The following is a 230686-nucleotide window of genomic DNA, read 5'->3' as shown; positions in this document are numbered from 1 at the left end:
CGCGGACAGGAAGAACGCGCGTTTGAGCTGCTTGTTGCCGCTCTTGGGTGGGTGCTCGCCGCGGATGCTGGTGCCCGAGCGGCGGGTGACCGGGGCCAGGCCTGCGTAGGCGGCCAGGTGCCCGGAGGTGGGGAACGCGGCGATGTCGCCGACTTCGAGGAGGATCCGGGCTGCCGGCAGCCACGTTACGGAGAGACGTACCCAGGATCGGGTGGCCGGGTCCCTATCAGCGGTCTTGCCGACGCCACCCGCCCTGTGGACAAGCCGCCGGTGTGGACAACCGTCAGGGCGTCAGATAGCGGGTCAGCCAGTCGATCGTCTCGCGGAGGTAGGTGGCGCGCGACGTGCGGTGCAGCAGCTCGTGTCCCTCGCCGGGAAAGAGCAGGTACCGGTGCGTCGCGCCGCGAGCCGCCAGCGCGGCGGCCACCTGCTCGGCCTCGATCACCGGCACGTTGCTGTCGTTCTCGCCGTGCACGATCAGCAGTGGCGCCCGCAGGTTGTCGATGCGATGGATCGGCGACAGGTCGCGCAGCAGGCCGGCGTCGGTGACCGGGTCACCGTATTTGCTGATCGCGGCCGCGGCGATCCACGGCTCGGTGTGCTCGTAGAACGTGGCGAAGTCGGACATCCCGCAGACGTCGATGCCGACGTCGAACAGGTCGGGGTAGGTGACCAGCGCGGCCAGCGTGAGGTAGCCGCCGTACGAGCGGCCCATCACCCCGACCCGTCCGGCGATGCCGGAGTCCCGCAGGTATCGGACGCACGACCGGACGTCCTCGATCGCGTCGTAGCGCAGCGGCCCGTTGTCCGCGTTGACGAAGGTGCGCCCGAAGCCGGACGAGCCCCGCACGTTCGGCGCGAACACCGCGATGCCGCGACGCACGAGCTCCTGGAAGAGCGGGCCGTGACCGGGACGTTCCTGCGCCTCGGGGCCGCCGTGCAGCCAGATCACCACCGGGTACGGCCCGTCCTCGCCGGGCGGCGTGAACAGCCAGCCGGTCAGCGGGAGCCCGTCGTGCGCGCTGAACTTCTCCAGCGTCGGCCGCACCGCGTCGGCCGCGGCCGGCTCCGCCGAGATCGGCCGCAGGTTCGACCCGTCCCGGTCGCAGACCCAGACGCCGTGCGGCCGGCCCGGGCCCTCCGCGGTGAACGCCAGCGCGGAGCCGTCGAAGCTCCAGCTCAGCCCGGAGACGACCGGGCCGGGCAGCGGGACCGTCCGGGGCGCCGCGGTCGAGCCGTGGTCGAGGTCGATCAGTTCCAGCGAGGACTCACCGCCGTGCACGTTCAGGAGCACCGCCGCGGTCCGCCCGTCCGCGGTGATCGCGAACGATTCGACCTCCGAGGCACCGCCCGCGACAACCTCCACGGAGCCGGTGACGCGGACCAGGGCGGGGAACTCGCCCTCCTCGCTGCGCGCGTACACGCAGCCGCCGCCGGGGCTGAAGATCGCCTGCTCGCCGCGGAGGACCGGCTCCCGCGTACCGGAAATCAGGTCTTGGAAAACGATCCGCCGGGCGCCGCGCGGACCGACGCGCAGCAGCGCGAAGCGCCCCGCGGGGTCGACGTCGCAGAGCGAGATCAGGTCGCCCGAGCCGACGACGGTCCTGGTCCCGGCGACGACGTCGATCAGGATCGCGGAGGTCAGGTTCTCGGTCAGCGCGAGCACCGGCCGGCCCGGCAGCCACCGCATGTTCTCCGCGGTGTCCGTGCCGAACCCGGCCACCTGGTGCGGGTCGGAGCCGTCCGGCCGGACCAGCCACACCTCGTGCCGGGGCGCGCCGCCCGGGGTGAGCTGGCAGGCCAGCCAGCCGCCGCCGGACGACCAGGCGACCGCGGCGACCGGCTCCGGGAACGCGATGTGGAAGGCCAGCTCGCTGTCGATCGGCTGCACCCAGACGCCGGGGGTGCCGCCGCGGTCGGAGACGTAGGCCGCGTGCCGCCCGTCCGGTGCCAGCGTCACCGACCAGTTGCCGGCGACCGCCGAGGTGAACAGCGAGAACGCCGGCAGCACGGTCACGTCGACGCGATGGAGCTGGCCCTCCAAGACGTACCTCCTAGAGCTTCTTGTCCTGCAACCACATCTCCAGCAGCGCGAGTTGCCACAACTGGTTGGCCCCGAGTGTGGTCCGCGGGGTGTTCGGGTCGGCGAGCAGGGCGTCCACGTACTCCGGCCGGAACAGCCCGCGATGCCGCGCGGCCGGGGCGTGCAACGCGTCGCGCACCTTCGCCAGCATCTCGCCCTCCAGATGCCGGATCCCGGGAACCGGGAAATAGCCCTTGGTGCGGTCGATCACCTCGTCCGGCACCAGCCCGCGGGCCGCGTCCTTGAGCACACCCTTGCCGTCCGACGCCAGCTTCAGCTCGGGCGGGCAGGCGGCGGCGAGCTCGACCAGCTCGTGATCGAGGAAGGGTACGCGAGCTTCGAGGCCCCACGCCATGGTCATGTTGTCGACCCGTTTGACCGGATCGTCGACGAGCATCACCTGCGAGTCGAGCCGCAGCGCCGCGTCCACCGCGGTCTCGGCCCCGGGCCGGGCGAAACTCTCCGCGACGAACTCCCGCGCGTGGTCCCGGTCGAGGTGCCAGGCCGGATTGAGCTGCCGCGTCAGGTCGCGGTGCGGACGATCGAAGAACTCTTTCGCGTACGCGTCGACGGCCCGGTCCCGCGGCACCCCGGCGAGCGGCGGATACCAGCTGTACCCCGCGAAGATCTCGTCCGCTCCCTGGCCGGACTGCACGACCGTGACCTGTTTCGCCACGTCCTCGCTGAGCAGGTGGAACGCGATGCAGTCGTGACTGACCATCGGCTCGCTCATCGCCGCGACGGTCCGGTCGACGGCCGGCAGGAAACGGTCACGTCCGATTCTGATCTGGTGGTGCTCGGTGTCGAACTGCTTGGCGATCAGATCCGAGTAGACGAACTCGTCGCCGCTCTCGCCGCCACCGGACTCGAAGCCGATGCTGAACGTGGTGAGCCCGGCCTGTCCCTGCTCCGCCAGCAGCGCCACGATCAGGCTGGAGTCCAGCCCGCCGGAGAGCAGCACGCCCACCGGCACGTCGGCGACCATGCGCCGGCGTACGGCCACGTTCAGCTTCTCGCGGACGGCCGCGGCCCAGTCACCGGGGGCGATCGCCGCCGTACGCCGGAAGTCGGCCTCCCAATAGCAGCGGTCGGTGACCGCGCCGTCGGCCCGGACCACCCGCACCGTCGCGGGCGGGAGCTTCCGGATGCCGGACAGGATGGTCCGCGGCGCCGGCACGACCGAGTGGAACGTCATGTAGTGCTGCAACGCGACCTTGTCGATCGTGGTGTCCACGCCGCCGGCGGCGAGCAGCGCCGGGAGCGTCGACGCGAAGCGCACCCCGCCCGGCGTCTCGGCCAGATACAACGGCTTGATCCCGAGCCGGTCGCGGGCCAGCGTGACCGTCCCGCTGTCGTGCTCGGCGATCGCGAAGGCGAACATCCCGAGGAAGCGGGTGACGCAGTCGGCGCCCCACCGGTGATACGCCTTCAGGATCACCTCGGTGTCCGAGGTGGAGAAGAACCGGTAGCCCGCACCCTCCAGCTCCGCACGCAGCTCCCGGTAGTTGTAGACACAACCGTTGAAGACCACGGTCAGCCCGAGCTCGTCGTCGGTCATCGGCTGCGCGCCGTTCTCGCTCAGATCGATGATCTTCAGGCGCCGGTGGCCGAGAACGATCCGCCCGTGCTCCCAGATCCCGGAACCGTCCGGCCCGCGGGACTCCATGGTGGGCAACATCCGGCGGACCGCCTCGGCGTCCGCCGGACGCTCCCCGTACCGGATCTCTCCGGCTATGCCACACATCATTCGCCTCCCAGAAGCCAGGTGTCCTTGGACCCGCCGCCGCGCGACGAGTTGACGATCATGGAGCCTGCCGGGGCCACCCGGGTCAGCGCGGCCGGAGCGACGACGGACTCCCGCGCGCCGGTGAACACGAACGCGCGCAGGTCCACGTGCCGGGGCGCGAGCTGGTGGCCGTCGAAGACCGGATGGGTGGAGAGCTGGACCAGCTCCTGCGCGACCCAGCGGTGCGGGGCGGTCCGGATCTGCCGGCGCAGGGCGTCCAGCTCGTCGGCGGTGGCGTGCGGGCCGATCACGATCCGGTCGCCGCCGTAGCCGTCGACCGGTTTGCAGACCAGCTCGTCCAGCCGGGTGAGCACCTCGGCGCACTGCTCGGGGATGCCGCACAGGTACGTCGGCACGTCGGCCAGCAGCGGTTTCTCGTCCAGGTAGAACTCGACCATCTTCGGCACGTACGCGTAGACGGCCTTGTCGTCCCCGATCCCGTTGCCCAGCGCGTTCGCCAGCGTGACCGTCCCGGCGTGCAGCGCGGCCACCAGGCTCGGGCCCAGCGGCATCCCGTCCGCGCCCGGCGAGTGCACCAGGCTGTCCTCGCCCATCCGCAGGTAGATCACGTCCACCCGGTAGCGTTTGCCGTCGCGCAGCCGGTGCACGCGGCCGTCCTCGACGAACAGCTCGGTGCTGCGCACCACCGGCACGCCCATCGCCTCGGCGAGCATCCGGTGCTCGAACCAGGCCGAGTCCTCCGGGCCCTGGCTGAGCACGACCAGCGCCGGATCGTCGACGGTGGCCCCGGCGAGCAGGGCCTCCCGCAGGAACCGGGGGGTGTCGTCGACGGAGATCAGGTCGGCCGGGCGGGGCAGCTCGGGGAGGATGCTCTCGGTCAGGCGACGGTTCTGCATCGCGTACGCGATCCCGGACGGCACCCGCAGGTTGTCCTCCAGCACGCACCACTTGCCGTCCGCGTCCCGGACCAGGTCGACGCCCGCCACCTGGGCCCGGACCGCGGAGCCGGACACCAGTGCGCCGCTGGCCCGCAGCTCCGGGGAGCCGTCGATCACCCACTCCGGCACGACCCCCTCCGCGACGATCCGGCGCTGGTCGTACACGTCGGCGAGGAACGCGTTCAGCGCGCGCACCCGCTGGGTCAGCCCGGAGCGCAGCGCCGCCCAGTCGGCGGCCGGGACCACGCGCGGGACCAGGTCGAACGGGAACAGCCGGGTGGCCGCCTCGCCGGCCACGCTGAACGTGACGCCGTTGGCCCGCTGCTCCTCGTCCCGCGCGTCCTCGCGGTGCCGCAGGCCGGTCGCGCCGAGCGCGGTCAGCGCCGGGACGATCCCGGTGTACTCCGGCGCGATCTCGCCCGGGAACACCTCGTCGCCGCCGACCGCGTAGGGGCTGATCCCGGCCGGGGCCGCCGGGCTGCCGATCGCCGCCGCGCCGCCCCTCGTCTCGGCCACGAGCAGGTCGACCACGTCCGCGATCCGGCCGCGCCGGGCCAGCGCTCGACGCTGGCGGGAGGCGGAGCTCCCGGCGGCCAGCGCTCGTACCGACAGGTCGTAGACCTGCTCCCAGTCACCCAGCGCCTCCAGGTGCGGACGCAACTCGCCGACCAGGCGCTCGACCGCCAGGGCGGCCGGCACCGGGACGGGGGACCGGGGCAGATCGAGCAGGTCGCCCTCCAGCCCGGAGCGCGCGGCCCGCCACATCGCCGCCCGGTGCAGCGGCGGGCGGGCCGGCGGCAGCGGCTTCCCGGCCCGGTGCTCCTCCTGCGCGCGCCGGACCAGTGCCCGGAACAGGCCGGCCAGCAGCACCACGGTGTCCACGTCCGGGCAGGCGTCGGTGACCCGCAACTCCACGGTCGGCACGTGGGCGGACGGGCGTACGTCGAAGTAGACCATCTTCGGATCGCTGATCGTCCCGGACGCGATCAGGTCGTTGACCAGCACGTCGAACTCCTCGGCGGAGTGCAGCGCGCCGCTGTCCCCGGCGGTCGGCCAGCGCGTCCAGACCAGGGAGCGGGCGCTGGCGTAACCGGAATCCTCGCCCATCCAGAACGGCGAGCTGGTGGAGAGGGCGAGCAGCACCGGCAGTGACGGGGAGACCCGCTGCGCGACGGAGACGGCCTCGTCCCGGTCCGGCACCCCGACGTGCACCTGGGCGCCGCAGATGAGCTGCTCACGGACGAGCATCTGGTACTCGTTGAGCATCCGCCGATACCGCGTGGTCGGGGTGACCGGGAGCGCGTCCAGGTCGACCAGGGGCACGGTACCGGCCGCGATCAGGCCCAGCCCGAGCGACTCGGCGACCCCGACAGCGGTGCGGCGGCGGGCCACGATGCCCTCGCGCAGACCGTCCAGGGTGGTGCTGACCGGAGTGTTCGTCTCCACCACGGAGCGGTGCAGCTCCGCCGAGAAGTGCTCCGGATCGAGCCGGTCGAGCACCTCGGGCGCCCGGGGCACGAGTTCGCGCGTGGTCAGATCGACGACGTGCAACTCCTCCTCGGCACCGAGAGTGAGTAAACCCGGGTCGTCGGGCAGGGGGGATTCCACAGCCGGAAGAGACTCCGTCATAACGACCGCCTTTATGTGGGGGACTCCGGCTCAGCGTCGCGATGCCTTGTGGCAGATATGTCACGTGCCCATTTCCGGCGTGCGGCAAGCATGGTGATCACTGGAGCCAGCACCGGTGCCCGAGGGGTCTCGTCGCTACCGGTAACCTCCTGTGTCGGCACCCACTTCCAGCGGAGGTCCTGATGGGCAGCGTCGTCGTCATCACCGGTTCGGCCGGTCTGATCGGTTCCGAGTCGGTCCGCCACTTCGCCGGCCTCGGCATGGACGTGATCGGGGTCGACAACGACATGCGGGGCTACTTCTTCGGCGCCGACGGCTCCACGAAGTGGAACCTGGACCGCCTGACGAAAGACGTCGGCGCGAAGTACACGCACTACTCGCTGGACATCCGGGACCGCGAGGGACTGGGCAAGCTCTTCGCCGAGTACGGGAAGAACATCGGCCTGGTGATCCACGCCGCCGCGCAGCCGAGCCACGACTGGGCCGCCCGCGAGCCGTTCACCGACTTCGACGTGAACGCGGTGGGCACGCTCAACATGCTCGAGGCGGCCCGCCGGCACGCGATCGACGCGCCGTTCATCTTCACCTCGACCAACAAGGTGTACGGCGACACGCCGAACTCGCTGCCGCTGGTCGAGCAGGAGACCCGCTGGGAGCTGCCCGAGGACCACAAGTGGTACGGCGGCATCGACGAGACCATGTCGATCGACAACAGCATGCACTCGGTCTTCGGGGCCAGCAAGGTCGCCGCCGACGTGATGGTCCAGGAGTACGGGCGGTATTTCGACATGCCCACCGCGGTGTTCCGCGGCGGCACGCTGACCGGTCCGGGTCACTCGGCGGCGGAGCTGCACGGCTTCCTGGCGTACGTGATGCGCTGTGTCATGGAGGGCCGGCTCTACAAGATCTTCGGCTACAAAGGGAAGATGGTCCGCGACGCCATCCACTCGCACGACCTGGTGTCGGCGTTCGAGGCGTTCCAGCGGGCGCCCCGGGTCGCCGAGATCTACAACATGGGCGGCGGCCGGTTCTCCAATTGCAGCCACATCGAGGCCTTCAAGATCGCCGAGGAGATCACCGGTCGCGAGGCGCGGACGGAGTATGTCGACGAGAGCCGGATGGGCGACCACCAGTGGTGGATCAGCAGCACCGCCCGGTTCGAGGAGCACTACCCGGAGTGGAAGCTGACCTACGACGTCCCGGCCATCCTTCGCGAGATGTACGAGGCCAACCAGGACGTCTGGAAGGCGTAGCAAAGGCGCCTAATGCCGCACGTTTTGTGCGATTCATCCCAATTCCTGGGAAGTCCTCGGGAAAGGGCTGTGCTTTTCCTGGATGTGCCCGCGCCGTAAAGGCACCGAAACCAATTTTCGGTACATTTACGAAATGTCCGACTTGACGCAGCTGTTGCGCCGGGACTTGCCGGCGTCCATCGTCGTATTCCTCATCGCCATCCCGTTGTCGCTGGGTATCGCCGCGGCATCGGGGGCCCCGCTCTTCGCGGGACTGGTCGCCGCCGTCGTGGGCGGCATCGTCGCGGGCGCCCTGGGCGGCGCCCCCCTCCAGGTCAGCGGCCCGGCCGCCGGGCTCACGGTGATCGTGGCGGGCGCCGTCGCCGATTTCGGCTTCGCCGGCACCGCCGCCATCGTGGCCGTCGCCGGGATCGTCCAGATCCTGCTCGGCGCCTCGCGCCTGGGCCGCGCCGCCCTCGCCCTGTCGCCCGCCGTCGTGCACGGCATGCTGGCCGGCATCGGCCTGGTCATCGCGCTCAGCCAGGTGCACGTGCTGCTCGGCGGCGCCCCGCAGAGCTCCGCCTGGCACAACCTGCGCGACCTGCCCGCCCAGATCGCCGCCCACCACGGCCTCTCCGCCGCGCTCGGCCTGCTCACCATTGCCATCCTGATCCTCTGGCCGCGCTTCGTCCGGGTCTCGCTGCTGCCGGCCGCGCTGGTCGCGGTGGTCAGCGTGACCGTGCTCGCCCACTTCACCGGCGCCGACGTGGATCGCGTCCGGCTCCCCGAGGAACCGCTCGCCGAGCTGATCACCCCGGCCTGGCCGGACGCCCCACTGCGCGAGATCACCGTCGCGGTGCTCACCATCGCGCTGGTCGCCAGCGTCGAGTCGCTGCTCTCCGCGGTCGCGGTGGACCGGCTGCACGACGGCCCGCGCGCCGACCTGAACCGGGAACTGGTCGCCCAGGGCGCCGCGAACACCGTCTCCGGCCTGCTCGGCGGCCTGCCGGTGACCGGCGTGATCGTCCGCAGCTCGACCAACGTGGCGGCCGGCGCCCGGACCCGCGCGTCGGCGATCATGCACGGCGTCTGGGTGGCCGGGTTCGTGCTGTTCTGCGCCGGCCTGCTGGAACGCATCCCGATGGCGGTCCTCGCCGCGGTGCTGATCGTGGTCGGGTTGCGGCTGGTCAGCCTGGCCCAGATCCGCACCTACGCCCGGCACCGGGAGCTGCCGACCTACCTGGTCACCGCGCTCGGCGTGGTCGCCGTCGACCTGCTCACCGGGGTCGCGCTCGGCATGGTCACGGCGGCCGTGCTGATCCTCTGGCGGCTCACCCGCTGCGAGATCCGCACCGTCGAGCGGGCGCCCGGCCAGTGGCTGGTCACCATCGGCGGCACCCTGGCCTTCATCGAGTCGGCCAAGCTGACCAGGGAGTTCGCCACCCTGTCGGCGGGTGCCGAGGTGGATGTCGAGCTGCACCTGGACTATCTGGACCACGGCGCCTTCGAGACGATCCGGGACTGGCGCGAGTCGTACGAAAAAGCCGGTGGCCAGGTCCGCATCCGTGAGGTGCACGATTCCTGGTTCTCCCGGGCCACCTCCGGCCGGCTCGGCGAGGCCAAGAGCACGCCGCGCCTGCTCGGCTCCTGGTCCCGCTGGCAGAGCCTGGACCTGCAACGCCGCGACGCGATGGCGGCCGGCATCGCCGAGTTCGAGCGCACCGTGGCCCCGCTGGTCCGCCCGCACCTGGCCGCCCTGGCCCGCGACGGCCAGAGTCCCGAGCAGCTCTTCATCACCTGCGCCGACTCCCGCGTGGTGCCGAACCTGATCACCGGCAGCGGACCGGGCGACCTGTTCTGCGTCCGCAACGTCGGCAACCTGGTCCCGGCGCACGGCCGGGAGTCCTCGGTCGGCGCCGCCATCGAGTACGCGGTCGACGTCCTCGGCGTCACCACGATCACCGTCTGCGGCCACTCCGGCTGCGGCGCGGTCCTCGCCCTGATCTCCGGCGCCGCGGCACCGGGCTCGTCCCTGCACGACTGGCTGTCCCTGTCCGGCACCCGCTTCACCGACCAGGCCGACGAGGAACGCTGCTGCGCCGACAACGTCCTCCAGCAACTGACCAACCTGCGCACCTACCCGGTGGTCAGGGCCGCCGAAGCCGCCGGCCGGCTCCGCCTGACCGGCATGTACTTCGACATCGCGGAAGCCCGTATGTACGAGGTCGATCCGGTCCTCGGCGCCCACCGCCCGGTGCACGCCCCAGCCGCCTGACCAGACCCGCGGCCGGCCTGATCACTTCAGGCCGCTGCCGGTCGCGGTCCGCTCTTCCGGTACGCCCACAGCACCCACCCGCTGCCAACGCGCTCCCCGCCCACCCGAACGTGGCGGTGGCACCCGGGACAGGGCACAGCGGCTGGCCCTGGTGGCCCCATCCGGTCCCGTGCCAGAGCCGTGGGGCCCAGCCCGGGTGTGTCCGGCTGGCCCTGGTGGCCCTATCCGGTCCCGTGCCAGGGCCGTGGGGGCCAGCCCGGGTGTGTCCGGCTGGCCCTGGTGGCCCTATCCGGTCCCGTGCCAGGGCCGTGGGGGCCAGCCCGGGTGTGTCCGGCTGGCCCTGGTGGCCCTATCCGGTCCCGTGCCAGGGCCGTGGGGGCCAGCCCGGGTGTGTCCGGCTGGCCCTGGTGGCCCTATCCGGTCCCGTGCCAGGGCCGTGGGGGCCAGCCCGGGTGTGTCCGGCTGGCCCTGGTGGCCCTATCCGGTCCCGTGCCAGGGCCGTGGGGGCCAGCCTGGGTTGGGCTGGGCTTGGTGGCCCTATCCGGTCTCGCATTAGGGCCGTGGGGACCAGCCCGGTGGGGTCGGCTGGGCTTGGTGGCCCTATCGGGTCTCGGGTTAGGGCCGTGGGGGCCAGCCCGGGTGGATCGGCTGGGCTTGGTGGCCCTATCGGGTCCCGGGTTAGGGCGGTGGGGGCCAGCCGGGTGGGTCCGGCTGGACCTGGTGGCCCTATCCGGTCCCGGGTTAGGGCCATGGAGGCCAGCCCGGTGGGTCCGGCTGGGCCTGGTGGCCCTATCGGGTCCCGGGTTAGGGCGGTGGGGACCAGCCCGGGTGGATCGGCTGGGCTTGGTGGCCCTATCGGGTCCCGGGTTAGGGCCCTGGGGACCAGCCCGGGGGTTGGGGCTCGGCGGGGCGGGGCTGGACCGAGTCGTCGAGGACTCGGGCGGTGGCCAGGGAGTCGGCGAAGGCGGCTGGGGACAGGTCGAGGCCACCGGGGACCCAGGTGATCTCGGGGGAGTCCGGTTCGGTCATCGACGTGAGGATCTCGTCCGGGGTGAGGCCCGCGGAGCGCAGGGCGCGCAGCTCGCGAGGGTTGACGCCGGGCGGCAGCGGCCCGTTGCCGAGGTCGGTGCCGTACCGGACCTTGCCGCCCGCCTCGACGAAACGGCGCAGGTTGTCCACCGCAACCTCGCGAGCCGGGTCCGGGTCGCCCCAGCCGTGGATGTCCAGCGTGCTGATCCAGGTCATCCGGCCGGCGCAGGCGCGGATCAGGGTGTCCGGCAGCGACTCGGTCCACGGCGTGTGGGCGAGCAGATCGACACCGGCCTCGACCGCCGCGGCCACCGTGCCCGGTCCCTCGGCGTGCGCCACCACCGGCAGGCCGGACGCGTGCGCGGCGTCGACCAGCGCACGCAGGATCGGCTGCGGCAGCAGCGGGCCCCCGGCGTGCGCGGTGACCTTGATCAGGGTCGCGCCCGCCGACCAGGCGTCGGCCACCGCGGCACCCGCGTCCGCCTCCGAGGTGATCTCCCGCCAGCTGCCGGCCGGCGCCCAGGCACGGTCGCTGGGATAGCCGCCGGGTGCGATCAGAAACGGTCCGGCATAGCGGATCCGCGGCAGCCGCGGCCCCACCTGACCGTAACCACCGGCAATGGCGTCCGGCGCGGTCCGCGAGGCGGTGAGGGAGCCGGCGGCGGCGTCCGGCGTGGTCCGCGAGGCGGTGGGGGAGCCGGAGGTGGTGCCGGCGGCGGCGTCCGGCGTGGTCCGCGAGGCGGTGGGGGAGCCGGAGGTGGTGCGGGTGTCGGCGTCTGGCGCGGTGGGGGAGCCGGGGGTGGTGCGGGCCGCGAGGGCGGCGGCGCGAGCCGCGAGGGCGGCGACCGCCGCCGGATTGCCGCCCAGGTCCCAGACCGCGGCGATGCCACCGGCCCGGACCGTGCCCAGGTCGGCCAGCGCGGAGTGCACGTGCGCGTCCACCAGCCCGGGCAGCAGCGTGCCCGGGAACCGCCGGACCCCGTCGGCCGGGGCCATCTCCGCCGGCACCGGCTTCACCGTGCCGTCCACGCCGACCCGCAGGGCCACCCCGCCCCGGAGCCGCCCGCCCCACCAGATCGTGTCCGCGGCCAGCCACTGGATGCGCCGGTCCTCGCGGGGATCCGGCACCTCGGTCACGGTCGGGCGGGACTCGCAGTCACGGGCGGCTCTGGCCGTACGCGAAAAGCACCCCTCCCCACCGCAACCCGCACCCCCGCACGGACCCGGACCCGGATCGGTGTTCACCGGTGCTTCTCAGCGAGGTCACGCAGGACCGCAAGTCCCTGGTAGACCTCGGTGAAGCTGGTGCTCAGCGGCGCCGGCCCGATCCGCAGCCCGTCCGGACGGCGATAGTCGGGGATCACCCCGTTCTCCCAGAGCGGCGCCAGCAGCTGTTCGAACCCGGCACGCCGCAGCGTCACGTGCCCACCCCGGCGAGCCGGGTCCCGCGGGCTGACCACCTCGACGCCGAGCGGGGTCAGCCACTCGTCGGCGAGGTCCAGCACATAGCCGGTGAGCAGCAGCGACTTGGCGCGGACCGCCTCGATCCCGGCCTCGGCGAGCATGTCCAGGTTGGCGTGCATCGGGACCATCGCGAGGATCGGCGGGGTGCCGCTGAGCAGCGCCCGGATGCCGGGCGCGGCCTCGTAGCCGTGGCCCATCTCGAACGACGCGCGGTGCCCCATCCAGCCCTGGATCGGCTGGCGCAGCGAGTCCTGCAACGAGCGGCGCAGGTAGGCGAACGCCGGCGCCCCCGGCCCGCCGTTCAGGTACTTGTAGGAGCAGCCGACCGCGAGGTCGACACCCCACTCGTCGAGCAGGATCGGCACCGAGCCGGCCGAGTGGCACAGGTCCCACAGGGTCAGCGCACCGGCCTCGTGCGCGATCCGGTTGATCTCGGGCACGTCGGCGAGCCAGCCGGACCGGTACGCGACGTGCGAGAACAGCACCAGCGCGGTATCGCTATCCACGGCGCCGGCGACCTGGGACGGGGAGATCCCGGTGGCAGGATCAGTCCGGATCCACTCCAGATGAAGCCCTCGCTCCGCCGCGATGCCCTCCAGGACGTAGCGATCGGTGGGGAAGTTGTCGGTGTCGAGGACCACCTTGCGCCGGCCCGGCCGCGCGTCGACCGCGGCCCGGGCCAGCTTGTAGAGCAGCACCGTGGTGGAGTCCGCGACCACGGTCTGGCCGGGCGCGGCGCCGAGCGCGACCTCGCCCAGCCGATCACCGAGCACCAGCGGCCACTCCAGCCAGCCGTCGGTCCAGCCCTGGATCAGCCGGCCGCCCCACTGCCCGCGGACGAAGTCGTCGAGCAGCCGGGCGGTCGCCTCCAGGGGACGGCCCAGCGAGTTCCCGTCGAGGTAGGAGACGACCGACGGGGCCGGCAGGAAGCTGTCCCGGAACGCGGCCAGCGGATCGGCGGCGTCCAGGGCGGCGGCCCGGTCCAGAGAACTCAACGGGGGACTCCGATCTCGGTGCGGACGGCGTAGAGCTCGGGGAAGAATGTCAGATCGAGAGCCGCCTTCAGGAACGAGACCCCGCTGGAGCCGCCGGTCCCGCGTTTGAAGCCGATCGTCCGCTCCACCGTCTTGAGGTGCCGGAACCGCCAGAGCTGGAAGTTCTCCTCCAGGTCGACGAGTTCCTCGCAGGCCTCGTACGCCTCCCAGTGCTGCTCGGCCTTCTCGTAAATGGTCTGGAAGACCGGCACCAGGTCGGCGGCGAACTCCCAGGCCCGCGTCACGTCCCGGTCGAGCAGGTGACCGGGGACCGGGTGCCCGTGCCGGGCCAGGAGCCGCAGGAACTCGTCGTACACGCTGGGCGTGCCGAGCAGCTCCTCGAGCAGGTCACGAGCGGCCGGCTGGTCGTCGAAGATCGACAGCATGTGCCGGTCCTTGTTGCCGAGCAGGAACTCGACCGCCCGGTACTGGTACGACTGGAACCCGGACGAGGTGCCCAGGAAACTGCGGAACTGGGCGTACTCGGTCGGGGTCAGGGTGGCCAGCACCGACCACTGCTCGGTCAGCGTGCGCTGGATGTGTTTGACCCGGGCCAGGCCCTTGAGCGCCGGCTTCAGCTCATCCTTGGCCAGGTGTGCCAGCACCGCGCGGAGCTCGTGGATGATCAGCTTCAACCACAGCTCGGACGTCTGGTGTTGCAGGATGAACAGCAGCTCGTCGTGATGCTCGGGCACGCTGACCGGGTGCTGAGCGTTCAGGATCTCGTCGAGGTGCAGGTACTCGCCGTACGAAAGATTGACTTTGAAGTCCCGGACGATGCCGTCCTCGATCGGCCTCGTTGCCGACATGTGATCACCTACCTTTGCGACTTCAGGAGATCACATCGGGCCCCAGTAGACCCATCGGCCGTCGTGGCGGACGAACCTGCTGCGTTCGGTCATCACGCCGGACCGCCCGTTGTCCCGGAAATGCGCCTGGAACGTGACGAATCCCTCGGCGTCGAAGACCCCGCCGCCGCTGCTCTCCTGCACCTCCAGGCGTACCCAGCGCAGGCCGGGGTCACTCTCGACGTCCGCGGGACGGGTGTCCGGGTGCCAGGTGTCCAGCACGTAATCGGTCCGGTCCAGGGCGAACGCGCTGAAGCGCGATCGCATCAGGGATTCCGGGTCCGCCGCCGGGTCGCCCTCGTGCAGCGGTCCGCAACAATTTTCGTACGCCGGTGAGCCGCACGGACATGCCTTCGTCCGTGCGGTGCGCTTGCCTGCCATGCCGGACAGTCTTCCTCAGCCGGCCTGCTGCTCCACCACGATCCCGCTGATCACCTTCTGGCAGCGGTCGAGTTCCTCGATCAGGCCCTGCATCTCCTCGATCGCGGAGACCGCGTTCTGGGTGTCGGCGCGGATCCCGCCGACCTGGGTGCCGATCTCGCTGGTCGCGGTGGCGGTCTCGTTGGCCAGGTCCTTGACCTCGCTGGCCACCACGGCGAAGCCGCGTCCCGCCTCGCCGGCCCGGGCCGCCTCGATGGTGGCGTTGAGCGCGAGCAGGTTGGTCTGCTTGGCGATCGTGGCGATCAGCTGGACCACCTTGCCGATCTCGGTGCTGCTCGCCTCCAGCCGCTGGATCACCTGCACAGCGGTCTCGGCCGCGTGCACGGCGGCCTGGGTGGCGGTGGCCATGTCGTTGCTCACGTTGGCCAACCGGTGCACCGAGTCGCGCTGCCGGTCCTGTGCCTGTGCCGACCAGTCGTCCTGGCCGCCCCCGGACGACCAGCTCTCGTTCTGATCCCAGTCGGTCATGTCGTGGTGATCCCTTTCTTACCGGTAGCTCACAACATCCCACCCGGCCCGACTCTCGGGAGGCGTTTTCGCTGATCCGGTCCGTTATGGAACCGTGCCGAAAGCGGAGTCAGCACGCAGCGCGACGACTTAACCGGATCAGTCCCGGCCGGATGGCGGCCGACCGGTCACCGCCCGTGAAACATCGCGGAAACTTCACCGTGAAGTTGTCGGCGATCAGAAAGCACTGTCATCGGTTCCTGAATCAGCCGCAAGGACCGGTTCAGTTTTTGCAATGAGCTGACGTAGGATTCCGCTGTGACCAAACGTCTTGCCGAGGTGGCGAAGAAGGCCGGGGTCAGCGAGGCGACCGTCAGCCGGGTGCTCAACGGGCGCAGCGGCGTCTCCGAGGCCACCCGGGCATCGGTCCTCACCGCCCTCGATGTCCTGGGCTACGAACGGCCCACCAAACTGCGGGGTGAGCGCGGCCGGCTGGTCGGCCTGGTCCTCCCCGAGCTGCAGAACCCGATCTTCCCGGCGCTCGCCGAGGTGGTGACCGCGTCGCTCGCGCAGCGCGGTTTCACCCCGGCGCTGTGCGCGCGGACCATCGGCGGCGTCCCCGAGTCGGACTATGTGGAGATGCTGCTCGACCATCAGGTCTCCGGCGTCATCTTCGCCGGTGGGGCGTACGCGCTGGCCGACGCCTCGCACGAGCACTATCGCCGCCTCACCGACCGTGGCCTGCCGGTGGTGCTGGTCAACGCGGGCGTCGACGAGCTGGGCTTTCCCCGGGTGTCGACGGACGACGCGGTGGCGGTCGAGCAGGCGTACGGGCACCTGCGCTCGCTCGGCCACGAGCGGATCGGCATGGTGCTCGGCCCGGAGGGCCACATCCCGTCCCGCCGCAAGCTGGCGGCCATGATCTCGGCTGCCGGCTGGGCGGACGACAAATGGGTCGAGCGCTCCAGCTTCTCGATGGAGGGCGCCCGGGTCGCCGCGACCAAGCTGATCGAGCGCGGCGCCACCGGCATCATCTGTGCCAGCGACGTGATGGCGCTCGGCACGATCCGGGCGGCCCGCCGTCTCGGGCATGCCGTGCCGGCCGACGTCTCGGTGGTGGGTTTCGACGACTCGGCGTTCATGACCTGCACCGACCCGCCGCTGACCACGGTGCGCCAGCCGATCGAGACGATGGGCCAGTCCGCCGTCGACCTGCTGGTGACGCAGATCGAGGAGGCCGGGGTGGTGCGCGACGAGCTGCTCTTCGAGCCGGAGCTGGTGGTGCGCGGATCGACCGGGCCCGCGCCTCGCTGATCGTGGTAAGCGCTGCAAAAATCGACAACTAAACGCAACCTGAGGACGGCTGCCGACCGCGACTTGCGGGCGGCAGCCTTCTTTTTGTCCCCGCAGTTGCGCGCAAAGCCGACATAGCGGCGCCAGAAGCCTCGCTGTCGACATCTGCCATCTCAAAGTCGTGTCTTTTCAGTGTGCGATCGAAACCTTGCGGAAATCAGTGGGCCTAGCTACGGTGACTCCACTCACAGAGATGACCACCTCTGCGATCCCACGCATCGATGAACTCGCACCTGAAGCGAACACATGGATAACCGTTCCCGAAGGGATGGACAGATGTCCGCACCGCAGTACCGGAAAGCCGTGGCGTTCGCGCTCGCGGCCGGCCTGGGCCTCGGCCTCGCGGCGTGCTCCACGAAGAGCAACGACGAGAGCACCAGCGCCGACGGCAAGACGATCATCACGGTCGACTGCATGCCGGTCGGCACCGAGAAGGAGCTGGTGGCGAACTGGAACGCCGACGTCGCCGCCTTCGAGAAGGCGAACCCGGACGTCCAGATCAAGAGCGTCAGCGTCGGCACCCAGTGCAACAACCCGCCGGACTTCACCGCCCGCCTGGCCGGTGGCACCACCACTGACATCTTCTACGGCTACATGACCGACCTTCAGCAGGTGCTGGACTCCGGCCAGGCCATGGACATCACGTCGTACGTCACCAAGGACACCATCGCCACCTGGGACGACGTCGACAAGTCGCTCAAGGACGTGTTCAGCGACGGCGGCAAGATCTACGGCGTGCCGATCAAGAACTACTCGATGGGCCTGGTCTACAACAAGGTCCTGTTCCAGAAGGCCGGCCTGGACCCGGCGAACCCGCCGAAGACCTGGCCCGAGGTCCGTGCCGCGGCCAAGAAGATCGCCGCCACCGACAAGTCGGTCGCCGGCTACGCCGAGTACAGCGCCGGCAACACCGGTGGCTGGCACTTCACCGCCGAGATCTACTCGCAGGGCGGCCAGGTCCTCACCGAGGACGGCAAGAAGGCGGACTTCAACAACGCCCAGGGCAAGCAGGTCCTGCAGAACCTCAAGGACATGCGGTACACCGACAACAGCATGGGCTCGCGCCAGCTGCTCCAGTGGGGTGACCTGCTGACCAACGCCGCGGCCGGCAAGGTCGGCATGTTCGTCGGCGCACCGGACACCACCCAGCAGATCGTCTCCCAGTTCAAGGGCAAGTACGAGGACTGGGCCGTGGCCCCGCTCCCCGGCCAGGACGGTCTGGCGAAGGCCACCCTCGGTGGCGGTGACGGCTACTTCTTCAAGAAGGGTCTGACCGACGCGCAGGTCAAGGCCGGTCTCAAGTGGATCGCCTTCGAGAAGCTGACGGTCGGCAAGGGCCAGTTCGACTACCCGCGGGCCAAGCCGCAGAACTACCCGGTCGGCCTGCCCCAGCCGCTGCTGTTCACCAAGGACAGCCCCACCGCCAAGGCCGAGTACGACCTGCGCAAGGCCAACGCGAACGTCGACCCGACGATCTACTCGCTGTTCGAGAACCAGCAGCTGCCGATCAAGGGTGAGCCCGCGAACGCCCAGGCGATCTACGCGGTCCTCGACTCGGCGATGTCCGGGGTGCTCACCGACCCGAACGCCAACATCGACGCGCTGCTGAAGACGGCTGAGGACAAGGTCAACCAGCTGATCACCGCCGGTAGCTGATCCCGCGAGGAGTGCGGGCCGGTCGACGACCGGCCCGCACCCTTCCGACACACCGCAGGAGTTTTCCGTTGGCGACCATCACCGCTCCGGGTACGACCGAGAAGCTGAGCCGCAGCACGACGGCGTCCCGGGCCAGCGCGCGACGCGGCCGCAAGGTCCGCGACAACCTCACCGGGCACCTGTTCCTGCTCGGGGCGGTCCTCTGCTTCGCCCTCTTCACCTGGTACCCGATGATCCGCGGGATCATCATGAGCTTCCAGAAGACCAAGCGTGGCGTGACCACGTGGGTCGGCCTCGACAACTACACCCGGATCGTCGCCGACCCGAGCTTCTGGCCCGCCTGGCGCAACACCGTCTACTTCACCCTGCTGGCCCTGATCATCGGTTACGCGGTCCCGTTCTTCGTGGCGATCCTGCTCAACGAGCTGCGCCACGCCAAGGGTTACCTGCGGGTCCTGGTCTACCTGCCGGTCATGCTGCCGCCGGCCTCGGCGCTGTTCCTCTTCAAGTTCTACGCGTACGACCCGAGCGACGCCGGACTGTTCAACGCGGTCCTGAAGGCCCTGCACCTGCCGACCTCGCAGTGGATGCAGTCGCCCACCGCCACGATGCCGGCCATGGTGATCGCCTCGACCTGGATGAACATGGGCGGCGCGGTGCTGATCTACCTGGCCTCCCTGCAGAACATCCCCGGCGAGCTGTACGAGGCGGCCGAGCTGGACGGCGCCGGGCTCTGGCGGCGGATCTGGAACGTGACCATCCCGCAGACCAAGCTGATCCTGGGCCTGCTGGCCATGATGCAGATCGTCGCGACCATGCAGGTCTTCATCGAGCCGCTGATCCTGGCCAACGGCGCCGGCACGCAGGACTCGGCGACCACCGTCGCGTACCTGATCTATCAGCACGGCTTCTACCAGAACGACCTCAACGGCGCCGCGGCGCTCGGGGTGATCACGCTGGTGGCGCTGGCCGCCTTCTCCGCCGTGTACCTGCGGCTGACCACGAAGAACGACTGAGGACGGACCAGTCATGGCACAAGATTCCGGTACCCGCACGCTCATCTCGCAGGCGCAGTTGCGGCGGGGCAAGGGGCGATTCGTCTACTGGTCGTTGCTCGCGGTCGTCGTCCTCGGGTTCACCCTGGTCTTCATCGGGCCGCTGTACTGGATGGTCACCGGCGCGCTCAAGTCCGGCCAGGAGATCGCGCAGACCCCGCCGACGCTGTACCCGAAGGACCCGAACTTCAGCAACTACACCAACGCCTGGCAGAACCTGAACCTCGCGAAACTGCTGTTCAACACGTTCTACTACGCGATCGGCGCGGTGCTGTTCCAGCTGGTCTTCGACACCGCGGCGGCGTACGCCCTGTCGAAGCTGCGCCCGATCCTGGGCAACGTCATCCTCGGTGCGATGCTCGGCACCCTGATGATCCCGGCGATCGTGCTGATCGTGCCGCAGTACGTGACCGTGATCGACCTGCCGATCGTGCACGTCAGCCTGATCAACCAGCCGCTCGCGATCTGGCTGCCGCTGGTCGCCAACGCGTTCAACATCTTCCTGTTGAAGCGGTTCTTCGACTCCATCCCGGAGGACCTGATGTCGGCCGCCCAGGTGGACGGCGCCGGCCCGCTGCGTACCCTCTGGTCGATCATCCTGCCGATGTCGCGCCCGATCCTCGGCGTCGTCTCGATCTTCGCGGTGACGTACGTCTGGAAGGACTTCCTCTGGCCGAAGCTGGTCATGCCGGACGGGTCCACCCGGACGGTCAGCGTGGGCATCGTCGCCTTCTCCGGGGGATCGTCGGTCAACGAGATCATCGCGGCCTCGGTCATCGCCGCCATTCCCACCGTGATCATCTTCCTGATCTTCCAGCGGAACATCATGTCCGGTCTGACCGCAGGCAGCGTCAAGGGCTGAGCGCCTCCCGACCAGGGCGGGCGCTCGCCCCTTAAAGCGCAAAAAATGCTGCAATAATACGCAGAAAGCGAGTTTTCGTGTCCGCAAAAGACAGTGCGTGGTGGCGCGACGCGGTCATCTACCAGGTCTACCCCCGGAGTTTCGCCGACTCGGACGGCGACGGCGTCGGTGACATCGACGGCATCCGGGCGCGCCTGGGCCACCTCCGCGACCTCGGGGTGGACGCGATCTGGATGAGCCCGTGGTACCCGTCGCCGATGGCGGACGCCGGTTACGACGTGGCCGACTTCCGCGACGTCGACCCGGTCTTCGGCACCCTGGCCGGCGCCGAGGCGCTGATCGCCGAGGCGCACGCGGCCGGCATCCGGATGATCGTCGACATCGTGCCGAACCACATCTCCTCCGAGCACCCGTGGTTCCAGGCCGCGATCGCCTCGCCGGACGCACCCGAGCGGGACTACTTCTGGTTCCGGCCGCCTTCGGACCAGATGCCCACCGCCTGGACGGGGGAGTTCGGCGGGACGACCTGGTCGAAGGCGCCGGACGGCTCGTGGTACCTGCACCTGTTCACCCCGGAGCAGCCCGACCTCAACTGGGAGCACCCGGACGTCCAGGCCGAGTTCGAGGACATCCTGCGGTTCTGGTTCGACCGGGGCGCCGACGGGATCCGGATCGACTCGGCCGCGCTGCTGTTCAAGGACACCGCGCTGCCCGAGGTGGTCGAGGGCGAGCCGCACCCGTTCCACGACCTGGACGCGGTGCACGAGGTCTACCGCGCCTGGCGCCGGGTGGCCGACGACTACGAGAACCGCGCGCTGATCGGCGAGGTGTGGATGCCGGACGTCGAGCGCTTCACCAACTACCTGCGGCCGGACGAGCTGCACGCGGCGTTCAACTTCGACTTCCTCGGCTGCGCCTGGGACGCCAAGCTGATGCGGGCCTGCGTCGACCGGACCCTGGACGCGCACGCCAAGGTCGGCGCCCCGCCCACCTGGGTGCTCTCCAACCACGACGTCACCCGGCACGTCACCCGTTACGGCCGTGCCGACACCACGTTCAGCTTCGAGAACAACCTCGACGGCACCCCGGTCGACCTGGAGCTCGGCACCCGCCGCGCCCGGGCCGCCGCGCTGCTCACCCTCTCGCTGCCCGGCTCGGCCTACGTCTACCAGGGCGAGGAGCTCGGGCTCTGGGAGAACGAGAACATTCCCGAAGACCAGATTCAGGATCCGATGTACGCCCGGCGCGGGCACACCCGGGACGGCTGCCGGGTCCCGCTGCCCTGGTCCGGCGACGAACCGCCGTACGCCTTCACCGCTGAGCCGATCCGCGGCGGAAAACTGAAAGCCAACCCGTCGGTGACCCCATGGCTGCCCCAGCCCGCGGAGTGGAAGGACCGCACCGTCGAGGCGCAGACCGGCGACCCCAACTCGATGCTGGAGCTGTACCGCACCGCCATCCGGCTGCGTCCCCGGACCGACGGCTTCGATTGGCTCGACCGCGGCGCCGAAGTGCTCGCCTGGACCCGGGGCGACGACTTCGCCTGCGTGCTCAACCTCTCCGGCGCTCCCGTCCCCCTGCCGGAGCACCAGACCATCCTGCTCGCCAGCGGCCCCCTCGACGGTGACCTCCTCCCCCAGGACACCGCAGTCTGGCTGCGCCTCTAGTCGGCGGGGGCGTCTCCGGTTCCACCGCCGGGGGCGCCCACGAGCAGGAATAGGAACAGCAAACACCGGGGGCTGGCCACACCCAAGGAAGGAAAACATGGCCAACCGCACCGCCCCAGCCGCAGCAGCGATCGCCGCCGTCCTGGCAGCCGCTGCCGCCACGGTCATCTGGCAGTCCGGCCCGGCGCAGGCCGCCGGACTCTCCCCGTTCGACATCGCCGGTCGGGGCGCCAGCGTGCCGTTCACCGAGATCGAGGCCGAGAAGGCCGCGACCACCGGCACCTCCACCGGCACCGACCGGACCTACGGCACCCTCTCCTCCGAAGCCTCCGGGCGGGAGGCCGTCACCCTCGACGCCGCGGGTGAGTACGTCGAGTTCACCCTGACCAAACCGGCCAATGCGGTCACCTTCCGGTACAGCGTCCCGGACGGCAAGAGCGGGTCGCTGGACCTGCGCACCGGCTCCACCCTGATCACGAGCGTGCCGGTCACCTCGAAGTACAGCTGGTACTACGGCTACTACCCGTTCACCAACAACCCCGGTGACGGCCGCCCGCACCACTTCTACGACGAGGCGCGGGCGCTGTTCGGGACCACCTACCCGGCCGGCACCAAGATCCGGATCCAGGTGAGCTCGACCGCGCAGTCGCCCAGCTTCACCATCGACCTGGCCGACTTCGAGAACGTGCCGGGCCCGATCGGCAAACCGTCCGGCGCCATCGACGCGGTCGCCGACTACGGCGCCGACCCGACCGGCGCCACCGACTCCACTGCCAAGATCCAGGCGGCGGTGAACGCCGGCTCGGCCGCCGGCCGGGTCGTCTACCTGCCGCAGGGCAACTACACCCTGTACAGCCACGTGATCGTCGACAAGGTGACGCTCGCCGGGGCCGGGCCCTGGTACACCGTGCTCGGCGGTCGGCACCCCAGCCAGCGCAACCTGGCGGCCGGCATCTACGGCAAGTACGTGGGCCAGGGCGGCCCGAGCCAGAACGTCACCGTCAAGGACCTCGCGGTCATCGGCGACATCCAGGAGCGGGTCGACGAGGACCAGGTCAACGCGTTCGGCGGCGCCATGTCGAACTCGACGATCGACAACGTCTGGATGCAGCACACCAAGGTCGGCGCCTGGATGGACGGGCCGATGGACCGGTTCACCATCAAGAACAGCCGGATCCTGGACCAGACCGCGGACGGCGTGAACTTCCACATCGGCGTCACCAACTCCACGGTCACCAACACGTTCGTCCGCAACACCGGTGACGACGGCCTGGCCATGTGGGCGGAGAACACGCCGAACGTCGGCAACTCGTTCACCCACAACACCGTGGTCGCGCCGATCCTGGCCAACAACATCGTCAGCTACGGCGGCCGGGACATCACCATCAGCGACAACGTGATGGCCGAGACGGTCACCAACGGTGGCGGCCTGCACGTCGGCAACCGGTACCCGGGCGTCCAGGGGGCGACCGCGGTGGCCGGCACCTGGACGATGGCCCGCAACACGCTGATCCGCACCGGCAACTCCGACTACAACTGGAACTTCGGCATCGGCGCGCTGTGGTTCTGGCCGGACTCGGGGGCGATCACCGGGGCGACCCTGAACGTCACCGACACCGACATCCTGGACAGCTCGTACTCCGGGATCCAGTGGATCGGGAACGGCACCAGCGGGCTGAACCTGACCAACGTGAACATCGCCGGGGCGGGCACGTTCGCGCTCCAGGCGCAGGCCCCGGCCACCGCGACGTTCACCAACGTCAAGGCGACCGGGATCGCGCAGAACCCGCCGACCTACAACTGCACCGGCTCGGGGCTGGCGATCACCGACGGCGGCGGCAACTCGGGCTGGCAGACGGCGACGCCGTACTGCGGGCCGTGGCCGGCGCCGAAGTGGGGCAACAGCACGACGACCCCGTCGAACCCGCCGACCTCGTCGTCCCCGACGCCGTCGCCCAGCGCCTCCACCACCCCGCCGCCCTCGAACGGCAACCTGGCGCAGGGCAAGAACGTGACGGTGACCAGCGCCAACGGTCCCTACACCGGGCCGAACGCGGTGGACGGCAACGCGGCTACGTACTGGGAGAGCGCCAACAACGCGTTCCCGCAGACGTACACCGTCGACCTGGGCTCCGCCCAGACCGTCGGCAAAGCCGTACTGAAGCTGCCGGCAGGCTGGGAGAAGCGGACCGAGACCGTCGGGATCACCGGTTCCACGGATGGGTCCTCCTGGACCTCGCTGGCGGGCGCCACCGGGGTCACGCTGGACCCGGCCAGCGGAAATAGCGCGACGGTTACGCTGACAACAGCAAATATCCGATATGTCCGGCTCACCGTGTCGGCCAACACGGGATGGCCGGCGGCGCAGCTCTCCGAGGTCGAGCTCTACAGTGCGGGCGGAACCACCGCTCCGCCGACGACCACTCCGCCGACGACCACTCCGCCCACGACCGCGCCGCCCACCGGCAACCTCGCGGCGGGCAAGACCGCCACCGCGACCAGCCAGGCGGACGTCTACACCCCGGCCAACGTGACCGACGGCAACGCGAACACCTACTGGGAGAGCAACAGCAACGCCTTCCCCCAGTCGATCACCGTTGACCTCGGCCAGAGCCGGACGCTCACCAAGGTCGTGCTCAAGCTGCCACCGGCCGCCGCCTGGGCCACCCGCACCCAGACGCTGTCCGTCCTGGGCAGCACCGACGGTTCGACCTTCAGCACGGTCAAGGCGAGCGCCGGTTACGCCTTCAACCCGGCCGGCGGCAACACGGTCACCATCCCGGTCACCACGACCCAGCGCTATCTGCGACTCACCTTCACGGGGAACACCGGCTGGCCCGCGGGCCAGCTCTCCGAGTTCGAGGCCTACGCCTCCTGAGAAGCCCCGCCGGGCGGCCATCCACCAGGCCGCCCGGCGGTTCCCGATGGAAGAAAGGTGCGCTCCCGCATGTCCAGACTCAGGCTCATAGCCGCGGCTGCCGCCGCCGGCGTGGTAGCCGCGTTGATACACGCCCCGGCCGCGCAGGCTGCCGGGCCCAACCTCGCGGCCGGCAAGACCTTCAGCGCCAGCAGCTACACCGACGTCTACCCGGCCGGCAACGCCGGTGACGGCAACGCCAACACCTACTGGGAGAGCAACAACAACGCCTTCCCGCAGTGGCTCCAGGTCGACCTGGGCACCGCCACCCAGGTCAACCAGGCCGTCCTCAAGCTGCCGCCGGCCACCGCCTGGAACACCCGGACCGAGACGCTGTCGATCACCGGCAGCACCGACGGCTCCTCGTTCAGCACGCTCAAGGCGAGCGCCGGCTACACCTTCAACCCGTCCTCGGGCAACACGGTGACCGTCGACTTCACCGCGGTCAGCACCCGGTTCGTCCGGCTGACCTTCACCGCGAACACCGCGTGGCCGGCCGGTCAGCTCTCCGAACTGGAGCTGTACGGCCCGGTCACCGGGGACAGCCAGGCGCCGAGCGCGCCCGGCAACCTGACCTACACCGAGCCGGCCGGCGGGCAGATCCGCCTGAACTGGAGCGCGTCGACCGACAACGTCGGCGTGACCGGCTACGACGTCTACGCCAACGGGGTGCTGCGCACCTCGGTGGCCGGCAACGTGCTGACCTACACGGACAGCCAGCCGGACTCGGCGACCGTCTCCTACTACGTGCGGGCCAAGGACGCGGCCGGCAACGTCTCCGGGAACAGCAACACGGTGACCCGGACCGGCTCGACCGGCGACTCGCAGGCGCCGACCACGCCGGGGACGCTGTCCTACACCACGCCGGCCAGCGGGCAGATCCGGCTGAGCTGGGGCGCGTCCACCGACAACGTGGGCGTGACCGGCTACAACGTGTACGTCAACGGGAGCCTGAAGACCACGGTCACCGGGACCACGTACACCGACAGCCAGCCCGACACGGCGACCGTCTCGTACTACGTGAAGGCTCGCGACGCCGCCGGGAACGAGTCGGCGGCCAGCAACACGGTGACCCGGACCGGCACGCCGCAGACCGGCACCAACCTCGCGGTCGGCAAGCCGATCGAGGCGTCGTCGACGGTGTTCACCTTCGTCGCGGCCAACGCGAACGACAACGACACCGCGACCTACTGGGAGGGGAGCGCGTACCCGGCGAACCTGACGGTGAAGCTGGGCGCCAACGCGACCGTCTCCTCGGTGGTGGTCAAGCTGAACCCGTCGTCCGACTGGGGCACCCGGCAGCAGACCTTCTCGGTGCTCGGCCGGGAGCAGTCGGCGTCCGCGTACACCACGATCGTCGGCTCGGCGACGTACACCTTCAACCCCGCCTCGGGCAACACCGTGACCATCCCGGTCTCCGCGACCACCGCGGACGTCCGGCTCTCCTTCACCGCGAACACCGGCGCCCCCAGCGGCCAGGTCGCGGAGTTCCAGGTCATCGGCGCCGCGGCGCCGAACCCGGACCTGACGGTCACCGGCATCTCCTCCTCGCCGGCCGCGCCGGTCGAGACCGACGCGATCACGCTGTCCGCCACGGTCCGCAACGCGGGCACGGCCTCCTCGCCCGCCTCTTCGGTCAACTTCTATTTCGGTACGACCAAGGTCGGCACCGCCTCGGTCGGCGCCCTCGCCGCCGGCGCCTCGGCGACCGTCTCCACCTCGATCGGGGCGAAGGACGCCGGCACCTACGCCGTCAGCGCCGTGGTCGACGAGGCGAACACGGTCGTCGAGACCAACGACGCCAACAACTCCTACAACAGCCCGGCCGGCCTGGTCGTCGCCCCGGTCAGCAGCTCCGACCTGGTCGCCTCGGCGGTCTCCTGGTCGCCCGGCAACCCGTCGGCCGGCCAGACGGTCACCTTCTCGGCGATCCTGAAGAACCAGGGCACCGCGGCCACCGGCAGCGGCGCGCACAACGTCACGGTGACCGTGCTGAACGGCTCGACCACGGTCAAAACGTTCACCGGGTCGTACACCGGCACACTGGCCGCCGGCGCCTCGTCGCCGTCGATCAGCCTGGGCACCTGGACCGCCGTGAACGGCAAGTACACGGTCCGCACGGTGGTCGCCGCCGACACCAACGAGCTGCCGGTCAAGCAGGGCAACAACACCAGCGAGAAGTCGTTCTTCGTCGGTCGCGGCGCGAACATGCCGTACGACATGTACGAGGCCGAGGACGGCACGGCCGGTGGCGGCGCGGCCGTCGTCGGCCCCAACCGCACCATCGGCGACGTCGCCGGTGAGGCCTCCGGCCGCAAGGCCGTCACGCTGAACCAGACCGGCTCCTACGTCCAGTGGACCACCCGCAACCCGACCAACACGATCGTGGCGCGGTTCTCCATCCCGGACGGCACCACCAGCTCGATCAACGTGTACGTCAACGGCTCGCTCAACAAGTCCCTGCCGCTGACCTCGAAGTACGCCTGGCTGTACGGCAACGAGACGGCGCCGCAGAACTCCGGCTCCGGCCCGCGGCACATCTACGACGAGGCGAACATCATGCTGACCGGGTCGTTCCCGGCCGGCAGCACGATCAAGCTGCAGAAGGACTCCGGCAACAGCGGAAACATCGCGATCGACTTCATCCAGCTGGAGCAGGTCACCGCGATCGTGAACCCGGACGCCACCAAGTACGTGGTGCCGGCCGGTTTCGACCAGCAGTCGGTGCAGGCCGCCCTGGACGCGGCGCGTCAGGACAGCACCAAGGTGGGCGTCTACCTGCCCGCCGGTGACTACCAGACGTCGAACAAGTTCCAGGTGTACGGCAAGGCGATCAAGGTGGTCGGCGCGGGCCCGTGGTACACCCGCTTCCACACCCCGGAGTCGCAGACCGAGACGGACGCCGGCTTCCGGGCCGACAGCACCGCCAACGGCTCGACGTTCGCCAACTTCTCGTTCTGGGGCAACTACACGATCCGGATCGACGGCCCCGGCAAGGTGTTCGACTTCGCGAACGTCTCCGGCATCACCATCGACAACATCTGGGCCGAGCACGTGGTCTGCCTGTACTGGGGCGCGAACACCGACAACATGGTGATCAAGAACTCGCGGATCCGGGACACCTTCGCCGACGGCGTCAACATGACCAACGGCAGCACCGGCAACCTGGTCGACAACAACGAGTCCCGGGCGACCGGCGACGACAGCTTCGCGCTGTTCTCGGCGATCGACGCGGGCGGGTCCGACGAGATCGACAACACCTTCTCGAACCTGACCAGCCTGCTCACCTGGCGGGCCGCCGGTATCGCGGTCTACGGCGGCTACAACAACACGTTCAAGAACATCTACATCGCCGACACGCTGTGCTACTCCGGCATCACGGTCAGCTCGCTGGACTTCGGTTACCCGATGAACGGCTTCGGCGCCAGCCCGCCGACCGTGCTCGACAACATCTCGGTCGTCCGGGCCGGTGGCCACTTCTGGGGCCAGCAGGTCTTCCCGGCGATCTGGATGTTCAGCGCCTCGAAGGTGTTCCAGGGCATCCGGATCAGCAACGTCGACATCGTCGACCCGACCTACTCCGGGATCATGTTCCAGACCCAGTACATCGGCGGCCAGCCGGTGAACCCGATCAAGGACACGGTCTTCACGAACGTGACCATCACCGGCGCGCAGAAGAGCGGTGACGCCTTCGACGCCAAGAGCGGTTACGGCATCTGGGCGAACCCGCTGCCGGAGGCGGGGCAGGGCCCGGCGGTCGGCTCGGCCACCTTCACCAACCTGACCCTGAGCAACAACTACAAGGACATCGAGAACCCGACCTCCACTTTCACCATCATCCGCAACTGATCACCGATCGAACCGAGCGTGCCCGCGTCCGCCGTCCGGACGCGGGCACGCGCTCATGGATCGACTTGAGCGGTCACCCTAATGTCGGGGCATGCAGCCTGACCCGAGGATGTACCAGCGGCCACCCGAGCAGACCTGGTGGTGGTTCCTGATCCCGCTCTTCACCTGCGGTTACGGCGCCTTCGTCATGGTGCTGATCGGTGCTCGCCGGCTGCGCTCCGGGTTCCACACAGTCGCCGCCTTCGGCTACCTGGCCGTCACGCTCAGCCTGTGCGGGGCGTCCTCGTATTACAGCTCCATCCGCCGGCCGGGGGAGGACGACGGCGGGACGTGGGTCGTTGTGCTGCTCCTGCTCGTCTGGCTGTTCAGCATCGTGCACACCGCGATCATCGCCTCCCGGGTCCGCTGGGCTGCCGCCCAGCAGCCGTTCGGGCCGCAGGTGCCGGTCATGCCCTATCCCGCCCCGATGCCGCAGGAGGACCCGGCACTCGCCGCGGCCCGCTGGCGCGCCAAGCGCCGCGACGAGGCCCGGCAGCTCCAGGCGTCCCAGCCCGCGCTCGCCTCCGAGCTGCTGATCGGCCGCCCCGACCTGCCGCACCGGCAATACGACGACGGCGGCCTGATCGACGTCAACCACGTCTCCGCCGAGTGGCTGGCCGGCGGCCTCCAGATCGACCTCACCCTGGCCGACGAGATCGTCGCCGCCCGCGAGTCCCGAGGCGGCTTCACCACCCCCGACGAGCTGATCGTCTACTGCGAGGGCCTCACCCCGGAACGCCTGGCCCTGTTCCGCGACCGCCTGATCTTCGTCCCCCGCTGACCGGAGCGGCCTTGACCCGGTGCCGCCGACCGGTGCGGCCTTGACCCGGTGCCGCCGACCGGTGCGGCCTTGACCCGGTGCCGCCGACCGGTGCGGCCTTGACCCGGCGGTGCCGACCGGTTTGGCTCGTCCGGTGACCGACCTGCACCTGTTGCCCGCCGACGCCGAAGCCCGTCTCCAGGACTGGCAGCGCATCCACAACGCGATCATCCCGACGGCCCCGCTGACGCTCGACGAGGTGCGTGAACGCGCCGGCCGCAACCGCCTCGAAGTCGCCTACCTCGGCGGCGTAGCGGTCGGCTGCTCCACGGTCCGCCCGCCGGCCGGCGATCCCCCGGCAGCCACCGTGATCGCCCGCGTCCTCCCTGGTCACCGCCGCCAGGGGATCGGCCGAGCCCTCTACGAGAAGGGCCTGGCCCAGGCCGCCGAGTGGGGTGCCACCGGCATCGAAACAATCGTGCTCGCCACGAACGAGGCCGGCCTGCGCTTCGCGCTGGCCCACGGCTTCACCGAGGTGGAGCGCTACACCCTCGACGGCGACGAGATCCCCTTCGTCACGCTTCGCCGCTAACCCATTTCGTACGTTCTCGCCCTCCCCCAACCGCACCAGCCCCGTCCCGTGCCTCGACGCACGGTGATCCCGGTGCCGGACCGCGAGGCCGTTCCGGGCTGAGCCGCCAGGCCCGCCCCACCCCAGACCCAGCCGCGCCCCCCGCCCCCGAGCTGGCGTCCATGGCCCTATCGAACCCAGGGATAGGGCGCTGAGCGCCAGCCCGGTTGGTCGGGCTGGTGCCTATGGCCCTTTCGAGCCCGGGGGTAGGGCGCTCAGTGCCAGCCTGGTTGGTCGGGCTGGTGCCCGTGGCCCTTTCGAGTCTGGGGGTGGGGCGTTGAGTGCCAGCCTGGTTGGTCGGGCTGGTGCCTGTGGCCCTGTCGAGCCCGGGGATGGGGCGTTGAGTGCCAGCCTGGTTGGTCGGGCTGGTGCCTGTGGCCCTGTCGAGTCTGGGGGTGGGGCGTTGAGTGCCAGCCTGGTTGGTCGGGCTGGTGTCTGTGGCCCTGTCGAGCCCGGGGATGGGGCGTTGAGTGCCAGCCTGGTTGGTCGGGCTGGTGCCTGTGGCCCTGTCGAGCCCGGGGATGGGGCGTTGAGTGCCAGCCTGGTTGGTCGGGCTGGTGCCTGTGGCCCTGTCGAGCCCGGGGATGGGGCGTTGAGTGCCAGCCTGGTTGGTCGGGCTGGTGTCTGTGGCCCTTTGGGCGGGCTCGATAGGGCGCTGAGGGCCAGCTGGAGACCGTTTGCCTCGTGACCGTTATGAGTCCGGCGTGTCGGCACGGCGGGCTCTTGGACCTGCGCTGGGAGGCCCTGTCAGGGCGGGACAAGGGCCCGGGGCGCAAGCCGCGGCCGGGTCCGGGGTGGGGCGGGCCTGGCGGGCTCAGCCCGGAACGGCCTCGCGGTCCGGCACCGGGATCACCGCGCGTCGAGGCACGGGACGGGGCTGGTGCGGTTGGGGGAGGGCGAGAGCGTACGAAATAGTGGTTAAAGGGTTACCGAGCGGCCCGTCGTGGCGCTGACCCGGGCGGCGTCGAGGACCTCCATGGCGCGGACGGTGTCCCACGGGTCGACCGGGAGCGGGCCGGTGCCGAGCACGGCCGCGGCGAACGCGGGGTAGAACGAGTCCCAGCGGCCGCGGCAGCTCTCCACCGGGGCGCCGGTCGCGCCGCGCCACAGGTGGCCGCGGCGGTGCTCGTGCTCGACGCCCCAGCGGTCGCCCAGCTTGGCCGGGGTCTTGCCGGCCTTGAGCAGCTCCTCCTGGCAGTCGAGCTCGGCCGAGATGAACGTGCCGGCCGTGCCGGTGACCCGGAAGCGCGGGCCCGGGCCGGCCTGGCGCCAGCTGCCCCACAGGTGCGACTCGACGCCGCTGAGGTGGTGCATGGCCACGAAGAAGTCGTCGTCCAGCTCGCTCTCGCCGCGCATCTCGGCGTAGACCCGCTGGGCCGGGCCGTGCAGCTGGAGGGCCTGGTCGACCAGGTGCGCGCCGAAGTCGAGCAGGGTGCCGCCGCCGGCCGCCTTGGGCAGGCGGTCGGGCGCCCAGCGCTCCATCCTGGACTCGAAGCGGCGGATGGTGCCGAGCGAGCCCTTCTCGATCAGCTTCTTGATGGTCAGGAAGTCGGAGTCCCAGCGCCTGTTCTGATAGACGGTCAGCGGGACGCCGGCCGCCTCGGCGGCCTTGACCAGCTCGCGGGAGGTCGGCGCGTCCAGCGTGAACGGCTTGTCCACCACCACGGCCAGGCCCAGCCGGATGGCCTCCAGGGCCAGGTCGGCGTGCGTCGAGGCGGGGGTGGAGATGGTCACCGCCCGCACACCGTCAGCGGCGAGCGCGGCGATCGAGTCGTAGGTCGCGACGCCGGGCAACTGCTCGGCCACCTGCTTGCGGCGCTCCTCGGACGTGGTGACCACACCGACGAACTCGATGTTCTCCGCCGAGGCGATCAGCGGGGCGTGGAAGATCCGCCCGCCGCTGCCGTACCCCACCAGCCCGACCCGCACCTGCTCGATCATGCCGGAAGTTTTTCATATCCGTTGCCGGGCTGTTGCGGGTGATCCTGCCCGTGACTTGTGATGACCGCCGCATGACGTGCAGTCACGAAATGTGGTATCAGAGCCCGATCACCTCGCGCAGGGCGCGGCCCACCGGCCGGAACACCTCGTCGCTGAGCCACCGGCTGGTCACGGCGATCCCGCGGAACAGCAGACCGAACGTGTAATCCCAGGTGAACCGGATGGCGATGCCGATCGGGCGGAGCACGAAGCGGTAGATCATCCGGGATGCCCAGGCGATCGCCCGGGCGATCGGGACCAGGAGCCATCGGTACGCCATCCGCACGGTCCAGGCGATGGCCAGGCCGATCGGCCGGATGATCCATCGGTACGACGCGTGCACCGCCCACACGATCGCGTGCCCGATCGGGGTGAGCACCCAGCGGTACAGCGCCACCAGCGCCCAGGCGAGCGCGTGCCCGATCGGCGCCAGCACCCAGTTGTAGATCGCCCGGACGACCGGGGTGAGCAGCCACACGATCGCCAGCGCGACCGGGCGCAGCAGATGGCGCAACAGCATCCGCAGCACCCAGGCGACCCCGGTGACCAGCGCGGCGAGCACCCAGCGGAGCGCGTGCCAGAGCGGCAGCAGGAGCCACTGCAACAGCTGCCGGACCAGCCAGAGCAGCGGGACCACCAGGAACGTGCGCAGCAGCCAGCCGAGCGCCCGGCCGACCGGCACCAGGACGAACCGGTTGAGCAGCACGCCCAGCTCCCAGAGCAGCCGGAAGGGGAACACCACGATCAGCGCGATCGCCCGGATCGGGTAGGTGATCCAGGCGGGCGCTTCCGGCCGCTGCGGTGTGCTCATCGGGACTCCTCGTTCACAACCGCCTCACGGTACTGGAACCGATCAAAAGAAAAGCAGGTGGAGCCCCCTGTCGGATGGATGACGACGGCCGTCGAATCGGTGTGCGCCAGGAGAACAATCGCGGCATGGAACCCGCGCAGAAGGAACGTACGCCGTTTTCCGACATCGACGGACTGACCGCCTCGATGTCGGAGATGGTGCTCGCCGCGCTGACCGAGATGGGCCGGCACCCGGAGATCCGGCGGGTTCGGCGGACCGGGGTCGACGCGCTCCGGCCGGCACTCGGCGCGCGGCTGCTGGACGCGGGTTCCGGGAGCGGTGAGGTGGCCCGCAAGCTGGCCGCCGAGGTCGGGCCGCGCGGCGAGGTGATCGCGCTGGACCACTCGGCGGCGATCACCGCGGCCGCGGTCAGCCGGCACGACGGCAGCAACGTGCGTTACGTCGTCGGCGACGTCGGTGACCTGGACCTGCCCGACGACTGTGTGGACGGCGTCTGGTGCGAGCGGGTGCTCCAGCACGTGGACGACGCGGACCGGGCGATCGGGGAGCTGTGCCGGGTGACCCGGCCGGGCGGGCGGCTCTGCCTGATCGACACCGACTGGGACTCGCTCGCCTTCGACGGGATGCCACCCCGGCTGTGGGACACCGTGGCGCGGTACGTGAACCGGCACTTCACCCCACCGCAGCGCGACATGGGCCGGACGCTGCGCCGCCGCCTGGTCGCGGCCGGCCTGTCCGGCCTGACCGCGACCCCGGTGACCTGCCTGTTCGGCAGCCCCGACTCGGCGGCGGTGGTGCTTCCGATGGTCAACCCGCGGGTGCCGGCGGACTCCTGGCATGCTCCGCTGGGGCTGCGCGACGAGTGGCTGGCCTGCGTCGAGGCGGCCGGCGCCCGCGGCGACTTCCTGGCCGTTCTGACCATCTGGGTGGTAGCCGGAACTGTGCCTGATGGCCTCGCTCCGCTCGGCGGCATTTCGCCCCGGTGAGTCGATGACGAGAGCGCGAAAAAACGCCTGCGCTGCGCTTGCCGTTTTTCCGTGCTCTCGTCATCGACGGGCGAAATGCACCGCAGTTCCGGGCGACGTTCAGCGCTCGATGGGAACCATGCGGTGCAGCAGCCGGTCCAGGGGCATGCTGGCGAAGCTGATCCGGACGTCGCTGGAGGCGTACGGCAGCCAGAACCGCCCGTCGTGCACCAGCCCGCCGCAGGAGTACAGCACGTTCGGCACGTACCCCTCCCGCTCGATCTCGTCCGGGTCGATCAGGCCCTGCGGCAGGTCGGCGATCACCCGGGACGGGTCGTCCAGGTCGAGCAGCATGGCGCCGATCGCGTACCGGCGCATCGGCCCGACGCCGTGGGTGAGCACCAGCCAGCCGGCCTCGGTCTCGATCGGCGACCCGCAGTTGCCCACCTGGATCAGGTCCCACCCGCGGTGCGGCACCAGCAGCGGCCCGGCCGGCTGCCACCGGTGCTGGTCGTCGCGGACGGCCAGCCCCAGCGTCTCGCCGTCGGACCGGCAGAGCGCCATCTTCTTCCCCTTGATGTACCGCGGGAAGAGCGCCATCCCCTTGTTCCGGGCGGCCGGTCCGTGCAGCGCGGTCACCTCGAAGTGCCGCAGGTCCCGGGTGTAGATCACCCGGCCGGCGATGTTGTATCCGTCGTACGCCGTGTAGGTCGCCTGGTACGCCGGCCGCCCGTCCGGGTCGACCACCTGCACGAACCGGGCGTCCTCCATGCCCCGGCTCTCGCTCGGCGTGGCCGGCCAGAGCACCCGCTGGTGCAGCGGCATGGTGGCCGGGAAGGTGACCGCGTAGTCGTCCATCACGATCCGCCGGATCAGGTCCAGCGTCATCGGGGTGGTCGGCCGGGCCAGCAGCTCGGGCGGCAGGTGACTGAGGATGTCCTCGAACTCGCTGTCGTCGTACCGGTCCGGCAGGGCGTTGAGGATGTACGCCGAGCACTCGTTGTCGATGTCCTCGTCGCCGAGCGCCGCGAACAGCTGGTGTTTCATGTGCTTGGCGCCGACCCGGGTGCCGATCGCGAGCGGCCCCTCCCGCTCCTCCAGGCGGATCGCCGCGCCCGGCCCGATGATCACGCTGCAGAAGCCGATCGACGAGATGTGCCCCTCGCCGATCTGCCGCAGGCTCAGCGCCGCGCGCAGCTCGCCCGGCGCCAGGTCGTGCTGGTCCGGGTGCGGGACGATCGACGGGTTGCACAGCGCCGCCGCCTCGACCGAGAACTCGTGGCTGAAGTACGCCCCGATCAGCGTCCGGGCCTGCGGCGACAGGTCGATCTCCGGTGGCACCCGGTGCTGCACCACCTCGTAGTGGTGCTGGAACGTCGACAGGATGTCGTGGTGCCGCCCGGAGAAACGGTTCAGCACGTCCTCCAGGAGGGTGCCGATGTCGCTCTCGTCGAGTTGCAGCACCCGCTCGATCATGCAGGCCGTGCGGTTGTGCGTGGAGTGCGCGTCCTCGCCGGGCACGAACAGTTTGATCACCACGCGGCGGCCGTCGGGGGCCATGGTGATGTTGTGACGGGTGATGTCAGTGGAGTTCACGGTAGCGGTCACGCTGGGTTCCTCCGGCTGGCCAGGGTGCGGGCATGCTGCAGCGTGGAGACGAGCGCGAGGGTGGATTCGGCTCCTTGGTTCAGATTAGGTCCATCTGCGGTCAACCCGTCATAACAACCGCAAGTCTCACTGTCGTACATCACCGTTCCGGTGTCGTTGTCGCCGAGGAACCACGTGATCGACTGGAACAGCGGCGCGTCCCAGCGCTCGTCGCCGGTCACCGCGGCGGCCGTGGCGCAGGCGTCCGCGGTGGCCGCCGCCTCGATCGGCTGCTGGTCGTACCGGTGCCGGGGCACGCCCGGTCGCCATCCGCCGACCGGGACCGTGGAGAGGTGGCCCTGGTGCTCCTGCATGTCGCAGAGCCAGGAGAGCATCCGCAGCCCGTCGCCGAGCAGCGCCTCGTCGCCGAGCAGGTCGCCGGCCGCGATCAGCACCTCGGCCAGCGCCGGGTTGGCGTAGGTGAGCTCGCGTTCCGGCCACACCCACTCCGGGTCGGAGCCGGGCAGGCCGATCACGGTGGCCGCGTCGGCGAGCAGTTCGGCGGCGACCCGGTCGCGCGGGTCGGCCCGGAGCACCTCGGCGGCGCCCAGGCCGGCGAAGGCCATCGCCCGCGGCCACCGGGAGCGGTGGTGGGCGCCCAGGTGGAAGGCGTACCGGGCCTCGGAGCGGATCCACGGGGCGGGGCCGCGGGCGGCGGCGGTGCCCAGGCCCCACAGGGCCCGGCCCCACCAGTCGCCCAGCGACGGCTCGTCCTGCCAGCGCCGGTCGTAGCTCATCCGGTTGCGGAACGCGCCGTCGGCGCCCTGCGCGTGGGTGAGGAAGGCCAGGTAGCGCTCGGCGGCCCGGAGCAGCTCGGGCGACGGCCGGGGCTCCCGGCTGGCGATCAGCAGGCCCCGGCTGACGTCGTCGACGCAGTAGCCGTGCTCGCGCCGGACGATCGCGGTACGCGCGTGCTCCAGCAGCCCGGTGTCGTCGGAGAGCCGGAGCACATGGTCGAAACGCGGTTCGGGCACATCGGTGAGCCGGATGGGCGGCGGGATCAGCCGCAGCGAAAGGCTCATGCCGGAATGGTGGCCGCGGCCAGCGGCGCTCGGTCGGCCAGCAGCCGGGCGGCCAGCGACTGGTACCGGGCGGCGACCGCCGGCCAGCGCAGCGTCGGTCCACCGGCCAGCCCGGCCAGCCGCCCGGGCAGCCCCGGCTCGGCCAGCACGTGCCGGATCGCGAGGGCCATCGCCTCCGGGTCCTGGTGCGGCACGAGCAGTCCCGGGCCGTCCGCGAGCAGCTCCACGGCGTGCGGGAACTCGGTCGCCACCACCGGCACCCCGGCGCCCACGGCCTCGATCAGCACGCCCGAGGTGACCTGCTCGGTCGAGTCGTACGGCAGCACCACCGCGTCCGCCGACCGGATCAGCTTGGACAGCTGGGCCGGCTCCAGGTACGCGTCGATCCAGTCGACCGCGTCGGTCACGGCCAGCTCGGCGGCCAGCTCGACCAGCGACGAGCGGTAGACGTCGCCCTGCTGTTCCAGGACCTTGGGGTGGGTGCGGCCGGCGACCGTGTAGACCGGGGCCGGGTTCAGGTCGCCGAGCAGGGCCAGGGCCCGCAGCGCCCACTCGATGCCCTTGCCCGGGCCGAGCAGCCCCCAGGTCAGCAGGTTCGGCCGGTCGTGGTCCTCGCGGGGCACCCCGGCGTGGCTGCCGGCGCCGTGCGGGATCACGGTGATCTTGCGTGGGTTCACCGCGTAGTTCGCGGTCAGCCGCTGCCGGGCGGTGTCGGTCATGGTCACCACGGCGGCCGCGGTCTCGGCGATCTGCTCCAGCACCGCCCGCTGCAACGGGTCCGGGTGGGTGAGCACGGTGTGCAGCACCACGATGGCCGGGATCTTGAGGTCACGCAGCAGCGGCAGCACCTCGGCGCCGGCGTCGCCCGGGTAGATCCCGTACTCGTGCTGGATGATCGCCACGTCGAAACGGTTGAGCGCGGCGGCGGCGGCCGACCAGCCGCCCGGCATGTCGGTGTGCCAGGTGTGCACGACCCGCGGCGCGGCCCGGTCGAGCGCGATTCCCCCACTGGTGTTGTCCTGGCTGAGCAGGCGTACCACGCCGGACCCCAGAGCGGCGCCGGGTGTTCCGGCGCTCAGGTGGGTGGCGAGTGCGGCATTGAACGTCGCCAAACCGCATTGAGTGGGGGGATATGTACTCAAAAACCCGTATGTCGCGGGCATGACTGGGCCTTTCTCTCCTCAGCCGGCTGCCTCCCCGCAGCTCGGAGCGTTCCGGGAATGGCTCCCGTTTAACGCGAAATTCACATTCCGACGTTAACAAGACCTAGCTTTTCAGCTGAGGATTTTTCGGTAAATCGCCAGATAATCGTCGACCATCCGAGCGGCCGAGAAGCGTTCCCTGGCGCGCGCCGAACAAACCCCCCGATCGAGGGTTCGGATCTCGTCCACGGCGGCTGCCGCCGCCTCGACCGAGTCGACCAGCCGGCCGGTGACGCCGTCGTCGATCACCTCGGGCATGGACCCTTTCCGGTACGCGATCACCGGCGTCCCGCACGCCATCGACTCCACCACCGACAACCCGAACGGCTCGGCGAACCGGATCGGGTGCAGCAGCGCCGCCCCGGACCCGAGAATGGTCCCGCGCTCCTCCGGACCCACCGAGCCGAGGTACACCACCCGCTCCCCGTCGATCAGCGGCTCCACCTTCTCCTCGAAGAACCGCCGGTCCTGCACGATCCCGCAGATGATCAGCCGCCGGCCGGCCCGCCGGGCGATCTCGACGGCCAGATCGGTCCCCTTGTCCGGGTGGATCCGCCCGAACAGGATCAGGTCGTCCCCGCCGTCCGGGTGGAACGGCAGGCCACTGAGGTCGACCCCGTGGTGGACGGTGGCCAGATAGTCCAGATCGGGCGACCGGTCGCTGTCGGAGATGGACACGAACAGCGACTTCGCCCGCCGGTACGCCGGCAGGATGTTCTGCCCGGAGAAACCGTGCACGGTGGTCAGCATCGGCGCCCGGCAGTGCGCGGAGAACGCCAGCGGCAGCCAGTCCAGGTGGTTGTGGATCAGGTCGAACTCGCCGGAGCGGCCGAGCGCGTGGCTGACGTGGATGGCCTCCCAGACCCGGCCGTCGATCTCGTCGGACTCCTCGTATCCGGTCGGCACGACGCCGTCCAGGGTGGCCTTGGTGAGCGAGTCCAGGGTGGCGAACAGGGTGACGTCGACGCCGCGCTCGGTCAGCCCCTCGGCGAGCAGGCTGGTGATCAGTTCCCACGGCCCGTAGTGCAGCGGGGGAGTGCGCCAGGCGATCGGCCCCAGCAGCGCCACCTTCATGACAAAAGCCTAATTTCGGTAATAAACACGTGGTCAGTATGCCTGTCGTTACCGAGCCCGTTCTCGTGTTCTCGTGTTAGAGAAGAGCCATGAACGATTCGTGGTGGAAGAAGGCGGTCGTCTACCAGATCTACCCGCGGAGCTTCGCGGACTCGGACGGCGACGGGATGGGTGATCTGCGCGGCGTCATCAACCACCTCGACCATCTCGCCGAACTCGGCGTCGACGTGCTCTGGTTGTCGCCGATCTATCCGTCGCCGCAGGACGACAACGGTTACGACATCAGCGACTACCAGGACATCGAGCCGATGTTCGGCACGCTGGAGATCTTCGACGAGCTGCTCGCCGGCGCGCACGCCCGGGGCATGAAGATCGTCATGGACCTGGTGGTGAACCACAGCTCGGACGAGCACGCCTGGTTCCAGGAGAGCCGCTCCGCGGTGGACAGCCCGAAACGTGACTGGTACTGGTGGCGGCCGGCCCGCGAGGGCATGGAGCCGGGCACCCCGGGCGCCGAGCCGACCAACTGGGGTTCCGTCTTCGGCGGCCCGGCCTGGGAGTTCGACGAGAAGACCGGCGAGTACTACCTGCACCTGTTCTCCACGAAGCAGCCCGACCTCAACTGGGAGAACCCGGAGGTGCGGCAGGCGGTCTACGCGATGATGCGCTGGTGGCTGGACCGGGGCGTGGACGGCTTCCGGATGGACGTGATCAACATGATCTCCAAGGTCCTGCCGCTGCCGGACGGCCGGCTCTCGGCCGGTTCGGCGTACGCCGACGGCTCGGCCGGCTTCATCGGCGGCCCGCGCCTGCACGAGTTCCTCCAGGAGATGCACCGGGAGGTGTTCGCCGGCCGGGAGGGGCTGCTCACCGTCGGCGAGATGCCCGGGGTCACCGTGGAGGAGGCCATCCTGCACACCGACCCGGACCGGCACGAGGTCGACATGGTCTTCCAGTTCGACCACGTCTGGGTGGACCGCGGTCCCGACCCGTGGCTGCTCCAGCCGCTCCAGCTCACCAAGCTGAAGGCGATCCTGGGCCGCTGGCAGGCCGGGCTCGCCCAGGCCGGGTGGAACAGCCTCTACTGGAACAACCACGACCAGCCCCGGGTCGTCTCCCGGTACGGCGACGACTCCCCGGAGTACCGAGCCGCCTCGGCGAAGATGCTCGGCACCGTGCTCCACCTGCACCGCGGCACGCCCTACGTCTATCAGGGCGAGGAACTCGGGATGACCAACTACCCGTTCCGCGGCATCGAGGACTTCCGGGACATCGAGGCGCTCGGGCAGTACAAGCAGGCCCTCGAACTGGAGGGGCGGAGCCCGGAGGAGGTGCTGACCGTGCTCCGGGCGCGCGGGCGGGACAACGCGCGCACCCCGATGCAGTGGGACGACTCGCCGCAGGCCGGCTTCACCACCGGCACCCCGTGGCTGGCGGTGAACCCGAACTATCCCGAGATCAACGCGGCGGCGCAGCGGGCCGACCCGGACTCGGTGTTCCACTACTACCGCCGGCTGATCGAGCTGCGGCACACCGAGCCCGCCGTGGTCGACGGCGACTTCACCATGCTGCTGCCGCACGACGAGCGTCTCTACGCCTTCACCCGCCGCCTGGGCGACACCGAGCTGCTGTGCATCGGCAACTTCTCCGGCGAGCCGGTCCGCGCCGAGATCGACGACGCGGCCGCCTGGGCCGGCGCCGAACTCGTGCTGACCAACCTGCCGGGCGCCACCCCGGAAAGCCTCACGCTCGCGCCCTGGCAGGCGGTGGTCTACCGGCGCACCAGGTGAATCGAGCCTTTTTCACAGAAATCGTCACAAGCCACTCGCGTCCCCGGCAAGGTGGCAGGTGGTCGCCGGTTCGCTCCCGAATCGACCCCTTCCGCCGGTGGCCGGGGAGTCACGCATGCGCCGGAACCGCCTCGTCACCGCCATGGTCGCGGCCACCCCCGCGATCGCCCTGGCGATCGTCGGCCTCACCCCGGCCGCCGCGCCACCGCTGTTGCAGACCTTCGCGCTGAGCGGTGGGATGCGGCTGGTCGCTGATACCGGGACGTCGGCCGCCGAGCTGCCGCAGCGCAGCACCGAGCGGTTCAGCCTGGTGGGGGTGACCTGGGACGACCCGCGGGCGATGGCGGCCGGGACGATCGAGGTGCGTACCCGGCCGGTCGGCGGCCGGAGCTGGACCCCGTGGCAGGCGCTGGAGACCGACGCCCCGGACGAGTCGGGTGGGACCGCCGCCCGGGGCGCGAGCGATCCGCTCTGGGTCGGCCCGTCGAACGGCGTGCAGGCCCGGGTGATCGGAACCGGTGCGCTGCCGGCCGGCATGCGGGTCGATCTGATCAACCCGGACGCCGGCCCGGCGCCGGTCGAGCCCGAACCCGCCGCCTTCTCGGCGTCCGACCTTCCGGCCAGGCCGGTGCCGAAGCTGATGACCCGGGCCGCCTGGGGCGCGAACGAGAAGATCGTCAAGGAGGCGCCCACCTACACCGGCCCGGTCGGGGTGTTCTTCGTGCATCACACCGCGACCGGCAACGGCTACAGCTGCAAGAGCTCGACCAGCGTGGTCCGCGGCATCGAGGCGTACCAGGTGAAGAGCAAGGGCTGGAACGACATCGGCTACAACTTCCTGGTCGACAAGTGCGGGACCATCTTCGAGGGCCGGCGCGGCGGGGTGACCCGCAACGTGCTCGGCGCGCACACCCTGGGCTTCAACACCAACGCCAGCGCGGTCGCGGTGATCGGGGACTACCGGTCCGCCGCGCTCTCCTCGGCGGCCCGGCTGTCGGTGGCCCAGCTGGCGGCCTACAAACTGGGCGCGCACGGCTACGCCCCGGCCGGCCGGGTGCTGGTGACCTCGGGCGGCAGCCCGAAGTTCAAGGTCGGCCGGCAGGTGACGTTGAACCGGATCTCCGGGCACCGCGACGCCGGGCTGACCGAGTGCCCGGGCAACGCGCTGTACGCCCAGCTGCCGGCGATCCGGCGGCTGGCCGGCGCGGCGCCGAGCGGCCTGCACGTGGCCAAGGTGTCCCGCGCCTGGCTGTGGTCCGGCACGTACTGGACCACCGGGCGGCTCGTCCCGCTCTGGGACCTGGCCACCTCGACCCGGATGATCAACCGCTTCGACGTCTATGTGGACGGCAAGCTCGCGCTCTCCCGGGCCAACTGGACCCGGCTCGGTGAGCTGCGGCTGGCGCCCGGCGAGCACACCGTCGCCATCCGGGCGGTGCACCTCTCCGGCCGCACCGCGACCGTCTCGATCCCGGTGGTCGCCGACGTGACGCCGCCCGCGTTCACCGGCCTGCCGCAGGTCTCCCTGACCGGTGGGACGGTGGGAACCACCGCGCCGATCCGGCTGTCCTGGACCGCCACCGACCCGGCCGGGCTGCGCGGTGTCCAGATCACCGGGGCGAGCCGGGCGGCGCTCGGCGGGACCGTCCGCAGCCTGACCGGCACGGCCCCGATCGGTACGGCGAGCAGCTGGACGGTGGCCGCTACCGATCATGCGGGGAACCGGCGGGAGGCGACGCTCGGGCGTACGCCGGAGGTGTCGCAGGAGACCGAGGCGACGCGGACCGGGAGCTGGCGGACCTCCTCGGACACCGGCCACCTGGGCGGCGCGGCCGCCTCGGCCACCACCGGCGACGCGTCCCTGACCTGGTCGTTCTCCGGCAGCTCGGCGGCCTTGGTGGTGGGCAGGACGACCACCTCGGGACGGGTCGGGGTCTACGTCGACGGGGCTTTCCAGGGGTACGTCGACACGCGGTCGACCGCGCCGATGTACCGCCGGGTGGTGTGGACGCGGTCGTGGGCGGAGGGCGGCGAGCACACCGTCAGGGTGGTGCCGGAGGCCACCGCCGGCCGGCCGAAGGTGATCATCGACGGGCTGATCCACCTAGGCTGACGTAATCCTTCAGCGTGATCGCCTCGGCCTTGCCGAACTGCTTGGCCAGGACCTGCCGCATCGGCCAGCGGGTCATCATCGACATCGACAGGGCCCGCATCCGGATCATCAGCCGGGAGTGCGGGGCGAACCCGGCCGCGCCGCCCGGCGGCAGCTCCAGCCCGGCCGCCACGTAGTCGGCCATCGTCTCCTGGTACGCCGCGAACGCCGACTCCGGATCCGGCCGGCCGGCCAGCTCGCCGGCCAGCACGTACGCGCCGACCAGGCTCATGCTGGTGCCCAGCCCGGCCAGCGGCGACCCGCAGTACCCGGCGTCGCCGACCAGCGCCACCCGCCCGCGCCACCAGCGGTCGACGTGCACCTGGTTGACCGAGTCGAAGAAGAAGTCTGGCGCGTCCGGCATCTGCCGCAGCAGCTCCGGGATCTTCCAGCCGCCGCCGGCCATCCGCTCGGCGACCACCCGGCGCTCCTCGTCGCGGGACAGCCGCTCGTAACGGGCCCGCGGCTCGCGGAAGGAGAGGCTCGCCTTGGCGGTGCCGCCGCGCTCCGGGCGGATCCCGGCGACGCGGCCCGGCTCGTTGTACATCAGGAACCAGTTGTCCAGGTCGCCCGGGTCGGGAACGGTGAAGTACGCCGAGTAGACGCCGAGGTACTTGACGAACTGGGCGTCCGGGCCGAACGCCAGGCCGCGGACGCCCGAGTGCACGCCGTCGGCGCCGATCACCAGGTCGTACCGTTCCCGCAGGCCACTGGCGAACGTCACGTCGACTCCGGCCGGGTCCTGGTCGAGGGTGGTGACGTGGTCGCCGTACCGATAATCGGCGAAGCCCGCGGTCGCGTCCCGCAGCACCTCGGCGAGATCGCCCCGGGCGATCTCGATCTCCGCGACGATGCCCTCGCCGCCGAACGCGTCCGCGGGCATCCGGCCCATCGGCCGGTTCCGGCCGTTCACCAGCAGCCAGCCGCGCTCGTCGACCTGCCGGGCCCGGATCGCCTCCCGGATGCCCATCCACTCGACCACCTGCCGGGCCACGCCGCGGATGTCCACCGCGTGCCCGCCCGGCCGCGGCCCCCGGGACTTCTCCACCACGGTCACCTCGGCGCCCGCCCGGTGCAGCCAGTACGCGACGGCCGGCCCCGCGATGCTGCTGCCGGAAATCAGAACCCGCATGTCCCCGCTCCTCTGCGTACTATGTATATCGATGTACTAGGGACGGTAGGGTCCGCTTCGGGAAAAGGCGAACCGCACTAGTACGGGGAGGCGGGTGTACTAGGTGGATGCGGCATACACCAAGATCGTCGCGGCGATCACCGAGATGATCGAGTCGGGTGACCTGCGGCCCGGCGAGCGGGTGCCGTCCGCGCGGGCGATCACCCGGGAGTGGGGCGTGGCGATCGCGACCGCCACCAAGGCGCACGCCGCCCTGCGCGAGGCCGGCCTGACCGTGGCCCGCCCCGGCGTCGGCACCGTGGTGGCCGGGCCGGCCCCGCGCCGCGACACCGACCTGAGCCGGGAGCGGATCGTCGCGACCGCCATCGCGATCGCCGACCGGCAGGGCCTGGCCGAGCTGACCATGCGCCGGATCGCCGCCGAGCTGAACGTGGCCACCATGTCGCTGTACCGGCACGTGCCCGGCCGGGAGGACCTGGAGCTGGCGATGATCGACGCGGCGCTCGGCGAGATCCGGGTGCCGCCACGGTATTCCGGCGACTGGCGGGCCGATCTGGAGCGCTGCGCCCGCAGTCTCTGGGAGGTGTTCCAGCGGCATCCGTGGCTGGGTGTGACGATGTCGCTGACCCGGCCGCAGCTGACGCCGAACGCGATGCGCCTCGGCGAGATGATTATGGGAACGCTGGCCCGGACCCGGCTGGGCGTGACCGACCGGATGCTGGTCGAGGTGCTGCTGTTCAGCTTCGTCCGCGGGGTGGCCAGCGCGCTGGAGCCGGAGGCCGAGGCGCGGCGGGACACCGGCCTGACCGACGACGAGTGGATGGACTCCCGGGGGCCGGAGTTCCAGAAGTTCATCGCGGAGTACCCGATGCCGAACTTCACCGAGCTGTTCCTGCACACGCCCGACTTCGAGTTCGACCTGACCGTGCTCTTCGAGTTCGGCCTGGCCCGGTTCCTGGACGGGATCGCCGTCTGGATCGGCTGACCGGCGCGCTGAGCTGGTCGGATGCGTACGGGTGGCGACGATTGCACCGCGCGCCGTCGATGCGGCGGGCGTGGTTGACAGACCGCCCGGCGCGGGCTCGATACGGTAGGCACGTGTCTCAGATCCCGTGGTGGGGACTGCCCCTGGTCGCCGCCGTGTTCGCCCTGGCCGGCGCCGCGACGGTGCGGATCGTCGCGGCTCGTGACAACGATCTGCTGAGCCGCCGGCGGCGCAACCGCCGGTGGTACGAGGAGCGCAAGACGGCCTACGTGCAGTTGCTGGCCGCGTTCGAGCGGGCCACGGTGCGGCTGCGGGCGAGCTTCGAGGCGGGGGAGAAACCGCCGAGCCTGCTGGCCTACGTCGACGAGGTCGGCCCGGCGCTGATGCCGGTCCGGCTGCTCGCGTCCGGGCCGGTGCGCAGCGCGGCGCTCGCCGTCCACCTCCAGCTGGAGCGGTTGCACGGTCCGATGAACCCGGCCAACGTGGCCGGGGTGCGGCCGGAGACCCACTTCCGGGAGCTGCTCGCCCAGGTGCCCCTGGTGATGCACGAGTTCGAGGCGGCGATCCGCGAGGAGCTGGGCATCCAGGAGGCCCCGCCGCCGCACACCCTGAACGGCAGCGGCCGGCTGCGCAAGCTGCCGCGCTGGGTGCCACCCCGCCCGCAGGACGCCGAGCGGCAGTAGCGGTTTTCATCAGCAGGAATGCGCTTTCCTGTTGGCTGAGAAATCCTCGTCGGCCCCTGGCCGGAAGGGCGGGGGATCGGGCAGGATCGAACCGTGACCGATCATCGTGCTCCGCTCGATCCCGTCTCCGCCGCCATCGTCGAGGGCGGCATCGTCGCCATCCTGCGCGCCCCGACCGCCGGCGCGTTCGCCGCGGTCGCCGACGTGCTGGTGTCCGCCGGCATCACCGCGATCGAGGTCACCCTCACCTCGCGCGGCGCCCTCGACGCGATCTCCGGCCTGCGCCGCCAGCTCCCGGCCGCCACGGTCATCGGCGCCGGCACCGTCCTCACCCCCGACGACGCCAAGGCCGCCGTCGACGCGGGCGCGTCCTTCCTGGTCTCCCCGGTCCTGGACACCCTCGCCGGGCAGAGCGTCCCGTGCTATCCGGGCGCCTACACCCCGACCGAGGTCTACGCGGCCCATCGAGCCGGTGCCCCGCTGGTGAAGCTCTTCCCGGCCAGCAGCCTGAGCCCGTCCTACCTGAAGGACCTGCGCGCCCCCCTCCCGCAGGTTCGCATCCTTCCCACCGGCGGCATCGGCCTCGACGACATCTCCGACTGGCTGAGCGCCGGCGCCGCGGCCGTCGGGCTGGGCTCCCCGCTGGTGGGTGACGCCGCCACCGGCGGGAGCCTCAAGTCCCTGGCCGCGCGAGCCAAACACGCGGTGGACGCCGTGACCTTCGCCCGCTCATGACCACCCAGCCCCCTGCCACTTCCGGCGGCCTGTTCACGGTGGGCGAGGCGATGGGCATCTTCGTCGCGGACGGGATCGGGGCGCTGGAGCATGCCCGCGGTTTCACCCTCGCGGTCGGCGGCGCCGAGAGCAACGTCGCGGTCGGCGTCGCCCGCCTCGGCGGCGCCGCCACCTGGCTGGGCCGGGTCGGCCCGGATTCCACCGGTGCACTGGTGGAGGGCCGGTTGCGCTCCGCGGGCGTGCGCGTGCTGGCCGTCCCGGACACCGCCCCCACCGGCCTGATGGTCCGTTACCGGCGATCCGCCCAGTTCATCCACGCCGACTATCACCGGGCGGGCAGCGCCGGCTCCCGCCTCACCCCCGCCGACCTGCCTCTTCCGGAGCTCCAGGCGGCCGGCGTCCTGCACGTCACCGGCATCACCCCGGCCCTGAGCGACACCGCCCGGGCCACCGTCTTCGCCGCTGTGGAGGCCGCCCGCGCCGCCGGCGTCCCGGTCTCGCTCGACGTGAACTACCGCAGCAAGCTCTGGTCCCGCTTCGACGCCGCCCCGGTCCTGCGTGACCTGGTCGCCCTCGCCGACATCGTCTTCGCCGGCCCGGACGAGGCCGCCATCTTCCTGGACGCCACCGACCCGGTCGACGGCCTGGCCGAACTCGGTCCCACCGAGGTTCTCGTCAAGGACGGCGCCCGGGGCTGTACCGCGCTGATCGACGGCGCCCGCCACACGGTCCCGGCCCTCTCGGTGACCGCCATCGATCCGGTCGGCGCCGGCGACGCCTTCGTCGCGGGCTATCTCGCCGACCGCCTGGCCGGCGCCCCACCCGCGCAACGCCTGCGGACCGCCATCGCCGCCGGCGCCTTCGCGGTCACCGTCCCCGGCGACTGCGACGCCGCCCCGACCCGAGCCGACCTCCGCTCCCTGACCGGCACCGACATCAACCGCTGACCCGAGCCCTCTCCCCGCCGTAACTTCGCCGGTCGGCGGTCGTGACCACCCGCGGACGTCGCCCTGGAGGGCTTCGCGTTCTGGCCGCGCCAGCGGCCTGCGAAGCCCGCAAGGGTCCCTGGCGGGAGCGGCGATCAGTGATCAGCGCGGATCCGAGTCATCCTGATCTTGATCTTTGAATGGGGCGCGGAAAATCGCTGCTGAATCAGCATTCGTGCCAGTCGTGATTGGAGCGGGGCAGAGCGGGTAGCCATAGAGCAGCGGCACATTCGTCTATTTCGAGGAGGCCGTGATGCAACCTACGCCGTTCACTCCGTGGTCATGGCGGGATCCGGCGGGTCTTTCCGGCAATGAGCCGGCCGACCCCGGCGCGATCGACGACGCCGGACGCATCGGCGTGGACCTGGTCGGCTACAAGGTCGAAGCGATCGATGGGCACATCGGTTCGATCGACCAGGCCAGCTACGACGTCGGTAGCGCTTATCTGGTGGTGGACACCGGGCCGTGGATTTTCGGCCGCAAGGTGCTGCTGCCGGCCGGCACGGTGCAGAACGTCGACCACAATGACCGCAAGGTCTATGTGGACCGGACGAAGGACCAGATCAAGGCATCTCCGGAATACGACAAGGAGACCTTTGACACGGCTTCGTACCGGGAGCAGGTCGGCGATTACTACACCAGCAACTATCGGGATTACCCGCGCTGATCGCGGATGATGCCCGCCGCCTCGCCCGAACCCCCGCGGGCGGGGCGGCACTATTTCTCCAGGGACATGAATGCCGAGAGGCGAGCCGCGGCGGTGAGCATCGCCCGCCCCCGTGCGGTCAGGCGCGCACCCCAGTCACTCAGCGAGGCGGCCAGCGCCTCCGGCCCACCGGCGTCCCGCACCTGATCGAGAACGGTCGCGATGTGCGGAAGCCCGTAGCCCCCGCGGCGCAGCAGATGCGCCAGCTCAGCGTCCCGGACGTCGTCGGGCGTGTACAGCCGCTGGTGCGTCGCGCGGTCGCGAGCCGGGACCAGAATCCCGGCCTGTTCCCATTTGCGCAGCGTGGCCGGGGTGACGCCGAGCCGATGAGCGACCGCACCGACCGGAAGTGAGCGCGCCGCCCGGCCGGCGGCGACCCCGGTGAGGACGTCCGCGGCCGCCGCGACCGCGCTCAGCGTCGCCCGGTCCCGGGCGAGTCGCTCGTGACCGGCGTCAATGGTCGCGAAGGCGGTGTCCAGGTCACCCGCCAGCACCGCCCTCATGATCACGCCGGCCGGCCCGTGCCCGTACGCCGCGGCGAGCGCGAGAAACGCGCTCACCCCGGCCATGTGGTCCTCGCCGTAGGCGCGATACCCGGTCGGGGTCCGCTGCGCCGGCGGGATCACCCCGTCCCGCTCATAGTTCCGGATCGCCTGCGCCGACAGCCCGTGCCGCCGCGCGAGATCCACCGGACGATACGTCGTGCGTTGAGACTTCGGCATACCTCTCCAGCGGATATCCGAGAAAACCTTCACAGGGTGACTCAACGATACGGTAGAGGTCATGCTTCGTGACCTTCTGACCTCGCGTGGCGCGCCGCGACTGCTGGCCGTCGGCGAGCCCACCCACGGCGAGCCGGCTTTCGCCCGGCTGCGCAACGAGATCTTCCAGGAACTGGTGGCACTCGGATTCCGGGCGATCGCCGTCGAGTCCGATCGTGTCGCCGCGCTCGCGGTGGACGACTACATCGCCGGTGGCCCGCCGATCGAGTCCGGACACTCCGCGGCGGACCGCGAGCTGGCCGAGTGGATGCGTGACTACAACGCCACCGCGGCCGAGCCGCTCGCCTTCCACGGTTTCGACGCCCCGCTGGAGATGATGCACGCCGCCAGCCCGGTGCCCCACCTCCAGCAGGCGCTGGCGTTCCTCGGCGACCCGGACATCCTGGCCGACGACCCTCGGTGGAGCGACCCCGCCGCCCAGCTGGACGCCGCACACTCGATCGGCCGCACCCAGACCGCCGCTGACCTGCGGATACGCGCCGACGACGGTCTGGTCCGCCTGCACGCCGCCGCGCCCCGGCGGCCCGGGGAGACGCGCGCCTGGCACCGCGCCCGCCTGCACTGCCGCACCGCCCTGGCCCTGCTCCGCTACCACGCGGTCGCCGCCGACCCGGCCCCCGCCGCCGTGCGCACCTCCCGGATGCTCGGCGTCCGCGACGCCCTGATGGCCGAGAACCTGCTGGACATCGCCGCCCTCGGCCCGACCCTCGTCTTCGGGCACAACCGGCACCTGCAACGGCACCCGAGCCGATGGACATTGGCGGGCATGGATCTGGAATGGTCCAGCGCCGGATCCATCGTGAGCACCCTGCTGGGCGAGCACTACGCGGTGGTCATCGGCAGTCTCGGCGAGAGCCCGGCGCTCGGACTGACCGAGCCGGCAGCCGCGACCTTCGAGGGCCGGTTGACCGCGGCCTCCGCGGCGCCGACCGTTGTCACCGACCGCAAGGTGCTCGGCGACGAGCCGCGGGTTCGCGCCGACGTCACCCCGGAGCAGGGCTATTTCCCGCTGGATGCGGAGACCGTCGCCCACTGCGACGCGATTCTGCACCTGCCGCAATCGGCGCCGAGTCAGGTCGACGCGCTGGCCGAGCGGATCCTGCGTCTGCCCGGCGTGACGCAATTGATCGCCGGCCCCGGCACCGGTGCTCCCGAGCTCAGCTGGGGCGACCGTTTCTTTTTCGCCGGCGAGGACCGGATGCGCCCGTTCGCCACGATCGTCGTGCAGAACGTCCCGGGTTTCGACGAGCGCTCCGGCCTGGACCGCCCTGGCGTCTTCCGGCTCAATGTCGAGCTGGGCCGCGAGCGATTCACCACCCTTTTCGGGTACGGCCCGGAGCAGTTCCCCACCCACGAGCCGGCCATCGACTTCACCGCCGCCGGACAGTGGTTCCCGCACCCGGTCTACGCCGCCCAGGGCTGGGGATCGATGCTGAACCCGGACCCCGACGCGGTGGAACCGCTGCTCGACCACGCCCGCGCTCGCTCGGCCGCCCGCCGCAAGCGGTGACCGGATCGTTCCGGGAGCGGGCTGGATGATGCCTGGCCCGCACCGGCCGGGACGGCGTTCGATGAAGGCATGACCGAAGCTCTGATCGTCATCGACGTGCAGGAATCGTTCCGGGCGCGGCCGCTCTGGGAAACCGTCGACAACCCGGACATCGCCGCCGACGTCCAGCGTCTGGTGGACCACGCCCGCGTCACCGGGAAGATCGTCATCTGGGTGCTGCACTCGGAACCGGGCAGCGGCGGCACCTTCGACCCGGCCAACGGCTTCGTCCGGCTGTTCGACGAGCTCGTCCCGGCCGCCGGCGAGCCGATCCTGACCAAGACCGTGCACAACGCCTTCACCACCACCGATCTGCACCATCGCCTCACGGTCGCGGGCGTCCGCGGGGTCACCGTCTGCGGCCTGCGCACCGAGCAGTGCGTGGAGACCACCGCCCGGGTCGCCTCCGACCTCGGCTACGACGTCACCTTCGTCACCGACGCGACCGCCACCTTCCCGATCCCGCACCGCGACGCCCCCGAGGAGCAGAGCGTCGCGGAGCTGCTCGCCGACCCGCGTACGCTGTCCGCCGCGGACGTGGTGACCCGCACCGAGTACGCGCTGGCCGGCCGCTTCGCCACGATCCGGACGGTGGCCGACGTCGAGAAGGGGTGACCGGATCGTGAGCCTGGTGGTCTTCGTGCTCACCCCGCAGATCCACCTGCTCGATCTGGCCGGCCCGGCCCAGGTCTTCTCCACCGCGCCCGGTTACACGCTGCGCTACGTCGCCGAGTCGGCGACGGTCGCGACCTGGCAGGGCGTCACCCTGCAAGCCGACCTGGACTGGCCCGCGCTCACCCCGGACGATCTGGTGATCGTCCCGGGGTGGCGCGACGGCTACGGCTTCTTCCGTCCCGAGACGCTCGACAGACTGCGCGGCCATCACGCCGCAGGCGGCACCGTGGCCAGCGTCTGCGCCGGCGCCGACGCGCTCGGCCGGGCCGGCCTGCTCGACGGCCGCCGCTGCACCACCCATCACGACCTCCAGGACGACCTGGCCCGCGCCTATCCGCGTTCGATCCTGGTCCGGGACGTGCTCTACGTCGCCGACGACCGGGTGGTCACGTCGGCCGGCATCGCCAGCGGCATCGACCTGGCGCTGCACCTGGTGGCGCAGCGGCACGGCCCGGCGGTCGCCGCCGGGGTGGCCCGCGAGATGGTCGTCTACGCCCGGCGCAACGGCCACGAGCAGCAGGCCAGCGCGATGCTGCGGCACCGCGGGCACCTCAGCGACGTGGTGCACCGGGTGCAGGACCGGATCGACGCGGCGTTCGCCGAGCCGCTGCGCCTGACCGAGCTCGCCACCGGCGCCGGCGTCAGCGAACGCACGCTGACCAGGCTGTTCACCGCCGCCACCGGCCGCACCCCGCTGCGCTACCAGCAGCTGCTGCGCCTCGAGCGGGCGGAGTACCTGATCGGCCACGGGGCCACGATCGAGGCCGCCGCCCGCGCCGTCGGTTTCGGGGACGCGAGAATGCTGCGCAGGCTGCGATCAAGGACGGTGTGATGCTGCGCGGGGTTCTCTTCGATCTGGACGGCACGCTCGGTGACCACGACACCTCGGTGCACACGGCGCTGACCGCCTGGCTGCCGACGGTCGGCATGACCGCGGACCCGGAGACCGTCGAGCACTGGCACACGGTCGCCGAGAAGCATCTGGCCGCCTGGCGGCGGCGCGAGATCGACTTCGCGGAACAGCGCCGGCGCCGCCTGCGCGATTTCGGATTTTCGTACGACCAGGCCACCCTCGACGACATTTTCCGCGGCTATCTCACGGAGTACCAGAACGCCTATCGGTCCTACGACGACGCGGCCGACGCCCTGGCCGCCGTGGACCGCGCCGGCCTGCGGATCGCGGTGCTCACCAACGGTTCCGCGGCACAGCAGAAAGCGAAACTCGCCCGGATGGGCCTGGCCGATCTCGGGCCCGTGTGGACTCCCGACGATCTGGGGACGGCCAAGCCCGATCCGGGCGCGTTCAGCGGGGCGGTCGCCCGCTGGGGACTGAGGCCCGGGGAGGTGCTCAGTGTGGGGGACCGGCACGATCTGGACGTGCTGGCCGCGCGGGCGGCCGGGCTGCGGGCGGTTCACCTGGACCGGTGGGGCGCCGGACCGATGGACGAACCGCACCGCATCAGCTCACTGCGGGAGCTGGCCGATCACTTGTAGGTGACGTGGCCTCGCCGAGCTTCTTGTGCACCGGCCCGGTGGTGTCCGACAACCGGTCCCCGGAGCCGCCGTGGCGGAGCGCGACGATCTCCGCGGCGATGCTCACCGCCGTCTCCTCCGGGCTGCGCGCGCCCAGGTCCAGGCCGATCGGCGAGCAGAGCCGGGCCAGCTCCCGCCCGGTCAGGCCGGCCTCGCGCAGCCGATCCAGACGCTCCTCGTGGGTGCGCCGGGAGCCCATCGCCCCGACGTACCCGACGTCCAGGCGCAACGCCAGCTCCAGCGTCGGCACGTCGAACTTCGGGTCGTGGGTGAGCACGCAGAGCACGGTCCGGTCGTCGAGGCGGCCGGCCTCCGCCTCGGCGGCCAGATAGCGGTGCGGCCAGTCGACCACCACCTCGTCCGCGCCGGGGAAGCGGCGGGCGGTGGCGAAGACCGGGCGGGCGTCACAGACCGTCACCCGGTAACCGAGGAAGCCGCCGATCCGGGCGACCGCCGCGGCGTGGTCGGTGGCGCCGAAGACCAGCATTCTCGGTGGCGGCCGGAAAACGATCTCGCCGGTGTCGCCCACGACGTAGCCCTCGCCGATACTGAGCGCGATGCGCTCGCCCCGTTCCACCGCGTCGGCCAGACGCGGTAGGTCGGGAAACGTCCGCCTGTCCACGCGCCCGATGGACAGCTCGACGGTGCCACCGCAGGGCAGCCCGACGCCCATCGCCAGATCGTCGGTCACCCCGAAACTCGCCACTTGCGACAATCCGGTCTCGGCGACCTCCAGGCACAGGTCGTAGACGGCCGCCTCCACGCACCCGCCCGACACGCTGCCGACCGCCACCCCGTCGGGCCCGACCGCCATCGCCGCGCCCACCTGCCGCGGCGCGCTCGCCCAGGTCCGGGTCACGATCGCCAGCCCGGCCGGCTCTCCCGCGGACCACCAGCGCAGCAGGTCGGCGAGCACGTCACGCATCGAGGTCTCCCGGGTGGTCCAGGTCGGTGTCGTCGGCGATGTCGCCGACCTCGACCACCAGTACCTCGTGCGCGCGCAGGTAATCCCGCGCGCCCCGATCTCCCGTCGCGACCGCCGCCGCACCCTGCCAATGCTCGCGCCCGAGCAGCACCGGGTGCCCCCGCCGCCCCTGATAACCACCCATGACCAGCGCGTCCGGCGCCGCGTGCGCGGTCACCCGGCGCACCGCCTCGGCCGTCACCCCGGGCATGTCGACCAGCAGCACCACGACCGCGTCCTCCCCGCTCAGCGCGGCCAGCCCGGCCCGCAGCGACGACCCCATGCCGCTCGCCCAATCCGGGTTGACCACGACCTGCGGCAGGTCCGCTTTCCGGACGACCTCCTCGGCGCGAGCGCCGAGAACCACGAGGATCCGCTCACAGCCGGCCCGCCCGAGGGTCTCGACCGCGCGTTCGACCAACATCTGCTTCCCGTACGGAACCAGCGCCTTGGGCATCCCGTAACGCCGTCCCGCCCCGGCGGCGAGCACCAGACCGGCCGTGATCATCGTCCGAGCCTAACCACGGTCTGTTACAGAAGCCCGCGCACCGCGGCCAGCGGCAGCGCCGTCCGTGGGTGGTAGGCGGCCCGCCACAGGCCACCGTGCGCTGCCGCGACCGTCTCGTCCCGCCACGCCGCCGGATCCGCCGCGCGTGGCTTCCGCAGCTGGTGAATCATCAACACGGCCATCAGCTTGCTCGCCGTGGCCGGCTCGAACACCTCGACGTCGAACAGGTGCGCGCCGGCGTACGCCGCCTTGAGCACCCGGTTGCGCAGCACCGACCGGGTCCGGGTCGGCGGCGCCACCGCGAAGCTGACCAGCCCGTCCCGCCGCGCCACCGTCGCCCGCCAGCGGTGGATCCGTTTCGCCAGGGCGTAGTTCGGCCCCTGCTGCGGGACCAGGCTGTCGTTGATCCCCGGCTCGGCCGGCACCGGATAGTTGGGCAGCAGCAGCCGTCCGCCGGAGAGCGGGGTGGTCAGCCGGGCCCGGCGGCTGCGCGCCGCGTACCGCTCGGTCGCCTGGCGGACGGCCGCGGCCGGGACCGCGTAGACGTCGGTCGGGGTGGCCAGCACGGTCAGGGCGGTGTCCGGCCGCTGCTGCCGGATGTGCACCGACAGGGCGTCGACCGCGGCCGCCAGGATCGGGTACGCGGTGCCCGGCGCGTACCCGTAGTTCCCGAGCACCAGCTGCCCGTCGAAGCCGAGCAGCCACTGCGCGATCGCGGGCAGGGCGGCCCGCAGGTCCGCGCCCGGCGCCGCACCCTCGTCGGCCGACGGCGCCAGCAACCGGCCCGCCGACCCGGCCACCACCGCGCCGATCCGCTCCCACAGCTCGTCCAGCGGCAGGTCGATCGCCAGCACCGTGGCGCCCCAGCCGAGCAGCGCCCTCAGCGGACCCATCTCGGCACCCGCCCCGAGCAGCGCGAACTTCAGGTCACCGAGGTCCAGCCAGTCCGGGTTGCCGGCCACCTCGCGGACCGCGTCCGCGCACGACTGCTCCACGACGCCGGCCGCCACCCACGCGTCCAGCCGGCCCACCAGGTCGGACAGGTCCCGGTCCGGCGCCGCCGAGCCGGCCATCTCCACCGTGGCGTACGGATGGGGCGGCTCCGCCATCAGCACCTGGGCCAGGCTGAACTCGTCGCCGTCCCGCGTCACGTAGCGCATCCGGGCCTGCACCGAGGCCAGCCCGGCCTCGGCGATCGCGTAGCCGGCGGTGCCGTCGGCGCTCAGCCCGGCCTCCACCAGCGCCCGGAAATGCCGCAGGTAGCCGCGCCGCCAGTCGGGCTCGCGCTCGGCGGCCGCGGCGGCCGCCGGGTCGATCGGCCGCAGCGCGTCGGCGACCACCGCCCGCCCCCATGACGTGCTGCTACGTCGTCCGGTGTGGTCGGTCGGGAAGTCGGTCAGGCCGAAGGCTGCGGGGTGCACCGGGCCAGTATCACTCCCTCCTACCAGAGGAGGAGACGACCTCGGACGAGCGGCCGGAAGTGCGGCTCGCGGACGGGCGATTCCGGGCCCGCGCGGCGCGAATCTACCGCTATGACGACCATCGAAGTCTCCACGCCGCCCCGCTGGCACCGGCCGCTGCTGGCGCTCACCTGGGCGTCAGCCGTACTGGCCGTGATCGCCGGCATCGGACTGTTCGCCGACGCCCGGATCCTGACCGGGGTGCCGATCTGGCTCAAGCCGTTCAAGTTCGCCGTCTCGTTCGCCCTCTACGGCTGGACCCTGGCTTGGCTGCTGTCCCTGCTGCCGAGGCGCAGCCGGATCGCCGAGTGGGCCGGGACCGTCGTCGTCGGCGTCTCGGTGATCGAGCTGGCGATCATCACGGTGCAGGTCATCCGCGGCACCACCAGCCACTACAACCAGACCACGCCACTCAACGCGACGCTCTGGTCGATCATGGGCGCATCGATCATGGTCCTCTTCCTCGCGCACCTGGTGATCGGGATCGGCGCGCTGCGGCAACGGATCAAGGACAAGGCTTCCGCGTACGCGATCCGGCTCGGCCTGTTCATCTCGCTCATCGGCATGCTGGTCGCGTTCCCGATGACCACCCAGCAGACCGGGGTCGAGGGGATCACCGGGGCGCACAGCGTCGGCGTGCCGGACGGCGGGCCGGGGATGCCGCTGACCGGGTGGAGCACCACCGGCGGGGACCTGCGGATCGGGCACTTCGTCGGGCTCCACGCGTTGCAGGTGCTGCCGTTCCTGGCGTACGCGCTGACCCGCTGGGCGGGGGACCGGCTCGACGCGCAGACCCGGGCTCGGCTGGTGCTGGTGACCGGATCGGCGTACGCGAGTCTGGTCTTGATCCTGACCTGGCAGGCGATGCGCGCGGTGCCGCTGCTGCGACCGGACGGGATCACCCTCCTCGCGTTCGCGGCCCTGGCCGCGGCCACCGCGACCGGCATCGGCCTGGTCTTGTCCCGCGGCCGCAAGCCGGAGATGGTGACGGCGTGATCGACACCGCGACGAAGCAAGGGCACCCCGGAGGAGACGCCGCGTGCCTGCCTTCCTGTTCAACCTGACGTTCCTGCTGGCCGCGCCGTTCTGGGCGCTGATGATCGTGGCGCCGGGCTGGTCCTGGACCCGGCGGATCATCGCCTCCCCGCTGATCGTGCTCCCGGTGGTGCTGATCTACGCGGTGGTGGTCCTCAGCAACCTCGACGACGTGCTGCCGGCCGTCGTGAACCCCACCCTGGGCGGGGTGAGCGACCTGCTCGGCAGCGCGGACGGCGCGACCGCCGGCTGGGCCCACATGATCGCCTTCGACCTGTTCGCCGGCCGGTGGATCTGGCTGGACGCCCGCGACCGCGGCGTGCCGCACCTGGTGCTCGCGCCGATCCTGGTGCTGACGATCCTGCTCGGACCGCTCGGGCTCGCCGGCTATCTGGCGGTCCGTCCCCGGTGGCGGCAGGATCTAGGCTGAACGCCATGGCCAAGTTCCTCGATGCGCGGGACACCCTCACGCGCAGCGTGCTGCTCGACGGCGCCGGACTGGCCTACCTTCTCGTCGTCAACCACACCGAGCATCCGCCGACCGCGCTCCAATGGGTGCTGGCCGTGCTCGCCTTCGCCTCGGCCCTGCTGCTGCACCGCCGCCAGCCGATCAACCTGCTGGTCCAGACCGTCCTGCTCGGGATCGCGATGATCACCCTGGACGACTCGACGATCAACCAGGTCGGCACCGCCTGGGCGATCGGCGAGCTGGCCCTGTGGGCGCCCCGGAGACGTCACCTGGTCGCCGGGGTCGCCCTGGTGGCCGCGGTCTATCTGATCTGCGACGCGCGGTCCACCATGCCGATCCTCCGGTCCCTCGTCGGCCTGACGATCAGCCTGGGCCTGCCGGTGCTGCTCGGCCTGGTCGTCCGGACCACCCGGGAGCTGGGGGTGCAGGCCGAGCAACGAGCGGTCGAGGAGCAACGGCGGCGGGAGTCCGAGCACCGGGCGGCCCGGGCCGGCGAACGCGGCGCGATCGCCCGGGAGCTGCACGACGTGGTGGCGCATCACGTGGCGTCGATGGTGCTGCGCGTCGGGGTGGCGCGGCACGTGCTGCCGGATCTGGATCCGCGGACGGCGGAGGTCTTCGACGACGTGCACCGCACCGGGACCGCGGCGCTCGCCGATCTGCGGCGGCTGGTGGAGGTGCTGCGGGATCCGGATTCGGCTCGGGGGGACGCGTCGCTGACCGCCATTGATCCGTCGGCGTTGCCGGCGGCGCTGGACGGGGCGGTGGAGACGGCCCGGCGGGCCGGGGTGATCGTCGAGGCGGAGATCGATCCGCGGGTGGTGGAGCTGGACGCGGTGCGCGGGCTGGCCCTGCTGCGGTTGACCCAGGAAGGGCTGACGAATGTGGCGAAGCATGCCGGGCCGTCGGCCCGGGCCTCGCTCCGCGTGGTGATGGACGGTCCTGACCTGCATTGGTCCGTGAGTGACGACGGGGGCTCGGGCGCGTCACCTCCCGCCTCCGCGTCGTCCTCTCTCGTCCCCGATCTCTCGTCATCCGGTCTGTCCTCCTCCCCGGCTTCCGCCGGCACCGGGCGGGTTCCGGGTGGGGGGCATGGGCTGACCGGGATGCGGGAGCGGGTCGAGGTGCTCGGCGGGTCGCTCAGTGCCGGGCCGTCCGGGCGGGGGTGGCGGGTGGCTACGGTGCTGCCCGGGACCCTTCCCGCCGAACCTGTGCCGTTTCCCGCCTCACCGGCTGCCGGGCCCGTCGGGCAACCGCTGTCCGCCTCGCTGGGGCCTTCGGCGTCCTTCACGGCCGGGCCGCGTCAGCCTTCGGCTGGAACCGGGCCGCGTCAGCCTTCGGCTGGAACCGGGCCGCGTCAGCCTTCGGCTGGAACCGGGCCGCGTCACCCTGAGGAGAACGATTGATCCGGGTCCTGTTGGTCGATGATCAGCAACTGATCCGTGCCGGCTTGCGCATGCTCCTCGACGCCGAGGACGGTATGGAGGTGGTCGGGGAGGCCGGCGACGGGCGTGCCGCGGTGACCCTCGCCGCCCAGTTGGTGCCCGACGTCGTGGTGATGGACCTGCGGATGCCGGGAGTCGACGGCATCACCGCGACCAGCCGGATCATGGCGGAGCGACCGTCCACCCGGGTCGTGGTCCTGACCACGTTCGGCGACGATGACCACCTGTATCCGGCATTGCAGGCCGGAGCGTGCGGCTTCCTCCTCAAGGACGCACCCCCGAGCGAGCTGCTCCACGGGATCCGGCAGGCCGCGGCGGGGGAGAGCCCGTTCAGCCAGGATGTGCTGCGGCGACTGGTGCGCCGCGCGGTGGACGCCCGCTCGGAGCCGGCGCCCCGGATCTCCGGCCTCACGGGCCGGGAGCAGGAGGTGCTGGATCTGGTGGCGGAGGGTCTCACCAACACCGAGATCGCCGAGCGGTTGCACATCGGGATCACCACGGTGAAGACCCACATCACCGCGTTGATGACCAAGACCAACAGCCACAATCGGGTACGCCTGGCCCTGGCCGCTCGCCGCTGATCCGTTTCCGGTGCGGGCCGTCCCCCGGTCGGTGGATGTGACGGCCGTCGCCCCACCCCGGATTTGGTGTTGCGGTGGCGGGCGGGTAATGTTTTCCGAGCCGCCAGGGAGACGGGCGAGCGAGCGGGACCTTCACAGGGCCCGGCGCGGCCGTCCTGACGGAACAACCCATCAAGATCGCATGGTCTACGGTCGTGCGGTTTTCTCGGTGTCGGTTGAATTCGGGTTGCGAAACGCGGATTTGACGTTCTGGGAATGGCGGGTAAAGTAGAGCGAGTGCCCCGGACGGCGGGCCGCGAAATGCGGTTTTCTGGATGGTGTGCGGTTGTTCTTTGAGAACTCAACAGGGTGCTTGAAAGCCAGTGCCAATTATGGCAATACCCCGGCTGATCGCTTCGGTGGTCAGCGGGAGATTCCTTTGGCAACATTTTTGTTGCCGGGATTCATGTTTTCTGACAGATTTTGTTGGAGAGTTTGATCCTGGCTCAGGACGAACGCTGGCGGCGTGCTTAACACATGCAAGTCGAGCGGAAAGGCCCTTCGGGGTACTCGAGCGGCGAACGGGTGAGTAACACGTGAGTAACCTGCCCCAGACTTTGGGATAACCCTCGGAAACGGGGGCTAATACCGGATATGACTCCTGGTCGCATGGCCGGGTGTGGAAAGTTTTTCGGTTTGGGATGGACTCGCGGCCTATCAGCTTGTTGGTGGGGTAATGGCCTACCAAGGCGACGACGGGTAGCCGGCCTGAGAGGGCGACCGGCCACACTGGGACTGAGACACGGCCCAGACTCCTACGGGAGGCAGCAGTGGGGAATATTGCACAATGGGCGGAAGCCTGATGCAGCGACGCCGCGTGAGGGATGAAGGCCTTCGGGTTGTAAACCTCTTTCAGCAGGGACGAAGCGTAAGTGACGGTACCTGCAGAAGAAGCGCCGGCCAACTACGTGCCAGCAGCCGCGGTAAGACGTAGGGCGCGAGCGTTGTCCGGATTTATTGGGCGTAAAGAGCTCGTAGGCGGCTTGTCGCGTCGAATGTGAAAACCCGAGGCTCAACTTCGGGCTTGCATTCGATACGGGCAGGCTAGAGTTCGGTAGGGGAGACTGGAATTCCTGGTGTAGCGGTGAAATGCGCAGATATCAGGAGGAACACCGGTGGCGAAGGCGGGTCTCTGGGCCGATACTGACGCTGAGGAGCGAAAGCGTGGGGAGCGAACAGGATTAGATACCCTGGTAGTCCACGCTGTAAACGTTGGGCGCTAGGTGTGGGGGACCTCTCCGGTTCTCTGCGCCGCAGCTAACGCATTAAGCGCCCCGCCTGGGGAGTACGGCCGCAAGGCTAAAACTCAAAGGAATTGACGGGGGCCCGCACAAGCGGCGGAGCATGCGGATTAATTCGATGCAACGCGAAGAACCTTACCTGGGTTTGACATGTACGGAAATCCTGTAGAGATACAGGGTCCTTCGGGGCCGTTCACAGGTGGTGCATGGCTGTCGTCAGCTCGTGTCGTGAGATGTTGGGTTAAGTCCCGCAACGAGCGCAACCCTCGTCCCATGTTGCCAGCATTCGGTTGGGGACTCATGGGAGACTGCCGGGGTCAACTCGGAGGAAGGTGGGGATGACGTCAAGTCATCATGCCCCTTATGTCCAGGGCTTCACGCATGCTACAATGGCCGGTACAAAGGGCTGCGATACCGTAAGGTGGAGCGAATCCCAAAAAGCCGGTCTCAGTTCGGATCGGGGTCTGCAACTCGACCCCGTGAAGTCGGAGTCGCTAGTAATCGCAGATCAGCAACGCTGCGGTGAATACGTTCCCGGGCCTTGTACACACCGCCCGTCACGTCACGAAAGTCGGCAACACCCGAAGCCGGTGGCCTAACCTGCAAGGGAGGGAGCCGTCGAAGGTGGGGCTGGCGATTGGGACGAAGTCGTAACAAGGTAGCCGTACCGGAAGGTGCGGCTGGATCACCTCCTTTCTAAGGAGCAACTATCCGTGAAAACGGACAGTGGCCCGCGGTTCGCAAACGTCGAACCGGGGTGCTCATAGGCGGAGACACTGGCTAGTTTGAACCGGCAACGGCCGGCCTCAGTGAGTACAGCTCCTCGCGAGCGTGGAAAACAGGCTGGTGCGGCTGGCAAGAGCGATAAGCACCCTGTTGGGTATCTGAAAGAACAACCATGCCGGCTGAGGCCGGTGACCGAGCTTCGACTCGGGGTTGTTTTCAATGCCAGGCATGACCTGGCAGCCCATACCGATCATCTGTGGATGGTGTCTGGTGAGCTGCTGATCGGGTTGTGGGTTGGTCGTTGGTTGAGAATTGCACAGTGGACGCGAGCATCTTGTTTTCTGTGGTTAAGTTGTCAAGGGCGAACGGTGGATGCCTTGGCACCAGGAGCCGATGAAGGACGTGGGAGGCCGCGATAGGCCTGGGGGAGCTGTCAACCTAGCTGTGATCCCAGGGTGTCCGAATGGGGAAACCTGGCACGAGTCATGTCGTGTCATCCGCACCTGAATTCATAGGGTGTGTGAGGGGAACGCGGGGAAGTGAAACATCTCAGTACCCGTAGGAAGAGAAAACAACCGTGATTCCGTGAGTAGTGGCGAGCGAAAGCGGATCTAGCCTAAACCTTGTATGTGTGATAGCTGTCAGGCGTTGCATATGAGGGGTCGTGGGACCTGCTTATCATGACTGACATCATGGTGAAGAGTTACAAAGTTTGGTGTTAGTCGAATGGTGTGGGAAAGCCAGCCGTAGACGGTGAGAGCCCGGTAGACGAAAATTCCAAGCCTCTTTGCAGTGTTCCCGAGTAGCAGCGGACTCCTAGAATCTGCTGTGAATTTGCCAGGACCACCTGGTAAGGCTGAATACTTCCTGGTGACCGATAGCGGACTAGTACCGTGAGGGAATGGTGAAAAGTACCCCGGGAGGGGAGTGAAATAGTACCTGAAACCGTTCGCCTACAATCCGTCGGAGCCTTTAGGGGTGACGGCGTGCCTTTTGAAGAATGAGCCTGCGAGTTAGTGGCATGTGGCGAGGTTAACCCGTGTGGGGTAGCCGTAGCGAAAGCGAGTCTGAATAGGGCGTTTTTAGTCGCATGTTCTAGACCCGAAGCGGGGTGATCTAGCCATGGGCAGGTTGAAGCGTGGGTAAGACTGCGTGGAGGACCGAACCCACCAACGTTGAAAAGTTGGGGGATGACCTGTGGTTAGGGGTGAAAGGCCAATCAAACTCCGTGATAGCTGGTTCTCCCCGAAATGCATTTAGGTGCAGCGTCGTGTGTTTCTTGCCGGAGGTAGAGCACTGGATGGTCTAGGGGGCCCACAAGCTTACTGAAATCAGCCAAACTCCGAATGCCGGTAAGTGAGAGCGCGGCAGTGAGACTGCGGGGGATAAGCTTCGTAGTCGAGAGGGAAACAGCCCAGATCGCCAGCTAAGGCCCCTAAGCGTGTGCTAAGTGGAAAAGGATGTGGGATCGCATGGACAACCAGGAGGTTGGCTTAGAAGCAGCCACCCTTTAAAGAGTGCGTAATAGCTCACTGGTCAAGTGGTTCCGCGCCGACAATGTAGCGGGGCTCAAGCACACCGCCGAAGCTGTGGCATTCACACTTTGTGTGTGGATGGGTAGGGGAGCGTCGTGCAGCGGGTGAAGCGGCGGAGTGATCCAGTCGTGGACGCTGTACGAGTGAGAATGCAGGCATGAGTAGCGAATGAAGGGTGAGAACCCCTTCCGCCGGATGACCAAGGGTTCCAGGGCCAGGCTAATCCGCCCTGGGTGAGTCGGGGCCTAAGGCGAGGCCGAGAGGCGTAGTCGATGGATAACGGGTTGATATTCCCGTACCCGCAAAGAAACGCCCAAGACGAACCTCAATATACTAACCACTTGAAGTGCCGGCGGTCTTCGGACCTAAGGCATGGAGACTGGGACCTTGTTGGGTAGTAGTTTAGTGATGGGGTGACGCAGGAAGGTAGATGATCCCGGCCGGTGGTTGTGCCGGGGTAAGCGTGTAGGCCGTGTCATAGGCAAATCCGTGACACATATAGGTTGAGACGTGATGCCGAGCCGTTCTGGTGAAGTCATTGATCCTATGCTGCCGAGAAAAGCCTCTAGCGATGTTTCGAGCGGCCCGTACCCTAAACCGACACAGGTGGTCAGGTAGAGAATACCGAGGCGACGGGTGAACTGTGGTTAAGGAACTCGGCAAATTGCCCCCGTAACTTAGGGAGAAGGGGGGCCGGACGCGTGAAGCCCCTTTGCGGGTGGAGCGTGGTATGGCCGCAGAGAGCAGGGGGAAGCGACTGTTTACTAAAAACACAGGTCCATGCCAAGTCGTAAGACGATGTATATGGACTGACGCCTGCCCGGTGCTGGAACGTTAAGGGGACCTGTTAGCTCTTCGGGGCGAAGCGGAGAACTTAAGCGCCAGTAAACGGCGGTGGTAACTATAACCATCCTAAGGTAGCGAAATTCCTTGTCGGGTAAGTTCCGACCTGCACGAATGGCGTAACGACTTCCCCACTGTCTCAACCACAGGCCCGGCGAAATTGCAGTACGAGTAAAGATGCTCGTTACGCGCGGCAGGACGGAAAGACCCCGGGACCTTTACTATAGCTTGACATTGGTATCTGAATTCGATTGTGTAGGATAGGTGGGAGACTGTGAAGCTCGGACGCCAGTTCGGGTGGAGTCGTTGTTGAAATACCACTCTGTTGGGTTTGGGTATCTAACTTGCGGCCCTGATCGGGTCGAGGGACAGTGTCTGGTGGGTAGTTTAACTGGGGCGGTTGCCTCCTAAAGGGTAACGGAGGCGCCCAAAGGTTCCCTCAGCCTGGTTGGCAATCAGGTGTTGAGTGTAAGTGCACAAGGGAGCTTGACTGTGAGACTGACGGGTCGAGCAGGGACGAAAGTCGGGACTAGTGATCCGGCACTTGCGTGTGGAAGCGGTGTCGCTCAACGGATAAAAGGTACCCCGGGGATAACAGGCTGATCTTCCCCAAGAGTCCATATCGACGGGATGGTTTGGCACCTCGATGTCGGCTCGTCGCATCCTGGGGCTGTAGCAGGTCCCAAGGGTTGGGCTGTTCGCCCATTAAAGCGGTACGCGAGCTGGGTTTAGAACGTCGTGAGACAGTTCGGTCCCTATCCGCCGTGCGCGTTGGATACTTGAGAAGGGCTGTCCCTAGTACGAGAGGACCGGGACGGACGAACCTCTGGTGTGCCAGTTGTTCTGCCAAGGGCACGGCTGGTTGGCTACGTTCGGAAGGGATAACCGCTGAAAGCATCTAAGCGGGAAGCTCGCTTCGAGATGAGGTATCCCACCACCTTTGAGTGGGTAAGGCCCCCAAGAGACTATTGGGTTGATAGGCCGGAGATGTAAGCACGGTAACGTGTTGAGTTGACCGGTACTAATAGGCCGAGGGCTTAACCACCCTAAATTTTATGCTTAGCGTCCACTGTGTGATTCACAGCAAACGAACAACCACCCCGACCATGTGGTTCGGGTTGCTGGTTGGTTCTGCTGATGGCTGTTTCGGTGGTCATAGCGGAGGGGAAACGCCCGGTTACATTCCGAACCCGGTAGCTAAGCCCTCCAGCGCCGATGGTACTGCACTCGGGAGGGTGTGGGAGAGTAGGACGCCGCCGGACTCAACGTGAATGGAACGCCCACCCTTTCGAGGGTGGGCGTTCCTTTTTTATGCCCGGAATTCGGGGGTGCTGGCGGTTCGCGAGGTGGACGGTTCGGGCGGGGAGGGCCATGCGAAGGCCGTCAGGCTTGATACCTCCGCATGGCCCTCCCCGCCCGAACCTTGCCTGCTCACCGGGACTGCCGCGGCTTCGGGACCAGCCAGGTGGGTGGCCGGGTGGGGTGGGCGGTCCGGCTGGGCTTCTGCTTGGGCTGGGCGTCGAACTGGCGGGTGCGGGTGGTGGGTGGGTTGGTGGCAGGTTGGTTCGGGGTGGGTGAGGGCTTAAGCGCGGGTTGGGGTGGCCGATTTCGCGGGCATGCGTAAGTGGTCCCTCGGTGCCTTGGTCACCTCGGCGGTTGCGGCTTCGGCTGCTCTGGTTGGTCCGTCCCCCGCGTCGGCGATGGGAACGGTGATCGGGATGGGTGCGCCTGGGGCTTTGCCTGGGCGGTACATCGTCACCTTGAAGAACCGGGTGGACGGGGCGAGGATGCACAGCCTCGGAACGGGGAGGGTGTTGCACAGCTTCCGGGGGATTCCGGGGTTCGCGGCCGAGATGACTGCGGTCCAGGCGCGGCGGCTGGCGGCTGAGCCCGGGGTGCGCTCGGTGGAGCAGGACCGGCGGATCCGGATCGCTGCCACCAGCCAGGACCAGCAGGTGGGCACTGCCGCTGGGCGGGACCAGGAGGCTGGGGCTGCGGCTGGGCGGGGGCCTAGCTTGCGGGTGGCTGGGGGGCAGAAGAGTCCGGGTTGGGGGCTGGATCGGATCGACCAGCGGGCGGTGACGGGGTCGAAGTCGTACACGCCTACGGACGACGGGTCGGCGGTGCACGCCTATGTCATCGACACCGGGATTCGGATCGCGCACAGCGAGTTCGGTGGGCGGGCGAGCTACGGATACGACTTCGCGGACGGGGACAGTAGCGCGAGCGACTGCAACGGGCATGGGACTCACGTGGCCGGGACCATCGGTGGGGCGCATTACGGGGTGGCCAAGAAGGTTCGGCTCGTCGCGGTTCGGGTTTTGGACTGTTACGGGGAGGGCGACCTGTCGGACGTGATCGACGGGGTGGACTGGGTTACCGAGCACGCGGTGAAGCCGGCTGTGGCGAACATGAGCATGGGCGGATCGATCAGCCCGTCGCTGGACTTCGCGGTGCAGCAGTCGATCGCTTCCGGGGTGACCTATGTGGTGGCGGCGGGGAACGAGGACGTGGACGCGTCCCTGGGCAGCCCGGCGGATCTGCCCGCGGCGATCACCGTGGGGGCCACCGACAGCCGGGACCGGCGGGCCTCGTTCTCCAACTACGGCAGTGTGGTCGATCTGTTCGCGCCGGGCGTCGGCATCAAGTCGTCGGTGTCGGGCAGTGACACGGCGACCGCGGTCTACAGCGGCACGTCGATGGCGTCGCCGCACGTGGCCGGGGCGGCCGCGTTGATTCTGGACGCCCGTCCGGGGCTGACCCCGTCGCAGGTTCGCGCCACGCTGGTGGCCGACGCCACCACCGGGAAGGTGACCGATCGCCACGGCTCGCCGAACAGGCTGCTGTTCGTGCCGGCGCCGCCGGCCAAGCCGGTGATCGCTACCTCGCGGACCGGGGTGGGGACCGTCGGCGTGGCGTACGCGAGCAGGTTGCGCCTCAAGTCGAGCCGGACCGGGACGTGGCAGGTGGCCGGGGGCAGCATGCCGCCTGGCTTGTCGTTGTCGCACAGCGGCGCCGTCACCGGCACGCCGACCGCGCCGGGGGAGTACTCGGTGACCGTGCGGTTCACCGACTACGTGCCGCAGGCGGTCACCCGGACGGTGGTGATCCCGGTGGTGGCCGGCACCCCGGTGATCGACGGTGAGCTGCCGGCCGGTCAGGCCGGGGTGGACTATCAGGGGCGGCTGACGACGGCGGACGGCCGGGACGGGGTCTGGAGTCTGGTCGGCGGGGCGTTGCCGGCCGGGCTGGGCCTGAACGAGGCCGGCCTGATCAATGGTGTGCCGTCGGCGGCCGACGGGGAGACGGCGGTCTTCACGGTCCGGTTCGCCGACACCTGGGGAACCACCGCGACCAGGCAGTACACCCTGGTGATCGGCCCGGTCGCGGGCTAGCGGCCCGGTCGCGGCCGGACGAAGTGGATCACTGGGTGAGCCCCGGCCTTGGCGCCGGGGCGGTGCCTACCAGTCGAGCGCGGCCGCATACTTTTTCGCGATGTCCGCCGACTCGGACAGGTCGGCCTCGACGACCGGCAGCCCGGGGCGCGCCACGATCGCGCCCAGCTCGACCAGCAGCTGGCGCAGCAGCGCCTCGGCGGCCGCCGCCTGCGGGGCGATCCCGGCGGTCACCACCGGCACCACGAGCTTTCCGGCCAGTGCCTGGTTGGGCAGCTGGTCGAGCAGCACCTTGAGCACGCCGGTGTAGCTTCCCTTGTACGTCGGCGTCGCCACCACCAGCAGGTTCGCCCCGATCAGGGCCTCCACCGCGGCCGCGGTCGCCTCGTCGCCCTTGGTCAGCAGCCCGGTGCCCAGCGAACCCACCTCGATCACGGTGGGTGCGGGCGACCCGAGCCGATCCGCGAACGCCTCCCCGACCGCGATGGCCAGCGTCGAGGTGCGGGACCCGGCGCGCGGGTTACCGGACACCACCACAATTCCAGTCATCCGTCTGGCCTCCTCTCCACGATTATCTTGCGACCTATCCAGACATGTCGGGTACAGCACACGCGGAAGCGTCGAGCAAAGTCCATCTCTTGAGAACCTCACCACCATCGATCCCGGCAAGGGCCTCGTCAACAGCCATCCCAAATCCTAGTAAGAACATGGAGTTTGTGGGATGTGGCGTCGGTGACTACTATGCGGTATGCCTATCTAACAGATAGGAATTATATCCTTGCTGGGTGCCGCCGGATCCGGTGGCACGAGTCGTCGAAGGAGCAGCACATGTCCGCGCTCGCCATCGCCCACCCGCGTGCCACCCACGTCCGCCCCGACCTGCGCCCGGTGCCGAACCTGCCGGAGGACGAGACGCCGGTGACCGTCACGATCAGCATCGCGGGCGGGGTGACCGGGCGGGACCGGGTGCTGGCCGCGCTGCGCGAGCTGGTCGACGCCGCCGGCCCGGACGCGGCCATCGAGCTGGAGGCGCCGGTGTCGCCGGCCGGCGCCGACGGGGAGATCGTGCTGGACCCGCGGGCGCGTACCGCCCTGCGCGGCGGCCAGCGCCTCGACCTGAGCCGGTTGGAGTACGACCTGCTCCTCTTCCTGGCCCAGCACCCCCGCCAGGTCTTCAGCCGCGCTCAGCTGCTCACCCACGTCTGGGGCCACCGGCACACCACCAACCGCACAGTGGACGTGCACGTCAGCCGCCTGCGCACCAAGCTGGACGACCCCGAGCTGATCACCACGGTCTACGGCCTGGGTTACCGCCTCGCCGACGACGCGCCGATCAGCGTGCGGGAGCGCTGATTCATCCCGAAGTGGTCATATCCCCCGCACTATGGGACCGAATTTCCGCAGCTCAGGGGCGACTTGATCGAGATTGTGTCAGATTGACCCAACCTTGCAATAATCATTGATCAATTTAAATACTTGCGAGCACTGGCGTGCCGGACCGGTATGCCACCTACCCAATCCCCCTGGGAGGAAACCGTGCTCAACCCGAAGCTTCGCCGACCGATCGTCGGCCTGGCGGTCGGCATCCTCGTGGGCAGCGGCCTGGTCGCCACCTCACCCGCCTCGGCTGCCCCGGCCCTGGCCGACCCGTCCTTCGCACCGTCCGCGCTGGCCGGCAAGCTGGACACCCAGCTCGGCACCCGGGACGCCGGGTCCTACCTGGACGCCTCCGGCAAGCTGGTGGTCAACGTCACCGACGCGGCCACCGCGGCCGAGGTCAGCAAGGCCGGCGCCACCCCGCGGTACGTGTCGCGCAGCGGCGCCACCCTCGCCGCCGCCGACGCCACCCTCAAGGTGAACCTGAAGACCCCCGGCACCGCGTTCGCCGTCGATCCGGTCAGCAACCAGGTCGTGGTCAGCGTCGACGAGAGCGTCACCGGCGCCAGGCTCGCCGCGGTCAAGGCGACCGTCGCCAAGCTCGGTGACAGCGCCCGGATCGAGACGATCCCCGGCACGATCAGCACGCGGATCTCCGGCGGTGACGCCATCTACACCGGTGGCGCGCGCTGCTCGCTCGGCTTCAACGTGCGCAACAGCGCCGGCACGTACTACTTCCTGACCGCCGGCCACTGCACGAACATCGGCAGCACCTGGACCAACGGCTCCAGCACGCTGGGCACCCGGGCCGGCACCAGCTTCCCGGGCAACGACTACGGCATCGTCCGCTACACGAACACGTCGATCACCAAGAGCGGCGCGGTCGGCTCGCAGGACATCACGTCGGCCGGCACCCCCGCGGTCGGCGCCACGGTCTATCGGCGTGGCTCCACCACCGGCATCCACTCCGGCCGGGTCACCGCCCTGAACAGCACGGTCAACTACGCCGAGGGCTCGGTCTCCGGCCTGATCCGGACCACCGTCTGCGCCGAGCCCGGTGACAGCGGCGGCTCGCTGTACTCCGGCACCACGGCGCTCGGCCTGACCTCGGGCGGCAGCGGCAACTGCTCCTCCGGCGGTGTCACCTACTTCCAGCCGGTCGTCGAGCCGCTGAGCGTTTACGGCGTCTCGGTCTACTGAGTTCGTCACCGCCCGGCAGGAGCATGACCAAACCGCCGGCGCGGTGCAAGGAGACAGCGGCGGGGTCGCGGATCGCGACCCCGCCGCAAACCCGTTTCCGGTACGCCCGCGGCCCCCGTCTGTCCGCCCCGCCCGGATCAGCTCCGATCGTCGCCGGTGCGCTCCTCGCCCCGGCGGCGCAGCAGCTTCAGCCCCGGCAGACCGGCGATGGCCAGGTGCAGGTCCTCGGTCACCGAGAGCAGCTTGTGCAGGTCCGGCCCGACCTGGTCCAGCTTGCTGAGCAGCGGCATCACGTCGTTGACCAGGTGATCGCGGAGCATCGGCAGCTGGTCGACCATCCGGATCGCGGCGGTCACCTCCTCCGGCGTCAGCTCGTCGACGAACCGGGCGGCCAGCGGCGCCGCCTTGCGCAGGGTCGGGGAGTAATCGTCGAGCAGATCGGTGGCGACCCCCGCCGCCTGGTCGGCGCGGGCGACCACCGCCGACGCCCGGGCCGCGACCGCGGCGGCGTCGCCGACCAGACCGCGCGCCGTGCCGCTGACCGCGCCCACCTCGGCCACCACCTCGGCGGCGGCGGTGGTCAGCGAGCCCGCCTCGATCACCAGGGTGCCGGCCGCGTCGGAGGTCACCGCCGCCCGCCGGATCACGTCACCGGCGGCCGTGGCGATGGCGCCCGCCTCCTCGACGGTCAGCCCCGCCGCCGTGACGATGGCCCGCACCTCGGCGATCGCGGCCTCGGCCGCCGTGCTGATCGCCTGCACCTCGACGATCGCCGCCTCGGCCGTGGCACTGATCGCCTGCACCTCGCCGATCGCCGTGGTCGCGGACGCGCTGATCGTCCGCACGTCGGTGACCGCGGCCTCGGCGGCGGTGGTCACCGCGGTCACCCGGGTGATCAGGTCCTCCGCCTGCGCGATCGCCAGGCCGGCCCGGTTGACCAGCAGCTCGGTCTGCCCGAGCAGGCTCATGGCGCGGACCGGCACGGCCGCCACCGCGCCCGCGGTCTCGATCACCTGGCCGATCGCGGCACGGGTGAGGTCGGCGGCGAGGGCCGGAGCGGCCAGCGCGGCACGGGACAACTGAACGGCACGGGACAACAGGGACGCCATGCCCCCATTCTGCGCTTCCCGTCCATCTCCGCTCGGTGACGCAAGGTGGTCGCGCTGCGGCCGAGCGTACAAAAACGGAAATTCTTGGGCGATCCACAGGAGTCGGGACAGCCATCGGTGGCACCGGCACGGCAATATGGCGGGGTGCGACGTACCCCGAACTGGATTGTGATCGTGGCTGCTGTGGTGGTGCTGGGCGGTGCGGCCCTGGTGGGCAAGGGGCTGATCGGCAGCGAGGGCGCCGCGGCCACGTTCCTGGCCGGGAGCACGGCCGCCGCGTCACCGACCGGGCCCAGCCCCGAGGAGCTTGCCAAGATCGAGCGGGCCAAGAGGGTGAAGGCACTGGACGCCGCGCTGAAGAAGTACGCCGGCACCGTCCCCGGTTTCGCCGTGGCGGTGCTCGACAAGAAGACCGGCGACCTCTACGCGTTCCGCGGCGACCAGCAGTTCCGCACCGCCAGCGTGGTGAAGGTGCAGGTGCTCGCCTGCCTGCTGCTGACCGCGCAGGACGCCGGCCGCAAGCTCACCGCGGACGAGGACGCCAAGGCGAAACTCATGATCCGGAACAGTGACAACGCGGCCACCACCGCCCTGTTCACCGAGCTCGGCAAGCAGTCCGCGATCCAGGCCTGCGACAAGCGGCTCGGCCTCCGGCACACCGTGGTGAACAGCGCCTGGGGCCTCACCCAGACCACCGTCACCGACCAGGTGAAGCTGCTGTCCCAGCTGGTCGCGGCGGACAGCCCGATCAAGGCGCGGGGGCGCGCCTACGCGCACACCCTGATGAGCACGGTCAACCCGGCGCAGCGGTGGGGCGTGCCGGCCGCGGCCCGGGCCGGCGAGGAGTTCACCGTGAAGAACGGCTGGCTGCCCCGGATGAGCACCAGCGACCTGTGGATCGTCAACTCGGTCGGCCGGATCACCGGCGACGACGTGGACGTGTCGATCGCGGTGCTCTCGCACGGCCACCAGAGCCAGGAGGCCGGCGAGGCCGTGATCGAGAAGGCGGTCAAGCTGACCCGCAGCCACCTCAAGTACTAGTCGGCTGGCGGCGCTTGTTCCACCAGGTCAAGGCCTGGTTGACGATCAGGATGACGATGACCGCGGCGAGCACGCCCTGCCAGGGCTGGGGGAAGAGCGAGCCGCCGGCCAGGCCGATCGCGGCGTAGACCGCCGACCACAGCGCGCAGGCCGGCAGGTTGGCCACCACGAAGGTCTCCCAGGTGATCCCGGCGAAGGCGGCCGCGAGCAGCACCGGCACCCGGCCGCCCGGGATCAGCCGGGAGACCAGCAGCACCGACACCTGCTTGGCCTTGAGTCGCTCCTTCACCGCGGCCAGGTGCTCCTCGTCGCGCAGCCAGCGCAGCCGGCGGGCGAGCTGCTCGCCGCCGAACCGGCACATCGCGTACATCACCAGGTCGCCGGCGTAGGCGCCGGCCGCGCCGGCCGCCACCACGAAGACCATGGTCACCGGCCGGCCCTCGTGGAAGGCGAGCGCGGTGGCTCCGCTGACCGCCGCCCCGGTCGGCACGATCGGGATGATCGCCCCGAAGCACACCACGGCGAACAGCCAGGCCAGGGTGCCCAGCGTGGCGGTCACGCGGCCGGTCCGAGGGCCAGGGTCTCGCCGTGCGCCAGCACCCGGACCCGGGTGTCCGGCGAGGTGCGCGCCGCGTGCTCGGCGAACTGGGCGCCGGGCGCGTCGAACATGTGCCGGCGGAACCGGGCCATCCCGATCGGCCAGAGCGTGCCGTAGTGCACCGGCACCGCCCAGGACGCCTTCACCCGGTGCAGCGCCTCGGCGGCGTCCCGGGCGTCCAGGTGACCGTGCGCGCCGAGGGTGGGTCCCCAGCCGCCGACCGGGATCAACGCCAGATCGAGCGGGCCCAGCTCGGACATCTGCTCGAACAGGCCGGTGTCCCCGGCATACCAGGTCCGGGCGGCGCCCTCGACCACGAACCCGACGGCGGTGGCCCGCTCCTTGGACCACGGACCGCGCCCGCCGTCGTGCCGGGCCGGCACCGCACGCACCCGGACCGCGCCGATCGCGACCTCCTCACCGGGCGCCAGCTCGACGCAGCGCCCGGCCGCGGCCGGGCCCAGCGCCTTCGCGGTGAAGGCGGCGGCGCCGCGCGGCACGATCAGCAGCGGCTCACCGGGGACCGCTTTCAGCGAGGCCACGTGGAAGTGGTCGGCGTGCAGGTGGGAGAGGAGCACCGCGTCCGGTGGGCCGGGCAGCCGGGGCGGCGGGCCGGCCAGCCGGTGCAGGTGCGCCAGCCGGTCGGTGAGGACCGGATCGGTGAGCAGGGTGACGCCCGAGTCGGCGAGCCAGATCGTGCTGTGCCCCCACCAGGTGACCGATGTCGTGCTCACCTGGTCACGGTACCCAGCCGCCGCAGGACTTGACCGCAGCGACGGGCGTAGAGGTGCTGCACCAGCACCGCAGCGGGACCGGCGAGCCGCATCAGGGCGCCGGCCGGGCGGCTGAACGCGGTGACGGTGAACCACACCCGGTCCTGCCGGTCGATCTCCACCACGAACGCTTCCTCGCCGCGCGCCGGGTGACCGGGCAGCGTTCCGTACCCGAATCCGATCTTTTGCTCCTCCTGGGCGACCCAGACCACCTCGCAGGGGGCGGTGACCGGTCCGGCCCCGATGGTCACCCGGGTGCCGGGCTCGGCCCGCGACGCGTCGGCGCGGACGCCCGCCCCGGTGGCGCGGTGCATCCGGAAGGTCAGGACCGCCTCGCCGGCGGCCGCGAAAACCCGCGGTCCGGTGCCGAGCCGGGTCCGATAGCGCAGATGGCGGTAGCCGTCCGGGAGCGGTCCGCCGCGGGTCCGGCCGATTTCGGGGTACGTCACGCGAGTCACCTGAGAAAGTGTGCCCTTCCCGGGGCTGAATGATTCCTGAGTCGCCACTGTGACGTAGCTCCGGCAGACTGAGCGGCGTGACAGGACCCCGCTCCGCCGTTGTGGTGAACCCCGCCAAGGTGGCCGATCCCGATCAGCTGCGCCGCACCCTGCGGACCGCGCTGACCAAGGCCGGGTGGCCGGAGCCCGCGTGGTTCGCGACGACGCCCGAGGATCCCGGCCGCGGCCAGGCGAAACGTGCCGTGGCCGAGGGTGCCGAGCTGGTCTTCGCCTGCGGTGGCGACGGCACCGTGACCGCCGTGGTGACCGCCCTGACCGGCACCGACGTGGCCCTCGCCGTGCTGCCCGCCGGCACCGGCAACCTGCTCGCGGCCAACCTCGGGCTGGGCACCGACCCGGCCGCCGGGTTGCAGGTGGCGCTGGAGGGCGGCCGCCGCCGGATCGACGTCGGCACCATCGGCGACCAGTGCTTCGTGGTGATGGCCGGGATGGGCTTCGACGCGATGATGCTCCAGGACACCTCGGAGAGGGCGAAAAAGCACATCGGCTGGCCGGCCTACCTGTTCGGGGCGGCCAAGCACCTGCTGGACCGGCCGATGCGGGTGCGGATCCGGCTCGACGGCGGCCCGCCGATGCCGCGCCGCCCGCAGACCGTCATCGTCGGCAACGTCGGCCGTCTCCAGGGCGGGGTGCGCCTGCTGAAACGCGCCGTGCCCGACGACGGGCAGCTCGACGTGGCGATCATCAGTCCGAACAACCTGTTCCACTGGGCCGGCCTGGTCGCCGGGGTGGCCAGCCGGCGCGAGCGGGTGCCCCGGATGGAGACGTTCACCGCGTCCCGGGTGGAGATCTACAGCAACCGGGCGCAGCCCCGGCAGCTCGACGGCGACCTCATCGCGGCGGGAAAGGCGATGAAGATTTCGGTACGCCACAAAGCGCTGCTGCTCTGCGTCCCGCAGCCGGACGCGGATCCCGACCTGGCGTACGACGCCGCGGCGGTGGCGAAGCGGGCGAAGCAGCGGTGAGCAGCACGCAGCCGGTCCCGGAGACCCGGACCATGGCCGGCGACGAGCTCTCCGCCGACGACGCGTTCCTCGCGCTGCGTCATTACGGCCGCTGGCCGCTGCTGCGGGACGCGTTCATCCGCTTCCGGTACGGCGACGGGTTCAGCCACTCCCGCGCCTTCGCGCTGCAACTGTGCCTGGCGATCGTCCCGTTCCTGATCGCCCTCTCCGGCCTCGCCACCGACCTGGGCGTCGAGTCCGGCGGGGAGGTGGTCGCGGACACCGTCATCCAGCTCACCCCGGGCGACAGCGAGGGCCTGGTCCGCCAGCTGCTGGAGGACAACGAGCGCACCGAGAAGGCCGGTGAGCTCGCGCTGACCCTGGGTCTGATCACCGGGCTGTTCGCGCTCACCACCGCGATGGCCCAGGTGGAACGCGGGGCGAACCGGATCTACGGGGTGGAGCGGGACCGGCCGGCGTTGCAGAAGTACCTGCGGGCCACCGTGCTGGCGTTCGCCGCCGGGCTGCCCGCGCTCTTCGGCTTCCTGCTCCTGGTCGCCGGCCGGGCCGCCGGGGAGTCCGCCGAGGAGCATTTCGGGATACCCGGCTGGGCCCGGGTGACCTGGGACGTGGTGCGCTGGCCGGTCAGCCTGGCGCTGATCGTGGTCGCGGTCGGTGCGCTGTTCCGGCACTCGCCCCGGCGCAAGCAGCCGGCGCTGTCCTGGCTGCTGTTCGGCGCGGTGGTGGCGACCGTGCTGTGGTGGCTGGCCAGCCTCGGACTGGCCGGCTACGTCCGGGTCAGCGGCAGCTTCGGCGCCACCTACGGCCCGCTCACCGCGATCATGGCGCTGCTGCTCTGGGCGAACCTGACCGGCATCGCGTTCTTCCTGGGCCTGGCCTTCGCCGCGCAGCTGGAGGCCCGGCGGGTCGGCGCCAAGCCGGCCCAGCCCGATCAGTGGGAGCCGGCCCCGGACGTGCCCGCGCAACGCGCGCCCGGTGTACCCAGTGAGCCGACGGGGTAAGAACGCGGCACCTGACGTGTTGGGAGCCTCCTGTGACCTCTGCTGGGCCTTCCGCCTCCGCCGCCCCGTCCCCCCGGGATGACAACCGGGTCCTCGAGCGGACCGGCTGGTCGCCGGTTCGGCACTTCGCCGAGCGCAGCGTCCTCGGCCTGCTCGTGGTGATCGCGGTCGGCCTGGGCTTCGGTGCGCTGCTGCTGCTCGTGCGGTTCCACTGGTCGCCGTTGCAGAGCCTGGATCACGCGGTCGCCGACGGCCTGAACCATCAGGTCGCCGGCTCGGATGCCAAGGTCGCCGTGCTGCAGCAGATCTCCTCGTTCGGCGGCCGGGTGTTCATGATCGCGCTCGTCGCCGTGGTGGTGACGATGCTGCTGATCCGGCGGCGGCCGCGGCTGGCGCTGTACCTGGTGGTCACCGGCGCCGGTGCGCTGATCCTCGACCCGTCGCTGAAGACGCTGGTCGGGCGGCTGCGGCCGGTGGTCGAGTCGCCGGTCGCGCATGCGCCGGGCAACAGCTTCCCGAGCGGGCACGCGCTCGGCTCGATGGTCGTCTACGGGATGCTCGCGCTGGTGCTGCTGCCCATGTTCCGGGCTCGGTGGCGGCCCTGGTTCCTGGCGCTGGCGGGCATCATCGTGCTGCTGATCGGGTTCAGCCGGATCGCGCTCGGCGTGCACTTCCTCTCCGACGTGGTGGCCGGGTGGCTGCTGGGGATCGCGTGGATCTGCACGACGGCGTACGCGTTCCGGGTCTGGCGGCGCGAGGCCGGGCATCCGGACGAGCCGGTGCTGCACGACGGCCTGGAGCCGGAGGCCGGCCCGGACCTGCGTCCGGCGCCCGCCGAGGGCGCGGTGCTGCCGCACCCGTGGGCCAAGGGCGCGGAGATCCTGGTCGGCTGGGTGCTCACGTTCGGCCTGCTCTACGCGTTCGGATACGCCGTGACCCGGTGGAACCCGGGCTGGGACGACGGGGTGCCGCGCTGGTTGCAGACCTTCCGTACCCCGGCGCTGGACGACCTGAGCTGGTGGTGGAGCAAGGCCGGCGACACCCACGCGATCCTGGCGATCTCGCTGGTCTTCTGCCCGATCGCGCTGGCCCTGTGGCGGCAGTGGCGGCCGGTGCTGTTCCTGGTGCTCACCATGATCGGCGAGCTGACCCTGTTCCTGACCAGCGCGGCGGCGGTGGGCCGGCCCCGGCCCGGGGTCGAGCAGTTGGACGGGCAGATGCCGACGTCGTCGTTCCCGTCCGGGCACATCGCCGCCACCATCTGCCTGTGGACCGCGATCGCGATCATCGTGATGGCCCGGGTCCGCTCGCCGTGGCGCTGGGTGTTCCCGGTCCTCGCCGTGCTGATGCCGCTCGGGGTGGCCCTGTCCCGGATGTACCGGGGCATGCACCACCCGACCGACGTGCTCGGCGCGATGCTGCTCACCGCGGCATGGCTGACCGTGTTGTGGTGGACGGTACGGCCCAACGCCCGGGCGGTCACCGCGACCGAGGCGGCGCGGGAGAGCAGGCAACTGGTGGGCGCCTGATGCGCTTCATGACCTGGAACATCAAGACCGGTGGCGTGGACCGCGGCCGGCGGTTCCGGTTGCCGGCCATCGCCGAGGTGATCGCCGCGGAGAAACCGGACGTGCTCGCCCTCCAGGAGCTGCGCGACTTCCAGCGGCACGGCGGGCGCCGGATGGCCGAGCTGGCCGGCGCCGTCGGGATGACCGCCCACCTGGCCCGGTCCGGGTTCGGGATGCCGGTCGCGGTGCTGGTCCGCGAGCCGCTGCGGATCACCCACACGGCCGCCGTGACGTGGCGGCTGCACCACGCGGCGGCGGTGGTCGTGGTGGACACCGGGTCGGTGCCGCTCACCGTGGTCAGCGCGCACCTGGACCCGTTCTGGCCCTACCGGCGGATGCGCGAGGCTCGCTGGCTCGCCGCCCGCTACGTCAAGGGCCCGCATGTGGTGGTGGCCGGCGACCTGAACGGCCTCGACCCGGTCGCTGACCACACCGAGGCGCTGGCCAGCCAGTCGCCGATGTTCCGCAAACGGCACCTGTTCCCGGACGGCCGGGTCGACAGCCGGGCCGTGGCGGCGTTCGGCGCGGCGGGCCTGATCGACCTGTGGGGCACGGCTGGCTCCGGCGACGGCCGCACGGTCCCGACGACGCAGGGCGGCGGCCACGAGTTCGGCGGCATGCGCCTGGACTACGTCCTGGCCACCCCGGCCGTGTCCGAAATTGCCCACGACATGCGAGTCCTCCGAGGCGGCCCCACCGAACACGCCTCCGACCACTACCCCGTCCGCGTCGACCTGGACCTCTGACCGAGGCCGGCGCGCTTCCCGTGGGCTGGCGCTCACCGCCCTGTCCCGGTGCTCGAAAGGCCCCTGCGCGCCAGCCGTCGAACCCGGGCTGGCGCTCAGCGCCCTATCGGGGCGCGTGGAAGGGCTGTGGGTGCCAGCTGTTGTGCTCGGGCTGGCGCTGAGCGCCCTATCGGGGTGCGTGGAAGGGCTCTGGGTGCCAGCTGTGGTACTCGGGCTGGTGTTGAGCGCCCTGTCGTGGTGCTCGGGAGGGCTGTGGGTGCCAGCTGTTGTGCTCGGGCTGGTGTTGAGCGCCCTGTCGTGGTGCTCGGGAGGGCTGTGGGTGCCAGCTGTGGTACTCGGGCTGGTGTTGAGCGCCCTGTCGTGGTGCTCGGGAGGGCTGTGGGTGCCAGCTGTGGTACTCGGGCTGGTGTTGAGCGCCCTGTCGTGGTGCTCGGGAGGGCTGTGGGTGCCAGCCGTGGTGCCCGGGCTGGTGCTGAGCGCCCTATCGGGGCGCGTGGAAGGGCGCTGGGCGCCAGCCGGGGGGCGGGAGGCGCGGCTGGGTCTGGAGCCGAGCGGGTCTCGCGGGCTCAGCCCGGCAGGGCCTCGCGGTCCGGCACCGGGATGACCGTGCGTTCAGCCACGGGAGTGGGCTGGTGCGGTTGTGGTGGGGCGAGAGCGTACAAAATCGGGTTTAGGCATTTGCCGGGGAGGACGTGCGGGTCGGGTGGGCGCTGTGGGCGCCGGGTACGCCCAGGTCGTAGGCGGATTCGCCGTGCAGGGCCAGGTCCAGGCCGCCGTGTTCGTGGTCCGGGGTGACGCGGAAGCCGATGGTGCGGTTGAGGGCGGTGGCGATCAGCCAGGTGGCGGCGAAGGAGAAGACGGCTACGGTGACCGCGGCGGTGGCCTGGCGGCCGAAAAGGGACAGGCCGCCGCCGAAGAGGAGGCCGCGCGGGCCGCCGGTGGCGGTGGCGGTGGCGAGCAGGCCGATCAGGATGGTGCCGAGGAAGCCGCCGACGCCGTGCACGCCGGCCACGTCGAGGGAGTCGTCCAGGCCGAGGCGGTGTTTGAGGCCGACCACGTAACCGCAGAGGGCGCCGGCGGCGAGGCCGATCAGCAGGGCGCAGAGCGGGTTGACCGAGCCGCAGGCCGGGGTGATCGCGACCAGGCCGGCGACCGCGCCGGAGGCGGCGCCCAGGGTGGTGGCGTGGCCGTCGCGGAGGCGCTCGACCAGCAGCCAGCCGGCGATGCCGGCGGCGCCGGACACCTGGGTGTTGAAGAACGCGAGGCCGGCCGAGCCGTTCGCGGCCAGCGCCGAGCCGGCGTTGAAACCGAACCAGCCGAACCAGAGCAGGCCCGCGCCGAGCACCACGAGCGGCAGGCTGTGCGGCCGCATCGGCTCGGAGCGGAACCCGAGCCGCCGGCCGAGAACGATCGCCAGCGCGAGACCCGAGGCCCCGGAGTTGATCTCGACGACCGTGCCGCCGGCCAGGTCCAGGATGCGCAGGTGCTCGGCGATCCAGCCGTGCGGGGTGAACACCCAGTGCGCGATCGGCGCGTAGACCAGGGTCACCCAGATCGCCACGAAGATCACCCAGGTGCTGAACTTGGCCCGGTCCGCGATCGCGCCGCTCAGCAGGGCGGCCGTGATGATCGCGAACATCATCTGGAACGCCGCGAAGACCAGCGTCGGCGACGATCCGGTGAGCGCGTCCGGACCGATTCCGGCCATCCCGGCCAGGCTCAGGTTCCCGATCAGGCCCTCGCCGGTGTCCGGGCCGAACGCCAGCGAATATCCGTAGACCACCCAGATGATGCTGACCACCGCGAGGCAGGCGAACGTCATCATCAGCATGTTCAGGGTGCTCTTGATCCGCACCATGCCGCCGTAGAACAGCGCCAGGCCGGGGATCATCAGCAGCACCAGAGCGGCGCTGACCAGCAGCCAGGCGGTGTCCCCGGAATTCAACTGTGCGGTCATGCGGCCTAGCGTCGCGATGATCGGTTTCGACGTGGGGGCCCACGCGTTTCCGCTGTGTTACAGACGTCATGCGATCGGCATCTCCAGCGTCAACTCGTCGCGCAGCGGGATGCCGTGGTCGCCGACCAGCGGAATCGACGGCTTGATCGCCCGGGCGGCGTCCACCGCGCCCGGCGCCAGCGCCGCCAGCCGCAGGCCACGCCGCTGGTAGAAGCGGAGCGCGTCCAGGTTGTCGTTGGTGGTGACCACCCAGAGCCGGGTCAGGCCCCGCTCCCGGGCGATCTCGGCGGCGGCGGCGACCAGGGCGCTGCCGACGCCGGCCCCGGAGGTGAACGCGTTCAGCGAGACGATCTCCAGGGCGTCGCCCTCGACATGATAGGTGAGCAGGCCGGCGAGCGTGCCGTCCCGTTCGGCGAGCAGCGCCGGCAGGTCGGCGGCGACATAGGTGACGCCGTGCACCACCAGGATCGGCGCATGCCAGGACTCGGTGATCAACTGTGCCACGGTGGCCCGATCGTCCGGGCCGGCGGAACGCACCCGCAATGCAGTCATGCGGCCCATCAAACCCGCATACTCGCGACATGACGATCGAGTTCCCCTCGCCGACCCGTCCCGCCGGCAGCACCGCCGAGGTGTTCGCGGGCTACCTGACGTACTTCCGTGAGACGCTGCTCGCCAAGGTCTCGGCACTCCCCGAGGGGGAGCGCCGGACGAGCCGGCTCCCTTCCGGTTGGACGCCGGTCGAGCTGGTCAAACATCTCCGGTACGTCGAACTGCGCTGGATCGAGTGGGGATTCGAGGGCGTGGCGTTCGACGACCCGTGGGGTGACCGGAACGTCGATCGTTGGTACGTCGCGCCGGAGGAGAGCTTCGCCGACCTGGCCGAGGCGCTGCGCGCGCAGGGTGCGCACACCTCCGAGGTCATCGCCAAGACCGACCTGAGCGTGGTCGGGCAGCCCGGCGCGCGCTGGGACGGCGCCGAGCCGCCCACCCTGGAGCGGATCCTGTTCCACCTGGTCCAGGAGTACGCCCGGCACGTCGGGCACCTGGACATCGTCGTCGAGCTGGGCGTCGGCGCGGTCGGCGAATAGCCTCAGGCGACCACTCGGTCGCGGCCCGCGTGCTTGGCCGTGTACAGGTTCCGGTCGGCCTGGGCGAGCAGCGACGACAGCGACCCGCCGCCGTCCGTCGAGGTGGTGAGCCCGATGCTGGTGGTCACCGGCAGGGTGCCGGTGATCGGCCCCCAGGCGTGCGCCCGGATCCGCAGCCGCAGTCGCTCACAGCGGTCCGCCGCCTCGTCCGCCTCGATCCCCGGGAAGACCAGCAGGAACTCCTCGCCGCCCATCCGGGCGGCGAGGCCGGTGCCGGGCATGGCCTCCTCCAGCAGCTCGGCCACGTGCTGGAGCACGGTGTCGCCGGTGGCGTGCGAGAGCGTGTCGTTGACCCGCTTGAAGTGGTCCAGGTCGACGATGGCGAGCGAGATCGGCTGGCGGGCGGCCGCCGCCTCCAGCAGCAGGGCGGGCACCCGCTCGTTGATGTACCGGCGGTTGTACAGCCCGGTCAGCGCGTCCCGGTGGGCCATCTCGCGGAAGTGCTCGCTGGCCCGGCGTGCCTCGTTCGCCTCGAAGACGGCCTGGAGCGCGCGGGCGCGGGCCTCGCGCTGCACCGACTGGAGGGCGGCGGTCTCCGCGTGGAAGGCGCGGTGCTCCTCGTACGCCTCGGCGTACCGCCCGGTGGCGGCGTACAGGGCGGCCTGCTCCTCGCGGATCCGGGCCCGGACCGCGGCCAGCCCGCGCTCCTCACAGAGCCGCAGGTTGCTGTCGATGGCGGCCTGCGCCTCCGGGTACCGCCCGGCCAGCCGGCGGGCCAGCGCCAGGGTGAGCTGGCACTCGGCGATGGCGTCGCCCTCGTTCGCCGCGACCAGGTCGGCCAGCACCGGGGTGAGCAGCGCCTCGACCTCGTCGTAGTGCCCGCCCATCAGCTCGACCCGGGCCATCGTGTCCAGCTCGTTGGCCCCGAACCGGTGACCGGTCCGGGCCTGGATGTCGTGCATCTGGGCGACCAGCGCGCGGGCGGCGGCCTCGTCGTCGTTCTCGTACGCGGTGTAGACCATGTTGTTGAGCGCGAGGATGGTCATCTCGTGGTCGCCGGCGGCCACGGTGAGCGCCAGCGCCTCCCGGGCGCGGCGGTCGCCCTCGATCCCCGAGCCGGTCTCCTCCAGCGCCACCGACAGCGACATCAGGTGCTGGGCGCGGATGGTGGCCGGCATGTCCTCGCTGAGGTGCGCGACGCTCTGCACGGCGTGTTTGAGACCGTCGGAGAAGTCGCCGACGTACCGGTAGAAGACGGAGAGCTGGCGGTGCGCGCGGGCCAGCAGGTACGGCGAGTTGTGCCGCTCGGCCCAGGCCTGCACCCGGTGCGCGGTCTGCCCGCCCTCACCGATCCGGCCCTCGCGCAGGTCGACCGAGGCGAGCAGCAGGTCGGCCCGGTGCGCCAGCTCCTCGGCGCCGAGTTCCTCGGCCCGCCGCCGGATCTCCGTGGCCGGCTCGCGCAGCGTCCGGAACTGTGAGTTCGGCCGGATCTCGAGCTCCGCCACGGCGGCCTCCAGCGCACCGAGCTCATCCACCTCGGTGGGGACGCAGTTCGCCGTCTCCGTCGTCACTGTCCCTACTTCCTGAAGTCGCCGTGACGACCAACACTCCGGTGCCGCGGTGGCAGAGTGGGTCCCGGACGGGTGCAAAACGGTTGCGTGCTCACCGGGCCGCACTCATCGAGCCGTGCAGACCGGGTCGGCGGCCAGCAGCTTGCCGCCGGCGGTGCGGACGGCGACGGTGAAGCAGTAGTTCGCCCGCTCGTTGAGGCTGTAGACCTGGTAGTCGGTGGCGCCGGGGGAGAGCCGCTCGACCTCGGCCGCCGGCTGGCCGGCGCGCCCGCCGGAGATCACCAGCGGGCCGCTCGCCCCGGCCGGGTTGGTCCAGCTCAGCGACACGCCGGTGTGGTTGTCGCGCAGGGTCACGTCCCGCGGCGCGCCGGGCGGGCCGGCGGGTTTCGCCGACGTCGCCGGGGGCGCCGCCTGCGGGGCGGTGGTGCCGCCGGCGTCCGGCATCGTCATGATCACCACGGCGGCGGCGGTCGCGACGCCGCCGGCCAGCGCGACCGCGAGCAGCACCGGATGCCCGCCACGCCTCGCCGACCGGCCGTAGTCCGGGGCACGGTGGCCGGGCAGCGGCGGCGGGGTGTCGGCGCGGGCGTGCCGGCCGGTCGCGTCCCCGGCCAGGGCCAGGTCGCTCAGGTAGAACGGCTGCTGGTACACCGTGCCGTGCGGATCGGTGGCGCGGCTGTCCGGCCGTGGCTGGGTGACGTCGTCGAGCGTGTCGTCCGGCGCGGGCGGGTCGGGGACGGTGGGGCGGCGCGGAAAGGGGCGGAAGCCGCCGGGCCGCGGGTCGGTGTCGTCGTCCCGGCCGGGGCGGCTCATCCGGCCGCAGGTGTGCCGGCCGGAGCGCTCGCCGCGGGCCAGCTCGGCGGCCTGCCGGGTGAGCGGGTGGTCGGCCGGCAGGTGCTGCTCGCTCAGCCGCTGGGCGGCGGCCAGGTGGTCGCGGGCGGCCGCCTCCCGGCCGCACTCGCGCTCCATCGCGCCGAGCCGGGCCAGCATCTTGATGCCGGCCGGGGAGTCCTCGCCGTAACGGTCCCGGTAGCGCCGCCAGGCTCCGGTGAGCCGGGCCCGGGCGGCGGCGCAGTGACCGGCCGCGTGCTCCGCGGTGGCCAGGTCGGCCTCGGCGGCCAGCACCCGCGGGGCGTCCGGGTCGTCGATCTGGGCCAGCTCGCCGACCAGGTCGTGATAGACCAGGGCGGCCCGGCCGTACTGCCCGACGCGGTGCAGGACGGCGGCGTGGGTGGCGGCCGCGGCGATGGTGCGCTCGTCGCGCGGGCCGTGCAACTGCTCCTCGGCGGCGTGCGCGAAGGCGGCCCAGAGCCGGGCGGACTGCGGGTCGCCGAGCGCGATCAGCACCCGGGCGAACAGGGCGGCGGCCACCGCGAGCTCGGTGGTGGCCCGCCGGGGGTCGGCGTCCGCGCTGCGCAGCACCTGGGCCAGAACGGTCTTGGCGCCCACCAGATCGCCGACCGACGTCAACGTCTGTGCCCGAGCGGTGAGTTCGGCGAGTGCGAGAGCCACGTACCTCATAGTGCTCGTGCGACTACCTTAGGTACAAGTCTTGGGCCGTGATGCCCGGTACCAAGTGGACGGGGTAGAACAAGCGCCATGTCTGTCACGACGGTCAAACGGGAACTGCTGATCCGCCACCTCGAGGCCTGGGCCGCGGGCGCGCTGCACCGCGGTCGCCGGGCCGTCTATCTGCACGGATACGCCGACGCGGACGCCGGGTCGACGGCCGAGGCGGCGGTGCGGGTGCTGGCCGACCTGCCCGATCTGGCGCGCGGGCGGGAGCTGTCCATGGTGGCCGTCGGTGACGACATGACGACAATCACTGATCGGCTGGGCGAGGTGCAGCGGCAGGCGGGGGCCGGGGCGGGACTGACCGTTCTCGGTATCGCGGCGCCCGTGCCGGTGGCGCTCGGGGCGGCCGGGGCCAAAGGCGTACCGTCGCTGGGTTTTCTCGATGCCGGGGCGGCGAGTGAGCCGCCTGCCGTGACCACCGTGGCGGCCCTGGCCGCCGGGCGTCCGGCCGAGGCGTTGCTGGTGCTGCCGCCCGGGAGCTCGGCGGCGCCCTACCGGGACGCCGGATTTCCGCTGTGCACCGCGGCCGAGCTGGCCACCGGGGACGAGCCCGGGCAGGTGGTCGTCTTCCTGACCGGGTCGGGCAAGAGCCTGGAGCACTTCAAGGAGGCGCTCTGGGCCGTCGACGAGTTCGCCGGGGTGCGCCTGCGCGACCCCGGCGATCCGGAACGGCACCTGATCGACATCTCGTTGCAGCCGCACCCCGGCCCGCTGCGCCGGGAGATCCTGGCGTACCTGGCCGAGGTGGGCGCGGCGACGGTGAGTGACCTGCGCACCTTCACGCTGACCGAGACGGTGTACCGTGCCGCGGACGCGAACCGGGTGCTGCACCTGATGCTCGACGCGCACCAGGTGACCCGGGATCCCGCGCAGGGCCGGCTCGGCGGCGACGTGCTGATCAGCGCCTCATGACCGGGACTTGTCCTGCTTCCAGGACAGCGGGCCGGGCAGGTCGACGCGGTGCGCGCGGGTCCGCGAGTTCCACGACCAGCGACCGATCTTGATGCTCCAGGACGAGAAACCGTGCTCGGTGAAGTTCAGGATCAGCGGGCCGAACTTCTTGCGGCTGCGGAACATGAGACCCATCGGAACGTCTCCCATCGTGTTGCTCTCCTAAGATGGGCGGACGGTTCCCGATCTCACCGATCCACAAACGTCAGCGTGGCTGCCAGGCGTCCGGCCGGGTGGTCAGCTTGCGGACGTGCGCCGGCATCCGGCCGCTGATCAGCTCGGCCAGGCTCACCTCGTCGAGCACCTCGCGCACCGCGGCACGCACCGCGACCCAGAGATTCGGCAGATTCTCCGCGGCGCCGGTGTACTGCGTCTCCTCCGGGCGGAGGCCGCGCACGCCGGCGAGCGGGCCGTCGACGGCCCGGATGATCTGGCCGACCGTCACGTCCCGTGGTGGGTGGGACAGCGTGTAGCCGCCCTCGGCACCACGCTGCGCCCGCACCACCCCGGCACGGCGCAGGTCGGCCAGGACTGCCTCGAGGAACTTCCGAGGCATTTCCTGGTCTTGGGCAATGGCCTGAGCGGACATCAGGGACGGGTAGGCCTGCGCCAAGCTGAGGGCGGCCCGGACCGCATAGTCGCCGCGCGCGGAGATCTGCACCCGACTATTCTGCCTCGCCGCCGTCGCCCCGGTGCACATACCCCAGGGCGATATGGGAATTCCCCCTCAGTCGGTGGGTTGGCGCGGTCCGGGAATCCCACCGGGACGGTCGGCGAAGCGGGCCCGGAACTGGCCCGGGCTCAGCCCGGTCTCCCGGTGGAAGAACCGTCCGAAGTTGGTCGGCTCCCCGAACCCCAGACCGCGGCCCACCTCGGCCACCGACAGGTCGGTGGCGGCGAGCAGCCGTCGTGCCTGCAGCGCCACCCGGTCGTCCACCACCTGTTTGGCGGTCCGGCCGGTCACCGCGAGGCTCGCCCGGGTGAGGGTGCGCACCGAGCAGGCCAGCTCGGCCGCGTAGTCCTCGACCCGGCGGCTGTGCGGGTAACCGTCCTCGAGGCGGCGACGGAACCGCTCGAAGGTGCGGGCCTCCACGTTGGCGACGTCGCTGCCGGTGCGGTCCAGGAGACGGATCCGCAGCAGCAGGGCGGCCAGCTGGTGACGGAGCAGGGCGGCGGCGATCCGGCCCGACGGGCCGGCGGCATCGGCCGCGAGGTGATCCATCGCGGCGCGGAAGACCGCCGGGTCCGGCAGGACCAGCGGGGTACGGGCGGGGCCGTCGGGGTCGTCCGGGGCCAGGCCGGGCAGCTCGTCGGGTGCGAACAGGCCGGGCCGGAAGACGACCGTGACCGCTTCGTCAGGCGGCTCGCCGTCCCCCGGGCGACTGCCGCCCGGCAGATCGAAGTGGACTGCTTGACCCGGTCGCACCCAGAGGATCGTCCCCGGTCCGGCCAGGTGCGAGGTGAAGTCGACGTCGGCAAGCAGCGGCCCGGTGGTGACCAGCACGAGCGCGTGGCACTCGAGCAGGCCGGTGGCGGCGCCGGCCGCCACCGGAAGGGCGCAGGCACCGACCCCCGCCCACTCGGGCGGTATACAGGCTGGAGCGCGCTCGGCGCGGTGAGTAATTACTGGCATCGCGCCTGACGGTAACGGTCGATGACCGTCAACGCATCCCTTACTGCACCGACCGGGTTATTTGTCCGATTCGTGCCTCGGTATTCGCTATACGTCCGATTCCGATTCCTTTTCGGAGATCCAGACTTTTCACGGATAAAGGACGACCCGCACGGACCGGCAGAGTCCGTACGGGTCGTCCTTTCGTTGACGATTTACCGGCCGGCGAGCAGCCGGTTCACCGCGGCGTCAACATCCAGGTGTTCCGACTCCCGGCCGCGCGGCACCACCACATAGGTGCGCCGCAGGAATCGGACGAGGACGCTGCGCGGCACCTCGAACAGGGCGTTGCCGTCAGGTGACGACAACGCCAGCGCGACGAAATCGCCCCGCGGCGTGGCCCACGGCCACACCCGGACGTCGCCGATACCCGCCGGCTCGTCAAGGCCGGTGACCAGCAGTTCCCGCGCGAAGGACCAGCTCACGGCTTCCCCACCGGCTGATTCCGCGTGGAACAACACATGGACCGCATACGGGTCCGCCGGGTCGTAACGCAGACTGGCGCGCACGGGCAGTGCCGTCGCGTCAGGCGCTACGAGCCGCAGCGAGGTCTCGACCTCGACGGTCGTTGGACGAATGGTACTCATGGACGAACTCCCCCCGGCACCGCTGCGAGGCTGGTGAACCCCGCGTTTCCCATACTCAGGTGATCCCTGTCGTTACGCTCCGCCATACGCTGATCTCACCCAGTAGTGGGAAGACGGTTCCGAAAAGCCCTCCGTCCAGGACGCAAAAAGATATCTTGTCCTGTTCTGCCCATGTACTCGGTTCCGCCCGGCGTCGGGTGGTCCAGCAGTTGACTTACTCCGGTAACGTCCATTCCTCCCGGGTAGTGACGGGGCTCCGGGACACTGGGGGATGAAATGGGTGTAAAACCGGACGACAAGGCTTCTGACGTGCGTCTGCTCGACCGTATCCGGTCCAACCCCTCCGGGCGTCTGGCTCTGAAGATCGGCGTCGGAGTCCTCGGCACGCTGGTCGTGGCCCTCGGCATCGTGCTGATCCCGTTCCCCGGCCCCGGGTGGGCCATCGTCATTCTGGGCCTTGCCATCCTGGCCCTGGAGTTCGCTTGGGCGAAAAACCTCCTGGAGTTCACCAAGCGACACGTGAGGAGCTGGACGCACTGGATCGGCCGGCAGAGCCTGCCGGTGCGCGGGCTGCTCGGTGTGGTCGGGATGATCTTCGTGGCGGCGGTGGTGTGGGCCGCGGTCCGGCTGAGCCTCGGGGTCGACCTGATCCAGTGGGTGCGGGACTGGCTCGCCGCGCGCTGAGCCACCCCCGTTTTTGTGGTGGGGGGTTGGTCCGGTAGAGTTCCATCTCGTTGAGGGCGATTAGCTCAGCGGGAGAGCGCTCCGTTCACACCGGAGAGGTCACTGGTTCGATCCCAGTATCGCCCACATAGTTGTGCAGGGGCTTCCATCTGATGATGGGAGCTTTTTTGCTTCCTGGGTAACCGTCACGACGGTCATGGGTCGTTTCGGCGCTCGGCGCGGCCGGGAGGTGAAGAGCCCGGAACCGGTGATCGAGCTCCCGGGTGCGCAGGAAGCCGGTAACTTCCTCACGTGCCTCACGGTCAATCGTGTGCGCGCCGCCGACCGGCGGTGGTGACCGGTGCGTTCTGGTGTCAGCTCACCATCGCGGGGCTGCTCCTGGGCATGATGGCGGTAACCATGATCGCCTTGGTCCTGGCCGGGCAACTGGTCGAGGATGTGGTGTCCGCTTCCGTCGGCCCGGCCGGAGTGTTGCTCGTTCTCGTCGTCTGGCTGGCGGCGGGCGCGTTCGGGTTGCGCCGCGGCAGTCGCATCGCCTACTGGCTGAGTCTGGCCGGGCTGCCGTGCGTGCTGGCGGGCAGCGTGATCGGGATCGGAGGGACCGTCAGCATCAGCTCGGAGAACGCGGAGCGGGTGGCGAGATGGATGCCGGTGGCGATGCACGTCGACGGGATCGGGATCGTCGTAGCTGTGGGTCTCGCGGTGACGACCCTCGGCCTGCTGATCATGAAGACCTCTCGGGCATTCTTCCGTCCGGATCATCACGATGACGGCTGAGCCGGTCGTTACCTTCGACCCCGCCCGGCGCCGTCGACGGCAATGATCGATCGGGCCGTCAGTCCAGCGCCGATCGTGCCTCGGCCAGGATCGCCGGTGCGGTGGTGCTGGCCAGGACGTGGTGCAAGGCCATCCGGTAGGCGACGTCGAAAGCTTCCTGGGCGGCCACGGCCACGTCGGGCTCCACGCCGGTGCCTTCCCAGTTGGTGCCGGTGACCGGGTTGATGGCGCGGGCTGCCGGGACCGTGATCTCGAGGGTCGGTGTGATCGGGAAGGCATCCGTCGGGTGAGCGCCTCCCTTGGTCGTCTCGCCGACCAGGACGGCCCGTTTCTGCGCCTTGAGGTTGTAGCAGATCTCCTCGCCGGCCGAGAAGGTCGATTCGCTGGTCAGCAGGTACACGGGCCGGTCGAGATACCGCTCGCCGGGCAGCCACGCGTGGCTCCAGAACTGACGGGTGTGACCGGTTGCGCCTTCGTAGATGCTGTTGAGATGCGTTTCCCCGTCCGGGAAGAAATAGCTCGTCCACAACACGGCGCCATCGGGGGACCCACCCCGGTTCTTACGAAGATCCACTATCAACGCGTCTGTCTGTGACACCAACTCCATGGCCGCGACGATCGCGCGCCCACCGGCGCCGGCCGAGGCGACGGACCGCAGATCGAGCAACCCCACGTTGCCGTCCAGCCGCTCCACCCGCGCGATGCCGTAGTTGGTGAGTCGCTGCTGCTCTCGCCAGGCCGCTTCCATCTCGGGCTTGGTGAGCGCTTCGCGTACGTCCTCGGTACGTGTCCGCACCCGCAGATGCTTGTCCTGACAGACGTCGAACAGTTCCGCCGTCAGTCGGCGGCCGAGAGCTTCCTCGTCCAACTGGTCATATTCACCGGCGGCCAGTCGTTTGCGGATGCGCTCAGCCGCCTCCTGAGCCCGGTCGGCGAATATGTAGTTGCCGCACAACAGTTCCAGCGCCTTCTCCACGAGCTTCGCCGACATGGACGCACCATATGCGACAGTCAACTGGTCCGGGGGTCCCGTCCGCTCGTGGTCGGTGGTGACGTCAAACGTCTCGGGCGCGTCCTCAATAGGCATGCACACAATGGTCAAGGATCCTTGACCATTGCGCAAGGGTTCCGGGCGGCTGCCTTTCTGATCTGACCCCGGCCGGGCGTCCCGCTCACCCCGCGGCGACGGTGCCCGTCAGATAGGGCTGGTAGGACTGATCGGGCGTGTTGCCCGCAGCGGCTCGGCAGGTGGCGGCCACCCGCCAGCCGCTCGCTCCGGAACCGGCCGGCAGGGTCAGCCGCACCGCGTTCCAGCGCCCGGCGGCGGTGACCGTGGCGGTGCCCTCGACGACCGGCTTCCCGCCGCGGATCGCGTCGTACACCGCTACCTCGACTGCCTGCGCGGGCGTCGGGTATTCGCCGCAGCCACCGCCGTCGGTCACGGTCAGCACCTGGCCCGGCCGGCCCGCCGCCGGGCTGAGCCCGAGCTTCGGCGCGGTACCGGTGACGGTCTGATGGAACGTGTGTGTGGCCAGGCTCCGGCCACCGGTGCGCTCGACCGGATCGGTGGACGCCTCGCAGCTGGCCGTCGCCGGATAGGAGCCCGGTGCGGCCGTCTCGGCACTGCGGATCCACGCGCCCCGGCTGAACTCGTCGGCCTGCTCGACGACGGCCTCGGACGGGGCCTGGCCCGCGCCGCGCGTCACGACGAGGACGTACCCACTGCTCACTGCCGGGCAGGTGAAGCCGGGAGCGTAGGAGACGAAGCCGGCGCGACCGCTCGGCCGGAACACCGTCAGCGCGTCCTTGTGCAGCTTGGCCGCGGCCTTGGCGCCGAGGTCGGCGAGTTGCGATCCGCGGCGGTAGCCCATGTGGACGGCGGTGCCGACGCCGATGGCGACCAGGCCGGCCGGGGTTGCCGCGTTGTAGCGTCCGGGGCGGTGATCGCAGACGATGTCCAGAGCGTTGCACAGGCTGAGCACCCGGCCGCCGATCGCGCCGAATCTGTGCCCGTTCGACAGCGAGAAGCGGGGGTACCACAGGCCGACGCCCTTGGCCCGGGAGCCGGCGCTGCCGAGCTGCTGCCCGTCGTCGCCCGGTACCCGGTCGCCGTCGCCGATCAGCACGATGGCGTCGATCCGGGCGGTCACCCGGCTGCCGAGAATCTGCATGCTGCGATGGATCACCATGGCGCCCTGGGAGAAACCGGCCAGGATGACGCGCTCGCCGGGGCATGTCCGGAGCCGGTCGAACAGCAGGGTGTTCAGCTCGCGCTCGCCGTCGATCAGGCTTTCCATGAACGTGCCGATGCCGGGATGGAACATCGTCGCGACGGGTGCGGCACGGTAGGGAAGCGGGTACGCCGTGACGGTCCGGCCGGTCGCCTTCGCCTTGACGGCGCGGTACACCGCGGTGACCTCGGCGCCCATCCCGGACTTGTCGTACCCGGGCCGGCCCTCGTCGGCTTCGCCGGAGCCGGCGGCGCCGACGAACAGCACGTCACCGCAACCGGGGGCGCCGGCGCGCGCGGGATCGGCGGGCACCGCCAGCATGGCGGCGGCCAGGGCGGCCATCGCGAGAATCCGTTTCATCCCGGCAGCATGGCCCGCGGATCGCGGGCGGCGACGCGGCGTCCTCCCGGCGGTGCTGGAATTCCGGCGGACGGGGTCGGCCGCTCGGTCGCCGGCGCCCGCCGCGTGGATCCGGCCGGATGGCCTATGTGGTCATCGGGACCGAAGTCCTCGGGGTCGGCGGTAGTGGTGCGTCTGGTGGGCGCCGGGCCAGGCGATTGCACCGCCTGGCCCGGCGCTCGTGTCAGTTGATGGAGAAGGTGTAGTTCTTCCCGTAGTCCGAGTCGTACGCGGAGCACTGGGCGTAGTAGTTGGAGATCTTGAACCAGGTCTCGATCTTCTGGGCGTTCGCGGGGACGTCGATGCGGAACGGGATGGCCTCGGCGCCCTGGTTCACCGGCGCGGACTGCACCGGGCCGCCGTCGAAGCGGTAGAAAGCGGTGATGTCCCAGGCCGGGTAGCCCCGGTAGGTGGCACGGCACTGCGGGAGCCGGGCCGGGTCGTAGTCGATCACCAACGCGCCGCCCCTGCGCAGCGGCCCGGTCAGGGTCTCGGACCAGTCGGCTCGGTACGTGGCGCGCGCCAGCACCGGCGGCTGGTTGATGTCGAACTGGTAGTTCGCGCCGTGGTTGGTGTCCTCCTCCTGGCAGCCGGAGCGGTCCTGGTTGACGAACCACATCTGCAGGTGGTGGGTGTCCGGGCGCAACTGCAGGGTGCCCAGGCTCCTGATCGTGGTGTCCTTGCCGTCGGCGGTCACCCGCTCGGTGACCGGGTAGACCCGCAGGTCGCCACCGTCGATGCGGTACTGGACGGAGATGCCCCAGGAGTCTCCGTACTCGTCCGCGCCGCGGCAGCCGGGCAGGCGAGCCGGATCGAAGTCGATGGTGACCGGGTGGCCGGACTCGATGACGCCCTCGACCGACGTGCTCCCGTCGGCGTTGAAGTGCAGCACCGGCGTGCCCGTGCCGGCCGGGAGGGGGCTGGCGCCGGCCGGAGCGGTGAAGACTCCGAGAGCGGCGATGAGCGCTGTGGCCATCATCGGCACACTGCGCAGCACGCGTGACAGGGTCATGGATTTTCCTTTCTGGCGGCGAGCGCACCGGAACGGCAGGTGACGCTCGTCGCGAGGCCGCTCGGGCGGGGCGCTGAGGTCCTGGCGCGATGGGTGGTACTCGAACGGCGATGTCCGGCGCGCTGATCGACCATAGTGGAATCCGTGCGCTTGACTGCAAGTTCTTTCAAGTCCTGCAAGTGAACGTCATGTGTCGGCATTCATGGGAGACGATGGGCCGAAGTCATTGATGCTGGTGCGGTCATGGCGACGACTTCGATGAGACGGTGCCCACAGGAGCAAGTCACTGACACGGAAGCGTCGAAATGGAAACGCGTAGGCAAAATATGAGAGCGCTTGCGCGCTACGGCTGGCCGTGGTCGGCTGAACTGAACAACACCGCGCACTCGACGGCACGCTGCCATCGGCGATATTCGGCGGCACGCCGCCCGGCGTCCATGGCCGGCAGCCACCGGCCGGCCCGATGCCGGTTGTTCCGCAGATCCTGCAGGTCCGACCAGTAGCCGACGGCCAGGCCGGCCGCGTAGGCGGCGCCGAGCGACACCGTCTCGGCCACCATCGGGCGCACCACCGGCACCTCGAGCACGTCCGCGACGATCTGCATGAGCAGGTTGTCGGCGGTCATCCCGCCGTCCACGTTGAGCGTGGTGAGCGCGAGCCCGGCGTCGGCGTTCATCGCGTCGACCACCTCCCGGGTCTGCCATCCGGTCGCCTCGAGCACCGCGCGGGCCAGATGACCCTTGCCGATGTACGACGTGAGCCCGACGATCACGCCGCGTGCCTCGCTGTGCCAGTGCGGCGCGAACAGGCCGGCGAACGCGGGCACGATGTAGCAGCCGCCGTTGTCGGTGACGGTGCCGGCGAGCGTCTCGATCTCCGAGGCGGTGCCGATCAACCCGAGCCCGTCGCGTACCCATTGCACCAGCGAGCCGGCGAAGGCGATGGACCCCTCCAGGGCGTACGCGACAGGCTCGTTCCCGATCCGGTAACCCACCGTGGTCAGCAGGCCGTGGGTGGACCGCACCGGCGTCGAGCCGGTGTTCATCAGCAGGAAGCCGCCGGTGCCGTAGGTGCATTTCGTGTCGCCCGGCTCGAAGCAGGTCTGCCCGAACAGCGCGGCCTGCTGGTCGCCCATGGCCGCGGCGATCGGCACGCCGGGCAGCACCGAGTCGGCGGCGCCGTAGACCTCGGACGACGAGCGGATCTCCGGGAGCATCGCGGGTGGGATGGTGCACAGGTCGACGAGTGAGGGGTCCCACGACAGCGTCGTGAGGTCCATCAGCATCGTCCGGCTGGCGTTGGTGACGTCGGTGAGGTGGTGCCGGCCGCCGGTGAGGTTCCAGATCAGCCAGCTGTCCATCGTCCCGAACAGCACGTCACCGTCCGCCGCGCGGGCGCGCAGGCCCGGGACGTTGTCGAGCAGCCATCGCACCTTGGTGGCGGAGAAGTAGGTCGCCGGCGGCAGCCCGGTCCGGTCGCTGAATGTCGCGACGTCGAGCGTGGCGACCAGCGAGGAGGTGCGGGTGTCCTGCCAGACGATGGCCGGCGCCACCGGCACGCCGGTCCGGCGGTCCCACACCACCGCGGTCTCCCGCTGGTTGGCGATGCCGATCGCCGCGACCTGCGACGGCCCGATGCCGGCCGACGCCAGCGCGCGCTTGACGACCTTCTGGGTGTCGCGCCAGATGCGGGCCGCGTCGTGCTCGACCCAGCCGGGCCGCGGATAGCTCTGCGGCAGCTCGGCGCGGGCCACCGCGACGACGGTCGCCCGCCGGTCGAACAGGATGCAGCGCGTCGAGGTGGTGCCCTGGTCGATGGCGAGGACGTAGCGCTCGGTCATGACCGCGGCTCGGTCAGGTCCCGCGAGATCGCGTTGGCGGCGGCGCACACCTGCTCGACCAGCGCCACCCGCGGCCGCAGGCGGCCGTCGCAGATCCGCTCGGCCGGCCCGTACACGCCGATCGCCCCGACCACCAGCCCGCCGAAGGTCCGCACCGGCGCCGCGATGCCGGCCCGCCCCGGTTGCCACTCGTCCACCGCACCGGCCCAGCCCTGGCGGCGGGTCTCGGCGAGAGCCGCGGCGAGCTCGCGCCGGTGGGTCACGGTCCGCCGGGTGTACGCCACGAGCCCGGCTCGGAGCACGGCGTCGGTGGCCGTCGCGTCGTACGCCAGCAGCGCCTTGCCCAGCGACGTCGCGTGCGCCGGGATGAGCAGGCCGGTGTCCATCGCCTGGGTGGTGCCGTCGGGCCGGAAGACGTGGTGCACGACCCGCACGCCGGCGCCCTCGAGCACCCCGATGCGCACCGCCTCGACGCTGCGGGTGGCGAGCGTGTCGGCCCAGTCGAGGGCCCGCGAGCGCAGCTCGTTGACGTCGAGGCCGCCGTTGCCCAGGTCGAGCAGCGCGCGGCCGAGCCGGTAGCGGGCGGTGCGCGGATCCTGCTCGGCGAAGCCGACGTGTTCCAGGGTGCGCAGGATGCCGTGCGCGGTGGACTTGGGCAGCCCCAGCGCGTCCGCGATCTCCTTGACGCGCAGCCGGTCGGGCCCGGCCGCGAGCAGCCGCAACACGGCGGAGGACCGTTCGATGGACTGGATCATCCCGGGCACGGCGCGACCATACCGCCCGGCCGTCACGCCGGCAACGTGCGACATTGTCGCACGGTCGGCGTTGATCCCCGGCTGTTCGCTTCATAGCGTCGCCCGCAGGCAGACGGCAGGGAGGCGACGTGGCGGACTTCGTCGGCGCGATCGATCAGGGCACCACCAGCACCCGCTTCATGATCTTCGACCGGGCCGGCCACGAGATCGGCCGGCACCAGCGCGAGCACCGGCAGATCCTGCCCGGGCCCGGCATGGTCGAGCACGACGCGGACGAGATCTGGGAGAACACCCTCAAGACGATCGACGGGGCACTCGCCGGCGCCGGGCTCACGGCGGCCGACCTGGCCGTCGTCGGCATCACGAACCAGCGGGAGAGCGTGCTGGTCTGGGACCGCCGCACCGGCCGGCCGTGTCACCACGTGATCGTCTGGCAGGACACCCGGACCGCCGCCATGATCCCGGCCCTGGACGCGGACCTGCTCCGCGAGCGCACCGGGCTGCCGCCGGCGACCTACTTCTCCGCCACCAAGGTGCGGTGGCTGCTCGACAACATCCCGGGACTGCGCGCTCGCGCGGAGGCCGGCGACGTCCTCTTCGGGACGATGGACAGCTGGCTGATCTGGAACCTCACCGGTGGCCGGCACCTCACCGACGTCACCAACGCCAGCCGCACCCAGCTGATGAACCTGCACACCCTCGACTGGGACGACGAGTTGCTGCGGCTGTTCGGCATCCCGCGGGCCATGCTGCCGGAGATCCGGTCGTCGGCCGAGGTGTACGGGCACGCCGCCGCGGGGCTGCCCGGGGTGCCGATCGCGGCCGCCATCGGCGATCAGCAGGCCGCGCTCTTCGGGCAGACCTGCTTCGCGCCGGGGGAGGCCAAGTGCACGTACGGCACCGGCAACTTCGTGCTGCTCAACACCGGCACGACCCCGGTGCGCTCGACGCACGGCCTGCTCACCACGGTGGCCTACCGGTTCGGCGGGGACGCCCCGGTCTACGCCCTGGAGGGCTCGATCGCGGCCACCGGGTCGGCCGTGCAGTGGCTGCGCGACCAGCTCGGCATCATCAGCTCGGCCGGCGGCAGCGAAGAACTGGCCGCCCAGGTCGAGGACAGCGAGGGCGTCTGCTTCGTCCCGGCGTTCTCCGGTCTGTTCGCGCCGTACTGGCGGCCGGACGCGCGGGCCGCGATCGTCGGGCTGTCGCGCTACCACACCGCCGCGCACATCACCCGGGCCGCGCTCGAGGCGATCTGCTACCAGACCCGCGACGTGGTGGCGGCCATGGCCCGCGACTCCGGCACCGCGCTCGACTGCCTCAAGGTCGACGGCGGCGTCACCGCGAACGCGCTGTGCATGCAGTTGCAGGCCGACATCCTGGGCGTGCTGGTGAGCCGGCCGGCCGTCGCCGAGACCACCGCGCTCGGCGCCGCCTACGCGGCCGGGCTGGCCGTCGGGTTTTGGACGTCCCCCGAGCAACTGCGCGCCAACTGGCGGGAGGACCGGCGCTGGCGGCCGTCCTGGTCGCCGGAGCGGCGCGACGAAGGAATCACCCGCTGGCGAGCGGCCATCGACCGCACCCTCGACTGGGTCAGCGTCGGCTGACGAACGGAGAGCCACATGAACACCGGAGTCATCTCACCCGAGGCACGGACGCGGGCGCTGACCGCGATGTCGGCCGGCGACGACCTCGACGTGCTGGTCGTCGGCGGCGGCGTGGTCGGCGCGGGCGCGGCGCTCGACGCGGCCACCCGCGGGCTGTCCGTCGGGCTGCTCGAGGCCCGCGACCTGGCCAGCGGCACGTCGAGCCGGTCCAGCAAGCTGATCCACGGTGGCCTGCGCTACCTGGAGATGCTCGACTTCGGACTGGTCCGCGAGGCGCTGCGCGAGCGCGGCCTGCTGATCCAGCGGCTGGCGCCGCACCTGGTCCGCCCGGTGCCGTTCCTCTATCCGCTGCGGCACCGCGCCTGGGAGCGGCTGTACGCGGGCGCCGGCGTCGCGCTCTACGACACGCTCGCGCTGTCCGGGTGGGGCGCCGGCCTGCCCCGGCACCGGCACCTGAGCCGGACCGAGGCGCTCAAGGCGTTCCCGGCGCTGCGCCCCGACTCGCTGGTCGGCGCGATCCGCTACTTCGACGCCCAGGTCGACGACGCCCGGCACACCATGTTCCTGGCCCGTACGGCGATGGCGTACGGGGCACAGGTCGCCACCCGTACCGAGGTGATCGGCTTCCTGCGCGAGGGCCGCCGGGTGGTCGGCGTGCGGTGCCGCGACACCGAGACCGGCGCCGAGCTCCAGATCCGCGCCCGTGCCGTGATCAACGCGACCGGGGTCTGGACGAGCGACATCCAGTCGCTGATGAAGGGTGAGCGCGGCGGGTTCACGATCACCGCCTCGAAGGGCATCCACCTGGTCGTGCCGCGCGACCGGATCGCCGGGCACACCGGCATGATCCTGCGTACCGCCACCAGCGTGCTGTTCGTGATCCCGTGGGACCGGCACTGGATCATCGGCACCACCGACACCCCGTGGAACCTCGACAAGGCGCACCCGTCGGTGTCCGCCCGGGATGTCGACTACCTGCTGGACGAGGTCAACAAGGCGCTGGCCACCCCGTTGACGCCGGACGACGTGCAGGGCGTCTACGCCGGGCTGCGGCCGCTGCTCTCCGCCGACACGGCGATCACCGCGAAGCTGTCCCGCGAGCACGCCGTCGACCGGCTCGCGCCCGGCCTGGTGCTGGTGGCCGGCGGCAAATACACGACCTACCGGGTGATGGCCAAGGACGCGGTGGACGCCGCGGTGCAGGACCTCGACGCCCGCGTGCCGGCCTCCTGTACCGACCAGGTCCCGCTGCTCGGCGCGGCCGGCTACCGGGCCGCCTGGAACCGGCGCGCGCAACTGGCCCGCCGCACCGGCCTGGGCGTGTCCCGCATCGAGCACCTGCTCCGGCGCTACGGCACGCTCGTCGACGAGGTGCTCGCGCTGATCGAGGCCGACCCGGCGCTGGGTGAGCCGCTGGCCGGCGCCCCGGACCACCTGCGTGCCGAGGTGGTCTACGCGGTCACCCACGAGGGCGCGCGGCACCTGGACGACGTGCTCACCCGGCGTACCCGGATCTCCATCGAGACCCCGGACCGCGGGGTGACCGCGGCGCGTGCCGCGGCCGGCCTGGTCGCCGGGCCGCTCGGCTGGTCGCCGGCCGAGGCCGAGGCCGAGGCCGCCCGGTACGAGGCGCGGGTGGCCGCCGAGCTCGCGGCGCAGCGGCAGCCCGACGACGTGAGCGCCGACGCCACCCGGCTCGCCGCGGTCTGAGCGCGGCGGCGCCCGGATCACCGATCCGGGCGCCACCGCGATCGAGCCACGAACTCTCAGCCGATCCGGGTGCCGGCCGATCGTAGTGGCGAAGGACTCTCTCCGAGCGGGGTTGGTGTATGACCCGGAATGTCACGCAGACGTGGGACGCCCGCGCCGAGCCCACCGAGCTCATCACCCGTGTCCTGGCCGAGCGTGCCGTCCGGCCGTTGTTCCAGCCCATCGTCGATCTCACGACCCGGCACCTGATCGGGGTGGAGGCACTCGCGCGCGGCCCGGCCGGGTCGCCGCTGGAGTTCCCCGACCGGCTGTTCGAGGCCGCCGCACAGGTCGACAGGTTGCCGGAGCTGGACCAGCTGTGTGCCACTCGGGCGCACGAGATCGCCCAGGCGCCCGGCGCGGTGGTGCCACCGCTGGTGTTCATCAACAAGGAACCGGCCGGGGCGGACCGGCCGCTCAGCGACGAACTGCTCGCCCGGCTCACTTCGATCTCCACCTACCGGTACGTGCTCGAGTTCACCGAGCGGGCCTTGGCGGCACACCCGTCGGCGCTGCTGGAGGTAGCCGCCCGGGCGCACCGTACGGGCGGTGCGCTGGCGCTGGACGACGTGGGCGCGGACCGGCTGTCGCTGGCCTTCCTGCCGTTGCTGGAGCCGGAAGTCGTGAAGCTCGACATGCACCTGCTGCGCGACCCGTACTCCGCGCAGACCATCGAGATCACCGCACTGGTCTGCGGGTACGCCCAGCGGACCGGCGCGGCGGTGGTGGCCGAGGGCATCGAGACGGAGCAGGATCTGCTGGTCGCCCGCGCGCTCGGCGCCTGCTGGGGGCAGGGCTGGTTGTTCGCCCGGCCCGGCCCGCTGTCCGCCCTGCGGGAGTGGCCGGTGCACCCGTCGGCCCGGTTGCGGGCACCCCGGCCGGAGTTGTACCGGCCCGAGGCGAGCCCGTTCAATCTCGCCTCGGCCCGGCACCGTGCCCGCACCGGAGACCGGCACTTCCTCGACGGGCTCACCGAGCACGTCCTGCGGCAGCTGCCGTTCGCCGGTCCGTACGGTGTGGTGCTGGGTGCCTACACGGACCCGGCCGTGGGACGCCACTGGCTGCCCCGGCTGGCGGCGTCGGCCTCGACCGCGGCCCTGGTGGCCGTCTCCGGGCCCGAGCTCGACGTGCCGGATCCGATGCCGATCCGCACGTCGGTCAATGCTGACCTCAGGGACGCGGAGACGGCGCTGGTGATCGTGGACCCGCACGTCAGCGTGGCCCTGTGCGCGCGACGGCGCAGCGACGAGACATTCGACCTCGTGCTGACCCACGACCCCGATGCGGTCCACGCGGTGGCCCGCACGCTGCTCCATCGGCTGGGCCCGCACCAGCCACTCCCGGTGACGCGCTGAGTGTCATGCTCGAAAGGTGCCCGTTGTCCTGCATGCCACCGGTGACGTCGATGCGGCCCGTGCCTTCCTGAGCAGACACTATTACTCGAATTTCGTGGATGTGCTCTCCCCGTGGCATCCCTGGCAGACCCGCTTCGATGTCACTCCGTCGCATGCGGTCACCGTCGGCGACCTGCGGTTCGGCACCGATGTGCGGATCCAGTTCGGTGAGCTCGGCGCCTACCACGTCAATCTGCCGCTGACGGGCTCGCTGGTCTGGCGGCAAGGTGGTCATGCGCCTCTCCGGGCCACGCCGACGACCGCGGCGGTCTTCCAGCCGGTCGGTGACGCCTGTCTGGAGAAATGGGACGGTGATTGCCGGTTGCTGGCCGTGAAGATCGACCGCGGGATGCTGGAGGACGAGCTCGCCCGACTCCTCGACGGTCCGGTCACCTCGCCGCTCACGCTCGCACCGACCATCGATCTCACCCGCGGACGCGGTGCCAGTTGGCTGGGCCTGGTCCGGCACATGGCCGCCGACGCCGCGCAGCCTCACGGGCTGATGCACCACCCGATGATCGGGGCCGGCCTGCGGGAAGCCTTGGTCGCGGGGCTGCTGAGCGCCGCCGATCACCCGTACCGCGAGCGGCTGGAGCACCCGCGCCCGGCATCGGCGGCTCCCGCCGCGATCCGGCGGGTGGTGGAGGCCATGCGAGCCCAGCCCGGCAAGCCGTTCACCGCGGCGGACCTCGCCGCCACAGCCGGCGTCAGCGTGCGAAGCCTCCAGCAGGGTTTCCAGCGGCATGTCGGGATGCCGCCGATGGCGTACCTGCGGCATCTGCGCCTCGAGCGGGTCCACGAAGACCTGCGGCAGGGCGACCCGGCGATACACAGCGTGACCGGGATCGCCTATCGCTACGGATTCCTCCATATGGGCCGCTTCGCCGCGGAATATCGAGCCCGGTACGGGGTTCCGCCGCGCGATACCCTACGCGGGTAAGCCATAGCGGCCAAGCAGGAGTATCCGCGCCGAGATCGGGCAACCGGCGGTGCCAGGAACGCGCCCGGCTATCGGCGAGGAGCTGCGATGACCGACAGCGATCAGCACCGCCCGGAGATCGTCGTCGGGCTCGTCGCGACCCCGCCGGATTACCCGGCCCGGGTTGCCGCGCTGCTCACCGCGGAGCTCGCCGACCGGCTCGCCGATCAGGTGGACGCCGACGTGCTGTGGACCGTCCGGGACGGCTGGGGTGAGGTGGCGCCGCGCCGCGACGGCGGTGCGGAGGCGTTGCTCGACGATCTCGCCCAGCGGCGCACCGACGAACAGTGGGACGTCGCGATCTGCCTGACCGATCTGCCCTTGCACGCCGGCCGGGTGCCACTGATCGCCCAGAGCTCCGTCCAGCGCCGCACCGCGATGGTGTCGCTGCCCGCGCTGGGCCTGCGTCAACTGCGAACCGTACGCGCGGTCGTCCCGAATCTCGTGGGCCAGTTGCTCGCCGACGCATCCGAGCGGCGGCGTCCGGCCGCCCGGGTGGGCGCCGTCCACCGGGTGATCGCAGCGGCGGATGCCGGGGAGGTGCGGTACGTCGCCTCGCGGTTGATCGGCCGGGTGCGGTTGCTGACCGGCATGGTCCGCGCCAACCGGCCGGGCCGCGCGCTGCTGGGCCTGTCCAAACTCCTGGTCGGCGTGTTCGGCACGGCCGCGTTCGCGCTCACCACGAGCACCATCTGGCAGATGGGTGACGCGCTGGGCGGACTGCGCCTCACGATCATCATGCTGCTGGGGCTGACCGGGCTGGTGGCCTGGCTGATCATCACGCACGACCTGTGGGAGAAGCCGGACCGGGACACCCCGGCCGAGCTGGCCCGGATGTTCAACCTCGGCACAATCCTCACCCTCGCCCTGGCCACGGCGGTTTCCTACGTCGTGCTGTTTCTCGGAACGCTGCTCGCCGCGGCGCTGCTGATCGATACCTCCGTGCTCGAACAGACCCTGCAACGGCCGGCCCACGCCACCGACTATCTGACACTCGCCTGGATCATCAGCTCCCTGGCCACCGTCGGCGGAGCGATCGGCTCCGAGCTGGAGGACGAGGAGACGGTCCGGGCCGCCGCCTACGGACACCATCCCGAACCCACCGGCTGGCGGGACGATCAGAAGCGGCCATCCGGCCGCGATTGAGCGACACCCATGATGTAAGTCATGGCCATTAGCGGCGTCACGGCTTTGATCCAGGCCGCCATGCGCCGATCAGTACGGCATGAGCCAACTTCGGGTGCGCGGCGGCTTGGCCCGGGTGCGGTCGTTCGTGCAACGCGATCTGATGCGTGCCCTGCGACTGCTCTTCCTCGTGTCGCTCGCCGTCGGCTCGCTGGGGCTGACGATCCAGGTCGCCCACATGGGCGTCGGCGTCGCCGCGACACTGGGCTGTGCGGCGGCGCAGGTGCTGGTGCTGACGCTGCGCGCCGTGGAGTTCCGGCGGGCGACCCCGCTGCCGGTCTGGTTCGACGTGGTCGACCTGTCCGCGGTGTTGTTCGTGTTCTCCCAGGTCACCGACGTGACTCCGGTCGTCAGCACGCTGTTCATGCCGGTTCTGTTCCGCGCGGCCATCGGTGGCCTGCCCCGGCTGCTGCTCTCGCAGGCCGGTTATCTGAGCGTGTGGCTGATCGCGGTCGCGCTGCCCTGGCAGGTGAGGGCGATCCCCGGCGCGATGATCTCGTTGCTGATCACCGGGCTCATGGTCTATGCCACCCGCACCCTGATGACCAAACTGCAGGAACAGCAGAAGGCCCAGAACGCCCTGCTCGAAGGCGTGCTCACCGAACTGCCGTTCCCCGTCGTGGTGACCGACTCCGCGGGCGCGGTGGTGCTGGCCAATCCCGCAGCGACCGGGTTGATCGGCTGGCCGGGAGCCGGTGTACCGGACCTGGACGGGCTGCGGCTGCACGACCTCGAGGGACTGCCGATCGACCTGCGAACGGTGGTGGCCGAGTGCGCGGACGGCGTCGACCACCGGCGGCTGGAGGTGCGTCTGACGCGCACCGACGGCTCCACCGTGCAGGTCGTCGTGCAGACCGTGCCGATGGCCACCGGCTTCACCCAGGGCCGCAGCATGGTGCTCGCGCTTCTCGACGTGACCGAGCAACGATCGTACGAGGAACGCCTGCACACCGCCGCGTACTTCGACCTGCTCACCGGGCTGCCGAACCGGCGCATGCTGTTCGAGCGGCTCCACCTGGTGCACGACAGCGGCACCCCGTACGCGGTGCTGCTGATCGACCTGAACAACTTCAAGGTCGTCAACGACACGCTGGGTCACGCGATCGGCGACGAGTTGCTCGCCGGGATGGCACGACGGATCCGCGGCGCCGTCGACCGGACCGCCACGGTCGCCCGGCTGGGCGGCGACGAGTTCGCGGTGCTGCTTCCGCACGCGACGCCGGCAACGGTCGAAGCCGCGGCACGGGCGGTAGGCGAATCGTTCGCCGAACCGCTGCGCCTCACCTGCGGCCCGCTGCGGGGCAGCGGCGCGGTCGGCTTCGCGGTCGCCGCACCCGGCGACACACCGGACCAGGTGATCGAGAAGGCGGACGCGGCGATGTACCTGGCGAAGCCCGAGGGAAAGCGGCGTGCCCGCACGCGCGACGGGCTGGCCCCGCGGGCATCGGACGCGGCGCACGATCAAAATCCGGCTTGTGTACGCGATGAGCAGGCACTGCTACCATCTCGCGCCACATAAGATCACCGATTCCTCTCGAGGCGCTCATGAGTATTGCCATTCCCTCCAGCCTGGTCCAGAACGGCACCGGCATCCCCGACGTCTGCGCGCGGCACGGCGAGGCCGCGGTGCTGCGCAAGTCGGTCAAGTTCTGGTCGAAGCCGCCGGCCTGGTCGTACCTTCTCCTTCTCCTGGGCGCCCTGCCCTTCCTGATCGTGGTCATGGTGCTCCGCAAGGAGGTGCAGGCGCAGGCCTGGCCGTTCTGCGAGCAGTGCGTGAAGCTGCACAAGCAGCGGCTGACCATCGGGCTCATCCTGGTCGCGCTGCTGCCGATCAGCTTCGTGCTGGTGAACGCGGCCGGTGACGCGGGCGGGGTGCTGGTCCTGCTGGGGTTCGTGCTCGCCATCGTGGGCTTCGTCCTGGTGAGCCGCGGCACCTACCGGGTGCTGCCGTGGGGCTTCGCGTCGCGGGACGGGTCCGCTGTGGACTTCCCGAAGGCGCACCCGCAGTTCGTCACGGCTGCCCAGGCCGCCTATGCGCAGGCGGCGCAGCAGTACGCCGCGTGGCAGGCGGGCCAGCAGGGCGCGTACGGCCAGCAGCAGATGTGAATGTGACGCCGGCCGGGCCGCGCTTCAGCGCGGCCCGGCCGGGGCCTACGCGGAACCGGCGGACCGGCCGTCGCCGGGGCGGAGGTGCAGGACGCGGGAGACGCCGCCCTGGTCCGGGTCGTCGACGATGTCCCGGCCGTCCAGCCAGCAGCTGATCACGTGGGCCAGCTCGCCCGGGTGGCTGAAGTTCACCGCGTGGGCCGCGCCGTCGATCATGACAACGGTCAGGTGCGGCGGGGCCAGGCGGCCGAGTTCGCGGATCCGGTCCACCGGCGGCATCAGCGGGTCCCGGCTGCCGATCACGGCGAGCGTGGGCACGGGCGTACGCAGAAGTCGTTCCAGGGACGGGAACCGCACCAGCTCGCTGAACAGGTTGATGCCGTTCACCGGCCCGAAGTGCAGATAGTCGGGCAGCACGACCGGGACCAGCCGCGGGCTCTCCCGGAGCACGTCACGGGCGAGCTGGACCAGCGCCCGGCCGAGCGGCTGGTTGTGCGTGCCGCCGGCCGGCGAGGCGAGCACCAGCCCGGCCACCCGCTCCGGCGCGCTGTGCGCCACCTCCAGCGACACCGGGCCGCCCATCGAGTTGCCGATCAGGTACACGTGCACCTTGATCCGGCGCTCCCGCCAGCCCGTACCCGTCACGCCCGCCATTGTCACGGGACAACCGGCCCACCGGCATCACCCGCGGCGGATGACGCGGATCAGACGTGCCAGACCAGGCTGCCGCCGCGGATCTGGGCGGCCATCAGCACACCCAGCACGAGCAGGTCGGCCACGCCGAGCGCGACCGCGATCAGGCCCGCGTTGCGGCTGGGGCTGCCGGCGGCGTGCCGGTGAGCGGTGATCGCGCCGAGCGCGATGGCGGTCGGCCCGAACACGACGTTGAAGAAGAACAGGCCGGCCACGCCCAGGGCCAGCGACCCCACGGCACGGTCGTCCAGGCTGGCGATGCCCTTGACGAAGTTCATGACTGCTCCTCCCTAGAGGGACGACACGCGCCGGGCGCGCCGGGCGACGAGGAGAACGGTGGCGGCCAGCACCACGCCCAACGCCACGAGCAGCGGCTGCCCGGTGAGCAGGGTCGGACCGACGACCAGGGCGATCAGCGCGAGCGAAACCATCAGCGCCGCCATCTGTCTGCCCCTTTCAGTTGACAACTGTTTACTGAAACCACCATAGGCTCTCGCCGGTTCAGTGGACAGGTGTTTACTGAGTGACGTGGACAACCGGATCAGCCGCCCGGAGCAGAAGGCGCGCACCAGGCAGGCACTGCTCGACGCGGCGCTGACCCTGATGGAGCAGCGGAGCCTGAGCAGCATCGGCCTGCGCGAGGTCACCCGCGCGGCCGGCGTCACGCCGACCGCTTTCTATCGACACTTTCCGGACGTCGACCGCCTGGGCGTGGCCCTCGTCGACGAGAGCCTCGGCACCCTGCGGGCCACCATCCGCGCCGTCCGTGACGGCCTCAGCTCCAGCGACGAGGTGATCAACCGGTCGATCGGCGTCCTCGCCCGGCAGGTGCACGACCACCGGGAGCACTTCCGGTTCGTCGCCCGGGAGCGTCACGGTGGCGTGCCGGCGGTCCGCGCCGCGATCGCCGAGCAGCTCGACCTGTTCGCCGCCGAGCTGGCCACCGACCTGGCCGCCGACAGGCTGCGCGGCGGCCCGCGGTTCGACCGGTGGATCGCCGCCGACCTGCGGATGGTCACCAGCCTGATGGTCAACCACATGGTCTGGACCGCGGCGGCGCTGCTCGACGCGCCGCCGGACTCTCCCGACGCGGAGGCTCGGGTGGTCGACACCGCCGGCCGCCAGCTGCGGCTGATCGTGCTGGGCGCCCGGCAGTGGCCGACGTGAGGTTCCGCCTCCGGGTGCCGGAGCTCAAGCCCCGGCGCGGTCAGCCGGGCGAGCGAGAGAGCCGGCGAAGCGCATCTCGTAGATCGGCCGGTACCGGTCGTCGAAGAGCGTGAGCAGGCTGAGCAGCAGGACGAAGAACAACGCCGCCGCCGGCCGGAAGTCGGTCAGCAGCCACCCGGCGAGCCACACCAGCCCGGCGTTGAACAGCACCCGCAGCGCGAAGGCGGGCAGCATGAACTCCGTGCCGCGCCCGGTCCGGGCGACGCCGATGCTGATCGCGGCGTTGACCACGACGAACACCGTGGTGCCGCAGAGCAGCTGGACCGGCGACGCCGAGGTGCCGGGCAGCACCTGGGAGTAGATCACCCAGAGCAGCCCGATCAGCGTCACCTTCTCCAGCGTCCCGGTGGACCAGAGCCGGCTGTGCGTGGCGACCCACCGGCTGCGTCCGGCCGCGGTGGTGGCCTCGACCGGCAGCGGATCGGCGGCGACGTGCCACGACCAGTCCCGCTCCGGCTGCCGCGGGCGCACCACGAACCAGTAGACCGCGCCGAGCAGGAGCAGGCCCGCGACGACCGCCGGGCCGAACCAGGGCACCTCGGCGACCGTGTCGGTGAAGTCCAGCTGTGCGATGTGGATCCACCACTCCTGGGGCAGCTTCACAAAGATCCAGATCGCGGCCGCGGTGATCACCCACGACCGCATCGCGACCCGCGCCGGGTTCCAGAACAGCCGGTACACCTCGTACGCGATGAAGAAGTACTCGAAGGTGTTCGGGAAGATCAGCAGCAGCGGCCGCCAGTCCGTCAGCTCGAACGCGACCACCCCGACCAGGCGGTAGAAGTACAGGAAGCGAGCCACTCGCACGGCCGGTCGACTGGTCCAGTTCCGCAACGTCGACAGGTAGGCGATCGCCAGGTAGTAGACGTCCATCGCCTTGTCGTAACCCTGGTAACCGGGCGGGTCGTACCCGAACGTCTGGAAGACGGTCTGGTCGATCCCGTCCAGGACCAGCGCCGCGACGATCGCGGGCAGCGGATATCGCGGGATCAGCAGCGGGACGAGGAACCGCGCGCCCACCACCGCGAGGAAGACCGCGGTCGCCGTAGCCGACATGGATCCTCCTCCGCCGATGTCCAGGGCACGTCCATGACATCGGCTTCGCCCGCGCGCCGGATCATCCGGATCGGGTGAACACCATCAACCCCACCCCGATTTCGGTACGCCACGAGCACCCGCCCGCCCTCACCCGGCGATCGACGCCGCCATCCGGCGCAGAGCCCCGGCCAGATCGGCGGCGGACGGCGCGTGCGCCGGGTCGATCAGCCACTGGGTGATGACGCCGGTGAGCAACGCCTGATGGAAGGCGCCGAACGCGGCCGCCTCGGCCGGCGTGGCCGGCGTGGGCGAGGTGTCGAAGAGCTCGGTCAGGCCGAGCCGGGCCCCGGGCAAGCCGGCGGCGAGCTGCTCGCGGACCTCGGGCTGGTGCTGGCTCTGGGTGACCATCTCGAGCTGCATCGCCCACAGCTCCGGATGCGCCCGGAACGACTCGAGGATCCGGACCCAGACGGCCTCGAACCGCTCCAGCGGGCCGGCGTCGGCCAGGTCGTCGGCGGCGAGAGCCTTGGACATCTCGTCGCCCCACTCCTGCATGACCTCGAGCATGGCGGCGTTGAGCAGCGCCTCGGTGGAGCGGTAGTGATAGCCGATGGCGGCCAGGCTGGTGCCGGCGGCGGTGGCGATGTCCCGGGCGGTGGTGCGGGCGTAGCCCTTCTCGTAGAGACAGCGCTTCGCGCCCTCGAGGAGAGCCTCACGATTTCCCATGGCGGCGATCCTAATCGTCTGAGACATCCATCTGATACAAAAGTACAAACAACGCAGGCGGGGCCCGGCTGACCAGCCGGGCCCCGCAACGATCAGGTCAGACGCGGGTCACTTGCCGTCGACCGAGAAGGCGTAGAACGTGCCGCTGGTGAAGCTGCCCGTGGTGCCCGCCCCGAGCGCGAACTTCTTGTACCCGTTGCCCCAGTACACGACCCCGTCGACCACGGCCGCCCCGGCGTTCGACGAGTACGGCGCGGTGAAGTCCCACAGGATCTGGCCACTGGCGCTGTCCATCGCGTACATGTGGCCGCTGGTCGAGCTGCCGTAGACCACGTCGGCGGCGACGGTCAGCGGGCCCCAGGCGTACCCGGGGGTCGGGTCGGCGACCTGCCACTGGATCTTGCCGGTGGCCGGGTCGAGCGCCGCGTAGCTGCTGCCGCTGATCGTGGTGCCGTCGGCCAGTTGGTAGGGCGTCTTGTTCCAGTCCGCCTCGGCCAGGTAGATCCGCTTGGTGTCCCAAGCGGTGCCCCACATGATGCCGCCGACGTGCCCGCCGGGGCCGGGCGCCGCACTCCAGAGCACCTCGCCGTTCGCCGGGTTCAGGGCCCAGTACTCACCGCTCTTCTCGCCGCCGCCGACCGCCTCGCGGAGGTGCCCGCCGGCGTCCTTGTAGGCGAAGATGTGCGCGCCGTCGCCGAAGTCGTAGTCGTAGCCCTCGTTGGCCGGGCAGTTGTTCGGCGGCAGGCCGGGGATGCAGGAGGCGTTCCAGGCGTCGAACCGCATGGCGCCGGTGGCCCACTTGACGTTGCCGGTCTTCAGGTCGAGAGCCAGGATCGAGTCGATGTGGTTGTCCGGCGAGTAGCACTGCGGCGGGGTGCCGCCGGCGTCCTGGCACGCGTTGACGCTGTCCGGGACGCGGTAGTTCTGGCCGCTGGTGACGAAGATCGTGCCGCGGATCGGGTCGATCGCCGGGGTGCCCCACATCGCGCCGCCCGCGTACCCGGTCGGCTCGCCGTTGTTGTCCGGCACCATGTACCGCTTCCACAGCACCTTGCCGGTGGCCGCGTCGACCGCGTTGAAGTTGCCGCGGAACGTGCAGCACTTGTAGCCGGGGTCGAACGCCGACATCTCGCCCTCGGTGGACGACACGCCCTCGTAGACGACGCCGTTGTGGACGATCGGAGCCATGGTCAGGATCGCCGCGATGTGCGGGTCGAGCTGGGTGCTCCACCGCAGCGCGCCGGTGGTCGCGTCGACCGCGAGCAGCCGCGCGCCGACCTGGGTGCCGAGGAAGATCGTGTTGCCGGAGATGGCGACCGCGGTGCGGGAGACCGAGCCGGTGACGCCGTCGTAGTCGGAGATCTGGTGCGACCAGATCTCGGTCCCGGTGGCCGCGTCCAGCTTGTGCAGGTAACCGCCCCAGTCGGGGAAGTACACCGCGCCCTTCGACACGATCGGGGTGGCCGACACGTCGCCGTGCGTCGCGAACGTCCACTTCGGCTTGAGCCGGCTCACGTTCTTCGACGTGATCTTGGTTTCGAGCAGGTTGGCCCGGGTGTTCAGCAGATCCTTGCCGTTCGAGGTCCAGTCGGTCAGCGGATTGGCCGCCGCGGGCGACGCGGCGGCCGTGGCGGCCAGCGCCAGCGCGGCGACCGCGCCGGCCAGCCGGACCGACCTGGTGCGCAGAGAGCGCAGCATGATGTTCCTCCGGTTGTGAGGATTCGCGGGAAAACGAGGGGGCACGCCGATTACGGCGGCCCGGGAAGCTGGCGATTCAAGCTGCGTCCACGATAGACCAAAAGATCGATCGGGGTGGTACCCCTAGCGCACCCCAGTCCCGCCGATCGAGCCTTCTACCAGCGGCTCCACCCCCACCCGCCGGAACACTCGATAAGGGTCGGCGGGTTCACGCAGGGGTACTGCGCACCATCCCGCGATTGAGAGATTGAGCCTCGAAATGCTCACGTGAAATTGCTTCGAGGCAAGGCGGCAGGGATGAGCGAAGAAGCACGACTCCTCGACTATCTCAAGCGGGCCACCGTCGATCTCCGGGAGGCGCGCCGGCAGGTCGGCGAGCTGGAGGCGCGGGGCTCCGAGCCGATCGCCATCGTCGGCATGGCGTGCCGGTTCCCCGGCGGGATCACCTCGCCGGACGAGTTGTGGCGGCTGGTCGCCGAGGGCGGCGACGCGGTCACCCCGTTCCCCGTCGACCGCGGCTGGGACCTGGTCGGTCTCTACGACGCCGAGCCCGGCAAACCCGGCAGGAGCTACGCCCGCGACGGCGGCTTCCTGCACGACGCCGCCGACTTCGACCCGGCGTTCTTCGGCATCTCGCCGCGTGAGGCGCTCGGCATGGACCCGCAGCAGCGACTGCTGCTGGAGACCACCTGGGAGACCTGCGAGAGCGCCGGCATCGACCCGCGCTCGCTGCTCGGCTCGGCGACCGGGGTCTACGCCGGCGTGATGTACCACGACTACGCGGGCAGCAGCGCCGGCAGCCTGGTCTCCGGCCGGGTCGCCTACACCCTGGGCCTGGAGGGCCCCGCGCTGAGCATCGACACCGCCTGCTCCTCCTCGCTGGTCGCGGTCCACGAGGCCTGCCAGGCGCTGCGCGCCGGCGAGGTGACCCTGGCGCTGGCCGGTGGCGTCACCGTGATGAGCACCCCGGAGATGCTGATCTACTTCAGCGAGCAGCGGGGCCTGGCGCCGGACGGCCGCTGCAAGGCGTTCGCCGGCGCGGCCGACGGCACCGGCTGGGGCGAGGGCGTCGGCCTGCTGCTGCTGGAACGGCTCTCCGACGCCCAGCGCAACGGCCGCACCATCTTCGGCGTCGTCCGCGGCTCCGCGGTCAACCAAGACGGCGCCAGCAACGGGATGACCGCGCCGAACGGTCCCGCGCAGCGCCGGGTGATCCGCGCCGCGCTGGCCGGCGCCCGGCTGACCGCGGACCAGGTCGACGTGGTCGAGGCGCACGGCACCGGCACCACGCTCGGCGACCCGATCGAGGCGCAGGCGCTGCTGGCCACCTATGGCCAGGGCCGGCCGGCGGAGCGGCCGTTGTGGCTCGGGTCGATCAAGTCGAACCTCGGGCACACCCAGGCCGCGGCCGGCGTCGCCGGGATCATCAAGATGGTCCAGGCCATGCGGCACGGGGTCGTCCCGAAGACGCTGCACGTCGACGAGCCGACCCCGGTCGTCGACTGGTCGGCCGGCAACGTGCGCCTGGCGACCGAGACGGCGTCCTGGCCGGCCACCGACCGCCCGCGCCGCGCCGCCGTCTCGTCGTTCGGGCTGAGCGGCACCAACGCCCACGTCATCGTCGAGCAGGCCCCGGCGAGCACGATCGAAGACCCGGTTTTCGGTACGCCCACCGCCCTGCTCCCGATCGCGATCTCCGCGCAGACCCCGGACGCCCTCGACGCGCAGACCGCCCGGCTGGCATCCGCCCCGGGCGAGCCCCTCGACGTCGCGTACTCCTCGTTCACCACCCGCGCCGCCCTCGACCACCGCCGGGTCCTGCTCGGCGGCGAGCAGATCACCGGCGCGGTCACCGGCGGCAAACTGGCGGTGCTCTTCACCGGCCAGGGCTCCCAGCGCCTCGGGATGGGCCGCGACCTCTACGAACGGTTCCCGGTCTTCGCCGAGGCGTTCGACGCGGCCGGCGCGGCGGTCAAGGAGTTCGCCTGGGGCTTCGACGCCGCCGAGCTCGCCAGGACGGTCAACACCCAGCCCGCCATCTTCGCCTTCGAGGTCGCCCTCTATCGGCTCCTGGAGTCCTGGGGCGTCCGGCCCGACTATCTCGCCGGGCACTCGATCGGCGAGATCGCCGCGGCTCACGTGGCCGGTGTGCTGTCCCTTGAGGACGCCGGCACGCTGGTCGCGGCGCGTGGCCGGTTGATGCAGGCGCTGCCGGCCGGTGGCGTGATGGTCGCGGTGGCCGCGCCCGAGTCGGCGGTGCTGCCGCTGCTCATCGACGGGGTGGACATCGCGGCGGTCAACGGGCCGGCCTCGGTGGTGCTGTCCGGCGTCTCCGGTGCGGTGGACGCCGTGGTCGCCGCGCTCGGCGTGAAGGCCACCCGCCTGAACACGTCGCACGCCTTCCACTCGCACCTGATGGAGCCGATGCTCGCCGAGTTCGGCGCGATCGCCCGCGGGCTCACCTACCACCACCCGGCCATCGGAGTGGTCGCCACCGGTGACGTGACCGACCCGGACTACTGGGTCGGCCACGTCCGCAACGCGGTCCGTTACTACGACGTGGTCACCGACCTGCTGGGCCGGGGCGTGACCACGTTCCTGGAGTGCGGGCCGGACGCCACGCTGACCGGGCTCGGCCGGCAGATCACCGGCGACGCCGCGTTCATCGGACTCCAGCACCGCACCCGTCCCGAAGAGAACGAGCTGCTCACCGGCCTGGCCACGGCCTGGACGCGAGGCGTCGGCATCGACTGGACGCCGCTGCTCGCCGGCGGCCGGAAGATCGCGCTGCCGACCTACGCGTTCCAGCGCCAGCGCTACTGGATCGACGCGCCGAGCGCCGCCGCCGACCCGGGCGCCATGGGCCTGACCCGGCCGGAGCACCCGCTGCTCGGCGCGGTCGTCTCGGTGCCCGGGACCGGCACCACCGTCCTCACCGGACGGCTCGGCACCGGCGACCACCCCTGGCTCGCCGACCACGGCGTCCACGGCACCACGGTGCTGCCCGGCACGGCGTACGTCGAACTGGCCCTGCACGCCGCGGCCGGAACCGACTCGCCCCGCCTGGCCGAACTGATCCAGGAGGCGCCGCTGCCGATCTCCTCGCACGGCGGCACCACGATCCGGGTCGTCGTCGGCCCGGAGGACGGCGGGCAGCGCAGCGTCGCCATCTACTCGCAGCAGACCGACGCCTCCGGCGAGGAGGCGCCGTGGATCCGCAACGCGCACGGCACGCTCGCCCCGGCCGGCGCTGCCCCGCCCGCGGTGCTCAGCGTCTGGCCGGCGCCCGGCGCGCAGCCGCGCGACCTGACCGGGCTGGCCGAGCGGCTGGCCGCGGCCGGGCACGACTACGGGCCCGCCTTCCAGGGGCTGCGCGCCGTCTGGCAGCGCGACGACGTGAAGTACGCCGAGGTCGTCCTGCCCGAGGAGCACCGCGCCGAGGTGGGCCGGTTCGGGGTGCACCCGGCGCTGCTCGACGCGGCGATGCACGCCGACGGGCTGGACGACGACCCGTCGGCCCCGGCGATGATGCCGTTCGCCTGGACTGACGTGACCCTGCACGCCCCGGCCGGCCCGGCCGTCCGGGTCAAGCTGGTCCGCACCTCACCGGAGAGCGTCTCGCTGGTGGTCGCGGACGCGGCCGGCGCGCCGGTGCTGACCGTCGGCTCGCTGGTGTCCCGCCCGGCGCCGGCCGATCTGTCCGCGATCGCCGGTCAGCGCCCCCCGGTCTACCGCCTCGACCAGGTCCGCATCGACACCCCGCCCCGGCCGGCCGCCCCGTTCACCCGATTCGACGTGCCGACGACCGCCTCTGCGCCCGGCGAGACCGGTGCGACCGTTCTCGCGGCCGGCGAGACCGGTGCGACGGTTCCGGCGGCCGGCGAGACCGGTGCGACCGTTCTCGCGGCCGGCGAGACCGGTGCGACGGTTCCGGCGGCCGGCGAGACCGGTGCGACCGTTCTCGCGGCCGGCGAGACCGTCTCGGCGGCCGGCGCGGCCCGGGAGATCGCGGTGGCGACCCTGGAGCGGCTGCGGGGCTGGCTCGCCGACCCGGACGCCACCGACCGGACGCTGCTGGTCACCACCACCGGCACGCTCGCCGAGGCGCCGGCCGCCGGGCTGGTCCGGGCCGCGCAGGCGGAGAACCCGGGCCGGATCGTGCTGGTCGACACCGGCGCCGAGCCGGTGCCGGACGCGCTGCTCGGCGCGGCCGCCGGCAGCGGGGAACCCGAACTCGTCCTCCGCGGCGGCGCCCTCACCGCCCCGCGGCTCGTCACCGCCGATCCGGCCGGTTCCCCGGTCGCCCTGGATCCGGCGGGCACCGTGCTGATCACCGGTGGTGGCGGCCTGGGCGCGCTGATCGCCCGGCACCTGGTCACCGCGTACGGGGTGCGCCACCTGGTCCTGGCGAGTCGCCGTGGTGTTGCCGCGCCCGGCGTCGCCGAGCTGGCCGAGGAACTGGCCGGCCAGGGTGCCGCCGTCACCCCGTACGCCGTCGATCTGACCGACCGCGCCGCCGTCGCCGCCCTGATCGCCGCGGTGCCCGCCGCCCATCCGCTCACCGCCGTGGTGCACACCGCCGCCGTCGTCGACGACGGTGTGCTCACCGGCCTCACCCCGGACCGGCTCGCCGCGGTGTTGCGGCCCAAGGCCGACGCCGCCACCCACCTGCACGAGCTGACCCGCGACCTGCCGCTGACCGCCTTCGTCCTGTTCTCCTCGGCCTCCGGGCTGCTCGACGCGTCCGGCCAGGGCGCGTACGCCGCGGCCAACGCCTACCTGGACCGGCTGGCCCGGGACCGGGTGGCGGCCGGCCTGCCCGCCACCTCGATCGCCTGGGGCCTGTGGACCGGCACCGGCGGCCTGGACGACCGGCTCTCCGGCGCCGATGTGCAGCGGATGGCCCGTTCCGGGGTCCGCCCGCTCACCCCCGAGCAGGGCCTCGCGCTGTTCGATGTGGCGCTGGCCGGGGCCGACCCGGTGCCGGTTGCCCTGAACCTGGACCTGCCGGCGCTGCGCCGCCGCGGCGACGTGCCGCCCGCGCTGCGCGGCCTGGTCCCGGCCCGGCCCGCCCCGGCGGCCGCCGGTGGCGACGACCTGACCGGGCACCTGGCCACCCTCGACCCGCCGCAGCAGGAGTCGTTCCTGCTGGACCTGGTCTGCGGGCACGCCGCCGCGGTGCTGGGCCACGACGACCCGCGCACGGTCGGCGCCGGCAAGGGCTTCTCCGACCTGGGCCTGGATTCGCTGGGCGCGCTGGAACTGCGCAACCGGCTGGCCGCCGCGACCGGTCTGCGGCTGCCCGCCACGCTGATGTTCGACTACCCCAACCCGTGGCTGCTCGCCCGGTTCCTGCTGGCCGAGCTGGCCCCGCCGGCGCCGGTCACGGTCGACGACGCCACCGCCCGCCGCCTGATCGACGCCATCCCGGTCGACGCGCTGCGCCGGGCCGGACTCCTCGACGCGCTGCTGGCCCTCGCACCCGCCACCCCGGCGGTGACCGTGCCGGCCCCGCGCTCGGATGCCGCCGGCATCCAGGACATGGCCATTGACGACCTGGTCGCCGCGGCACTCGCCGTCGGCGGCCCGAACTGACCGGAAGGCGGCACCTGCCGTGAACACGTCTGTGGACCAGATCGTCGAGGCGCTGCGCCGGTCGATGCGCGACAACGAGCGGCTGCGCGCGGAGAACGACCAGCTCACCGCGGCCGCCGCCGAGCCGGTCGCGATCGTCGGCATGGCCTGCCGGTTCCCCGGCGGGATGAGCTCGCCCGAGGCGCTGTGGGAGGCCGTGCTCGCGGGCCGCGACGGGGTCGGTGAGTGGCCGGCCGACCGCGGCTGGGACACCGAGACCATCTACGACCCGGAGCCGGGCAAGCCCGGTCACTGCGTCACCCGGCACGGCGGTTTCCTGTACGACGCCGCCGACTTCGACCCGGAGCTGTTCGGCATCTCGCCGCGCGAGGCCCTGGAGATGGACCCGCAGCAGCGGCTGCTCCTGGAGACCTCGTGGGAGGCCCTGGAGCGGACCGGCATCGACCCGACCTCGCTGCGGGGCAGCAGCACCGGCATGTTCGCCGGCGTCATGTACCACGACTACCCGGCCGGCGCGGCGGGCAGCATCGTCTCCGGCCGGGTCTCCTACGTCCTCGGGCTGGAGGGCCCGGCCGTCACGGTCGACACCGCCTGCTCGTCGTCGCTGGTGGCGCTGCACCTGGCGATCCAGTCGCTGCGGACCGGCGAGTGCTCGCTGGCGCTGGCCGGCGGCGTGACCGTGATGTCCACGCCGACCACGTTCATCGAGTTCAGCGAGCAGCGCGGGCTGGCGCCGGACGGGCGGTGCAAGCCGTTCGCCGGGGGCGCCGACGGCACCGGCTGGGGCGAGGGCGTCGGGGTGCTGGTCGTCGAGCGGCTCGCCGACGCGCGGCGACTCGGGCACGACGTGCTGGCCGTGGTCCGCGGGTCGGCGATCAACCAGGACGGGGCGAGCAGCGGGCTGACCGTACCGAACGGGCCGGCCCAGCAGCGGGTGATCCGGGCCGCGCTCAGCGGTGCCGGGCTGGCCGCGACCGAGGTCGACGTGGTCGAGGCGCACGGCACCGGGACCACGCTCGGCGACCCGATCGAGGCACAGGCGCTGATCGCGACGTACGGGAAGGGGCGGCCGGCGGACCGGCCGCTGTGGCTCGGGTCGATCAAGTCGAACATCGGGCACACCCAGGCCGCGGCCGGCGTCGCCGGGATCATCAAGATGGTCCAGGCGATGCGGCACGGCGTCGTGCCGAAGACGCTGCACGTGGACCAGCCGTCGCCGATGGTGGACTGGGCGGCCGGCGAGGTCCGGCTGCTCACCGAGGCCGTCGACTGGCCGGCCGTCGAGCGGCCGCGCCGTGCCGCGGTCTCCTCGTTCGGGCTGAGCGGCACCAACGCCCACGTGATCGTCGAGCAGGCGCCCGCCGTCGCCGAGCAGCCCCCGTCCCCTCCGGGACACCTGGTGCCGCTGCTGGTCTCGGCCCGCACGCCGGCCGCCCGCGACAACCAGATCATCAAGATCAAAGACTTTCCCGGTACGCCCGTCGACGTCGCGCACACCCTGCTGACCGCCCGTGCCCAGCTGCCGCACCGGGCCGCGCTCGTCGGTGACGCCCCGGCGATCATCGGAGAGGTGACCACCGGCGCGACCGCGGTGCTGTTCACCGGCCAGGGTTCACAGCGCCTCGGTATGGGTCGTGACCTCTACCAACGCTTCCCGGTCTTCGCTGCCGCCTTCGACGCGGCCGGTGCGGCGGTCAAGGAGATCGCCTGGGGCACTGACGCCGACGAACTCGCGCGGACGGTCAACACCCAGCCGGCGATCTTCGCGTTCGAGGTCGCTCTCTACCGGCTGCTGGAGTCGTGGGGTGTTCGTCCCGACTTCCTGGCCGGGCACTCGATCGGGGAGATCGCCGCGGCTCACGTGGCCGGTGTGCTGTCCCTGGAGGACGCCGGGAAGCTGGTCGCCGCGCGCGGCCGTCTGATGCAGGCGCTGCCGGCCGGTGGCGTGATGGTCGCGGTCGCCGCGCCCGAAAGTGCGATCGAGCTGATCCCGGGTGTGGACATCGCGGCCGTGAACGGGCCTTCCTCGGTGGTGCTGTCCGGAACGGCCGAAGCGGTGGAGGCCGTCGTCGCCACGCTCGGCGTGAAGGCGACGAGGCTGAACACCTCGCACGCGTTCCATTCGCATCTGATGGAGCCGATGCTGGAGGACTTCCGGCAGATCGTCCGGGGGTTGACCTTCCGCGAGCCGGTCGTCCCGGTGCTCTGCGCCGGCGACGTGACCAGCCCGGACTACTGGGTCGAGCACGTCCGCGCCACGGTCAGGTTCCACGACGTGGTGACCGGCCTGCTCGGCCGCGGCGTGGTGACGTTCCTGGAGTGCGGGCCGGACGCGACGCTGACCGGCCTCGGCCGGCAGATCACCGGCGACGCGACGTTCATCGGCCTCCAGCACCGCACCCGCCCGGAAGAGACCGAGTTGCTCACCGGCCTGGCCACCGCCTGGACCCGGGGTGTCGACATCGACTGGACCCCGCTGCTGGCCGGCGGCCGGAAGATCGACCTGCCCACCTACGCCTTCGACCGGCACCGCTTCTGGCCCGACACCACCGCGACCGGCGCGGACCCGGCCGCCATCGGCCTCACTCGCACCGGCCACCCGCTGCTCGGCGCGGTCATCCCGGCCCCGGAGAGCGGCGGCGTGGTCCTCACCGGCCGCCTCGCCCTCGACACCCACCCGTGGCTCGCCGACCACGAGGTGCTCGGGTCGGTCCTGCTGCCCGGCACCGCCTACGTCGACCTGGCCCTGCGCGCCGGTGACGAGGCCGGCTGCCCGGTCCTGGCCGACCTGGTGCAGGAGGCGCCGCTGGTGCTGCCCGCCCGGGGCGGCGTCCGGCTCCAGGTCGTGGTGGGGGAGCGGACCGCGGCCGGCGCCCGGCCGGTGCAGATCTGGTCCCGTCCCGAGCAGGCCGGGGACGACGCCGCCTGGCTGCGCCACGCGAGCGGCGAGCTGATCGACGGCGAGCCGGCCACCGCCGGGGACCTGGCCGCCTGGCCGCCGCCGGGCGCGCGGCCGCTGGACCTCACCGACGGGTACGACCGGCTGCACGCCGGTGGATACGGCTACGGCCCGGTCTTCCAGGGCCTGCGCGCCGCCTGGCAGCACGGCGACGACCTGTACGCCGAGGTCGAGCTGCCGGAGCCGGCCCACGACGACGCCCTCGCGGCGAGCATCCACCCGGCCCTGCTGGACGCCGCCATGCACGCCGAGCTGCTCCGGGACACCGGCGACGGGGAGGGCACCCAGCTGCCGTTCGCCTGGACCGGGGTCACCCTGCACGCCACCGGCGCCACCGCGGTCCGGGTCCGGATCAGCCACCCCGCGCCGGACCGGATCAGCCTGCTCGTCGCGGACCCCGCCGGGCAGCCGGTGCTCACCGTCGGGTCACTGGTCTCCCGGCCGATGACCGCCGACCGGCTGGCCCCCGCCGACCCGGCGGACGCGCTGCTCGGCGTCACCTGGTCCCCGGCCGCCACGCCGGACCCGGGCGCCACCGCGGACGTCGTCTTCATCTACGGCCCCGACGACCTCGAACTGATCGGTGCCGAGGCGGCCCGGCTGGCCGTGGTCGCGTCGGTCACCCCGAGCCCCGGTGGCGACCCGCCGGCCCGCGGCGGGGAGACCGTCATCCCGGGTGCGAGCCGGAACGCGACCGTCGCTGCGGGCGCGCCCGGAACCGTGCCGTCCCGGAGCCGGGAGACCGTCGTGGCCGGGCTGCGGCTGGTGCAGAGCTGGCTGGGGCGGCCCGAGCTGAATGACTCGCGACTGGTGCTGGTCACCCATCGGGCTGTGCCGGTCGGTGCGGACGAGGACGTCGACGTCACCACCGCCCCGGTGTGGGGGCTGGTGCGGGCCGCGCAGGCCGAGCATCCGGACCGGATCGTGCTGCTGGACACCGACACCGGGCCGGACCGGGAGCTCGGCGGGCCGCTGCTGGATCGGGCGATCGCCACCGGTGAGCCGGAGCTGGCGATCCGGGGCGGCGAGCTGTTCGTGCCCCGGCTGGCGCCGGCCGCGGTCACCGGCGGCACGGCGCCGTGGGCCGAAGGCGTCGTGCTGATCACCGGTGGCACGGGCGGGCTCGGGGCGATTCTGGCCGAGCATCTGGTGCGTGCTCACGGCGTACGCAAATTGGTCCTGACGAGTCGGCGCGGCCCGGACGCGCCTGGCGCGGCGGCATTGATCGCGCGCCTCGCGGATCTCGGCGGCGACGGGGAAGCGGTCGCCTGCGACGTGGCGGACCGGGCCGCCGTGGCCCGGCTGATCGACGGGATCGGGGACCGGCTGACCGGGATTGTCCATGCGGCGGGGATCGGTGACAACGCGCTGCTCGACCACCTCGACGCGGCCCGGATCGGCACCGTGTTCGCGCCCAAGGCGGACGCCGCCTGGTATCTGCACGAGCTGACCGCGGGCCTGCCGATCCGTGCGTTCGTGCTGCTCTCCTCGGCGGGCGGGCTGGTGCTCGCGGCCGGGCAGGGCAACTACGCGGCGGCCAACACGTTCCTCGACGCGCTCGCCGCGCACCGCCGTCACCGGGGCCTGCCGGCCACCGCGCTGGCATATGGACTGTGGGACGCGGGCTCCGGACTCGCGGCCGAGCTGACCGATGGTGATCGGGAGCGGATGCGGCGGCTCGGGCTGCCCGCGCTGACCACGCCGCAGGCCCTGGAACTGTTCGACCGGGCGGTCGCGAGCGACGCGGCGCACCTGGTCCCGCTGCCGGTGGACCGGGGCGCGCTGCGGGCGCGTACCGACGAACCGCCCGCGCTGCTGCGCGGCCTGGCCGCCGGGCGGCGGACCCGCACCCGCGCCGCGGCCGGTGGCACCGCGGGCACGCTGCGCGACCGTCTCGCCGGGCGGCCCGAGGCGGACCGCGACCGGCAGCTGCTCCAGCTGGTCCGGGAGCAGGTCGCCGCGGTGCTCGGGCACGCGTCGGCCGACCAGATCGCCCCCGAGCGGCCGTTCAGCGACCTGGGTTTCGACTCGCTGACCGCGGTCGAACTGCGCAACGCGCTGAGCGCCGCGACCGGCCTGCGCCTGCCCGCCACGCTGGTCTTCGACCACCCGACCGCCGCGGCCACCGCCCGGCTGCTGCGCGACGAGCTGCTCGGCGTGGACACCGCGACGCCGGCCGCCGCGCCGGTGGCGGTGACCGACGGCGACCCGATCGCGATCGTCGCGATGGCCTGCCGCTATCCGGGCGGCGTCAGCTCGCCGGAGGACCTGTGGCGGCTGGTCGCCGACGGGGTCGACGCGGTCGGCGAGTTCCCCGCCGACCGGGGCTGGGACCTGGACGGCATCTACGACCCGGAGCCCGGCAAGCCGGGCCGCAGCTACACCCGGCACGGCGCCTTCCTCTACGACGCGGCCGAGTTCGACCCGGCGCTGTTCGAGATTTCGCCGCGCGAGGCGGCCGGGATGGACCCGCAGCAGCGGCTGCTGCTCGAGGTCGCCTGGGAGACCGTGGAGCGGGCCGGGCTCGACCCGACCGCGCTGCGCGGCAGCGACACCGGGGTGTTCACCGGCGTGATGTACCACGACTACGCGGGCGGCGCGGCCGGCAGCATCGTCTCCGGCCGGGTCTCCTACGCACTCGGGCTGGAGGGTCCGTCGGTCAGCGTCGACACCGCCTGCTCGTCGTCGCTGGTCGCGCTGCACTTCGCGATGCAGGCGCTGCGCGGTGGCGAGTGCTCGCTCGCGCTGGCCGGCGGGGTGACCGTGATGTCCACGCCGGAGATGCTCTGCTACTTCAGCGAGCAGCGCGGGCTGGCGCCGGACGGGCGGTGCAAGTCGTTCGCGGGTGGCGCGGACGGCACCGGCTGGGGCGAGGGCGCGGGGCTTCTGCTGCTGGAGCGGCTCTCCGACGCACAGCGCAACGGGCACCCGGTGCTCGCGGTGATCCGCGGGTCGGCGGTGAACCAGGACGGCGCCAGCAACGGGCTGACCGCGCCGAACGGGCCCGCGCAGCGCCGGGTGATCCGGAACGCCCTGGCCACGGCCGGGCTGACCGGCGCGGACGTGGACGTGGTGGAGGCGCACGGCACCGGCACCGTGCTGGGCGACCCGATCGAGGCGCAGGCGCTGCTGGCGACCTATGGCCAGGACCGTCCGGAGCAGCCGCTGCTGCTGGGGTCGATCAAGTCGAACATCGGGCACACCCAGGCCGCGGCCGGCGTCGCCGGGATCATCAAGGTGGTCGAGGCGATGCGGCACGGGGTGGTGCCGAAGACCCTGCACGTGGACGAGCCGTCGCCGGTCGTGGACTGGTCGGCCGGGAACGTTCAGCTGGTCACCGAGGCGCTGGCGTGGCCCTCGGCGGACCGGCCGCGGCGGGCGGCGGTGTCGTCGTTCGGGCTCAGCGGGACCAACGCGCACGTGATCGTCGAGCAGGCGCCGGCCACCCCCACCGCCGGGATCACCAGCCAGTCCGGGCAAGCGCCCTCCGGTGTCGCGGCCACCTCCGCAACGTGGGGTCCGCTTCCGGTCGCGATCTCCGCGCGTACGCCGGGCGCCGTGGCCGGGGGAGCGGCGAAGCTCGGGGCCGTGGCGGACGGATCGGTCGCCGACCTGGCCTGGTCCTCGTTCACCAGCCGGGCGGCGTTGGAGCACCGGATGGTGGTCCTGGCCTCGGATTCGGACGAGCTGCGGCGCAAGCTGGCGGACCGGGACGCGATCGTCGGATCGGTGGTGTCCGGCTCCACGGCGATGCTGTTCACCGGGCAGGGCTCGCAGCGCCTCGGCATGGGCCGTGACCTCTACGAGCGCTTCCCCGTCTTCGCGGCGGCTTTCGACGCGGCCGGCGCGGCGGTCAAGGACATCGCCTGGGGCACCGACGCCGAACTGCTCGCCCAGACGGCCAACACCCAGCCCGCGATCTTCGCCTTCGAGGTCGCCCTCTACCGGCTCCTGGAGTCGTGGGGCATCCGCCCCGACTACGTCGCGGGGCACTCGATCGGCGAGATCGCCGCAGCTCACGTGGCCGGTGTCCTCTCCTTGGAAGACGCCGTCAAGCTGGTCGCGGCGCGCGGCCGGTTGATGCAGGCGCTCCCGGCCGGCGGCGTGATGGTCGCGGTCGCTGCCCCCGAGTCCGCGATCGACCTGATCCCAGGCGTGGACATCGCGGCGGTCAACGGGCCGTCTTCGGTGGTGCTGTCCGGCACCGCTGAAGCGGTCGATGCGCTGGTCGCTTTCCTTGGTGTGAAGGCCACGAAGCTGAACACCTCGCACGCGTTCCACTCGCACCTGATGGAGCCGATGCTCGCCGAATTCCGGCAAATCGTCCAATCACTCGATTTTTCGGAACCGGCCATCCCGCTGATCACGGTCGGCGACGTCACCGACCCCGACTACTGGGTCGATCACGTCCGCGACACCGTCCGCTTCCACGACGTGGTGACGGACCTGGTGGGCCGGGGCGTGACCACGTTCCTGGAGGTCGGCCCGGACAGCACGCTCACCGGCCTGGGCCGCCGGATCGCCGACGACGCCACGTTCATCGCCCTCCAGCACCGCACCCGCGAGAACGAACTGCTCACCGGCCTCGCCACCGCCTGGACCCGGGGCGTCCCGATCGACTGGACGCCGCTGCTCGCCGGTGGCCGCACCATCGCCCTGCCCACCTATGCCTTCGACCGCCGCCGCTTCTGGATGTCGCACGAGCCCGGCGCCCGCACCACCCCGGTCACCGTCGTGGCGGCCGAGGACACCACCGACCCGAACGACCTGCGCCGCGAACTGGCCGCCCTGCCGGCCGGTGACGGCGACCGGATGCTGCTGCGGCTGGTCCGCACGCACGTCGCGGCGGTCCTCGGCCACTCCTCGATCGAGGACGTGGCGCCGGACCGGCCGTTCAAGGAGCTCGGCTTCGACTCCAACGCCGCGGTCGAGCTGCGCAACCGGCTCAACGCCGCGACCGGGGTCACCCTCCCGGCCACCCTGGTCTTCGACCACCCGACCGCTGAGGCGGTCGCCGCTCTGGTGCGTGACCTGCTCACCCCGCGCGCGGCCGACCCGGTCGCGACGGTGCTGGCCGAGGTCGACCGGCTCGACGAACTGCTGACGGCCGCCGACACCGCCGGCGGCCGGTCCCGGGTCACCACCCGGCTCGAAGCGCTGCTGCGCCGCTGGCAGCACGGCGCCGCGGTGGTTGCCGAACCGGAGCTCTCCCTGGACGACGCCAGCGACGAGGAGCTGTTCGCCGCTCTGGACAACGAATTCGAGATGGGTTGATCTGCGATGGCTGACGACGACAAACTTCGTGACTACCTCAAGCGGGCCACGGCGGAACTCCAGCAGACCCGGCGCCGGCTGCACGAGATCGAGGCGGACGCCCGGGAACCCATCGCCGTCATCGCGATGAGCTGCCGGTTCCCCGGCGGGGTGAGCAGCCCCGAACAGCTGTGGGACCTGGTCGCCGAGGGCCGGGACGGGATCACCCAGTTCCCGGTGAACCGGGGCTGGCCGACCGACCTGTACGACCCGGAGCCGGCCACACCCGGCAAGACGTACTCCACCGAGGGCGGGTTCCTGCACGACGCCGGGGACTTCGACGCGGACTTCTTCAAGATCAGCCCGCGCGAGGCGGCGGACACCGACCCGCAGCAGCGGCTGCTGCTGGAGACGTCGTGGGAGGCGTTCGAGCGGGCCGGCATCGACCCGCTGTCGCTGCGCGGCGAACGGGTCGGCGTGTTCGCCGGCGTCGTCTACCACGACTACGGGGTCGGCGGCAGCACCGGCGGGCTGGCCAGCGTGGTCTCCGGCCGGGTCGCGTACGCCCTGGGCCTGGAGGGCGCCGCCGTCACGGTCGACACCGCCTGCTCGTCGTCGCTGGTGGCGCTGCACTTCGCGATGCAGTCGCTGCGCGGTGGCGAGTGCTCGCTCGCGCTGGCCGGCGGCGTGACCGTGATGTCCACCCCGGCGTCGTTCATCGGCTTCAGTCAGCAGCGCGGGCTCGCGCCGGACGGGCGGTGCAAGGCGTACGCCGACGCCGCGAACGGGACCGGCTGGGGTGAGGGCGCCGGCCTGCTGCTGCTGGAGAAGCTCTCCGACGCCAAGCGCAACGGGCACGAGGTGCTCGCCGTCATCCGTGCCTCGGCGATCAACCAGGACGGCGCCAGCAACGGCCTGACCGCCCCGAACGGCCCCTCGCAGCAGCGGGTCATCGAGGCGGCGCTGGCCGCCGGTGGCCTGACCGCGGCCGAGGTGGACGCGATCGAGGGACACGGCACCGGCACCGTGCTGGGTGACCCGATCGAGGCGCAGGCGCTGCTCGCGACCTATGGTCAGGGCCGCCCGGAGGACCGGCCGCTGTGGCTCGGGTCGATCAAGTCGAACATCGGGCACGCCCAGGCCGCGGCCGGGGTCAGCGGCATCATCAAGATGGTCCAGGCGATCCGGCACGGGGTGCTGCCGCCCAGCCTGCACGTCGACGCGCCGTCGTCGGTGGTGGACTGGTCGGCCGGCAACGTCCGGCTGCTGACCGAGAGCCTGCCGTGGCCGGACAGCGGTCACCCGCGCCGGGCCGGGGTGTCGTCGTTCGGGCTGAGCGGCACGAACGCGCACGTGATCATCGAGCAGGCGCCGCCGGCCGAGCCGCCCGCGCCCCCGGTGGCGGTGAGCGGGCCGGTTCCGGTGGCGATCTCCGCGCGGACCGAGGGGGCGCTCGCGGCGCAGCTGCACCGCTGGCACGCCGACCTCGCCGGGCGGCCCGAGGCGGGGCTGCTGGACGTGGCGTACTCGTCGGTCGCGCACCGGGCGGCGCTGTCGCACCGGGCCGTGGTGCTGGCCGCGTCGCGGGACGAGCTGCTGGCCGGGCTGGCGGCGGACGAGCAGCCGATCAGCGGGGTGGTGACGCCGGGACCGCTGGCGATGCTGTTCACCGGGCAGGGCTCGCAGCGGCTCGGGATGGGCCGGGACCTCTACGAGCGCTTCCCGGTCTTCGCGGCCGCCTTCGACGCGGCGGCGTCGGCGATCAAGTGGATCGCCTGGGGCCGGTCGGCGGAGGAACTGGCCAAGACGGTCAACACCCAGCCGGCGATCTTCGCGTTCGAGGTCGCCCTCTATCGGCTCCTGGAGTCCTGGGGCGTCCGCCCCGACTACCTCGCGGGACACTCGATCGGGGAGATCGCCGCGGCTCACGTGGCCGGTGTGCTGTCCCTCTCGGACGCGGGCAAGCTGGTCGCCGCGCGCGGGCGCCTGATGCAGGCACTTCCGGCCGGTGGCGTGATGGTCGCCGTCGCCGCACCCGAGAGCGCGATCGAGCTCATCCCGGGGGTCGACATCGCCGCTGTCAACGGGCCCTCCTCGGTGGTCTTGTCCGGCGATTCCGGCGCTGTGGAGGCCGTCGTCGCGCGGCTGGGCGTCAAAGCCACCAAGCTCAACACCTCGCACGCGTTCCACTCGCACCTGATGGAGCCGATGCTCGCCGAATTCCGGCAAATCATTGAATCTATCGATTTTTCGGAACCGACCATCCCGCTGATGACCGTCGGCGACGTGACCGACCCCGACTACTGGGTCGATCACGTCCGCACCACCGTCCGCTTCCACGACGTCGTGACCGGCCTGCTCGACCGCGGCGTGACCACGTTCCTGGAGGTCGGCCCGGACGCCACCCTCACCGGCCTGGGCCGCCAGATCACCGACGACGCCGCATTCATCAACCTCCAGCACCGCACCCGCCCGGAGGAGAGGGAACTGCTCACCGGCCTGGCCACCGCCTGGACCCGAGGCGTCGACGTCGACTGGAGGCCCCTGCTGGCCGGCGGCCGCCGCACCGAGCTGCCGACCTACGCCTTCCAGCGCAAGACGTACTGGGCCGCCGAGGAGACGCCGGCCACCACCTCCACCGACCCCCTCGACGCCGCCTTCTGGGACTCCGTCGAGCGGCAGGACTGGACCGATCTCGCCGACCGCCTGGCCGTCGACCCGGCCGCCCTCGGCGCCACGCTGCCCGCCATCTCCGGACTGCGCGCCGAGCACCGGCAGCGCACCACCGTCGACGGCTGGCGCTACAAGCTCACCTGGAGCCCGGTCCCCGAGCCCGCCGACACCGCACGCACCGGCACCTGGCTGGTCGTCGTCCCGGCCGTCCTGGCCACCGAGGACCGGGTGCTGCGCACGGTCAAGGAGCTCACCCGCCGCGGCAACAAGGTGGTCCAGCTCGATGTGGCCGATCCGGAGCGGGCCGACCTGGCCGCGCGGGTGCGCGACCTCGGCGAGTCCCCGGCCGGCGTGCTGTCGCTGCTCGCCCTGGACGGCGCGCCGCACCCGGTGCACCCGACTCTCACCCGTGGCGCCGCCGCCACGGTCACCCTGGTCCAGGCGCTGCGGGACGCGTCCGTCGGCGCGCCGCTCTGGTGCCTCACGACCGGGGCGATGGCCCTGGACACCGACCGCGTCCCGGTCGACCCGGCCCAGGCCCGGCTCTGGGGCCTGGCCACCGTCCTGTCGCTGGACCTGCCGGCCGAGTGGGGCGGCATGGTCGACCTGCCCGCCGACGCCGACGACGCGAGCCTGCGCCGGCTCGGCGCGGTCCTGCTGTCCGCCGCCGGTGAGGACCAGCTGCTGGTCCGCCCGGACGGCCTGTTCGCCCGCCGGCTGGTCACCGCGCCGACCGGTGGCGCGCCGGGCAAACGGCAGTGGCGCCCGCGCGGCACCGTGCTGGTCACCGGCGGCACCGGCGGCATCGGCGCGCACCTGGCCCGCTGGCTGGCCGCCGAGGGCGCCGAGCACCTGGTGCTGACCAGCCGCCGCGGCCGGGACGCGGCCGGCGCCCCGGAACTCGCCGCCGAGCTGGCCGCGCACGGCACCGAGGTGACCCTCGCCGCCTGCGACGTCGCCGACCGCGACCAGGTCGCCGCGCTGCTCGCGGCGATCCCCGCGGACCGGCCGCTGCGCACCGTGGTGCACGCCGCCGGGCTGGCCCAGCGGCTGGCCGGGCTGGACGAGCTGACCCTCGACGAGTTCGCCGAGGTGGGGCACGCGAAGATTGCCGGCGCCGAGCACCTGGACGACCTGCTGGCCGGGTCGGAGCTGGACGCGTTCGTGCTGTTCTCGTCCGGCTCGGCGGTCTGGGGCAGTGGCGGGCAGTCCGCGTACGGCAGCGCCAACTCCTACCTCGACGCCCTCGCCGCCCGTCGCCGCGCGTCCGGCCGGACCGCCACCGCGATCGCCTGGGGCGCCTGGCAGACCGGCATGGTCGACGCCGGGCTGGCCGAGCAGATGCGCCGGATCGGTGCCCCGGCGATGCCCGCCGACCTGGCCGTCGCCGCGCTGCGGCAGGCCCTGGACGCCGACGACACGTCGATCGTGGTGGCCGACATCGACTGGGCGCGGTTCGCGCCCACCTACACGATGGCCCGCCGCCGCCCGCTGCTCGACGATCTCGCCGAGGTGCGGGCCGCGCTCGCCGACGGCGCCCCGGAGAGCGGTGGGGCCGGCGCCGCGCTGGCCGCCCGGCTCGCCCCGCTGCCCGCCACCGAGCAGCAGCGGGTCCTGCTGGACCTGGTCCGGGACAGTGTGGCCCGGATCCTCGGGCACGACTCCGGCACCGCCGTCGAACCCGGCCGGGCCTTCGACGACCTCGGTTTCGACTCGGTCTCCGCGGTCGAGCTGCGCACCCGGCTGGGCGCGGCCACCGGCCGCAAGCTGCCGACCACGCTGATCTTCGACTACGCCACCCCGGCCGCGCTCGCCGAGCACCTGCACGGCGCCCTGTGCGACACCGGCGGCGGCGACGCCCTCACCCACCTGGACCGGCTGGAACAGGCCTTCGGCGAGCTGACCGCCGAGGAGATCGACCGGAACCGGGTGACCGCCCGGCTCCAGGCGGTCCTGGCCCGCCTCACCGCGGTCCTCGGCGACGGCGGCGAGGCCGTCGGCGACCGGATCGACGCCGGCTCGGCGGAGGACGTCTTCGCCTTCATCGACCAAGAGCTCGGCCTGTAACCGCCCCGCTAGACGCGAAGGATCGGTGACCCTGATGGGCAACGACGAGAAGCTCCTCGAATACCTGAAGAAGGTGACGTCCGAGCTGCACCAGACCCGCCTGCGCCTGCAGGAGGTCGAGACCGAGGAGCAGGACCCGATCGTCGTGGTCGGGATGGGCTGCCGTTACCCGGGCGGCGTCGCGTCCGCCGACGACCTGTGGCGCCTGGTGGCCGGCGGCGGCGACGCGATCAGCGAGTTCCCGGCCGACCGCGGCTGGGACGTCGACGGCCTGCACGACGACGACCCGGACACGGCCGGCACCAGCTACGTCCGCGAGGGCGGCTTCCTCGACGACGTGGCCGGTTTCGACCCGGCGCTGTTCGGCATCTCGCCGCGCGAGGCCCTGACCATGGACCCGCAGCAGCGGATCCTGCTGGAGCTGGCCTGGGAGACCGCCGAGCGGGCCGGCATCGACCCGCTGAGCCTGCGCGGCAAGCCGGTCGGCGTCTTCGCCGGCTCCGGCCAGCAGGACTACGAATACCTGCTGGCCGCCGCCCCGGAGGCGGCCGAGTCCTACCTGACCACGGCGACCGCGGCGGCCGTCATCTCCGGCCGGGTCGCCTACGCCCTCGGCCTGGAGGGCCCGGCCGTCACGATCGACACCGCCTGCTCGTCGTCGCTGGTCGCACTGCACCTGGCGGCCACCGCGCTGCGCCGCCGGGAGTGCTCGCTGGCCTTCGCCGGCGGGGTCATGGTGATGGCCACCCCGGCGCCGTTCGTCGCGTTCAGCCGGCAGCGCGGGCTGGCCCCGGACGGCCGCTGCAAGCCGTTCTCGGAGAGCGCCGACGGCACCGGCTGGTCCGAGGGCGGCGGCCTGCTGCTGCTCGAACGCCTCGCCGACGCGAAGCGCAACGGCCACCCGATCCTCGCGGTGATCCGCGGCTCGGCGATCAACCAGGACGGCGCCAGCAACGGCCTGACCGCCCCGAACGGCCCGTCTCAGCAGCGGGTGATCCGCCAGGCGCTGGCCGACGCGCGGCTCACCACCGGCGACGTCGACGTGGTGGAGGGGCACGGCACCGGCACGGTGCTGGGCGACCCGATCGAGGCGCAGGCCGTGATCGCGACCTACGGTCAAGGGCGCCCCACGGACCGGCCGCTGTGGCTCGGGTCGATCAAGTCGAACATCGGGCACGCGCAGGCCGCGGCCGGCGTCGGCGGCGTGATCAAGATGATCCAGGCGCTCCGGCACCAGCTGATGCCGCGCACCCTGCACGTCACCGAGCCGTCCTCGCACGTCGACTGGTCGGCCGGCAACGTCCGCCTGCTCAGCACCGAGGTGCCCTGGCCGGCCGGTGACCAGCCCCGCCGCGCCGGCGTCTCGTCGTTCGGCGTCAGCGGCACCAACGTCCACGTCATCGTCGAGGAAGCCCCTTTCATTCAAGATCAAGATCCGGTTTTCGGTACGCCGGAAGGCCCGTTCCCGATCGCCGTCTCGGCCCGGACGGTCGCCGCCCTGGCAGAGCAGACGCAGCGGATGGCGTCGGCTCCCGGCGCCCCGCTGGACGTCGCGTTCTCGTCGTTCACGACCCGTGCCGCCCTCGACCACCGCCGGATCCTGCTCGGCGACAAGCAGGTCACCGGCGTGGTGACGCCGGGCTCGACTGCGGTGCTGTTCACCGGCCAGGGCTCCCAGCGCCTCGGCATGGGCCGTGACCTCTACGAACGCTTCCCGGTCTTCGCTTCCGCTTTCGACGCCGCCGGAGCGGCGGTCAAGGACATCGCCTGGGGCACCGACGCGGACGAACTCGCCAAGACGGTCAACACCCAGCCCGCCATCTTCGCTTTCGAGGTGGCTCTCTACCGCTTGCTGGAGTCCTGGGGCGTCCGCCCCGACTACCTCGCCGGGCACTCGATCGGGGAGATCGCGGCGGCTCACGTGGCCGGTGTGCTGTCCCTGGAGGATGCTGCCCGCCTCGTCACGGCTCGCGGCCGGTTGATGCAGGCGCTGCCGTCCGGTGGTGTGATGGTCGCGGTGGCCGCTCCGGAGAGCGCCATCGAACTCATCCCGGGCGTCGACATCGCGGCGGTCAACGGGCCCAACTCGGTGGTTCTGTCCGGGACGGCCGACGCGGTGGAGACCGTCGTCGCCGAGCTGGGTGTCAAGGCCACGAAGCTCAACACCTCGCACGCGTTCCACTCGCACCTGATGGAGCCGATGCTGGACGACTTCCGGCAGATCGTCGCATCTCTCGACTTCGCGGAACCGACCGTCCCGGTGATCGCCGCCGGCGACGTGACCAGCCCGGACTACTGGGTCGAGCACGTCCGGAACACGGTCCGCTTCCACGACGTGGTGACCGACCTGCTGGGCCGGGGCGTGGTGACGTTCCTGGAGTGCGGGCCGGACTCCACGCTCACCGCGCTGGGCCGGCAGATCACCGACGACGCCGCCTTCATCGGCCTGCAGCACCGCACCCGCGCTGACGAGCTGCTCACCGGCCTGGCCACGGCCTGGACCCGCGGCGTCGCGATCGACTGGACCCCGCTGCTGGACGGCGGCCGCAAGATCGACCTGCCCACCTATCCGTTCCAGCACGCGAGCTACTGGATCCAGCCCGCACCGGGTGCCGGTGCCGACCTCGCCGCCGCGGGCGCCGACACCGCCGGGCACCCGCTGCTCGGCGCGGTCATCCCGGCCCCGGAGACCGGCGGCGTCACCCTCACCGGCCGGCTCTCGCTGCGCGACCAGCCCTGGCTCACCGACCACCGGATCGGCGGGGTGGCGCTCTTCCCCGGCACCGGCTTCGTCGAGCTGGCGCTGCGCGCCGGCCGGGAGGTCGGCTGCGACCGGATCGAGGAGCTGACCATCGCCGCGCCGCTGGCCCTGCCGGACCGCGGCGGCGTCAGGGTGCAGGTCGTCGCGGGCGGCCCGGACGAGGACGGCCGGCACCCGGTCGCGGTGCACTCCCGGTCCGACGCCGACGGCCCGGACGGCCCGTGGACCTGTCACGCCACCGGTCTGCTCGCCCGCGCCGCGTCGCCGGCCGCGGCTGAGCCGGTCGGCTCGGCCGCGGTCGGTGCCGACCTGCTCGTCTGGCCGCCGCGGGACGCCGAGGAGATCGACCTGACCGGCTTCTACGCCGGTATCGCCGAGGCCGGTCTCGGCTACGGGCCGCTGTTCCAGGGGTTGCGGGCCGCCTGGCGAGCCGGCGAGCACGTGTACGCCGAAGTGCGCCTTCCGAACGGTTCGCAGCCGGAAGCCTATGGCCTGCATCCCGCTCTGCTCGACGCGGCGCTGCACACCGTCACCTTCTCCTCGGCCGGGGCGGACCGGGCCACCCTGCCGTTCGCCTGGTCCGGGGTCGCCCTGGGCCGGCCGGGCGCGGCCGACCTGCGGATCCGGCTCACCGCGGTCCGCCCGGGCACGATCGCGCTGCTGGTCACCGACACCGCGGGCCGCCCGATCCTGACCGTCGACTCGCTCGCGCTGCGCGCCATCTCGGCGGAGCAGCTGGACGCGGCGGGCGGCCAGTCCGCCGCGCTGTTCCAGGTCGGCTGGGTCCCGGTGCCGGTCACCGATCCGGCCGGACCCGCCGCCGGGGCCGTGGCGCCGACGGCCGGGTCCGCTGCCGCGGCCGTGACGTTGTCAGCCGCTCCCGCCGCCGAGGCCGTGACGCTGTCAGCCGGGTCTGCCGCCGGGGCCGTGAGGCTGTCGGCCGGACCCGATGCCGGGGTGGTGACGCTGGAGGTGACCGGCGGCGACGACCTCGCCGCGGTGCACGCGGCCACCACGGCCGCGCTTGCCGGCGTACAGAAATGGCTCGACGACCCGGAGCGGGCCGGGACGCGCCTGGCGGTCCTGACCCGGAACGCGGTCGCGATCACCGACAGTGACGTGCCGGACGTGGCCGCCGCGGCCGTGCGCGGCCTGATCCGGTCCGCGCAGGCGGAGCACCCGGATCGGATCGTGCTGGTCGACACCGACGGCAGCGTCGGCCTCGACGCCCTTCTCGCCCTGCCGGAACCGCAGGTCGTGGTCCGGGACGGGGTGGTCTACGCGGGCCGCCTGACCCGGGCGGCGGCACCGGGCGACACCCCGGCGAGCGCCTTCGGGCCGGAGGGCACGGTGCTGGTCACCGGCGGGACCGGGGCGCTGGGCGCGCTGGTCGCCGACCACCTGGTCACCGAGCGTGGCGTTCGCGACCTGCTGCTGGTCAGCCGGCGCGGCGCGGACGCGCCCGGCGCCGCCGAGCTGCGCGAGCGGCTGACCGCGGCCGGGGCGACCGTCCGGATCGCCGCCTGCGACACCGCGGACCGGGACGCGCTCGCCGCGCTGCTGGACGGCGTCCGGCTCAGCGCGGTCGTGCACACCGCCGGGGTGGTCGACGACGGCGCGCTCACCGCGCTCACCCCGGACCGGCTGGCCGCCGTGCTGCGGGCCAAGGTGGACGGTGCGGCGCACCTGGACGAGCTGACCCGGGACCGGGAGTTGACCGCCTTCGTGCTGTTCTCCTCGGCCTCCGCGGTGCTCGGCGCGCCCGGCCAGGCCAACTACGCGGCGGCCAACGCCTACCTGGACGCCCTGGCCGCCCGCCGTCGCGCGACCGGCCGGACCGCCCAGTCGCTGGCCTGGGGGCTGTGGGACGTCGGCGGCGGGATGTCCGGCGAGCTGTCCGCGGCCGACCTGCGCCGGCTGGCCCGCTCCGGGGTCAGCCCGATCGGCGCCGAGCAGGGCATGCGCCTGCTGGACGCGGCCGCCGCGCGGTCGGCGGCCACGCTGGTGCCGATCAACCTGGACGTCCGGGCGCTGGGCCCGGCCGACGGCAGCGACGGCGCCCTGTTCCGGGCGCTGACCCGGACCCCGGCCCGCCGCGCGGCCGCCCCGGCGCCGGACACGGACGCGGCCGGGGACTTCGCCCGGCGGCTCGCCGCGCTGCCCGTCGCCGACCGGCTCGGGCTGCTCGTCGACCTGGTCCGCACCCAGGCCGCGACCACCCTCGGCCACCCGGACACGACCGGGGTGGAGCCCGCCCGCGCCTTCAACGACCTGGGTTTCGACTCGCTCACCGCGGTCGAGTTCCGGACCGGGCTGGGACAGGCGACCGGGCTGCGGCTGCCCGCCACCCTCGTCTTCGACCACCCGACCCCGGCCGACGTGGCCGAGTACCTGCTCGCCGAGCTGGCCCCGGCCCAGGCGACCGGTGGCGACGACGAGGACGAGGTGCGCCGGATCCTGCTCGGCATCCCGCTCGCCCGCCTGCGGGACGCCGGCCTGCTCGGCGCCCTGCTCGAACTCGGCGGCGCGGCGAGCGCCGGCGCCGCCGGGCCGGACGACGACGGCGAGACCGGGTCCATCGACGAGATGGACACGGACGCCCTGATCAGCATGGCCCTCAGCGGGCTCGACCTGGACGACGCGCAGACAAGTGGGAGCTTCTGATGGCTGAATCGGCGGACAAGGTGGTCCAGGCGCTTCGCGCGTCGCTCAAGGAGACCGAGCGCCTGCGGGCGCAGAACCGCAAGCTGGCCGCGGCGGCCCGCGAGCCGATCGCGATCGTCGGCATGGCCTGCCGTTACCCGGGCGGCGTCGCCTCGGCCGACGACCTGTGGCGGCTGGTGGCCGACGGCGTGGACGCGATCACCGAGTTCCCGGACAACCGGGGCTGGGACGTCGACGGCGTCTTCGACCCGGAGCCGGGCGTGGTGGGCCGCACCTACAGCAAGAACGGCGGCTTCCTGCACGACGCGGGCCGGTTCGACCCGGCGTTCTTCGGGATCAGCCCGAACGAGGCGCTGCTGATGGACCCGCAGCAGCGGCTGCTGCTGGAGACCTCGTGGGAGGCGTTCGAGCACGCCGGCATCGACCCGGCCACGCTCAAGGGCAGCTCGACCGGGGTCTTCGCCGGGATGATGTACCACGACTACGCGGCCAACAACAGCACCGGCGCGAACGCCTCCGGCCGCGTCTCGTACGTGCTGGGCCTGGAGGGCCCGGCCGTCACGGTCGACACCGCCTGCTCGTCGTCGCTGGTCGCGCTGCACTGGGCGATCCAGGCGCTGCGCTCCGGCGAGTGCGAGCTGGGCCTGGTCGGCGGCGTCGCGGTGATGGCCACCCCGGAGGTGTTCGTCGAGTTCAGCCGGCAGCGCGGGCTGGCCCCGGACGGCCGGTGCAAGTCGTTCGCCGGCGCCGCCGACGGCACCTCCTGGGGCGAGGGCGTCGGGGTGCTGGTCGTCGAGCGGCTCACCGACGCCCGCCGCAACGGGCACCGGGTGCTCGCCGTGGTCCGCGGCTCGGCGGTCAACCAGGACGGCGCCAGCAACGGATTCAGCGCGCCGAACGGCCCGTCCCAGCGCCGGGTGATCAAGGCCGCGCTGGCCAGCGCACAGCTCTCCGCCGACCAGGTGGACCTGGTCGAGGCGCACGGCACCGGGACCACGCTGGGCGACCCGATCGAGGCGCAGGCGCTGCTGGCGACGTACGGCCAGGACCGGCCGGACGAGCGGCCGCTGTGGCTCGGGTCGATCAAGTCGAACATCGGGCACACCCAGTCGGCGGCCGGCGTCGCCGGGATCATCAAGCTGGTCCAGGCGATCCGGCACGGGGTCATGCCGCGCACCCTGCACGTGGACACGCCCACCCCGGTCGTCGACTGGGACGCCGGCAACGTCCGGCTGCTCACCGAGGCGGTCGCCTGGCCGGAGGTGGACCGGCCGCGCCGGGCCGGCATCTCGTCGTTCGGCATCAGCGGGACGAACGCGCACGTGATCATCGAGCAGGCGCCGGACGAGGAGCCGGTCGTGCCGGTCGTGCCGGTCGGGCACACCCTGGTGCCGGTCGCGGTCACCGCCAAGTCGGCCACGGCGCTGCCGGCCCAGGCGCAGCGGCTCGCCGCCCTGCTCACCGGCGGCGCGTCGCTGCCGGACACCGCGCACGCCCTGGTCACCCGGCGGGCGGCGTTCGACCACCGGACCGTGGTGCTCGGCGCCGATCGGGACGAGGTGGTGGCCGGGCTGACCGGCGCCGCTCCGGCGATCACCGGGACGGTGACCGGGGGCGGGACCGCGGTGCTGTTCACCGGGCAGGGCTCGCAGCGGCCCGGGATGGGCCGGGAGCTGGCCGAGCGGTTCCCGGTCTTCGCCGCCGCGTTCGACGCCGCGCTCGCCGCGCTCGACCGGCACCTGGACCGGCCGTTGCGCGACGTGCTCTGGGGCGCCGACGCCGAACTGGTGGCCCGCACGGTCTACACCCAGACCGGCATCTTCGCGTTCGAGGTGGCCCTCTACCGGCTGATCGAGTCGTGGGGGATCCGGCCCGACTACCTGGCCGGGCACTCGGTCGGCGAGATCGCCGCGGCGCACGTGGCCGGCGTGCTCTCGCTGGACGACGCGGCCGCCCTGGTCGCGGCCCGTGGCACGTTGATGCAGGCGCTGCCCGCCGGCGGGGTGATGGCCGCGCTGGCCGCGAGCGAGGAGCAGGTCCGCCCGCTGCTCGACGCGGCCGTGGACATCGCCGCGGTCAACGCGCCGAACGCGGTGGTCGTCTCGGGCGCCGCGGGGGCGGTCGACCGGATCATCGCCGAGCTGGGCGTCCGCTCCACCCGGCTGAACGTCTCGCACGCGTTCCACTCGCACCTGATGGAGCCGATGCTGAAGGACTTCGCGGACGCGCTGCACGGCATCGCGTTCCACCCGCCGGCCGTCCCGATCGTCTCGGACGTGACCGGCGCGGTCGCCGACCCCGCGGTGCTGGCCACCCCGGCCTACTGGGTGCGACACGTCCGCGAGGCGGTCCGCTTCGCCGACGCGGTGACCACCCTGCGCGACGCCGGCGTCCGGACGTTCCTCGAGGTCGGCCCGGACGCGGTGCTCACCGGCATGGCCCGGCAGACGCTGGACGACGAGAGCCTGGCCGTGGTCGCCTTGCAACGGCGCAACCGGTCCGAGGAGCGGGAGCTGCTCACGGGGGTGGCCACCGCCTGGACCCGCGGCGTCCCGGTGGACTGGACCGCCCTGCTGCCCGCCGGGCAGCCGGTCGACCTGCCGTCCTACGCGTTCGACCAGCAGTGGTTCTGGATCGAGGAGTGGGACTTCAGCGACGCCTGGACCGGGGGCGCCGCCCGCCGGCTCACCGCGGCCGGCCTGACCCGGTTCGAGCACCCTTTGCTCGGCGCGGTGGTGGCCGCCCCGCAGTCCGGCGGCATCGTGCTCACCGGACGCCTGAGCCTGGACCGGCACCCGTGGGTCGCCGACCACGAGGTGCTCGGCAGCGTGCTGCTGCCCGGCACCGGCTTCGTCGAGCTGGCCCTGCGGGCCGGCGAGGAGGCCGGCTGCACCGTCCTGGAGGAGCTCACGCTGCGCGCCCCGCTGGTGCTGGCGCCGGACGGGGGCGCCGCGCTCCAGGTCGTCGTCGGCGGCCCGGACGCCGGCGGTCGCCGTACCGTCGAGGTCTTCTCCCGGGCCGACGGCCCGGACCAGCCCTGGGTGCAGCACGCGGCCGGGATCCTCGGCGCGGCCGCGGCCGGGCCGCCGCCCGCCGACCTGAGCGTCTGGCCGCCGGCCGGCGCCGAGCCGGTCGCCGTCGAGGGCGCCTACGACCAGCTGCTGGAGATCGGGTACGCCTACGGCCCGATGTTCCAGGGACTGCGGGCCGCCTGGCGGCGTGGCGACGAACTGTTCGCCGAGGTCGCCCTGCCCGCCGCCGCGCACGACGAGGCGGCCGAGTTCGGTGTGCACCCGGCGTTGCTGGACGCGTCGATGCACGCTGCGATGCTCGGCGACCGGGGCGAGACGGCCGCGGACGAGCAGACGCTGTTGCCGTTCGCGTGGAGCGGGGTCACGCTGCACGCGGCCGGCGCCGCCGCGGTCCGGGTCCGGATCGTCACGCCGACCACCGACAGCATGTCGTTCAGCGTCGCGGACGAGCAGGGCCGTCCGGTGCTGACCGTCGACTCGCTGGTCTCCCGGCCGGTGTCGCCGGCCCAGCTCGCACCGGCCCCGTCCGGCGCCGACCAGGCTCTGTTCGGCATCGACTGGCTGCCCGCCCCGGGCGTGGTGGCCGGCAGCGCCACCTGGGTGACGCTCGACTCCGCTGCGGGTCTGGGCGCGCTGCTGGAATCGGACGAGACACCGCCCACGGTGATCGTCCCCATCCCCGGCTGGCCGTCACGGCCCTATCCCGAGCCCGGGAAGGGCCACCAGGACCAGCCGTCAGTCGCGGGCTGGCCGTCACGGCCCTATCCCGAGCCCGAGAGGGGCGACCAGGGCCAGCTGTCGGTTGCGGGCTGGCCGTCACGGCCCTCTCCCGAGCCGGGGAAGGGCGACCAGGGCCAGCTGGCAGTTGCGGGCTGGCCGTCACGGCCCTATCCCGAGCCCGGGAAGGGCCACCAGGACCAGCCGTCAGTTGCGGGCTGGCCGTCAGGGCCCTATCCCGAGCCCGGGAAGGGCGACCAGGACCAGCTGGCAGTTGCGGGCTGGCCGTCACGGCCCTCTCCCGAGCCGGGGAAGGGCCACCAGGGCCAGCTGGTGGGTTCGCTGGACGGGGACGTTCCGGGGCGGGCGCTGGCGGTGACGACCGAGGTGCTCGCGCTGGTGCAGGCGTGGCTGGCCGAGCCTCGGCTGGCCGGCTCGCGGCTGGTCGTGCGGACGCAGCACGCGGTGACGGTGCTGCCCGACGAGGAGATCGACCTGGCGGTCGCCCCGGTGTGGGGGCTGATCCGGGCCGCGCAGGCGGAGAACCCGGAGCGGTTCGTGCTGCTGGACACCGACGGGGAGGTCACCGACGGGATCCTCGCCCAGGCACTGGCCGGTGGGGAGCCCGAGCTGGCGGTGCGCGCCGGGCAGGTGGTCGTGCCCCGGCTCGCGCCGCGCCCGGCGGGACTCGCGGGCGCCGGGGGCGTGGACGGGACTGCGTCGGTCGCCGGGGGCGCCGGGAGCGTGGACGGGACCGTGTCGGTCACCGGGGGCACCGGGGGCCCGGACGGGACCGTGTCGGTCACCGGGGGCACCGGGGGCGTGGACGGGACCGTGTCGGTCGCCGGGACCGTGTCGGTCACCGGGGGTGCCTGGGACCCGGACGGGACGGTGCTGATCACGGGTGGCACCGGTGGGCTCGGGGCGATCGTGGCCGAGCATCTGGTGCGGGCTCACGGCGTACGCAAACTGGTTCTGACAAGCAGGCGTGGTCCGGACGCGCCGGGCGCACCCGAACTGATCGCGCGCCTCGCGGATCTCGGCGGTCACGCCGAAGCGGTCGCGTGTGACGTGTCGGATCGGGCGGCGCTGGCCGGGTTGCTGGCGCGGATCGGGGACCGGCTGACCGGAATTGTTCATGCGGCGGGCGTCGCGGCCAACGGCATGGCGGCGGACCTGACCTCCGAGCAGATCGCCACCGTCTTCACCCCCAAGGTCCGGGCGGGCTGGCTGCTGCACGAGCTGACCGCGGACCTGCCGCTGACGAACTTCGTGCTCTTCTCCTCGGCGGGCGGGCTGGTGCTCGCGGCCGGGCAGGGCAACTACGCCGCCGCCAACGTGTTCCTGGACGCGCTCGCCGAGCACCGCCGGCGCGCTGGCCTGCCGGGCACCGCGGTCGCCTACGGGCTGTGGCAGGCCGAGACCGGCATGAGCAGCCAGATGGACGACAGCCACCTCCAGCGGATGGACCGGCTCGGCCTGCCCGCGCTGCCCACCGCCGACGCCCTCGCGCTGCTGGACCGGGCGATCGGCGACGACCGGGCCGCCGTGGTGGCCGTGCCGGTCGACCGGGTCGCGCTGCGCAAGCGCACCGACGACCTGCCCGCGCTGCTCCGCGGCCTGGCACCGGCTCGGCGGCGCACCACCGCGCCGGCCGGCAGCGGCTCCTCGCTGGCCCGGCAGCTGGCCGGGCTGGACCCGGCGCAGCGCGAGGCGACCGTCCTGGAGGTGGTGCGCGGCACCGTGGCCACCGTGCTCGGGCACGCCTCGGCGGACGCGGTCGCGGCCGACCGGGCCTTCAAGGACCTGGGCTTCGACTCGCTCTCCGCGGTCGAGCTGCGCAACGTGCTGAACACCGCGACCGGCCTGCGGCTGTCGCCGACGCTGGTCTTCGACCACCCGAGCGCCCTCGCGGTCACCCGGCACATCCTGGAGACCATCGCCGGTACGCAGGAGGAGCCGCTGCCCGCGGTCCGGCAGGCGCCGGTCGCCAAGGACGACGACCCGATCGCCATCGTGGGCATGGCCTGCCGGTACCCGGGCGGAGTGGCCTCGCCGGAGGACCTGTGGCGGCTGGTCGCCGACGGGGTCGACGCGCTCGGCGAGTTCCCGGCCGACCGCGGCTGGGACCCGGGCGTTTACGACCCGGAGCCCGGGCGGCCGGGCAAGACGTACGCCAACGAGGGCGGCTTCCTCTACGACGCCGCGGAGTTCGACCCGGCGTTCTTCGGGATCAGCCCGAACGAGGCGGTGCTGATGGACCCGCAGCAGCGGCTGCTGCTGGAGACCGCGTGGGAGGCGCTGGAGCGGGCCGGGGTCGACCCGCAGGCGCTGCGCGGCTCGTCGACCGGCGTGTTCACCGGGCTGATGTACCACGACTACGGCGTGGACAGCACCGGCGGCTCGCTGGTGTCCGGGCGGATCGCGTACACCCTGGGGCTGGAGGGGCCGGCCGTCAGCGTCGACACCGCCTGCTCGTCGTCGCTGGTGGCGCTGCACTTCGCGATGCAGTCGCTGCGCTCCGGCGAGTGCTCCCTGGCGCTGGCCGGCGGCGTCGCGGTGATGGCCACCCCGGCGATGTTCGTCGAGTTCAGCCGGCAGCGCGGGCTGGCCCCGGACGGGCGGTGCAAGTCGTTCGCGGGCGGCGCCGACGGCACCGGCTGGGGCGAGGGCGCGGGTCTGCTGCTGCTGGAGCGGCTCTCCGACGCGCGGCGCAACGGGCACGAGGTGCTCGCGGTGATCCGGGGCTCGGCGGTCAACCAGGACGGCGCGAGCAACGGGTTCAGCGCGCCGAACGGTCCGTCGCAGCGCCGGGTGATCCGGCAGGCGCTGGCCGGGGCGGGACTGACCGTGGACCAGGTCGACGTGGTCGAGGCGCACGGCACCGGGACCACGCTGGGCGACCCGATCGAGGCGCAGGCGCTGCTCGCGACGTACGGCCAGGACCGGCCCGCGGACCGGCCGCTGCTGCTGGGATCGATCAAGTCGAATATGGGGCACACTCAGGCCGCTGCCGGGGTCGCCGGGATCATCAAGATGGTGCAGGCCATGCGGCACGGGGTGGTCCCGAAGACGCTGCACGTGGACGAGCCGTCGCCGATGGTGGACTGGTCGGCCGGGAACGTCCGGCTGGTCACCGAGGCTGTCGACTGGCCGGCGGTGGACCGGCCGCGGCGGGCGGCGGTGTCGTCGTTCGGGATCAGCGGCACCAACGCGCACGTGATCATCGAGCAGGCGCCGCTCGCGGTGCCGGTCGCCGCGCCGCGGCCGAGTGACGTGGTGGCGCCGGTGGTGCTGCACGCTCGCAAGGCGGACGGGCTGGCGCGGCAGGCGGAGCGGCTGCGGGAGCACCTGATCGCCCGGCCGGATCTGTCGGTGCTGGACGTGGGCTGGTCGACGGTGTCGGCCCGGGCCGCGCTCGACCACCAGGTCGTCGTGGCCGGGCGGGACCGGGACGAGCTGATCGCGGCCCTCGGGTCGGTGGGCTCGCCGGTGCCGGCCGGGACGGTGGCGATGCTGTTCACCGGGCAGGGCTCACAGCGGCTCGGAATGGGCCGTGACCTGTACGAACGGTTCCCGGTGTTCGCGGCCGCGTTCGACGCGGCCGGTGCGGCGGTCAAGGACATCGCCTGGGGCACTGACGCCGACGAACTCGCGCGGACGGTCAACACCCAGCCCGCCATCTTCGCCTTTGAGGTCGCTCTCTACCGGCTCCTCGAATCCTGGGGCGTCCGGCCCGACTACCTGGCCGGGCACTCGATCGGCGAGATCGCCGCGGCTCACGTGGCCGGCGTCCTCTCGCTCGACGACGCCGGTCGCCTCGTCGCGGAGCGCGGAAGGCTGATGCAGGCGCTCCCGGAAGGCGGCGTCATGGTCGCCGTCGCGGCACCCGAAAGCGCCATCGCACTCATCCCGGGCGTCGACATCGCGGCGGTCAACGGGCCTTCCGCGGTGGTTTTGTCCGGTATATCCGACGCGGTCGAGTCCGTGGTCGCCGCTTTGGGTGTCAAGGCGACGCGATTGAACACCTCGCACGCGTTCCACTCGCACCTGATGGAGCCGATGCTCGCCGAATTCCGGCAAATCGTCGAATCTCTCGAATTTTCCGACCCGACGATTCCGCTGATCACCAAGGGCGACGTGACCGACCCCGACTACTGGGTCGATCACGTCCGCACCACCGTCCGCTTCCACGACGTCGTGACCGACCTGCTGGACCGCGGCGTCACCACGTTCCTGGAGGTCGGCCCGGACAGCACGCTCACCGGCCTCGGCCGCCAGATAACCGACGACGCCACCTTCCTCGGCCTGCAACACCGCACCCGCCCCGAAGAACACCAGTTGGTGACCACCCTGGCCGCCGCCGGTGTCCGGCTCGACTGGGCCCGCCTCTTCGACGGCACCGGTGCCCGCAAGACCGACCTGCCCACCTACGCCTTCGACCGCCGCCACTTCTGGCTGCTCGACGACGAGCCGTCCGGCGACCCCGCCGCGATCGGCGTGGCCCCCGCCGGGCACCCGCTGCTCGGCGCCGTCGTAGCCGCCCCCCGCTCCGGCGGGGTGGTGCTCACCGGCCGCCTGTCGGTGGACGGCACGCCGTGGGTCGCCGACCACGAGGTGCTCGGCCGGGTGCTGCTGCCCGGCACCGGCTTCGTCGAGCTGGCGCTGCGGGCCGGCGACGAGGTCGGCTGCGACCTGGTCGACGAGCTCACCCTGCAAGCGCCGCTGGTCTTCCCGGGCCGGGGCACGGTCACCGTCCAGGTGGTCGTGGACGGCCCGGACGGTGCCGGGCGGCACCCGGTCGCCGTCTACTCCCGGGCCGGGGACGAGGGGGAGTGGGCACAGCACGCGGCCGGTTTCCTCACCACCGCGGCGGACCGGCCCGCGCCGGCCGACCTGACCGCCTGGCCGCCGCCGGGCGCCGAGCAGGTCGACGTCGCCGACCTGTACGACACCCTGCACGACCGTGGCTACGGATACGGTCCCACCTTCCGCGCCCTGCGCGCGGCCTGGCGGCGCGACGGTGTCGTGTACGCCGAGGTGGCCGTGCCGGAGCAGGCCCGGGCGCAGGCGCGCCAGTTCGGCATCCACCCGGCGCTGCTCGACGCGACCATGCACGCACTCGGCTTCGGCGCGCTCGGCGAGGGCGACAGCGACCCGGGCACGCTGATGCCGTTCTCCTGGGAGGGCGTCGCCCTGCACACCAGCGGGGCGGACGCGGTCCGGGTGCGGCTGGCACCGACCGGCGGCACCGCGGTGTCGCTGGAGCTGGCCGACGAATCCGGTGTCCCGGTGGCGTCGGTGCGGTCGATGACGTTGCGGCCGGTCGCCGCCGACCTGGGCAAGAACACCGCAGACCAAGCGCTGTTCGAGATCACCTGGACGCCGGCGGCAGCGGTCGAGCCGGTGGCGATCGCGGACACGGTGGTGACCGAGCTGACCGGCACGCAGCCGGGAGACACCACGGTCGCCGCTCTGGAGCTGATCCAGGGGACGCCGGGAGGCCGGAAGCTGGTCGTGCTGACCCGCGGCGCGGTGGCGGTCCGGCCCGGCGAGGACGTCGACCTGGCGGTCGCACCGGCGTGGGGGCTGATCCGGGCCGCGCAGGCGGAGAACCCGGACCGGTTCGTGCTGCTCGACAGCGACGGCGAGGTGACCGACGCGATCCTCGGCCGGGTGCTGGCCGGTGGTGAGCCGGAGCTCGCCCTGCGGGGCGGGGAGCTGCTGGTTCCGCGGCTCACGCCGGCCGCGGTCGAGACGGGCGACCAGCCGGTGTGGGGACCGGACGGCACCGTGCTGATCACGGGAGGCACCGGGGGACTGGGCGCGCTCGTGGCCGAGCATCTGGTGCGTGCTCATGGCGTACGGAAACTGGTTCTGACCTCCAGGCGTGGTCCGCAGGCGCCGGGCGCACCGGAACTGATCGCGCGCCTCGCGGATCTCGGCGGTGCCGCGGAAGCGGTCGCGTGCGACGTGTCGGACCGGGACGCGGTGGCCGGGTTGCTGGCGCGGATCGGCGGCGGGCTGACCGGAATCGTTCATGCGGCCGGGGTCGCCTCGAACGGTCTGGTCGCGGACCTCACCGCCGAGCAGGTCCGCCGGGTCATGGGGCCGAAGGCGGACGCCGCGCGGCACCTGCACGAGCTCACCGCGGACCTGCCGCTGACCGCGTTCGTGCTGTTCTCCTCGGCCGGTGGGCTGGTGCTCGCGGCCGGGCAGGGCAACTACGCCGCCGCGAACGTCTACCTGGACGCGCTCGCCGCGCACCGGCACGCGACCGGGCGGCCGGCCACCGCGCTGAGCTACGGCCTGTGGCAGGCGGACACCGGGCTGACCAGCCTGATGGACGACGGCCACTTCCAGCGGATGGCCCGGCTCGGGTTGCCGGCGCTGCCCACCGCGGACGCGCTGGAGCTGTTCGACCGGGCCGTGGCGAGCGATCGGGCGCACCTGGTGCCGATGCCGGTCGACCGGGCCGCGCTGCGCAAACGCGCCGACGACCTGCCGGCCCTGCTGCGCAGCCTGGTGCCGCCGGTGCGCCGCCGGGCCACCCCGGTGCGCACCGAGTCCGACGTGCGGGCGATGTCGGGCGAGACGCAGCTGGCCGAGCTGACCCGGCTGATCCGGGTCTGGGCCGCGGAGATCCTCGGGCACGGCGGCCCGGAGGACGTCGAGCCGGAGCGCGGCTTCCTGGAGACCGGGTTCGACTCGCTGACCGCGGTCGAGTTGCGCAACCGGATCAACGCGGCGCTGGACCTGTCGCTGCCGGCGATGGCGGTGTTCGACGCCAAGACCCCGGCCGAGCTGGCCCGGACGGTCCAGGCCGAGCCGGGACTCGCGGCGGCCGGCACGAGCCGCCCGGCGGCGCCGGTCGACACGCTCTACCAGCTGTTCCTGGACGCGGTGCTGGCCGGCCGGCTGCAACCGGGGCTGACCATGCTGAAGTCGGTCGCCGACCTGCGCCCGGCCTTCGACGGGCCGGTCGACTCGCCGCTGCCGGCGCCGGTGACGCTGGCGGCCGGCACCGGCGAGCTGCCCCGGCTGATCTGCCTGAGCACACCGACCATCGCCGGCGGGGTGCACCAGCACGCCCGGCTCGCGGCCCGGTTGACCGGCGGACGGCACGTCACCGCGCTGCCCACCCCCGGGTTCGGGCGTGGCGAACCGGTGCCGGCCTCGTTCGGCGCCGCGGTCCGGGTGCTCGCCGCCGCCGTGCTGGCGGCGGCCGAGGGCGAGCCGTTCGTGCTGCTCGGCTTCTCCTCCGGCGGTCTGCTCGCCCACGCCGTCGCGGCGCACCTGGAACACCACAGGGTGCCGGTCGCCGGGGTGGTGCTGCTGGACAGCTATCCGGTGCGGGCGGAGAACGACGGCATCTTCGGGCACATGGCGATGGCCATCCCGGAGAAGGAGGTCACCTTCGGCCCGTTCGACAGCGCCCAGCTCTCCGCCTTCGGCCGGTACGTCGACCTGCTGCCCGGCTTCGAGAAGGCGCCGATCAGCGCCCCGGTGCTGTTCGTGCAGGCCGCCGACTCATTCGTGGAGCAGGCGCCGGGGGACAGCTCGTGGCAGGCCACCTGGGACGGGGCGGACGCCGTCCGTACCGTGCCGGGCACCCATTTCACGCTGGTCGAATCCGATGTGGAGACGACCGCCGCGGCCGTCGATGAATGGCTTCCGCGATAGGGGCGCTAGGGGCTTATATCCGCCCCTCAACCAGCGGAAAATTGAAATGTAAGAGTTGACTCGAATGGGGATCGAGGACATGTCCCAGGAAATCCGTAACGAGACGGCATTGGTATTCCCCGGAATGGGTCCGACGTCATTCGACGAGGTTTCCCGGTTCATGGTCGGCAATGCCTTCGCCCGCCGCCGGGTCGCCGAGGCGGACGAGGTGCTCGGCTACTCGCTGGTCCGCCGCTACCGCGAGACCCCGGGTGACTACAGCGAGGTCGCGCAGCTCGCCTTCCTGGTGAACTGCCTGGCCCTGGCCGACTGGCACGCCGACCAGGACGACCGGCGGCCGGCCGCGGTGACCGGCCCGAGCTTCGGCGGCAAGGCCGCCGCCGTCTGGGCCGGGTCGCTCTGTTTCGCCGACGCGGTCCGGATGACCGCCGGGTTCGCCCGGCTGATGACCGATTACTTCGCCACCCACCACACCGACGTGGTCACCCAGTCCTTCGCCCGCACCGCGCCGGACCGGCTCGCCGAGATCCTCGCCGAGCTGGACGAGGCCGGCGAGTGGTACGACATCTCCTGCTACGTCGACGACGACTTCACCATGCTGTCGCTGCGCGAGCACCGCCTGGAGTGGCTGTCCCAGCGACTCCGGTCGATCGGTGGCCTGCCGCTGTACACGCTGCGCCCGCCGATGCACTCCCGCGCGTTCGGGGAGTTGCGCCGCCGGGCGGAGGCCGAGGTGGTCGCCGGGATGCGATTCACCGACCCGGAGCTGCCGCTCGTCGCCGACCTGGACGGCGGCCTGCGCGGCACGGCGGCCGAGGTCCGCGAGTGGCTGCTGGACGGCTTCGTCCAGCCGGTGCGCTGGCCGGACGTGGTCGCCACGCTGCGCGGCCTCGGCGTCGGCACGCTGCGGGTGGCCGGCGCCGACAGCCTGTTCACCCGGGTGCCCTGCACCACCACCGCCTTCACCGTCGTCGGGGCCAACCCGCGCTCCGTGATGCAAGCGCGCCGCCGTGTCGCGGCCTGATGACCATTTTTTACGACAGAGGAGCCAGTGACATGTGGGACGCCAATTTCGAGGAGATCCTGCGCCGGTTCGTTCCGTTCCTGGACGCCGACGAGCAGCTCGAACCGGACACCAGCCTCCGCGACCTCGGCCTGGACTCGATGGGAATCATCGAGATGATGGGTGTTCTGGAGGCCGAATACCAGGTGCGCTTCCTCGACGACATGTTGAACATGCAGACCTTCGCCACCCCGGGCGCCCTCTGGGAAAGCGTGTCGAAGATGGTCGAGCCGGTCTCATGACGACGCTCGACATGGCGCCCGTCCCGGGAGCGGTGATCCAGGCCGCTTCCGGGCTCCAGGCCCGCTTCGCCCGCGGTGTGTCGATCAACCCTTACGGTACGGCCGTTCAGGCCGGCAACCGCACGGTCACCTACACCGAGGCGCACGAGCTGGCGCTGCAGTGGGCCGGCTCGCTGCGCCGGGTGCTGCCCCGGCCGGCGCCGGTCGCCGTGCTGGCGGGACGCGGCGTGGAGGCGTACCTCGGCATCCTGTCCTGTCTCTATGCCGGGGCCACCGTGGCGCCGATGCTGACCGGCTTCCCCGCCGCCCGCCTGGTCGAGATGATCCGGGCGGCCGGGGTCCGGGCGCTGATCGTCGACGCCGAGGGCGCCGCCCTGCTCCCGGCCCTGCGCGAGCACGGCGTCGACCTGCCGACCCTGGTGGCCGCGGGGGACGCCGAGGTCACCCGGCCGATCGTGACCGACCCGGCGCACCGCCTGGACCACCCGTGGCGGTCGCGGCCGGAGGACATCGCGTACATCCTGTTCACCTCCGGCTCGACCGGCACGCCCAAGGGTGTCCGGCTCAGCCACGCCAACCTCACCCACTACTTCGACCTGATGGACCGGTGGTACGACTTCACCGCCGACGACGTGTTCTCCCAGGCCGCCAACCTCAACTGGGACTCGGCCGTCTCCGACCTGTGGTGCGCGTGGGGCGCCGGCGCCCGGCTGGTCGCCGTCCTCGGCCCGCACTACCGGGACCTGCCCCGCTTCGTCGCCGAGCACGGCGTCACCGTGTGGTTCTCCGCGCCCAGCACGATCGGCCTGGTCCGCCGGACCGGCAAGCTGACCGCGAACGCGATGCCCACGCTGCGCTGGACCTACTTCGGCGGCGAGGCGCTGCGCTGGACCGACACCGCCGACTGGCAGGCCGCCGCGCCGCACTCCTCGGTGGTCAACGTGTACGGCCCCACCGAGATCACCATCACCACGCACCGGCACACCTGGTCACCGGCGGTGTCCACGGCTGTCGGCGTGAACGGGGTGGTGCCCCTGGGCCACCTGCACGAAGGTCACCACCAGCTGATCATCGAGGGCGAGTTGTACATCGCCGGTCCGCAGGTCTCGGCCGGTTACCTCGACCCCCGACACGAAGCCGGCCGTTACCTGGAGATCGACGGACGGACCTACTACCGGACCGGTGACCTGGTCCGCGAGGTGGCCGGCGAACTCGTTTATCTGGGCCGGGCCGACTCGCAGGTTCAGGTGCACGGCCTGCGGGTGGAGCTCGGCGAGCTGGATCACGCTGCGCGCTCCTGCCCCGGCGTGGAAGACGCGGTGACCGTGGGCGCGGCGGTCGGCGGCACCACCGAACTGCTCGTCTTCTACACCGGCCTTCGCCAATCGCCGGCCGTGCTGGCCCGGCACATCGGACGGACCGTTCCGGCGCAGATGATCCCGAAGCACTACCGCCACGTCACCGAGTTCCCGCTGAACACCAACAAGAAGATCGACCGCCTGCGGCTGACCGCCGAGGCGACCACCCAGCTCGGGACAGGAGAGCGGTCATGAACCAGTTGGTCCACGAACTCCTCGATGCGGCGGAGGCCGACTCGCCGACCCGCTGGGCAGTCCGGGACGCCACCACCCGCTGGTCGTACGCCCAGCTCGCCAACCGCGCGCACGCCTTCGCCACCTGGCTGCGCGCGCACGGCGTGAGCCCCGGCGACCGGGTCGTGGTGCAGTCGCCGACCCGCATCGAGCTGGTCGCCATGTTCTACGGCGCGTCCCGGGCCGGCGCCGTCTTCGTCCCGCTGAACAAGTCGATGAAGCAGTACCACCTGTCCCAGGTGGTCGAGGACGCCGACCCGACGCTGATCATCGCCACCCCGGAGCTGGCCCCCAACCTGCGCGAGCTCGGCCTCGCCCCGGTGCACGACTTCGACGACGTCGCGCTGGAGACGCTCTACATCTCCCGCGGCCCGCGCTCGCCGCAGACCACCCAGGTCCAGCCCACCGACCTGGCCGCGCTGATCTACACCTCCGGCAGCACCGCCCGCCCGAAGGCGGTGATGGCCCCGCACGCCCAGGTCACCTTCGCCTCCCGGGCGATCCAGGCGGAGATGGACTACCGCCCGGACGACGTGGTGTTCTGCCGCTTCCCGCTCTCCTGGGACTACGGCCTCTACAAGGTGCTGCTCTGCGCGCTCGGCCGGTCCGAGATCGTGCTCGCCGACAACGAGTCGGACCTGGTGCTGCTGCGCCGGATGCGGGAGACCGGCACCACCGTCGTCCCGATCGTCCCGTCGCTGGCCACCATGATCACGTTGCTGGCCAAGCGCTCCACCGATCCGATGCCGCCGGTCCGGCTGATCAGCAACACCGGCGCCGCGCTGCCGGCCGCCACCATCGAGGCGCTGCGCGAGACGTTCCCCGGGGTCCGGGTGGTCCGCCAGTACGGCCAGACCGAGTGCAAGCGGATCACCGTGATGCCGCCGGAGGAGGACCGGGACCGTCCCGAGTCGGTCGGCCGCCCGTTCCGCGGCACCACCGTGCGGATCCTCGGCCCGGACGGGGTGGAGGTGCCCACCGGCGAGGTCGGGGAGATCTGCGTGGAGGGGCCGCACGTGATGCCCGGCTACTGGCGGCTGCCCGAGCTGTCCGAGAAGACGTTCCGGCGTACCGGCAGCGGCGCGCTGCGCCTGCACACCGGCGACTACGGCAACGTCGACGCCGACGGCTACCTGTACTTCGAGGGCCGCCGCGACGACATGTTCAAGCGCCGCGGCATCCGGATGAGCACCACCGAGATCGAGGCCGCCGCGATGGACATCGCCGGGGTGCGGGCCGCCGCCGCGGTGCCGCCCGGCGACGGCTACGACCTGACCGTCTTCGTCGAGTCCGATCTCGCCCCGAAGGTGGTCATCAAGGAGCTGGCGATCCGGCTGGAACCGGCCAAGGTGCCGGCCGCCTGCCGGGTCCTGGAGACCTTCCCGCTCACCCTGCACGGCAAGAACGCCCGGCAGGCACTCCTCGAGATGCTGAAAGGGACAGACTGATGAGCCTGCCCAAGGACGTCGCCGACCGGCTCGCCGCGGAGTACGGCACCCCGCTGTTCGTCTACGACCTGGACGAGGTCGAGGCGGCCCGGGACGAGCTGCTCGGCGCGCTGCCCGAGGAGTTCGAGCTGTTCTTCGCGGTCAAGGCGAACTCGCACCCGGAACTGCTGCGGGCGCTGCGCGGCACGCCGGACCACGGTTGCCGTACCGAGATCAGCTCCACCGGCGAGCTGTCCGTGTCGATCGCGGCCGGGCACGACCCGGCGCTGACCCTGTACACCGGGCCGGGCAAGACCGACGGCGAGCTGGACACCGCGATCGCGGCCGGGGTGCGGATGTTCTCCGTCGAGTCGCTGACCGACCTGGAGCACATCGGCGCGGCCGCGCTCCGGCACGGCGTCGTGGCCCAGGCGCTGCTGCGGATCAACCACGTGTCCGCGTCGGCCACCACCAGCATCCGGATGACCGGCACCCCGTCGCAGTTCGGCATCGACAGCGAGACGCTCGCCGAGCTGATGCCCCGGCTGCGCGCGGTCCCCGGCACCGAACTGGCCGGCCTGCACTTCTTCCCACTCAGCAACGCGCGGGACGAGGAGAGCCTGATCGGCGAGTTCCAGCACACGCTGAGCGTGGCGGCCGAGCTGGCCGCCGAGCACGACCTGCCGATGCGGTTCCTGGACATCGGCGGCGGGTTCTCGGTGCCGTACGCGGTGCCCGGCCCCCGGGCGTCGTACCCGAAGCTGCGCGCCGAGCTGGCCGCCGCCCTGGACCTGCACTTCCCGGACTGGCGCGAGGGCAGTCCGCGGATCGCCTGCGAGTCCGGCCGTTACCTGGTCGGCGCGTCCGGGACGCTGGTCACCCGGGTGGTCAACATCAAGGAGAGCCGGGGCCGCGGCTTCGTGATCGCCGACGCCGGCATCAACACCTTCGGCGGCATGTCCGGCCTGGGCCGGCTGCTGCCGGTCGCGGTGCAGCCGGACGCCGAGCCGACCCACAAGGCCAGCCTGGTCGGCCCGCTGTGCACGCCGGGCGACGTGCTCGGCCGGGAGATCGCCCTGCCCGATCTGGAGATCGGCGACACCGTGGCAATCCCGAACGCCGGTGCCTACGGGCCCACCGCCAGCCTGCTGATGTTCCTGGGCCGGCCGGCGCCGACCGAGGTGGTGATCCGCGGCACGGAGGTGCTCTCCGTCTCCCGGATTGAGCACGAGCGCACCTGGTCGGTCGGCGAGGGTCCCCGCGTGCGGATGTGACAACACATCCCGAATTACCACGACCTCCCTGAAGGAGTCCTTGTGACCAACGGCAACCACCTGGCGATCGTCTCCACCGTGGCTTCCGACTCACACACCTGGAACCTGGTCTACCTCCAGCTGCTGCTGGAGGAGCACGGTTACGCGGTCACCAACCTGGGCCCCTGCGTGCCCGACGACCTGCTGGTCAAGGAGTGCCGGGAGCTGCGGCCCGACGTGGTCGTGATCTCCTCGGTCAACGGGCACGGCCATCAGGACGGCCGGCGGGTGATCCGCGCGGTCCGGGACTGTCCCGAGCTCCGGGACCTCCCGGTGGTGATCGGCGGCAAGCTCGGCGTCGCCGAGGGCTCCTACCGCAACGACCTGCGCGAGGCCGGATACACCGAGGTCTTCGAGGACGGGGCGCCCGCCCCGGCCGACTTCGGGCAGTTCCTCCGGTCGCTGCCGGACCGGGTCGGGGTGCCGGTATGAGCCTCGGCGACACACCGAGCCGCGGCGGCGCCACGGACTCCCCGCCGGTCGACTTCGGGGAGTTCGTGCGCCGCCGCGGCGGCCGGGGCCGGCTGGTCGTCCAGCCCCGGATGGGGTTCAGCGACCCGGCCCGGATGCGGGCCGGCCTGCTCGCCACCCGCGCGGCGCGGGCCACCACGGTCGGCACCGTCACGCTGGACAGTTACACCCGCGTCGGTGAGCTGCGCGCCGCCGACCGCGCGCTGGCCGAGGGCGTGCCGCTGAACGGCTACCCGATCGTCAACCATCCGCCCGCGGTCACCCGCGCGCTGCTCGACGGGGTCCGCGCCGACGACTTCCCGATCCAGGTGCGGCACGGCTCCGCGGTGCCGGGGCACATCTTCGCGGCCCTGACCGGGCTGCGCCTCAACGCCACCGAGGGCGGGCCGGTGTCGTACTGCCTGCCGTACGGGCGGACCCCGCTGGCCGAGTCGGTGACCAACTGGCGGCGCGGCGCCGAACTCTTCGCCGGCCTGCGCGAGCAGGGGATCGAACCGCATCTGGAGACGTTCGGCGGCTGCATGATGGGTCAGCTCTGCCCGCCCGGGCAGCTGGTGGCGATCAGCGTCCTCGAGGCGCTCTTCTTCCACCAGCACGGCATCCGCAGCCTGTCGGTCAGCTACGCCCAGCAGACCAGCTTCGAGCAGGACGTCGAGGCGCTGCTCGCGTTGCGCCGGCTCTGCGCCGAGTTGCTGCCCACCCGGAACTGGCACGTCGTGGTCTACGCCTACATGGGGATGTACCCGGAGACCCCGGGTGGGGCGTACCGGCTGCTGGAGCGCGCCGCCGAGCTGGCCGTGACGACCGGCGCGGAACGCCTCATCGTCAAGACCGAGGCCGAGGCCCGGCGGATCCCCACCGTCGCCGAGAACGTCACCGCCCTGGAACGGGCCGGCGCGGTCCGGTCCACGGTCCGGCTGGACGCCGGGGTCGACTCCGAGACGTACGCCGAAGCCGCCGCCCTGGTGCACGCCGTGCTGAACCTGGACGCCGACCTGGGCCGGGCGCTGCTCGCCGCGTTCCGCCACGGCATCCTGGACGTGCCGTACTGCCTGCACCCGGACAACATGGGCCGGACCCGCAGCTACCTCGACGACGACGGCCGCCTGCGCTGGGCCGAGACCGGCTCGATGCCGCTGCCCCGCGCCCGCCGCCGCCCCCGCGCGCTCACCTCAGCCGGCCTGCTCGACGACCTGTCCTATGTCCGCCGCTGTTTCGACACCGCCCCAGCAGGAGCCCCGACATGACGATCTCGCCTCCGATGGTCGACACCAGCGCCTGGATCCGCTCCTTCCACCCGGCCCCGTCCGCGCCCGCCCGGCTGGTCTGCTTCCCGCACGCCGGCGGGTCGGCGTCCTACTTCTTCCCGGTCTCCCGCGCCCTGTCACCGGACGTGGAGGTGCTGGGCGTGCAGTATCCCGGCCGGCAGGACCGCCGGCACGAGCCGTGCGTCGGCGACCTGATCTCGCTGGCCGAGATGATCGTCCCGCAGGTCGAACCGTGGCTGGACCGCCCGGTCGCCTTCTTCGGCCACAGCATGGGCGCCAGCCTCGCCTACGAGGTCGCCCGCCGGTTGCCCGGCGTCGAGCTGACCGGCCTGTTCGTCTCCGGCCGCGGCGCGCCGACCCGGGTCCGCGACGAGGGCATGCACCTGGCCGACGATCGCCGCCTGATCGCCGACCTGGCCCGGATGAGCGGCACCGACGCGGCCGTCCTGGCCGACGAGGAGATCCTGCGCACCGTCCTCCCGGCCCTGCGCGCCGACTACCGGGCCGCGGAAACCTATCGATACCAGCCCGGGCCGCCGCTGAGCTGCCCGGTCACCGCCCTGATCGGCGACCTGGACGACCAGGTCAGCGAGCCCGAGGCCCGCCCCTGGGCGGATCGCACCACCGGCCCGTTCGCCCTGCGCGTCTTCTCCGGCGGCCACTTCTACCTCAACGACCACGCCCCCAAGATCATCGACCTCCTCCGAACCCATCTCACCCGATAACCCCTTATTTCGGTACGCCCACAGCGCCAGCCCCGTCCCCAGGCTGGCGCTGCTCGTCGTCCCCCAGCTGGTCCTCATGGCCCGTTCCGGTCCCGTGTTAGGGCCGTCAGCACCAGCTCGTCCCGCTCGGCTGGTCCTGGTGGCCCTTCCCGGTCTCGTGATAGGGCCGTCAGCACCAGCTCGTCCCCCTCGGCTGGTCCTGGTGGCCCTTTCCGGTCCCGTGTTAGGGCCGTCAGCACCAGCTCGTCCCCCTCGGCTGGTCCTGGTGGCCCTTTCCGGTTCCGTGTTGGGGCCGTCAGGACCAGCTCGTCCCGCTCGGCTGGTGCTGGTGGCCCTTTCCGGTTCCGTTATAGGGCCACTGGTGCCAGCTCGTCGGTCTCGGTGCCCGGCTGGTCCTCATGGCCCTTTCCGGTTCCGTGTTAGGGCGGTCAGGACCAGCTCGTCCCGCTCGGCTGGTGCTGGTGGCCCTTTCCGGTTCCGTGTTAGGGCGGTCGGGACCAGCTCGTCCCGCTCGGCTGGTGCTGGTGGCCCTTTCCGGTTCCGTGTTAGGGCGGTCGGGACCAGCTCGTCCCGCTCGGCTGGTGCTGGTGGCCCTTCCCGGTCCCGTGATAGGGCCGTCAGGACCAGCTCGTCCCCCTCGGCTGGTCCTGACGGCCCTTCCCTGTTCCGTGTTAGGGCCGTCAGCACCAGCTCGTCGGTCTCGGTGCCCGGCTGGTCCTCATGGCCCTTTCCGGTTCCGTGTTAGGGCCGTCAGGGCCAGCTCGTCCCCCTCAGCTGGTGCTGGTGGCCCTTTCCGGTCCCGTGTTAGGGCGGTCAGGACCAGCTCGCCACGCTCGGCTGGTGCTGATGGCCCTGTCCAGCCCGGTGATACGGCCCTCAGGACCAGCTCATTAACCGGGACCGCAAGCCGCCTCACCGACCGCGTCCCACCACTACCAGGAGCGGCGGCCGTGGCTTGGCATGCGGAAGCGGAACGGGCCGCCGGCGAGATGCCGACGGCCCGTCCACCCAGCAAACCCTCAGTGCGGGAACGCCCCCAACTCCGCGTCCAGGATGTCGAAGAGCTCCGCCGCACTGGCCGCCGAAAGCCCGTCCTCCTCCGAGCCCCCGCCCCCGAGCCGAGCCGCCAGCGCCCGCAACCGGGCCGCGAGCCGAGCCTGCTCCTCCGCCCCGGGCGGGTTGGCGTCCAGCGCCGCCTCCAGCCGGGCCAGGTCGTCGAGGGCCGACACCGGAGGCGCCACGGCGGGCGCCAGATCCGCGAGCACCTGCGCGGTAACCGCCCGCGGCGTCGGGTGATCGAAGATCAGCGTCGCCGGGAGCTTCAGACCGGTGGCGTTGTTCAGCGCGTTCCGCAGCTCGATCGCGGTCAGCGAGTCGAACCCCAGATCCTTGAACGGCCGATCCACCTCCACCGTCTCCGCCCCGGCGTGCCCGAGCACCGTCGCCACGTGCGTCCGGACCAGCCGCAGCACCAGGCCCTCCTGATCTTCGGCGGTGAGTCCGACCAGCCGTTCCGAAAGGGAGGCGAGCGAGCCGCCGACCGGACGGCCACCAGGCCGCGGCCGCCGCGCGAGGTCCCGGAGCAGCACCGGCACGTCGTCCGCCCGCGCACCCAGCGCCACCGGGTCGACGTCCATCGGGACCAGGTTCGCCCGCCCGCTGGCCAGCCCCGCGTCGAACAGCGCGAGCCCGTCCGCGACCGCCAGCGCCGGAGTGCCGAGCCGCCGCATCCGCTCCAGGTCGGCCGCGGTCAGGTCGCCGCCGAGCCCGGTGCTCACCTCCCACAGCCCGTAGGCCAGCGAGGTACCCGCCAGCCCGCGATGCCGCCGGTGGTGCGCCAGTGCGTCCAGGAAGACGTTCGCCGCGGCATAGTTGCCCTGCCCGGCCGCCAGCACCAGCCCGCCGGCCGAGGAGAGCACCACGAAGGCCTTCAGCTCCCGCCCGGCGGTCAGCTCGTGCAGGTGCCATCCGGCGTCCACCTTCGGCGCCAGCACCCGGTCCAGCTGCTCCGGCGTCAGGTCCGTGACCAGCGCGTTGTCGGCCACCCCGGCCGCGTGCACGATGCCGGTCACCCCGTCGAGCAGCCGCTCCAGGGCCGCCCGGTCAGTCACGTCGCAGGCTTCCAGCCGTACCTCGGCCCCGGCCGCACCCAGACGCCGCCGCAATTCTTCCGCGCCGCGGGCCTGCGGTCCGCTTCTGCTGATCAGAACCAATTTGCGTACGCCGTGAGCCCGCACCAGATGCTCGGCCAGCAACGCCCCGAGCCCACCGGTCCCACCGGTCACCAGCACCACGTCGTCCGCGGTCCAGTTCACCGGGTCGGCCGCCGCGGCGGGCACCAGCCGCGGCGCGAGCAGCCGCCCGTCCCGGATCGCGAGCTCGGGTTCCGCGGCGCCGGCCGCCCGGGCCAGCACCTCGTCCCCGACCTCCCCGTCGCTGTCCAGCAGGATCAGCCGTCCGGGGTTCTCCGCCTGAGCCGACCGCAACAGCCCCCAGACCACCGCCGCCGCCGGGTCCACATCCTGGCCGGGTACGGTCGCCGCGTTCCGGGTGAGCACGACGAGCCGCGTGCCGGCCAGTTCCGGCCGCCCGAGGAACGCCTGGACCAGCTCCAGCGCCTCCCGCGCCGCAGCCCGTGCTCGCGCCGGCACAAAGACCGCTCCGGAAGCGATGGCCGTTCCGGAACCGATGGCCGTTCCGGAAGCGATGGCCGTTCCGGAACCGATGGCCGCTCCGGAAGCGATGGCCGTTCCGGAAGCGGGCGCCGTGGAGGGAGCCGGGGCCGTGGAGGGAGCCGGGGCCGTGGAGGGAGCCGGGGCCGTGGAGGGAGCCGGGGCCGCGGAAGGAGCGGGAGCCGCGGAGAGAGCCGGGGCCGCGGAGGGAGCCGGGGCCGCGGAGGGAGCGGGAGCCGTGGAGGGAGCCGGCGCCGTGGAGGCTGCGGGAGCCGCAGAGGGAGCCGGGGCTGCGGAGGGAGCCGGGCCGGAGACCGGGCCGGAGACCGCCCCGGCCGACGCGACGATCACGTCCACGCCGGTGATGTCGTCCAGGTCCGCCGCCCCGAGCACCCGCACGAACCGCCCCCCGTCCGAACCCCGAGCCGACACCGCCGACCACTCCACCGTGAACAGCGACCCGCTCACCGCCGCCCCGCCACCCAGCTGCGCCGCCGTGACCGGCCGCAACGTCAGCGACCGCACCACCGCCACCGGAGCCCCGAAGCTGTCCGCCACCGTCAGCCGGACCGCCCCCGGCCCGGCCGGCGACAACCGCACCCGGACCGCGTCCGTTCCACCGGCCAGCAGCGAAACTCCTTCCCAGGAGAACGGCAGCATCGTCGCCCCCTGCTCCGCACCGGCCCCGGCGCCGCCATAACTCAGCGCGTGCATCGTCGCGTCGAGCAGCGCCGGGTGGATCCCGAACCGGGCCGCCTCGGCGTGGCTGCCGTCCGGCAGTGCCACCTCGGCGTACACCGCGTCGCCCTGCCGCCAGGCGGCCCGCAACCCCCGGAAGACCGGCCCGTATCCGTAGCCCGCCCCGGCCAGCTCGTCGTAGAGCCCGGAGACGTCGACCGCCTCCGCCCCGGCCGGCGGCCACGCGGTCAGCGCGTCCGCGGTTACCTCGGCCGGCGGCGCGAGGAAACCGGCCGCGTGCCGGGTCCACGGGTCGTCCTCGGCCGCGTCGTCCGGCCGGGTGTGGATGCCCACCGCGCGCTGCCCGCCGTCGTCGGCCGCGCCGACCACCACCCGCAGCGTCCGGCCGCCCGAGGCGGGGATCGGCAGCGGCGCCTCCTGCACCAGCTCGGCCAGCACCGGCACCCCGCTGTGCAGCCCCGCGTGCAGCGCCAGCTCGACGAACGCGGTGCCGGGCAGGATCGTGCTGCCGTGCACGGCGTGCTCGGCCAGCCAGCCCTCGGCCCCGAGCGCGAGCCGCCCGGTGAACACCGTGGTGTCCGCGCCGGGCACCGTGACGACGGCGCCGAGCAGCGGGTGGCCGGGCCGGCTCAGGCCCATGCTCACCGGGTCGCCGTGGCCGGTGTCCCCGCCGTCGAGCCAGTAGCGCTGGTGCTCGAAGGCGTACGTCGGCAGGTCGACCTTGCGGCCACCGGCGAGCAGCGGCGTCCAGTCGATCGCGACGCCCCGGGTCCAGGCCGTGGCCAGCCCGGTGAGCAGCTCGTCCGGCCGGGTCCGGTGCTGGAGTGCGATGAACGCGGCGTCGTCGGTGATCTGCCGTCCCAGCCCGGTGAGGGTGGAGTCCGGCCCGCACTCCAGGAACGTCACCACGCCGCGGCCGAGCAGGTCGGTCACCACGTCGTGGAACCGGACGGTGTCGCGTACGTGCTCGACCCAGTAGTCGGGGCTGGTCACGTCGCCGACGGTGACCAGCGGAACGGTCGGTTCGGAGTAGTCGAGCGATCGGGCGATCCGCCGGAACTCGTCGAGCATCGGCTCCATCAGGTGCGAGTGGAAGGCGTGCGACGTGTTCAGGCGGGTGGCCTTCACTTCGAGCGCGGTGACGACCGCGTCCACCGCCGAGGCGGTGCCGGAGAGCACCACCGAGGCGGGCCCGTTGACCGCCGCGATGTCCACCCCGTCGATGAGCAGCGGCAGCACCGCCGACTCGGGCGCGGCCACCGCCACCATCACGCCGCCGGCCGGCAGCGCCTGCATCAGCCGCCCGCGCGCCGCGACGAGCCGCGCGGCATCGGAGAGCGAGAGGACGCCGGCCACGTGAGCCGCGGCGATCTCCCCGATCGAGTGCCCGGCCAGGTAGTCGGGCCGGACGCCCCAGGACTCCAGGAGCCGGTAGAGGGCGACCTCGAACGCGAAGATGGCGGGCTGGGTGTTGACCGTCCGCGCGAGTTCGCCGGCGTCAGTGCCCCAGGCGATGTCCTTGACCGCCGCGCCGGCGGCGTCGAAGGCGGCAGCGAAGACCGGGAAGCGTTCGTACAGGTCGCGGCCCATCCCGAGCCGCTGCGAGCCCTGCCCGGTGAACAGCATCGCCACCGACCCCGGCGTCACCACCCCGCTGACCTGCTTGTCACCGAGCAGGATCCGCCGGTGGTCGAGCGCCGCCCGCGTGGTGAACGACGAGAACGCCACGTCGAGCGGCGCGCCGGCGGCGGAGGCCATCCGCTCCGTCTGCGCTTCCAGCGCCGCCGCGCTGCGTGCGGAGACCGCGACCGGAAGCGGACCCGCCACCGATCCGGCGGATTCCGCGGGCGCGCCCGCCGGCGCCTGCTCGACGATGACGTGCGCGTTCGTGCCGCTGAGCCCGAACGACGACACCGCCGCCCGGCGCGGCCGGTCCACCGCCGGCCACGCCACGCTCTCGGTGACCAGCCGCACGTTGCCCGCCGACCAGTCCACGACCGGCGACGGCTCGTCCACGTGCAGGGTCTTCGGCACGACACCGTGCCGCATCGCCTGCACCATCTTGATCACTCCGGCGACCCCGGCCGCGGCCTGGGTGTGCCCGATGTTCGACTTGATCGACCCCAGCAGCAGCGGCTGCTCCGCGGGCCGGTCCTGGCCGTACGTGGCCAGCAGTGCCTGCGCCTCGATCGGGTCGCCCAGCCGGGTGCCGGTGCCGTGCGCCTCGACCACGTCCACGTCCGCGGTGGTCAGCCCGGCCCGTTCCAGGCCGGTCCGGATCACCCGCTGCTGGGACGGCCCGTTCGGCGCGGTCAGCCCGTTGCTGGCGCCGTCCTGGTTGATCGCCGACCCGCGGATCACCGCGAGCACCTCGTGCCCGTTGCGCCGCGCGTCGGAGAGCCGCTCCAGCAGCAGCAGGCCGACGCCCTCACCCCAGCCGGTGCCGTCCGCGGCCCCGGCGAACGACTTGCACCGGCCGTCCGGGGAGAGCCCGCGCTGCTGGCTGAACTCGATGAAGATCTCCGGGGTCGACATCACCGTCACGCCGCCGGCCAGCGCCATCGTGACCTCGCCGGAGGCCAGCGCCTGGGTCGCCATGTGCAGCGCGACCAGCGACGACGAGCAGGCGGTGTCGACGCTGACGGCCGGTCCCTCCAGGCCGAGCGCGTAGGCGACCCGGCCGGACAGGATGCTCCCGGCGTTGCCGTTGCCGACGTACCCGGCCATGTCGTCCGGCACCTCGCGCAGCCAGCTGCCGTAGTCGTGGTACATCACCCCGACGTAGACGCCGGTCTGCGTCCCGTGCATCGCGGCCGGGTCGATCCCGGCCCGCTCGAACGTCTCCCACGCGGTCTCCAGCAGCAGCCGCTGCTGCGGGTCCATGGCCTGCGCCTCGCGCGGCGAGATGCCGAAGAACGCCGCGTCGAAGTCGGCCGCGTCGTAGAGGAACGCGCCGTCCCGCGAGTAGGTCTTGCCGGGCAGGCCCGGCTCCGGGTCATAGACCTTGCCGACGTCCCAGCCCCGGTCGCCGGGGAAGGCGCCGACCGCGTCGACCCCGTCGGCGACCAGCCGCCACAGGTCCTCCGGCGAGCCGACCCCGCCCGGATAACGGCAGGTCATGCCCACGATCGCGATCGGATCACCGGCCGGGACCGCGGTGGGCGCGGCGGTCTGCGGGGTCACGGTGGTCTTCCGCCCACCGAGACCTTCCCGTACGACCTCGGCCACCGCCCGCGATGTCGGGTGGTCGAACACCAGCGTGGCCGGCAGCCGTAGCCCGGTCGCCGTGTTCAGCGCGTTGCGCAGCTCCACCGCCGCGAGCGAGTCGAAGCCCAGCTCCTTGAACGCCTTGTCGGCCGCGACCGCGTCCGCCGAGGCGTGCCCGAGGACCGTGGCCACGTGCCCGCGCACCAGGTCGAGGACCGCCTTCTCACGGGCCGCCTCGTCGAGCCCGGCGAGCCGCTGCTCCAGCGGGTTGCCGGTGGCCGCGTCCGCGACCGCCGCGACCCGGCGGGCCGGGGCGCGGACCAGCCCGCGCAGCAGGGCGGGCAGGCCGGCCCCGCGGGCGGCGAGCGCGGACCGGTCCACCGGCAGCGCCACCGCGAGCGGCAGCCCGCTGCCCAGGGCCCGGTCGAACAGCGCCAGCGCGTCCGCCGTCTCGATCGCCGGAGTGCCCAGCCGCCGCATCCGGTCCAGGTCGGCGGCGGTGATCGCCCCGCCCAGCCCGGTCTGCTCCGCCCACAACCCGTAGGCGACAGCGGTGGCCGGCAGGTGCCGGGCCCGGCGGTGCTGGGCGAGCGCGTCCAGGAAGACGTTCGCCGCCGCGTAGTTGCCCTGCCCGGCGGCGAGGACGAGGCCACCCGCCGAGGAGAACAGCACGAACGCCTTGAGCGGCAGCCGCGCGGTCAGCTCGTGCAGGTGCCAGCCCGCGTCGACCTTCGGCGCCAGCACGGCGGCCACCCGGTCCCCGGTCAGGTCGGCGGTGAGCGCGTTGTCGGCGACCCCGGCGGCGTGGACCACCGCGGTCAGCGCGTCGCCGTAGGTCTCCAGGCAGGCCGCGAGCGCGGCCCGGTCGGTCGCGTCGCAGGCCACCACGTGCACCGTGGCGCCCAGCGCGGTGAGCCGCCCGGCGAGGGCGGCCGCCCCCGGCGCGTCCGGGCCCCGCCGGCTGGTCAGCACCAGCCGGCCGGCGCCCTGGCGGACCAGGTGCTCGGCGAGCAGCGCGCCGATGCCGCCGGTGCCGCCGGTGATCAGCACGGTGTCGTCCGCGGTCCAGGTGATGGGTTCCGCCGCCGCGGGGGCGGCGAGCAGCCGGGGGATCAGCAGGCGGCCGTCGCGGACGGCCAGCTCCGGCTCCCCGGTGGCGAGCGCCCGGGCGAGCAGGTCGTCCGGCACGTCCCGGTCGGTGTCGACGAGCACGAACCGGCCCGGGTTCTCCGCCTGCGCGGCCCGGACCAGGCCCCACACCGGCGCGCTGACCACGTCCGGGTCCTCGTCGCCGACCGCGACCGCGTCCCGGGTCACCACGACCAGCGGCCCGGTCCGGTCCCCGGCGAGGCGGTCCTGGAGCACGGCCAGGGCCTCGGCGACCGCGCCCCGGGTGCGGCTCGGCACGTCCGTGCCGTCCGGCGAGCGGAGCACCACGACCTCCGGAGCCACCGTGCCGGCGGCGTCCGGGGCCGGTCGCCACTCGACGCCGAACAGGCCGTCCGCGCCGGGCGCCGGGGCGGCCAGCCGATCGGCGCTGACCGGCCGGGACACCAGCCGGTCCACGGTCATGACCGGCTGGCCGGTCCCGTCGGCGACCAGCATCGAGGAGACCTCGGCCCCGCGGATCCGGCGGACCCGGACGCGCAGCGCGGTGGCCCCGGCGGCGTGCAGGGTGACCCCGGTCCAGGCGAACGGCAGCAGCGTGTCGCCGGTGTCGTCGGCGTCCTCCTGCAACAGGTCGGCGTGCATCGCGGTGTCCAGCAGGGCCGGGTGCAGGCCGAACCGGGCCGCGTCGGCGTGCGCCTCGCTCGGCAGCGCCACCTCGGCGAACAGCTCCTCGCCGCGCCGCCAGGCGGCCCGCAGGCCCTGGAAGACCGGGCCGTAGCCGTAACCGCGCGCGGCGAGCCGCTGGTACGCCCCGTCGACCGGCAGCGCGGTCGCGCCCGGCGGCGGCCACTCGGCCAGCGAGTCGGCCGGGGTGGCCGGGTCGGGGGCGAGGAAGCCGACCGCGTGCCGGGTCCAGGGCGCGTCGGTGGCGTCCTCCGGGCGGGTCCAGGCGGCGAACGGCCGTCGTCCCGCGGCATCCGCGGCGCCGGCGGTCACCTGCACCGCCACCCCGCCTCGGGCGGGCAGCACCAGCGGCGCCTCCAGGGTGAGCTCTTCGAGCAGTCCGCAGCCGACCTCGTCGGCGGCGCGCAGGGCGAGTTCGACGAAGCCGGTGCCGGGCAGCAGCACCGACCCGAGCACGACGTGGTCGCCGGTCCACCGCTGGGCGCCGAGCGCCAGCCGGCCGGTGAGCGTGACCCCGCCGCCGTCCGCGGCCACCACGACCGCGCTGAGCATCGGGTGGTCGGTGGCGCCCAGGCCGGCGTGGCGTACGTCGCCGGTGGCCGGCTCGGCCGCGTCCAGCCAGTAGGTCTCCCGCTGGAACGCGTAGGTGGGCAGGTCGGCGCGCGGACCGGGTCCGTAGAACGCGGCCCAGTCGACCTCGACGCCGCGGGCCCAGGCGGCGGCCAGGCCGGTGAGCAGCTCGTTCGGCCGGGTCCGGTGCTGAAGGCCGATGAACGTGGCGTCGTCGGTGATCTGACGGCCCAGGCCGGTCAGGGTGGAGTCGGGGCCGACCTCCAGGAACGTGGTGACGCCCCGGTCGGCCAGGTCCTCGACGACGTCGTGGAAGCGGACGGCGTCGCGGACGTGGTCCGCCCAGTAGCCGGGATCCGTGACGTCGCCGACGACGACCACCGGGATCGTCGGCTCGGAGAAGTCGAGGGTGCGGGCGAAATGCTCGAACTCTTCGAGCATCGGCTCCATGAGGTGGGAGTGGAAGGCGTGCGAAGTGTTCAGTCGCGTGGCTTTGGCGCCCAGCCGGGCGACGACGGCCTCGACTGCTTCCGCCTTTCCGGACAGGACGACTGACCGCGGGCCGTTGACAGCCGCGATGTCCACGCCGTCGATGAGCTCGATCGCGCTTTCGGGTGCCGCGACGGCGACCATCACACCCCCGGCGGGCAGCGCCTGCATCAACCGGCCGCGCTCCGCGACGAGGCGACCGGCGTCGTCGAGCGAGAGGACGCCGGCCACGTGAGCCGCGGCGATCTCGCCGATCGAGTGCCCGGCGAGGTAGTCGGCGCGGACGCCCCAGGATTCGAGGAGCCGGTAGAGGGCGACTTCGAAGGCGAAGATGGCGGGCTGGGTGTTGACCGTCCGCGCGAGTTCGTCGGCGTCAGCGCCCCAGGCGACGTCCTTGACCGCCGCGCCGGCCTCATCGAAGGCGGCCGCGAAGACCGGGAAGCGTTCGTACAGGTCCCGGCCCATCCCGAGGCGCTGCGACCCCTGCCCGGTGAACAGGATCGCCAGCTTGCCGCCGGTGACGGCACCGATCGGCCCGAGCGCCGCCAGCCCGTCCGCGAACTCCACCTCGGTCGAGGCCACCACCGCGGCCCGGTGCTCCAGCGCCGCCCGCCCGGTCGCCAGCGTCCGGCCCGCTCCGGCGAGATCGACCTCCCCGTGCGTCTCCAGGTAGCCCAGCAGCCGCTCGGCCTGCCCGCGAACCGCCTCCGGCGTGTGCCCGGAGATCAGCCACGGCACCGGCCCGCCCAGCGGTTCCGGCGACACCGGCGCCCCGGCCGGCGCCTGCTCGATGATCACGTGCGCGTTGGTCCCGCTGATCCCGAACGACGACACCCCGGCCCGGCGCGGCCGCTCGACGGCCGGCCAGTCGACGGCCTCGGTGACCAGCCGGACGTCCCCGTCACTCCAGTCCACCTTCGCCGACGGCTCGTCCACGTGCAGCGTCCTGGGCACCACCCCGTGCCGCATGGCCTGGACCATCTTGATGATCCCGGCGACGCCCGCGGCGGCCTGGGTGTGCCCGATGTTCGACTTGATCGACCCGAGCAGCAGCGGCTGCTCCGCCGGACGGTCCTGGCCATAGGTGGCCAGCAGCGCCTGTGCCTCGATCGGGTCGCCGAGCGTGGTGCCGGTGCCGTGCGCCTCCACCACGTCGACGTCGGCGGCGTCCAGCCCGGCCCCGGCCAGGGCGGCCCGGATCACCCGCTGCTGGGCCGGTCCGTTCGGCGCGGTCAGCCCGTTGCTGGCGCCGTCCTGGTTCACCGCCGACCCGCGGATCACCGCGAGCACCGGGTGCCCCTGGGCGACCGCGTCGGAGAGCCGCTCGACCAGCAGCATGCCCGCGCCCTCGCCCCAGCCGGTGCCGTCGGCCGCGTCGGCGAACGACTTGCACCTGCCGTCCGCGGCCAGCCCGCGCTGCCGGCTGAAGTCGGTGAAGGTGTCCGGGGTCGCCATCACGGTCACGCCGCCGGCCAGCGCCAGCGAGCAGTCGCCCTGGCGGACCGCCTGGATCGCCCAGTGCAGGGCCACCAGCGACGACGAGCAGGCGGTGTCGACCGTGACGGCCGGGCCCTCCAGGCCCAGGACGTACGCCACCCGGCCGGACACCACGCTGGCCAGGCTGCCGTTGCCGAGATATCCGGCCAGGTCCTCCGGCACGTCGCCCAGCCGGGTCGCCCAGTCGTGGTACATCACCCCGGCGAACACCCCGGTCCGGCTCCCGCGCAGCGACTGCGGGTCGATCCCGGCGCGTTCCACGGCCTCCCAGGCGACCTCCAGCAGCAGCCGCTGCTGCGGGTCCATGGCCTGCGCCTCGCGCGGCGAGATGCCGAAGAACGCCGGGTCGAACTCGGCGGCGTCGTGCAGGAAGCCACCCTCGTTGCTGTACGTCTTGCCCGGCTTCCCCGGCTCCGGGTCGAAGATCCCCAGGGTGTCCCAGCCCCGGTTCTCCGGGAACGGGCTGATCCCGTCGGTCCCGTCGGCGACCAGCCGCCACAGGTCCTCCGGCGTCGCCACCCCACCCGGATAACGGCAGGCCATCCCCACGATCGCGATCGGCTCACCGGTGTCCGCGACGGCCGGGGACCCGGCGGCGGCCACCGCGGCCGGCTCGGCCGACGGCAGGACCAGCTCGCGCAGGTGCTCGGCGAGGGCCCGCGCCGACGGGTAGTCGAAGGTCAGCGTCGCCGGCAGCCGCAGCCCGGTCGCCGCGGTCAGCCGGTTGCGCAGCTCCACCGAGGCGAGCGAGTCGAAACCGATCTGCTGGAACGCCCGGCGCGGGTCGACCGCCGCCGGGTCGTCGAAGCCGAGCACCGCGGCGACGTGCGTGCGGACCAGGTCGAGCAGGGCGGCCGGACGGTCGGCCGGGGGCAGCTGCGCCAGCCGGCGGGCCAGCTCGCCCTGCTGCGGGGCGGCGCTCGCCCCGGTCGCGGCGGCGCGGCGGACCGGCGTACGGAAAAGTCCCCGCAGCATCGCCGGAAGCTCGTCGCCGCGGTCCCGCAGCGCGGCCTGGTCCAGCCGCAACGGCAGGGCGGCCGGGACCCGGCCGCGGACCGCGAGGTCGAGCAGCGCGAGGTTCTCCGCGGGCGACAGCGGCGTCAGGCCGGAGCGCTCGACGCGCTGGAGGTCGGCCGCGGTGAGTGCGGCGCCCATCCCGGCCTCGCCGGTCCACAATCCCCAGGCCAGCGCGGTGGCCGGCAGTCCGGCCTCGTGCCGCAGCGCGGCCAGCGCGTCGAGACCGGCGTTCGCGGCCGCGTAATTGCCCTGCCCCGCCCCGTCGAGGGTGCCGGCCGCCGAGGAGAACATCACGAACGCGGCCAGCGGCAGCCCGGCGGTCAGCTCGTGCAGGTGCCAGGCACCCACCGTCTTGGCCGCCAGCACGGTGTCCAGCGCCTCCCGGGTCAGCGTCCCGAGCAGGCCGTCGGCGACCACCCCGGCCGCATGCACGATGCCGGTCAGCCCGCCCCCGATCCGCGCCAGCAGGTCCCGCACCGCGGCACGGTCCGCCACATCGCACGCGACCGCCTCCGCGGCCGCCCCGAGATCCGCGAGGCGGGCGATCAGTGCGGATGCGCCCGGCGCGTCCGGACCACGCCGCGACGTCAACACCAGTTCGCGTACGCCGTGAGCCCGCACCAGGTGCTCGGCGACCAGCGCGCCCAGCCCACCGGTGCCTCCCGTGATCAGCACGGCGCCGTCGCCCCACGGGTTCTCGACCGGCTCCGCCGGAGTCACCGGGGCCAGCCGGGCGGCCAGCACCCGGCCGTCGCGCACGGCCACCTCCGGCTCGCCGGTGGCGACCGCGGCCGCGAGCAGCGCCGGGTCCCCGCCGGGCAGGCTGACCAGCTGGAACCGGCCCGGGTTCTCGGCCTGCGCGGTGCGCACCAGACCGGTGAGCGCGCCCTCGACGACGTCCGCGGTCCCGCCGGTCACCACGACCAACCGGGTGTCGGCCACCGCGTCGGCGTCCAGCCACGCGGTGAGCAGTTCGAGCAGCGCGCCGGTCCGGTCCCGCAGGTCGGCCGGGACGTCCCCGGTCGCCGGGCCGGCGGTGACCGCCACCCAGCCGGGGAACCGCTCGCCGCCGGCCAGGGCCGCCCGCAGCGCCTCGAAGCCCTGGTAGGAGCGCCCGGCCGGGGTGTCCGCGGGCACCGCGACCGGCCGCCCGACCACCTCGTACAGGGTGCCGGCCGCGGTCGCGGCGAGTCGATCGGCGCCGACCGCCCGGGCGACGAACGAGCCGACGCTGGCGACCGGCCGGCCGGCCGCGTCGGTCAGCTCGATGGTGACCGCGTCGTCGCCGGTGGCGGTGATGGTGGCCCGGACCGCGGCCGCGCCGGACCGGTGCAGGGTGACGTCGGTCCAGGCGAACGGCAGCCGGGCCGGGCCCGCCAGGGACGCGCCGGTGGCGAAGTCGGTGGCGTGCAGCACCGCGTCGAGCAGCGCCGGGTGCAGCCCGAACTCCTCCGCGCCGGAGACCGCCTCGGGGAGCGCGACCTCGGCGAAGACGGTGCGGTCGCGCCGCCACACGGCGCGCAGGCCCTGGAAGGCGGGACCGTAGCCGTATCCGGCGGCGGTCAGCTCGGCGTACAGGTTGCCGGTCTCGACCGGTGCGGCGCCGGCCAGCGGCCAGTCGCCGGTCGCCGCGTCCGGCTCGGCGCCCTGCGGCGCCAGCGTGCCGGCCGCGTGCAGGACCCAGGATTCGCCGCCGGTCGCCGCGGGCCGGGCGTGGATCTCCACGGTACGGATGCCGTCCGCGCCCTCCTCGCCGACGACGACCTGCACGTCCATCGCGGCACCGGAGTCCGGCAGGACCAGCGGCCGGTGCAGGGTCAGCTCCTCCAACCGGGCACAGCCGGCCTCGTCCCCGGCCCGCACGGCCAGCTCCACCAGGGCGGTTCCGGGCACCAGGACGGCGCCGCCGACCACGTGGTCGGCGAGCCACGGCTGGCTGCGGACGGCGAGCCGCCCGGTCAGCACCACCCCGCCGCCGGCCAGGTGCACGACCGCGCCGAGCAGCGGGTGGCCGGCGTCGGCCTGGCCGAGCTCGGCGGTGTCGGTGCCGGCCGGGGCGTGCAGCCAGTAGGAGCGGCGCTGGAACGCGTACGTCGGCAGGGCGATCCGCCGGGCGCCGCGCCCGGCGAAGAACGCCGCCCAGTCCACCGGCGTGCCGTGCGCGTGCAGCGCGCCGATCGCGGCCACCAGCTCGGCGGCCTCCGGCCGGCCCCGGCGCAGCGCGGGCACGAAGTGCGCCTCGCCGTCCAGGCAGCGGGCGCCCATGCCGCTGAGCACCGCGTCCGGGCCCAGCTCCAGGAACGTGGTGACGCCGGCGTCGGCGAGGGTGGCGATCACGTCCGCGAACCGGACGCAGGCGCGCACGTGATCCACCCAGTAGGCCGGGTCGCACAGCTGCGCGGCGGTGGCCGGCTGCCCGGTGACGCCGGAGATCACCGCGATCTGCGGCGCCCGGTAGTCGAGCACCTCGGCGATCTCCGCGAACTCGGCGAGCATCGGCTCCATCAGGTGCGAGTGGAACGCGTGCGAGGTGTTCAGGCGGGTGGCCTTGACGTTCAGTTCTTCGGCGAGCGCGAGAACCGCGTCTTGCCTGCCGGACAGCACCACCGATCCGGGCCCGTTCACCGCGGCGATGTCCACGCCGTCGGTGAGCAGCGGCCGGACGGTCGCTTCCGGCGCGGCCACGGCGACCATCACGCCGCCGGCCGGCAGCGAGCCCATCAGCCGGCCCCGGGCGGCGACCAGCATGGCCGCGTCGTCCAGGTCGAGCACCCCGGCGACGTGCGCGGCGACCAGCTCGCCGACCGAGTGGCCGGCCAGGTGGTCCGGCCGCACGCCCCACGCGGTGACCAGGCGGTACAGCGCGGTCTCCACGGCGAACAGGGCCGCCTGGGTGTACTCGGTGCGGTCCAGCAGCGCGGCCCGGTCCGAGCCCTCGGCGGCGAACAGCACGTCCCACAGCGAGACGTCCAGGTGCACGTCGAGGGCGGCGATCGCGTCGGCCAGGGCGTCCCGGAAGACGGGGTAGGTCTCGGCCAGCTCGCGGCCCATGTCGAGGCGCTGGCTGCCCTGCCCGGTGAAGAGCACGGCGAGCCGGCCGGCCGGCAGCGTGCCACGCAGCACGGACGGCAGCTCGGCGCCGCCGGCGACGGCCCGCAGGCCCTGCTCGGCGGTGGCCGGGTCGGTGGCCAGCACCACGGCGCGTACGTCGAGCTTGGTCCTCGTGGTCCCGAGCGAGAACCCGAGGTCGTCCAGGGCGACTCCCTCGCCGAGGCGGTCGAGCAGGCGCTCGGCCTGGGCCCGCAGCGCGGTCTCGTCCCGTGCCGTGACCACCAGCGGGACCGGCGTGCCGGCCGGCCGGAAAGCGGGCGTGACCAGCTCCTCGGCCGGGAGCGCCGGCGGCTCCTCGATGATCACGTGCGCGTTGGTGCCGCTGACGCCGAACGACGAGACGGCCGCGCGGCGCGGGCGCTCCCCGGCCGGCCACGGCACCGCGCCGACCGCCAGCCGGACGGTGCCGGCCGACCAGTCCACGTGCGGGGTCGGCTCGTCGACGTGCAGGGTCGGCGGGAGCACCTCGCGGCGCATCGCCTCGATCATCTTGATGATGCCGGCCGCCCCCGCGGCGGCCTGCGTGTGCCCGAGGTTCGACTTGATCGAGCCGAGCAGCAGCGGCCGCTCGGGAGAGTGCCCGGCGCCGTAGGTGGCGATCACCGCCTGCGCCTCGATCGGGTCGCCCAGCGTGGTGCCGGTGCCGTGCGCCTCCACCACGTCGACGTCGCCGGCGGCCAGCCCGGCGTCGGTGAGCGCCTGCCGGATCACCTGGCGCTGGGCCGGGCCGTTCGGGGCGGTCAGGCCGTTGCTGGCGCCGTCCTGGTTGACCGCGCTGCCGCGGACCACCGCGAGCACCGGGTGCCCGTGCCGGCGGGCGTCGGAGAGCCGCTCCAGCACCAGCACCCCGACACCCTCGGCGAAGCCGGTGCCGTCGGCCGCCGCGGCGAACGGCTTGCACCGTCCGTCCGGGGCCAGGCCGCGCTGCCGGCTGAACGAGGTGAACGTGCCCGGGCCGGCCATCACCGCGGCGCCACCGGCGATCGCCAGGTCGCTCTCCCCGCGGCGCAGCGACTGGACCGCCAGGTGCAGCGCGACCAGCGAGCTGGAGCAGGCGGTGTCGATGGTCAGGGCGGGCCCGCGCAGACCCATGGTGTACGCCACCCGGCCGGAGATCACGCTCGGCGCGTTGCCGGTCATCAGGTAGCCGTCCAGGCCGTCCGGGGCCTCGTGCAGGCGCATGCCGTACTCCTGCGCCTCGGCCCCGATGAACACGCCGCTGCGGCTGCCGCGCAGCGTGTCCGCCTCGATCCCGGCCCGCTCGATCGCCTCCCAGACGGTCTCCAGCACCAGCCGCTGCTGCGGGTCCATGGCCTGGGCCTCGCGCGGGCTGATGCCGAAGAAGCCGGCGTCGAAGTCGGCGGCGTCCGGCAGGAACCCGCCGTTGCGCACGTACATCGAGCCGGGCCGGTCCGGGTCCGGGTCGTAGAGCCGGTCGAGGTCCCAGCCGCGGTCGGCCGGGAAGTCGCCGAGCACGTGCCGCCCGTCGGCGATCAGGTCGCCGAGCTGCTCGGGGGAGTGCACCCCGCCGGGGTACCGGCAGCCGACGCCGACGATGACGATCGGCTCGTCCGGGACGGCCGGACCCCTCGCGTGCTCGGCGGTGTCCTCGTCCGCGCCGGTGGCCAGCGCGACCAGGTGCCCGGCCAGCAGCGCCGGGGTGGGGAAGTCGAAGCCGACGGTGGGCGGCAGCGGCAGGCCGGTGGCCGCGCTCAACCGGGACTGGAGCGCGACCAGGGCCATCGAGTCGAGGCCCAGGTCCCGGAACGGGCGGTCGGGCTCGATCGCCGGCGACTCGTCCGGCATGATCTGCGCGAGGACCGCGACGGCCGCCTCGCGCACCAGGTCGCCGGCCACGCGGCGGCGCTCGGGCTCGGACAGCGGTGACAGCCGGCCGGCGAGCGTACCGGTCCCGGCGGCGAAGGACTCGTCCATTCGAAGACACCCCACATTTGGTCGGCGAAATCGTCGCTCGATCAGAAGGAAACGGCCACACCGGCCCGCGGTCGACGCTATTGGCGTGGCCGCACCGGACATACCCCTATCCGCCGGACCAGCCCATTGACGAGGGCAGGGCAACCCCTATTTCGTATCCGAGACCCCTGAACAAATGATTGGTTCCCCTGCCTGGAATCGTCGCTCTGGACGCCTCTGGGCCGATTTTCCTACCGTTGTGGCATGACCGAAACTGAAGTACTTCAGGCGAAGGCAGGCCGCAAGGAATGGTTTGCCCTCGGCGTACTGCTGCTTCCGGTTCTGCTGGTCTCGATGGACCTGACGGTGCTCTACTACGCACTGCCGGCCATGAGCGCGGAACTGGGGCCGACCGGCGCCCAGCAACTGTGGATGGTCGACATCTACGCGTTTGTGCTGGCCGGTCTCCTGCTGACCATGGGCACCCTGGGTGACAAGATCGGCCGTCGCCGGCTGCTGCTGGCCGGCGCCGTCGCGTTCGGCATCGGCTCGCTGGTCGCCGCGTACGCGTCCTCGGCCGGCGAGTTCATCGCCGCCCGCGCCGCGATGGGCGTCGCCGGCGCCACCCTGATGCCCTCGACCCTCGCGCTCATCCGCAACCTCTTCCACGACCAGACGCAGCGGCGTACCGCGGTGGCGGCCTGGTCCGGCGGCATGGCGGCCGGCGCCGCCCTCGGCCCGATCCTCGGTGGCCTGCTCCTGGACAACTTTTGGTGGGGCTCGGTCTTCATCATCAACGTCCCGGTGATGGTGCTGCTGGTCGTGCTCGGCCCGGTGCTGCTGCCCGAGTTCAAGGTGCCCGGCGCGCCCCGCTTCGACCTGATCAGCGCGGCGCTGTCGCTGGGCGCGGTGCTGCCGGTGATCTATGGCCTGAAGCGGATCGCGATCTACGGCTTCAGCACCGTCCCGGTCGCCGCGGCGGTGGCCGGTCTGCTGCTGGCGGCCGCGTTCGTCCGGCGCCAGCAGGTCGTCGCCGACCCGATGATCGACCTGAAGCTGTTCCGCCAGCGTGCCTACGGCGCCTCGATCGCGATCAACCTGGTGGCGCTCTTCGGCATGGTCGGCTTCTCCCTGTTCAGCACCCAGTACCTGCAGACCGTGCTGGGTCTGAGCCCGTTCCGCGCGGCGCTCTGGACCATCCCCGGCACGCTCGCGGTCGGTGTCGCCGTGCCGATCGCCACCGCCGTCGTCCGGGTCGTCCGCCCGGCGTACGTGGTGGCCGGCGGCTTCGTCCTGGCCGCGGCCGGCTTCTTCACGGTGACCTTCACGCCGGTCGAGGACGGCCTCGCGATCCTGCTCCCCGGCCTGGTGGCGCTCTCCGCCGGTCTGGCCGTGGTGATGACCATGATCACCGAGATGGTGGTGGCCAGCGCTCCGCCGGAGAAGGCCGGCGCGGCCTCGGCCGTGCTCCAGACCGGCCAGGAGTTCGGCGGCGCGGTCGGCGTCGCGGTGCTGGGCAGCATCGGCAGCGCGGTCTACACCAGCCAGATGGACGGCGTCGTGCCGGAGTCGGCTCAGGAGACGCTCGGTGGCGCCGTCGCGGCGGCCGCCAAGCTGCCCGCCCAGGCCGCGGCCGAGCTGACCGCGAAGGCGCACCTCGCCTTCGTCCAGGAGATGCACGTGGCCGCGCTGTTCGCCACCCTGCTGATGGTGCTGGGCGCCGTCCTCGCGGTGGTCGCGCTGCGGCACGTCGACGCGCCCCGGCCGCCGGCCGAGCCGGAGACGGAGACCGCCGAGCCGGTCCCCGGGAAGGAGGACTACGCCATCGCGGGCAACTGACATGCCGTCCCGGAGGACCACGGCCGGCCCGGATCGATTCCCCCCGATCCGGGCCGGTCGTCGTTAGGGTTTCCGAGAGCTGTCCAGAGTGCTGGAACAAGCGTCTTGCACAAACGTCTCACACATGTGTATCGTCGAACGCATGACGAAGACGGTCCTGATCTCCGGAGCCGGCGTCGCCGGCCTCACGCTGGCGTACTGGCTGCGCCGCCACGGCTTCACGCCCACGGTCGTCGAGCGGGCCACGGCCCTGCGCGACGGGGGCTACAAGGTGGACATCCGCGGCGCCGCCCTCGAGGTGGTGCGCCGCACCGGCATCCTGGAGCAGGCCCGTGAGCTGCGCACCGACGTGCGCAGCGGCGCGGTGGTCGACCGCACCGGCAAGCGGGTCGCCAGCATGAACGGGGACACCTTCGGCGGCCGCGAGGAGCACGACGCGGAGATCCTCCGTGGCGACCTCACCCGGCTGCTGTTCGACCTGACCCGTGACGAGGTGGACTATCGCTTCGGCGACGCGATCGCCGCGCTGGACGGCACGACGGTCACCTTCGACAGTGGCCGCACCGAGACGTTCGACCTGATCGTCGGCGCCGACGGGGTGCACTCGCGCACCCGGGAGCTGGCCTTCGGCCCGGAGTCCGGCTTCGTCCACGACATGGGCTATCGGGTCGCCATCTGCACGGTGCCCAACCACCTCGGCCTCGACCGCGAGGAGCTGACCTATGTCAGCCCCGGCCGCACCACCCTGGTCTACAGCACCGCCGGCCAGACCAGTGCCAAGGCGATGTTCCTGTTCACCGAGCCGGCCGGGATCGACGAGGGCGACCCGCGCCGGGCGCTTCAGGAGGCCTACGCGGGGCAGGGCTGGGAGGTGCCGCGGCTGCTGGAGGCGGTCGCCGACGCCCCCGACCTCTATTACGACCGGCTCGCCCAGGTGCGGATGGACCGCTGGTCGGCCGGCCCGGTCGTGCTGCTCGGCGACGCGGCGCACTGCGCCTCACCCGCCTCCGGCCAGGGCACCAGTCTCGCGCTGGTGGGTGCCTACCTGCTGGCCGGCGAGCTGGCCGCGGCCGGTGGCGACCACGAGGCCGCCTTCGCGGCCTACGAGCGCCGGATGCGCCCGTTCGCCGAGCGCAACCAGAAACTCGGCCCGGCCAACATCAAGCGGATGGTGCTGAGCAGCGCCGGCCAGGTGAAGATGTCGATGGTGATGCTCGGGGTGATGTCCCGGCTCCCCGGCCGCGACCGGATGATGGCCGCGATGATGGCGCCGCTGCACAAGGCGGCCAACGCCATCGAGATTCCTGCCTACCCCACCCCGTCGCAGCACCCCTGACCTGCGCTTCGGGCCGCCGATAAGGGCGTGAAGGCGGCCCGATAGCGGTTGGCCGGACAGTGGTGTCTGGCGCCGGGTTGTCCGGTCGCCACCGGCGGGCACGGGGGTGCCCGCCGGGATTCGGGGATCCGACAGGAGGTCCATCATGGGACTGATCGAGCGCGATGAGGCCCTGGCCTGCCTCGACGAGCTCCTGGCCGACGCGGTCGCCGGGCGCGGCCGCACCGCCCTGGTCACCGGCACCGTCGCCACCGGCAAGAGCGAGCTGCTGAACGTGCTCGCCGACCGCTCGATCGAGCGGGGCGCGCTGGCGGTCACGGCGACCGGCTCGGCGGTCGAGCGGGACATGCCGCTCGCCCTGCTGGGCCAGCTCTTCCACGACGCGCCGCTGCCCGCCGACGACCGGGACCGGGCCATGAGCCTGCTTCTCGAGGGCACCAAGGCGGTGCTGGCCGGCGACGACGCCGGTCACCTGGACGCCCAGATCATCCACGGCCTGTGCACCGTCCTGCTGGAGCTGGCCGAGCGGTTCCCGCTGGCCCTGCTGGTCGACGACGTCCAGCACGCCGACGGCGCCTCGCTGGTCTGCCTCTCCTACCTGGCCCGCCGCGCCCGGCCGGCCAAGCTCCTGGTGGTGTTCAGCCGCAGCACCTTCGGCGCGGCCGGCGAGCCGGCCTGGCAGGCCGACCTGCTGCGGCCCGGCTCGGGCAGCCGGATCCACCTGGAGCCGCTCACCGGCGACGGCGTCCGGCAGTTCGCCGAGCAGCGGGCCGGCGCCGAGGTCGCCGACCGGCTCGCCGACCGCTGGCACCAGCTCAGCGGCGGCAACCCGCTGCTGGTCGACGGCCTGATCGCGGACCACCGGCAGACGCTGGCCGAGACCGGCGCCGAGCCGGAGGACGCGGTCGCCGGCGACGGTTACGCCGCGGCCGTGATGTCCTGCCTGCACCGCGCCGACGACCGGCTGCTCGAGGTGGCCCGGGGCGTCGCGGTGCTGGACGACCCGGAGAGCCTGGACTCGCTGATCGGGGTCGGCTCGCAGCAGGTCGCCCAGAGCGTCCGGGCGCTCACCATGGCCGGCCTGCTCGGCATGGGCGCCTTCCGGCACCCCGCGGCCCGCGCCGCGGTGCTCGCCGACGTGCGCCAGGAGCAGCGCGCCGAGCTGCACCGCCGGGCCGCCGTGCTGACCTACGACCGCGGCGCCTCCACCCGGGTGGTGGCCGAGCACCTGGTCAACGCCAGCGACGTGCGGGAGAGCTGGGGCGTCACCGTGCTGGAGGACGCCGCCCGGCAGGCACTGCGCGAGGGCCGGGTCGAGGCCGCGGTCCGCTACCTCAAGCTCGCCTGGAAAGCCTGCACCGACGACCGGCACCGGGTGCGCATCATGACCACGCTGGTCCGCGCCGAGTGGCGGATCAACCCGAGCACGTCGGCCGGCTACCTGCCCGAGCTGACCGGGGCGCTGGACAAGGGCGTGCTCCGCGGCAGCGACGCGATCGTGCTGGCCAAGGCGCTGCTCTGGCACGGCCAGTTCCGCGACGCCGAGCACGTGCTGGACCACCTGGCCGCGCAGGGCGGCGAGCTCGACCCGGACACCGCCGCCGAGCTGGCCGCCACCCGCCCCTGGCTGCGCTGCACGTACGCGCCGTTCGTCGCCCACCTGCCGAAAACCAACGCCACCGCCGCCACCGTCTCGGCGAGCCGCCGGCTGGCCGCCGCCCGGGCGCTCTCCTCGGTGATCAGCTCCAACCCGGGTCCCGACCTGGGCGACACGTGCGAGCGGATCCTGCGCGGCTCCCGGCTCGACGAGATGTCCCTGGACACGGTGGAGAGCGCGCTGCTGGCGCTGACCTACGCCGGGCACGCCGACAAGGCGGCCGGCTGGTGCGACCTGTTCGTCGAGGAGGCGTACACCCGGCGCGCGCCCAGCCGGCAGGCCCGGCTCGCGGTGGTCCGCGCCGAGGTCGCGGTGCGGATGGGCAACCTGGCCGGCGCGGCGGGTTACGCGCGCACCGCGCTGGAGATCATGCCGCCGGCCAGCTGGGGTGTCGCGGTCGGGCACCCGCTGTCCCTGCTGATCATCGCGTCGGTCGCGATGGGTGACTTCGACGACGTCCGCGAGCAGCTCGACCAGCCGGTCCCCGAGGCGATGTTCCAGACCCGGTACGGCCTGCACTACCTCCAGGCCCGGGGCCGGTACAGCCTGGCCACCGACCACCCCGGCCTGGCGCTGCGCGACTTCCAGCGGGCCGGTGACCTGATGAGCGCCTGGGGGGTGGACGCGCCCGGCCTGGTCGCCTGGCGCTCCGACGCCGCCGAGGCGTACCTGCGGATGGGCCGCCCGCTCCAGGCTCGCAAGCTGGCCGAGGAGCAGCTCAACCGGTGCACCGGGCAGATGCCCCGGGCACGCGGCGTCGGCCTGCGGCTGCTGGCCGCGACCGAGCAGCCCCGGCACCGGCCGATGCTGCTGCGCCAGGCCGCCGACCTGCTCCAGAACAGCGGCGACCTCTATGAGCTGGCCCGCACCCTGACCGACCTGGCGCAGGCGTACCACGCGCTCGGCGAGTCCCGCCGGGCCGGGATGATCGGGCACCGGGCCCGGGCGCTGGCCGAGGGCTGCGCGGCCGTCCCGCTGCGGCGGGCGCTGTCGCAGGAGGCGGAGTGGGACTCCGGCGAGCAGGCCACGCCGGCGACCGCTGTCGGCGGGGCCGCGGCGATGCTCAGCGACGCCGAGCGCCGGGTCGCCGCGCTGGCCGCGGTCGGCTACACGAACCGGGAGATCGCCGACAAGCTGTACATCACCACCAGCACCGTGGAGCAGCACCTGACCAGGTCGTACCGGAAATTGAACGTCACTCGCCGCAGTGACCTGCCGGCGAACCTGGACGCGACTCTCACCACCGCCTGAGGGTCCCCCGCCCCCTCGGGCAAAGCGGACGGCCCGGACTCTGTGGAGTCCGGGCCGTTCGACGCGCCGATGGCCTCGTGAGCGCGGCACGCGCTTTGTCTGGCTGGGTGGTCCTAGCGGTGCGGGACCTCGGTCAGGGCCGTCCGGATCGTGTCCAGCACATCGGCCTGGTGGGAGTTGAGATAGAAGTGGCCGCCGTCGAAGACGCGCAGCGCGAAGGAGGCGTTCGTGTGGTCGCGCCAGGCGGCCGCCTCGGTGAGGGTCACCTTCGGGTCGTGGTCGCCGGTCAGGGCGGTGATCGGGCAGTGCAGGGCCGGTCCCGGCGTCCAGCGGTACGTCTCCGCGGCCCGGTAGTCGTTGCGGATCACCCCGAGCACCATGCGCAGCACGTCGGGGTCGTCGAGCAGGCCGCCCGCGGTGCCGTCGAGCCGTTTCATCTCGGCCACCAGCCCCGCGTCGTTCTGGAGGTGGACCCGCTCGTCGCGGTGCTGCGACGGCGCCCGCCGCCCGGAGACGAACAGGTGGGCCGGCACGATCCCGTCGTCCTCCAGCAGCCGGGCCACCTCGTACGCCACGGTGGCGCCCATGCTGTGCCCGAACAGCGCCAGCGGGCGGTCGTCGGGAGAGCGGAGCTGCTCGTAGACGTCCCGGGCGAGGTCCTGGAGCGAGTCGATGCCGGGCTCGGCCCGGCGGTCCTGGCGCCCGGGGTACTGCACGGCGATCACCTCGACGCGCGGCGACAGGGCCCGGGAGACGGGGAAGTAGTAGCCGGCCGAGCCACCGGCGTGCGGCAGGCAGACCAGCCGGATCGGCGCCACGTCGGTCGGGTGGTACGTGCGCAACCACAGGCTGGTGTCGACGGTGGACAGGGTCATCGGGATGCCTCCAGGGCCATCGGGCAGGTCAACCGGTACTACCGAAGCTAGGCTGGGCAACCACTGGGCGTACACCCCAGTGGCGCCGCTCACCCACCCCTGCCGGGCACCCCTGCCCTGCTCCGGCCCGGTGGACAGGGGTGGTACGGGCAGGCGCCGGTCACTACGCTGCGTGACTCGACCCGAGGCCCCTTAGATCCGCGGGTATGTCCCTTACCGCGGCCCGCATCGGCCCGTGAAAGCCCTCGCCGTGATATCGCCGGCCGTCTCCGTCTCCCTACGATGGAGATCTGCCCGAGGACCCACCGAGCCACTGCGGGGACATCATGATCGAGACAATCCTTCCCGCCGACGTGGTGGCAGTCGACACGTTCGACGACCCGCCGGACGCGACGCTGCTGCCCGAGGAGGAGAGCATCGTCGCCAAGGCGATCGAGAAACGGCGCCGGGAGTTCACCACGGCCCGGCACTGCGCCCGCGCGGCGCTGGCCCGCCTCGGCGTGCCGCCGGCGCCGATCCTGGCCGGCCGGCTCAACGAGCCGCTGTGGCCGGCCGGCGTGGTCGGCACCATCACCCACTGTGCCGGTTACCGGGGCGTGGTGGTGGCCGCCGACTCGAAGATCACCACGGTGGGCATCGACGCGGAGCCGAACGAGCCGCTCACCAGCGGTGTGCTCGAGTCGGTGGCGCTGCCCGACGAGCGGGCCCACGTGGCCGAGCTGCTCCAGGCCCGGCCCGAGGTGCGCTGGGACCGGATGCTGTTCTGCGCCAAGGAGGCGGTCTACAAGTCGTGGTTCCCGCTGGCGCAGCGCTGGCTGGACTTCGAGGACGCGGTGGTCACCATGCGGCCCGGCTCGGCCGGCGCGTCCACCGGCGTCTTCGACGCGCGGCTGCTGGTGGTGGGCCCGCGGGTCGGCGGCCGCCGGCTGACCGGCTTCACCGGCCGGTGGCTGGTGGAGCAGGGGCTGATCCTGACCGCGATCGTGGTGCCGGTGGCGGTGTCCGCCCGCCCGTCCCGGGTGCGCGAGGCCGGCGGGGTTCGATAACCGTTGTGACAATGGCGCTGATCGATGGAATCGGCGCTTTTCCGGATGGTGACCCGCCCTTTCCGTGCCGGGCGCCACCGCGATCACCGATCCACCGTGGACTGTGCTCCGCCGAACGGTCAGGCGGCAATCCGGCAGACAGCGGCTGGCGTGCCGGGTGCGGGAAGGTGAAGAATGTTGCACGTCCGGTGCGGTGGATCGAACACGGGGATCCATAACGCAGTTACCAGTCGGTACCGCAAGGGGTTGACCGGCCAATTCTTAGTGTGTGAAGGTCGGACATCGAACATCCGGAGCGGGTGGCGCCACGCCCCGGCCATTGCATAGCCTTCGGTCCATACGGGGGTCATCAGGCCTGCTCTGCTGCCAGCTCGCGGCGCATCATTACGCTGTAACAATCACCATGACGCGCGACCCCTCAAGAGGAGGCGCACGTGCAGATTCTCATCCTCGGGATACTCGAGGTGTTGTTCGGCGAGAGCCAGGTGGAACTCGGCGGGCAGCGTCAGCAGATCATCCTGGCGACCCTGGCCCTGGAGGCCAACCGGGTGATCCGGGTGACTCGGCTGATGGAGGCTCTGTACGGCGACGACCTGCCCTCGACCTCCCGGGTGCAGGTGCAGATCTGCATCTCCGCGCTGCGCCGGTTGTTCGCGGCGCACGGCCACCCGGACGCCATCGTCACCCGTACCCAGGGCTATTCCTTGCAGATCCCGGAGAGCGCTCTCGACCTCAACCGGTACGAGGAGGCCCTGACCCAGGCCCGCCAGTTGCGTGAGTTCCGCCGCCTGGACGAGTCGGTCGGCCAGTACCGGCAGGCCCTGGCGCTGTGGCGCGGCCCGGCCCTGGACGGCATCGAGAGCCGGGTCGTGCAGGGCGCCGCCGACCGGCTCGCCGAGCGGCGGCTGACCACCACCGAGGAGTGCATCGAGCTGGAGCTCAAGCTCGGCCGGCACCGGGAGCTGATCGACGAGCTGACCGCCCTGGTCGGCGAGCACCCATTGCGAGCCCGGCTGCGCGAGCACCTGATGCTCGCGCTGTACCGGTCCGGCCGGCAGGCCGAGGCGCTGGACACTTATCGCACCGGCCGCCGGCTCTTCATCGACGAGCTGGGCCTGGAGCCGGGGGAGGAGCTGCGCCAGTTGGAGCACGCCATCCTCACCGGCGATCCCAAACTGGCCCTGCCCCAGCACCTCACCACCACCGCCGCCACCGAGCCGCCGCCGCCCGCGGACCCGGTGCCGCCGCCGGTCCCTCCGGTGATCACCAACCCGATCGTGGCGGAGATCCGCGAGCCGGCCATCGTGCCGGTGCCGCCCACGTCCGCCGCGCCGCCGGTCTCCGCCGCACCGGTGTCGGCGCCCGGCATCTCCCCGGTGCCCTGCCTGCTGCCCACCGACATCGCCGACTTCACCGGCCGCAACCAGCAGATCGACGCGATCCAGACCCAGTTCGGCCTGGCCGCCGACGACGCGACGCAGTACGCCGTCCCGGTCGTGGTGATGGCCGGTAAGCCGGGCATCGGCAAGACCACGCTCGCCGTGCACGCCGCACACCGGCTCGCCGCCCGCTACCCGGACGGGCAACTCTTCGCCGACCTGCACGGGCGGCACGCCGAACAGGTCGGTCCGATGCGGGTGCTGGAACGCTTCCTGCGGGCGCTGGGCGTGCCCGGCACCGAGGTGCCGGAGCCGATCGAGGAGCGCGCCGAGCTCTACCGCACCCTGCTCGCCGACCGCCGGATGCTGGTGGTGCTGGACAACGCCGGCGACGAGAGCCAGGTCCGCCCGCTGGTCCCGGGCACCTCGCAGTCCGCGGTGCTGGTCACCAGCCGCAGCCGGCTGGCCGGCCTGCCTGGCGCGGTGCACATCGACGTCGACGTGTTCAACCCCGAGCAGTCGATGGAGCTGCTCTCCCGGATCGCCGGCGCGGAGCGCATCGAGGCCGAGCCGGACTCCGCCGCCGAGCTGGCCGAACTCTGCGGGCACCTGCCGCTGGCGCTGCGGATCGCCGGCGCCCGGATGGCCGCGCGTCCGCAGTGGAGCGTCGACAACCTGGTCGAGCGTCTGGAGAACGAGGCCCGCCGGCTCGACGAGCTCAAGCACAGCGGGATGGGCATCCGGGCCAGCATCTCGCTCACCTACGACCACCTGGAGGACGACGCGCGGCGGCTGTTCCGGCTGCTCACCGTCCTGGACTTCCCGCACTTCTCGGGCTGGGTGGCGGCCGCCCTGCTGGACACCGGCTTCAACGACGCCCAGGACCTGCTCGACGACCTGGCCGACGCGCAGCTCATCGAGACCACCAGCAGCGACGGCCGCGGGGTGCACGCGCAGTACCGGTTCCACGACCTGATCCGGGTGTTCGCCCGCGAGCGGCTGGCCGCCGAGGACCCGGTGGAGGAGCGTGACCGCGCACTGGAGCGGGCGCTCGGCGCGCTGCTGTTCCTCGCCGAGGAGGCCCGTCGCGGCCTGTACGGCAACTTCCTGCGGGTGCCCGCCGAGGCCCCGCTGCACCCGCTGCCCGCCCGCCAGGTCCGCCAGCTGGTCGACCCGCCGCTGCCGTGGTTCGAGCGGGAGCGGCTCACCATCGTCGCCGCGGTCCGGCAGGCCGCGCAGGCCGGGCTGGCCAAGCACAGCTGGAGCCTGGCGATGACCGCGGTCACTCTCTTCGAGTCGCGGATCTATCTGAGTGACTGGCGGGAGACGCACCAGATCGCGTTGGAGGCCGCGCGGCAGGCCGGTGACGAGCGCGGGCAGGCCGCGATCCTGTACTCGCTCGGCTCACTGCACATCGGCGAGCAGCGGTACCCGGAGGCGCTGCGGCTGCTGGCCTCGGCGGACGAGCTGTTCCTGCGGGCCGGCGACCCGCTGGGCCGCGCGATGGTCAGCCGGTACGTCGGTTTCGTCGACCGGATGACCGGCCGGTACGCGGAGGCGGCCGAGAACTACACGCGGGCGCTGGAGACGTTCCGCGAGGGCGGCGACCTGGTGGCCGTGGCGTACGTGCTGCACAGCCTCGCCCAGGTCAAGCTGGAGCAGGGCGACCTGGACGCGGCACGCACCCTGCTGCCGGAGGCGCTGGACTACGCACGGCGCTCGGGCAGCCGCCGGGTCGAGGCGCAGGCGCTGCACCGGCTCGGCGAGACGCACCTGCAGGCGGGCGAGGCGAAACCCGCGATCGAGGTGCTGCGGCAGGCGCTCACCGTGGTGCGGGAGCTGGGCGATCCGGTGGGGCAGGCGTACGCGCTGCAAGGACTGGGTGCCGCTCATCTGCGGGCCGGCGCGTTCACGGAGGCCGCCGAAGCGCTGCGGGAGGCGATGGAACTGGCCGTCACCGCGGCGGAGAGAATGGTCGAGGCCCGGGTCTCGATGGTCCTCGGTGAGCTGGCGATGGCTGTCGGCAATCCGCCGCAGGCGGTCGTCCACCTGCATCGCTCGCTGGGACTGTTCCGGGCGATCTCGGTGCCGCAACTGGAGGCACGAGTGCTGGGGCTGCTCAGTGACGCGTACACGGCCGCGGACAATCCGGTGGGCCGCGACCCCGGGTCGCTGAGCTTAGAGATGCCGGGAAAACCGGCTGCGGTCAACATCTGATCCTCGTGACGACCCCGGCCGGCCGGTCCGGGTGTCACGTCCGCCATCAGGCGCTCACTGCTCGATCAGCCCCACTGGGTGTCATCGGTGGTGTAGGTCGGGGTGGGGGTCGGGGTCGAGCCGCCCTCGGACTGCACGCTGACCGAGCTCGCCGGGGTCGAGCCGGTCGTGGCGGCGGCGAAGACCGCGGCCACCGGGGCGGCCGCCAGAACGATGGCGAAAGCGACCTTGACCGACGCGATGCGGGCGTTCTTGCGCATGGTTCTACCTGCTCTTTCGTGTCTGGGATCCGGCGGGGCGTCGTGCTCTCCGCCTTGCTGAGAAGAACGCTATGGACGTTCCTCATCGCCCCGTTATCGCTGCGCAACGGCCCCCGCCATCGCATCGGGATCCGGGGCGATAAGGGCCGTCGATAAGGGCCGAAGGCCGCCGGATAACGCATCGATAGGCGCGGCGATAGCGCCTGCGATCACCATCGGGACCGGAGGCCGGACGGACCGGCCTCGGCGCGGGACCCGGCGGTCGGATCCGTCACCCGCGCGGTTGCGACAGGCAGGTGATCGGCATGAGCGTCTCGGCGCAGGCCCTGGACGGCGTCTACGGCAAACCCGCTGCGGGTGTACGCGCACGTCTCGACCAGGGAGTCGACGGCCGCTGGCAGACGGTGGCGTCCGCGGCGACCGACGAGACCGGCGCGATCCCGGTCTTCGTCGAGGGCCGGCTCGCGCGTGGCCCGTACCGGATCGTCTTCGACAGCGACCACTACTTCGCCGGGCTCGGGGTGAACGCCGCCTATCCGGAGATCAGCGTGGTGTTCCGGGTGGCCGGCGAGCCGCACACGTGCCAGGTGCAGGTGCTGATGACTCCGTACTCCTACTCGCTCTATTTCGGCAATCTCGCGTAATCGGCAATCTCGCGTAATCGGCAATCTCGCGTAATCGGCAATCTCGCGTAAGAAGAGAGGAACGGCCAAGTGAGGAGCAACCCGTCCGTGCCGCGGCGCTATGCGATGCCGCCGACCGTGGACCTTCCCGACCGCACCTGGCCGGCCCGCACCATCGGCGCGGCACCCCGATGGCTGAGCACCGACCTACGCGACGGCAACCAGTCGCTGGTGACGCCGATGAGCCCGGACCGCAAGCTGGCCATGTTCCACCTGCTGGTGGAGATGGGCTTCACCGAGATCGAGGTCGGCTTCCCGGTGGCCAGCCAGGACGACCACGACTTCCTGCGGATGCTGATCGAGGAGGACCTGATCCCCGACGACGTCCGCATCTCGGTGCTGGTCCAGGCGCGCGACGAGCTGATCCGGCAGACGGTGGAGAGCCTGGCCGGCGCGCGGATGGCGACCGTGCATCTGTACAACGCGACCTCGCCGCAGTTCCGCCGGATGGTCTTCGGGCTGTCCCGCTCGGAGTGCAAGGACCTCGCGGTGCAGGGCACCCGGCTCTTCATGAAGTACGCCGACCGCACCCTCGCCGACTGCGACCTGGGCTTCCAGTACTCGCCGGAGATGTTCGCCGACACCGAGCTGGACTTCTCCCTGGAGGTCTGCGAGGCGGTGATGGACGTGTGGCAGCCCGGGCCGGGCCGGCCGATCACGCTGAACTTCCCGACCACGGTCGAGCGCAACACCCCCAACGTCTTCGCCGACCAGATCGAGTGGCTGGACCGGAACCTGTCCCGCCGCGAGCACGTCTGCCTCTCCGTGCATCCGCACAACGACCGGGGCACCGGCGTCGCCTCCGCCGAGATGGCGGTGCTCGCCGGCGCCCAGCGGATCGAGGGCTGCCTGTTCGGCAACGGCGAGCGAGCCGGCAACGTCTGCCTGGTCACGCTTGCGCTCAACCTGCTCACCCACGGCGTCGACCCGGGACTCGACCTCACCGACCTGAACCGGATCCGGCGGACCGTGGAGTGGTGCAACGAGATGCCGGTGCACCCGCGGCATCCCTATGGCGGCGACATGGTCTTCACCGCGTTCTCCGGTTCGCATCAGGACGCGATCAAAAAAGGCTTCGACGTACGGGCGAGGGCGCTCGCGCAGGGCGCCGACCCGGAGCGGCTGCGCTGGGACATTCCCTACCTGCCGCTCGACCCGCACGACGTGGGCCGCACCTACGAGTCGGTGGTGCGGATCAACAGCCAGTCCGGCAAGGGCGGGGTGGCGTACGTGCTCAGCTCCCGCCAGGGCCTGGAACTGCCCCGCGACCTGCGGATCGAGTTCGCCGGCACGGTGCAGGCGGCCGCCGACGAGCGGGGCTGCGAGATCGAGCCGGAGGAGGTCGGCCGGCTGTTCTTCGACGAGTACGCCTCACCCCGTTTCGTCACCGTCCCGGTCGCCTTCCGCAAGCCGGTGCCGACCACCCTGCACGTGCAGGGTGACGCCTTCGCCGTCGGGGCGAGCAGGGCCGACGCCCTCGGCGACCTGGAGGACCACCTCGCGTCCTGGGGCATGCAGGTGCACGAGGTGCACCGGATCGGGGTGAGCGCCGCCGACTCCCGCCGCAACGACGTGGTCGTCTACGCCGAGCTGCTGATCGGGCAGCGCCGGGTCTGGGGCATGGGCGCCGACGACGACCTGGACGGGGCCGCCCGCGCCGCGGTCCGCGCCGCCATCACCCGGGCACTCCAGCTGGGCGCGCCGCGGTCGGACCCGATGCCCTGGAGTTGTAAACGCGCCGGCTGACCACCCCGCTTCCCGGGCTGGCCCTCACGGCCCTTCCGCAGCCCCCGGCAGGGCCATGAGCGCCAGCCCCCTTCTCGGGCTGTCCCTCACGGCCCTTCCGCAGTCCCCGTTAGGGCCATGAGCGCCAGCTCGGCTTCTCGGGCTGGCCCTGACGGCCCTTTCGAAGTCCCGGGTAGGTGTTCTGCCCAGAGAGGTTAGGAACGCGGCTGGCGGGTGAGCCGCCGATGGCGGAGTGGTAGCGGTGGTGATTGTAGGTGTGCAGGAAACGGGGTAGGGCTTTGCGGCGGGCGTTTTCGCTGGTGTATGGCTTGGAGTAGGCCCATTCATCGGCCAGTGTGCGGTGGAAGCGTTCCACTTTGCCGTTGGTCTGCGGCCGGTAAGGACGCGTCTTTTTCACGGTGACGCCCAGCTCGGCGCAGGTCTCGCGCCAGAGGCGGGAGATGTAGCAGGAGCCGTTGTCGGTCAGTACCCGGGCGATGCTGATGCCGTGGCCGGCGAACCAGGTGTGGGCGCGTCGCCAGAAGGCGGTGGCGGTCTCTTTCGTTTCGTCGGCCAGGATTTCGGTGTAGGCCAGGCGGGAATGGTCGTCGAGGGCGGTGTGCAGGTAGGCGTAGCCGAGCCGGGCGCCGCCGAACCTGTCGGTGCGGTGCCCGGTCGTGGCGGTGCGGTTGAGTTTGCCCTGGGCGCGGCCTTGGGTGCGCCAGCCGCCGCCGTCGGGGATGTTGCCGAGTTTCTTGACGTCGACGTGGATCAGATCGCCGGGCGCTTCGTGTTCGTAGCGGCGGACCGGTTCGGCGGTGGCCCGGTCCAGATGCGTCAGGGGTACAGCACCGGCCCGGCGCAGGATCGCGTGGCAGGTCGAGGCGGGCAAGCCGAGTCGCCAACCGATCCGGACCGGGCCCAGGCGCTGGCTGCGACGTAGATGCAACACTCGTCGTTCGATCGGCCGGGGTGTGCGGCGGGGACTGTGACGCGGCCGGCTGGGCCGATCGCGCATGCCGGCGGCGCCCTCGCTCTGGTAGCGGTCGGCCCAGCGTTTCGCTGTCGTCGGGCTGACCTGGAACCGATCCGCGGCCCGCCGTAGCGACCAGCCGTCATCGACGACGCACCGGGCCAGCCTCAATCGGCCGCGTTCGGTCAACGGAGCGTTAGCGTGGGGCACGAGGACCTCCCGGGTGTGGTGTGGAACCTTCGACAAGCTCCACCTCACCCGGAGGTCCTCACCTATTTCAGCAAGTCAGCCCCGTTACCAACGTCCGTGAGCAGAACAGGTAGGGCCATGAGCGCCAGCTCCGTTTCTCGGGCTGGCCCTGACGGCCCTTTCGGAGTCCCGGGTAGGGCCATGAGTGCCAGCTCCGTTTCTCGGGCTGGCCCTCACGGCCCTTTCGCAAGCCCGGGTAGGGCCATGAGCGCCAGCCCGGGAGCCGGTCCGGCGCGGGCCACACGTGGTTTAGGGGTTGCCTCGTAGCGCGAAGTCTGGGGTGTACGGCACCACGGGCGGCTGATTACCGTCGATGTCATCCGATGGTGCACCTGCACCGGGCACCGTCTTTCGACATCAGCGCCGGCGGTCGCGCCGCGCCCCCGCCCGAGGAACAAGGTGACTTCGATGACTGCTGCCCTGCTTCAGGCGCCCCCGGCGCCGCTGTCGGCGTTCCCGTCCGGCGCCCGCCGCGCCGAACCGGTGCTGCGAGTGCTCGCCCGCCGGGCCGCCGAGACCCCGGACCTGGTCGCGGTCGACGACGGCGGGTACCTGGCGACGTATGCCGAACTCTGGCACGCCGCCGCCCGCACCCGCCGGGACCTCGTCGAGGCCGGCGTCGAGCCGGGTGACGTGGTCGCGATCGCCGCGGGCCGCGGCACCGAGCTGGTCGCCGCGATGCTCGGCGTCTGGCTGGCCGGCGCGGCCTGCCTGCCGGTCGGCCCGGACCACCTGGACCTCTCGGTGCCGGACCCGGACGAGATCCGCGCCGCCGTGGTGGCCCCCGGCTTCCCGGCGCCGGACGGCGTGCCGGCCGTGCCGATCGTCGAGGTCGTCGCGGCGCCCACCGAGCCGCCCTGGGTGGCGATCCCGGACGGCGCCGCGGTGGCGGTGCTGACCTGGGTGTTCGGCACCTCCGGCCGGCCGGTGACGATCCGGCTGACACACGACGACCTGGCCACCCTGCTGGACAGGTGCGCCGCCGACCCGCGCCTCGCGGCGGGGCCGGTCGTCCTGGAGTTCTTCCTGCCCCTGGTGCTCGGCGCCCGGCTCGAACTCGCCCCCGGCAGGCCCTCGGAATGACCGCCACCGTGCGAGCGAGGGCCCGGCTGCTCGGGCCGGTCCTGGTGCTGGCCATGGCGCTGCCGACCTCGGTGCTCTACTCGGTCGGGGCGGTGGGCGCGCAGATCACGGCGACGTTCGGGGTCTCCCGCGCCGCGCTGGGCGTGCTGCCGGCCGCGGTGTTCGGTACGGCGGCGGTGCTGTCGCTGTGGTCGGGCGGACTGGTCGACCGGCTCGGCGCCCGGACCGCGCTGCTCACCCTCTTCGGCGTGGCCGCCGCCGCGTTCGTGCTGATGGGCTCGGCCGCCGGCTACGCCGGGCTGGTCGCCGCCATGGTCCTGAGCGGCGTCGGCCAGGCGCTGTCCAACCCGGCCACCAACCTGGCGATCACCGAGAACCTCGACCCGGACGAGCGGGCCGGCGCGGTCGGCCGCAAACAGGCCGGCGTGCAGCTCTCGGCGCTGGTGGTGGGACTGGCCGCGCCGCTGCTCACCGAGCTGGCCGGCTGGCGTGCGGTCCTGCTGGCCGGCGCTCCGCTCGCACTGGCCGCGCTGGCGGTGACCGCGGCGCGGGTCCCGGCCCGGCCGGCGCCCCGGCGTCCGTTCACCTGGCGCCCGGCCCGTCCCAACCGGTTCCTGGCCCTGCTCATGGTCTTCCTGGCCGCACTGGGCTGCGGGGTGTCCGCGGTGGCCACCTTCGCCACGCTCTACGGCCAGGAACGGCTGCACCAGTCGGCGGGCACCTCGGCCGTGCTGATCGCGGCGCTCGGGATCGCCGGGGTGGTGTCCCGCCTGCTCTGGTCCCGTCACGCGGCCGCGCTGACCGTGCTCAGCCCGCTGCTGCGCCGGCTGGCCGTGTGCGCGGCCGGCTCCGCGATCCTGATCTGGGCGGCCGCCGGGCTCGGGCCGGTCGCGCTCTGGGCCGGCACGATCGGGGTCGGCGCCACCGCGGTCGGCGCGAACGCGGTCACCATGGTCCTGATCGTCCGGGACCGGCGCTGCGGCCCGCTCGGCCCGTCCTCGGCGTTGCTCTCGCTCGGCTTCTTCACCGGTTTCGTGGCCGGGCCGATCCCGCTCGGCGCGATCGCCGACACTTTCGGGTACGGCCTCGCCTGGCTCGCCGTGGCCGCCCTGTTCCTGCTGGCGGCGGCCATCGCCCGGCGGGTGCTGCGGTACGAGCTGGCCGGCCGCGGCGATCCGCTGCCCGAGCTGGTCACGGCCGGCTCCCGCGGATCGCGTCGATGATCCGTGGCCGCAGCTCGGCGGCCTTGATCACCGCGTCGACCGAGCCGACCTCGACGGCCCGCTGGATGCTGTGCACCCTGTCGAACTCGGTCGCCACCTCGCCGAGCTTCTCCGCCCGGACAGTGGCCTGCAGGTCGGCGAGCCGGGCGTTCAATGTGGCTCGCTCCGCCCCGGTCGCGGCGCTGACCTCGGCCTGGAGTTCGATGACCCGCGGGTCGGTGGCGGTGCGCTTGGTGACGTCGCTGGTGAAGACCACGGCGGCGGCCGGTGCCCCGCCGAGCACGGAGGCGAACGAGCCCTCCAGGGCCAGGACGGTCATGTTCGGGTTCAGGGCTTTGGAGAAGACGACGAACGCGCCGCCGTGGTAGCGGGAGATGACGGTGAACACGATCGGGCCCTGGAAGTTGACGATCGCCCGGCCGATCTCGGCGCCGTATTCGAGTTGGAGTTTGCGCATGGATTCGGGGGAGCCGTCGAAGCCGGAGAGGTTGGCGAGCACGACCAGGGGCCGGTTGCCGCTGGCCGCGTTGATCGCCCGGGCGGCCTTCTTCGACGAGCGGGGGAACAGGGTGCCGGCGGTGTAGGTGTCCGGGCCGTCGGTGGGCGGGAACCCGCGCCGGGGCACCGAGCGGGATTCGATGCCGAGCAGGCAGACGGGCTGGCCGCCGAGGTGGGCGTCCTGCACGACGGCGGTTTCGGCGTCGGCCATCCCGGCCCAGCGTTCCAGGACGGGGTGGTCCTGGTCGGCGAGAGCGCGCATGACCGTACGGATGTCGAACGGCTTTTTGCGGTCCGGGTTCGCGGTCGGGGAGAAGATCTCGCCGACGGTGGTGAAGTCGCTGCCGTCGACCACGTGCGGGAAGTCCGAAATGTCGCGGGAGGCGGGGTCGGATGTGGCCACCGGTCGCGGTCCGGTCTCGCCGGGGACGACGTAGGTGTGTTCGTAGTGGGCCATGAGGACGTCGCGGGCGGCCATCAGGTTCGGTGCCCAGTACTGGGCTTGGCCGTTGGGGCCCATCACCCGGTCGTAGCCGCCGATGCCGAAGTTGTCCTCGGCCGAGACGCCGCCGGAGAAGTCCAGGGACTGTTTGCCGGTCAGGACCATTGCCGAGTCCGGGGTCATGACGAGGATGCCCTTGGTGTGCATGAGCATGGTGGCTTCGGCGTTCCAGTACGGCTGGGCGCCGACGTTGATGCCCGCGACCACGATGTTGATCTCGCCGCCGGCCTGGGTGAACTCGACGATCCGTTTGAGCGCGGCGGCGACCCAGTCCATGTTCTCGGTGCCGGAACTCATCGAGATCCGCGCGCCTGAGGACAGCGCGTACCACTCCAGCGGCACGCCGAGCCGATCGGCGAGGTCGAGGGCGGCGATCACCCGGCGGCACTCCGGCTCGGAGAGCGCGCCGAGCGACTTGGTCGGGTCACCGAGCAGCACGACCCGGGCGATCCCCTCCGGATGCCGGGAGGTGACCGTGCGGACCACCCCCGCGACCAGCGCGGACGTGTTCCGGCCCTTCGGCCGGTCGACCGGGACCAGGGCATGCTGCTCGTCCAGGTCGTACTCGGAGAACGCGCCGAGGAACTCCACCAGCTCGTACGGATAGACCGTCCCTCGCCGAGCGGCCCGCAACACCTTCTGCCGGTAGCCGTCCACCGGCCGCACCGGCTCGACCGGCGGCGGCCCCACCTCGACCCGGGGCTCCTGCCCGGGCTCGAAGACGATCCGCACCGCCACCTCGTCCGGCTGCCGCCCGATGATCAGGATCTCCTCCAGGCCCGCACCGGCCGTGGTCGGGAGCGTGCGCCGGACCAGCGCGTCCAGGTCCGCCCGGGACAGGTCGGTGGACGGCCAGGCGTACATCACGATCCGGTTGGTGTCGAAGCGCTGGTGCGCCGGCCGGCGGGCCTGCACCGCGCGGATCGCGTCCAGACTGGACGCCAGCGCCGCCTCCGCGGTGGGCAGCGCCACCACGGTGCCGTCCGCGTCGCAGAGCGGCGTCAGGTCGCGGATCTGGTTCATCGCGATCAGCCGCTCGTCGGCCGGATTGCTCTTCGCGACCGCCCGGAACAGGTAGATCTCCTCGTCCGGCGAGGGCAGCCGGGTCAGGTCGAACGCGCTCAGCGCCGGCAGCCGCAACCGTTCGGCGAGTCGCGGGTGCATGTCCCGGAGCAGCAGGTCCTCGGTGAAGCCCGCGCTGCCCCGGCGGAAGGTGAAGTGATGGTGCACGGTCCCGCGGGCGGCCGGGACCGCCACGGTGATCCGGTGCAGGCCGGCCGGCAGCGGGTGGTCCGCGATCAGCACGCCCAGCCGGGTCGCCATCGCGTCGGCGTCGGGCTGATCGGGCCAGGCGACGTAGACGTCGGCTTCGGTGGTGTGCGCCGGCAGCCCGTCCAGCACCTGATCCAACCCGGACAGCGGGGTCGCGGCCGTGGCGAACTCCGGTCCCGTGGCCCCGCCGTAATACCGGCGGGCCTGCACCTCCAGCAGCGCCGAGTGGTCGCGGCCGGGGCGGCCGATCCGCTGGCCGAACAGCCGGACCAGCGGCTCGGCGCGGGCCACCATGCGCTCGATCCGGTCCGCCCGGTCCGGCGCGTCCGGGTGCTGGTCGAGGTGGCGCAGGTCGGCGCGGACCGCGGCGTAGACCTCGGCGCGCTCACGACGCAGCATCGGCTGGACGAACCAGCGGAACACCACGCCGCGGGCCAGGTCGGAGAGGGCGGGGAAGCGGACCTGGGTCGCCTCGATCAGGTGCTCCAGGACGCGGCCGGTCGGTTCCACGTCGGCGGGGGGCGGGCCGGCCAGCCACTGGCGCAGCACCGTGGCGACGATCGCGGCGTCGTCGGAGATCCGTTGCTGGGCCAGGAAGATCCGGAAGACCGCGTCCTCGAGCCGCGGCGTCCGGTCCAGCTCGGTCACCCCGTAGTGGGCGAGGACCCGGCGCAGCCTGCCCTGGAACGACGGCGGCAGGTCGGCCCGTTCCACGTCCAGGCTTTGCAGGTAGGTGTGAAAGAGCTCCCGGGCACTGCGGGCGACACTGTCGTCGGGCCGGTTGCGGCCCAGTTCCAGCAGGTCGGCGAAGACGGTCAGCAGGTCGAGTTCGGCGGCCAGCGGATCGCTGTCCGACGCGGAACGCGCGGCCAGATATTCGGTCAGGGTCCGCTGCCGGTGCTCCCCGTCGGTGTCGTAACCGAGCAGCAGCGCCCGCAGTTCGCGGACCCCGCCCTCGGCCGTGGGCAGCGACGACGACTCCGCCGGCAGGTCGATCTCGATCTTCGCGACCGGCTCCGCCCCGGCCTCGCCGGCCTCCGTGCCGGCGATCGGCTCCAGTCGCATCAGCGGCGCGCCGGTCTCCACCTGGCTGCCGACCACCACCGGGCACTCCCGCACCCTGGCCCGGAACGGCGCCCGCAGCACCGTCTCCATCTTCATGCTCTCCAGCACCAGCACCGGGGCGTCCGCGGCCACCTCGTCACCGACCGCGAGCGGCGTCGCGACGACCAGCGCCGGCGCCGGGGCGCGCACCACGCCGCCCTCGTCCCGGCTGATCCGGTGCGTCACCCCGTCCACCTCGACGGTGTGCACCGGTCCGTGGGTGGCCGACACGACCCGGAACCGGTGACCGTTCGCGATCAGCCGGCCGGTGTGCGCGTCGTACCGTTCCACCTGGACGTCGGCGTGGTGCGGGTCGCTGCCCGCGGCGCAGATGCCGACCCGGAAGCGGTCGCCCGCCGCCCGGGCGACCCGCACGCGGTAGGCGATGCCGCGCAGCTTGAGGTCGAGCGGACGGCCGGACTCGTGCCGGGCCTGCGGACGCCCGCCTCGCGCGGTGGCCAGCAGCCGCTGCCGGGTGATCTCCTCCTCGTCCCGGTACGCCTCGATGGCCGCCGCGGCCAGCGCGATCGCCGAGTGCCGGTGCCCGACCAGCCGGCCGTCGGCACGCACCCGGTCGATCCAGCCGGTGTCGGCGCTGCCGTCGATCACCTCGGGCTGGTCGAGCAGGTCCAGCACGAAACTCTTGTTGGTGGCGCCACCCTCGATGATCACCGTGGTCTCGGCCATCGCCCGCCGCAGCCGCCCGAGCGCCTCGTCCCGGTCCCGCCCGTACGCGATGATCTTCGCGATCATCGAGTCGAACGCCGCCGGGATGCTGTCGCCCGCACCGACCCCGGTGTCCACCCGGATGCCGGGCCCGGCCGGCAGGTCGAGCCGGGCGATCCGGCCGGGAGACGGCGCGAAGTCGCGGTCCGGGTCCTCGGCGTTGAGCCGGGCCTCGACCGCGTGCCCGGCCTCCACCGGCGGCGCGCCCGCCAGCCGGCCACCGGCCGCCACGTGCAACTGGAGCCGGACCAGGTCGGTCCCGGTGGTGATCTCGGTGATCGGGTGCTCCACCTGGAGGCGGGTGTTCACCTCGAGGAAGGCGAACAGCTTCTCGCCGGGGTGGTACAGGAACTCGACGGTGCCGGCGCCACGGTAACCGACCTCGAGGGCCAGCCGCACCGCCGACGCCTTCAGCTCGGCGGCCTGCTCCGGGGCCATCACCGGGGACGCGGACTCCTCGATCACCTTCTGGTTGCGCCGCTGCACCGAGCAGTCCCGCACGCCCAGCGCCCAGGCGGTCCCCTGTCCGTCCGCGATCACCTGCACCTCGACGTGCCGGGCGCCGGTGACCAGCCGTTCCAGGAACACCACCCCGGAGCCGAACGCCCGCAGCGCCTCCTGGCTGGTCCGCTCGTAGGCCTCGGTCAGGTCCGCGGCCGAGGCGACCATCCGGATCCCGCGCCCGCCGCCGCCCGCGGTCGCCTTGAGCATCAGCGGATATCCGATCTCGTCGCCGGCCCGCAGCGCGTCGGCCAGCGTGGCGACCTCGCCCCGGCTCCACGGCGCGACCGGAACGCCCACCTTCTCGGCGATCAGCTTCGACCCGATCTTGTCACCGAGCTGCCGCATCGCCTCCGGACTCGGTCCGATGAAGACGACCCCGATCCGCTCGCACAACTCCGCGAACGCCGGATCCTCGGCTACGAACCCCCAGCCCACCCAGGCCGCGTCGGCCCCGGTGGCGAGCAGCGCCCGCTCCAGCACCGCATGGTCCAGATAGGGCCGCGCCGCCGCCGGGCCGATCGGATGAGCGAGGTCCGCCTCCCGGACGAACGTCGCTGTCCGATCCTCATCGGTGTACAGCGCCACCGTCCGCACGCTCTTGCCGGTCTGCGCCGAAAGATCCCGCACGGCGTGAATGAGCCGCATCGCGGCTTCCCCACGGTTGACGATCGCAACACGCTCGAACACCGCTGAGCCTCCCCATCACCGCACGCCTGGACGCACCCATCGGGATGCGGGCCTGACGCACCGTAACGCGCCGCGAGAAACCCGAAACACCCCTAAAACCCCAGCCTGTGCCCCATCTTGCGATTCAAGACCCCATTTGCGTACGCCTATCGCACCCGCCTCGCGGCCGGTCGAGTGCGTCCCGGCCGACGCGAGGCCCGCCGTGCCCCGGCCCGTTGCGCGCCCCCGATCCTCAGCTGGCCTCCACGGCCCTATCAGGGCACGAGTTAGGGCGCTGTGGTCCAGCCGGGGTGGTCGGGCTGGTCTCCACGGCCCTGTCGGGGTACGAGTTAGGGCGCTGTGGTCCAGCCGGGGTGGTCGGGCTGGTCTCCACGGCCCTGTCGGGGTACGAGTTAGGGCGCTGTGGTCCAGCCGGGGTGGTCGGGCTGGTCTCCATGGCCCTGTCGGGGTACGGGTTAGGGCGCTGTGGTCCAGCCGGGGTGGTCGGGCTGGCCTCTACGGCCCTTGCCGGGCACCGGTTAGGGCCGTGGAGACCAGCCCGAGGGGTTGCCGGCCAACTCCACGATCACGTCGGGCTCGCGGCGTGTGCGCCCACCTGGCAGGTGCCTTGACGACGAGTCCTCAGGGGAGCCGGACGACCAGGCCGTCGCCGGCTCTGACGATCAGGTCGGGGGAGAGCTGGACGGGCCGGGCTCGGCATCAAGATCAAGCTGCGGGTCGGCGGGGCGCGGCGGCCGTCGCCAAGGCGCTGGAGGAGAAGGCCGCAAACTGAGAATCCGATTCACGGTACGGACGCCGTGCTCACCATCCGGGACGTCCGGGCCGGGTCCAATGCCGGGCCGGCGGCCCTTTGTCGGCTGGTTCGCTGGAGGAACTCGCCCCGGGCTGGCATCGTTCCCCGGGTATGCCGAGTGGTCTCGGCTATGCCGACCTGGAGGAGTTTCGATGCGGCAGGCGCAGCGGCTGAAGAGTGTCCGTTACGACATCCGGGGTCCGGTGCTGCGGCGGGCACAGGAGCTGGAGGCCGCGGGTCACCGGATCCTCAAGCTCAACCTCGGCAACCCGGCCCCGTGGGGTCTCGCCACGCCCGATCCGATCATGGCGGACGTGATCCACAATCTGGCGGACGCGCAGGGCTACAGCGACGCGCGGGGCATCTACTCGGCGCGCGTCGCGGTCGCGCAGTACTACCAGAACCAGGGTGTGACCAGCGTCCAGCCGGACGACGTGATGCTCGGCAACGGCGTCTCCGAGCTGATCGTGATGGTGCTCCAGGCGCTGCTCGACACCGGTGACGAGGTGCTGGTGCCGAGCCCCGACTATCCGCTGTGGACCGGCGCGGTGAACCTGTGCAGCGGTCGCGCCGTGCATTACCGCTGCGACGAGAGCAGCGGCTGGCAGCCCGACCTGGAGCATCTGGCCTCCCGGATCACCGGACGCACCCGGGCCCTCGTCGTGATCAACCCGAACAACCCGACCGGCGCCGTGTACTCCGAGGAGACCCTGCTCGGCATGATCGAGCTGGCCCGCCAGCACGGCCTGATGATCTTCGCGGACGAGATCTACGACAAGATCCTGTTCGACGGCGCGCGCCACCACACCCTCGCGGCGCTCGCCCCGGACGTGCCGGTGGTCAGCATGGGCGGCCTGTCGAAAACCTACCGCGCCGCCGGATTCCGCTCCGGCTGGCTCGCCACCAGCGGTTTCCCCGGCGGTGACGCGGACTATCTGGACGGTTTGCAGATGCTCGCCAACATGCGTCTCTGCCCGAACGTCCCGGCCCAGCACGCCATCCAGACCGCCCTCGGCGGATACCAGAGCATCGAGGAGCTGATCCGCCCCGGCGGGCGCCTGCTCGAACAGCGGGACCACGCCTGGCGCGAGCTCGTCTCCATCCCCGGCGTCGACTGCGTGAAGCCCTCCGGCGCGCTCTACCTGTTCGCCCGTCTGGACCCCGAGATCCACAAGATCCACGACGACGAGAAGCTGGTCATCGACCTCCTGGAACAGCAACACCTGCTGATCTCGCACGGCACCGGCTTCAACATCGACACCCCCGACCACCTGCGCCTGGTCTTCCTGGCCCCCACCGAGGTCCTCGACGACGCCGTCGGCCGGATCCGCACCTTCCTCTCCACCTACCAGCAGTAACCGCACCCGGCCCACCGCGGACCCGCACGACACGCGCCGCGGTCCGGGGTGGGCCGCAGTGTCGCGAGCCGACGGGCACGCCGGCTGCGAGTCGTACCGAAAGAGGATCCGGAAGCGTACGGGTGGCATCGCGGCAGCGAGGATGGTGGAAGGCGGCCGGAACGGGTGCTCAGGCGGCGGAGAGGGCGATCGAGACGGCGAAGCCGGAGACCACGAGCAGGCCGGTGAGCGGACCCTCCACCGCGTAGGCCTCGGGCAGCATGGTGTCCGACAGCATGGCCAGCAGCGCACCGGCGGCGAACGCCTGCACCAGCGCGCCGGTCGTCCCGCCGCCCGAGTCCAAGAGGACGTAACCGGCGGCGGAGGCGACCGCGGAGACCGCGACCACGGCCGACCACATCAGCAGCACCCGCCGCTGCGGCCAGCCCGCCGTCCGCAGCCCGGCCGACGAGGCCATCCCCTCCGGCAGGTTGGAGAGCAGCACCGCGGCCAGCAGCGCCACGCTCACCTGCCCCTGGAGCACGGTCAGCCCGAGCACGAACGACTCCGGGATCCCGTCCAGCACCGACCCGAGCACGATGGCCAGCGGCGAACCCTCCGCCTGATCGCCGCCGGCGTCCTTGCGGTCCCCGCCACCGCGCCGGCTCAACAGCCAGTCCCCGGCCGCGAAGACCGCCGCCCCGATCAGCACGAACAGCCCGACCGCGGCCACTTTCCCCGACTTCAGCGCCTCGTCGACCAGCTCGAACGACACCGAACCGAGCAGCAGCCCGCTGCCCACCGCCATCACCGCCGCGATCAGCCGCCGGCCGGGCCGCATCCGGTACGCCAGCAACGCCCCCACCAGCAGCGCCGAAGCCCCGAGCGCACCCCAGAGAAACGCCGCGACCATCCGCTCACCCTCCCGTCCACCGTCCCGCCCACCGGGCTTACCCGCCTCGGCGGGACAGTAGGCCTGGGTCAGTGGGTGCGGGCGGCCATCGACTCGACGGCGGACATCAGCAGGTCCAGGCCGAAGGCGTAGTAGCGCTCGATGTCCGGCGGCCGGCGATAGGTTTTCGCGAACTCGATCATCATGGGGAACCTGTCGGCGGGCAGGCACTCCAGCATGACCCGTTTCTGGCGGCGCCACTCGTCGGCCTGCTCGGGCGGCACGCCGGCGGGGCAGTCGGGCTGGGCGGCGACCAGGCCCATGGCGCCGTTCAGCAGGTACATCGCGATCCAGTAGGACTCCTCGACGTCGAAACCGGCCTCGGCCAGCAGCGTCAGGGTGTCGTTGGTGGCCCGGGTGAAGCTCTCCGCCTGGGTCTTGTCCGCGGCGTGCAGCAGGTCCGGCAGGCACGGGTGGGCGCGCATCACCCCGACCACCGTCTCGACGATGGCGCGCAGCTGTTTCTGCCACGGATCGCCGGCGCTGCGGTCCGCCCGGACGTCGCTGAGCACGTGGTCGACGATGCCCAGCAGCAGCTCGTCCTTGTTCTTGAAATGCCAGTACAGCGCCATCGGCGTGACGCCCAGCTCCTTGGCCAGGCGGCGGATGGTGACGGCGTCCAGGCCTTCCTCGTCACCGAGGCGCAGTGCGCGCTCGGCCACGGCCGCCTTGCTGAGTCGTTCTGCCGGAGTCACTTGACAACCATACAACGTACAGGTCTCATGTACTAGGTACATGTACAACGTACAAGGACGCCGTACAGGTACGACGTACAGGGGAGATGGACTGATGGAGAAGAACCGCCGGTGGTGGGCGCTGGTCGCGGTCGCGCTCGGCACCTTCATGACCTACCTCGACAACAACGTGGTCAACGTCGCGTTGCCGAGCATCCAGCGCGAGCTGAACCTGAGCATCTCCGGCCTGGAGTGGATCACCAGCGCGTACATCCTGGTCTTCGCCGGTCTGCTGCTGGCCGGCGGACGCATCGGCGACGTCCTGGGCCACCGCATGGTGTTCCTCAGCGGCCTGGGGATCTTCACGGTGGCCTCGGTCGCCGCCGGCCTGGCCGGAAGCCAGGAACTGCTGATCGGCGCCCGTGCCGTGCAGGGCATCGGCGCGGCCCTGCTCTCGCCCGCCGCTCTGGCGCTGTTGCAGGAGTTCTTCCCGGACCCGAAGGAGCGCGGCACCGCGATCGGCATCTGGGGCGCGGTCGGCGCCCTGGCCCTGGCCATCGGCCCGCTCACCGGCGGCGTGCTCAGCCAGCACGCCTCCTGGGGCTGGATCTTCCTGATCAACCTGCCGATCGGCGTGGCCACCCTGGCGCTCTCGCTGGCCACCATGCCGCGCGGCCGGGCCGCCGAGCGGACCAACCTGCTGCGGCGCATGGACCCGATCGGCCTGATCACGTCCTCGCTCGCGCTGTTCGCCCTGACCTACGCCCTCATCGAGGGTGACGCCGAGGGCTGGACCTCCGGCCTCATCCTCGGATCGTTCGCGGTCGCCGCCGTGGCCGCGGCCGCCTTCGTGATCCAGCAGGCCCGCACCCCCGACTCGATGGTGAACCTGGCCTTCTTCCGCCTGCGGATGTTCACCGGTGGTCTGCTGGCCATGGGCCTGTGGGCGTTCGGCGTCTTCGGCATCTACTTCTACATGGCCATCTACCTGCAGAACGTGCTCGGCTTCTCGCCCACCGAGGCCGGCGCCGGCTTCGTCCCGCTGGCCCTGATCACCGCCGTCGGCGCGATCCTGGCGCCCCGTTTCGAGGCCCGCTTCGGCGTCGCCCGGGTGACCGCTTTCGGCCTCGCGGTGATGGGCGCCGCGATCGCCGGCATCGCCCAGTACGGCGAGGGCACCGAGTACCTGGACCTGCTGCCGTGGTTCGCCCTCTACGGCGTCGGCGGCGGCCTGCTCATCCCGCTCAGCCAGGTCGTCGTCGGCGCCCTCCCGGCCGAGCGCGCCGGTGTCGCCTCCGGCATGCTCAACGTCTCCCGCGAGGTCTTCGGCCTGCTCGGCGTGACGGTCCTCGGCGCGATCCTGAGCAACCGGGCCGGCGCCGCGACCGGCACCGAGCTGCACCGCTACCTGGTCGGCTACCAGTTCTCCCTGGTCATCGCCGCGGCGCTGGTCATCGTCGGGGTGCCGGTCAGCCTCTGGATGCTGCGCAAGGCGCGGCCCGCCGCGGAGCCCCTGGTGGTCCCTGTGCTTGAGACGGTCTGATGCCCCCGCCGCAGGAGTCGGACCGGACGTGTTCGACTCCTGCGGTGAAAGCAAGTGCCCTGGTAGCCGGATTCATCGCGGTCCTGGTGTCGTTCTCCGGCCCGCTTCTGGGGGCTAGTTGCCGGCGTGGGCGTACACCTGATCCTGACGCGCTTCGAACCGGCGGGACAGGCGCAGCCAGACGACGAAGCCCCAGATGACGAAGCCGGCGTAGACCGCGTACAGCACCGCTGAGGGGTAGTAGCCGAAGTGCAGCAGCTCGGGGACGCCGACCAGGTCCACGGCGATCCAGCAGAGCCAGAACTCCACCCAGCCCCGGGCCATCGCGAAGGTCGCCAGCATCGAGCCCACGAAGATCCATGAGTCGGCCAGGTAGTACCACCACGGGACCGGGAAGCCGGCGCCGATCGCGCGGAAGACGAAGAAGCAACCGGCCACGGCGGCCAGCGCGGCCGGGATGAAGATCAGGCGCTGCCGGTGGCCGGCCCAGTGCGGGATCACCGCGGCGCCGTGCTCGATCCGCCGGTTGCGCTGCCAGCGCCACCAGCCGTACACGCTGGTGATCAGGAAGAAGACCTGGCGGGCGGCCTGGCCGTACAGCGGGGTGCCCTGGTCGTTGCCGACCGCCTGGCCGAGGAAGACGGTGAGCAGCAGCAGGTTGCCGACGATCCCCACGGGCCAGGCCCACGCGTTGCGGCGCAGCCCGAACAGCGCCGAGCCGAGACCGAACGCGTTCCCGACGATCTCCCGCCAATAGATCGCCTGGTCCGGGGTCACCTGCCACTTGGCGGTGTAGAACGAGGTCAGCAGATGGTCGAGCCAAGTCACGGCTCATGGTAGACCCGTTTCCCTACGGGCATAGTGGGACGGTGACCACAGTGATCTCCTGTCCGATGCAGACCCGGCTCTACGAGCGGGGCCGGGTGATCGAGCAGGACTTCGATTTCGGCGCGCTCGCCGGCCACCTGCGCGAGCGTGCCGAGTCGTTCGCCTGGGTGGACCTCTACCAGCCGCAACAGGCCGATCTCGCGGCCGTCGCCGACGAGTTCGGCCTGCACCCGCTCGCCGTCGAGGACGCCCTCGCCGAGCACGAGCGCCCCAAGCTGGACCACTATCCCGGCCACCTGTTCGTCAACGTCTACGCGGTGGAGTACCAGCCCGCCGACTCCGGGCCGCAGGTGCACAAGACGGAGATCAGCGCGTTCATCACCGACCGCGTGGTGATCACGGTGCGCAAGTCGCCGTCCGACGTGCGGCGGCTGATCGAGCGCTGGGACGCCGAGCCGGACCTGGCCGCCAAGGGCGGGGTCAACTTCCTGGTCTACGGGTTGCTCGACCTGGTCGTCGACGGTCAGTACAGCGCGGCCCGGTCGATCGACGAGGCGATGGACTCGGTCGAGGACGTGCTGCTCGTGGCGGGCGGCGCACCCCGGGAGGTGCGGATGCGCGGCTATGAGCAGCGCCGCGCGCTGGCCGCCCTGCGCCGGGCGGTGGCGCCCATGCCGGACGTGGTCAACGAGGTGAACCGGGCCGAGATCGAGCTGGTCAACGATCACCTGAAGCCGTATTACCGGGACGTCGAGGACCACGCCAAACGGGCCGTCGAGTCGATCGAGCACTCGCTCACCCGGATCAACGAGCTGCTCGACGCCGACCTCGCCGAGCAGAGCAACGTGCTCAACGACGTCACCCGCAAGCTCGCCGCCTGGGCCGCGATCATCGCGGTGCCGACCGCGCTCACCGGCTATTTCGGACAGAACCTGCCGTATCCCGGATTCGGGCAGCTCTGGGGTTACGCGCAGAGCATGACTCTGATCGTCCTCACGGCCACCGGCCTCTTCTTCTACCTCAAGAAACGCGGCTGGTTGTAATAGCATCCCCGGTTATCGGGGGTGATGGATGCTTGCGCTCGTTCTCGGTGCCGTGCGGACCAGGACCGCGCAGGTGCTCACGATCCTGGCGCTGACCGTGGTGGCCACCGCGATCGCCGCGGCTGCTCCGTGGTATGCCGCGGCCGCCACCGCGCGGGCCGCCGAGGTGGATCTCGCCGCCGCGCCCGCGGCGCAGCGGATGCTGTCGATCAGACAGGGTGCGCTCACCGGTGGCGACGCCGCCGGGGCCCTGGAGGACTTTCGAGCTTCGGTACGCCCATTGCTCCCGATGACCCTCGACCAGCCGGTGTACGGCCTGGTCAAGCCCCTGAACGTGGCAACCGGCCCGGCCCGCCCGGTGCTGCCGGCGGCGTACCGTGAGCAGTTCTGCGACCGGGTCACCCTGGACGGCCCGTGCCCGTCCCGCCCGGGCGAGGCCGCCATCAGCCGGGACGCCGCGACGCGCCTCGGCCTCGCTCCCGGCGACCGGTTCTCCCTGGTCGACAGCCCGGGACAGGACACGGTGACGCTCACCGTGGTGGCCCGTTACACGCCCCGGGAGCCGGACGGTCCGTACTGGAGCGACCCGCTGTACCGCAAGGACCAGGGTCTCGACCCGGCCTTCACCCCACTGTCGACGTTCGCGGCCGACGTGCTCCGGTCACCCACGCTCACTCTCGACGGGCAGGTGCCGGACCGGCTCTTCCGCGGCGCCGGCGGCTTCGACCTGGCCGCCGAGCTGCGCGAGACCGACGCCCGGCTGGCCGCGGCCAAGGTCCGCCTGGTCACCACCAGCGCCGGCCTGCTCGTCACGCTGCACCGGGACCGGGTGGCCATCCGCGACGGCGTCGCCACCGCCGCCGTGCAGACACTGGTCCTCGCCTGGTTCGCGATCGGGCTCGCCGGTCGCTACACCGGCCGGGACCGCCGCGCCGACGCCGCCCTGCTCAAGCTGCGCGGCACGAGCCGGCTCGGCACGCTGCGCCTGGTCTGGGGCCAGCACCTGGTCCCGCTGCTGGCCGGCGCCCTGCTCGGCGCCCCCGCCGGATATCTGCTGGCCCGGCTGCTGGCCGGCCCGGTCACCGACCCCGGCGACCGGCGGAGCGCGGTGCTGCTGTCGCTCGGGGCGGTCGCCGCCGTGCTGCTCGGTGGCCTGCTCGTGCTCGCCGTGCTGGAAGCGCTGGTGCTGCGCCGGCCGGTGCCGGACCTGCTGCGCGGCGCCGGCACCGCGACCGCCGGCACCTGGCGGTCCGGTCTGGCCGACCTGCTGCTGGTGGCGGTCGCCGGGGCGGCCGTCTATCAGTCCCGGACGGCCGGGGCCGACGGTGCGGGTCTGGCCCGGGCCGCCCCGGTGCTGCTCGCGCTGGCCGTGGCGCTGCTGCTGGCCCGGCTGCTGACCCGGGCCGCGGACCGCGGCGGCGCGGCCTGGGTCCGCGGCGGGCGGCTGCCGGCCGGCCTCACCGCGCTGCGGGTGTCCCGCCAGCCCGGGACCGACCGGGTGGTCGCGCTGCTGGTCGTGGCGGTCGCGGTGTTCCTCACCGCGACCGGCGCGTGGGCCGGCGAACGCGCCGCCCGGGACGACCGCAGCGCCGCCGAGAGCGGCGCGCCCCGGGTGCTGCGGGTGCAGGCGGCGAACCGGATCGCGCTGCTCACCGCGGTCCGCACGGCCGACCCGGGCGGGACCCGGGCGATGGCGGTGGTGGTCGACACCACCAGCGAGCCGCGGGTGCTGTCGGTGGACAGCGCGCGGTTCGCCGCGGTGGCCGAGCGGGCGCCGCTGGACGTGACGCCGCCCGCGGCCGGGGACGCCGGGCCGGGGCTGCCGCTGGTGACCGGGGACCGGCTGACCGTGCGGGTGCGGCGGGACGGGCCGGCGCCCGTGCAGCTCACGCTCACCCTGCGGCACGACGGGACCGGTGTGCCGTCGGTGGTGCCGTTCGGCGCTCTGCGTGCGGGGGAGCAGGAGGTCAGCGCTCCGGTGCGGGGCTGCGCGACAGCGCCCGGCTGCCGGATCGTGCGCTGGACGGTGACCGCTCCCGCCGCGCGGGACGGGACGGCCGGGCCGGCGTCGCCCGGGAGTGCGGTGGTCGTCCGCGACATGGCACAGGCGAACCCGGCGGCGGACCTGCTCGGCCCGGCCGAACTCGGCGATGTGACGCGGTGGCGGGCCGGCGCGGACGGCGCCGCGCTGGACGTCTCCACCGCCGGCGGCGCGTTGCGGCTGTCGCCCGACCAGAACGCCATGCACCTGCCGTCGGCGGGCGCGGAGGCGTGGGCCGTGGACACCCCGCTGCCGCTGCCGGTGGTGCTGGCCGGGCCGGAACCGGACGGCTGGCGGCTCGACGACCCGACCATCACCCTCGGCGGCAGTCCGATGCCGATCAGCGTCCGCGCGCACGTGCCGGCGGTGCCCGTGCTCGGCCGCTCCGGGGTGCTGACCGACCTCGACGCGCTGCGGCGGCTGACCGGCGACGCCGAGCCGCCCGGCGAATATCAGGTCTGGCTGGCCGCCGGCGCGCCGGACTCCCTGGTCGCGGCGCTGACCGCGGCCGGCCTCCAGGTGTCCGGGGACGGCACCCGGGCCGATCGGTTCGACCGGCTGGGGCGGCAGGGACCGGCCGCGGTGACCCGGTTCGGGCTGCTCGCCGGCCTGGCCGCGCTGCTGCTCGCGGCGGCGACCTGCGCGGTGGCCGCCGCGGTGGACCGGCGCGGCGCCGGTGACCAGCTGCGCGCCCTCCGGTTGCAGGGGCTGGCGACCCGGGTCGCGGTCGCCGTCGGGTACGCCGGAACCGCCGCCCCGATCGTCGCCGGCCTGCTCGGCGGCACCCTGGCCGCGCTGCTCACCGCCCCGCTGACCGGCACCCGGGTGCTCGCCTTCACCGACGGCTGGGACGTGCTGCCGCTGCCCGCCCCGCTCGGCGGCATCGCCCTCGGCCTCGGCCTGCTGACCGCTTCCGCCCTCCTCGGCCTGACCGGCTGGCTGGCCGTGCAGCCGCTGGTCCGCCGTCTGCGAGCCGTGCTGTGACCGGCCTCGTCCTCGCCATGGTCTGGCGGCGCCGCGGCCAGGCCGTCACCCTGGCCCTGCTCGCGCTGCTGGCGGTCGCCGCGGCGGTGGCCGCCCCGGCCTACCTGATCGCCGCCGACCGGGCGGTCGCGGCCGGGCAGATCGCCACCGCCGCCCCCGGCGAGCTGGGCGTGAGCATCGCCGCGTCGCTGGACGCGCGGGCCGGCGCCGACCCGGACGCGCCGCCGCCGGTGGACTTCACCACGGTCGGCGCGGCCCTGGTCGACCTCCCCGGGTTCGATTACGTCTACGCCGCCGAGTACCCGGCCGTCGGCATCGAGCCGACCCTGGAGTTCGCCTCCCGGATGGTCTTCCGCCAGCGGGTCTGCGACCACCTGAGGATCCGGGCCGGTCGCTGCCCGGCCGGCGAGGGCGAGCTGCTGCTCGGCGAGCGGACCGCGGCCCGACTCGGGCTGCGGCCCGGTGACCCGGTGACGCTGACCGGGGCCCGGTTCAACGACGACCCGCGCGCACCGGGATACCTGCCGGCGGCGATCCCGCAGCGGCTCACTGTGGTCGGCACCTACGCGGTGCGGGACGCCGGCGAGGCGTACTGGGGGACGCACGGCTACTTCACCGCGACGCCCGGGCGCGGGCCGGGCGAGCCGGTCTTCACGATCATGGCGACCGTGCGGGCGATGGACCACCCGGGCACCGACGTGTCGATCGACGGCACCGCCGGGGCGGCCGTGCTCGACGTGGACCGGCTCGGCGAGCTGCGCGCCGGGGTGGAGCGGCTGCGGGAGACGGCCGGCAAGCTCGGCTCCGCGGTGCAGCTCAGCACCGGCCTGCCCGGGCTGCTGGACCGGATCGACGCGGGCCGGGCCGCCGCCCGCCAGCTGGTCCCGGTGCTGGCGGTGCCGCTGGTGCTGCTCGCCTGCTTCAGCATCTTCCTGGCGGTCGGTTACGGCGCCGAGGGTCGGCAGAACGAGCTGGCCGTGGTCGCGCTGCGCGGCGCCCGCTGGTGGACCCGGTGGTGGCTGGCCACCGGGGAGAGCCTGGTCGCCGTGCTGGCCGGCGCCCTGCTCGGCTGCCTCGCCGGGCAACTGCTGGTCAACGCGGTGGCGGCGAACCGGTTCCCGGGCGTCGGCGTGGACCCGGGCTGGTCGTCGCTGCGCTACGCCCCGCTCGCCGCCGTCGCGGCGCTGCTCGCCGCGGTCGCCGCCCAGCGCCGTCAGCTGCTCAGCCCGGTCAGCACGCTGCTGCGCCGCACCCCGGCCCGGCGCGGCCGGCGGGTGCTGATCACCGAGGCCGTGGTGGTGGTCCTGGCCGTCGTCGCCGGGATCCAGCTGGCCGTCTCCAACGGCTCGCTGACCGGGCTCGGCCTGTTCGCCCCGGCCCTGCTGATCCTCGCGTTCGCGCTGGTCGCATCGCGGCTGCTGGTGCCGGTGGTGACCGGCGCGGCGGCCCGCGCGCTGCACCGCGGCCGACCCGGCACCGCGCTGGCCGGGTTCCAGCTGTCCCGCCGTCCCGGCGCCGAACGCCTGTTCGCGCTGCTGGTGGCGACCGTCGGGGTGGCCGGGTACGCGGCCTGCGCCGTGGACACCGCGGCCCGCGGCCGGGACGTCGAGGCGGTCCTCGGCACCGGCGCGGCCCGGGTGCTCGACGTGGGACCAGTCTACCGGCAGCAGCTCCTGGCCGCGGTCCGCGCCGTCGACCCGCACGGCGACTTCGCGATGGCGGTCAGCCGGCTGCCCAGCGGCGGCCCGTCCATCCCCGGCGGCCTGGCGGTGGACAGCACCCGGCTCGCCGTGGTCGCCGACTGGCCGGACGACGCGCCCACCGCCCGGAGCGTGGCCGGGCGGCTGCGCCCGGACACGGCCGAGCCGCCGCCGGTCCTGTCCGGCACCGACGTCAGCGTGGTGGCCACCACCAGCGGCCTGGGTGCGGGCAAACGGCTGCGGATCAGCCTGGCGCTCACCTCGGTCCAGGGGCGCGGCGACACCGAGGTGCAGCTCGGGGAGCTCCAGCCGGGGCGGCGCACGTACCAGCAGCGGGTGCCGGTCTGCCAGGGCGGCTGCCGGCTCAACGGGATCGGGCTGACCGCGGTCGGCACCGCGCTGGGCATCACCGGCCGGGTGGTGATCAACGAGCTGGGCAGCGTGAACCCGGTCGCCGACGCGGTGCCCGCCGAACGGCTGCGGGAGCCGGGCCGGTGGCGGATGCCGCGCAACGGGCGGCTGAGCGCCGACCCGGCCGGGCTGCGGATCGACGTGGACGCCTCCGGCGGGCTGTCCGCGGCGGCCTGGGTGCAGCCGGTCGACACGCCGTGGCCGCTGCCCGCCGCGCACGCCGGCCCGCTGCCGCCCGGCGCGGTGCTGACCGGCCTGGACGCCAACCCGCTGCCGGTCGTGCCGATCGCCGGGCTGCCCGCGGTGCCGGTCCTGGGCCGGCACGCCACGCTGGTCGACCTGGAGTACGCCGACCGGGTGGCGGTGGACGCGGCGCAGGCGCAGCTGCCCCAGGTGTGGCTGAACGACCGGGCCCCGGCCGACATCGTGGACCGGCTGTCCGCGCAGGGCCTGACCGTCACCGGCGACCACCGGGCCGCGCTGACCGCCCGGCGGCTGCACGTGCAGGGGCCGGCGCTCGCGCTCTGGTTCCACGTGCTGGCGGCCGGGCTCGCGGTGCTGCTCGGGGCGGGAGCTCTCGTGCTCGCGGCGGCGGTGGACCGGGGGCGCCGGGTCGAGGACCTGAGCGCGCTGCGGATTCAGGGGCTGGGACGGGGGGCTGCGGGGCGGGCGGCGCTCTGGACGTACGCCATCCTGGTTTTCGCCGCGACCCTCGTCGGTCTGCTGGTGGCCCTCGGCGCCTGGGCGCTGACCGGCTGGACCCTGCCGCTGGCCGGGCTCACCCCGCCGGACCTGCCGCTGCCGGCCTGGCCGCGGCCCGGTGTCGTGGCCGGCGCCTGCGGTGCGGTGGCCGCCCTGCTCTTCCTGGTGGCCCTGGCCACCGGGCGTGATCTGCGTGATCGCATCGAATCGAAGACCGTGAACGGGAGGAACGGATGACTTCGGTGGACCTGGCATCGGTGGATCTGGGGTACGGGACGAGTGAGCCGGTGCTGCGGGGCGTGACGGTCAGCGCCCGCCCCGGCGAGGTGCTCGCCATCACCGGAACTTCCGGAGCCGGCAAGACCACTCTGCTGAGCGCGATGGCCGGGCTGCTGCCGCCGCGCTCGGGCGCGGTGACGGTGGCCGGCGCGCCGCTCGGCGACCGGGACGCCGCGGTCGGGCGCGGCGTGGTGCTGATCCCCCAGGAGAACGGACTGGCCGCGATCCTGACCGCGGCCGAGAACATCTCGGTGGCGGTGATCGCGACCGGCGGCTCACCGGCCGACGCCCGCCGCCGGACCGCCGACGCGCTGGCCGCGGTCGGCCTGGCCGGGCAGGCGAATCAGCTGATCGAGGAGCTTTCCGGCGGCCAGCAGCAGCGGGCCGCGATCGCCCGCGGGCTGGCCCTGCACGGCGAGGTGGTGCTGGCCGACGAGGTGACCAGCGAGCTCGACGCGGCCAACCGGCAGAAGGTGCTGGAGCTGCTGCGCGCCGAGGCGGACCGGGGCGCGACCGTGGTGCTGGCCACCCACGACCCGGAGGCGGCCGCGGTCTGTGACCGGGAGTTGCATCTCGTCGACGGCATCGCGACCTGGGCACGTGGCTGAGTTGTCCACAGTCCGGAACTTACGGTCCCCACGACGGGCGCCGACCGCGTAACCTGCCCGGAGAAACGGGGAGGATCGATGTTCGCGCTCGTGCTCGGCGCGGTGCGGACCCGGACCGCACAGGTGCTGACGATTCTGGTGCTGGCCACCGTCGCGGCGGCCGTCGCGGTGGCCGGGCCGTGGTTCGCCTATGCGTCGGCGGACCGGTCCGCGGCCGCCGACCTCGCCGCGGCCGGCCCCGCCGAGCGGCTGCTCACCGCCCAGCGGGGGGTGAACACGCAGGGCAACCCGGCCGGCGCGCTGCAGACGTTCACCGGCCGGGTGCACGACGGGCTGCGGCTGCCGGTCGGCGAGCCGGTCACCGGCCTCAGCGCCTCGCTCAACCTGGTGCGTGGCGCCTCGACCACCCCGGTGCGCCTGGCGTTCCGGGACGGCGTCTGCGAGCACGTGCGCCTCGACGGCCGCTGTCCGTCGGCGCCGGGCGAGGCCGCGATCAGCGAGGAGTCGGCGCGCCGGCTCGGTGTCGGGCCGGGCGGCACGCTGGAGATGCAGACCTCGCTGGTCTCCGGCACGGTCCGGGTCCGGGTGGTGGCGCTCTACACCCGCCAGGACCCGGACGGGCCCTACTGGGCGAGCGAGCCGTTCCGCGCGGTCAACGGGATCGACCCGGTCTTCGTCCCGGTCACCGCGTTCCGGGCCAAGCCGCTGTGGACCACGACCAGTGTCTACGACGTGGTCCTGCCGGACGCCGTGATCCGCGGCGACCGGGCGCTCGCCGCCGAGCTGGCCGCCGCCGACGGCCGGCTGGGCATCGAGGAGATCCAGCTCAGCAGCAACACCCGCCGGCTGCTCGCCACCGTCGAGCAGGACCGGTCCACCGTGCTGCGCGGCGTGCTCACCTCCGGCGTGCAGCTGGTCGTGCTCACCTGGTTCGCGATCGGCCTGGCCGGGCGCTACACCTCCCGGGCCCGGCGCGCCGACGCCGCCCTGCTCAAGCTGCGCGGGGTGAGCCGGTCCGGGGTGCTGCGGCTGGCCTGGGGACAGCACCTGGTGCCGCTCGGGATCGGCGTGCTGCTCGGCGCCCCGATCGGCGTGCTGCTGGCCCGGTTCCTGATCGGCGGGGATCCCGGGGCCGGCGACCGGCCGGCCGTCCTGCTCTGGTCGGCGGTCGCGGCGGGCGCCGTGCTGATCGGCGGCCTGGTCGTCCTGGCCCTGGTCGAGGCGGTGGTGCTGGGCCGCCCGGTGGCGGCGCTGCTGCGCCCGGCGGCCGGCGGTGGCAACCCGTGGTGGTCCGCCCTGACCGACGCGCTGCTGCTCGCGGTCGCCGCGGCCGCGCTCTTCCAGGCGCGGTCCGGCGGGCCGGCGGTGGGTGTGGACGCGGCCGCGCCGGCCCTGGTCGCGCTGGCCGTCGGCCTGCTCGCGGCCCGGCTGCTGGGCCGGGTCGCCGCCCGCACCGGCCGGGCGGCGCTGCGCGGCGGCCGGCTGCGGCTCGGCCTGAGCGCCCTGCAACTGTCCCGCTCCGCCGGCGCGGAACGCCTGTTCGCCCTGGTCGTGGTCGGGGTGGCGCTGTTCCTGACGGCGGTCGGCGGCCAGTGGGCCGAGGGCGTGGCCCGCACCGAGCGCAGCACCGCCGACCTGGGCGCGGCCCGGGTCCTCACGGTGCCCGGCACCAACCGCACCGCGCTCGTCGAAGCGGTTCGGCGGGCCGACCCGGGCGGCCGGCAGGCGATGGCCGCGGTGGTCAGCCAGGACAGTGCCGTGCGGGTCCTGGAGGTGGACACCACCCGGCTCGCCGCGATCGCCGCCTGGCGTCCGGACTACGGCCCGATCGGCGCGCTGCCGCTGGCCACCGCCACGGCGAACCAACCGGAGCTGCCGCCGGTCACCGGTGACCGGCTGAGCCTGCGGTTCCGGCGGGACGGGCCGCAGCCGGTCGCGCTCACCCTGACCCTCCAGCACGAGACCACCGGCGCGCCGGTCACCGTCACGTTCGGGGTGCTCGACGCCGGCGAGCACACCGTGGACGCGGCCGTCGACGGCTGCGCCGCGGCGCCCGGCTGCCGGATCGTCAACTGGTCGCTGACCTCGGCGCCGGACCAGCTCGGCCGCACCCGGCCGCCGCCGTCCGGCGCCGCTGTCACGGTGCGGGAGCTGCGCCAGGACGCGGCCGAGCCGGTCGTGCTGGACGGGTCGACGCTCGGCGACATCACCCGCTGGCGGCCCGGGACCGTCGGGTCGGCGCTGGACGTGGCCGCCGCCGACGGCGCGCTGCGGCTGATCACCGACGAGAACAGCGGCCGCCAGCAGCACGTCGGTGCCGAGGTGTGGGCGGCCGGGACCAACGGGCCGCTGCCGGTGCTGCTGGCCGGGGCGCTGCCCGAGGCGTGGCGGTACTCCGACGCGCTGCTGGAGTCGTACGGGGAACCGGCGCCGGTCCAGGTGACCGCGACCGTCCCGGCGCTCCCGGTGGTCGGGCGGTCCGGGGTGATGGTCGACCTGGACGCCACCCGCCGGCTGGCCGCGGTCGCCGACCCGGGCGGGCAGTTCCAGGTCTGGCTGGCGCCCGATGCCCGGCCCGGGATCGTCGACGCGCTCACCGCGGCCGGCCTCACGATCGGCACCGACACCACCGCCGGGCAGCTCGCCGAGCGCCTGCGCGGGCAGGGCCCGGCCGCCGTGGTCCGGTTCGCCCTGCTGGCCGGGGCCGCGGCGGTGCTGCTGGCCGCCGCGACCGTCGCGGTCGGCATCGCCGCCGAGCGGCGCTCGCTCGCCGACCAGCTGGCCGCGCTGCGCCGGCAGGGCCTGCCCGCCCGGGTCGCGATCGGGGCGGGTTACTCCGGGCCGGCCGCGCTGATCCTGGCCGGCGTCGTGATCGGGGTGCTGGCCGCGATCGTCAGCGTGGCGACGACCGGCACCCCGGTGCCCGCCTTCACCGACGGCTGGCGGGTGCTGGCCACCCCGTTGCCGCTGGCGCCCGGCGTGGTGACACTGGGCGCGCTCGCCGCCCTGATCCTGTTCGGCCTGGTGGGCTGGCTCGCGCTGCGGCCCCTGATCCGGGGGTTGCGCCGATGATGAGCCTGGTCCTGGCGATGGTCTGGCACCGCCGTGGCCAGGCGGTCACGCTCGCCCTGCTGTCGCTGCTGGCGGTCGCCTCCGCGGTGGCGGCCCCGGCTTACCTCATCGCCGCCGACCGCGCGGTGGCGGCCGGGCAGGTCGCCACCGCCTCCACCGGCGAGCTGACGCTGACCGTCCGCGGCGTGCAGGACTCGATGATCGGCGGGTCGGACAACGATTTCGCCGACCTCGGCGGCACCCTGATCGCGCTGCCCGGGTTCCGGTATTTCTACTCCGCCGAGACCCCGGCCGTCGGGCTGGAGAAAACCGATCGGTACCCGACCCGCCTGGTCTTCCGGCAGGACGTCTGCGCCCACGTCACGATCGTGACCGGGCGTTGCCTGTTCGGCGAGAGCGACGTGCTGCTCGGCGAGCGGACCGCGGAGCGGCTCGGCCTGGTCCCGGGCGACGACATCACGCTCTCCGGTGCCGCGCCGGACGGCTCGGTCGGCGTTCCGCGGTTCGTGCCGGTGGGCAGGCCCAAGACGCTGGTCGTCGCCGGGACCTATCGGGCGACCGAGCCCGGCGAGACGTACTGGGGGCGGCACGGCTACTTCGTCAGCGGCGCCGACGTCGGCTCCGGCGAGCCGGTCTTCACCACCTCGATGACCATGCCGGCCACCGACCGGACGCGGACCGAGCTGGCCATCGACGGGGTGGCCGCGCCGGGCGTGCTCGACGTGGATCGGATCGACCGGCTGCGCGCCGAGCTGCGCCGGCTGGACCAGTCCGCCGCCGAGCTGGACGAGACGCTCCAGATCGACACCGACATCCCGCGGCTGCTGGACCGGATCGACCAGGGCCGGGCCGCGTCCGGGCTGCTGGTCCCGGTGCTGGCCGTGCCGCTGGTGCTGCTCGCCTGCTTCAGCATCTACCTGACCGTCGGCTACGGCGCGGACGGCCGGCAGAGCGAGCTGGCCGTGGTCGCGCTGCGCGGCGCCCGGTGGTGGTCGCGCTGGTGGCTGGCCGCGGGGGAGAGCCTGGTCGCGGTGCTGGCCGGGGCGCTGGCCGGCTGCCTCGCCGGGCAGCTGCTGATCAACGTGGTGGCCGCCGTCCGGTTCCCCGGCGTGGGCCAGGCCGCCGACTGGTCGTCGCTGCGTTACGCCCCGCTCGCCGCCCTGATCGCGCTGCTCGCCGCGGTCGCCGCCCAGCGCCGCCAGCTCACCCGCCCGGTCGCCGGGCTGCTGCGCCGGATCCCGGCGCCGGGCTCCGGCCGGGTGCCGTTCGGCGAGGCGGTGCTGCTGGTCCTGGCCGTGGTGACCGGCGTCCAGCTGGTCCTGTCGGACGGCTCGCTGACCGGGGTCGGCCTGTTCGCGCCCGCGCTCATCCTGCTCACCCTGGCCCTGCTGCTGTCCCGGCTGCTGCTTCCGGTGCTCGGCCGGTTCGCCGCCCGGGCGCTGCGCCGCGGCCGGCTCGGCCCGGCCCTGGCCGGCCTCCAGCTCACCCGCCGGCCCGGCGCGTCCCGGCTGTTCGCGCTGCTGGTGGCGGCCGCCGCGGTGGCCGGTTACGCGGCCTGCGCGGTGGACACCGGGACGCTCGGGCGGGACACCCAGGCCCGGCTCGGCGCGGGCGCGTCCCGGGTGCTCACCGTGCAGCCGGTCTCCGGGCGGCAGTTGCTCGCCGCGGTGCGGGCCGCCGACCCGGACGGGCACTGGGCGATGGCGGTCACCCAGCTCTCCAGCGGCACCGATCACCCGGTGTCCGGGCTCGCGGTGGACAGCCAGGCGCTGGCCGCGGTGGCGACCTGGCCGCAGGACGCGCCGCAGGCCGCCACGGTGGCCGGTCGGCTCCGGCCGGTCGCGGTGGAGCCGACCGTGGTCGACGGTCCGGAGCTCGCCGTCGACGTCACCAGCAGCAGCAACCGGCTCCAGCTCAGCGCCAGCGTCTCCTCGCTGGACGGCGAGGCGACGATCGACCTGGGCCGGCTGCGGGTGGGCCGGGCGACGTACCGGGAGCGGCCGGTGGTCTGCCGGGCGGGCTGCCGGATCAACGGGCTCCAGGTCAGCGGGAGCGGGGCGGCCCAGGTCAAGGCGCGCTTGACGATCCACTCGCTCGGCGACCGATGGCTGATGTCCGGGACGAGCACGACGAGCACGGCGACCACCGGGCCGGACGGCGTCACGATCGAGGTCGACGTCTCGCCGTCCTATGCGGAGGTGGCCCGGTTGCGGCCCGCCGGGGTGCCGGATCCGCTGCCCGTCGCGTACGCCGGAGCCGCTCCCGAGGCGATCAAAGGCCTGGCCGACGACACCCTGCGCGTCGACCCGGTGACCGCCCTGCCGGCCGTGCCGCAGCTGGGCCGCCAGGCTTACCTCGTCGATCTGGGGTATGCGGGACTCCTCGCCTCCGGCACCAAACGCGCCCAGGTCGCGCAGGTGTGGCTGAGCCCGGCCGCGCCGGCCGACGCGGTGGCGCGGCTGACCGCGCAGGGGCTGACCGTCGCCGACGACACCGGGACGGCGGCGGTCCGGGCCCGGCTCGACCGCCAGGGACCGGCGCTGTCCCTGGGGTTCTACGTGCTGGCGGCGGCCCTGGCGACGCTGCTCGGGGTGGGCGCACTGGTGCTGACCGTGGCGGTGGACCGCGGCCGGCGGACCGAGGACCTGGTGGCGATGCGGATCCAGGGGTTGCGGCGGGGCCCGGCCGGGCAGGCGACATTCTGGACCTATCCGGTGCTGGTCACGGCCGCGGTCGTGGCGGGCATGCTGGTCGGGCTGGCCGGGTGGCGGCTGACCGGGTGGGCGTTGCCGCTCGCCGGGGTGGATCCGCCGGATCTGCCGTTGCCGGCTCAGCCCCGGTGGGGTGTCCTGTTCGGGTGGACCGGTGCGATCCTGCTGCCCTATCTGCTGGCCGCGGTGGCGGGCGGTCGCGACCTGCGCAAGCGGGTGGGCTGAGGGCCGTTGCGGGCGCGGGCGCGATCTTCGCAAACGGGTCTGCCGAGGGCTAGCGCATCGCGGAAAGTTGCGCCAGGGCCGAAAGACTCTGGATTCCTTTGATCCATCGGGCGGCTCGGATCCGTTCTCGTGCTTGAGGACGCTGTGCGAGGGCTGTGAGGAGGTTCGTGTGGCCGCCACCGAACGGAGATGGATCGGGCTGGTCGTCGGGGTCATGGCAATGGTGCTGCTTCAGCCCCAGGCCGCCCAGGCGACCGAGCCGGGTGTGCCGGATCCGCCGAACCAACTGATCACCGACACCGGGGAGGGCGCCGTCTCGGCCGCCGACCGGGACTTCGTGGTGAAGGTCCGGCTGGCCGGCCTGTGGGAGATCCCGGCCGGTCAGATGGCGCAGGAGAAGTCCAAGGACCCGCGGATCCAGCAGATCGGCAAGGACATCGCGGCCCAGCACGTGGTGCTGGACAAGCTGGACCGGGCGGCCGCCAAGAAGCTCGGCATCACCCTGCCCAACGCGCCGAACGCGGACCAGCAGGGCTGGCTCGGCGAGATGCGTGACGCCGAGGGCACCGACTTCGACCAGATCTACATCGACCGGCTGCGGGCCGCGCACGGCAAGATCTTCCCGGCGATCGCGACGATCCGGGCCAGCACCCGCAACGACACCGTGCGCAAGCTGGCGCAGCGGGCCAACCAGTTCGTGATGACCCACATGACGCTGCTGGAGAGCAGCAACATCGTCGACTTCGCCGCGCTGCCGACCGCACCGCCGCCGGCGGCCGCCACGACCGCCGCGGCTCCGCCCGCGGCGGCGCTCGCCTCGGCCGACTCGAACCAGCCGGCGGGCGGCCTGAGCTCGCCGGTGGTGATCGTCGTGGTGCTCGCCAGCTTCGGCGCCGCCATCCTGATCACCCGCAAGATGTGGCCGGGCCAGCCCCGACGGCGCCGCTACTACTGACCCGTCGAAGCCCACCCGGGCTGGCCCTGACGGCCCTGTCGCGTGTGCGGGTAGGGCCATCAAGGCCAGCCCGGTTTGCTCGGCTGGTGCTGGTGGCCCTGTCGGGTGTGCGGGTAGGGCCGTCAGGGCCAGCCCGGTTTGCTCGGCTGGTGCTGGTGGCCCTGTCGCGTGCGCGGATAGGGCCATCAAGGCCAGCCCGGTTTGCTCGGCTGGTCCTGATGGCCCTGTCGCGTGTGCGGGTAGGGCCGTCAGGGCCAGCCCGGTTTGGTCGGCTGGTGCTGGTGGCCCTGTCGGGTGTGCGGATAGGGCCATCAGGACCAGCCGGGGGTTCGCGCTGGGCGGGACGGCGGGTCAGGCGGCTTCGGTGCCGCCGGGGACCAGGGTGACCTCGCCGTCCACGTGCTGGACGGTGAACAGGGTGCCGGGCGGATAGGAACCCAGCACCTCCGGCGGGAGCTGGACCGTGCCGTCGCCGGCGACCACCGCGAAGTCCTGGCCGTCGCGGCCCTCCGCGCCGACCCGGCCGTCGCGGATCGTCACCGCGCGGCCCAGGCGGGCGCCGACCTCGTTGTCGTGGGTCACCACCACGATCGTGGTCTCCCGTTCCTGGTTCACCGTTTCGAGTGCATCCAGGACCTCGTCGCGGCCCGCGGTGTCCAGGCGGCTGGTCGGCTCATCGACCAGCAGCAGTCCCGGGCCGGTGGCGATGCCGACCGCCAGGGCGGCGCGCTGGCGGCCGCCCGGGGTGAGATCGGCCAGCTTGCGGCGGCCCTGACCGGGCAGGCCGACCAGGTCGAGGATGCGGTCGGGATCGTCGAGCTTGATGCCGCGGGTGTGCGCGGCGCGCCGCTGGGCCAGCCAGATGTTGCGGTGCAACGTGGCATAGGGCAGCAGGTTACGGGCGGCGCCCTGGAGGACCACGCCGATCTCGGTGCCGCGCAACCGGGAGATCTCCGCGTCGGACAGCTTGCCCATGTCGTAGGTACCCACGTTGATCCGGCCGGCGGACGGGCGCATCAGGCCCGCCAGCAGCGCGATCAATGTGGACTTGCCGGACCCGGAGGGCCCGACCAGGGCGAGTGTCTCGCCCGGTGCGATGGAGAGGTCCACCCCGGCCAGGGCCACCACGTCCCCCGCCTCGGCGCGGTAGATGTGCACCACCCGCCGGCACGCGACCGCCAGTCCGTTCATGAGAGCACGCTAACGGTGCCGGACCGTCCCTGACGACCCCGTAACCGGGGCACCTAGCATGTGCGCGTGCGCGACATCGCCGTCTTCACCGGATCTGCCCATCCTGAACTGGCCGCGGAGATCTGCGAGCATCTCGCGGTCCCGCTGATGCCGACCAAGATCTCCCGGTTCGCCAACGACTGCATCGAGGTGCAGTTGCAGGGGAACTGCCGGGAGCGGGACGTGTTCCTGATCCAGCCGCTCGTCCCTCCGACCCAGGAGCACCTCGCCGAGTTGCTCTTCATGCTCGACGCCGCCCGGGGCGCGTCGGCCGGCCGGATCACCGTGGTCCTGCCGCACTACGCCTACGCCCGGTCCGACAAGAAGGACGCCCCGCGTATCTCGATCGGTGGCCGTCTGGTCGCCGACCTGCTGACCACCGCCGGCGCCGACCGGGTGCTGGCGATGACCCTGCACTCGCCGCAGGTGCACGGGTTCTTCAGCATCCCGGTCGACCACCTGCACGCGCTGCGCGAGCTGGCCCACCACTTCCGGGGCTACGACCTGAGCAACACCGTCGTGGTCTCGCCGGACCTGGGTAACGCCAAGGAGGCCGCGGCGTTCGCCCGGCTGCTCGGCATCGAGGTGGCGGCCGGCGCCAAGCAGCGGTTCGCCGACGACAAGGTGGTGATCAACTCGATCATCGGTGAGGTCGCCGACCGGGACGTGATCGTGCTGGACGACGAGATCGCCAAGGGCAGCACGGTGTTCGAGCTGCTCGACCGGCTGCGCGAGCGGAACGTGCGCAGCGTCCGGGTGGCCTGTACGCACGGCCTGTTCACCAACGACGCGGTCCAGCGGCTGGCCGCCGAGAAGGAGATCGAGGAGATCGTCTGCACCAACACGGTGCCGATCCCGGCCGCCAAGCGGCACGAGAAGCTGACCGTGATCTCGGTGGCGTCGGCGCTGGCCGAGGCGATGCGCCGGATACACAACGGTGAGTCGGTGAGCGCTCTCTTCCACTAGATTCGGCGAACACCCCGCACGCCCGTCACTTAACACGAAAAATGTGCACATGGGTGTCATGGCTTACCCCCTCCGGTACGCGCTCGCCGACCTTGCCCTCGCGCTCAGCCGCGCCGCGGCAGACCCGGCCGAGGTGCGATCCACCGCCGCCCGTGCCGCCGCCGACATGATCGGTGACGGCGCGGGCGTCCAACTGCTGCGCGACGACGGCGAGTACGAGCCGATCTCGTACCACCACGTCGAGGACGACCGGTCCGCCCCGCTGGCCCGGGTGCTGGACCGGGCCGGCCAGGCGCCGGACGACGAGTACTCCACCACGCTCGCCGCCAGCCGCCGCCCGATCGTGCTGGCCGGGGACTCGGCCGCGGCGCTGGCCACGCCGGAGCACGGCATCACGGCGGCGGTGCTCAGCCCGGTGATCGTGGACAACACGTACGCCGGTTACCTGATCCTGACCCGGCACACGCCGGACGCGTTCTACTCCACCCCCGAGGTCGAGCTGGCCCGGGACATCGCCGGCGAGCTGTCCCTCGCGGTGTCCAGCGCCCGGGCCCAGGAGCGGCTGCGCGCCGCCGAGGAGCGGTACCGCCGGGTGCTGGAGACCATCCCGGAGGGCGTGCTCCAGCTCGACCCGGACGGGGTGGCGACCTATGCGAACGAGCCGATCGGCGTGGTCCTCGGCATGCCCCGCAGCGAGCTGATCGGGGTGTCCCTGCGCGGCTTCCTGGACAACGTGGGCCAGAAGGAGCTGGACCGCCGGATCGCCGAGTGCAAGCAGGGCCGGTCCACGGTCGGCGCCGGGCGGCTGATGCGCGCCGACGGGTCGCGCCGCAGCGTGCGGATGAGCATGATGCCGGTCCGCGACGACCACGGCGACTTCGGCGGCGTGCTCTGCATGATCACCGACACCACCGACCACATCGACGCCCGCGGCCTCAAGCGGCAGCTCGACCACCTGCGCCGGCTGGACAGCCTGGGCCAGCTGATCGGCGGCCTGTCGCACGACTTCAACAACCTGATGACGGTGGTGGCCGGCTCGGCCGACATGATCCTCACGCAGAGCGAGGAGGGCACCCAGCAGCACCAGCTCGCCAAGGACATCCTCGACGCGGTCTCCACCGGGCGCACGCTCACCCACCAGCTGCTGGCGTTCGGCCGCAGCGAGGGGAACCGGCCCGAGGTCATCCCGATCCCGGACCTGCTGACCGACGTGCAGTCGCTGTTCAGCCGGACGCTGGGCGAGCGGATCGGCCTCGACCTCACCTTCAACCCGGACGTCTGGCCGGTCAAGGCCGAACGCGGCCCGCTCGAACAGGCGCTGGTCAACCTGGCCGCGAACGCCCGGGACGCGATGCTGCACGGCGGCATGCTGCGGGTGGCCGCCACCAACGAGGTGGTCGAGCCGGGCCAGCTGGCCGAGGGCGCGCCGACCGGCAAGCTGGTGCACCTGGTGGTCACCGACACCGGCACCGGCATGGACGAGGAGATCCGCAAGCGGGCGCTGGAGCCGTTCTTCACCACCCGGCCCACCGCGGCCGGTCTCGGCCTGGCCACCACCGCCGGCATCGTGCAGAACCTGGGCGGGCACATCGAGCTGGAGTCGCAGCCGCGGATGGGCACCACGGTGCACATCTACCTGCCGGCCGCCGAGGAGCGGCCGCAGCCGGCCGGCGAGCGCAAGGACAAGTCCGCGGTGATCGGCCGGGTGCTGATCGTCGAGGACCAGCCGGACGTGGCGCAGCTGGTGCAGCGGCTGATCGCGCCGGCCGGTTACGAGATCGCGGTGGCCACCGACGCGCTGATGGCGGTCACCCAGGTGGCCGCCGGCACCCGCCCGGACCTGCTGATCACCGACGTGGTGATGCCGACCATGACCGGGCCGGAGCTGGCCAGCGCGCTGCGCACCCACCAGCCGGACCTGCCGGTGCTGTACATGTCCGGGTACACCGCGGCGTCGCTCGGGCCGCAGCTGCACCTCGACGAGAACAGCATGCTGCTGGAGAAACCCTTCACCCGGAGCACGCTGCTGGGCGCGATCCGCTCGTTGTGCGGACCCCAGCCCACCCACGACTAGAGCGGTTTCCGGTACGGCTGGAGCGCTCCGGCCGTACCGAAAACCGGTTGTGATCGTGAACGTGAGGCGGCCGTGTGCCGCCTCGCGTGTCGTAACGGGGAACGAATCCTGCGGGAATCCGTGACGGCGGGCGGCGCAGTCCGCCCGGACCGTGCGAATCTGCGGCCGGAGACTTGCCAGTTCTTCCGGACAAAACGCAGTATTCCGGGGCACTGCCGTCAGGTGGAAGGAATCCCGGACTTGATGCAGGATGCCACGGACAGCGTGGGACTCACCGGACGTTCTGTCGGAAACTCGTATCGGTTGGTCAAACCGATCGGACAGGGCGCGACCGGCACCGTCTGGCAGGGTGTGGACAGCGCCACCGAGGAGCCGGTCGCGGTCAAGCTGCTGCACGAGAGCCTGCTGCGCCAGCCCCGGCTGGTCACCCGGTTCGTGCAGGAGCGGACCATCCTGCTGATGCTGCGGCACCGCAACGTGGTGCGGGTCCGCGACCTGTTCAGCGTGGGCGAGACGCTCGGCCTGGTGATGGACCTGGTGGCCGGCGGCAGCCTGCGCGACCACCTGGAACGGGTCCGGACCATGCCGCCGGCCGAGGCGGCCCGGCTCGCCGCCCAGGTGGCCGACGCCCTGGCCGAGGCGCACGAGCTGGGCATCATCCACCGGGACCTGAAACCGGACAACATCCTGCTGCTGGAGCAGGACGGGCGGCTGGAGACCCGGCTCACCGACTTCGGCATCGCCCGGATCCTCAACGTGCCGAGCATGACCACTCCGAACGCGGTGGTCGGCACGCCGCACTACATGGCGCCGGAGGCGTTCCACGGCGTCACGCCCAGTCCGGCCACCGACGTGTACGCCCTCGGCGTGCTGCTCTACGAGCTGGTCTCCGGGCAGCCGCCGTACCTCAGCGACTCGGTGCCGGAGCTGATGCGCCTGCACGCCGAGGGCCGCCCGCACCGCCGCCGGGGGATCCCCGACGAGCTGTGGCGGGTGATCCGCAGCTGCCTGCACGCCAAGCCCCGGCAGCGGCCGGCCGCCACCGCGCTGGTCCGCGATCTGCGCCTGCTGGCCCGCAAGCTCTCCGGCGTCCCGGCGCTGCCACCGCCCCCGCCGCCCCGCCTGCCGCCGGCCGACCCGGACGACATGGCGGTGGACCCGCCCGAGTTGCGGCAGGGGATCCGGATGCCCGGGCGGCACGCGGTCCCGCCGCCCCGCAACGCCGTGCCGGGGCACCGATGGCTGCGGTCCAGCGCCGTGCTCGCCGGGGTGTTGCTGGCCACCGCCACCGTCGTGTGGCGCGGTGGCGGCGAGCCACGCGTCCAGCCGCAGGTCGCCGCCCTGCCCAGCGGGTCGCAGCACGTGGCGACCCGCGTCGCCTCGCCGTCACCGTCGCCGGCGCGGACGCGGAAGAAGGCGGCTTCGAAGCGGACGTCGCGCCCGCACCGGACCAGGTCGCCGGAGCCGGAGGTGTACGGACCGTGGGAGTGCGCCCAGGGCTTCGTCATCGACCTGTCCACCCGCAGCCCGCTCGTCCCGCGACCGTGTCACTCGGTCGGGCGGGACGTGCGGTTCCAGGCCTCGCTGACCGCGCCGGCCGGGGGGACGGCGGACATCGAGGTGACGCTGCGGGACGTGGACACCGGGCGTACCGTGGCCGGACCGACCACCTGCGCGGGGCTCACGTTCACCCGGGGCGCGATGACCAAGGAGTGCGGGCCGGCCGGCGCGGCGCCGCGGCGGGGACGGAGTTACACGGTGGTGATGGCGTACCGGTACGAGCGCGACGGCCAGTCGTCGAGCAACACCGCCCGGGGCCGAATCTTCACCTGGTGACGTCAGGGCCCGTCTCGTGGATCCCGCGGGGCTGCGGCGTGGCCCAGGCGGCGCCTGACGGCGTCCGCGGGAAGGCCGCATACAACACCGGTATGCGACCTTCCCGCGGCCGACGCCAGCCACCACCTGGACCTCGCCTCGCTCCCCCGGGATCCACGAGACGGGCCCTGGCCCACTAAGATCCATCGATACCACGGGAGGGGGCTACCCGTCATGAGCTTCGACCTGTACGTCTGGCACGAGCCGGAGTCGATCACGCCCGCGATCGCGGAGACCAAGCTGCGGCGCTGGCACGAGGAGGAACCCGGGGTCCTGCGGCCGCACCCCGCGGTCCTGGCCATGCACGCGGACCTGCTGGAGCGCTTCCCGCCCGATTCCGGGGCGTGGAGCAGCGTGCCGGCGCCGTCCGACCTGGTGCTGCACCTGACCGTCGACTGGTCCCGGGCGGGTGAGGTGGGCGCGGCGGTGGTCGCGCTGGCCCGCCAGCACGGCCTGGTCTGTTACGAGCCGCAGTCACACCTGCTCAACCCGAACGCGCCCGGCCACGCCGCCGGGTTCACGCTGACCTCGGCCACCGGCCCGGACATCCCGGACCCGACCCCGGACCGGATCGAGCGGGTGATGAGCCGGCTCGGCGTGGACAACCACTTCGCGATCCTGGAACGGGCCGACGGTTGGTTCGTGCAGGTGGGTTACGGTCCGGCGGCGGGTGCCGCGCCGGGGGAGTATGCCCTGGAGTATCGGGAGGGCGGGCCGGAGCACCACTTCCGCGCCGAGACCAGCGACCGGACGGAGGCGGAGCGGTTGCTGACCGAGTTCCTCGCCGGTGACGAGTCGTGGCGGCAGCGGCACGTCTGGCGCCCCCTGTTCGGCTGACCCGGCCCCGTTCAGCGGTTGCGGACGACCTCGGCCAGCATCCGGACGAACTCGGGGTCGTCCTCCGGCCCGACCGGAGCGTTCCGCGCCGCCGGGATCGCGACCCGCCCGCTGCTCGCCCGCCCGGCCCGGAACCAGGCGATCGCCCCCGCCACCGGGCAGCAGATCACCAGCAGCAGCCAGGCGCCGCGCGGGAAGTGCTGCACCCGGGACCGCTCGGTCGCCAGACAGTCGATCACCGCCACCACGACCAGCGCGACGGTGACGAGAAAGAGCAGCGTGTTCACTCGGGCCATGCCCAGGGATCCTGCCGCCGGCGAGCAGCCGTCCGGGTCGCGCCCGGGTGCGCTCGCGTTGCCGCGGCGGGCGATGCCCGCCGCGGCGTGGTCGAGCGTCAGGCGGCGCTGGTCAGGGCCGGTAGGTAGCCGTACGTGTACCCGCTGCTGTTCGGGTGGTACGAGTTCTGCGGCGGGATGATCGTCAGGCCGTTCAGGTACGGCTTCGAGGCGCACACGCCGTGCCCCGCGAAGTTGTCCCGCACGTCGGAGTAGGTGAACCCGGCCGCCGCCACCCGCGACTTGATCATGTCGTCGAGGGCCTGGGCGCCGCTGTTCAGGGCCTTCCGCTTGGTGGCGCTCATCTCGCAGAACGCCGCCGCGGTGTCGAAGATGTTCGGGTACGACAGCACCACCACCTTGGCCCCCGGCGCCTTGGCCCGGATCGCGTGGTAGGCGGCGTCGAGCTTGCCGGGCAGCGTGTTCGCGACGTAGGTCTTGCCCGCGTTCACCTTGGCGATGCACGTGGCGTCGCTGCTGGTCAGGCAGGTCAGCACGGTCGGCGCGAACCCGGCGTCGTTACCGCCGATGGTGATGCTGACCAGGTCGGCGCCGCTCTGCATGGCCGGCACCTGGGTGTTCACGACGTCGTCGGTGACCGCGCCGCTGCACGCCAGGAACTGGAAGGACGTCGGGCTGTTCTTCGCGGCCCACTGCGCCGCGTAGCTGTACTTGCTACGCAGGCAGCTACCACTCTGCCCGGGCGCGCCGACCCCGGACGAATACGAGTCGCCGAGGGCGACGTAGTCGACGCCGGCCGCCTGGGCGGGCGAGGCGGCGACGGTGAGCGCGAGGACGGATGAGGAGACGAGACAGGCGAGGACGGTAGCCCTACTCATCGATGGCCTCCGATATCCACGAGGGGATTCTGGGGCCGAAGCGCTTCGGTTACCGCACAGTAAGTCAAGGTCTTGAGAAATGGAATCCGGTGACTTTCCTGTTACAGGGTAGTAACATGCATCGATGTGACCTGGAGTTATGGCTCCGGGTGATGTTACATGAGCAGATCGTCACGGGCTTTCAACGGCTGCGAAGCCGCCCTTCAGCGTGTCCCCAGAAAACCGGGCTACGGTCGCTGGCATGGAAGAGAACCGGGCCCGCCGGGTCGTCGACCGGCTGCGCGAGCGCAACGTCTTCGCCCATCTGAAACTCCCGCACGCCGGTTTGACGCAATATGGCATTCGCGTCGTCCTCCCCGACGGCCGCGAGGCGATCTGGGACAACGACGGCACCGCCGGCCTCGAGGCCCAGGTCATGCGCGACGGCATCCTGGTCGGGTTCGTCCCGTCCATCCCCGGCTCCGACGGCTTCGGCGACGCCGAGATCATCGACGCCATCGCCACCGCGGACTACGACCGCCCGATCGGCCGCTCCACACCCACCCCGGGCCGCCGCCCCACACCGCCTCCGCCGCCGCCGTCCCTCGCCCAGCGCTTGCGCACCACTTTCAAGAGCTGACCTTTGGGGTACGCGGTGAGCGCCCCGCCCGGCGAAAGGTAGGGTCTGCCCCACCCCGGTTCGCGGGCTCGCCATGTTCTCCGGGGACCGCGCCTCGACCAGGCTCGATGGCATGCGGAACAGCCCAGCAGTCGAGCTGATCGACGTCACCAAGAGTTACCCCGGCGTGCGCGCCCTGGCCGGTGTCTCGGCCTCTTTCCCGGCCGGCACCTTCACCGCCGTGATGGGCCCGTCCGGCTCCGGCAAGTCCACCTTCCTGCACTGCGCGGCCGGCCTCGACCGCCCCGACGCCGGCCGGGTGCTGCTCGGCGGCCGGGACATCGCCGCCCTGCGCGAGCCCAGGCTCACCGAGGCCCGCCGCCGTGTCGCCGGCTTCGTCTTCCAGTCCTACAACCTGCTCGACTCGCTCTCCGTCTGGCACAACGTGCTGCTGCCGCAGCGCCTCGCCGGGGTCCGCCCGGACCGGTCCTGGGCCCGCGAGGTGCTGCACCGGGTCGGCCTGTCCGGTCGGGAGGACGCCCGCCCGGCCCAGCTCTCCGGCGGCCAGCGGCAGCGGGTCGCGCTGGCCCGTGCGCTGGCCGGCCGTCCCGAGGTGATCTTCGCGGACGAGCCGACCGGCGCCCTGGACCTGACCGCCGGCCACGAGGTGCTCGGCCTGCTCCGCGAGGCCGTCGACGACCTGGGCGCCACCATCGTCATGGTCACTCACGACCCGGCCGCCGCGGCCCACGCCGACCGAGTCGTCTTCCTGGCCGACGGCCACATCGTCGCCGAACTCGCCCACCCCACCGCCGACTCGGTAGCCGCCCGGATGACGGCGGTCAGCACTCACCGCGGCCCGGCCCCGTCGGCCTCGGGCGCGACCCGGCACGGCTCGGTCCCGTTGGCGGCGGCCGGTGGCCGCCGCGGCCCGGGGTCGTCGGGCTCGGGCGCGACCCGGCACGGCTCGGTCCCGTTGGCGGAGGCCGGTGGCCGCCGCGGCCCGGGGTCGTCGGCCGCGACCCGGCACGGCTCGGTCCCGTTGGCGGAGGCTGGTGACCGGCACGGCCCGGGGGCGCCGGCCTCGGGCGGCGTCCGCGGTGGCATGACCGGCGCGGCGGAGGTGGACGCGTGATGATCCGGCTCGCTCTGGGAACCCTGCGCCAGCACCGCGGTGCCTACCTCGGCACCTTCCTGGCCGCGCTGCTGGCCATCGCCCTGCTGGCCGGCGGCGGGCTGTTGCTGTTCTCCGTGCTGACCGCGAAGCCGCCCGCCGACCGCTTCGCCGCGGTTCCGCTGGTCGTCTCGGGCCCGCGTGAGGTCAGTCTGGAGACGGTCAGCACCAAGTCCAAGAAGGAGGGCAAGACCAAGGTCAAGCGCAAGGTGAAGACCGAGCGGCTGGGCGGCGCGCCGCCGCTGCCCGCCGGACTTGCCGATCGGATCCGGTCGGTGCCCGGCGTGGGCGCGGTGATCGCGGACTACGCCTTCCCCACCCGGGTCGAGCGTCTGCCCGGCACACCGATCGGGCACGGCTGGTCGTCGGCCGCGCTGACTCCCTATGGGCTGCGGTCCGGGCAGGCCCCGGGCGCCGGGCAGATGGTGCTGGACGCCGAGCTGGCGGGCACCGGCGGTGTGCGCCTCGGCGACGAACTGCGCGTCACCACCCGCACCGGTGTGCGCACCTTCCGGGTCAGCGGGATCGCCGCGCCGCCCGCCCGCGACGCGCTGCCCGCCCAAGGCGCGATCTTCCTGGCCGACACCGAGGTCGCCGCGGTCTCGGGACTCTCCGGCCCGACCGCGCTCGGCATCCGCCCGGCGGCCGGCACCGACCCGGCCACCCTGCAAGACCGGCTCGTCGAGATGACACGCCGGGGCGAGGCGACCGACCGGGCCGGCGGAGCCGACGGGGTTGGTGCCGAGCAGGCGGCGGGAGTTGGCGGTGCTGATCGGGCTGGGGGAGCCGACGGGGTTGGTGCCGAGCAAGCGGCGGGAGTTGGCGGTGCTGGCCGGGCCGGCGGAGCCGACGGGGTCGGCGTCCGGGAAGCGGCGGGAGCCGATCGGGCCGGGGGAGTCGGCGGGATCGTGGTGCTGAGCGGGGACGAGCGGGTTCGGGGGGATCTGCCCGGGGCGCTGCCGGACTACATCGGGCCGATCTCGATCTTCGGGTTCGTCATCGGGATCACCGCGTTCGCCGCGGTCTTCGTGCTGACCGGCACGGTGACGCTGAGCGTCCGGCAGCGGCTGCGGGAGCTGGCCCTGCTGCGGACCGCCGGCGCGACCCCGGGGCAGCTGCGCCGCCTGCTGGGGCGCGAGGCGGTGGTGCTGGCCGTTCTGGCGGGACTGCCCGCGGCCCCGCTCGGCGTGGTGTTCGCCCACGCGGTTTCCGCCCGGTTCCAAGCCATCGGCGCTGTTCCGGAGCAGTTCGTCGTACGGGAAAATGTCTTGATCTTGATCCTGGCGATCGTCGGGGGAGTGCTGGTGACCTATGTCGCGGCGCGGCTCGCCGGGCGCCGGGCGGTGCGGATCGCGCCGACCCAGGCGCTGACCGAGACCGCGACCGCGCCGACCGGCGGACGGGTCGTCCGGCTCGTCGCCGCGCTGGTCAGCACGGCCGGGGCGGTCGGGCTGCTGACGTTCGTGCCACTGGACGGGCCGCTCGGCATGGGCATGAGCTTCATCTCCTCGGCGCTGCTGCTGTGTGCCGTGGCCGCCCTCGGGCCGATGCTGGTCCGGCCGCTGACCGCGCTGGTGAGCCGTCCGTTCGGGCTGGCCGGGCGGATCGGCCGGGCCGAGTACCGGCGGGTTGCCGCGGTCGCCGTCCCGCTCGTGCTGATGTTCGCGCTGAACGCGACCATGCTGCTGAACGGCAAGCTGCTGGAACGGCTGGCCGCCGGGCAGCAGCAGGACCGGTTCGCCGTGGCGGACGCCCAGGTCACCGTCCCGGGCGGGATGCCGCTGGCCGAGGCCGAGCGGATCGCCGGGCAAGCCGGGGTCACCGGCGCGGCGGCGCTGCTGCCGACCCGGGTGATCGTCGCCCAGGGAGGCAAGCCGGAGGACCACCCGGCCCAGGGTCTGCTGACCACCGGCACCGATGCCGCGATCGACCTGGGCGTCGTCTCCGGCGCCGCGGCGAACGGCCTCTCCGCGAGTGCGTACCTGGCCCGGCAGTACCACTGGCGCCTCGGCGACCACATCGAACTGTGGCTCGCCGACGGTCACCGCACCACCCTGCCGCTCACCATGATCTACAGCCGGAACCGGGGCTTCGGCGACCTCGTGCTGCCCGCCGCCCTGGTCGCCGCGCACGACCCGAAGGGCCTGGTCAGCACGGTGAGCCTACGGGGCGCCGGGCAGCTCGCCGCGGGTGCCGCGCAGCCGGTGAGGGCGGGCGACGCGGCCAACCAGCAGGGTGCCTGGGAGTTGATGGTGGTCATCTCGCTGGGCTTCACCGCGATCGCCGTGGTCAACACGTTCGCGATCGCGACGGCCGGGCGGCGCCGGGAGTTCGCCGACCTGCGCCTGGCCGGTGCCACAGCCGGGCAGTTGCACCGCCTGGCCGCGGCAGAGGCCCTGCTCACCGTGCTGGTCGGGCTGCTGCTGGGCGCGACGGTCAGCGGGATCGTGGTGGGCGCGTTCAGTCTCGCCCAGGACGGTGTGCCCCGGTTGATCGTCGACGGCGGTACCTATGCGGCGATGGCCGGTGGAGTGGCCGCGCTGGGACTGGTCGCCGGAGTGCTGCCGGCCCGCCTGCTGCTGCGGCGCCGGGCCCTGGCCGTCTGAGATGCCTTCGCCGTTTAGGATTCCATCGATGATCAAGCGAACCGCCCGGGCACTGGCGTACCTGGTGACCGGGCCGGTCGCGGGCCTCGCCGGTTTCCTGTGGAGCGTGGTGGCCGGGGTGCTGGTCACGGTGCTGGCGGTGACCCAGCTCGGTGGCCCGGTCTTCCTGGGCGCGGCCTGGGTCACCCGGCGATTGGCGGCGGTCGAGCGGCGCCGGGCGGGCTGGGTGCTCGGCGCGCCGATCGCGTCGCCCTATGTGCCGGTCGGCGGCAGTCCGCGGGAGCGGGTCGGTGCAGTCGCCGGGCAGCCGGCGACGTGGCGTGACCTGGCCTGGCTGTTCGTGCTGCTGCCGGTGGGCGTGGTCACCGGGGTGGCCGGGCTGGTGATCGCGGTGGTCGACCTGGCCTCGATTGCGGCGCCCGCCTGGGCCTGGGCGGTGCCCAACCCGAACGCTCCGTTCCCGATGAAACAGCTGCTCACCACGGTTCCGGGTCGCTTCGGGCTGACGGTCGCCGGGCTCGCGCTGCTGCCGGTGGCGGCCTGGCTGCTGCGGACCATCGCGGCCGGGCCGGCGCGGCTGGCGGCGGCGTTGCTCGGGCCGGGGGAGCACCGGCGGCTGGTCGAGCGGGCCGCCCGCCTGGCCGAGACGCGGCGCCGGGTGGTCGACGCCCAGGCCGCGGAGCTGCGGCGGATCGAGCGGGACCTGCACGACGGTGCGCAGGCCCGGATCGTGGCGGCGGGGATGACGCTGGCTCTGGCCTCCCGCAAACTCCGCGCCGCCGCCTCTTCAGCCGCCGCCTCTTCAGCCTCCGCCGGCTCGGCTCTCGCTTCCGTCGGTGCCGGCCCCGCTGAGATCAACATTTCCGACTTTCCCGAAATCGCCCGGCAGGCATCGGCCGACCTGCACGACTCGGCCGCGACTTCCGCCCGCACTGCGCGGCCGGGCGTGGGCGGTGGGCAGCTCGGGGCGCGGGCGGGTGTGGGCGGTGGGCAGCTCGGGGCGCGGGCGGGTGTGGGCGGTGGGCAGTCCGGGGCGCGGGCGGGTGTGGGCGGTGGGCAGTCCGGGGCGCGGGCGGGTGTGGGCGGTGGGCAGCTCGGGGCGCGGGCGGGCGTGGGCGATGGGCAGTCCGGGGCGCGGCCGGGCGTGGCCGGGTCGCAGCTCGACGCGCGGGCGGACGTCGAGCTGGCTCGGCGGCAGCTCGACGAGGCGCTCGCCGAGCTGCGCCGGTTGGTCCGGGGCATTCATCCGCCGATCCTCACCGACCGTGGGCTGCATGCCGCGCTGGCGGCGCTCGCCGGGGACAGCCCGTTTCCGGTCGGGTTGCACGGTGACCCGGACGCTCGATATCCGGCGGCGGTCGAGTCGGCTGCCTACTTCGTGGTCGCGGAAGGTCTGACCAACGCGGCCAAGCACGCCGGCGCGACCAGAGGCACCATCACCCTGGACCGGGTCGCCGACCTGGTCCGGGTCACCGTCACCGACGACGGCCGCGGTGGTGCCGACCCGGACGGCGCCGGCCTGCTCGGCCTCCGTCGCCGGGTCGAGGCGCTCGACGGCACGCTGACCGTCAGCAGCCCGCCCGGCGGTCCGACCGTCCTTCGCGCGGAGTTGCCGTGCACGTCCTGACCAGTCCGCTCGGCGGGTTCGCCATCCGGAGAGCGGAGTTGCCGTGCGTATCGTGATCGCCGAGGACCTGGTGCTGCTCCGGGAAGGCATGGTCCGGCTGCTGACCGAAACCGGTCATGATGTCGTGGCCGCGGTCGGCACCGCCGCTGCCCTCCTCGACGCCGTCGACGAGCATCGGCCGGACCTCTCGGTGATCGACGTCCGGCTGCCTCCGGGGTTCCGGGACGAGGGTCTGCGCGCCGCTCTCCGGATCCGCGCCGCCGACCCGGACGCCAAGGTCTTGATCGTCTCGCAGTACGTTGAGCGCGCCTATGCCGCTGACCTGCTGGCGGACGGCCGCGGCGGCGTAGGTTACCTGCTCAAGGACCGGGTGACCGCCCTCGACGACTTCCTGGACGCGGTCGATCGAGTGGCCGCCGGGGGCACCGCGATGGATCCGGAAGTGGTGCGCCAGCTCTTCGCCCGGAGCCGTGACCACGGCCTCGACGCGCTGACCGCCCGCGAACGGGAAGTCCTCGGCCTGATGGCCCAAGGCCTGTCGAATTCAGCCATCTGCGCGGCCCTGGTGCTGGCACCGGTCTCCGTCGAGAAGCACATCACCAACATCTTCGCGAAGCTCGACCTCCCGCCGGCCGCCGACGCCCACCGCCGGGTCCGGGCCGTTCTCACCTACCTCAACGCCGCCTGAGCCGGCACCGCACCGCCTCCTCGCCGTCGGCTCGCGGTCAGGGGGGCCGCGTGCCAGGCCAGGGATCCGCCGCTCACGGTCCGCGATGAGGGGTCTGGTATCAGCGGGGTCAGGCGGAGTCGCGCCAGACGATGGGGGTGGGTAGCAGCTGGCCGGCGGGGGCGGGCTGATCGCCGTTGAGCTGGCGCAGGATCAGCTGGGCCGCGACCGCGCCGATCTCCTTCGCCGGCTGGTGGACCGTGGACAGCTGGGGCTGGGTGCGGACCGCCCACGTGCTGTCGTCGAAACCGACCAGCCCGACGTCGCCGGGGACGGTGCGGCCGGCTTCGCGGAGCGCTTCGAGGGCGCCGGCCGCGATCGCGTCGGAGGAGGCGAAGACGCCGTCGACGGCCGGGTCGCGGTCGAGCAGCAGGCGCATGCCCTTGACGCCGGAGCCGTAGTCGTAGTGCGGCACCTCGGCGACCAGGTCCGGGACGAAGGCGGCGCCGAGCGCCTCGCGGAAGCCGGCCAGGCGGTCGATGCCGGAGTCCCGGTCGAGCGCCGCCGCGATCATGCCGATCCGGCGGCGGCCGGTGGCGGCCAGGCGCGCGGTGATGTCCCGGGCCGAGCCCACGTTGTCGATCCCGACATACGGAATGGTCTGCTCCAGGTCGGGAGGGTGCCCGACGAACGCGGCCGGGAGCCGCAGGTCGCTGATCACCTTGATGATCGGGTCGTGGGTGCGGGCCGAGACGACGATCGCGCCGTCGACGAAGCCGCCGCTCAGGTAGCGCCCGACCCGCTCCATGTCGCGGGCCGACTCGACCACCAGGCTGACCATCTGGTGGTCGGCGAGGGAGAGGGCGGCGTTGGCGCCCAGCATGATCGCCCCGATGTTCGGGTCGTCGAGGAAGAGGGAGTGCGGCTCCAGGGCGACGAAGCCGACGGCCTGGGAGCGGCGCATCTTGAGGGTGCGGGCCGCCGTGTTCGGCACGTAGCCGACCTCGAGGATGGCGGCCTCGATCGCGGCGCGGGCCTCGGCGGAGACATATCCACCGTTGAGGACGCGGCTGACGGTGCCCCGGGACACGCCCGCGGCGGCCGCGATGTCGTGCACCGTGGCGCGTTTGCGGGACTGGGGCATGCGATCACGATAGCGCCGCGGACGCTATTGACCTCGCGTCGACCCGGTCCTACTGTGTGCACGTTCACACATCCGAAACGAGGGATTCAACTCGTCGCAATGTGTGCACGTGCACACACCTGTGACCAGGAGTTTTATGAGCGAGATCGTGCTGGGTTGTGACTACAACCCGGAGCAGTGGACACCCGACGTCTGGCGCGAGGACGTCGCGCTGATGCGCGAGGCCGGCGTCGGCCTGGTCGCGGTCAACATCTTCGGCTGGTCCAGCCTCGAGCCCAGCCCCGGCCGGTACGAGTTCGACGGCCTGGACGAGATCATCGGCCTGCTGCACGCCGGTGGCATCCGGTTGAACCTGGGCACCGGCACCTCGTCCCCGCCGCCGTGGCTGACCACCCTGCACCCGGAGGTGCTGCCGGCCGCCGCCGACGGCACCATCCGGTCCCCGGGCGGCCGGCAGGCCTGGTGCCCGAGTTCCCCGGTCTTCCGGGACCAGGCCTACGCGCTGGTCCGCCAGGTCGCCCAGCGTTACGGCGACCACCCAGGGCTCGCCCTCTGGCACGTCTCCAACGAGCTGGGCTGCCACAACGCGCTCTGCTACTGCGAGGTCAGCGCCGAGGCGTTCCGCTCCTGGCTGCGCCGCCGGTACGGCAAGATCGAAACCCTGAACGAGGCCTGGGGCACCGCCTTCTGGAGTCAGCGGTACGGCGACTGGGCCGAGATCCAGCCGCCCCGGACCGCCCTGTCGATCCGGAACCCGGCACAGATCGTCGACTTCCACCGGTTCAGCTCGGCCGAGCTGCTGGACTACTACCGCGGCGAGACCGAGATCCTGCGGGCGCACTCGGCCGCCCCGGTCACCACGAACTTCATGGTCACCGCGCACATCCGCAACCTGGACTACTGGTCCTGGGCGCCGGAGATGGACGTGATCGCCAACGACCACTACCTGGACCACCGGCTCGCCGACCCGGCCGCCGAGCTCTCCTTCGCCGCCGACCTGACCCGGGGTCTGGCCGATGGCAAGCCGTGGATGCTGATGGAGCAGTCGGCCGGCGCGGTCAACTGGCAGCCGCACAACCTGACCAAGGCGCCCGGCGAGATGCTCCGCAACACGCTCACCCACGTGGCCCGTGGCGCCGACGCGATCTGCTTCTTCCAGTGGCGGGCGTCCGCGCAGGGCGCCGAGAAGTTCCACTCGGCGCTGCTGCCGCACGCCGGCACCGACACCGTCGCCTGGCGGGAGGTGCTGCGCCTGTCCGCGACCCTGGACGCGATCGGCGAGGTGG

138 protein-coding genes, 1 tRNA gene, 3 rRNA genes and 7 pseudogenes (2 of these 149 running past the window's edge) are annotated in these 230686 nt (G+C 72.3%); 93 read left to right on the top strand and 56 right to left on the bottom strand.

Going from position 1 to position 230686, the window contains the following annotated elements; translation table 11 throughout:
* The 4 genes and pseudogenes from Aiant_RS13205 to Aiant_RS13190 form a co-directional block, all read right to left on the bottom strand.
* Positions 1-174, bottom strand: a pseudogene (locus Aiant_RS13205) (IS110 family transposase); its annotated part reaches 42 nt to the left of the window's first position; the annotation flags it as partial.
* Positions 175-283: 109 nt separating this feature from the next.
* On the bottom strand, positions 284-2044 hold the full coding sequence (locus Aiant_RS13200; protein ID WP_189334425.1) for a S9 family peptidase: 1761 nt from the start codon (positions 2042-2044) through the stop codon (positions 284-286).
* A gap of 10 nt (positions 2045-2054) precedes the next feature.
* Complete coding sequence (locus tag Aiant_RS13195; RefSeq protein ID WP_189334477.1) at positions 2055-3827, bottom strand: N-acetylglutaminylglutamine amidotransferase; 1773 nt, start codon at positions 3825-3827, stop codon at positions 2055-2057.
* Positions 3827-6376, bottom strand: coding sequence for a carboxylate--amine ligase/circularly permuted type 2 ATP-grasp protein (locus Aiant_RS13190; protein WP_229830963.1), 2550 nt, complete (start codon positions 6374-6376; stop codon positions 3827-3829). The genes Aiant_RS13195 and Aiant_RS13190 overlap by 1 nt, the downstream gene beginning before the upstream one ends.
* Before the next feature lie 203 nt (positions 6377-6579).
* Here Aiant_RS13190 and Aiant_RS13185 point away from each other — a divergent pair, with 203 nt between their 5' ends.
* Both Aiant_RS13185 and Aiant_RS13180 read left to right on the top strand, forming a co-directional pair.
* Positions 6580-7650, top strand: a complete 1071-nt coding sequence (locus Aiant_RS13185) for an NAD-dependent epimerase/dehydratase family protein (protein WP_189334427.1) — start codon at positions 6580-6582, stop codon at positions 7648-7650.
* Between the two features lie 133 nt (positions 7651-7783).
* Positions 7784-9904, top strand: a complete 2121-nt coding sequence (locus Aiant_RS13180; protein WP_189334428.1) for a SulP family inorganic anion transporter — start codon at positions 7784-7786, stop codon at positions 9902-9904.
* Between the two features lie 867 nt (positions 9905-10771).
* On the opposite strand, the gene Aiant_RS13175 is transcribed toward Aiant_RS13180, so the two are convergent.
* The 5 genes from Aiant_RS13175 to Aiant_RS46500 all read right to left on the bottom strand — a co-directional run bounded on the left by Aiant_RS13175 (position 10772) and on the right by Aiant_RS46500 (position 15188).
* Positions 10772-12061: an amidohydrolase family protein gene (locus tag Aiant_RS13175; RefSeq protein WP_229830966.1), complete on the bottom strand. Its 1290-nt coding sequence runs from the start codon at positions 12059-12061 to the stop codon at positions 10772-10774.
* A 113-nt stretch (positions 12062-12174) separates the two neighbouring features.
* Positions 12175-13392, bottom strand: coding sequence for a kynureninase (gene kynU, locus Aiant_RS13170; RefSeq protein WP_189334429.1), 1218 nt, complete (start codon positions 13390-13392; stop codon positions 12175-12177).
* Entirely contained in the window at positions 13389-14240 is an 852-nt protein-coding gene (kynA, locus tag Aiant_RS13165) for a tryptophan 2,3-dioxygenase (protein WP_189334430.1), read from the bottom strand. The genes kynU and kynA overlap by 4 nt, the downstream gene beginning before the upstream one ends.
* Positions 14241-14270: 30 nt before the next feature.
* Positions 14271-14546 carry a YchJ family protein gene (locus Aiant_RS13160; RefSeq protein WP_212847079.1) on the bottom strand — a complete coding sequence of 92 codons (276 nt, stop codon included), beginning with the start codon at positions 14544-14546 and terminating at the stop codon, positions 14271-14273.
* 129 nt (positions 14547-14675) lie between these two features.
* Entirely contained in the window at positions 14676-15188 is a 513-nt protein-coding gene (locus Aiant_RS46500) for a methyl-accepting chemotaxis protein (protein ID WP_189334432.1), read from the bottom strand.
* Between the two features lie 297 nt (positions 15189-15485).
* Here Aiant_RS46500 and Aiant_RS13150 point away from each other — a divergent pair, with 297 nt between their 5' ends.
* From Aiant_RS13150 to Aiant_RS13110, 9 genes are all read left to right on the top strand, one after another.
* Positions 15486-16481 carry a LacI family DNA-binding transcriptional regulator gene (locus Aiant_RS13150; RefSeq protein WP_189334433.1) on the top strand — a complete coding sequence of 332 codons (996 nt, stop codon included), beginning with the start codon at positions 15486-15488 and terminating at the stop codon, positions 16479-16481.
* Positions 16482-16796: 315 nt separating this feature from the next.
* Positions 16797-18176 carry an ABC transporter substrate-binding protein gene (locus Aiant_RS13145; RefSeq protein ID WP_189334434.1) on the top strand — a complete coding sequence of 460 codons (1380 nt, stop codon included), beginning with the start codon at positions 16797-16799 and terminating at the stop codon, positions 18174-18176.
* A gap of 68 nt (positions 18177-18244) precedes the next feature.
* Positions 18245-19192 carry a carbohydrate ABC transporter permease gene (locus tag Aiant_RS13140; protein ID WP_189334435.1) on the top strand — a complete coding sequence of 316 codons (948 nt, stop codon included), beginning with the start codon at positions 18245-18247 and terminating at the stop codon, positions 19190-19192.
* A gap of 13 nt (positions 19193-19205) precedes the next feature.
* Positions 19206-20093: a carbohydrate ABC transporter permease gene (locus Aiant_RS13135; RefSeq protein WP_189334436.1), complete on the top strand. Its 888-nt coding sequence runs from the start codon at positions 19206-19208 to the stop codon at positions 20091-20093.
* Between the two features lie 77 nt (positions 20094-20170).
* Entirely contained in the window at positions 20171-21760 is a 1590-nt protein-coding gene (locus Aiant_RS13130; protein ID WP_189334437.1) for a glycoside hydrolase family 13 protein, read from the top strand.
* A gap of 97 nt (positions 21761-21857) precedes the next feature.
* Positions 21858-24638: a galactose-binding domain-containing protein gene (locus Aiant_RS13125; protein WP_189334438.1), complete on the top strand. Its 2781-nt coding sequence runs from the start codon at positions 21858-21860 to the stop codon at positions 24636-24638.
* 69 nt (positions 24639-24707) lie between these two features.
* Positions 24708-28526, top strand: coding sequence for a discoidin domain-containing protein (locus Aiant_RS13120; protein WP_229830968.1), 3819 nt, complete (start codon positions 24708-24710; stop codon positions 28524-28526).
* A 91-nt stretch (positions 28527-28617) separates the two neighbouring features.
* Entirely contained in the window at positions 28618-29346 is a 729-nt protein-coding gene (locus Aiant_RS13115; RefSeq protein WP_189334439.1) for a ComEA family DNA-binding protein, read from the top strand.
* Between the two features lie 133 nt (positions 29347-29479).
* Positions 29480-29917, top strand: a complete 438-nt coding sequence (locus tag Aiant_RS13110; RefSeq protein ID WP_189334440.1) for a GNAT family N-acetyltransferase — start codon at positions 29480-29482, stop codon at positions 29915-29917.
* Positions 29918-30874: 957 nt separating this feature from the next.
* On the opposite strand, the gene Aiant_RS13105 is transcribed toward Aiant_RS13110, so the two are convergent.
* Positions 30875-31897, bottom strand: a complete 1023-nt coding sequence (locus Aiant_RS13105) for a Gfo/Idh/MocA family protein (RefSeq protein ID WP_189334441.1) — start codon at positions 31895-31897, stop codon at positions 30875-30877.
* Between the two features lie 97 nt (positions 31898-31994).
* Positions 31995-32747: a hypothetical protein gene (locus Aiant_RS13100; protein WP_189334442.1), complete on the bottom strand. Its 753-nt coding sequence runs from the start codon at positions 32745-32747 to the stop codon at positions 31995-31997.
* Positions 32748-32872: 125 nt separating this feature from the next.
* Between Aiant_RS13100 and Aiant_RS13095 the strand changes: the two genes are divergently transcribed.
* Positions 32873-33733: a methyltransferase domain-containing protein gene (locus Aiant_RS13095; protein WP_189334443.1), complete on the top strand. Its 861-nt coding sequence runs from the start codon at positions 32873-32875 to the stop codon at positions 33731-33733.
* 99 nt (positions 33734-33832) lie between these two features.
* On the opposite strand, the gene Aiant_RS13090 is transcribed toward Aiant_RS13095, so the two are convergent.
* From Aiant_RS13090 to Aiant_RS13075, 4 genes are all read right to left on the bottom strand, one after another.
* Positions 33833-35320 (bottom strand): glycoside hydrolase family 130 protein, encoded by a 1488-nt coding sequence (locus Aiant_RS13090; RefSeq protein ID WP_189334444.1) that lies wholly within the window; start codon positions 35318-35320, stop codon positions 33833-33835.
* Positions 35317-36381 (bottom strand): glycosyltransferase, encoded by a 1065-nt coding sequence (locus tag Aiant_RS13085; protein ID WP_189334445.1) that lies wholly within the window; start codon positions 36379-36381, stop codon positions 35317-35319. Before Aiant_RS13085 ends, Aiant_RS13090 begins: the two co-directional genes overlap by 4 nt.
* Entirely contained in the window at positions 36378-37544 is a 1167-nt protein-coding gene (locus Aiant_RS13080; protein WP_189334446.1) for a glycosyltransferase, read from the bottom strand. Before Aiant_RS13080 ends, Aiant_RS13085 begins: the two co-directional genes overlap by 4 nt.
* A gap of 111 nt (positions 37545-37655) precedes the next feature.
* Complete coding sequence (locus Aiant_RS13075) at positions 37656-38657, bottom strand: glycosyltransferase family 4 protein (RefSeq protein WP_189334447.1); 1002 nt, start codon at positions 38655-38657, stop codon at positions 37656-37658.
* 89 nt (positions 38658-38746) lie between these two features.
* Here Aiant_RS13075 and Aiant_RS13070 point away from each other — a divergent pair, with 89 nt between their 5' ends.
* Together Aiant_RS13070 and Aiant_RS13065 are read left to right on the top strand one after the other, a co-directional pair.
* A complete protein-coding gene (locus Aiant_RS13070; protein WP_189334448.1) occupies positions 38747-40447 on the top strand; it encodes an alpha-glucosidase in 1701 nt (566 codons plus the stop codon).
* Positions 40448-40562: 115 nt separating this feature from the next.
* Positions 40563-42560 carry an N-acetylmuramoyl-L-alanine amidase gene (locus tag Aiant_RS13065; protein ID WP_189334449.1) on the top strand — a complete coding sequence of 666 codons (1998 nt, stop codon included), beginning with the start codon at positions 40563-40565 and terminating at the stop codon, positions 42558-42560.
* Here the strand turns inward: Aiant_RS13065 and Aiant_RS13060 are convergent.
* Positions 42532-43731 (bottom strand): FAD-dependent monooxygenase, encoded by a 1200-nt coding sequence (locus Aiant_RS13060; RefSeq protein WP_189334450.1) that lies wholly within the window; start codon positions 43729-43731, stop codon positions 42532-42534. The two genes, Aiant_RS13065 and Aiant_RS13060, sit on opposite strands and share 29 nt — an antisense overlap.
* Before the next feature lie 103 nt (positions 43732-43834).
* On the opposite strand from Aiant_RS13060, the gene Aiant_RS13055 reads away from it, so the two are divergent.
* From Aiant_RS13055 to Aiant_RS13035, 5 genes are all read left to right on the top strand, one after another.
* Positions 43835-44716: a TetR/AcrR family transcriptional regulator C-terminal domain-containing protein gene (locus tag Aiant_RS13055; RefSeq protein WP_229830970.1), complete on the top strand. Its 882-nt coding sequence runs from the start codon at positions 43835-43837 to the stop codon at positions 44714-44716.
* 113 nt (positions 44717-44829) lie between these two features.
* Positions 44830-45399: a hypothetical protein gene (locus tag Aiant_RS13050; protein WP_189334451.1), complete on the top strand. Its 570-nt coding sequence runs from the start codon at positions 44830-44832 to the stop codon at positions 45397-45399.
* Positions 45400-45492: 93 nt separating this feature from the next.
* Entirely contained in the window at positions 45493-46134 is a 642-nt protein-coding gene (locus Aiant_RS13045; protein WP_189334452.1) for a bifunctional 4-hydroxy-2-oxoglutarate aldolase/2-dehydro-3-deoxy-phosphogluconate aldolase, read from the top strand.
* Positions 46131-47081: a sugar kinase gene (locus tag Aiant_RS13040; protein ID WP_189334453.1), complete on the top strand. Its 951-nt coding sequence runs from the start codon at positions 46131-46133 to the stop codon at positions 47079-47081. Before Aiant_RS13045 ends, Aiant_RS13040 begins: the two co-directional genes overlap by 4 nt.
* Positions 47082-47373: 292 nt before the next feature.
* A complete protein-coding gene (locus Aiant_RS13035; protein WP_189334454.1) occupies positions 47374-47787 on the top strand; it encodes a PRC-barrel domain-containing protein in 414 nt (137 codons plus the stop codon).
* A gap of 50 nt (positions 47788-47837) precedes the next feature.
* Here Aiant_RS13035 and Aiant_RS13030 read toward each other — a convergent pair whose 3' ends face one another.
* Entirely contained in the window at positions 47838-48548 is a 711-nt protein-coding gene (locus tag Aiant_RS13030; RefSeq protein ID WP_189334455.1) for a TioE family transcriptional regulator, read from the bottom strand.
* Positions 48549-48609: 61 nt separating this feature from the next.
* Here Aiant_RS13030 and Aiant_RS13025 point away from each other — a divergent pair, with 61 nt between their 5' ends.
* The 4 genes from Aiant_RS13025 (at position 48610) to Aiant_RS13010 (ending at position 52326) form a co-directional block, all read left to right on the top strand.
* Positions 48610-50118: a DUF6194 family protein gene (locus tag Aiant_RS13025; protein WP_189334456.1), complete on the top strand. Its 1509-nt coding sequence runs from the start codon at positions 48610-48612 to the stop codon at positions 50116-50118.
* 69 nt (positions 50119-50187) lie between these two features.
* On the top strand, positions 50188-50772 hold the full coding sequence (locus tag Aiant_RS13020) for an isochorismatase family protein (RefSeq protein WP_189334457.1): 585 nt from the start codon (positions 50188-50190) through the stop codon (positions 50770-50772).
* Between the two features lie 7 nt (positions 50773-50779).
* Positions 50780-51664, top strand: a complete 885-nt coding sequence (locus tag Aiant_RS13015) for a GlxA family transcriptional regulator (RefSeq protein WP_189334458.1) — start codon at positions 50780-50782, stop codon at positions 51662-51664.
* Positions 51664-52326 carry an HAD family hydrolase gene (locus Aiant_RS13010; protein ID WP_229830972.1) on the top strand — a complete coding sequence of 221 codons (663 nt, stop codon included), beginning with the start codon at positions 51664-51666 and terminating at the stop codon, positions 52324-52326. Before Aiant_RS13015 ends, Aiant_RS13010 begins: the two co-directional genes overlap by 1 nt.
* On the opposite strand, the gene Aiant_RS13005 is transcribed toward Aiant_RS13010, so the two are convergent.
* From Aiant_RS13005 to Aiant_RS12995, 3 genes are read right to left on the bottom strand one after another with little or no spacing between them, the layout of a single operon-like run.
* Positions 52292-53290: an XdhC family protein gene (locus Aiant_RS13005; protein WP_189334460.1), complete on the bottom strand. Its 999-nt coding sequence runs from the start codon at positions 53288-53290 to the stop codon at positions 52292-52294. The genes Aiant_RS13010 and Aiant_RS13005 overlap by 35 nt on opposite strands.
* Positions 53283-53837 (bottom strand): nucleotidyltransferase family protein, encoded by a 555-nt coding sequence (locus Aiant_RS13000; RefSeq protein WP_189334461.1) that lies wholly within the window; start codon positions 53835-53837, stop codon positions 53283-53285. Before Aiant_RS13000 ends, Aiant_RS13005 begins: the two co-directional genes overlap by 8 nt.
* Positions 53838-53860: 23 nt before the next feature.
* The gene (locus tag Aiant_RS12995; protein ID WP_229830974.1) at positions 53861-55258 is read right to left on the bottom strand and encodes a hypothetical protein; all 1398 of its coding nucleotides are present in this window, start codon (positions 55256-55258) and stop codon (positions 53861-53863) included.
* 111 nt (positions 55259-55369) lie between these two features.
* Between Aiant_RS12995 and Aiant_RS12990 the strand changes: the two genes are divergently transcribed.
* The 9 genes and pseudogenes from Aiant_RS12990 to Aiant_RS12955 all read left to right on the top strand — a co-directional run bounded on the left by Aiant_RS12990 (position 55370) and on the right by Aiant_RS12955 (position 66606).
* Positions 55370-56293, top strand: a complete 924-nt coding sequence (locus Aiant_RS12990; RefSeq protein WP_189334462.1) for a hypothetical protein — start codon at positions 55370-55372, stop codon at positions 56291-56293.
* Positions 56294-56336: 43 nt separating this feature from the next.
* Positions 56337-56762 (top strand): ABA4-like family protein, encoded by a 426-nt coding sequence (locus Aiant_RS12985; RefSeq protein WP_189334463.1) that lies wholly within the window; start codon positions 56337-56339, stop codon positions 56760-56762.
* Positions 56763-56767: 5 nt separating this feature from the next.
* A complete protein-coding gene (locus Aiant_RS12980; RefSeq protein WP_212847077.1) occupies positions 56768-58207 on the top strand; it encodes a histidine kinase in 1440 nt (479 codons plus the stop codon).
* Positions 58204-58827, top strand: coding sequence for a response regulator transcription factor (locus Aiant_RS12975; RefSeq protein ID WP_189334464.1), 624 nt, complete (start codon positions 58204-58206; stop codon positions 58825-58827). Before Aiant_RS12980 ends, Aiant_RS12975 begins: the two co-directional genes overlap by 4 nt.
* Before the next feature lie 462 nt (positions 58828-59289).
* Positions 59290-60803: ribosomal RNA gene (locus Aiant_RS12970) — 16S ribosomal RNA — on the top strand.
* Between the two features lie 375 nt (positions 60804-61178).
* Positions 61179-64256 (top strand): 23S ribosomal RNA (locus tag Aiant_RS12965).
* Positions 64257-64356: 100 nt separating this feature from the next.
* Positions 64357-64473: ribosomal RNA gene (gene rrf / locus Aiant_RS12960) — 5S ribosomal RNA — on the top strand.
* Together the 16S, 23S and 5S rRNA genes form the textbook arrangement of a ribosomal RNA operon.
* Before the next feature lie 354 nt (positions 64474-64827).
* Positions 64828-65082: pseudogene (locus Aiant_RS46855) on the top strand (S8 family peptidase); the annotation flags it as partial.
* Positions 65083-65289: 207 nt separating this feature from the next.
* On the top strand, positions 65290-66606 hold the full coding sequence (locus Aiant_RS12955) for a S8 family serine peptidase (RefSeq protein WP_229831444.1): 1317 nt from the start codon (positions 65290-65292) through the stop codon (positions 66604-66606).
* 66 nt (positions 66607-66672) lie between these two features.
* On the opposite strand, the gene Aiant_RS12950 is transcribed toward Aiant_RS12955, so the two are convergent.
* Entirely contained in the window at positions 66673-67155 is a 483-nt protein-coding gene (locus Aiant_RS12950; RefSeq protein WP_189336571.1) for an NADPH-dependent FMN reductase, read from the bottom strand.
* 279 nt (positions 67156-67434) lie between these two features.
* Here Aiant_RS12950 and Aiant_RS12945 point away from each other — a divergent pair, with 279 nt between their 5' ends.
* The gene (locus Aiant_RS12945; RefSeq protein WP_189336570.1) at positions 67435-67959 is read left to right on the top strand and encodes a winged helix-turn-helix domain-containing protein; all 525 of its coding nucleotides are present in this window, start codon (positions 67435-67437) and stop codon (positions 67957-67959) included.
* A 183-nt stretch (positions 67960-68142) separates the two neighbouring features.
* Entirely contained in the window at positions 68143-69183 is a 1041-nt protein-coding gene (locus Aiant_RS12940; protein ID WP_189336569.1) for a S1 family peptidase, read from the top strand.
* 137 nt (positions 69184-69320) lie between these two features.
* On the opposite strand, the gene Aiant_RS12935 is transcribed toward Aiant_RS12940, so the two are convergent.
* On the bottom strand, positions 69321-70292 hold the full coding sequence (locus tag Aiant_RS12935) for a hypothetical protein (RefSeq protein ID WP_189336568.1): 972 nt from the start codon (positions 70290-70292) through the stop codon (positions 69321-69323).
* Positions 70293-70466: 174 nt separating this feature from the next.
* Between Aiant_RS12935 and Aiant_RS12930 the strand changes: the two genes are divergently transcribed.
* A complete protein-coding gene (locus tag Aiant_RS12930) occupies positions 70467-71333 on the top strand; it encodes a serine hydrolase (protein WP_342358072.1) in 867 nt (288 codons plus the stop codon).
* Here the strand turns inward: Aiant_RS12930 and Aiant_RS12925 are convergent.
* Genes Aiant_RS12925 through Aiant_RS12915 form a run of 3 tightly spaced genes read right to left on the bottom strand, consistent with a single transcriptional unit; the run spans position 71323 to position 73153 of the window.
* Entirely contained in the window at positions 71323-71892 is a 570-nt protein-coding gene (locus tag Aiant_RS12925) for a DedA family protein (RefSeq protein ID WP_189336567.1), read from the bottom strand. The two genes, Aiant_RS12930 and Aiant_RS12925, sit on opposite strands and share 11 nt — an antisense overlap.
* Entirely contained in the window at positions 71889-72665 is a 777-nt protein-coding gene (locus Aiant_RS12920; protein ID WP_189336566.1) for an MBL fold metallo-hydrolase, read from the bottom strand. Before Aiant_RS12920 ends, Aiant_RS12925 begins: the two co-directional genes overlap by 4 nt.
* The gene (locus Aiant_RS12915) at positions 72662-73153 is read right to left on the bottom strand and encodes a DUF1990 domain-containing protein (RefSeq protein ID WP_306415865.1); all 492 of its coding nucleotides are present in this window, start codon (positions 73151-73153) and stop codon (positions 72662-72664) included. Before Aiant_RS12915 ends, Aiant_RS12920 begins: the two co-directional genes overlap by 4 nt.
* 86 nt (positions 73154-73239) lie before the next feature.
* Here Aiant_RS12915 and Aiant_RS12910 point away from each other — a divergent pair, with 86 nt between their 5' ends.
* Genes Aiant_RS12910 through Aiant_RS12895 form a run of 4 tightly spaced genes read left to right on the top strand, consistent with a single transcriptional unit; the run spans position 73240 to position 77502 of the window.
* A complete protein-coding gene (locus Aiant_RS12910) occupies positions 73240-74187 on the top strand; it encodes a diacylglycerol/lipid kinase family protein (protein WP_189336564.1) in 948 nt (315 codons plus the stop codon).
* Complete coding sequence (locus Aiant_RS12905) at positions 74184-75188, top strand: YihY/virulence factor BrkB family protein (RefSeq protein ID WP_212847073.1); 1005 nt, start codon at positions 74184-74186, stop codon at positions 75186-75188. Before Aiant_RS12910 ends, Aiant_RS12905 begins: the two co-directional genes overlap by 4 nt.
* Positions 75189-75220: 32 nt before the next feature.
* Complete coding sequence (locus Aiant_RS12900; RefSeq protein ID WP_189336563.1) at positions 75221-76717, top strand: phosphatase PAP2 family protein; 1497 nt, start codon at positions 75221-75223, stop codon at positions 76715-76717.
* Between the two features lie 8 nt (positions 76718-76725).
* On the top strand, positions 76726-77502 hold the full coding sequence (locus Aiant_RS12895) for an endonuclease/exonuclease/phosphatase family protein (RefSeq protein WP_306415864.1): 777 nt from the start codon (positions 76726-76728) through the stop codon (positions 77500-77502).
* A 670-nt stretch (positions 77503-78172) separates the two neighbouring features.
* Here the strand turns inward: Aiant_RS12895 and Aiant_RS12890 are convergent.
* Together Aiant_RS12890 and Aiant_RS12885 are read right to left on the bottom strand one after the other, a co-directional pair.
* Positions 78173-79459, bottom strand: a complete 1287-nt coding sequence (locus tag Aiant_RS12890) for an ammonium transporter (protein WP_189336561.1) — start codon at positions 79457-79459, stop codon at positions 78173-78175.
* A gap of 66 nt (positions 79460-79525) precedes the next feature.
* Positions 79526-80011, bottom strand: a complete 486-nt coding sequence (locus Aiant_RS12885) for a GNAT family N-acetyltransferase (RefSeq protein ID WP_189336560.1) — start codon at positions 80009-80011, stop codon at positions 79526-79528.
* 29 nt (positions 80012-80040) lie between these two features.
* Here Aiant_RS12885 and Aiant_RS12880 point away from each other — a divergent pair, with 29 nt between their 5' ends.
* On the top strand, positions 80041-80550 hold the full coding sequence (locus tag Aiant_RS12880) for a mycothiol transferase (protein ID WP_189336559.1): 510 nt from the start codon (positions 80041-80043) through the stop codon (positions 80548-80550).
* Positions 80551-80552: 2 nt separating this feature from the next.
* Here the strand turns inward: Aiant_RS12880 and Aiant_RS12875 are convergent, their stop codons facing one another.
* Both Aiant_RS12875 and Aiant_RS12870 read right to left on the bottom strand, forming a co-directional pair.
* Positions 80553-82121, bottom strand: coding sequence for a GGDEF domain-containing protein (locus tag Aiant_RS12875; protein ID WP_189336558.1), 1569 nt, complete (start codon positions 82119-82121; stop codon positions 80553-80555).
* Positions 82122-82226: 105 nt separating this feature from the next.
* The gene (locus Aiant_RS12870; RefSeq protein ID WP_189336557.1) at positions 82227-83642 is read right to left on the bottom strand and encodes a fibronectin type III domain-containing protein; all 1416 of its coding nucleotides are present in this window, start codon (positions 83640-83642) and stop codon (positions 82227-82229) included.
* A gap of 78 nt (positions 83643-83720) precedes the next feature.
* Between Aiant_RS12870 and Aiant_RS12865 the strand changes: the two genes are divergently transcribed.
* Positions 83721-84608: a hypothetical protein gene (locus tag Aiant_RS12865; protein WP_189336556.1), complete on the top strand. Its 888-nt coding sequence runs from the start codon at positions 83721-83723 to the stop codon at positions 84606-84608.
* On the opposite strand, the gene Aiant_RS12860 is transcribed toward Aiant_RS12865, so the two are convergent.
* The 4 genes from Aiant_RS12860 to Aiant_RS12845 form a co-directional block, all read right to left on the bottom strand.
* Positions 84603-84782 (bottom strand): DUF4236 domain-containing protein, encoded by a 180-nt coding sequence (locus Aiant_RS12860; protein ID WP_189336579.1) that lies wholly within the window; start codon positions 84780-84782, stop codon positions 84603-84605. The two genes, Aiant_RS12865 and Aiant_RS12860, sit on opposite strands and share 6 nt — an antisense overlap.
* Before the next feature lie 70 nt (positions 84783-84852).
* Positions 84853-85308, bottom strand: a complete 456-nt coding sequence (locus Aiant_RS12855) for an RrF2 family transcriptional regulator (RefSeq protein ID WP_185046165.1) — start codon at positions 85306-85308, stop codon at positions 84853-84855.
* 66 nt (positions 85309-85374) lie between these two features.
* On the bottom strand, positions 85375-86280 hold the full coding sequence (locus Aiant_RS12850; protein ID WP_189336555.1) for a helix-turn-helix domain-containing protein: 906 nt from the start codon (positions 86278-86280) through the stop codon (positions 85375-85377).
* A 194-nt stretch (positions 86281-86474) separates the two neighbouring features.
* Entirely contained in the window at positions 86475-86906 is a 432-nt protein-coding gene (locus Aiant_RS12845; protein WP_020514863.1) for an SsgA family sporulation/cell division regulator, read from the bottom strand.
* 276 nt (positions 86907-87182) lie between these two features.
* Between Aiant_RS12845 and Aiant_RS12840 the strand changes: the two genes are divergently transcribed.
* The 3 genes from Aiant_RS12840 to Aiant_RS12830 all read left to right on the top strand — a co-directional run bounded on the left by Aiant_RS12840 (position 87183) and on the right by Aiant_RS12830 (position 88367).
* Positions 87183-87590 carry a TIGR02611 family protein gene (locus Aiant_RS12840; protein WP_189336554.1) on the top strand — a complete coding sequence of 136 codons (408 nt, stop codon included), beginning with the start codon at positions 87183-87185 and terminating at the stop codon, positions 87588-87590.
* Positions 87591-87644: 54 nt separating this feature from the next.
* A tRNA-Val gene (locus tag Aiant_RS12835) sits at positions 87645-87716 on the top strand.
* A gap of 273 nt (positions 87717-87989) precedes the next feature.
* Positions 87990-88367: a hypothetical protein gene (locus Aiant_RS12830; protein ID WP_189336553.1), complete on the top strand. Its 378-nt coding sequence runs from the start codon at positions 87990-87992 to the stop codon at positions 88365-88367.
* A gap of 58 nt (positions 88368-88425) precedes the next feature.
* Here Aiant_RS12830 and Aiant_RS12825 read toward each other — a convergent pair whose 3' ends face one another.
* The 5 genes from Aiant_RS12825 to Aiant_RS12805 form a co-directional block, all read right to left on the bottom strand.
* Positions 88426-89454, bottom strand: a complete 1029-nt coding sequence (locus tag Aiant_RS12825) for a S41 family peptidase (protein WP_229831439.1) — start codon at positions 89452-89454, stop codon at positions 88426-88428.
* An 85-nt stretch (positions 89455-89539) separates the two neighbouring features.
* Positions 89540-90958 (bottom strand): cutinase family protein, encoded by a 1419-nt coding sequence (locus Aiant_RS12820; RefSeq protein WP_189336552.1) that lies wholly within the window; start codon positions 90956-90958, stop codon positions 89540-89542.
* A 223-nt stretch (positions 90959-91181) separates the two neighbouring features.
* On the bottom strand, positions 91182-92009 hold the full coding sequence (locus Aiant_RS12815; protein ID WP_189336551.1) for a DUF6209 family protein: 828 nt from the start codon (positions 92007-92009) through the stop codon (positions 91182-91184).
* Between the two features lie 343 nt (positions 92010-92352).
* Positions 92353-93849 carry a glycerol kinase GlpK gene (gene glpK / locus Aiant_RS12810; RefSeq protein WP_189336550.1) on the bottom strand — a complete coding sequence of 499 codons (1497 nt, stop codon included), beginning with the start codon at positions 93847-93849 and terminating at the stop codon, positions 92353-92355.
* Positions 93846-94613: an IclR family transcriptional regulator gene (locus Aiant_RS12805; RefSeq protein ID WP_189336549.1), complete on the bottom strand. Its 768-nt coding sequence runs from the start codon at positions 94611-94613 to the stop codon at positions 93846-93848. The genes glpK (Aiant_RS12810) and Aiant_RS12805 overlap by 4 nt, the downstream gene beginning before the upstream one ends.
* 119 nt (positions 94614-94732) lie before the next feature.
* Here Aiant_RS12805 and glpK (Aiant_RS12800) point away from each other — a divergent pair, with 119 nt between their 5' ends.
* The 7 genes from glpK (Aiant_RS12800) to Aiant_RS12770 all read left to right on the top strand — a co-directional run bounded on the left by glpK (Aiant_RS12800) (position 94733) and on the right by Aiant_RS12770 (position 103624).
* Complete coding sequence (gene glpK, locus Aiant_RS12800; RefSeq protein WP_189336548.1) at positions 94733-96211, top strand: glycerol kinase GlpK; 1479 nt, start codon at positions 94733-94735, stop codon at positions 96209-96211.
* Positions 96212-96226: 15 nt separating this feature from the next.
* On the top strand, positions 96227-97921 hold the full coding sequence (locus tag Aiant_RS12795; RefSeq protein WP_189336547.1) for a glycerol-3-phosphate dehydrogenase/oxidase: 1695 nt from the start codon (positions 96227-96229) through the stop codon (positions 97919-97921).
* Positions 97922-98040: 119 nt separating this feature from the next.
* Positions 98041-99315 (top strand): EAL domain-containing protein, encoded by a 1275-nt coding sequence (locus Aiant_RS12790; RefSeq protein ID WP_189336546.1) that lies wholly within the window; start codon positions 98041-98043, stop codon positions 99313-99315.
* A 16-nt stretch (positions 99316-99331) separates the two neighbouring features.
* Positions 99332-100294, top strand: coding sequence for an AraC family transcriptional regulator (locus tag Aiant_RS12785; protein WP_229831437.1), 963 nt, complete (start codon positions 99332-99334; stop codon positions 100292-100294).
* 87 nt (positions 100295-100381) lie between these two features.
* Positions 100382-101479 (top strand): hypothetical protein, encoded by a 1098-nt coding sequence (locus tag Aiant_RS12780; RefSeq protein ID WP_189336545.1) that lies wholly within the window; start codon positions 100382-100384, stop codon positions 101477-101479.
* 79 nt (positions 101480-101558) lie between these two features.
* Positions 101559-103037 (top strand): sensor domain-containing diguanylate cyclase, encoded by a 1479-nt coding sequence (locus tag Aiant_RS12775; RefSeq protein ID WP_189336544.1) that lies wholly within the window; start codon positions 101559-101561, stop codon positions 103035-103037.
* A 26-nt stretch (positions 103038-103063) separates the two neighbouring features.
* Positions 103064-103624 (top strand): hypothetical protein, encoded by a 561-nt coding sequence (locus Aiant_RS12770; RefSeq protein ID WP_189336543.1) that lies wholly within the window; start codon positions 103064-103066, stop codon positions 103622-103624.
* 45 nt (positions 103625-103669) lie between these two features.
* On the opposite strand, the gene Aiant_RS12765 is transcribed toward Aiant_RS12770, so the two are convergent.
* From Aiant_RS12765 to Aiant_RS12755, 3 genes are read right to left on the bottom strand one after another with little or no spacing between them, the layout of a single operon-like run.
* Positions 103670-104269 carry an alpha/beta fold hydrolase gene (locus tag Aiant_RS12765; RefSeq protein WP_229831435.1) on the bottom strand — a complete coding sequence of 200 codons (600 nt, stop codon included), beginning with the start codon at positions 104267-104269 and terminating at the stop codon, positions 103670-103672.
* Between the two features lie 59 nt (positions 104270-104328).
* Positions 104329-104595: a DUF4190 domain-containing protein gene (locus Aiant_RS12760; RefSeq protein ID WP_189336542.1), complete on the bottom strand. Its 267-nt coding sequence runs from the start codon at positions 104593-104595 to the stop codon at positions 104329-104331.
* A gap of 12 nt (positions 104596-104607) precedes the next feature.
* A complete protein-coding gene (locus Aiant_RS12755; protein ID WP_189336541.1) occupies positions 104608-104760 on the bottom strand; it encodes a hypothetical protein in 153 nt (50 codons plus the stop codon).
* Between the two features lie 85 nt (positions 104761-104845).
* Here Aiant_RS12755 and Aiant_RS12750 point away from each other — a divergent pair, with 85 nt between their 5' ends.
* Positions 104846-105484 (top strand): TetR family transcriptional regulator, encoded by a 639-nt coding sequence (locus Aiant_RS12750; RefSeq protein WP_189336540.1) that lies wholly within the window; start codon positions 104846-104848, stop codon positions 105482-105484.
* A gap of 24 nt (positions 105485-105508) precedes the next feature.
* Here Aiant_RS12750 and Aiant_RS12745 read toward each other — a convergent pair whose 3' ends face one another.
* The 3 genes from Aiant_RS12745 to Aiant_RS12735 all read right to left on the bottom strand — a co-directional run bounded on the left by Aiant_RS12745 (position 105509) and on the right by Aiant_RS12735 (position 109006).
* Positions 105509-106600, bottom strand: coding sequence for a hypothetical protein (locus Aiant_RS12745; RefSeq protein WP_189336539.1), 1092 nt, complete (start codon positions 106598-106600; stop codon positions 105509-105511).
* Between the two features lie 129 nt (positions 106601-106729).
* The gene (locus tag Aiant_RS12740; RefSeq protein WP_189336538.1) at positions 106730-107308 is read right to left on the bottom strand and encodes a TetR/AcrR family transcriptional regulator; all 579 of its coding nucleotides are present in this window, start codon (positions 107306-107308) and stop codon (positions 106730-106732) included.
* Between the two features lie 108 nt (positions 107309-107416).
* A complete protein-coding gene (locus Aiant_RS12735; protein WP_189336537.1) occupies positions 107417-109006 on the bottom strand; it encodes an outer membrane protein assembly factor BamB family protein in 1590 nt (529 codons plus the stop codon).
* Positions 109007-109303: 297 nt separating this feature from the next.
* Here Aiant_RS12735 and Aiant_RS12730 point away from each other — a divergent pair.
* The 13 genes and pseudogenes from Aiant_RS12730 to Aiant_RS12665 form a co-directional block, all read left to right on the top strand.
* Positions 109304-114601, top strand: a pseudogene (locus Aiant_RS12730) (type I polyketide synthase); the annotation flags it as partial.
* Positions 114602-114620: 19 nt separating this feature from the next.
* Positions 114621-122834: a type I polyketide synthase gene (locus Aiant_RS12725; RefSeq protein ID WP_229831433.1), complete on the top strand. Its 8214-nt coding sequence runs from the start codon at positions 114621-114623 to the stop codon at positions 122832-122834.
* A gap of 6 nt (positions 122835-122840) precedes the next feature.
* Positions 122841-127553, top strand: coding sequence for a type I polyketide synthase (locus Aiant_RS12715; RefSeq protein WP_212847071.1), 4713 nt, complete (start codon positions 122841-122843; stop codon positions 127551-127553).
* 73 nt (positions 127554-127626) lie between these two features.
* Complete coding sequence (locus tag Aiant_RS12710) at positions 127627-132978, top strand: type I polyketide synthase (RefSeq protein ID WP_483396398.1); 5352 nt, start codon at positions 127627-127629, stop codon at positions 132976-132978.
* A gap of 38 nt (positions 132979-133016) precedes the next feature.
* Positions 133017-144335: pseudogene (locus Aiant_RS12705) on the top strand (SDR family NAD(P)-dependent oxidoreductase); the annotation flags it as partial.
* Between the two features lie 235 nt (positions 144336-144570).
* Positions 144571-145434: an ACP S-malonyltransferase gene (locus tag Aiant_RS12700; protein WP_229831432.1), complete on the top strand. Its 864-nt coding sequence runs from the start codon at positions 144571-144573 to the stop codon at positions 145432-145434.
* A gap of 32 nt (positions 145435-145466) precedes the next feature.
* Positions 145467-145715 (top strand): acyl carrier protein, encoded by a 249-nt coding sequence (locus tag Aiant_RS12695; RefSeq protein ID WP_189336533.1) that lies wholly within the window; start codon positions 145467-145469, stop codon positions 145713-145715.
* Positions 145712-147268, top strand: coding sequence for an AMP-binding protein (locus tag Aiant_RS12690; protein WP_229831431.1), 1557 nt, complete (start codon positions 145712-145714; stop codon positions 147266-147268). The genes Aiant_RS12695 and Aiant_RS12690 overlap by 4 nt, the downstream gene beginning before the upstream one ends.
* Positions 147265-148755 (top strand): class I adenylate-forming enzyme family protein, encoded by a 1491-nt coding sequence (locus Aiant_RS12685; RefSeq protein WP_189336532.1) that lies wholly within the window; start codon positions 147265-147267, stop codon positions 148753-148755. Before Aiant_RS12690 ends, Aiant_RS12685 begins: the two co-directional genes overlap by 4 nt.
* A complete protein-coding gene (locus Aiant_RS12680; protein WP_189336531.1) occupies positions 148755-150008 on the top strand; it encodes a type III PLP-dependent enzyme domain-containing protein in 1254 nt (417 codons plus the stop codon). Before Aiant_RS12685 ends, Aiant_RS12680 begins: the two co-directional genes overlap by 1 nt.
* Positions 150009-150050: 42 nt before the next feature.
* On the top strand, positions 150051-150479 hold the full coding sequence (locus Aiant_RS12675; protein ID WP_212847060.1) for a cobalamin B12-binding domain-containing protein: 429 nt from the start codon (positions 150051-150053) through the stop codon (positions 150477-150479).
* Positions 150476-151765, top strand: a complete 1290-nt coding sequence (locus Aiant_RS12670) for a methylaspartate mutase (RefSeq protein ID WP_189336530.1) — start codon at positions 150476-150478, stop codon at positions 151763-151765. The genes Aiant_RS12675 and Aiant_RS12670 overlap by 4 nt, the downstream gene beginning before the upstream one ends.
* 2 nt (positions 151766-151767) lie before the next feature.
* Positions 151768-152511 (top strand): thioesterase II family protein, encoded by a 744-nt coding sequence (locus Aiant_RS12665; protein WP_425322692.1) that lies wholly within the window; start codon positions 151768-151770, stop codon positions 152509-152511.
* 1019 nt (positions 152512-153530) lie between these two features.
* Here the strand turns inward: Aiant_RS12665 and Aiant_RS12660 are convergent.
* A pseudogene (locus Aiant_RS12660) lies at positions 153531-169340 on the bottom strand (SDR family NAD(P)-dependent oxidoreductase); the annotation flags it as partial.
* 405 nt (positions 169341-169745) lie between these two features.
* On the opposite strand from Aiant_RS12660, the gene Aiant_RS12655 reads away from it, so the two are divergent.
* The 3 genes from Aiant_RS12655 (at position 169746) to Aiant_RS12645 (ending at position 175564) form a co-directional block, all read left to right on the top strand.
* On the top strand, positions 169746-171320 hold the full coding sequence (locus tag Aiant_RS12655) for an MFS transporter (RefSeq protein ID WP_189336527.1): 1575 nt from the start codon (positions 169746-169748) through the stop codon (positions 171318-171320).
* Between the two features lie 142 nt (positions 171321-171462).
* Complete coding sequence (locus Aiant_RS12650) at positions 171463-172656, top strand: FAD-dependent monooxygenase (RefSeq protein WP_189336526.1); 1194 nt, start codon at positions 171463-171465, stop codon at positions 172654-172656.
* Between the two features lie 145 nt (positions 172657-172801).
* Positions 172802-175564 carry a helix-turn-helix transcriptional regulator gene (locus Aiant_RS12645; RefSeq protein ID WP_189336525.1) on the top strand — a complete coding sequence of 921 codons (2763 nt, stop codon included), beginning with the start codon at positions 172802-172804 and terminating at the stop codon, positions 175562-175564.
* 113 nt (positions 175565-175677) lie between these two features.
* On the opposite strand, the gene Aiant_RS12640 is transcribed toward Aiant_RS12645, so the two are convergent.
* Complete coding sequence (locus Aiant_RS12640; RefSeq protein ID WP_189336524.1) at positions 175678-176439, bottom strand: thioesterase II family protein; 762 nt, start codon at positions 176437-176439, stop codon at positions 175678-175680.
* Between the two features lie 326 nt (positions 176440-176765).
* On the opposite strand from Aiant_RS12640, the gene Aiant_RS12635 reads away from it, so the two are divergent.
* Complete coding sequence (locus Aiant_RS12635; RefSeq protein WP_189336523.1) at positions 176766-177485, top strand: 4'-phosphopantetheinyl transferase family protein; 720 nt, start codon at positions 176766-176768, stop codon at positions 177483-177485.
* A gap of 434 nt (positions 177486-177919) precedes the next feature.
* Positions 177920-181081, top strand: coding sequence for an AfsR/SARP family transcriptional regulator (locus Aiant_RS12630; protein ID WP_189336522.1), 3162 nt, complete (start codon positions 177920-177922; stop codon positions 181079-181081).
* A 65-nt stretch (positions 181082-181146) separates the two neighbouring features.
* Here Aiant_RS12630 and Aiant_RS12625 read toward each other — a convergent pair whose 3' ends face one another.
* Positions 181147-181341: a hypothetical protein gene (locus Aiant_RS12625; RefSeq protein WP_189336521.1), complete on the bottom strand. Its 195-nt coding sequence runs from the start codon at positions 181339-181341 to the stop codon at positions 181147-181149.
* A 305-nt stretch (positions 181342-181646) separates the two neighbouring features.
* On the opposite strand from Aiant_RS12625, the gene Aiant_RS12620 reads away from it, so the two are divergent.
* Together Aiant_RS12620 and Aiant_RS12615 are read left to right on the top strand one after the other, a co-directional pair.
* Complete coding sequence (locus tag Aiant_RS12620; protein ID WP_189336520.1) at positions 181647-181985, top strand: hydroxyisourate hydrolase; 339 nt, start codon at positions 181647-181649, stop codon at positions 181983-181985.
* Between the two features lie 69 nt (positions 181986-182054).
* Entirely contained in the window at positions 182055-183770 is a 1716-nt protein-coding gene (locus tag Aiant_RS12615; protein ID WP_229831430.1) for a 2-isopropylmalate synthase, read from the top strand.
* Positions 183771-183945: 175 nt separating this feature from the next.
* On the opposite strand, the pseudogene Aiant_RS12610 reads toward Aiant_RS12615, so the two are convergent.
* A pseudogene (locus Aiant_RS12610) lies at positions 183946-184932 on the bottom strand (IS481 family transposase); the annotation flags it as partial.
* A 447-nt stretch (positions 184933-185379) separates the two neighbouring features.
* On the opposite strand from Aiant_RS12610, the gene Aiant_RS12605 reads away from it, so the two are divergent.
* Positions 185380-186054, top strand: coding sequence for an AMP-binding protein (locus Aiant_RS12605; protein WP_189337032.1), 675 nt, complete (start codon positions 185380-185382; stop codon positions 186052-186054).
* The gene (locus tag Aiant_RS12600) at positions 186051-187277 is read left to right on the top strand and encodes an MFS transporter (RefSeq protein ID WP_212847056.1); all 1227 of its coding nucleotides are present in this window, start codon (positions 186051-186053) and stop codon (positions 187275-187277) included. The genes Aiant_RS12605 and Aiant_RS12600 overlap by 4 nt, the downstream gene beginning before the upstream one ends.
* Here Aiant_RS12600 and Aiant_RS12595 read toward each other — a convergent pair.
* Positions 187246-192570, bottom strand: coding sequence for an ATP-binding protein (locus tag Aiant_RS12595; RefSeq protein WP_212847053.1), 5325 nt, complete (start codon positions 192568-192570; stop codon positions 187246-187248). The two genes, Aiant_RS12600 and Aiant_RS12595, sit on opposite strands and share 32 nt — an antisense overlap.
* A gap of 945 nt (positions 192571-193515) precedes the next feature.
* Between Aiant_RS12595 and Aiant_RS12590 the strand changes: the two genes are divergently transcribed.
* Positions 193516-194721: a pyridoxal phosphate-dependent aminotransferase gene (locus tag Aiant_RS12590; RefSeq protein WP_189335356.1), complete on the top strand. Its 1206-nt coding sequence runs from the start codon at positions 193516-193518 to the stop codon at positions 194719-194721.
* Between the two features lie 169 nt (positions 194722-194890).
* On the opposite strand, the gene Aiant_RS12585 is transcribed toward Aiant_RS12590, so the two are convergent.
* On the bottom strand, positions 194891-195613 hold the full coding sequence (locus Aiant_RS12585) for a ZIP family metal transporter (protein ID WP_189335355.1): 723 nt from the start codon (positions 195611-195613) through the stop codon (positions 194891-194893).
* A 68-nt stretch (positions 195614-195681) separates the two neighbouring features.
* Complete coding sequence (locus Aiant_RS12580; RefSeq protein WP_229831188.1) at positions 195682-196347, bottom strand: TetR/AcrR family transcriptional regulator; 666 nt, start codon at positions 196345-196347, stop codon at positions 195682-195684.
* 94 nt (positions 196348-196441) lie between these two features.
* Between Aiant_RS12580 and Aiant_RS12575 the strand changes: the two genes are divergently transcribed.
* On the top strand, positions 196442-197869 hold the full coding sequence (locus tag Aiant_RS12575) for an MFS transporter (protein WP_189335353.1): 1428 nt from the start codon (positions 196442-196444) through the stop codon (positions 197867-197869).
* Between the two features lie 114 nt (positions 197870-197983).
* On the opposite strand, the gene Aiant_RS12570 is transcribed toward Aiant_RS12575, so the two are convergent.
* Positions 197984-198697: a nicotinamide mononucleotide transporter family protein gene (locus tag Aiant_RS12570; RefSeq protein ID WP_189335352.1), complete on the bottom strand. Its 714-nt coding sequence runs from the start codon at positions 198695-198697 to the stop codon at positions 197984-197986.
* 41 nt (positions 198698-198738) lie between these two features.
* Between Aiant_RS12570 and Aiant_RS12565 the strand changes: the two genes are divergently transcribed.
* From Aiant_RS12565 to Aiant_RS12535, 7 genes are all read left to right on the top strand, one after another.
* The gene (locus Aiant_RS12565) at positions 198739-199740 is read left to right on the top strand and encodes a magnesium transporter CorA family protein (protein ID WP_229831186.1); all 1002 of its coding nucleotides are present in this window, start codon (positions 198739-198741) and stop codon (positions 199738-199740) included.
* A gap of 28 nt (positions 199741-199768) precedes the next feature.
* Positions 199769-202765 (top strand): FtsX-like permease family protein, encoded by a 2997-nt coding sequence (locus Aiant_RS12560; RefSeq protein WP_189335351.1) that lies wholly within the window; start codon positions 199769-199771, stop codon positions 202763-202765.
* Complete coding sequence (locus tag Aiant_RS12555; RefSeq protein WP_189335350.1) at positions 202762-205815, top strand: FtsX-like permease family protein; 3054 nt, start codon at positions 202762-202764, stop codon at positions 205813-205815. Before Aiant_RS12560 ends, Aiant_RS12555 begins: the two co-directional genes overlap by 4 nt.
* Positions 205812-206465, top strand: coding sequence for an ABC transporter ATP-binding protein (locus tag Aiant_RS12550; RefSeq protein ID WP_189335349.1), 654 nt, complete (start codon positions 205812-205814; stop codon positions 206463-206465). Before Aiant_RS12555 ends, Aiant_RS12550 begins: the two co-directional genes overlap by 4 nt.
* 78 nt (positions 206466-206543) lie before the next feature.
* The gene (locus tag Aiant_RS12545; RefSeq protein WP_189335348.1) at positions 206544-209537 is read left to right on the top strand and encodes an ABC transporter permease; all 2994 of its coding nucleotides are present in this window, start codon (positions 206544-206546) and stop codon (positions 209535-209537) included.
* The gene (locus Aiant_RS46495) at positions 209534-212473 is read left to right on the top strand and encodes an FtsX-like permease family protein (protein WP_189335347.1); all 2940 of its coding nucleotides are present in this window, start codon (positions 209534-209536) and stop codon (positions 212471-212473) included. The genes Aiant_RS12545 and Aiant_RS46495 overlap by 4 nt, the downstream gene beginning before the upstream one ends.
* A 169-nt stretch (positions 212474-212642) precedes the next feature.
* Positions 212643-213428: a DUF4142 domain-containing protein gene (locus Aiant_RS12535; RefSeq protein WP_306415852.1), complete on the top strand. Its 786-nt coding sequence runs from the start codon at positions 212643-212645 to the stop codon at positions 213426-213428.
* A gap of 351 nt (positions 213429-213779) precedes the next feature.
* On the opposite strand, the gene Aiant_RS12530 is transcribed toward Aiant_RS12535, so the two are convergent.
* Positions 213780-214619, bottom strand: coding sequence for an ABC transporter ATP-binding protein (locus Aiant_RS12530; RefSeq protein WP_189335346.1), 840 nt, complete (start codon positions 214617-214619; stop codon positions 213780-213782).
* A gap of 66 nt (positions 214620-214685) precedes the next feature.
* On the opposite strand from Aiant_RS12530, the gene Aiant_RS12525 reads away from it, so the two are divergent.
* From Aiant_RS12525 to Aiant_RS12510, 4 genes are all read left to right on the top strand, one after another.
* On the top strand, positions 214686-215624 hold the full coding sequence (locus Aiant_RS12525) for a ribose-phosphate diphosphokinase (protein ID WP_189335345.1): 939 nt from the start codon (positions 214686-214688) through the stop codon (positions 215622-215624).
* Between the two features lie 58 nt (positions 215625-215682).
* Positions 215683-217698, top strand: coding sequence for a hybrid sensor histidine kinase/response regulator (locus tag Aiant_RS12520; RefSeq protein WP_229831184.1), 2016 nt, complete (start codon positions 215683-215685; stop codon positions 217696-217698).
* A gap of 303 nt (positions 217699-218001) precedes the next feature.
* Positions 218002-219534 carry a serine/threonine-protein kinase gene (locus tag Aiant_RS12515; protein WP_229831182.1) on the top strand — a complete coding sequence of 511 codons (1533 nt, stop codon included), beginning with the start codon at positions 218002-218004 and terminating at the stop codon, positions 219532-219534.
* A gap of 213 nt (positions 219535-219747) precedes the next feature.
* Positions 219748-220410 (top strand): hypothetical protein, encoded by a 663-nt coding sequence (locus Aiant_RS12510; RefSeq protein ID WP_189335342.1) that lies wholly within the window; start codon positions 219748-219750, stop codon positions 220408-220410.
* Positions 220411-220421: 11 nt separating this feature from the next.
* Here Aiant_RS12510 and Aiant_RS12505 read toward each other — a convergent pair whose 3' ends face one another.
* Positions 220422-220706, bottom strand: a complete 285-nt coding sequence (locus Aiant_RS12505) for a PLD nuclease N-terminal domain-containing protein (RefSeq protein ID WP_189335341.1) — start codon at positions 220704-220706, stop codon at positions 220422-220424.
* 98 nt (positions 220707-220804) lie between these two features.
* The gene (locus Aiant_RS12500) at positions 220805-221584 is read right to left on the bottom strand and encodes an SGNH/GDSL hydrolase family protein (RefSeq protein ID WP_189335340.1); all 780 of its coding nucleotides are present in this window, start codon (positions 221582-221584) and stop codon (positions 220805-220807) included.
* 241 nt (positions 221585-221825) lie between these two features.
* Here Aiant_RS12500 and Aiant_RS12495 point away from each other — a divergent pair, with 241 nt between their 5' ends.
* From Aiant_RS12495 to Aiant_RS12470, 5 genes and pseudogenes are all read left to right on the top strand, one after another.
* On the top strand, positions 221826-222203 hold the full coding sequence (locus Aiant_RS12495) for a hypothetical protein (protein ID WP_189335339.1): 378 nt from the start codon (positions 221826-221828) through the stop codon (positions 222201-222203).
* Positions 222204-222315: 112 nt separating this feature from the next.
* A pseudogene (locus tag Aiant_RS12490) lies at positions 222316-223047 on the top strand (ABC transporter ATP-binding protein); the annotation flags it as partial.
* Positions 223048-223316: 269 nt separating this feature from the next.
* Positions 223317-225962 (top strand): ABC transporter permease, encoded by a 2646-nt coding sequence (locus Aiant_RS12485; protein WP_189335338.1) that lies wholly within the window; start codon positions 223317-223319, stop codon positions 225960-225962.
* Between the two features lie 28 nt (positions 225963-225990).
* The gene (locus Aiant_RS45640; RefSeq protein WP_189335337.1) at positions 225991-227589 is read left to right on the top strand and encodes a sensor histidine kinase; all 1599 of its coding nucleotides are present in this window, start codon (positions 225991-225993) and stop codon (positions 227587-227589) included.
* A gap of 43 nt (positions 227590-227632) precedes the next feature.
* Positions 227633-228277 carry a response regulator transcription factor gene (locus Aiant_RS12470; protein WP_189335336.1) on the top strand — a complete coding sequence of 215 codons (645 nt, stop codon included), beginning with the start codon at positions 227633-227635 and terminating at the stop codon, positions 228275-228277.
* Positions 228278-228386: 109 nt separating this feature from the next.
* Here the strand turns inward: Aiant_RS12470 and Aiant_RS12465 are convergent, their stop codons facing one another.
* Positions 228387-229400: a LacI family DNA-binding transcriptional regulator gene (locus Aiant_RS12465; protein WP_189335335.1), complete on the bottom strand. Its 1014-nt coding sequence runs from the start codon at positions 229398-229400 to the stop codon at positions 228387-228389.
* A gap of 136 nt (positions 229401-229536) precedes the next feature.
* On the opposite strand from Aiant_RS12465, the gene Aiant_RS12460 reads away from it, so the two are divergent.
* Positions 229537-230686: the 5' portion of a beta-galactosidase gene (locus Aiant_RS12460; RefSeq protein ID WP_189335334.1), read on the top strand. 824 nt of this gene lie beyond the right edge of the window; the window shows 1150 of its 1974 coding nt (coding positions 1-1150); it begins with the start codon at positions 229537-229539; the stop codon falls past the right edge of the window.

Source organism: Actinoplanes ianthinogenes (genome assembly GCF_018324205.1).
In the GTDB taxonomy this organism is placed as follows: domain Bacteria; phylum Actinomycetota; class Actinomycetes; order Mycobacteriales; family Micromonosporaceae; genus Actinoplanes; species Actinoplanes ianthinogenes.
This window is presented reverse-complemented; position numbering and strand designations above follow the sequence as displayed.

Coding starts and splice junctions, on each gene's coding strand:
- Aiant_RS13195 (WP_189334477.1), bottom strand. CDS start 3,827: ATGTGTGGCATAGCCGGAGAGATCCGGTACGGGGAGCGTCCGGCGGAC.
- Aiant_RS13185 (WP_189334427.1), top strand. CDS start 6,580: ATGGGCAGCGTCGTCGTCATCACCGGTTCGGCCGGTCTGATCGGTTCC.
- Aiant_RS13180 (WP_189334428.1), top strand. CDS start 7,784: ATGTCCGACTTGACGCAGCTGTTGCGCCGGGACTTGCCGGCGTCCATC.
- kynA (WP_189334430.1), bottom strand. CDS start 14,240: ATGTCGGCAACGAGGCCGATCGAGGACGGCATCGTCCGGGACTTCAAA.
- Aiant_RS13160 (WP_212847079.1), bottom strand. CDS start 14,546: ATGCGATCGCGCTTCAGCGCGTTCGCCCTGGACCGGACCGATTACGTG.
- Aiant_RS46500 (WP_189334432.1), bottom strand. CDS start 15,188: ATGACCGACTGGGATCAGAACGAGAGCTGGTCGTCCGGGGGCGGCCAG.
- Aiant_RS13145 (WP_189334434.1), top strand. CDS start 16,797: ATGTCCGCACCGCAGTACCGGAAAGCCGTGGCGTTCGCGCTCGCGGCC.
- Aiant_RS13135 (WP_189334436.1), top strand. CDS start 19,206: ATGGCACAAGATTCCGGTACCCGCACGCTCATCTCGCAGGCGCAGTTG.
- Aiant_RS13125 (WP_189334438.1), top strand. CDS start 21,858: ATGGCCAACCGCACCGCCCCAGCCGCAGCAGCGATCGCCGCCGTCCTG.
- Aiant_RS13120 (WP_229830968.1), top strand. CDS start 24,708: ATGTCCAGACTCAGGCTCATAGCCGCGGCTGCCGCCGCCGGCGTGGTA.
- Aiant_RS13115 (WP_189334439.1), top strand. CDS start 28,618: ATGCAGCCTGACCCGAGGATGTACCAGCGGCCACCCGAGCAGACCTGG.
- Aiant_RS13105 (WP_189334441.1), bottom strand. CDS start 31,897: ATGATCGAGCAGGTGCGGGTCGGGCTGGTGGGGTACGGCAGCGGCGGG.
- Aiant_RS13100 (WP_189334442.1), bottom strand. CDS start 32,747: ATGAGCACACCGCAGCGGCCGGAAGCGCCCGCCTGGATCACCTACCCG.
- Aiant_RS13095 (WP_189334443.1), top strand. CDS start 32,873: ATGGAACCCGCGCAGAAGGAACGTACGCCGTTTTCCGACATCGACGGA.
- Aiant_RS13085 (WP_189334445.1), bottom strand. CDS start 36,381: ATGAGCCTTTCGCTGCGGCTGATCCCGCCGCCCATCCGGCTCACCGAT.
- Aiant_RS13080 (WP_189334446.1), bottom strand. CDS start 37,544: ATGCCCGCGACATACGGGTTTTTGAGTACATATCCCCCCACTCAATGC.
- Aiant_RS13075 (WP_189334447.1), bottom strand. CDS start 38,657: ATGAAGGTGGCGCTGCTGGGGCCGATCGCCTGGCGCACTCCCCCGCTG.
- Aiant_RS13070 (WP_189334448.1), top strand. CDS start 38,747: ATGAACGATTCGTGGTGGAAGAAGGCGGTCGTCTACCAGATCTACCCG.
- Aiant_RS13065 (WP_189334449.1), top strand. CDS start 40,563: ATGCGCCGGAACCGCCTCGTCACCGCCATGGTCGCGGCCACCCCCGCG.
- Aiant_RS13060 (WP_189334450.1), bottom strand. CDS start 43,731: ATGCGGGTTCTGATTTCCGGCAGCAGCATCGCGGGGCCGGCCGTCGCG.
- Aiant_RS13040 (WP_189334453.1), top strand. CDS start 46,131: ATGACCACCCAGCCCCCTGCCACTTCCGGCGGCCTGTTCACGGTGGGC.
- Aiant_RS13035 (WP_189334454.1), top strand. CDS start 47,374: ATGCAACCTACGCCGTTCACTCCGTGGTCATGGCGGGATCCGGCGGGT.
- Aiant_RS13030 (WP_189334455.1), bottom strand. CDS start 48,548: ATGCCGAAGTCTCAACGCACGACGTATCGTCCGGTGGATCTCGCGCGG.
- Aiant_RS13025 (WP_189334456.1), top strand. CDS start 48,610: ATGCTTCGTGACCTTCTGACCTCGCGTGGCGCGCCGCGACTGCTGGCC.
- Aiant_RS13020 (WP_189334457.1), top strand. CDS start 50,188: ATGACCGAAGCTCTGATCGTCATCGACGTGCAGGAATCGTTCCGGGCG.
- Aiant_RS13010 (WP_229830972.1), top strand. CDS start 51,664: ATGCTGCGCGGGGTTCTCTTCGATCTGGACGGCACGCTCGGTGACCAC.
- Aiant_RS13005 (WP_189334460.1), bottom strand. CDS start 53,290: ATGCGTGACGTGCTCGCCGACCTGCTGCGCTGGTGGTCCGCGGGAGAG.
- Aiant_RS13000 (WP_189334461.1), bottom strand. CDS start 53,837: ATGATCACGGCCGGTCTGGTGCTCGCCGCCGGGGCGGGACGGCGTTAC.
- Aiant_RS12990 (WP_189334462.1), top strand. CDS start 55,370: ATGACGACCATCGAAGTCTCCACGCCGCCCCGCTGGCACCGGCCGCTG.
- Aiant_RS12980 (WP_212847077.1), top strand. CDS start 56,768: ATGGCCAAGTTCCTCGATGCGCGGGACACCCTCACGCGCAGCGTGCTG.
- Aiant_RS12950 (WP_189336571.1), bottom strand. CDS start 67,155: ATGACTGGAATTGTGGTGGTGTCCGGTAACCCGCGCGCCGGGTCCCGC.
- Aiant_RS12945 (WP_189336570.1), top strand. CDS start 67,435: ATGTCCGCGCTCGCCATCGCCCACCCGCGTGCCACCCACGTCCGCCCC.
- Aiant_RS12935 (WP_189336568.1), bottom strand. CDS start 70,292: ATGGCGTCCCTGTTGTCCCGTGCCGTTCAGTTGTCCCGTGCCGCGCTG.
- Aiant_RS12895 (WP_306415864.1), top strand. CDS start 76,726: ATGACCTGGAACATCAAGACCGGTGGCGTGGACCGCGGCCGGCGGTTC.
- Aiant_RS12890 (WP_189336561.1), bottom strand. CDS start 79,459: ATGACCGCACAGTTGAATTCCGGGGACACCGCCTGGCTGCTGGTCAGC.
- Aiant_RS12885 (WP_189336560.1), bottom strand. CDS start 80,011: ATGACTGCATTGCGGGTGCGTTCCGCCGGCCCGGACGATCGGGCCACC.
- Aiant_RS12880 (WP_189336559.1), top strand. CDS start 80,041: ATGACGATCGAGTTCCCCTCGCCGACCCGTCCCGCCGGCAGCACCGCC.
- Aiant_RS12870 (WP_189336557.1), bottom strand. CDS start 83,642: ATGAGGTACGTGGCTCTCGCACTCGCCGAACTCACCGCTCGGGCACAG.
- Aiant_RS12865 (WP_189336556.1), top strand. CDS start 83,721: ATGTCTGTCACGACGGTCAAACGGGAACTGCTGATCCGCCACCTCGAG.
- Aiant_RS12860 (WP_189336579.1), bottom strand. CDS start 84,782: ATGGGTCTCATGTTCCGCAGCCGCAAGAAGTTCGGCCCGCTGATCCTG.
- Aiant_RS12850 (WP_189336555.1), bottom strand. CDS start 86,280: ATGCCAGTAATTACTCACCGCGCCGAGCGCGCTCCAGCCTGTATACCG.
- Aiant_RS12845 (WP_020514863.1), bottom strand. CDS start 86,906: ATGAGTACCATTCGTCCAACGACCGTCGAGGTCGAGACCTCGCTGCGG.
- Aiant_RS12840 (WP_189336554.1), top strand. CDS start 87,183: ATGGGTGTAAAACCGGACGACAAGGCTTCTGACGTGCGTCTGCTCGAC.
- Aiant_RS12830 (WP_189336553.1), top strand. CDS start 87,990: ATGATCGCCTTGGTCCTGGCCGGGCAACTGGTCGAGGATGTGGTGTCC.
- Aiant_RS12825 (WP_229831439.1), bottom strand. CDS start 89,454: ATGCCTATTGAGGACGCGCCCGAGACGTTTGACGTCACCACCGACCAC.
- Aiant_RS12820 (WP_189336552.1), bottom strand. CDS start 90,958: ATGAAACGGATTCTCGCGATGGCCGCCCTGGCCGCCGCCATGCTGGCG.
- Aiant_RS12815 (WP_189336551.1), bottom strand. CDS start 92,009: ATGACCCTGTCACGCGTGCTGCGCAGTGTGCCGATGATGGCCACAGCG.
- glpK (WP_189336550.1), bottom strand. CDS start 93,849: ATGACCGAGCGCTACGTCCTCGCCATCGACCAGGGCACCACCTCGACG.
- Aiant_RS12795 (WP_189336547.1), top strand. CDS start 96,227: ATGAACACCGGAGTCATCTCACCCGAGGCACGGACGCGGGCGCTGACC.
- Aiant_RS12790 (WP_189336546.1), top strand. CDS start 98,041: ATGACCCGGAATGTCACGCAGACGTGGGACGCCCGCGCCGAGCCCACC.
- Aiant_RS12780 (WP_189336545.1), top strand. CDS start 100,382: ATGACCGACAGCGATCAGCACCGCCCGGAGATCGTCGTCGGGCTCGTC.
- Aiant_RS12775 (WP_189336544.1), top strand. CDS start 101,559: ATGAGCCAACTTCGGGTGCGCGGCGGCTTGGCCCGGGTGCGGTCGTTC.
- Aiant_RS12770 (WP_189336543.1), top strand. CDS start 103,064: ATGAGTATTGCCATTCCCTCCAGCCTGGTCCAGAACGGCACCGGCATC.
- Aiant_RS12760 (WP_189336542.1), bottom strand. CDS start 104,595: ATGAACTTCGTCAAGGGCATCGCCAGCCTGGACGACCGTGCCGTGGGG.
- Aiant_RS12755 (WP_189336541.1), bottom strand. CDS start 104,760: ATGGCGGCGCTGATGGTTTCGCTCGCGCTGATCGCCCTGGTCGTCGGT.
- Aiant_RS12745 (WP_189336539.1), bottom strand. CDS start 106,600: ATGTCGGCTACGGCGACCGCGGTCTTCCTCGCGGTGGTGGGCGCGCGG.
- Aiant_RS12740 (WP_189336538.1), bottom strand. CDS start 107,308: ATGGGAAATCGTGAGGCTCTCCTCGAGGGCGCGAAGCGCTGTCTCTAC.
- Aiant_RS12735 (WP_189336537.1), bottom strand. CDS start 109,006: ATGCTGCGCTCTCTGCGCACCAGGTCGGTCCGGCTGGCCGGCGCGGTC.
- Aiant_RS12715 (WP_212847071.1), top strand. CDS start 122,841: ATGGCTGACGACGACAAACTTCGTGACTACCTCAAGCGGGCCACGGCG.
- Aiant_RS12700 (WP_229831432.1), top strand. CDS start 144,571: ATGGTCGGCAATGCCTTCGCCCGCCGCCGGGTCGCCGAGGCGGACGAG.
- Aiant_RS12695 (WP_189336533.1), top strand. CDS start 145,467: ATGTGGGACGCCAATTTCGAGGAGATCCTGCGCCGGTTCGTTCCGTTC.
- Aiant_RS12690 (WP_229831431.1), top strand. CDS start 145,712: ATGACGACGCTCGACATGGCGCCCGTCCCGGGAGCGGTGATCCAGGCC.
- Aiant_RS12685 (WP_189336532.1), top strand. CDS start 147,265: ATGAACCAGTTGGTCCACGAACTCCTCGATGCGGCGGAGGCCGACTCG.
- Aiant_RS12680 (WP_189336531.1), top strand. CDS start 148,755: ATGAGCCTGCCCAAGGACGTCGCCGACCGGCTCGCCGCGGAGTACGGC.
- Aiant_RS12670 (WP_189336530.1), top strand. CDS start 150,476: ATGAGCCTCGGCGACACACCGAGCCGCGGCGGCGCCACGGACTCCCCG.
- Aiant_RS12655 (WP_189336527.1), top strand. CDS start 169,746: ATGACCGAAACTGAAGTACTTCAGGCGAAGGCAGGCCGCAAGGAATGG.
- Aiant_RS12650 (WP_189336526.1), top strand. CDS start 171,463: ATGACGAAGACGGTCCTGATCTCCGGAGCCGGCGTCGCCGGCCTCACG.
- Aiant_RS12645 (WP_189336525.1), top strand. CDS start 172,802: ATGGGACTGATCGAGCGCGATGAGGCCCTGGCCTGCCTCGACGAGCTC.
- Aiant_RS12640 (WP_189336524.1), bottom strand. CDS start 176,439: ATGACCCTGTCCACCGTCGACACCAGCCTGTGGTTGCGCACGTACCAC.
- Aiant_RS12635 (WP_189336523.1), top strand. CDS start 176,766: ATGATCGAGACAATCCTTCCCGCCGACGTGGTGGCAGTCGACACGTTC.
- Aiant_RS12625 (WP_189336521.1), bottom strand. CDS start 181,341: ATGCGCAAGAACGCCCGCATCGCGTCGGTCAAGGTCGCTTTCGCCATC.
- Aiant_RS12620 (WP_189336520.1), top strand. CDS start 181,647: ATGAGCGTCTCGGCGCAGGCCCTGGACGGCGTCTACGGCAAACCCGCT.
- Aiant_RS12605 (WP_189337032.1), top strand. CDS start 185,380: ATGACTGCTGCCCTGCTTCAGGCGCCCCCGGCGCCGCTGTCGGCGTTC.
- Aiant_RS12600 (WP_212847056.1), top strand. CDS start 186,051: ATGACCGCCACCGTGCGAGCGAGGGCCCGGCTGCTCGGGCCGGTCCTG.
- Aiant_RS12590 (WP_189335356.1), top strand. CDS start 193,516: ATGCGGCAGGCGCAGCGGCTGAAGAGTGTCCGTTACGACATCCGGGGT.
- Aiant_RS12585 (WP_189335355.1), bottom strand. CDS start 195,613: ATGGTCGCGGCGTTTCTCTGGGGTGCGCTCGGGGCTTCGGCGCTGCTG.
- Aiant_RS12575 (WP_189335353.1), top strand. CDS start 196,442: ATGGAGAAGAACCGCCGGTGGTGGGCGCTGGTCGCGGTCGCGCTCGGC.
- Aiant_RS12560 (WP_189335351.1), top strand. CDS start 199,769: ATGCTTGCGCTCGTTCTCGGTGCCGTGCGGACCAGGACCGCGCAGGTG.
- Aiant_RS12550 (WP_189335349.1), top strand. CDS start 205,812: ATGACTTCGGTGGACCTGGCATCGGTGGATCTGGGGTACGGGACGAGT.
- Aiant_RS12545 (WP_189335348.1), top strand. CDS start 206,544: ATGTTCGCGCTCGTGCTCGGCGCGGTGCGGACCCGGACCGCACAGGTG.
- Aiant_RS46495 (WP_189335347.1), top strand. CDS start 209,534: ATGATGAGCCTGGTCCTGGCGATGGTCTGGCACCGCCGTGGCCAGGCG.
- Aiant_RS12530 (WP_189335346.1), bottom strand. CDS start 214,619: ATGAACGGACTGGCGGTCGCGTGCCGGCGGGTGGTGCACATCTACCGC.
- Aiant_RS12520 (WP_229831184.1), top strand. CDS start 215,683: ATGGCTTACCCCCTCCGGTACGCGCTCGCCGACCTTGCCCTCGCGCTC.
- Aiant_RS12510 (WP_189335342.1), top strand. CDS start 219,748: ATGAGCTTCGACCTGTACGTCTGGCACGAGCCGGAGTCGATCACGCCC.
- Aiant_RS12505 (WP_189335341.1), bottom strand. CDS start 220,706: ATGGCCCGAGTGAACACGCTGCTCTTTCTCGTCACCGTCGCGCTGGTC.
- Aiant_RS12500 (WP_189335340.1), bottom strand. CDS start 221,584: ATGAGTAGGGCTACCGTCCTCGCCTGTCTCGTCTCCTCATCCGTCCTC.
- Aiant_RS12495 (WP_189335339.1), top strand. CDS start 221,826: ATGGAAGAGAACCGGGCCCGCCGGGTCGTCGACCGGCTGCGCGAGCGC.
- Aiant_RS12485 (WP_189335338.1), top strand. CDS start 223,317: ATGATCCGGCTCGCTCTGGGAACCCTGCGCCAGCACCGCGGTGCCTAC.
- Aiant_RS45640 (WP_189335337.1), top strand. CDS start 225,991: ATGATCAAGCGAACCGCCCGGGCACTGGCGTACCTGGTGACCGGGCCG.
- Aiant_RS12465 (WP_189335335.1), bottom strand. CDS start 229,400: ATGCCCCAGTCCCGCAAACGCGCCACGGTGCACGACATCGCGGCCGCC.